This is a genomic window from Robertmurraya kyonggiensis, from assembly GCF_005116465.1.
Classification (GTDB): Bacteria; Bacillota; Bacilli; order Bacillales; family Cytobacillaceae; genus Robertmurraya; species Robertmurraya kyonggiensis.
In genome coordinates this window covers 173,015-403,700 of sequence record NZ_SWBM01000001.1, presented here as the reverse complement: position 1 = coordinate 403,700, position 230,686 = coordinate 173,015, and the positions used below count along the sequence as shown (strand labels likewise).

The 230,686-nt window shown below is 37.5% G+C and carries 212 protein-coding genes, 1 tRNA gene, 7 pseudogenes, 2 riboswitches and 3 other annotated features (1 of these 225 only partly in view); of the genes and pseudogenes, 67 read left to right on the top strand and 153 right to left on the bottom strand.

Features of this window, described 5'->3' with window-relative positions:
• The 7 genes from FA727_RS02035 to FA727_RS02005 all read right to left on the bottom strand — a co-directional run.
• On the bottom strand, window positions 1-833 hold the 5' portion of the coding sequence (locus tag FA727_RS02035; protein ID WP_136829063.1) for an L-lactate MFS transporter. 439 nt of this gene lie to the left of the window's left edge; 833 of the gene's 1,272 nt are visible here — the first part of the coding sequence; it begins with the start codon at window positions 831-833; its stop codon lies beyond the left edge, outside the window.
• A gap of 346 nt (window positions 834-1,179) precedes the next feature.
• On the bottom strand, window positions 1,180-2,163 hold the full coding sequence (gene guaC, locus FA727_RS02030; RefSeq protein WP_136829062.1) for a GMP reductase: 984 nt from the start codon (window positions 2,161-2,163) through the stop codon (window positions 1,180-1,182).
• Between the two features lie 411 nt (window positions 2,164-2,574).
• Entirely contained in the window at window positions 2,575-4,524 is a 1,950-nt protein-coding gene (locus FA727_RS02025; RefSeq protein ID WP_206663824.1) for a glycoside hydrolase family 183 protein, read from the bottom strand.
• A 450-nt stretch (window positions 4,525-4,974) separates the two neighbouring features.
• Complete coding sequence (locus FA727_RS02020) at window positions 4,975-6,204, bottom strand: NAD(P)/FAD-dependent oxidoreductase (RefSeq protein ID WP_136829061.1); 1,230 nt, start codon at window positions 6,202-6,204, stop codon at window positions 4,975-4,977.
• A gap of 461 nt (window positions 6,205-6,665) precedes the next feature.
• Window positions 6,666-8,102 (bottom strand): proline--tRNA ligase, encoded by a 1,437-nt coding sequence (gene proS / locus FA727_RS02015; protein WP_136829060.1) that lies wholly within the window; start codon window positions 8,100-8,102, stop codon window positions 6,666-6,668.
• A gap of 54 nt (window positions 8,103-8,156) precedes the next feature.
• Window positions 8,157-8,372: a binding site (T-box leader), on the bottom strand.
• Between the two features lie 45 nt (window positions 8,373-8,417).
• Window positions 8,418-9,617 (bottom strand): iron-containing alcohol dehydrogenase, encoded by a 1,200-nt coding sequence (locus FA727_RS02010; protein ID WP_136829059.1) that lies wholly within the window; start codon window positions 9,615-9,617, stop codon window positions 8,418-8,420.
• Window positions 9,618-9,901: 284 nt separating this feature from the next.
• Complete coding sequence (locus tag FA727_RS02005; protein ID WP_136829058.1) at window positions 9,902-10,165, bottom strand: hypothetical protein; 264 nt, start codon at window positions 10,163-10,165, stop codon at window positions 9,902-9,904.
• 305 nt (window positions 10,166-10,470) lie between these two features.
• Between FA727_RS02005 and FA727_RS02000 the strand changes: the two genes are divergently transcribed.
• A complete protein-coding gene (locus FA727_RS02000; RefSeq protein ID WP_136829057.1) occupies window positions 10,471-11,385 on the top strand; it encodes a Gfo/Idh/MocA family protein in 915 nt (304 codons plus the stop codon).
• A 129-nt stretch (window positions 11,386-11,514) separates the two neighbouring features.
• Here the strand turns inward: FA727_RS02000 and FA727_RS01995 are convergent, their stop codons facing one another.
• The 7 genes from FA727_RS01995 to deoR form a co-directional block, all read right to left on the bottom strand.
• Entirely contained in the window at window positions 11,515-12,339 is an 825-nt protein-coding gene (locus FA727_RS01995; RefSeq protein WP_136829056.1) for an alpha/beta fold hydrolase, read from the bottom strand.
• A 195-nt stretch (window positions 12,340-12,534) separates the two neighbouring features.
• Complete coding sequence (locus tag FA727_RS01990; protein ID WP_136829055.1) at window positions 12,535-13,170, bottom strand: AmiS/UreI family transporter; 636 nt, start codon at window positions 13,168-13,170, stop codon at window positions 12,535-12,537.
• Window positions 13,171-13,274: 104 nt separating this feature from the next.
• Window positions 13,275-14,456, bottom strand: a complete 1,182-nt coding sequence (locus FA727_RS01985; RefSeq protein WP_136829054.1) for a NupC/NupG family nucleoside CNT transporter — start codon at window positions 14,454-14,456, stop codon at window positions 13,275-13,277.
• Between the two features lie 61 nt (window positions 14,457-14,517).
• The gene (locus tag FA727_RS01980; protein ID WP_136829053.1) at window positions 14,518-14,916 is read right to left on the bottom strand and encodes a cytidine deaminase; all 399 of its coding nucleotides are present in this window, start codon (window positions 14,914-14,916) and stop codon (window positions 14,518-14,520) included.
• Between the two features lie 92 nt (window positions 14,917-15,008).
• Complete coding sequence (gene deoC / locus FA727_RS01975; RefSeq protein WP_136829052.1) at window positions 15,009-15,680, bottom strand: deoxyribose-phosphate aldolase; 672 nt, start codon at window positions 15,678-15,680, stop codon at window positions 15,009-15,011.
• A 19-nt stretch (window positions 15,681-15,699) separates the two neighbouring features.
• Window positions 15,700-17,001 (bottom strand): pyrimidine-nucleoside phosphorylase, encoded by a 1,302-nt coding sequence (locus FA727_RS01970; RefSeq protein ID WP_136829051.1) that lies wholly within the window; start codon window positions 16,999-17,001, stop codon window positions 15,700-15,702.
• Between the two features lie 279 nt (window positions 17,002-17,280).
• Entirely contained in the window at window positions 17,281-18,225 is a 945-nt protein-coding gene (gene deoR / locus FA727_RS01965; RefSeq protein ID WP_136829050.1) for a DNA-binding transcriptional repressor DeoR, read from the bottom strand.
• Window positions 18,226-18,556: 331 nt separating this feature from the next.
• Here deoR and FA727_RS01960 point away from each other — a divergent pair, with 331 nt between their 5' ends.
• Complete coding sequence (locus tag FA727_RS01960; protein ID WP_136829049.1) at window positions 18,557-19,129, top strand: DoxX family membrane protein; 573 nt, start codon at window positions 18,557-18,559, stop codon at window positions 19,127-19,129.
• A 1,263-nt stretch (window positions 19,130-20,392) separates the two neighbouring features.
• On the opposite strand, the gene FA727_RS01950 is transcribed toward FA727_RS01960, so the two are convergent.
• The 9 genes and pseudogenes from FA727_RS01950 to FA727_RS01915 form a co-directional block, all read right to left on the bottom strand.
• Window positions 20,393-21,628 carry an MDR family MFS transporter gene (locus FA727_RS01950; RefSeq protein WP_136829048.1) on the bottom strand — a complete coding sequence of 412 codons (1,236 nt, stop codon included), beginning with the start codon at window positions 21,626-21,628 and terminating at the stop codon, window positions 20,393-20,395.
• A 227-nt stretch (window positions 21,629-21,855) separates the two neighbouring features.
• Window positions 21,856-22,758, bottom strand: a complete 903-nt coding sequence (locus FA727_RS01945) for a DUF8832 domain-containing protein (RefSeq protein WP_136829047.1) — start codon at window positions 22,756-22,758, stop codon at window positions 21,856-21,858.
• 43 nt (window positions 22,759-22,801) lie between these two features.
• Window positions 22,802-23,383: pseudogene (locus tag FA727_RS25470) on the bottom strand (DUF8832 domain-containing protein); the annotation flags it as partial.
• A gap of 303 nt (window positions 23,384-23,686) precedes the next feature.
• Window positions 23,687-26,095, bottom strand: a pseudogene (locus tag FA727_RS01940) (heavy metal translocating P-type ATPase); the annotation flags it as partial.
• A 215-nt stretch (window positions 26,096-26,310) separates the two neighbouring features.
• Window positions 26,311-26,517, bottom strand: coding sequence for a copper chaperone CopZ (gene copZ, locus FA727_RS01935; RefSeq protein ID WP_136829045.1), 207 nt, complete (start codon window positions 26,515-26,517; stop codon window positions 26,311-26,313).
• Window positions 26,518-26,530: 13 nt separating this feature from the next.
• A complete protein-coding gene (locus tag FA727_RS01930) occupies window positions 26,531-26,866 on the bottom strand; it encodes a metal-sensitive transcriptional regulator (RefSeq protein ID WP_136829044.1) in 336 nt (111 codons plus the stop codon).
• A 369-nt stretch (window positions 26,867-27,235) separates the two neighbouring features.
• Window positions 27,236-27,652, bottom strand: coding sequence for a FosX/FosE/FosI family fosfomycin resistance hydrolase (fosX, locus tag FA727_RS01925; protein ID WP_136829043.1), 417 nt, complete (start codon window positions 27,650-27,652; stop codon window positions 27,236-27,238).
• 519 nt (window positions 27,653-28,171) lie between these two features.
• Window positions 28,172-29,077, bottom strand: a complete 906-nt coding sequence (locus tag FA727_RS01920) for a DMT family transporter (protein ID WP_136829042.1) — start codon at window positions 29,075-29,077, stop codon at window positions 28,172-28,174.
• Between the two features lie 405 nt (window positions 29,078-29,482).
• The gene (locus tag FA727_RS01915; RefSeq protein WP_136829041.1) at window positions 29,483-31,261 is read right to left on the bottom strand and encodes an ABC transporter ATP-binding protein; all 1,779 of its coding nucleotides are present in this window, start codon (window positions 31,259-31,261) and stop codon (window positions 29,483-29,485) included.
• Window positions 31,262-31,793: 532 nt separating this feature from the next.
• Here FA727_RS01915 and FA727_RS01910 point away from each other — a divergent pair.
• Window positions 31,794-33,179 (top strand): DJ-1/PfpI family protein, encoded by a 1,386-nt coding sequence (locus FA727_RS01910; RefSeq protein ID WP_194138496.1) that lies wholly within the window; start codon window positions 31,794-31,796, stop codon window positions 33,177-33,179.
• Window positions 33,180-33,758: 579 nt separating this feature from the next.
• Here FA727_RS01910 and FA727_RS01905 read toward each other — a convergent pair.
• The 6 genes from FA727_RS01905 to FA727_RS01880 all read right to left on the bottom strand — a co-directional run bounded on the left by FA727_RS01905 (window position 33,759) and on the right by FA727_RS01880 (window position 41,546).
• Window positions 33,759-34,931, bottom strand: coding sequence for an ABC transporter permease (locus FA727_RS01905; RefSeq protein WP_136829040.1), 1,173 nt, complete (start codon window positions 34,929-34,931; stop codon window positions 33,759-33,761).
• Window positions 34,931-35,614 carry an ABC transporter ATP-binding protein gene (locus FA727_RS01900; RefSeq protein WP_136829039.1) on the bottom strand — a complete coding sequence of 228 codons (684 nt, stop codon included), beginning with the start codon at window positions 35,612-35,614 and terminating at the stop codon, window positions 34,931-34,933. The genes FA727_RS01905 and FA727_RS01900 overlap by 1 nt, the downstream gene beginning before the upstream one ends.
• Complete coding sequence (locus FA727_RS01895) at window positions 35,614-36,492, bottom strand: efflux RND transporter periplasmic adaptor subunit (protein ID WP_136829038.1); 879 nt, start codon at window positions 36,490-36,492, stop codon at window positions 35,614-35,616. The genes FA727_RS01900 and FA727_RS01895 overlap by 1 nt, the downstream gene beginning before the upstream one ends.
• An 855-nt stretch (window positions 36,493-37,347) precedes the next feature.
• Complete coding sequence (locus FA727_RS01890; protein ID WP_136829037.1) at window positions 37,348-37,998, bottom strand: response regulator transcription factor; 651 nt, start codon at window positions 37,996-37,998, stop codon at window positions 37,348-37,350.
• The gene (locus FA727_RS01885; protein WP_246041660.1) at window positions 37,995-39,479 is read right to left on the bottom strand and encodes a PAS domain-containing sensor histidine kinase; all 1,485 of its coding nucleotides are present in this window, start codon (window positions 39,477-39,479) and stop codon (window positions 37,995-37,997) included. Before FA727_RS01885 ends, FA727_RS01890 begins: the two co-directional genes overlap by 4 nt.
• 585 nt (window positions 39,480-40,064) lie before the next feature.
• Window positions 40,065-41,546 carry a PAS domain-containing sensor histidine kinase gene (locus tag FA727_RS01880; RefSeq protein ID WP_136830992.1) on the bottom strand — a complete coding sequence of 494 codons (1,482 nt, stop codon included), beginning with the start codon at window positions 41,544-41,546 and terminating at the stop codon, window positions 40,065-40,067.
• A gap of 163 nt (window positions 41,547-41,709) precedes the next feature.
• Between FA727_RS01880 and FA727_RS01875 the strand changes: the two are divergent.
• Window positions 41,710-42,432: pseudogene (locus tag FA727_RS01875) on the top strand (transposase); the annotation flags it as partial.
• Window positions 42,433-42,704: 272 nt separating this feature from the next.
• Here FA727_RS01875 and FA727_RS01870 read toward each other — a convergent pair.
• Window positions 42,705-42,777 (bottom strand) — tRNA-Val (locus FA727_RS01870).
• A 153-nt stretch (window positions 42,778-42,930) separates the two neighbouring features.
• On the opposite strand from FA727_RS01870, the gene FA727_RS01865 reads away from it, so the two are divergent.
• Window positions 42,931-43,149 (top strand): WYL domain-containing protein, encoded by a 219-nt coding sequence (locus FA727_RS01865; protein WP_136829035.1) that lies wholly within the window; start codon window positions 42,931-42,933, stop codon window positions 43,147-43,149.
• 117 nt (window positions 43,150-43,266) lie between these two features.
• Window positions 43,267-43,412: riboswitch (cyclic di-AMP (ydaO/yuaA leader) on the top strand.
• Between the two features lie 128 nt (window positions 43,413-43,540).
• Window positions 43,541-44,800 (top strand): cation:dicarboxylate symporter family transporter, encoded by a 1,260-nt coding sequence (locus FA727_RS01860; RefSeq protein WP_136829034.1) that lies wholly within the window; start codon window positions 43,541-43,543, stop codon window positions 44,798-44,800.
• A 44-nt stretch (window positions 44,801-44,844) separates the two neighbouring features.
• On the opposite strand, the gene FA727_RS01855 is transcribed toward FA727_RS01860, so the two are convergent.
• The 3 genes from FA727_RS01855 to FA727_RS01845 all read right to left on the bottom strand — a co-directional run bounded on the left by FA727_RS01855 (window position 44,845) and on the right by FA727_RS01845 (window position 48,434).
• A complete protein-coding gene (locus FA727_RS01855) occupies window positions 44,845-46,812 on the bottom strand; it encodes a TRAP transporter permease (protein WP_136829033.1) in 1,968 nt (655 codons plus the stop codon).
• Window positions 46,802-47,323, bottom strand: a complete 522-nt coding sequence (locus FA727_RS01850; protein WP_246041659.1) for a DUF1850 domain-containing protein — start codon at window positions 47,321-47,323, stop codon at window positions 46,802-46,804. The genes FA727_RS01855 and FA727_RS01850 overlap by 11 nt, the downstream gene beginning before the upstream one ends.
• 121 nt (window positions 47,324-47,444) lie before the next feature.
• The gene (locus FA727_RS01845; RefSeq protein ID WP_136829032.1) at window positions 47,445-48,434 is read right to left on the bottom strand and encodes a TAXI family TRAP transporter solute-binding subunit; all 990 of its coding nucleotides are present in this window, start codon (window positions 48,432-48,434) and stop codon (window positions 47,445-47,447) included.
• Window positions 48,435-48,668: 234 nt separating this feature from the next.
• Here FA727_RS01845 and FA727_RS01840 point away from each other — a divergent pair, with 234 nt between their 5' ends.
• From FA727_RS01840 to FA727_RS01825, 4 genes are all read left to right on the top strand, one after another.
• On the top strand, window positions 48,669-49,394 hold the full coding sequence (locus FA727_RS01840; RefSeq protein WP_438646618.1) for an alpha/beta hydrolase: 726 nt from the start codon (window positions 48,669-48,671) through the stop codon (window positions 49,392-49,394).
• 68 nt (window positions 49,395-49,462) lie between these two features.
• On the top strand, window positions 49,463-49,975 hold the full coding sequence (locus FA727_RS01835; protein WP_136829030.1) for a YjcG family protein: 513 nt from the start codon (window positions 49,463-49,465) through the stop codon (window positions 49,973-49,975).
• Window positions 49,976-49,981: 6 nt separating this feature from the next.
• Window positions 49,982-50,404: a GNAT family N-acetyltransferase gene (locus FA727_RS01830; protein WP_136829029.1), complete on the top strand. Its 423-nt coding sequence runs from the start codon at window positions 49,982-49,984 to the stop codon at window positions 50,402-50,404.
• Between the two features lie 142 nt (window positions 50,405-50,546).
• On the top strand, window positions 50,547-51,221 hold the full coding sequence (locus FA727_RS01825; RefSeq protein ID WP_246041657.1) for a DUF421 domain-containing protein: 675 nt from the start codon (window positions 50,547-50,549) through the stop codon (window positions 51,219-51,221).
• 8 nt (window positions 51,222-51,229) lie between these two features.
• On the opposite strand, the gene FA727_RS01820 is transcribed toward FA727_RS01825, so the two are convergent.
• The gene (locus tag FA727_RS01820) at window positions 51,230-51,505 is read right to left on the bottom strand and encodes a hypothetical protein (protein ID WP_136829028.1); all 276 of its coding nucleotides are present in this window, start codon (window positions 51,503-51,505) and stop codon (window positions 51,230-51,232) included.
• Between the two features lie 118 nt (window positions 51,506-51,623).
• On the opposite strand from FA727_RS01820, the pseudogene FA727_RS01815 reads away from it, so the two are divergent.
• A pseudogene (locus FA727_RS01815) lies at window positions 51,624-53,899 on the top strand (UvrD-helicase domain-containing protein).
• A gap of 368 nt (window positions 53,900-54,267) precedes the next feature.
• Here FA727_RS01815 and spoVIF read toward each other — a convergent pair.
• From spoVIF to FA727_RS01775, 8 genes are all read right to left on the bottom strand, one after another.
• Window positions 54,268-54,522 carry a sporulation-specific transcription regulator SpoVIF gene (gene spoVIF, locus FA727_RS01810; RefSeq protein ID WP_136829027.1) on the bottom strand — a complete coding sequence of 85 codons (255 nt, stop codon included), beginning with the start codon at window positions 54,520-54,522 and terminating at the stop codon, window positions 54,268-54,270.
• A 335-nt stretch (window positions 54,523-54,857) separates the two neighbouring features.
• Entirely contained in the window at window positions 54,858-55,634 is a 777-nt protein-coding gene (locus FA727_RS01805; RefSeq protein WP_136829026.1) for an SDR family NAD(P)-dependent oxidoreductase, read from the bottom strand.
• 320 nt (window positions 55,635-55,954) lie between these two features.
• Window positions 55,955-56,089: a YjcZ family sporulation protein gene (locus tag FA727_RS01800; RefSeq protein ID WP_126409380.1), complete on the bottom strand. Its 135-nt coding sequence runs from the start codon at window positions 56,087-56,089 to the stop codon at window positions 55,955-55,957.
• A 98-nt stretch (window positions 56,090-56,187) separates the two neighbouring features.
• Window positions 56,188-56,544, bottom strand: a complete 357-nt coding sequence (spoVAE, locus tag FA727_RS01795) for a stage V sporulation protein AE (RefSeq protein ID WP_136829025.1) — start codon at window positions 56,542-56,544, stop codon at window positions 56,188-56,190.
• A 14-nt stretch (window positions 56,545-56,558) separates the two neighbouring features.
• Window positions 56,559-57,575 (bottom strand): stage V sporulation protein AD, encoded by a 1,017-nt coding sequence (spoVAD, locus tag FA727_RS01790; RefSeq protein ID WP_136829024.1) that lies wholly within the window; start codon window positions 57,573-57,575, stop codon window positions 56,559-56,561.
• Window positions 57,575-58,048 (bottom strand): stage V sporulation protein AC, encoded by a 474-nt coding sequence (spoVAC, locus tag FA727_RS01785; RefSeq protein ID WP_136829023.1) that lies wholly within the window; start codon window positions 58,046-58,048, stop codon window positions 57,575-57,577. Before spoVAC ends, spoVAD begins: the two co-directional genes overlap by 1 nt.
• 13 nt (window positions 58,049-58,061) lie before the next feature.
• Window positions 58,062-58,532 (bottom strand): sporulation protein, encoded by a 471-nt coding sequence (locus FA727_RS01780; protein WP_246041656.1) that lies wholly within the window; start codon window positions 58,530-58,532, stop codon window positions 58,062-58,064.
• A 700-nt stretch (window positions 58,533-59,232) separates the two neighbouring features.
• Window positions 59,233-59,583, bottom strand: coding sequence for a DUF1360 domain-containing protein (locus FA727_RS01775; RefSeq protein ID WP_136829022.1), 351 nt, complete (start codon window positions 59,581-59,583; stop codon window positions 59,233-59,235).
• 133 nt (window positions 59,584-59,716) lie between these two features.
• Here FA727_RS01775 and FA727_RS01770 point away from each other — a divergent pair, with 133 nt between their 5' ends.
• Window positions 59,717-60,217, top strand: a complete 501-nt coding sequence (locus FA727_RS01770) for a CotY/CotZ family spore coat protein (RefSeq protein WP_136829021.1) — start codon at window positions 59,717-59,719, stop codon at window positions 60,215-60,217.
• 63 nt (window positions 60,218-60,280) lie between these two features.
• On the opposite strand, the gene FA727_RS01765 is transcribed toward FA727_RS01770, so the two are convergent.
• The 3 genes from FA727_RS01765 to FA727_RS01755 all read right to left on the bottom strand — a co-directional run bounded on the left by FA727_RS01765 (window position 60,281) and on the right by FA727_RS01755 (window position 64,268).
• Window positions 60,281-60,799 (bottom strand): CotO family spore coat protein, encoded by a 519-nt coding sequence (locus FA727_RS01765; protein ID WP_158318780.1) that lies wholly within the window; start codon window positions 60,797-60,799, stop codon window positions 60,281-60,283.
• 128 nt (window positions 60,800-60,927) lie between these two features.
• The gene (gene fabI / locus FA727_RS01760; protein WP_126409396.1) at window positions 60,928-61,698 is read right to left on the bottom strand and encodes an enoyl-ACP reductase FabI; all 771 of its coding nucleotides are present in this window, start codon (window positions 61,696-61,698) and stop codon (window positions 60,928-60,930) included.
• Between the two features lie 698 nt (window positions 61,699-62,396).
• On the bottom strand, window positions 62,397-64,268 hold the full coding sequence (locus FA727_RS01755; RefSeq protein ID WP_136829019.1) for a monovalent cation:proton antiporter family protein: 1,872 nt from the start codon (window positions 64,266-64,268) through the stop codon (window positions 62,397-62,399).
• Window positions 64,269-64,637: 369 nt separating this feature from the next.
• Here FA727_RS01755 and prpE point away from each other — a divergent pair, with 369 nt between their 5' ends.
• Window positions 64,638-65,378: a bis(5'-nucleosyl)-tetraphosphatase PrpE gene (prpE, locus tag FA727_RS01750; RefSeq protein ID WP_136829018.1), complete on the top strand. Its 741-nt coding sequence runs from the start codon at window positions 64,638-64,640 to the stop codon at window positions 65,376-65,378.
• Here the strand turns inward: prpE and FA727_RS01745 are convergent.
• The 4 genes from FA727_RS01745 to FA727_RS01730 form a co-directional block, all read right to left on the bottom strand.
• Complete coding sequence (locus tag FA727_RS01745; protein WP_136829017.1) at window positions 65,373-66,257, bottom strand: RluA family pseudouridine synthase; 885 nt, start codon at window positions 66,255-66,257, stop codon at window positions 65,373-65,375. The genes prpE and FA727_RS01745 overlap by 6 nt on opposite strands.
• A 22-nt stretch (window positions 66,258-66,279) precedes the next feature.
• A complete protein-coding gene (locus FA727_RS01740; protein WP_136829016.1) occupies window positions 66,280-67,074 on the bottom strand; it encodes an NAD kinase in 795 nt (264 codons plus the stop codon).
• Window positions 67,075-67,108: 34 nt separating this feature from the next.
• The gene (gene yjbM, locus FA727_RS01735; protein ID WP_136829015.1) at window positions 67,109-67,777 is read right to left on the bottom strand and encodes a GTP diphosphokinase; all 669 of its coding nucleotides are present in this window, start codon (window positions 67,775-67,777) and stop codon (window positions 67,109-67,111) included.
• 85 nt (window positions 67,778-67,862) lie between these two features.
• Window positions 67,863-68,231 carry a UPF0738 family protein gene (locus tag FA727_RS01730; RefSeq protein WP_136829014.1) on the bottom strand — a complete coding sequence of 123 codons (369 nt, stop codon included), beginning with the start codon at window positions 68,229-68,231 and terminating at the stop codon, window positions 67,863-67,865.
• A 124-nt stretch (window positions 68,232-68,355) separates the two neighbouring features.
• Here FA727_RS01730 and FA727_RS01725 point away from each other — a divergent pair, with 124 nt between their 5' ends.
• The 5 genes from FA727_RS01725 (at window position 68,356) to FA727_RS24310 (ending at window position 71,555) form a co-directional block, all read left to right on the top strand.
• Window positions 68,356-68,937, top strand: a complete 582-nt coding sequence (locus FA727_RS01725) for a CYTH domain-containing protein (protein WP_136829013.1) — start codon at window positions 68,356-68,358, stop codon at window positions 68,935-68,937.
• A gap of 20 nt (window positions 68,938-68,957) precedes the next feature.
• A complete protein-coding gene (locus FA727_RS01720; RefSeq protein WP_136829012.1) occupies window positions 68,958-69,578 on the top strand; it encodes a lytic transglycosylase domain-containing protein in 621 nt (206 codons plus the stop codon).
• Window positions 69,579-69,778: 200 nt separating this feature from the next.
• Entirely contained in the window at window positions 69,779-70,183 is a 405-nt protein-coding gene (locus tag FA727_RS01715; protein WP_136829011.1) for a globin domain-containing protein, read from the top strand.
• A 17-nt stretch (window positions 70,184-70,200) separates the two neighbouring features.
• Entirely contained in the window at window positions 70,201-71,058 is an 858-nt protein-coding gene (locus FA727_RS01710; RefSeq protein WP_136830988.1) for a ClpXP adapter SpxH family protein, read from the top strand.
• A 323-nt stretch (window positions 71,059-71,381) separates the two neighbouring features.
• Window positions 71,382-71,555, top strand: a complete 174-nt coding sequence (locus tag FA727_RS24310) for a hypothetical protein (RefSeq protein ID WP_170209227.1) — start codon at window positions 71,382-71,384, stop codon at window positions 71,553-71,555.
• Window positions 71,556-71,755: 200 nt separating this feature from the next.
• Here FA727_RS24310 and pepF read toward each other — a convergent pair whose 3' ends face one another.
• The 7 genes and pseudogenes from pepF to FA727_RS01675 form a co-directional block, all read right to left on the bottom strand.
• Window positions 71,756-73,573, bottom strand: coding sequence for an oligoendopeptidase F (gene pepF, locus FA727_RS01705; RefSeq protein WP_136829010.1), 1,818 nt, complete (start codon window positions 73,571-73,573; stop codon window positions 71,756-71,758).
• A 94-nt stretch (window positions 73,574-73,667) separates the two neighbouring features.
• Window positions 73,668-74,117: pseudogene (locus tag FA727_RS01700) on the bottom strand (V-type ATP synthase subunit E family protein); the annotation flags it as partial.
• Between the two features lie 33 nt (window positions 74,118-74,150).
• Window positions 74,151-74,843 carry a competence protein CoiA gene (locus tag FA727_RS01695; RefSeq protein ID WP_158318779.1) on the bottom strand — a complete coding sequence of 231 codons (693 nt, stop codon included), beginning with the start codon at window positions 74,841-74,843 and terminating at the stop codon, window positions 74,151-74,153.
• A gap of 93 nt (window positions 74,844-74,936) precedes the next feature.
• Window positions 74,937-76,448 (bottom strand): cardiolipin synthase, encoded by a 1,512-nt coding sequence (cls, locus tag FA727_RS01690; protein ID WP_136829007.1) that lies wholly within the window; start codon window positions 76,446-76,448, stop codon window positions 74,937-74,939.
• A 62-nt stretch (window positions 76,449-76,510) separates the two neighbouring features.
• Entirely contained in the window at window positions 76,511-77,176 is a 666-nt protein-coding gene (gene mecA / locus FA727_RS01685; protein WP_136829006.1) for an adaptor protein MecA, read from the bottom strand.
• A 407-nt stretch (window positions 77,177-77,583) separates the two neighbouring features.
• Complete coding sequence (gene spxA / locus FA727_RS01680; RefSeq protein WP_126409423.1) at window positions 77,584-77,979, bottom strand: transcriptional regulator SpxA; 396 nt, start codon at window positions 77,977-77,979, stop codon at window positions 77,584-77,586.
• A gap of 341 nt (window positions 77,980-78,320) precedes the next feature.
• Window positions 78,321-78,896 carry a GNAT family N-acetyltransferase gene (locus tag FA727_RS01675; RefSeq protein WP_136829005.1) on the bottom strand — a complete coding sequence of 192 codons (576 nt, stop codon included), beginning with the start codon at window positions 78,894-78,896 and terminating at the stop codon, window positions 78,321-78,323.
• 166 nt (window positions 78,897-79,062) lie between these two features.
• Here FA727_RS01675 and FA727_RS01670 point away from each other — a divergent pair, with 166 nt between their 5' ends.
• Entirely contained in the window at window positions 79,063-79,248 is a 186-nt protein-coding gene (locus tag FA727_RS01670) for a hypothetical protein (RefSeq protein ID WP_136829004.1), read from the top strand.
• Between the two features lie 33 nt (window positions 79,249-79,281).
• On the opposite strand, the gene FA727_RS01665 is transcribed toward FA727_RS01670, so the two are convergent.
• The 6 genes from FA727_RS01665 to FA727_RS01640 form a co-directional block, all read right to left on the bottom strand.
• On the bottom strand, window positions 79,282-80,481 hold the full coding sequence (locus FA727_RS01665) for a putative glycoside hydrolase (protein WP_136829003.1): 1,200 nt from the start codon (window positions 80,479-80,481) through the stop codon (window positions 79,282-79,284).
• A gap of 310 nt (window positions 80,482-80,791) precedes the next feature.
• Window positions 80,792-81,730 (bottom strand): ABC transporter ATP-binding protein, encoded by a 939-nt coding sequence (locus tag FA727_RS01660; RefSeq protein WP_136829002.1) that lies wholly within the window; start codon window positions 81,728-81,730, stop codon window positions 80,792-80,794.
• On the bottom strand, window positions 81,731-82,774 hold the full coding sequence (locus tag FA727_RS01655) for an ABC transporter ATP-binding protein (RefSeq protein WP_136829001.1): 1,044 nt from the start codon (window positions 82,772-82,774) through the stop codon (window positions 81,731-81,733).
• Between the two features lie 20 nt (window positions 82,775-82,794).
• Window positions 82,795-83,817, bottom strand: a complete 1,023-nt coding sequence (gene opp3C / locus FA727_RS01650; RefSeq protein WP_136830987.1) for an oligopeptide ABC transporter permease — start codon at window positions 83,815-83,817, stop codon at window positions 82,795-82,797.
• Window positions 83,817-84,746, bottom strand: coding sequence for an oligopeptide ABC transporter permease (gene opp3b, locus FA727_RS01645; protein WP_136829000.1), 930 nt, complete (start codon window positions 84,744-84,746; stop codon window positions 83,817-83,819). Before opp3b ends, opp3C begins: the two co-directional genes overlap by 1 nt.
• Window positions 84,747-84,876: 130 nt before the next feature.
• The gene (locus FA727_RS01640) at window positions 84,877-86,562 is read right to left on the bottom strand and encodes a peptide ABC transporter substrate-binding protein (protein WP_136828999.1); all 1,686 of its coding nucleotides are present in this window, start codon (window positions 86,560-86,562) and stop codon (window positions 84,877-84,879) included.
• A 245-nt stretch (window positions 86,563-86,807) separates the two neighbouring features.
• Between FA727_RS01640 and FA727_RS01635 the strand changes: the two genes are divergently transcribed.
• Together FA727_RS01635 and trpS are read left to right on the top strand one after the other, a co-directional pair.
• Window positions 86,808-87,167, top strand: a complete 360-nt coding sequence (locus FA727_RS01635; protein ID WP_158318778.1) for a DUF3899 domain-containing protein — start codon at window positions 86,808-86,810, stop codon at window positions 87,165-87,167.
• 54 nt (window positions 87,168-87,221) lie between these two features.
• A complete protein-coding gene (gene trpS, locus FA727_RS01630) occupies window positions 87,222-88,211 on the top strand; it encodes a tryptophan--tRNA ligase (protein ID WP_136828997.1) in 990 nt (329 codons plus the stop codon).
• A 97-nt stretch (window positions 88,212-88,308) separates the two neighbouring features.
• Here trpS and FA727_RS01625 read toward each other — a convergent pair whose 3' ends face one another.
• From FA727_RS01625 to FA727_RS01580, 10 genes are all read right to left on the bottom strand, one after another.
• Window positions 88,309-89,055, bottom strand: coding sequence for a YjbA family protein (locus FA727_RS01625; protein WP_136828996.1), 747 nt, complete (start codon window positions 89,053-89,055; stop codon window positions 88,309-88,311).
• 167 nt (window positions 89,056-89,222) lie between these two features.
• Window positions 89,223-91,106, bottom strand: a complete 1,884-nt coding sequence (locus FA727_RS01620; protein ID WP_136828995.1) for an oligopeptide ABC transporter substrate-binding protein — start codon at window positions 91,104-91,106, stop codon at window positions 89,223-89,225.
• 16 nt (window positions 91,107-91,122) lie between these two features.
• Window positions 91,123-92,043 carry an ABC transporter permease gene (locus tag FA727_RS01615; protein ID WP_136828994.1) on the bottom strand — a complete coding sequence of 307 codons (921 nt, stop codon included), beginning with the start codon at window positions 92,041-92,043 and terminating at the stop codon, window positions 91,123-91,125.
• Window positions 92,044-92,071: 28 nt separating this feature from the next.
• Window positions 92,072-93,034, bottom strand: coding sequence for an oligopeptide ABC transporter permease (opp4B, locus tag FA727_RS01610; protein WP_136828993.1), 963 nt, complete (start codon window positions 93,032-93,034; stop codon window positions 92,072-92,074).
• A gap of 5 nt (window positions 93,035-93,039) precedes the next feature.
• Complete coding sequence (locus FA727_RS01605) at window positions 93,040-93,972, bottom strand: ABC transporter ATP-binding protein (RefSeq protein WP_136828992.1); 933 nt, start codon at window positions 93,970-93,972, stop codon at window positions 93,040-93,042.
• Window positions 93,959-94,975 carry an ABC transporter ATP-binding protein gene (locus FA727_RS01600; protein ID WP_136828991.1) on the bottom strand — a complete coding sequence of 339 codons (1,017 nt, stop codon included), beginning with the start codon at window positions 94,973-94,975 and terminating at the stop codon, window positions 93,959-93,961. The genes FA727_RS01605 and FA727_RS01600 overlap by 14 nt, the downstream gene beginning before the upstream one ends.
• Window positions 94,976-95,216: 241 nt before the next feature.
• Window positions 95,217-95,978 (bottom strand): DUF2268 domain-containing putative Zn-dependent protease, encoded by a 762-nt coding sequence (locus FA727_RS01595; RefSeq protein WP_136828990.1) that lies wholly within the window; start codon window positions 95,976-95,978, stop codon window positions 95,217-95,219.
• A 185-nt stretch (window positions 95,979-96,163) separates the two neighbouring features.
• A complete protein-coding gene (locus FA727_RS01590) occupies window positions 96,164-96,367 on the bottom strand; it encodes a hypothetical protein (RefSeq protein ID WP_136828989.1) in 204 nt (67 codons plus the stop codon).
• 221 nt (window positions 96,368-96,588) lie between these two features.
• Window positions 96,589-97,830: a beta-ketoacyl-ACP synthase II gene (gene fabF, locus FA727_RS01585; protein ID WP_136828988.1), complete on the bottom strand. Its 1,242-nt coding sequence runs from the start codon at window positions 97,828-97,830 to the stop codon at window positions 96,589-96,591.
• A gap of 34 nt (window positions 97,831-97,864) precedes the next feature.
• Window positions 97,865-98,797, bottom strand: a complete 933-nt coding sequence (locus FA727_RS01580; protein ID WP_136828987.1) for a beta-ketoacyl-ACP synthase III — start codon at window positions 98,795-98,797, stop codon at window positions 97,865-97,867.
• A gap of 249 nt (window positions 98,798-99,046) precedes the next feature.
• Between FA727_RS01580 and FA727_RS01575 the strand changes: the two genes are divergently transcribed.
• Window positions 99,047-99,364 carry a hypothetical protein gene (locus tag FA727_RS01575; RefSeq protein WP_136828986.1) on the top strand — a complete coding sequence of 106 codons (318 nt, stop codon included), beginning with the start codon at window positions 99,047-99,049 and terminating at the stop codon, window positions 99,362-99,364.
• A gap of 31 nt (window positions 99,365-99,395) precedes the next feature.
• Here the strand turns inward: FA727_RS01575 and FA727_RS01570 are convergent, their stop codons facing one another.
• The 3 genes from FA727_RS01570 to FA727_RS01560 form a co-directional block, all read right to left on the bottom strand.
• Window positions 99,396-100,361, bottom strand: coding sequence for a BMP family ABC transporter substrate-binding protein (locus tag FA727_RS01570; RefSeq protein WP_136828985.1), 966 nt, complete (start codon window positions 100,359-100,361; stop codon window positions 99,396-99,398).
• A gap of 135 nt (window positions 100,362-100,496) precedes the next feature.
• Complete coding sequence (locus FA727_RS01565; protein WP_136828984.1) at window positions 100,497-101,300, bottom strand: hypothetical protein; 804 nt, start codon at window positions 101,298-101,300, stop codon at window positions 100,497-100,499.
• Between the two features lie 87 nt (window positions 101,301-101,387).
• Window positions 101,388-102,128 (bottom strand): lipase family protein, encoded by a 741-nt coding sequence (locus FA727_RS01560; protein WP_136828983.1) that lies wholly within the window; start codon window positions 102,126-102,128, stop codon window positions 101,388-101,390.
• 220 nt (window positions 102,129-102,348) lie between these two features.
• On the opposite strand from FA727_RS01560, the gene FA727_RS01555 reads away from it, so the two are divergent.
• Window positions 102,349-102,537: a YjzD family protein gene (locus FA727_RS01555; RefSeq protein WP_136828982.1), complete on the top strand. Its 189-nt coding sequence runs from the start codon at window positions 102,349-102,351 to the stop codon at window positions 102,535-102,537.
• A 58-nt stretch (window positions 102,538-102,595) separates the two neighbouring features.
• Here FA727_RS01555 and clpB read toward each other — a convergent pair whose 3' ends face one another.
• The 10 genes from clpB to argC all read right to left on the bottom strand — a co-directional run bounded on the left by clpB (window position 102,596) and on the right by argC (window position 117,074).
• A complete protein-coding gene (clpB, locus tag FA727_RS01550) occupies window positions 102,596-105,190 on the bottom strand; it encodes an ATP-dependent chaperone ClpB (RefSeq protein ID WP_136828981.1) in 2,595 nt (864 codons plus the stop codon).
• A gap of 116 nt (window positions 105,191-105,306) precedes the next feature.
• Window positions 105,307-105,489, bottom strand: a complete 183-nt coding sequence (locus FA727_RS01545) for a YjzC family protein (RefSeq protein ID WP_136828980.1) — start codon at window positions 105,487-105,489, stop codon at window positions 105,307-105,309.
• A 287-nt stretch (window positions 105,490-105,776) separates the two neighbouring features.
• Window positions 105,777-106,985 carry a threonine--tRNA ligase gene (gene thrS, locus FA727_RS01540; RefSeq protein WP_136828979.1) on the bottom strand — a complete coding sequence of 403 codons (1,209 nt, stop codon included), beginning with the start codon at window positions 106,983-106,985 and terminating at the stop codon, window positions 105,777-105,779.
• Between the two features lie 52 nt (window positions 106,986-107,037).
• Window positions 107,038-107,267 (bottom strand) — a binding site (T-box leader).
• A 37-nt stretch (window positions 107,268-107,304) separates the two neighbouring features.
• Window positions 107,305-107,534 (bottom strand) — a binding site (T-box leader).
• Window positions 107,535-107,654: 120 nt separating this feature from the next.
• Window positions 107,655-108,614, bottom strand: coding sequence for an ornithine carbamoyltransferase (gene argF / locus FA727_RS01535; RefSeq protein WP_136828978.1), 960 nt, complete (start codon window positions 108,612-108,614; stop codon window positions 107,655-107,657).
• Window positions 108,614-111,700, bottom strand: a complete 3,087-nt coding sequence (gene carB, locus FA727_RS01530; protein ID WP_136828977.1) for a carbamoyl-phosphate synthase (glutamine-hydrolyzing) large subunit — start codon at window positions 111,698-111,700, stop codon at window positions 108,614-108,616. Before carB ends, argF begins: the two co-directional genes overlap by 1 nt.
• Complete coding sequence (locus tag FA727_RS01525; RefSeq protein WP_136828976.1) at window positions 111,693-112,775, bottom strand: carbamoyl phosphate synthase small subunit; 1,083 nt, start codon at window positions 112,773-112,775, stop codon at window positions 111,693-111,695. The genes carB and FA727_RS01525 overlap by 8 nt, the downstream gene beginning before the upstream one ends.
• An 80-nt stretch (window positions 112,776-112,855) precedes the next feature.
• On the bottom strand, window positions 112,856-114,013 hold the full coding sequence (gene argD / locus FA727_RS01520; protein WP_136828975.1) for an acetylornithine transaminase: 1,158 nt from the start codon (window positions 114,011-114,013) through the stop codon (window positions 112,856-112,858).
• Between the two features lie 17 nt (window positions 114,014-114,030).
• On the bottom strand, window positions 114,031-114,783 hold the full coding sequence (gene argB / locus FA727_RS01515; protein ID WP_136828974.1) for an acetylglutamate kinase: 753 nt from the start codon (window positions 114,781-114,783) through the stop codon (window positions 114,031-114,033).
• An 11-nt stretch (window positions 114,784-114,794) separates the two neighbouring features.
• Complete coding sequence (argJ, locus tag FA727_RS01510) at window positions 114,795-116,027, bottom strand: bifunctional ornithine acetyltransferase/N-acetylglutamate synthase (protein WP_136828973.1); 1,233 nt, start codon at window positions 116,025-116,027, stop codon at window positions 114,795-114,797.
• A 12-nt stretch (window positions 116,028-116,039) separates the two neighbouring features.
• Window positions 116,040-117,074: an N-acetyl-gamma-glutamyl-phosphate reductase gene (gene argC / locus FA727_RS01505; RefSeq protein WP_136828972.1), complete on the bottom strand. Its 1,035-nt coding sequence runs from the start codon at window positions 117,072-117,074 to the stop codon at window positions 116,040-116,042.
• A gap of 311 nt (window positions 117,075-117,385) precedes the next feature.
• On the opposite strand from argC, the gene FA727_RS01500 reads away from it, so the two are divergent.
• Window positions 117,386-118,078, top strand: a complete 693-nt coding sequence (locus FA727_RS01500) for a Crp/Fnr family transcriptional regulator (protein WP_136828971.1) — start codon at window positions 117,386-117,388, stop codon at window positions 118,076-118,078.
• Between the two features lie 30 nt (window positions 118,079-118,108).
• On the opposite strand, the gene FA727_RS01495 is transcribed toward FA727_RS01500, so the two are convergent.
• The 3 genes from FA727_RS01495 to FA727_RS01485 form a co-directional block, all read right to left on the bottom strand.
• On the bottom strand, window positions 118,109-118,828 hold the full coding sequence (locus FA727_RS01495; RefSeq protein WP_136828970.1) for a YwiC-like family protein: 720 nt from the start codon (window positions 118,826-118,828) through the stop codon (window positions 118,109-118,111).
• A gap of 110 nt (window positions 118,829-118,938) precedes the next feature.
• Complete coding sequence (gene mobB / locus FA727_RS01490; protein WP_306461646.1) at window positions 118,939-119,460, bottom strand: molybdopterin-guanine dinucleotide biosynthesis protein B; 522 nt, start codon at window positions 119,458-119,460, stop codon at window positions 118,939-118,941.
• A complete protein-coding gene (locus tag FA727_RS01485; protein WP_136828969.1) occupies window positions 119,448-120,713 on the bottom strand; it encodes a molybdopterin molybdotransferase MoeA in 1,266 nt (421 codons plus the stop codon). Before FA727_RS01485 ends, mobB begins: the two co-directional genes overlap by 13 nt.
• A 252-nt stretch (window positions 120,714-120,965) precedes the next feature.
• Between FA727_RS01485 and ric the strand changes: the two genes are divergently transcribed.
• A complete protein-coding gene (ric, locus tag FA727_RS01480; RefSeq protein WP_136828968.1) occupies window positions 120,966-121,661 on the top strand; it encodes an iron-sulfur cluster repair di-iron protein in 696 nt (231 codons plus the stop codon).
• A 68-nt stretch (window positions 121,662-121,729) separates the two neighbouring features.
• On the opposite strand, the gene moaA is transcribed toward ric, so the two are convergent.
• The 3 genes from moaA to FA727_RS01465 form a co-directional block, all read right to left on the bottom strand.
• On the bottom strand, window positions 121,730-122,746 hold the full coding sequence (moaA, locus tag FA727_RS01475) for a GTP 3',8-cyclase MoaA (protein WP_136828967.1): 1,017 nt from the start codon (window positions 122,744-122,746) through the stop codon (window positions 121,730-121,732).
• 296 nt (window positions 122,747-123,042) lie between these two features.
• Window positions 123,043-124,164, bottom strand: a complete 1,122-nt coding sequence (locus FA727_RS01470; RefSeq protein ID WP_136828966.1) for a TIGR04053 family radical SAM/SPASM domain-containing protein — start codon at window positions 124,162-124,164, stop codon at window positions 123,043-123,045.
• 183 nt (window positions 124,165-124,347) lie between these two features.
• The gene (locus FA727_RS01465) at window positions 124,348-124,656 is read right to left on the bottom strand and encodes a metal-sulfur cluster assembly factor (RefSeq protein ID WP_136828965.1); all 309 of its coding nucleotides are present in this window, start codon (window positions 124,654-124,656) and stop codon (window positions 124,348-124,350) included.
• Window positions 124,657-124,928: 272 nt separating this feature from the next.
• Between FA727_RS01465 and FA727_RS01460 the strand changes: the two genes are divergently transcribed.
• From FA727_RS01460 to FA727_RS01455, 3 genes are all read left to right on the top strand, one after another.
• On the top strand, window positions 124,929-125,747 hold the full coding sequence (locus FA727_RS01460) for a Cof-type HAD-IIB family hydrolase (protein WP_136828964.1): 819 nt from the start codon (window positions 124,929-124,931) through the stop codon (window positions 125,745-125,747).
• 127 nt (window positions 125,748-125,874) lie between these two features.
• Window positions 125,875-126,027, top strand: coding sequence for a hypothetical protein (locus tag FA727_RS24305; RefSeq protein WP_170209226.1), 153 nt, complete (start codon window positions 125,875-125,877; stop codon window positions 126,025-126,027).
• A 1-nt stretch (window position 126,028) separates the two neighbouring features.
• Window positions 126,029-126,214 carry a DUF3813 domain-containing protein gene (locus tag FA727_RS01455; protein WP_136828963.1) on the top strand — a complete coding sequence of 62 codons (186 nt, stop codon included), beginning with the start codon at window positions 126,029-126,031 and terminating at the stop codon, window positions 126,212-126,214.
• 38 nt (window positions 126,215-126,252) lie between these two features.
• On the opposite strand, the gene FA727_RS01450 is transcribed toward FA727_RS01455, so the two are convergent.
• Window positions 126,253-126,618 carry an intracellular proteinase inhibitor gene (locus FA727_RS01450; protein WP_246041654.1) on the bottom strand — a complete coding sequence of 122 codons (366 nt, stop codon included), beginning with the start codon at window positions 126,616-126,618 and terminating at the stop codon, window positions 126,253-126,255.
• Window positions 126,619-126,672: 54 nt separating this feature from the next.
• On the bottom strand, window positions 126,673-127,503 hold the full coding sequence (locus FA727_RS01445; protein ID WP_136830984.1) for a YitT family protein: 831 nt from the start codon (window positions 127,501-127,503) through the stop codon (window positions 126,673-126,675).
• 129 nt (window positions 127,504-127,632) lie between these two features.
• Between FA727_RS01445 and FA727_RS01440 the strand changes: the two genes are divergently transcribed.
• Both FA727_RS01440 and FA727_RS01435 read left to right on the top strand, forming a co-directional pair.
• Window positions 127,633-128,496: a DegV family protein gene (locus tag FA727_RS01440; protein ID WP_136828962.1), complete on the top strand. Its 864-nt coding sequence runs from the start codon at window positions 127,633-127,635 to the stop codon at window positions 128,494-128,496.
• A gap of 81 nt (window positions 128,497-128,577) precedes the next feature.
• A complete protein-coding gene (locus tag FA727_RS01435) occupies window positions 128,578-128,709 on the top strand; it encodes a DUF3941 domain-containing protein (protein ID WP_126408821.1) in 132 nt (43 codons plus the stop codon).
• Window positions 128,710-128,920: 211 nt separating this feature from the next.
• Here the strand turns inward: FA727_RS01435 and FA727_RS01430 are convergent, their stop codons facing one another.
• The gene (locus FA727_RS01430; protein ID WP_136828961.1) at window positions 128,921-129,787 is read right to left on the bottom strand and encodes a CvfB family protein; all 867 of its coding nucleotides are present in this window, start codon (window positions 129,785-129,787) and stop codon (window positions 128,921-128,923) included.
• A 95-nt stretch (window positions 129,788-129,882) separates the two neighbouring features.
• Between FA727_RS01430 and FA727_RS01425 the strand changes: the two genes are divergently transcribed.
• The 4 genes from FA727_RS01425 to FA727_RS01410 all read left to right on the top strand — a co-directional run bounded on the left by FA727_RS01425 (window position 129,883) and on the right by FA727_RS01410 (window position 134,521).
• A complete protein-coding gene (locus tag FA727_RS01425; protein ID WP_136828960.1) occupies window positions 129,883-130,374 on the top strand; it encodes a YajQ family cyclic di-GMP-binding protein in 492 nt (163 codons plus the stop codon).
• Between the two features lie 85 nt (window positions 130,375-130,459).
• A riboswitch (cobalamin riboswitch) is annotated at window positions 130,460-130,636 on the top strand.
• 157 nt (window positions 130,637-130,793) lie between these two features.
• Entirely contained in the window at window positions 130,794-133,067 is a 2,274-nt protein-coding gene (locus tag FA727_RS01420; RefSeq protein ID WP_136828959.1) for a ribonucleoside-diphosphate reductase subunit alpha, read from the top strand.
• Between the two features lie 15 nt (window positions 133,068-133,082).
• Window positions 133,083-134,114 carry a ribonucleotide-diphosphate reductase subunit beta gene (locus FA727_RS01415; protein WP_136828958.1) on the top strand — a complete coding sequence of 344 codons (1,032 nt, stop codon included), beginning with the start codon at window positions 133,083-133,085 and terminating at the stop codon, window positions 134,112-134,114.
• Window positions 134,111-134,521, top strand: coding sequence for a flavodoxin domain-containing protein (locus FA727_RS01410; RefSeq protein ID WP_136828957.1), 411 nt, complete (start codon window positions 134,111-134,113; stop codon window positions 134,519-134,521). Before FA727_RS01415 ends, FA727_RS01410 begins: the two co-directional genes overlap by 4 nt.
• A 35-nt stretch (window positions 134,522-134,556) precedes the next feature.
• On the opposite strand, the gene FA727_RS01405 is transcribed toward FA727_RS01410, so the two are convergent.
• Entirely contained in the window at window positions 134,557-136,008 is a 1,452-nt protein-coding gene (locus FA727_RS01405) for an alpha-amylase family glycosyl hydrolase (RefSeq protein WP_136828956.1), read from the bottom strand.
• A gap of 158 nt (window positions 136,009-136,166) precedes the next feature.
• Between FA727_RS01405 and FA727_RS01400 the strand changes: the two genes are divergently transcribed.
• Window positions 136,167-137,096: a nuclease-related domain-containing protein gene (locus tag FA727_RS01400; protein ID WP_136828955.1), complete on the top strand. Its 930-nt coding sequence runs from the start codon at window positions 136,167-136,169 to the stop codon at window positions 137,094-137,096.
• Window positions 137,097-137,532: 436 nt separating this feature from the next.
• Here the strand turns inward: FA727_RS01400 and asnB are convergent, their stop codons facing one another.
• A complete protein-coding gene (gene asnB, locus FA727_RS01395) occupies window positions 137,533-139,383 on the bottom strand; it encodes an asparagine synthase (glutamine-hydrolyzing) (protein WP_136828954.1) in 1,851 nt (616 codons plus the stop codon).
• A 218-nt stretch (window positions 139,384-139,601) separates the two neighbouring features.
• On the opposite strand from asnB, the gene FA727_RS01390 reads away from it, so the two are divergent.
• Window positions 139,602-140,165: a DUF2777 domain-containing protein gene (locus tag FA727_RS01390; RefSeq protein ID WP_136828953.1), complete on the top strand. Its 564-nt coding sequence runs from the start codon at window positions 139,602-139,604 to the stop codon at window positions 140,163-140,165.
• Between the two features lie 32 nt (window positions 140,166-140,197).
• Here the strand turns inward: FA727_RS01390 and FA727_RS01385 are convergent, their stop codons facing one another.
• The 5 genes from FA727_RS01385 to FA727_RS01365 form a co-directional block, all read right to left on the bottom strand.
• Entirely contained in the window at window positions 140,198-143,095 is a 2,898-nt protein-coding gene (locus FA727_RS01385; protein ID WP_136828952.1) for a bifunctional diguanylate cyclase/phosphodiesterase, read from the bottom strand.
• Between the two features lie 138 nt (window positions 143,096-143,233).
• Complete coding sequence (locus FA727_RS01380) at window positions 143,234-143,593, bottom strand: YisL family protein (protein WP_136828951.1); 360 nt, start codon at window positions 143,591-143,593, stop codon at window positions 143,234-143,236.
• Window positions 143,594-143,686: 93 nt separating this feature from the next.
• Window positions 143,687-144,586, bottom strand: coding sequence for a fumarylacetoacetate hydrolase family protein (locus tag FA727_RS01375; RefSeq protein ID WP_136828950.1), 900 nt, complete (start codon window positions 144,584-144,586; stop codon window positions 143,687-143,689).
• Between the two features lie 55 nt (window positions 144,587-144,641).
• On the bottom strand, window positions 144,642-145,805 hold the full coding sequence (locus FA727_RS01370) for a DUF418 domain-containing protein (RefSeq protein WP_136828949.1): 1,164 nt from the start codon (window positions 145,803-145,805) through the stop codon (window positions 144,642-144,644).
• 299 nt (window positions 145,806-146,104) lie between these two features.
• Complete coding sequence (locus FA727_RS01365; RefSeq protein ID WP_136828948.1) at window positions 146,105-147,697, bottom strand: long-chain-fatty-acid--CoA ligase; 1,593 nt, start codon at window positions 147,695-147,697, stop codon at window positions 146,105-146,107.
• 178 nt (window positions 147,698-147,875) lie between these two features.
• Here FA727_RS01365 and FA727_RS01360 point away from each other — a divergent pair, with 178 nt between their 5' ends.
• The 6 genes from FA727_RS01360 to FA727_RS01335 all read left to right on the top strand — a co-directional run bounded on the left by FA727_RS01360 (window position 147,876) and on the right by FA727_RS01335 (window position 149,900).
• A complete protein-coding gene (locus tag FA727_RS01360) occupies window positions 147,876-148,097 on the top strand; it encodes a spore germination protein (RefSeq protein WP_136828947.1) in 222 nt (73 codons plus the stop codon).
• Window positions 148,098-148,109: 12 nt separating this feature from the next.
• The gene (locus tag FA727_RS01355; RefSeq protein ID WP_136828946.1) at window positions 148,110-148,343 is read left to right on the top strand and encodes a spore germination protein GerPB; all 234 of its coding nucleotides are present in this window, start codon (window positions 148,110-148,112) and stop codon (window positions 148,341-148,343) included.
• 20 nt (window positions 148,344-148,363) lie between these two features.
• On the top strand, window positions 148,364-149,059 hold the full coding sequence (gene gerPC, locus FA727_RS01350; protein WP_136828945.1) for a spore germination protein GerPC: 696 nt from the start codon (window positions 148,364-148,366) through the stop codon (window positions 149,057-149,059).
• On the top strand, window positions 149,040-149,219 hold the full coding sequence (locus FA727_RS01345) for a spore germination protein GerPD (protein ID WP_136828944.1): 180 nt from the start codon (window positions 149,040-149,042) through the stop codon (window positions 149,217-149,219). The genes gerPC and FA727_RS01345 overlap by 20 nt, the downstream gene beginning before the upstream one ends.
• A gap of 5 nt (window positions 149,220-149,224) precedes the next feature.
• Entirely contained in the window at window positions 149,225-149,599 is a 375-nt protein-coding gene (locus FA727_RS01340; protein WP_246041652.1) for a spore germination protein GerPE, read from the top strand.
• A gap of 82 nt (window positions 149,600-149,681) precedes the next feature.
• Entirely contained in the window at window positions 149,682-149,900 is a 219-nt protein-coding gene (locus FA727_RS01335) for a spore germination protein (protein WP_136828943.1), read from the top strand.
• Window positions 149,901-150,000: 100 nt separating this feature from the next.
• On the opposite strand, the gene addA is transcribed toward FA727_RS01335, so the two are convergent.
• From addA to FA727_RS01320, 3 genes are all read right to left on the bottom strand, one after another.
• On the bottom strand, window positions 150,001-153,744 hold the full coding sequence (addA, locus tag FA727_RS01330) for a helicase-exonuclease AddAB subunit AddA (protein ID WP_136828942.1): 3,744 nt from the start codon (window positions 153,742-153,744) through the stop codon (window positions 150,001-150,003).
• Entirely contained in the window at window positions 153,728-157,213 is a 3,486-nt protein-coding gene (gene addB / locus FA727_RS01325; RefSeq protein ID WP_136828941.1) for a helicase-exonuclease AddAB subunit AddB, read from the bottom strand. The genes addA and addB overlap by 17 nt, the downstream gene beginning before the upstream one ends.
• Before the next feature lie 665 nt (window positions 157,214-157,878).
• Window positions 157,879-158,085: a YwbE family protein gene (locus FA727_RS01320; RefSeq protein ID WP_136828940.1), complete on the bottom strand. Its 207-nt coding sequence runs from the start codon at window positions 158,083-158,085 to the stop codon at window positions 157,879-157,881.
• A gap of 92 nt (window positions 158,086-158,177) precedes the next feature.
• Between FA727_RS01320 and FA727_RS01315 the strand changes: the two genes are divergently transcribed.
• Both FA727_RS01315 and FA727_RS01310 read left to right on the top strand, forming a co-directional pair.
• Window positions 158,178-158,651 carry a hypothetical protein gene (locus FA727_RS01315; protein WP_136828939.1) on the top strand — a complete coding sequence of 158 codons (474 nt, stop codon included), beginning with the start codon at window positions 158,178-158,180 and terminating at the stop codon, window positions 158,649-158,651.
• Between the two features lie 69 nt (window positions 158,652-158,720).
• On the top strand, window positions 158,721-159,869 hold the full coding sequence (locus FA727_RS01310; protein WP_136828938.1) for an MFS transporter: 1,149 nt from the start codon (window positions 158,721-158,723) through the stop codon (window positions 159,867-159,869).
• Between the two features lie 29 nt (window positions 159,870-159,898).
• Here the strand turns inward: FA727_RS01310 and FA727_RS01305 are convergent, their stop codons facing one another.
• The 16 genes from FA727_RS01305 to FA727_RS01230 form a co-directional block, all read right to left on the bottom strand.
• Window positions 159,899-160,510 carry a LysE/ArgO family amino acid transporter gene (locus tag FA727_RS01305; protein ID WP_136828937.1) on the bottom strand — a complete coding sequence of 204 codons (612 nt, stop codon included), beginning with the start codon at window positions 160,508-160,510 and terminating at the stop codon, window positions 159,899-159,901.
• A gap of 64 nt (window positions 160,511-160,574) precedes the next feature.
• Entirely contained in the window at window positions 160,575-162,068 is a 1,494-nt protein-coding gene (locus FA727_RS01300) for an acyl-CoA synthetase (protein ID WP_136828936.1), read from the bottom strand.
• Window positions 162,069-162,330: 262 nt separating this feature from the next.
• A complete protein-coding gene (gene fabG, locus FA727_RS01295; RefSeq protein ID WP_136828935.1) occupies window positions 162,331-163,071 on the bottom strand; it encodes a 3-oxoacyl-ACP reductase FabG in 741 nt (246 codons plus the stop codon).
• A 13-nt stretch (window positions 163,072-163,084) separates the two neighbouring features.
• Entirely contained in the window at window positions 163,085-163,978 is an 894-nt protein-coding gene (phaZ, locus tag FA727_RS01290; RefSeq protein ID WP_136830982.1) for an intracellular short-chain-length polyhydroxyalkanoate depolymerase, read from the bottom strand.
• A 7-nt stretch (window positions 163,979-163,985) separates the two neighbouring features.
• Complete coding sequence (locus FA727_RS01285; RefSeq protein WP_136828934.1) at window positions 163,986-164,993, bottom strand: 3-oxoacyl-ACP synthase; 1,008 nt, start codon at window positions 164,991-164,993, stop codon at window positions 163,986-163,988.
• Window positions 164,994-165,010: 17 nt separating this feature from the next.
• Entirely contained in the window at window positions 165,011-165,190 is a 180-nt protein-coding gene (locus FA727_RS01280; RefSeq protein ID WP_136828933.1) for a hypothetical protein, read from the bottom strand.
• Between the two features lie 12 nt (window positions 165,191-165,202).
• Window positions 165,203-166,204, bottom strand: coding sequence for a branched-chain amino acid ABC transporter permease (locus tag FA727_RS01275; RefSeq protein WP_246041650.1), 1,002 nt, complete (start codon window positions 166,202-166,204; stop codon window positions 165,203-165,205).
• Window positions 166,205-166,209: 5 nt separating this feature from the next.
• Entirely contained in the window at window positions 166,210-167,070 is an 861-nt protein-coding gene (locus FA727_RS01270; RefSeq protein WP_136828932.1) for a branched-chain amino acid ABC transporter permease, read from the bottom strand.
• 16 nt (window positions 167,071-167,086) lie between these two features.
• Window positions 167,087-167,794 carry an ABC transporter ATP-binding protein gene (locus tag FA727_RS01265; protein WP_136828931.1) on the bottom strand — a complete coding sequence of 236 codons (708 nt, stop codon included), beginning with the start codon at window positions 167,792-167,794 and terminating at the stop codon, window positions 167,087-167,089.
• A complete protein-coding gene (locus FA727_RS01260) occupies window positions 167,791-168,546 on the bottom strand; it encodes an ABC transporter ATP-binding protein (protein ID WP_136828930.1) in 756 nt (251 codons plus the stop codon). The genes FA727_RS01265 and FA727_RS01260 overlap by 4 nt, the downstream gene beginning before the upstream one ends.
• Before the next feature lie 233 nt (window positions 168,547-168,779).
• Window positions 168,780-169,976, bottom strand: a complete 1,197-nt coding sequence (locus FA727_RS01255; protein WP_438646617.1) for a substrate-binding domain-containing protein — start codon at window positions 169,974-169,976, stop codon at window positions 168,780-168,782.
• A gap of 459 nt (window positions 169,977-170,435) precedes the next feature.
• Window positions 170,436-173,672, bottom strand: a complete 3,237-nt coding sequence (locus FA727_RS01250; RefSeq protein WP_136828929.1) for a winged helix-turn-helix domain-containing protein — start codon at window positions 173,670-173,672, stop codon at window positions 170,436-170,438.
• A gap of 102 nt (window positions 173,673-173,774) precedes the next feature.
• Window positions 173,775-174,308, bottom strand: coding sequence for a signal peptidase I (lepB, locus tag FA727_RS01245; protein ID WP_136828928.1), 534 nt, complete (start codon window positions 174,306-174,308; stop codon window positions 173,775-173,777).
• A gap of 44 nt (window positions 174,309-174,352) precedes the next feature.
• Window positions 174,353-174,925, bottom strand: a complete 573-nt coding sequence (locus FA727_RS01240) for a TVP38/TMEM64 family protein (protein WP_438646616.1) — start codon at window positions 174,923-174,925, stop codon at window positions 174,353-174,355.
• Between the two features lie 82 nt (window positions 174,926-175,007).
• Window positions 175,008-175,961 carry an LCP family protein gene (locus FA727_RS01235; protein WP_136828926.1) on the bottom strand — a complete coding sequence of 318 codons (954 nt, stop codon included), beginning with the start codon at window positions 175,959-175,961 and terminating at the stop codon, window positions 175,008-175,010.
• Between the two features lie 223 nt (window positions 175,962-176,184).
• Window positions 176,185-178,164, bottom strand: coding sequence for a S9 family peptidase (locus FA727_RS01230; protein WP_136828925.1), 1,980 nt, complete (start codon window positions 178,162-178,164; stop codon window positions 176,185-176,187).
• 195 nt (window positions 178,165-178,359) lie between these two features.
• Between FA727_RS01230 and FA727_RS01225 the strand changes: the two genes are divergently transcribed.
• A complete protein-coding gene (locus tag FA727_RS01225; RefSeq protein ID WP_136828924.1) occupies window positions 178,360-178,719 on the top strand; it encodes a YhjD family protein in 360 nt (119 codons plus the stop codon).
• A gap of 3 nt (window positions 178,720-178,722) precedes the next feature.
• Here FA727_RS01225 and FA727_RS01220 read toward each other — a convergent pair whose 3' ends face one another.
• Window positions 178,723-179,274, bottom strand: a complete 552-nt coding sequence (locus FA727_RS01220; protein ID WP_136828923.1) for a competence protein ComK — start codon at window positions 179,272-179,274, stop codon at window positions 178,723-178,725.
• Between the two features lie 223 nt (window positions 179,275-179,497).
• Between FA727_RS01220 and FA727_RS01215 the strand changes: the two genes are divergently transcribed.
• Entirely contained in the window at window positions 179,498-179,734 is a 237-nt protein-coding gene (locus tag FA727_RS01215; protein ID WP_136828922.1) for an IDEAL domain-containing protein, read from the top strand.
• 95 nt (window positions 179,735-179,829) lie between these two features.
• Here the strand turns inward: FA727_RS01215 and FA727_RS01210 are convergent, their stop codons facing one another.
• From FA727_RS01210 to FA727_RS01195, 4 genes are all read right to left on the bottom strand, one after another.
• On the bottom strand, window positions 179,830-180,762 hold the full coding sequence (locus FA727_RS01210; protein ID WP_136828921.1) for a hypothetical protein: 933 nt from the start codon (window positions 180,760-180,762) through the stop codon (window positions 179,830-179,832).
• Between the two features lie 86 nt (window positions 180,763-180,848).
• The gene (locus tag FA727_RS01205; protein ID WP_136828920.1) at window positions 180,849-182,129 is read right to left on the bottom strand and encodes a M48 family metallopeptidase; all 1,281 of its coding nucleotides are present in this window, start codon (window positions 182,127-182,129) and stop codon (window positions 180,849-180,851) included.
• A gap of 159 nt (window positions 182,130-182,288) precedes the next feature.
• Entirely contained in the window at window positions 182,289-182,594 is a 306-nt protein-coding gene (locus FA727_RS01200; protein WP_136828919.1) for an AzlD domain-containing protein, read from the bottom strand.
• Window positions 182,584-183,309, bottom strand: a complete 726-nt coding sequence (locus FA727_RS01195) for an AzlC family ABC transporter permease (protein WP_136828918.1) — start codon at window positions 183,307-183,309, stop codon at window positions 182,584-182,586. Before FA727_RS01195 ends, FA727_RS01200 begins: the two co-directional genes overlap by 11 nt.
• A 109-nt stretch (window positions 183,310-183,418) precedes the next feature.
• Between FA727_RS01195 and FA727_RS01190 the strand changes: the two genes are divergently transcribed.
• Window positions 183,419-183,970 (top strand): helix-turn-helix domain-containing protein, encoded by a 552-nt coding sequence (locus tag FA727_RS01190; protein ID WP_136828917.1) that lies wholly within the window; start codon window positions 183,419-183,421, stop codon window positions 183,968-183,970.
• Window positions 183,971-184,302: 332 nt separating this feature from the next.
• On the opposite strand, the gene FA727_RS01185 is transcribed toward FA727_RS01190, so the two are convergent.
• The 7 genes from FA727_RS01185 to FA727_RS01155 all read right to left on the bottom strand — a co-directional run bounded on the left by FA727_RS01185 (window position 184,303) and on the right by FA727_RS01155 (window position 191,653).
• Entirely contained in the window at window positions 184,303-185,097 is a 795-nt protein-coding gene (locus tag FA727_RS01185) for an ABC transporter ATP-binding protein (protein ID WP_136828916.1), read from the bottom strand.
• A complete protein-coding gene (locus tag FA727_RS01180; RefSeq protein ID WP_136828915.1) occupies window positions 185,072-186,100 on the bottom strand; it encodes an ABC transporter permease in 1,029 nt (342 codons plus the stop codon). The genes FA727_RS01185 and FA727_RS01180 overlap by 26 nt, the downstream gene beginning before the upstream one ends.
• 70 nt (window positions 186,101-186,170) lie before the next feature.
• Window positions 186,171-187,169 (bottom strand): ABC transporter substrate-binding protein, encoded by a 999-nt coding sequence (locus FA727_RS01175; RefSeq protein ID WP_136828914.1) that lies wholly within the window; start codon window positions 187,167-187,169, stop codon window positions 186,171-186,173.
• Window positions 187,170-187,591: 422 nt separating this feature from the next.
• The gene (locus tag FA727_RS01170; protein ID WP_136828913.1) at window positions 187,592-187,984 is read right to left on the bottom strand and encodes a GNAT family N-acetyltransferase; all 393 of its coding nucleotides are present in this window, start codon (window positions 187,982-187,984) and stop codon (window positions 187,592-187,594) included.
• Between the two features lie 112 nt (window positions 187,985-188,096).
• Window positions 188,097-189,650, bottom strand: coding sequence for a fatty acid--CoA ligase family protein (locus FA727_RS01165; RefSeq protein ID WP_136828912.1), 1,554 nt, complete (start codon window positions 189,648-189,650; stop codon window positions 188,097-188,099).
• Between the two features lie 265 nt (window positions 189,651-189,915).
• Entirely contained in the window at window positions 189,916-190,905 is a 990-nt protein-coding gene (lplA, locus tag FA727_RS01160) for a lipoate--protein ligase (RefSeq protein WP_136828911.1), read from the bottom strand.
• Window positions 190,906-190,918: 13 nt separating this feature from the next.
• Entirely contained in the window at window positions 190,919-191,653 is a 735-nt protein-coding gene (locus tag FA727_RS01155; protein ID WP_136828910.1) for an MBL fold metallo-hydrolase, read from the bottom strand.
• A 158-nt stretch (window positions 191,654-191,811) separates the two neighbouring features.
• Here FA727_RS01155 and yhfH point away from each other — a divergent pair, with 158 nt between their 5' ends.
• Entirely contained in the window at window positions 191,812-191,946 is a 135-nt protein-coding gene (gene yhfH / locus FA727_RS01150; RefSeq protein ID WP_136828909.1) for a protein YhfH, read from the top strand.
• 213 nt (window positions 191,947-192,159) lie between these two features.
• Here the strand turns inward: yhfH and FA727_RS01145 are convergent, their stop codons facing one another.
• The 11 genes from FA727_RS01145 to liaF form a co-directional block, all read right to left on the bottom strand.
• Window positions 192,160-194,307 carry a YhgE/Pip domain-containing protein gene (locus FA727_RS01145; protein ID WP_136828908.1) on the bottom strand — a complete coding sequence of 716 codons (2,148 nt, stop codon included), beginning with the start codon at window positions 194,305-194,307 and terminating at the stop codon, window positions 192,160-192,162.
• Window positions 194,308-194,374: 67 nt separating this feature from the next.
• The gene (locus FA727_RS01140; protein ID WP_136828907.1) at window positions 194,375-194,947 is read right to left on the bottom strand and encodes a TetR/AcrR family transcriptional regulator; all 573 of its coding nucleotides are present in this window, start codon (window positions 194,945-194,947) and stop codon (window positions 194,375-194,377) included.
• Window positions 194,948-195,016: 69 nt separating this feature from the next.
• On the bottom strand, window positions 195,017-196,243 hold the full coding sequence (locus tag FA727_RS01135) for an MDR family MFS transporter (protein ID WP_136828906.1): 1,227 nt from the start codon (window positions 196,241-196,243) through the stop codon (window positions 195,017-195,019).
• Window positions 196,244-196,458: 215 nt separating this feature from the next.
• Window positions 196,459-197,874: a protoporphyrinogen oxidase gene (gene hemY / locus FA727_RS01130; RefSeq protein WP_136828905.1), complete on the bottom strand. Its 1,416-nt coding sequence runs from the start codon at window positions 197,872-197,874 to the stop codon at window positions 196,459-196,461.
• A gap of 37 nt (window positions 197,875-197,911) precedes the next feature.
• Window positions 197,912-198,841: a ferrochelatase gene (hemH, locus tag FA727_RS01125; RefSeq protein WP_136828904.1), complete on the bottom strand. Its 930-nt coding sequence runs from the start codon at window positions 198,839-198,841 to the stop codon at window positions 197,912-197,914.
• 84 nt (window positions 198,842-198,925) lie between these two features.
• On the bottom strand, window positions 198,926-199,972 hold the full coding sequence (hemE, locus tag FA727_RS01120; protein ID WP_136828903.1) for a uroporphyrinogen decarboxylase: 1,047 nt from the start codon (window positions 199,970-199,972) through the stop codon (window positions 198,926-198,928).
• 204 nt (window positions 199,973-200,176) lie between these two features.
• Entirely contained in the window at window positions 200,177-201,994 is a 1,818-nt protein-coding gene (locus FA727_RS01115) for an ABC transporter ATP-binding protein (protein ID WP_136828902.1), read from the bottom strand.
• On the bottom strand, window positions 201,975-203,729 hold the full coding sequence (locus FA727_RS01110; protein ID WP_136828901.1) for an ABC transporter ATP-binding protein: 1,755 nt from the start codon (window positions 203,727-203,729) through the stop codon (window positions 201,975-201,977). Before FA727_RS01110 ends, FA727_RS01115 begins: the two co-directional genes overlap by 20 nt.
• A gap of 163 nt (window positions 203,730-203,892) precedes the next feature.
• Complete coding sequence (locus tag FA727_RS01105; protein WP_136828900.1) at window positions 203,893-204,528, bottom strand: response regulator transcription factor; 636 nt, start codon at window positions 204,526-204,528, stop codon at window positions 203,893-203,895.
• Window positions 204,529-204,531: 3 nt separating this feature from the next.
• Window positions 204,532-205,572: a sensor histidine kinase gene (locus FA727_RS01100; RefSeq protein WP_136828899.1), complete on the bottom strand. Its 1,041-nt coding sequence runs from the start codon at window positions 205,570-205,572 to the stop codon at window positions 204,532-204,534.
• Between the two features lie 10 nt (window positions 205,573-205,582).
• The gene (gene liaF / locus FA727_RS01095; RefSeq protein ID WP_136828898.1) at window positions 205,583-206,371 is read right to left on the bottom strand and encodes a cell wall-active antibiotics response protein LiaF; all 789 of its coding nucleotides are present in this window, start codon (window positions 206,369-206,371) and stop codon (window positions 205,583-205,585) included.
• A 259-nt stretch (window positions 206,372-206,630) separates the two neighbouring features.
• On the opposite strand from liaF, the pseudogene FA727_RS01090 reads away from it, so the two are divergent.
• Both FA727_RS01090 and FA727_RS01085 read left to right on the top strand, forming a co-directional pair.
• Window positions 206,631-207,122, top strand: a pseudogene (locus FA727_RS01090) (hypothetical protein); the annotation flags it as partial.
• A gap of 53 nt (window positions 207,123-207,175) precedes the next feature.
• Complete coding sequence (locus FA727_RS01085; protein WP_136828896.1) at window positions 207,176-208,696, top strand: recombinase family protein; 1,521 nt, start codon at window positions 207,176-207,178, stop codon at window positions 208,694-208,696.
• On the opposite strand, the gene FA727_RS24875 is transcribed toward FA727_RS01085, so the two are convergent.
• Window positions 208,693-208,818: a hypothetical protein gene (locus FA727_RS24875; protein WP_281280830.1), complete on the bottom strand. Its 126-nt coding sequence runs from the start codon at window positions 208,816-208,818 to the stop codon at window positions 208,693-208,695. The two genes, FA727_RS01085 and FA727_RS24875, sit on opposite strands and share 4 nt — an antisense overlap.
• 656 nt (window positions 208,819-209,474) lie before the next feature.
• On the opposite strand from FA727_RS24875, the gene FA727_RS01075 reads away from it, so the two are divergent.
• From FA727_RS01075 to FA727_RS01060, 4 genes are all read left to right on the top strand, one after another.
• Window positions 209,475-210,098, top strand: coding sequence for a hypothetical protein (locus FA727_RS01075; RefSeq protein ID WP_136828894.1), 624 nt, complete (start codon window positions 209,475-209,477; stop codon window positions 210,096-210,098).
• 1 nt (window position 210,099) lies between these two features.
• The gene (locus tag FA727_RS01070; protein ID WP_136828893.1) at window positions 210,100-210,357 is read left to right on the top strand and encodes a hypothetical protein; all 258 of its coding nucleotides are present in this window, start codon (window positions 210,100-210,102) and stop codon (window positions 210,355-210,357) included.
• Between the two features lie 36 nt (window positions 210,358-210,393).
• Window positions 210,394-210,741 carry a cysteine-rich VLP protein gene (locus tag FA727_RS01065; RefSeq protein ID WP_136828892.1) on the top strand — a complete coding sequence of 116 codons (348 nt, stop codon included), beginning with the start codon at window positions 210,394-210,396 and terminating at the stop codon, window positions 210,739-210,741.
• Window positions 210,742-210,867: 126 nt separating this feature from the next.
• Window positions 210,868-211,245 (top strand): adenylate kinase, encoded by a 378-nt coding sequence (locus FA727_RS01060; RefSeq protein ID WP_136828891.1) that lies wholly within the window; start codon window positions 210,868-210,870, stop codon window positions 211,243-211,245.
• Between the two features lie 345 nt (window positions 211,246-211,590).
• Here FA727_RS01060 and FA727_RS01050 read toward each other — a convergent pair whose 3' ends face one another.
• Window positions 211,591-211,863, bottom strand: a complete 273-nt coding sequence (locus tag FA727_RS01050) for a hypothetical protein (protein WP_136828889.1) — start codon at window positions 211,861-211,863, stop codon at window positions 211,591-211,593.
• 782 nt (window positions 211,864-212,645) lie between these two features.
• Here FA727_RS01050 and FA727_RS01045 point away from each other — a divergent pair.
• The 6 genes and pseudogenes from FA727_RS01045 (at window position 212,646) to FA727_RS01015 (ending at window position 219,899) form a co-directional block, all read left to right on the top strand.
• Window positions 212,646-213,215: a recombinase family protein gene (locus tag FA727_RS01045; protein WP_136828888.1), complete on the top strand. Its 570-nt coding sequence runs from the start codon at window positions 212,646-212,648 to the stop codon at window positions 213,213-213,215.
• Window positions 213,216-214,635: 1,420 nt separating this feature from the next.
• Window positions 214,636-215,550 (top strand): annotated as a pseudogene (locus FA727_RS01035) (hypothetical protein); the annotation flags it as partial.
• A 168-nt stretch (window positions 215,551-215,718) separates the two neighbouring features.
• Entirely contained in the window at window positions 215,719-216,762 is a 1,044-nt protein-coding gene (locus tag FA727_RS01030; protein WP_136828886.1) for a lactonase family protein, read from the top strand.
• 355 nt (window positions 216,763-217,117) lie between these two features.
• Window positions 217,118-218,311, top strand: a complete 1,194-nt coding sequence (locus tag FA727_RS01025; RefSeq protein ID WP_136828885.1) for a M20 family metallopeptidase — start codon at window positions 217,118-217,120, stop codon at window positions 218,309-218,311.
• Window positions 218,312-218,675: 364 nt separating this feature from the next.
• The gene (locus FA727_RS01020; protein WP_194138495.1) at window positions 218,676-219,302 is read left to right on the top strand and encodes a DUF998 domain-containing protein; all 627 of its coding nucleotides are present in this window, start codon (window positions 218,676-218,678) and stop codon (window positions 219,300-219,302) included.
• Window positions 219,303-219,419: 117 nt separating this feature from the next.
• Window positions 219,420-219,899: an NUDIX domain-containing protein gene (locus tag FA727_RS01015; protein ID WP_136828884.1), complete on the top strand. Its 480-nt coding sequence runs from the start codon at window positions 219,420-219,422 to the stop codon at window positions 219,897-219,899.
• Between the two features lie 263 nt (window positions 219,900-220,162).
• Here FA727_RS01015 and FA727_RS01010 read toward each other — a convergent pair whose 3' ends face one another.
• From FA727_RS01010 to FA727_RS00990, 5 genes are all read right to left on the bottom strand, one after another.
• Window positions 220,163-220,558: a DUF3221 domain-containing protein gene (locus FA727_RS01010; RefSeq protein ID WP_136828883.1), complete on the bottom strand. Its 396-nt coding sequence runs from the start codon at window positions 220,556-220,558 to the stop codon at window positions 220,163-220,165.
• Window positions 220,559-220,656: 98 nt separating this feature from the next.
• Window positions 220,657-221,382, bottom strand: a complete 726-nt coding sequence (locus FA727_RS01005; RefSeq protein WP_136828882.1) for an EcsC family protein — start codon at window positions 221,380-221,382, stop codon at window positions 220,657-220,659.
• Window positions 221,383-221,458: 76 nt separating this feature from the next.
• Window positions 221,459-222,085, bottom strand: a complete 627-nt coding sequence (locus FA727_RS01000; RefSeq protein WP_136828881.1) for a DedA family protein — start codon at window positions 222,083-222,085, stop codon at window positions 221,459-221,461.
• Between the two features lie 127 nt (window positions 222,086-222,212).
• Window positions 222,213-223,424: an ABC transporter permease gene (locus FA727_RS00995; protein ID WP_136828880.1), complete on the bottom strand. Its 1,212-nt coding sequence runs from the start codon at window positions 223,422-223,424 to the stop codon at window positions 222,213-222,215.
• Window positions 223,417-224,157, bottom strand: a complete 741-nt coding sequence (locus tag FA727_RS00990; RefSeq protein WP_136828879.1) for an ABC transporter ATP-binding protein — start codon at window positions 224,155-224,157, stop codon at window positions 223,417-223,419. The genes FA727_RS00995 and FA727_RS00990 overlap by 8 nt, the downstream gene beginning before the upstream one ends.
• Window positions 224,158-224,693: 536 nt before the next feature.
• On the opposite strand from FA727_RS00990, the gene FA727_RS00985 reads away from it, so the two are divergent.
• The 3 genes from FA727_RS00985 to FA727_RS00975 all read left to right on the top strand — a co-directional run bounded on the left by FA727_RS00985 (window position 224,694) and on the right by FA727_RS00975 (window position 227,214).
• Window positions 224,694-225,113, top strand: coding sequence for an HIT family protein (locus tag FA727_RS00985; RefSeq protein ID WP_136828878.1), 420 nt, complete (start codon window positions 224,694-224,696; stop codon window positions 225,111-225,113).
• Between the two features lie 357 nt (window positions 225,114-225,470).
• Window positions 225,471-226,550 carry a 3-phosphoserine/phosphohydroxythreonine transaminase gene (gene serC, locus FA727_RS00980; protein ID WP_136828877.1) on the top strand — a complete coding sequence of 360 codons (1,080 nt, stop codon included), beginning with the start codon at window positions 225,471-225,473 and terminating at the stop codon, window positions 226,548-226,550.
• A gap of 133 nt (window positions 226,551-226,683) precedes the next feature.
• Window positions 226,684-227,214, top strand: coding sequence for a tryptophan transporter (locus tag FA727_RS00975; protein ID WP_136828876.1), 531 nt, complete (start codon window positions 226,684-226,686; stop codon window positions 227,212-227,214).
• A gap of 58 nt (window positions 227,215-227,272) precedes the next feature.
• On the opposite strand, the gene yhzF is transcribed toward FA727_RS00975, so the two are convergent.
• Window positions 227,273-227,455, bottom strand: a complete 183-nt coding sequence (gene yhzF / locus FA727_RS25465; protein ID WP_136830978.1) for a membrane protein YhzF — start codon at window positions 227,453-227,455, stop codon at window positions 227,273-227,275.
• 320 nt (window positions 227,456-227,775) lie between these two features.
• Between yhzF and FA727_RS00965 the strand changes: the two genes are divergently transcribed.
• Window positions 227,776-228,138, top strand: a complete 363-nt coding sequence (locus FA727_RS00965) for a YtxH domain-containing protein (RefSeq protein WP_136828875.1) — start codon at window positions 227,776-227,778, stop codon at window positions 228,136-228,138.
• Window positions 228,139-228,398: 260 nt separating this feature from the next.
• Entirely contained in the window at window positions 228,399-228,971 is a 573-nt protein-coding gene (locus FA727_RS00960) for an HTH-type transcriptional regulator Hpr (protein ID WP_136828874.1), read from the top strand.
• Between the two features lie 2 nt (window positions 228,972-228,973).
• Here FA727_RS00960 and FA727_RS00955 read toward each other — a convergent pair whose 3' ends face one another.
• Entirely contained in the window at window positions 228,974-229,309 is a 336-nt protein-coding gene (locus FA727_RS00955) for a DUF1878 family protein (RefSeq protein WP_136828873.1), read from the bottom strand.
• A gap of 370 nt (window positions 229,310-229,679) precedes the next feature.
• On the opposite strand from FA727_RS00955, the gene FA727_RS00950 reads away from it, so the two are divergent.
• Both FA727_RS00950 and FA727_RS00945 read left to right on the top strand, forming a co-directional pair.
• Window positions 229,680-230,051: a DUF3267 domain-containing protein gene (locus tag FA727_RS00950; RefSeq protein ID WP_246041648.1), complete on the top strand. Its 372-nt coding sequence runs from the start codon at window positions 229,680-229,682 to the stop codon at window positions 230,049-230,051.
• A 138-nt stretch (window positions 230,052-230,189) separates the two neighbouring features.
• Window positions 230,190-230,369: a hypothetical protein gene (locus tag FA727_RS00945; RefSeq protein ID WP_136830977.1), complete on the top strand. Its 180-nt coding sequence runs from the start codon at window positions 230,190-230,192 to the stop codon at window positions 230,367-230,369.
• Window positions 230,370-230,482: 113 nt separating this feature from the next.
• Here FA727_RS00945 and FA727_RS00940 read toward each other — a convergent pair whose 3' ends face one another.
• Window positions 230,483-230,572, bottom strand: coding sequence for a YjcZ family sporulation protein (locus tag FA727_RS00940; RefSeq protein WP_126408738.1), 90 nt, complete (start codon window positions 230,570-230,572; stop codon window positions 230,483-230,485).
• Window positions 230,573-230,686 lie beyond the last annotated feature (114 nt).

Below are 230,686 nucleotides of genomic sequence, written 5' to 3'. Positions count from 1 at the left end.
CCCAATCCATTGAATATTCCAATAGCACCGACAAGTGCCGCTGCTGCAACAGTATCAATGCCAATTGTCTCCATTGCTAATGGTTTTGCAACAGCCAAAATGGCTATTCCACATGTCACGTTAATAAAGAGCATCAGCCATAAATACCAAAAACGACTTGTTTTTACCGCTTCATTTGCCATTAGCTGAGATAAGTCCAATCTTGGTTTTGCTGCACCCGATTCGACCTTTTCCTGAAACCCTTTTGGCATCCAGCCCTCAGGTGGTTTTTCCAAATATAAGGATGATGCAGTCATCAGAATAAAGTAAGCGCTTCCTAAAATAAAGAAGGTGTTTGCTACTCCTACGTTTTCGATTAAGCTATTCATAATCGGGCTAGAGATAGCTGCCGCAAAGCCAAATCCCATAATCGCTAGTCCTGTTGCAAGTCCACGACGGTCAGGGAACCATTTCACTAATGTGGAGACAGGTGCGATATAACCAACACCTAGACCGATTCCTCCCAACACTCCATAAAAGATGTAGAGTAATACTTTCGATCCTATTAATACGGCAAGCCCAGAACCCGCTATTCCCACACCAAAAAAGATCGCTGCAAGCAGTCCTGATTTTCTTGGTCCATGCTTTTCAACAAAATGACCTAGAAAGGCAGCTGAAAGTCCCAAAAATAAAATTGCAATACTAAATGTTAATGCTACCTCTGAATCTGACCAACCAAACTGTTCTTTTAACGGATTCGTAAAATTACTCCATGCATAAACGGAGCCAATGGAAATGTGAATTCCTACAGCAGCAGCTGCAATAAGCCACCGATTCTTTTTCGTTTCTGCCATACAGCATATCCTCCTTTTTTTTTGAGTTAATAGACTAACAACTCATTAAGCTAGTTAGCATTCCTCCTTTAGCAAATTATTTTATGAACATAACTGCTTCTAAGGCATCAACTCTTGATTGTTTTAAACTTAATCAGATAATTTCAATTATTAAAATAATTATAACCTAATGATTATTCTTTTTCCAACACGAATGTAGGGTTAATTGCATTCACGGCATAGAACGCTCAGGACAGGATGCTCACTTTAAACATTCATATGTTAAAAATTCCTCTTTTAGGAAAGGAAAATATTAGAATTAAAAAAAGCCCAAAACCTTTTATAAAAGGATTTGAGCTTTTACGACTTAATATATTCTGTCACCATTAAAGATGGAATTCTTTACAACTACATAGTCCACGTTTCTAATAGCAGATAGCTTATTTCCACCTGCATAAGAAATGGAGGATTGAAGATCCTGTTCCATTTCAACTAAAGTATCCTCAATGGAACCTTTGTATTCTACATACATCTTTTTACCTTCGACGTTCTTTCTTTCGCCTTTTTGGTATTCAGATGCTGAACCAAAGTATTCCTTAAACAGCTTTCCATCTCTTTCAACTGTTTCTCCTGGTGACTCTTCATGGCCAGCAAATAAAGAACCGATCATGACCATTGAAGCTCCAAATCGAACGGATTTTGCAATATCACCATGAGTTCGAATACCCCCATCAGCGATAATCGGCTTACTTGCAGCCTTTGCACACCAGCGAAGTGCAGCTAACTGCCAACCACCAGTACCGAAGCCTGTTTTGATTTTTGTAATACAAACTTTACCTGGTCCAATACCAACCTTTGTAGCGTCAGCTCCAGCATGCTCTAATTCACGAACCGCTTCCGGAGTTCCAACATTCCCTGCAATAACAAAGCTCTCTGGCAAGGTTGCTTTGATATGCTTAATCATCTTAATCACTGAATCCGAATGACCGTGTGCGATATCAATCGTGATAAATTCAGGAGTAAGCTGCTCTTCTGCTAAATGTGTGATAAAGCTATACTCTTCTTCCTTAACACCAACACTGATTGAAGCATACAATCCACGCGCTTTCATGTCTTTCACGAAATCTGCACGTTTCTCTGGATTAAAGCGATGCAAAATGTAGAAATAGTTATTTTCAGCTAAATAAATGGCAAGCTTTTCATCAATAATGGTCTGCATATTTGCAGGAACGACTGGTAACTTAAATGTATAATTTCCGAATTTAACAGTTGTATCACATTCAGAACGACTATTTACAATTGATTTTGCGGGAATAAGTTGAATATCTTCATAATCAAATACAGTATCCATATTTACACTCTCCTAAAAATGAGTAAGACTAAATAAAAACCGATTATTATGATAATTCATTTCATATTGATTCCAAGTACTACTGGGAATCCTCAAACTACCAAACAGTTATTATGACTTATGTTTAGTATTGAGAGAAATGAATTTTTCATGCCCTTCTTCTAAGCACAATAACGAGTATATAATACGAATATTTATTTGTCAACTTAATAAATCGTTCGTGTTTTTACGAATTCCAATTGGAACCTCAAGATAAATATCCCGTTTTTTATATTTATACGAACAATACAAATAACTAAACGAGTTAGTCTTCTCATGAAAATATGAAAAGGCAGAAACCTAGTGAAAATGGTTTCCGCCTTTTCTATATAAATCAAATTTTAATTCGAGAGACTTAACTACAAAGCTAGATTAGTTTTTAGTAACATTAAAATCATCGACTTGAATCCAAGTGTCACCATTATTCGCCCATGTCCCAGCATAAATTTCAATACTGTGATTATTACCAGAATTGAACGTCACTGTCTGCTTGGTATAATTTTCGAAACTAGTAAACTGAGTTTCATTTAGGATGGCTCCTCCATTCAGCAATCTTGCTCCGAAATATCCTTCATTGTTGTTCGATGACGTCTTAATCCATCCTGTTAATGTATATGTTTGGTTCGGCTCAACGAAAATTTCCTGTTTTACCGCGTTCCAGCCACTGTTATACCTAGCAAAAGCATTGTTTGATCCAGTATGTGCTAAACCAATATTCCGGTCGACGCCAGCGTTCCCGTTTGTATACCAAGGTGACGAAAGTAGTGACGATGATTGAGTCTCGAATCCAGCATCCCCGACAAGGTTATTTTCTCTAATCAAGCTAACATCGTCTACCTGAGCCCAAGTATCACCATTAGCCCAAATGCCCGTATACAGTTCAACAACACTATTCGGTCCAGAGTTAAAAGTGACGGTTTGTTCCGTATAATTCGAAAGTGACCCAAACTTATTCTCTTTTATGACAGCCCCATCGTTCGGAACTCTTACTCCAAAATAGCCTTCTGAATTATTGGAGGAAGAACGTACCCAACCTTTCAAGGTATAATTCGTATTCGGTTGTACTACAACACGTTGCTTAATAGCGTTCCAACCACTTCCGTTGCGAACATATCCATTATTTTGTCCAGTACGAGCATTTCCAAGATTTCGATCAAGTCCACCTTCGCCCTCCACGTACCAAGGGGCCATGATCGGTGTTGCTGTTTGGGTTTCAAAACTTGGATCAGAAATGATATTGTCCCCTAGCATGTCATCGTTCAAGTTCACTTTCATTAAATGGGTATTATAATCTGGATACCAAGTCGACATGATAAAATACAAGGTCGAACTGTTATTGGACAATGGGTGCATGAACGCATTATATTGACCTAATCCAGTGAAATTACTTGGAACTAAAATTTTCTCACCACTCCAAGGACCAACTGGAGTTGGCGCGTCACGCATAACGATAGCTTGACGATCCTCGTTTAAGTATGTCATGATAAACCGTTTAAAATGAGTGTTGTAAGCAACAGACATTTCTCCAGCTACTCCGATAGCTACTTGTTTAGCCTTCGCTTGATCTGTTACCCAGCCATTTCCATCCCAATATCGGTAATCACCAATATTCAACAGATTGTTTTCCGGAACTCTCGCAAGATACACATCGCCAAATCGCCCGTTTGGTGTAGCATACATATAAACGAATCCGCCATCCTTAACAAAAGCGGCCATTTGGAACTTGCTATCCCAAGTAGAAGTATTGTTGTACCATCTTGCAGTAGGATGCTTTACCCAGTTTTGCCCGTTGTCATCTGAATAGGCAATACCTGAGTAGTTTGTGTACCATCTACCCGCATCTCCCCAATGATTGACCGACATATAGTGAATATAATGTCGATTGCCAACTGTTATTCCAGCGGTTGGGATAACTGTCTGTTCGTCATTATTAATTTTTTTGGAAGGAATAATTTCTTTTGCATATCCTGGGGAGCTTTGAATCATCGTTGAAAAAGAAAGTCCATCTTCCAAATTCTTATCCGAAGAAATGGCTAGAATATTGCTTCTGTTCCAATTTCCAGCTGTATTATTTGTATCGCCAAATGCGATGAAGTATTCGCCTCCACCTTTGTCCCAAACGATACCTAGGTCTGTACCTCCTACATCATATTTCGTATGAGTTTGATTTGGATTTGGCATCGTTTCCCCAGATGGTGTTGCACCAGTCACCCTGGAAATCATGGTTACATTGGATGGAGTAATCGCACTTACGCTACTAATTAATAACGTGCCTACCAAAACAAGCGTTCCGACGAACATAGAGAATATTTTCTTTTTCAATCTACACACTCCTCGTAAACAAAATGAGATTGCCATTTGTAGTCTCAGCCTGATAAAAAGAACCAAAGATATTTCCTGATTAATAGCTGTTCCAATATCACCTCCTTTCGTTTGTTTAGATATGTAAACGTTTACATAATAACCAGAAGTAAACGTTTACATTTTTTTAAAAAAAGAAGAAGGAGCACTTTTCTGTACGGTAACAATTTCTATTCTTCTTCAGACAAATAACTCAAAAGTATTATTCGTCATGTATTTCTAAATTTCCTCTAACTCGATCCAAATACATTTTTGAGTCCCTAAAAAACACTATATTTTTTGACTTCTAAATCTAGACCAACTTTTATACCTTATCTAACAAAAACAGGCACATCCCCTTTTAATTAAGGGATTGTGCCTGTAAAAGTGTTGGACTAGAAAAGTCGGCTTTCTTGTCATCCACTCAGCATACTATCTAGATGAAACCGTTTGGGTAGATCCTTTTTTAGGATTCAGATTTAAGAGTTCTTTTACCATAAACACTGGTCCGCCAAGTACTAGCAAATATCTTGCTTCCACTACTTGTTTCATTAAAGCTGCGAATAATCCTGTAATCTTCACTCCGAATACATTTCCTACCGCTACTTTCAAACCGATAGAAGCCACGGTTCCTTTATGACTATACGTAAATGGTTTTAAAGCCTCTCCACGTATTGTTGCTGCAATATTTGGTCCACAAGTTTGCGCTTGTTGAATGGCAACCTGTGCTGTTGCTGGTAAAGCATTCTGATCTTCCTTCGTGAATAGAGATGCATCTCCAATACAGAATACACCATCAAGCTCTTTTACCCGAAGGTATTCATCCACTGGGATTCTCCCTCTAACCAATTGTAAATTCCATTTTTCTAGTAGTTTATTCGCCCTAACTCCTCCAGACCAAATAAGAGTTCTAGCTGGAATTTGGAAACCATTATCCAAAATAATAGATTCCTTTTTACATTCAACAATTTTAGTAGATGTCATCAATTCCACACCGCTTTTTTTCAAATATGCAGTGGTAAAATCAATTGCTTTTCGATCAAAGAATGGAAGAATAGAATCAGATGCTTCTACATTAATGATTCTTGTTTCCTTAACTGGAATATCATATTGCTTACAAAGCTTCGGAAGCTTATCGACTAATTCCCCAACCATTTCGATTCCAGTGAATCCAGCACCTGCTACAACAAATGTTAAATGAGACGGATCCTGGTCCTCTTTGTATGCCGCAAATTCTTTCGTAATATGGTTCTGAATCGCTTTAGAACTTCTAAAACTACGAATCTTAAAAGCATTCTCTTCCACCCCAGGGATTCCAAACGTATCTACATCAAATCCTAGAGCGATTAATAGATAATCATATTCCAATGTTTCACCATTATCTAAAACGATATTCTTGTCGTTGAAATCTACATTTGAGACAACTGCTTTTTTGAATTTCACAAGATTCGTCTTTAATAAGTCTGGAATGTGTAACGCGACTTTATTGTCAGAAGCTGTACCAGCTCCGATTTTGTGTAATTGAGTAGAAATGTAGTGATAATCATGTTTGTTAATTAAAGTAACATCTGCTTCCCCACTATTTAATATCTTCTCTAACTCTCTGCTCGCAATAAGACCACCGTAACCTGCACCAAGTATAACTACTTTTGGCTTTTCCATGCTGTTTGCCCCTCTCTTTTGTCTACCATCTGGGTAATGTGAATATTTTCACATAAATTTGTGAAATATTTCACATAAAAATATAATTTGATATTACTTGACCTTAAAATAAAATGCAAGACAAATTCGATTGTTTTCTCATCCGATGTTTTCACATGTTCAATTAATGTTCACAAGTAGTGTCGACTAATTTTTTTCATATCTATATGTATCTAAGAAAAATTAGAATGCCGTTCTCCATCCATCGGCATACCTTCCTAAATTCTGGTCGAGATTATCCTTTTCAAATTGACCTACACGGAATCACTAGCTTCTGGTAAGCGAAAAATACGGACAATTAATTTTAATGGTAAAAGAGATCTTTTCACTTTTATACTACAAAAAGCCCCGATTCAGAGAAATAGGGCTTTTTGCTAATGATCTATGAGGATAACCCTCACCGGTTATTTCAAATATTCCTATTAGTAAGCACGCGCAAACCAAACTGTATGTTTAGCTTCCTTACCACAGTTGATGCAAGTATGCTTCGTTGTTGGTGGGTTAAATGGAATATTGCGTGTTGTGAATTTCGTTTGTTCTTTTACATTTTCTTCACAAGCATCGTCTCCACACCAACCAGCTAAAATCCAACCAGGAATTGTGTCATTCTGTTCGGACGCTGCTAAATGTTGTTCTAATTGTTCCAATGAATCGATATGTGTATGTGAATGCTCTGCACGGAACGCTTTTGCTTTTTCGAAAAGACGAGTTTGCATTGTTTCAAGCTCTTTCTCAATGCTTTCCACTACAGATTCTAGAGCAACGGAAACTTTGTCTCCTTCATCACGCGCTTTCATTTGAGCCTGATTATTTTCTAAATCACGTGGTCCAAGTTCAATACGGACAGGTACCCCTTTTAATTCCCATTCGTTGAATTTGAATCCTGGTGATTGGTCAGAATCATCAAGACGAACGCGAATTCCTTTTGCCTTTAACGCTGCAAAGATTTCATCTAATTTCTCAATGATCGCAGGGTTCTTTTTCCAAGGTCCAACTGGGATCAACACAACTTGAGTTGGGGCGATCTTTGGTGGTAAAACTAGACCTTGCTCATCGCCGTGCACCATGATCACTGAACCGATTAGACGTGTAGAAGTACCCCATGAAGTTGTATGCACATACGTATGTTTATTTTCTTTATTTAAGTATTTAATATCAAATGCTTCTGCAAATTTTGTTCCTAAGTAGTGAGAAGTACCAGCTTGGACAGCTTTTCCATCCTTCATCATCGCTTCAATCGAGAATGTATCAACAGCACCAGCAAAACGTTCTGATGGTGTTTTTTCTCCATCATAAACTGGAATCGCCAACAATCCTTCTACAACTTCCTTATAAATATTCAACATTTGCATCGTTTCTTTACGAGCATCTTCTTCATCCACATGAGCCGTATGACCTTCCTGCCATAGGAACTCAGACGTACGGATGAATGGAAGAGTTTTCTTTTCCCAACGGAATACGTTGGCCCATTGATTAATTAAAACTGGAAGGTCGCGATAGCTTTTAATCCAGTTAGAATACAAATGTCCAATCATTGTTTCTGAAGTCGGACGTAACGCTAAACGTTCTTCTAACTGTTCTCCTGCCGCTTCTGTTACCCAAGGAAGTTCTGGTGAGAATCCTTCGATATGGTCCTTTTCCTTTTGGAAAAATGATTCTGGAATTAACATTGGGAAATAGGCATTACGGTGGCCCGTTTCTTTAAAGCGCTTATCCATTTCTGTTTGAATATGCTCCCATAATTCGTAACCATCTGGCTTGAATGCAATACATCCACGTACAGGCGTGTAATCCATTAAATCCGCCTTTTGAATGGTATCAATATACCATTTTGAAAAATCGTTTGTGTTTTGAGACATTGTCTTTTTCCTCCTGAAAAAATAAAATAAAATAAAAAAGCATAAAGAGTCCTAATAAAGGACGTCTTTATGCTTAATAGACGTGGTACCACCTTAGTTCGACTTTAATAAAAAGATTAAAGTCCTCTAACGTTTGTAACGAAACGACTCGGTTAGTTTGGCTAACATCTCCGTGGTAGGGTTCAATAAGAAGAGGTGATATAGCTTTCAGCCAAGGCTATATTTTCTGATTCACAATTCTTATTTACTTGATCACATCATTGAATACGTATTTATGAATTATAATATATCAATTTATATAATGTAATTCAATATTTACTCCTTAATTAACTGATAAAGTTCAAACATTTCATGTTTTGTTAGAATTTTCGGTACTGGATAAAGTGGATTTGCTTCTTTTAGGGCACGTTCAACCATCACTGGAATATCCCTGTCCTCAATCCCATTCACTTTTGTAGGTATTTTCATATCTTGGTTCAACTGTTTAATGGCTTCGATAAACTTTTTTGCCTTCTTTTCTTCATTATTACCAGATTCACTAATTCCTATTAAATCAGCAAGCTCTGCAAGTGGTTTATGTATAGAATCTCCATAATAGTCAAGTACATACGGTAAAACGATGGCATTAGCCAATCCGTGTGGCACCGAATAGAAACCTCCTAATGTGTGGGCAATTGCATGAACGTTTCCAACGTAAGCCCGGGTAAAAGCAATTCCTGCTAAATAGGCAGCTGTTTGCATATTTTTTCGAGCAGTTAGATCGGTGCCATTCGAATACGCCTCAAAAAGATTTTCGAATATCAATTTAACAGCGTCTTTACTACATTCTCTCGTTTCCCTTGTATTACTTTTACCGATATAAGCTTCCACTGCATGTGTCAGCGCATCAATTCCGGTAGCTGCCGTAATATGTGGCGGAAGATTCACAGTAAGTAATGGATCCAAGACCGCATAATGTGGTATCAGCGATATATCCATAAGCGCATACTTCTCATGCGTTTCGCTATTAGAAACTACTGCAGCAAGAGTTGCTTCACTTCCGGTTCCCGCTGTGGTAGGAATCATAAATAACGGAGGCAACTTTTTCATGACTTTAAATAGACCCTTCATCTGTGGAATGCTTTTTCTAGGCTTAGCCACCCTTGCACCAACACCTTTTGCACAGTCCATTGGTGAACCTCCGCCAAAAGCAACAATCCCTTGGCATTGATTCTCCTTATACATTCGAAAAGCTTCCTCAATGTTATCTATCGTTGGATTAGGAACCGTTTTGTCATAGATAAAGAATTTTATATTCTCGTCTTGTAAGCCTTGTAAAAAAGGATCCATCAATTTTATTGAGGTAATTCCTTTATCAGTCACAATTAAAACGCTTTCAATTTTGAGGTTTCGAATCAATTTTGGCAATTTCAGCAAACTATTTTCGCCAGATAACAACTCAGGTTTTCTCCATGGAAGAATAAAAGTACCTAATCGCAGAACCCATTGATAGAGACGGCAATACAGTTTATACATCTCATGACCTCACTTTTCACATAAATTTGGATCAAGAAAGAATAAGTCCTAGGCAATATCATTCTAATAATATATAAGTCTATTTTATTCCACTGTCAAATAATAATTTCTAAATATTCAAATTATATTTTTCGTTTTTGAAAACATGAAAATATATGAAAACCACACCAACCTTAGGTAGTGTGGTTTTCGACTGAAAAAATTGGTGTTATTATAGGATAATTGGCTCTCCCGAAAAAATACTGATAAATGATGCAGTATCATCTACCGTTTATGATCAATATTTATAAATTGAATGATCTAGCAAGGCTATCTACGACACAACTTTTAGCACGTAAGGAAGCTAATGTTGAATTTAGAACATCATTAAGGATTTGACCTGGATCGAACGAGCTCTGTTGACGTCTATTTAACATTGCAGTAAGTAGTTGTTGGTTTGCTGCAAGAACGTCATTAGCATTACTTTCTTTTTTTGGACTTGTTTGATAGATTTTGTATACATTAACTGTTTGAGGAGATTCATCTCTTCGGCAATTATTAGAACTCATAATAACACCTCCTTCTAATTCATCTATCATAATTTATTCAATTTATCCTGTTAAGAAACGGCTATTCCTCTAGAAATGATGCCTATTTTAGACAAGCAATGGATGGTTAGTATTGAAACTTATTATTTTGTTCACTCTTAAGCACATTTACTAGTTACTATATATGATGCACTTGTTATACTGTGAAAAAAGTTAATATGCTAATTAAGCTTCTAATTTGTGCTGGTACACAAAACAATAATTGGATATTATTGAGTCAACTACTGGAATACTAAATAATTTGACCCCATAACGGAGTGATAAAAATGAAACTTGGAATTATCGGATTAGGTGATATTGCAAAAAAGGCCTATCTACCTGTCCTTTCGGAAAAAGAAGGCATGAAACTTGTTTTTTGTACAAGAAATGTAGATACCTTAAACAGCCTTTCAAAAAAATACAGAGTTAATGAAAAAGTTCAATCTGTTGAGGAATTAATAGAGATTGGAATCGATGCAGCTATTGTGAGCACTGCTACAGAGGCCCATTTTGAAATAGCGGAAACATTACTAAGAAATGGCATCCACACTTACATAGACAAACCGATATCAATGAACTTTCATGAAACCGAAAAAATTGTTAATCTCGCAAAAGAGAACGGCAAGATCGCCATGGTAGGTTTTAATAGAAGATTCATTCCAAAAGTGAAAGAACTGAAAGAAAAGGGAAAAGCTAACTTAATTCTCATGCAGAAAAATCGATTTTCTGCTCCAGACTTTGTAAGAAGATTTGTTGTTGAGGATTTTATCCATGTTGTCGATACACTTAGATTTTTGATGGACACTGAAGTCAAGGATATCAAGATTGAATATCTTAAAAATAGGGAACTTCTTGACCATGTAGTCCTCACCCTTATTGGAGAAGGATGTACCGCTATCGGGATCATGAACAGAAATGGTGGTGTCACTGAAGAAATCATCGAATACATGACGGGACAGGATAAATTCGTCGTGAACAGTCTTGTCGAAACAACTCACTATCATAATAAAGAAATCAGTATTTCAAAATTCGGTGACTGGGAGCCAACCCTATATAAACGTGGCTTCTATCAGCTATTAGATCATTTTATCGATTGCGTTCAGAATAATCGCATCCCCGTGCCGTCAATAAATGATTCACTAATTACACATGAAATTTGCGAAAAAATTGTGGAATACATTGAAGCCGATACGAAGTCATGATTTCTTAGAAACAAAAAGGTCCACTCTAGAAAATTCTAGAATGGACCTTTTGTGTGATAATTAGACTGGGTAATGGGATGGTCATTTCTCAATTCCTCGACTTAAAGATGCAAATCAGAGCCAGTGACATCATTCAATTTTATTTAAAAAATTTGATACGATCTCATTGAATTTTTCACTGTGTTCCCAAAACATCATATGCCCACCCAAAACCTCTACTTTAGATTCTGGTGTTAATTGCTTAAGATAATTACCTGCAACTTCTGCCCAGTGTTCCGCGACAACCGTTAACGATGGGACTGTTTGACTAGCTATTTTTGCCGTCTCTCGATAATCAGAGAACATTCCTGAAGCGAATAAGTTACCTGCAATATAATAAGGTGTTTTTAACGATTGCTCCACAAGCCAAGCTAACTCTTCCTCAGCGAGTTCTCTCTGTATCATTACCTGAGTAATATAACTTGTTATGAACTCTCTTTGCCCTTTTGAATTTCGTAAAAAACTATTATAGATGGCTGCAATATCATCAAGAGCTCCTTCAACCCAATCATTCTCTTTAATGGACAGAGATTTTGGTGGCATATCTACCAGAATAATAGATTTAATCTGTTCTGCACCATTTTGCTTCAAATACTCCCAAACGGTTAAACAACCAAAGGACCATCCCAATAGAGTTGGATTTTTCACATCTAATGCCTGTAGGATAGCTGCAAGGTCAGTTCCGTGGGTAACATAGTCATTTCCATGGAGTGACTTGGTCGAACGACCGTGGCTCCTAGGATCTATAACAATCACCCTATTTGTTTTCGAAAAAAATTCAACCTGTTTCGAAAATACCTCTGTTGTAAAAGTGAATCCTGGAATGAACACTAATGGCTCGCCTTCCCCTACATCCTGTACAAAAAGTTCGACTCCTGAATCAACTTCAATATATTTCCCATCTATAAAGGACATTTTCATAACACCCCATTAGTAGTTTAATCTACTATATTCTTACTTTAGGTAAAAAATGCCTATAGCTGGAAGTGCTATTTAAAATTCATAAGACAAAATAGCTCACAATAAATAGAAGGGCTCCCGCTATTCAGCAGAAACCCTTTTATAAAGTAAAAGCCCAACCCACTATTGTACAAATATAGCTTGCCCCTTTTACGAAGCAACTCTACTATCGTTGGATAGTGACATTTCGCTTTTGGATGAAATTCTCTGTTTCACTATACTAAAGACAAAATATAAGATAGAGAGGATGAGTACACAAATCATCACACTATTCACAAATGGTATATTCGAAATACCTAGGAAAAAGAGAATAGCTGGAATTGTAAGTGTAACCCATGATTGAATCATTGCTACAATTCCTACATAGGAGTGAATTTTCTTATTTGTCGTGTTAATGATAAAGAATAGAACCCATAAAAATGCCCACATTGCCCAATTTAATCCTGTGACAATGTCGTGAAAGTGAATAAAGGAAGTTGCCGTATAAACCATGGCAACTATGGCAACCCATAATGAGAACCAACCGAGCCCATTTCCTTCGAGATTCATTAATGTTGTTGCTCCTACATATAAGAAGGTTAATCCAAATAGGAAGATCGCTGCATTATTGTAAAAATCCCAATTGGTCTGATTGGAAGTAACAATTAAATAGATTGGAAATATTATCTGTAACGCTCCAACGATGATATTTAGAAATGCAACACTTTTTTGACTGGCTCTGCCTAATAGGGTAAGACTGTTCAAAAAAAGTACCGCGCCTGATAGAAACATACCTACGTAATTCATATAACTTGTTGTGAAAAAATTCCCACAACAGTCACACCTCCCGAGTAAAAATGCGAAAAAGCATTTTCCCTCCTTTCAGATGGAAAGTGCTTTTTCGGTATCAATTATAATACAAAACTTACGATTACTGATGATAATACACTAACTAATGTTGCACCATATAGTAGTTTTAAGCCAAACTTTGCCACTACATTTCCTTGTTTTTCGTTTAGTCCTTTCACTGCTCCAGCGATAATTCCAATCGATGAAAAGTTTGCAAAGGATACTAAGAATACTGAAATTATTCCTAAAGTACGTTGGCTAAAGTTTTCTTGGATTTCCACTAAATCTAACATCGCCACAAACTCATTCGTTACAAGTTTCGTTGCCATAACACCGCCGGCTTGTACAACTTCCGATAACGGAACACCCATGATAAATGCAAATGGCGCAAAGATGTATCCTAATATTTCCTGGAATGAAATCTGGAAAACAAGTTCAAATAAGTTATTGATTCCTGCCATTAATGCAACAAAACCAATTAACATCGCACCAACGATAATCGCAACTTTGAATCCATCTAGAATATATTCCCCTAGCATTTCAAAGAAAGATTGTTTTTCCTCTTCTTGAACAACTAAGATATCTTCTTTTTCATCTACCGTATATGGATTGATAATCGAAGTAATAATGAATCCACCAAATAAGTTAATAACAAGTGCTGCTACAACATATTTAGGTTCGATCATTGTCATATATGCTCCGACGATAGACATAGAAACTGTCGACATAGCGGAAGCACATAGTGTGTACAAACGATTAGGAGGTAACTGACCAATTTGTTTTTTAACAGTAATAAATACTTCTGATTGTCCGATCATGGCAGATGCTACTGCGTTATATGATTCTAATTTGCCCATCCCGTTAATTTTGCTTAAAAGAAGACCGATTGCTTTCATAAAAAACGGGAGTATTTTGAAATGTTGAAAAATCCCAATTAACACTGAGATAAATACGATTGGGAGAAGAACCGTTAAAAAGAATGGTGCTTGTCCTTCGTTTGCCATACCACCAAAAACAAAATCAATTCCACTTGCAGCATATTCTAGTAATTTTGAAAAGACGTTTGAAATACCTGTAATAACAATTAAGCCAAATTTCGTGTTTAATAGTAATGCAGCAAAAGCAATTTGAACAATGATCATGATTAATATCGGCTTGTATTTTATATTTTTACGGTTACTGCTCGCAATAAAAGCTAGGCCAAATACGACTAACAATCCTATAATTGAAATAACGTAATTCATAATTTCCTCCAACATGTTATAAATTCTTGGTTGTATTCGCTTTCAACAAAAACATAAATAATCATTTCTTTAAATCTTTAGATGAAAAAAATCCTGGTAGCAACTCTGTAATAGTAGTTTCTACATATTCCCCTTTTAGATTTGCTAAGATAATTTTCGTGTTTTCATCACAGAACTCTGCAATAACCTGGCGACAAGCACCGCAAGGTGATATAGGGCCATCTGTTTCTCCTACAATTGCAATTGCTTCAAACGCATTTTCACCTTCAGATACAGCTTTAAAAATGGCTGTTCTTTCAGCACAATTCGTTAACCCATAGGAAGCATTTTCGATATTGCAGCCTTGGAATACATGATTATTCTTAGTTAGAACAGCTGCACCAACTTTGAATTTTGAATAAGGTGTATAGGCTTTATTCCTTGCTTCCACAGCTTCATCAATTAACTTCTTAATTTCCATTTTTCAATCTCCGTTCTTCTGAATTTCCTGTTTGTATAAGCTCTTCTCTTGAGGCGCGCTTTGAACCAACCTCAAGAGAAGCAGTTTAAAAATTAGTAAGAAGAATTCGATACCTGACCATTAATGATTTCTTTACCTGAACTTGCACCAATTCGAGTTGCTCCAGCCTTAATCATAGCTTCGGTATCTGCTAGGCTTCTTACTCCACCTGATGCCTTCACACCAATATCAGGTCCTACTGTTTTTCTCATCAGCGCAATGTCTTCTACCGTTGCTCCACCAGTTGAGAATCCAGTTGATGTTTTAACGAAATCTGCGCCTGCAGAAACGGCTAATTCACAAGCTTTAACCTTCTCTTCATTTGTTAATAATGATGTTTCAATGATTACTTTTGTAAGAGCTTTTCCTTTTGCTTCATTAACAACAGCTTTGATATCTTCTTCTACAAGTGCATAGTCTTTATCTTTTAAAGCACCGATATTGATAACCATATCAACCTCAGTTGCTCCATTTTCAATCGCATTTTTCGTTTCAAAGGCTTTGACTTCTGATGTCGTTGCACCAAGTGGAAATCCGATTACTGTACAAACATCAACAGACGTATTTTTTAATTCAGACGCTGCTAATTTAACCCATGTTGGGTTAACACATACGGAGGCAAAGTTGTATTCTTTTGCTTCTTCTACTAATGTTAGGATTTGCTCCTTCGTTGCCTCCGCCTTCAACATTGTATGATCGATAAATTTTGCTAAGTTTTGTGTCATTTGTATTCTTCCTTTCAATCTATTGAATTTCTGTGTATATAAGTATTGGTGCAGAAATGTTTTCACTTGAAAATTTATAGGCCGCACGGATTTTGTCAATTACATCTGATACATTCTCGTTATTGCTGTGGATTGTGACAATAGATTCTCCTTCATTCACAAAATCCCCAACTTTTTTATGAAGAACAATGCCGACTGCCAAATCAATTTCAGATTCTTTCGTTAGTCTTCCGGCACCTAACATCATTGCTGCGACTCCAATCATTTCTGCTGTAATCTCAGCCACATAACCGGATTCAGTTGCAGGAACTTCTATCATGTACTGAGCAGTAGGCAATTTAGAAGGGTCATCTACAACTGAAGCGTCTCCACCTTGAGCTTGTAAAAATGTCTTAAAGCTTTCAAGTGCTTTACCATTTCGAATGGATTCTTCTAACATTTCACGAGCTTGTTCCATATTAGAAGCTTTATTTGCGAGAACAACCATATGGCTACCAAGAGTTAAACATAATTCGTGTAAATCCTTTGGTCCATGGCCACTTAATGTATCAATGGCCTCTTTTACCTCTAAAGCATTACCAACTGCGTACCCTAGCGGCTGACTCATATCAGAAATAATTGCCTTCGTTTTACGTCCCACGCCATTTCCAATTTCAACCATTGCTTGAGCTAATTCTTTCGCATCTTCTAGGCTTTTCATAAATGCGCCACTGCCTGTTTTAACATCCAAGACAATCGCATCAGCACCGGCTGCAATTTTTTTACTCATAATCGAACTGGCGATTAATGGTACAGAATCAACAGTTGAGGTTACGTCACGAAGTGCATATAATTTCTTATCTGCAGGAGTCAGATTTTCACTCTGACCGATAACCGCTATTTTATTCGTATTCATTAAATGAATAAATTCATCGTTCGTAATTTCAACGTGAAATCCTTTTACGGATTCTAATTTATCAATGGTACCTCCAGTATGTCCCAGACCTCTACCAGACATTTTTGCAACAGGAGCCCCTACTGAGGCAACTAATGGTCCTAAAACGAGCGTAGTTGTATCGCCTACACCGCCAGTACTATGCTTATCAACTTTGATTCCCTCAATTGCGCTTAAGTCAATTTGTTCTCCAGATTTGACCATGGCTTCTGTCAAATATACTCGTTCTTCCTTTGTCATCCCTTGAAAGAAGACCGCCATGGAAAATGCAGACATTTGGTAGTCAGGAATATCATCTTTTGTATATCCATCAATCACAAATTGAATTTCCGTTTTAGTTAGTTCTTGTCCGTCCCTTTTTTTTGCGATAACATCTACCATTCTCATCTGATTTCCTCCTATATGTGGAAAGATTCTATTAAACATTGAGACATTTACATGCATGCAGCCGTTAAAGCGTTTTCTTTATAAATCCACTATACCATGAATTTTTTACATATGTAAAAATAAATTTGAACAAATGTAAAGTTCTATAATTCTCTTTTTTTAAAAAATTCATTTTTTTAAGTCTAATAGTCCATTCCTTTTTCAATTTTTATACATAAAAAGGGCTAACGCCATTTCTAAAATGGTCTGTTAGCCCTTTTCGTATTAATATTTATAGTACTATTTTTCTAAATCCAACAGGAACTGTGCCGTATATTCGTCAGTCACCAAAACATTAGCATATTTGCCTTTTAAAGCTCCATGAATAGCATTTATTTTTTTGGGTCCTCCAGCGACCAAAATAGAGTATTCTTTCTCCTTAAAGCTAGATAAAGGAAGACCCAGCGTTCGTTCATTTAAACTATCAATACATACGTCTCCATTTTCATCAAAGAATCGTGAACATATGTCCCCGACAGCTTTTGAATAAATCATCTTCAGCTCCTCATCCGTAAAGTAGCCTAATTGGAAAAGCAATGAATTTTGTTCTACTGGTCCACATGTAAAAACGGCAATACTCGATTGTTTGCCAACCTCAAGCACTTTTTTAATATGGCGATCAGCCTCCATTGCTTGTTTCACAACAATATGATCTACAATGGCTGGAAGTGGGAGATGTGTTGGTGTTGTGTTAAATGCCCTTCCAAATAAATAAAGAATTTCAGATGCATATGTATGTTTTTCAGAATGGCTGACGCCACCCTTTAATTGCACCACTTTTACATCTTTCAAAGCCTTTTCCCTTAATTCAACGGCTACATTGTATATCGTTGTTCCCCAAGTAACCCCTATAACATCACCATCCTTGACAATTTCTTCAAGATATCGTGCTGTTTTTTCCCCAAGATAGTTCTTAATGACATGGTCTTCATATTGGGGTATTGGGACAACAATGGCTTTTTTTAAATTGAATTTTTGTTCAAGTTCACTTGACAATATTTCGCTATTTTCAGAATGATCCTTAACTTTAATTTGAACAATACCTTCACTTTTTGCTATCTGCAGCAATCGTGACACAGTTGGTCTTGAAATTCCTAGTTTTTTAGCAATATCACTTTGAGTGTAATCAAGAAGATAGTAAAGTTTTGCTGCCTCGATAACCTTGTTAAGTTTTTCGTATTCCATCGTAATCCCCTATAATCATTTATTAATAGAACTGGAAATAAAACTGCGATTCTTGTTCATTTCTATATATCTAAAATAAGTAATAATCTTGGTTGTTGAATGTTACTTTTAGTATATTTTATCAAAAAAGGTACACAAAATGAAATTTTGATAAATCTTTTTGGAAAAAATGTAATTCTATTACTTGAATTCTGCTTTAATTGATGAAAATACTAAACACTTATAACGTTAGGTTCAAGTAGTTATATTCCTATATCCGTTGAATATTGACTTATTTAAACCTATAATAATTATAATAATATTCCGAATTTTACAAAGGAGGTTATCGCCCATGGCAAACGAGAAATTCATTACAATTCCCGAAAATCCTGTATCACGATTTTTATTTTCTAGTACAAAGGCGGCATTGATTTGGCTTATTGTTCGCTTATATGTCGGTTACTCTTGGCTTAAGGCAGGTTGGGGGAAAATTACTGCTGATGCGTGGACAGGGGAAAATGCTGGTGGAGCTTTACAAGGATTTATCAACGGGGCTTTGGCAAAAGCTGAAGCAGGAACAGACGTCGGCGGCTGGTATGCCCAGTTTTTAGAAACATTTGTGCTTCCTAATGCCAAGATATTTGCCTTTATGGTAGCTTATGGTGAGTTGCTTGTTGGATTAGGACTTATTCTCGGATTATTGACAGGTCTCGCAGCATTTTTCGGGGGACTAATGAATGTTAGCTTCCTATTTGCTGGAACTCTAAGCACAAATCCAATTTTGTTTATACTTGCTACATGGCTTGTCCTAGCATGGAAAAATGCTGGATGGTACGGACTAGATCGCTGGGCACTTCCTTTCCTTGGAACGCCTTGGAGTCAAGGTTCTGGAAGTAACAAAAATTCTAGTTCTGTGAATACTTGATAAAGATAAACACGCTACCCCCAATGAATAATAGGCTCAAAAGCCATTAACTAAATGTTATCAACCCGCTCAATCATCATTAAATATGCAAAACAAAAAAGGCCCAAATCCCTGACAAACAAGGATTTGAGCCTTTTTAATTTGATGACCTGTGAGGGACTTGAACCCCGACCCCCACCCTGTCAATCTTAATCATCAAAATCAATTGAGTTAAACTGAGTTAAATAAGTCTATTTAGTGCTGCTGAGTCTGGAATTTTAGGGGTTCAAAATCAAATCAGTTAAATAAGTTAAGCTCAGAAAAATAAGTATGTTAGCAAATGTGTTAGCAAGATGGTGGCAAGTGGTCTTTTTTTCTCACACAACCCAATTATTATTCCATTGGTTTAAGAATAAAATATAACAAATTCTGCAAATATTTATATAGATGAATAAAAAAGAGAGAAATTCCTACTCTATCCTTGATTCTATTTGACATATATATTTGAATCTAGGAGAGGTATCCTTAATTCGTTCCAACTCAACATAATTCCAGACTTGTAATAGGTTGAACCCACTATTAGCCAGTAATAGATTAGGCTCATGAAGGGTTTCATGCACCTCTCACAAATCCGTACGTGCGGGTCATAGCATACGGCTCCTCCATGCTTATCCATTATCCCGTTACGGATGTGGCTCATTATAATATAAATGTCTTAAAGAAATACAAGTATAATTTCACGAAACCTTTCATTTTTTCTAAATTTCATATACCTTACATTTCCTTGCCCTTAATTATAGGTGTAATTTTGAAATATTTACTTTATCCGAAAAATGTCTCCAAACTCGCATCCCTCCCAAGTCAACATCTCCCCAATGATAGATTACGAGGTTTTACTTGTTCATATTCTTTATGTGTGATTTTTGATACTGATTTACCTATGTACTTATACACACTACTTACTACTTTAAACCCAAATTTTCCATATAATAGCTTTCCTCGGACAGTGTCAATTAATATAATGGATAAACTATTTGAATATTGTTTAAACAATGAGAAATCAATTCCTACCCTAGCCCTGACCCTCGAAAATTTTCTTGAACAATTGCCATATCAATACTAGCTAGACCATCATCATAAAGAATGATATCCAAGCTCGAAACGAAACCTCCAGGCTTATTCTTTTTATATAGTTCTATATCACAAGCGTTTTGGTTTAGTATTGTTTAATGGTTACCATTGGAATAATACTTACTATAATAAATTTATAGATAAATCTTTTATTTATGAAGACTTAATTGTACTGCTTTTATTTAAAAACGTCTGTTTACTCAGGTGAAGTTTACGTCCCCAGAAATAAAAAGCAATACTTAATAATGAAAACATTGAAAATGTAAGAAACATAATCTTCCCGCCAAAAGAATGTAATAATATTCCTCCAAACCACGGCCCAATAAAATTACCAATTTCACTGAAACCTTGTGCACCATAATACATGCCCCTCATGCCATATGGTGTAATCTCATCTATTTGAGCATATTCGGAAGGAATAATTAAAATTTCTCCGAAAGTGAAAATAATCATTGAAATGATTAATCCCATCCAACTATTTGAAAATGCAAAACCTACTTCCCCTATTGCAAATAACACCCCACCTAGTGCTATTCGATATAAAATTCCAAACCTTTCCGACCACCTAGAAATAAATACTTGAGTCAAAATAACCGTAATTCCATTTATACTCATTAGGTATCCAAAAAATTTAACACCATCAGTGAAGTTCATTTTTAGATATTGTGAAAAGGTAACGGACATCTCAGCATGTACTGCTGTAAATAAAGTACTTCCTATAATAAATAAAAGTAGTACCTTATCATTTCTAAATACAATCCAAGCCTGTGAAAATGTTATTTTTTCAGATATTTTTTCATTTTGTTCACTTTTTGTGATGAATCTAGTTAGAACACTCATTAGAAGAAAATAGCTCAAATATATTACTGCTGTAAGGATAAAAGCTATCTTATTTCCTGCTACTCCTAATACTGTCCCAATAATTGGACCGACAGAATATCCTATGTTCCAAGCCATATAACGGTCGGAAAACACTCTAAACCTTTTTTCTTTTGGTGTTAGATCCGCTATAAGTGCTTTGGAAATTGCCAAGAAAAAAGTTGAGAATAGCCCTCGAAGAGAATTTAATATAAATAAAAATATTGTGTTACTGGTAAATATGAATCCTATAAATATAAAACCTAACACGATTAAGGTGCCTCGCATTAAACGATTTCTACCAAAAAAATCTGAAAGCGTTCCCCCTAAAAACCCACCGATTGTAGCTGTCAATGCACCTGCGCCAACTATAAATCCAAGAGTAATAGGATCAAGTTTTGCTGAATTCATCAAATAAATTGGCAAGTATATTACACTCATTGAGCTTGTTAAGCTAATGAATATAGTACCCAATAATAATAAATGGACGATTGGATGGTAGGCTTTTAAATAACTTTTCATCTGTAACATAGTAATCTCCTTACCCATTCTCTATAATGTCATTCCAACCTTTCCTCCCCAAACATCGTAGGATATTTTATCGAGGTATGATTTTATCTTTCTTTAATTTCCCAATTAGTTCACCGTGTGATGTTCCCAAAGTTACAAATAGTTGGAAACGGTCTATACATTCAGAACCTACTCCAAAGACAGGGAGCTTACATTTTTGAGTTTCTAATCTTTTAGATGTCAATATTTTATTCTTTTACTTCAATAACAAACGGGAATGCTCTTACCTTTCCATTTTGTTTAAATTCAGCCCAAATTTTGTAGACACCTGGCTTTTCAAACGTTGTTTCAAATACCGGCTCATCATCATTTGTTGGATGAACATGAAGAAACTTTTTGCCATATTCATCAAGAATAACAACATGTCCCATTGCTCCTAAATAAGGAGTTAGATTTGTTTCATCCAATTCGAAGGAGAGCTGTACTGGAATGTTCGCCCTAAAAGAACTAATGTTAAGCTTTACCGTTTCCCCATCTACACTCTTTGTAAAATCGGTATCTATTTCCAGCGGATGGCCATGCGTTGACGAATCAGGATTGCCCACGACAAATGGTATTGCTTCTACTTCGTAAGCTAAATTTTTCGGTTTAATGTCTACATAGGCTTTATAAAAACCGTCAGGAAGATTATTACTTATCGTAAACTCACCCTTGCCTGTTCTTTCAGGATGTACATGGTAGTATTTTTGCAACTGTTCATCGACCATTATCAGATGTAGAATCTTTTCATGATTTACTTTTAATTCGTCTACTGGATTACCAGCTTTATCTTTTAAGAAAATCTTAATGTTTTCTTTATCATTTACTACGAATGCATTTACCTGGCTACCTTCCTCGTGTGTAGAATCACTTCCATGAGAATGATCACTTTCTCCTTCTTCCTCGCCATGTTCGCCAGATACTGATTCCTCGGAACCATGATCCTCAGTATTGGTTTCTTCCATGTTTTCCATGCCTTTCATACCCTGCTTATCTTGCCCTTCAGCCTGAGCCACCGAAGTATCATCCTTTGCAATCCGCTCATTATAAAACTGAAAACAAAAGATAACTATTGTCATATAAAGCATTCCTGCAATTGCCCATCTTCTCATATATTTTCACTCCTTTGTCCATCGTCTTCGACGCTTTATTCGTTTATTTCACTTCAAATACATATGGGAATACGTTCACTTCACCATTAATTTTAAATTCCGCCCACAGTTTATATACACCAGGGGTATCGAACTCGGTTTCAAATACTGTATCGACCTCATGTGGATGGACATGGATGTATTTCCTAGCTTTTTCATCTAGTATCACGACATGGCCTAGGGCACCTAGATAAGGTTCAATTTCAACATTCGGAAGGTCAAAATCAAGTGTGATATGTTTGCCTGCTTCAAATGTCACTGGATTTAATGTTATCGTGTGTCCCTTTATTTTTTTAGTTAGTTCTGTATCAAGTGTTAACTTATTTTCCTGTTCCTTGTTCTTACTTTTACCCACCGTAAACTTAACAGGCTCCACTTCATAGTTGAGATCTATCAGTTTAATGTCTATAAAAGCTTTATATGAGCCTTCAGGGATAGAAGTATTAAGCTCGAATTTCCCATCACCCTTTGTTTTAGGATGTAGGTGATAATATTTATCAAGCTTCTCATCTACAACAATTAAATGAAGTAACTTTTCATGACTCACTTCCAACTCAATCACAGGACTACTATTTAGGTCATTTAATTGGATGGATAGTAATTTGTCCTTGTATTCGAGTTTTGGTATAACTTCACTCTTTTTATTACCTGAACTGCTTGAGCCATTTTCATTGTTTTCATGGTTATTCATACTTTCATCTTGACTTTTATTCTGAATAGCTGTTTCTTTAGTTTGAGTAGCGGCCAGTTGTTTTTGAGCTTTATTATCTTCAACTACGTTGTTAAAAATATAAAAGCCACCAAATAAAACGATTGAATACAAGACAGCAGGTAATACAAATTTTTTAAGTTTATTTCCTCTTTTTATGTTTGTAGAATGAATGATATCCAACTCTACATTTTGAAGTCTGAGCGAATTTAAAACAACGGATACTGAACTGAATGCCATAGCTGCACCAGCGAGCCATGGTGCAAGAAGCCCAAATGCTGCAACAGGAACACCAACAGTATTGTAGGCAAATGCCCAGAAAAGATTTTGTTTGATGTTTTGAATGGTCTTCTTACTCATATAAATAGCATCCGCAATACCATGTAGGTCTCCTCGAATCAAAGTAATATCTGCTGCTTCCATTGCCACATCTGTCCCTGTACCGATTGCCATACCAATAGTGGCAACAGCCAATGCAGGCGCATCATTAATTCCGTCCCCCACCATTGCAACGATTTTCCCTTGTTCCTGAAGTTGCTTAATTTGTGCAGCTTTCCCTTCCGGAAGCACTTCTGCAAGGACGTGTTCAATTCCCACCTGTTGTGCAATCGTATGTGCTACATTTTGATTGTCACCTGTGATCATAATGACTTCTAAACCCATGTTTTTCAGTCGTTCCACTGCTTTTTTAGAAGAGTCCTTAATGGTGTCTGCAACAGCAATGATTCCAGCATATACACCATCGATCGCCACAAGCATTGCCGTTTTACCATTGCGTTCAAGCCACTCCATTTTCGCTGTTTCCTTTTCAAATGAAACACTATATTGTGTTAGAAGTCGTCGAGTTCCAATCAAAATTTTTCTTTCATTTACTACAGCCTTGATACCAAATCCAGGTATCGCTTCAAATTCAGATAGATCTTGTAAAGATATCCCTTTCTCTTTTATCCCTTTATAGATCGCTTGTGCTAATGGGTGCTCCGATAGTTTTTCTGCAGAGCCGATAAGCTTTAAAAAATCGTCCTCGGTTATATTTCCTTCTACGATGACATCCGTTAAGACAGGAGTGCCATTTGTGATTGTACCTGTTTTATCCAAAACTATTGTTGTAAGACGGTTAGTCATTTCAAGGTGTTCGCCGCCTTTAAACAAAATACCGAATTCTGCCGCACGCCCAGACCCCGCCATAATCGAAGTGGGTGTCGCCAATCCCAATGAGCATGGGCAAGCGATAACAAGTACTGCAATTAATTTCTCGAGTGATCCTGAAAAATCGCCAGGTGTTACCCACAAATACCAAATCAGGAATGTGAGAACTGAAATTCCTACAACTATCGGTACGAATATCGATGAAATTTGATCTGCTAAACGCTGAATTGGAGCCTTAGATCCCTGTGCTGCTTCGACAATTTTGATAATTTGAGCAAGCACCGTGTCTTTTCCAACCTTTGTTGCACGTACTTTGATGAATCCATTTTTGTTTATGGTAGCCCCTATTACCATGTCACCTATTGTCTTATCCACCGGAACACTTTCACCGGTTAACATTGATTCATCTAAAGCTGTTCTTCCCTCAATGATTTCACCGTCAACAGGCACTTTCTCACCAGGCTTGATATAAAGGATATCTCCGACAACCACCTCATCAAGTGGAATCTCAATCTCCTTTCCATTCCTCTCAACAATTGCATTCTTTGATTGTAATTCCATCAGTTTTTTAATCGCTTCAGATGTTCGCCCTTTAGCACTCGTTTCAAAAATCTTCCCTAATATAATTAATGTAATTAAAATCGCACTTGTTTCAAAATAAACCTCGAGCATGCTTGCTCCCTTACCATAAGAATCTATGGTGGCATATAAGCTGTAGAAAAACGCAGCAGAGGTGCCGAGTGCGACCAGTACATCCATGTTGGCACTTCGATTTCTTAGGGCCTTCAAGGCTCCTACATAAAATTGCATGCCAATGATAAACTGAACAGGAGCAGATAGCACGAGTTGCACCCATGGATTCATGAAGAACTCCTGTACATTTAAGAAATATTGCATGTCTGCCATATCAGCGAACATCACGAGAGCCATGGGAAGTGATAGTAGCATAGAGAAAAGGAATTTCCCCTTTTGTTGCATAAGCTCTTTTTCGCGAGGATCTATTTTTTCCTTATTTTCATCTTTAATCTGTGCACCATATCCAAGCTTTTGAATCTGCTGAATCAGCTCACTTACACTTACCATAGACGGATTAAAGTGTACGGTTGCCGATTCCAAAGCCAGGTTAACACTTGCATTTGAAACACCATCAATCTTGTATAATCCCTTTTCAATTCTTGCCGAACATGCCGCACAGGTCATTCCTGTGATGATGAATTCTGCTGTTTCAGTTACTACATCATAACCTAATTCTCTAATTCTCTTTTCCAAGACTCCTATGTTTGTTATTTCTGGATCATATTTAATTAAAGAATGTTCGAGTGTAAGATTGACTGTTGCTTCTGTAACTCCGTCCAGTTTCCTTAACCCTTTTTCAATTCTGTTGGCACAGGCTGCGCAAGTCATTCCAATTACTTGTAGATTTGCTTCCTTCAAACTCATAATTTTATTCCTTCCCTAGTAATGGAGAAACATAAATCAATGAAATTTAACATTGTTTTTTAATTAATAGTTGTTTATAGAGATATTCTACTATTCGCAGAATATTTGAAACCGCAATTTTGATGCATAATACCGCATTTATCTTGCGCTACTTTATCTAGCTTGGACATAATAATAAAAACGTGCCCAAATAATAAGGCACGTTTTATATTAATCTATCCAATATAATATCCTTGATTTTCAATTGTTTCTTTAATTTTATGCAATGAAACAACGTCGGAATTAAATTCAACCGAAACATTTCCATTTGCAATATCAACTACAACGTCCTTAACTCCTGATAGGGCTCCCACTCTTCCTTCAATCGCTTTTACACAATGACCACATGACATACCGTTGACATCTAATTCTATTTTCTTCAAATATTTTCCCCCCTTATTTTTTCATTAATTTTTGTATTGTTATTATTAATTCATCCAAAACTTCGTAATCGCCTTCTTGAACTCTCTCAATTACACAGTCTTTCAAGTGGCCTTCTAATAGTATTTTTGCAACACTGTTTAACGCTGCCTGAGAAGCAGATATCTGTGTTATGATATCATCGCAGTAAGTATTTTTCTCAATCAGACCTTGAATACCTCTAATCTGTCCCGCGATTCTATTTAAACGATGAGTTAAATTGTTCTTAACATTTTCTGAATGGTAACTAAATCTTCTTTCCACAATAGAACAACATTCATCAAATTCTAGCTCCACACTGTTAGAATCCATCCCAATTTACACCTCCTTATCAAATCTAGCCATTCAATCCATCTAATCTTTAATAAACCAAATTACTGAATAATTTAATCTTTCTTAATGATTTACCAACTTGTTTTACATTTACTTTATTCGCCTGCTTCAAACGTAACATGGTAGCATGATTAAGGCACCTAATTCGAATAACCCTGAAGCAATCAAGTACATGACATAGTGAAAATTGTTCTTTAAGCACATCAACTTGACTCATGTTAATGACCATCCCACCCATAAATAGTGGGTTTAAGATGCTATTAACTCTACCAAAGAAACAAATACTCATTATAGCAATCGCAGCATGATACCAAAACTGAAATAGATCAGAGTTCCAATTTTTAGGATTTAACTTTCACTATCCACTGCCCTATAAAAGGATAATCTTTCATCCAATGTACCTGTATGTAGTTCAAAAAGATTATTATCATAATCATAAAAATATATAGAGTATCCCTCACCTTTTATTCTTGGTCTAGGTGGTTTCATATCTAGGTTCAACTTTTTTATTTTGTTTAGATAAGTATCTATATCTGCCTCTTTAATTTTAAATGCAACATGGTGATACGTTTTGTTAACAATATCTTTATTTTCCATTACAGCTATCCACTGTCCACCAATTATGAAAAACCGTTCTTTTGATAAAGAATGTGTTTTTTCTCCACTATAATAAACTTCATTAGCTCCCAATAAATCTTTAAATAGTTGAGTAGTCTTATTTAAATCTTTTACAACAAATGTGATATGACTTACATTTTCAATCATATTATCAAAATCCCTTTCCCTACTATTTTTTTCTAATAATTAGACAGAATGAGAAATAAGTTTGTCTCATTAGTTCATGATTCTTTTCTAGTAAAGTTATCATCCCGATCGCCACATGGAATATGATGCACACCCATACATTTGGTTGAAGATGCTCTATTCTAATATCATTTTCGGCAATGTCATGATTAGATGTCGTGGAATTAAATTTATTCTTGGATCTACAACTGAAAACGTTCCAAATTCTTAAGTCACGCTTCCATACAGATGGATAGTTTTTTCTGTTTCATATGTCTATATAAATGGCTAGCATCATCTCCGACTCCTGAAAGCAAGGAAGAGCCCATACCTCCCCTACTGTTTTGTTGTTTTCAGAATAATAAAAGATAAAGAGGATTGTTTCAGATAATATCCCATCGATAATCCCGACTGCCCCGCACCAATTACCACCATATCATATTCCATAACTATTTCTCCTTTATATAACGAAAATTCAAATCTTTCCTCTTGTAAGAACACTTAGTTTACGCTAACTCTTTGATCCTTTACAGAAACCAACAATATGCTAAATAGTACACATGCAATTCCAACCAAATGATACCAAAGGATTTTTTCGCCTAACATCAAAAATGAGAAACATATAGCACTTACTGGCATGAACGCAGTGAATACCGCAGTAGCACCACCTGATAATACTTTAGCAGATTGATTGATTAGAAGAACCGCTACAACGGATACAGCCACTGCTGAGTAAATAACAAGCAACACATCTTTTCCTGTAACGCTAGAAAAATCAAAAGTGAAGGCCTCTGTAACAGCAAAGGGAAAAGATAGAATTGCTCCAATTGTAATGACGATGGTACTAACTGCAAGTGGACTGATATCCTTCGATACTAATTTTCCAAAAGTAACAAAAAATGCCTCACCTGTTACAGCTAATAATATAAGGGCATTCCCTATCAGAGAGTAAACAGTCCAAGATACATTACCTGTTAAACCAACTATGTTTATAAATAACGCACCAGCCAGTGCGATTCCAATCCCTAGCATTTGATGTATGCCTAGTTTTTCCTTGAATACGAGTATGGAAACAATTGCAACTAAAGCAGGTGTTAAGCTGGATATTATTCCACTTTCAATTGCACTTGTGTATTTGGATCCAAGCAATAGAAAAATACTAAACAAAAATACTCCTAAAAGGGCCTGTATAAATAAGACCAATGCATCCTTTATGGAAGGGATAGGGTACCTTTTTTCATTTTTTAATAGAATAATGGTCAGAATAATGGCCGCAATGCCTAGTCTCAATTCCGAAAATAAAAATATAGGCATGGTCGCCGTAGCTACTTTGTTAAGGGCAACAAATACACCGACTATACTCATCGCAATTATAATTTTTATATAAGCTATTCTTTTTGTATTCATTTTTAATCATCCTCCTCCCCAATATAAATTACATTTAGATAGATAAATTTTGTTTTTGAATAAAAAGCTTTTTTGCAATACTGCAAACTCAACACCAATATGAAAGGGGGAGGTAGAAAGGAGTGTAAGTTAACAATACTCATTGTTTTATATTTCTTGTTTCATCTACTGGCAATAAACAAAAGAATTTTTTCTGTTTTTTTCCAGTCGTTCAACAGTTTCCCATATCCAATTATCAAGATTAATTCTTCTAGTAATTTTTTCGATTTTCCCAACCAATCCTGTCAGCTCATATCTTTATGGACTATACTTTGAACTTATTAGCCATATAAGCCTTTACCAAAGTAATAAGGAATTTAATTCCCCCATTCTGCCTACTAATTTTTTTGATGTAATTTATCATATTTAATTAAATCCTATGGCCAATTTTAATTTTTCTTCACTAGACGTAATTTGTTTTGTATAAAGCTCTTTATAATAACCATTTCTTTTTAATAGACTTTCATGACTTCCACTTTCTACTATAGTTCCGTGTTTCATTACAAATATCGTATCAGCATTCATAATCGTTGATAGTCTGTGTGCAATCATAATAATTGTCTTATCACGATCAAATTGATTAATAGACTCTTGTACAAGCTTTTCACTCTCATTATCAAGTGCACTAGTGGCCTCGTCTAAAAAAATTAATGATGGATTCTTCAAAAATATACGGGATAGGGACACTCGCTGTTTTTGGCCACCTGAAAGCTTAATCCCTCTTTCTCCAATTTCTGTATCGTAGCCATTGTGTAAAGCTGTAATAAAATCATGTGCAAAAGCTTTTTTGGAAGCAGCAATAATCTCCTCATCCGTAGCATCAAGCTTTGCCATTCTAATATTGTCCTTAATTGAAGTGCTGTATAAAAAATTATCCTGTGTCACAATTCCCATATGCTCTCTAAGGGTTGCCATCGAGTAATCCTTGATATTCACACCATCTATTAACACCTCACCGTTCGAGACATCATACATTCTTAGCAAAAGCTGCAGAATTGTACTCTTTCCCCCTCCACTCTCACCAACAAAGGCATACGATTTCCCTTTTTCAAGGATTAAAGAAACGTTTTTAATGATACTTTTTTTTCCATCATAAGAAAATGACACGTTTTTCAACTCTATAGCATGATTAAATTGCTTTAATTCAACAGGGTTATCTTTTTCTTTAATTGTAGAAGGTGTATGAAAGAATGCAAAAATCCTTTGCAGGGCAACACTTCCTTCCGTAATGGCAGGGTAAGCATTAACTAAGGCCGCAACCGGACTTCTCATCTTATCTACATAGGCAAAAAAAGCGATTAAGCTACCTACCGTTAAGCTACCATCTAATACAAAAAGACTCGCAATGATTGCTACTATGAACGGGGTCATATCACTGAGAACGTTAACGGATGCTAACATCACAGCATTTACTTTGACATGGTTATCGGTTAAAGTATCAAAATGTGTTAAGTGTTGATCCATTTCTTCTTTGTCGCGCTTTTCGGATGCAAACAATTTTGATAGAAAGGCACCTTGGATTTTTTCAAATATAAAACCGCTCATAACGGAACGATATCCCATCATGTTATGTGTCGATTTTTTAAACTTTTTTGATAGGAAATGAGCCAGAATAAATTGAAAACCGACTAACACCACAGAGAGTAGTGTTAATTTTACATTTAGCGTAAGCATAACCACCACAACAAATAATAGGACAATCATTTCAATCCAGATATTCCCTAAAATTGCAGTTAAAAACCCTCTAACTTTTTCAATATCATCAAAAAAGCGTGTGCCAATTTCTCCGCTTTTGTTTTCCACAAAATATTTTGCATCTAGAGAATAAACTTTTTTAAAGGCATCTTTACGAAGTTCTTTTATAATGTTGTTATTTGCCTTTTGAATACAATATTGCCTTACATATTCCATTGGTGTACGAATGAATAGAAAAACGACAAGCATTCCAATGGCAATGTAAATTAATTGCTCCAGTTTTTCCACCCGAGACAATGCTTCATTTTGAAGTAGATGATCAAAAATATATTTTAAAATTAATGGCACAAATAGTGGGATCAGAAACCGAAATAAGCTCCCAACAAATCCGATTAAATACAATCTGCTTACTCGTCTCACATATGGTAAAAACAACTTAAAATCTTTCATAATATTAAGCTCCTTTTTGATTCAAATATGAAAATCCGTTCAATCTACTAGCTCTCTCTAATGTATTAGATGATTTCATTCTAAGGTGTTTTTATTCTTACTAACCGCATATTTTTGGGATTTAACCGCATGAATTTTGGGTCATCCCGCAAGTTTTTTCGTGGCTCCCCTAATTTTCCACAAAAAAAATCCGCCTAATGGCAGATCTTTAAAATACTTGTTCTATTCGATATTAATTTAGCTTGGTTTCCATGTTATTTTCGTAGTTTTTTCCATTTTCCCTTTATTCCTAAACAAAAGAATAGCTCTTTGCTTTCCACTTCGCCTTGATTCATATGCAAATTTGACTGTAATTACTGCACAAAAAATTAGGTTGCCTTTTTTCAATCCATCCATTACTTCTTTCCTTATAATATGAGATCTTTATCAAAAATTTTGCGGATGCCATCATAAAATATGCGGTTAATTCTTTATTTTAAAAATATATAATAAAAAATATTTATCAGTAAAATAATTTTGGAAGGAGATTATAATGATTAAGTTACTATTGCGGATTGTTTTATATTTAACTGTTTTTACTATTTTTGTGGGAGGAATCGGGTGGATAGGATATACAAAATCTCAATCTAATTTTCTCTTGTCCTATCGAGATACTCCCATTCCTTTAATTAAAGAACTTAAAAAGCCACAGTATGACCCGAAAAAACCTACTGTTGCAGTATTATTGGGGGATCGTATGACAGAGGCCTTTGATTTTCTTGGGCCGTATGAAGTTTTTGCTATGACGAATTCTTATAATGTATTTGCCGTTGCCCCAGATAACAAAGTTAAATCTTTAACTGGAGGATTGGACATTGTTCCCCACTACTCTTTTAGAGAATTAAAAGATCTTCTTGGTCATAGTCCGGATATCATTGTAGTACCTAATATAAGAATTGTAGATAAGAAGAGTTACGAACCTGTAAGAAAATGGATTCAAGAAAATTACACTAACAATAATACCATTTTAAGTATTTGTAGTGGATCTAGAAATCTTGCTGATGCGGGACTTTTAGATGGAAAAGAGGCTGCTGCTCACTGGTCAAACATTGGCCAACGAATAAAAGATTACCCAAGTACTAAATGGAAAAGAGATCAGAGATATGTAAAAGATGGCAACATAATATCCTCTGCTGGTTTGTCCTCAGGTATTGATGCATCTCTATACGTTATTTCTCAAAATTTAGGTAATTCAGTATCCCAAAAGGTTGCAAAGCTGTTGAATTATCCAAATTACAGTTTTGTAAATAACCCCAAAATTACCCCTTATTATTTTGGCGCTGAGGATAGTGTTTTTCCCTTGAATCAAGCATTTCAATGGAATAAATATAAAACAGGGGTTTTATTATATAATAATATGGGAATAGGAGAAGTCGCTTCCATTATAGATATTTTTGGGAATATTGGTTCAGATAAGATTTTTACCATTTCAAATTCAGAACAGCCGATCGTAACAAAATATGGACTCAACCTGTTGGCTAGATATTCAATGAATAATGCACCTCGTTTGGATAGGTTGATGCTTGCTGGGTCTGAGGCAAAGTCGATTGCCTCAAATGAGATAGAAATATGGGAAGATATCGGAAATATAAATGAATTAATATTCATGCATAGCGGATCCGCAAACAGATATGTATATGAAGCCCCATTTGAATATCTGGCAAAGCAAGAAGGTATCCAAACCGCTAAATATGCCATTAAACGATTTGAGTATCGTGGGAACAATTTAAAACTAGAAGGGAAATCATTATCAATTGAAATCTATGGAAATCTTTTCCTCATTTGTATTATTTCGTTGATTATTTCATTAATAATAGATAAGAGTTTATTTAGAAATAAGAATTTAGTTCGTAAATCTAAACAAAAGCAATCTATGTAAAACTAACTACTAATTTTTTTCTAAAGTGATATGGTCAACTATAAATGATTGAAATAAAAAAATAATTATGGTATTTATATAACCCGATGAAAGGATCCAATTAATAACATACCTTTTATCGGGTTTTTCCTTTACATACTGTTTATTTTAAAAGCAGTTCATTCTAATGCTGCGATTATTTAATTTTCTATGGGATATGAATTCGGTACGAACGGGGTCATACAAATATTGACGGAAAAAAATGTAAAGGGAAAGAGTCGTATATGAAACGGAAGTTAAAGAAATTCAGTCTAAAATTAGCAGGAATCTGATATCTTTTTTTATCAGAATTATAGATAAAATTAAGGCTGCTACGCAGCCTTAATTCTGATAATAAAACATTAATAAAGTGGTTTAGTCTACTTAGTTTAGTACCATGAATGTTCCAATACTACTCATGGGAAAGATTATTTTTATACAAGCAATCTTAGACATAATTTCCAAGCAATTTCGTAATTAGTGTAAAAAATAAGCTATCAATTTCAACTTGCTGGACATATTTTGAATAGACAAACACTTATTTACACCAAATATTTTCTACTAAACGCTTCTCAATGCATCAATAGGATTCAAATTAGAAGCCTTCTTCGCAGGTGCAATACCAAAAATAATTCCAATTGCTGCCGAAAACCCAAGAGCCAACAAAACAGTTGAAGTTGTAAGAGTAAAAGTTGCACCAATAAACGTACAAACAATAAATGCAATCAATACTCCAAATAACAATCCAATTATTCCACCAATAAGTGATAGAAATACTGCTTCCATTAAAAACTGTTGTTGGATCCGCTTAGGTTCAGCTCCAAGCGCCTTTCTTAAACCAATTTCTGCTGTTCTTTCTGTTACTGAAACGAGCATCATGTTCATAATACCAATTCCTCCGACGAAGAGAGAAATAGAAGCAATTCCTCCAAGCATCATCGATAACATATTTGTTATTTTGTTGATCGAAGAAAGCATATCCTCCATATTCATCACTGAAAACCCTTCTTTTTTTCCGTTAAAAGCTTCATATAATACTGATTCAATATCCTCTGTTATTTTTTCAGCTTGCTTGGAATTCTTCATATATACATCAACACTTGATATAAACCCGGTCCCTAGTAAGCTCATGGATGACGTATATGGAACAATCACTGAGTCATTCATTGATGTACTTGAAAAATTGCTAGATTCATTTAGAGTGCCTATAACAGTGGAGGAAACTCCGCCAATAATCAGCTTTTTACCGATTGGATCTTCTCCAAAAAACAGTTCCCTTGCAATGTTGGATCCTATTAAGCAAACCATATTCTCACTTTCAATATCTAAAATGTTAATACCTCTACCCTCTTCTATAATGTTATTATTCTTGGTAAAGTAAACATCATTTTTCCCTTGAACTACTATATTTGTTTTTTCGATACCCGAACCCACAATAGTTGTATTACCAGTGAGGGTCGGGGAAAGTCCAGCAACACTTTCAATACTCTTTAGTTTTTCAATATCACTATTAGTAAGTCCCTGCTTTAATGGAGTTCCTGTTACCTGAACTGTTATTTTGTCTGCACCGAATGAAGCAAACTCACTCGTCATATCGTTCATTGAACTTTTACCGATTGTGATAAGGGCAATTATAGAACTTACACCAATTACAATTCCTAGGATGGTTAGAGCGGACCTCATTTTATTGTGGATTACATTCATCCAGGACATTCGTATATTTTCCTTAACCATCACGCTCTCTCCTCTCTAAGCTGACCATCAAGAATATGAACAATTCTTCTTGCATTTGTAGCAATTTCTTTATCATGAGTAATCATTATGATTGTTTTTCCTTCCTCATTTATTTCATGAAAAAGATTCATAATCTGTTGACCTGTTTTTTGATCTAATGCTCCTGTTGGCTCATCTGCCAGTAAAATGGTGGGTGTTGTAACCATTGCTCTTGCAATTGCAACTCTTTGTTGTTGACCACCTGAAAGCTGATTGGGGCGATTTTGCAATTTATCTTCAAGTCCTACTCTAACAAGCATTTCAATCGCTCTTTTTCGTCTTTCTTTTTCACTCACTCCGGAGTAAACAAGTGGAAGTTCCACATTTTGCAGTGCATTTAATCGTGGCAGAAGTTGAAATTGCTGAAACACAAATCCAATTTCTTTGTTTCTAATCGCTGCTAACTGCTTATCATCTAGTTCATTAACTTTTTGATTCGATAAAGTATAGTCACCACTTGATGGAGAATCAAGACATCCAATAATATTCATGAGAGTTGTTTTCCCCGAACCTGACGGCCCTAGAATCGCAACAAAATCCCCCCTATTCACGGTAAGGTCAATATAATTCAATACTATTTGTTCTTGAACTCCCATGTAGTAAGCTTTTTTGATCTGATTCATCTTGAGAATGCGATCCCTCATTATTTTTCTCCTCCACCGTGCATCATTTCAGCGCCACTGTCCTGATTAAATGTTTTCGGGATCATTACTTTATCTCCTATACTAATACCATTATTAATTTCTATTGTTGTCCCATCATTAATGCCAGCTTGAACATATTTTTTGATTGGCTCTCCTTTTTCTGAAACTTTCAATACATAAGGCTTATTTTTACTATCGAATTGTATAGCTTTCAATGATACAGTCGGGACTCCTTTTACATCATCTTTCAAAATTCTAGTCTCTGCACTCATTCCCACCCTAATCTTTTCATCTTTGTTGATATCAATCATCGCTGTAAAATAGGATATTCCATTTTCATTTGTAGCCTCCTTAGAGATAGCATAGACTTTACCCTTTATTTCTTTTTCAAGGGCGTTTATTGTTACATTTACCTCTTGATCCACCGCTACATATTTTAAGTCATACTCATCAACCTTTACGCTTACGTGTAAATCGCTATAGTTAACTATGTCTATCAACTGTGACCCCTTGAGCGCATGACTATTGCTCTTAATATTAACTTTAGATACTTCTCCATCAATTTCCGCTCTTGTTTTCTCTCCATCGGAGTTGATAAACAAAACATCATCTTTTTTTACTTGATCTCCGACTCTTACTAAAACTTCTTCAATATGCATTTCTTTTGTACTAATAACGTTCTGTCTGCTTTTTGCATCTACTGACCCTGAAAAACTGTAATAGGTCGTTATGTCCCCTTTCTCGACATTTTCTTCCTCGTAATCTCCATAATCATTTTGTGGAAATAATAACGACGTGACCAAAAATATTATTAGTAATCCCACAATAGAAAAAATAACAACTTTCTTTTTACTTTTCTTATTTTGTTTAATATCCATTTCCTTACCTCCAAAATTATATTAATTTTACATTCCAGTACTTCTTCACACGCTGAAAATTAAAAACTATTCAATTTAGCTAAACCTTTAATCTGGTATTGCTGATATAGGTTGAAGTTGTTTTTCTTTTCCGTTTCATTTATTAAATTTTTCCACGAGTGTAGATAAATTTAAGCAATTCGACAACTTCAATAATTTGTTGTTTTTCATAATCTACTTCCTCTTGTTAGCAGCAGATTCTCCCTTTCAATGAAATTGACTTTTTTGTAGAAAAGCTCAATTATGATAACTCCAACCTTTGTATCACCCCAAGTTAATAAATCATTACTTCAACCCCCACTTTGTATTTCGTTTTATAAGATCAATTTGAAACTTATGAGCATTTTCATTGTACTGATTTTATGCAGTTATAAAAACGCAGACTTTTTGAATGCCCCCGAAATATTTTAGTGGTGGTACCGCAAGTATTTGTAATTTTATTTCTAAAAATATTTACTTTTAACTTTAAAGTAACAGAAAAAAGCAGCCTCATTCAGTTATTGCACTGAGGCTACTTAATTTCATAATCACTAATCATCGGAATAATTAGAAAAAATAAGTGAATTTTATGGTATCGACAAATGGATTTGGTCAACGTTTGTTTGAACTAATCGAGTGGAGCAAAGCTTACTTCTGCCTGTCAAAAATCAAATCGTACCCCAGTATAAATGTTGAAAGTTTCTTAAAAAGACAAGACCTTGCTAAAGTCTTGTCCTCTCTATCAATCCCAAATCTTTCCTCTTTGAAATTCTATAATATTAAATTATTGATATTCATTTAAAGTTTTCGAAAATAGCCTAAGTTTATAGAAAATCATTATTTAAGCTCTTCCTCAGGGATCAACCCTAGCTGTTTTGCTTTTGAAATAGTATCTACCCTAGTTCTTACTCCAAACTTTTGGTATAGCCCGGTTAAATTATATTCTAATGATCTTTGGCTCATTGATAAGGTCACAGCAATTTCTCTGGTACTTTTCCCTTTGCTTAGCTCCTTTAGGATCTCTTCTTCCATTGTTGTCAAAATAACTTTTCCATTTGAACAGGAACCATCTGCAATAATTCCTGGCCTCCTTAACTCCCTAACCAACGATAGAGGTAGGACAACTTGCTTTCTTAAAGCACATCTAATCCCCGCTACCAGTTCATCCCTAGATGAGGTTTTTGACAAAAATCCTGACACTCCCGTTTCAACCAGTAAATTAAAATGTGGTTTTATATCAAAACCTGTATAAATTAATATTATTAGGTCCGGGTTATATGCTAATGCTTGCTTTGAGAGTTCAAGACCATTCAAATGTGGCATATACAAATCAAATAGCAAGACATCATAATGGTTTAGCATTATTTGATTCATTGCATTCAATGAACTGTTTTCCACAGTAATTTCAAAATCAGTCTCCTGTTCTAAAATCAACTTTGTTCCTTCAATGATGGATAAGTGGTCATCAACAATCAATATCTTAGTCATAATAAACCCCTTTTATCATTTATTGGTAGCTCGATAAATACCTTTAATCCGTTTCCTGGCTTTGAAAAAAGTTCAATTTTTCCTCCCAGACTTTGAACCCTTTGGGTAATACCTGTTAACCCCATACTATTGAAGGAAGGATTAAGTTTAACCGTATCCAATCCAATTCCATCATCCGTATACTCCATTTTAAGTTGAAAGTCATTACAGTGAATATTAAAGTTTAATACCGAAGCCCTTGAATGATTTTCAGCATTGTTTAGCAATTCTTGAACAATTCGATAGATTCCTATCGTTTGTTCCTCATTAAAATTAAGGAAAGATGTATTTTCTGCAGTAAAATTAATTTTAAATGTTGACGTAACTTGAATATGTTCAAACAAGTTTTCCAATGCTCTTTCGAGTCCAAGTTCTCTAAGTAAAGGAGGCCGCAACTCATTACATGTCACACGGATCTTGTGTATGATGTCAAGCAATCCTTGTTCAATCTCCTTAAGCTTGGCTTTACTATCCTTTTCGATTTCATATTTATTTAACAGTGATTCTAATCTTCTATATAAATCAATTTGATCCTGTAGAACCGTGTCATGTAAATCACTTGATAGAGTCATACGTTGCTGTTCCTGTAGGTTAAACAAAAGTCGTAGCACCCATTGTGGTGTTTCCCAATTTTGCATAGTCTCCTCTAATTGCATAATTAAATTCTCGATAACATGTAAGTTTTCAAAAACCATCATCGTATACTGTGAAAAGGTTTCCAGCCAAATTGACTCCATTTTTTCATGAACTGCACCTGCATTTAGTGAAAGGATGTATACCTTCCTCTTTAGTTCTCCAATTTTAATGAATGTCTTTTTTTTTATAGTCTCTATTTTCCCAACTTTTAGGTTGGCAAATTCAGGCGGTAGTTCATTTGAAACATTGCTAAAGTCTTTTAGGTCAAACGATAAGAGGTTTGGCTCGGATCCTGGCAAAATTGTTTCCAACTCTTTAATCAATCTATCTTCAAGATCAGCTAGTTTCATAACTAAAGATAAATCTCCAGAAAAATTTTTCAAACTTTCTTGCAGAACTTGATACCGATTTTTACGACTTTCAAGCTCAATTTCCATTAATTTTCTTTCAGTGTTATCCCTGACAGAAACAACCTGAAGATAATTCTCCGTATCAGGAAGAGGTGTTGTCTTACATTCGAAGTGCCTTATTTCACCACCTTTAGTAATAATTCGGTATTCAGTTGAATTCTTTTTCTGACTATCGAGGAGATTTTTATGCCTTTGCAGCATGTATTCTTTATCATCAGGATGAAGCATTAGAAATAAATCCCTATCTAGCAATTCTTCAGGATTATAGCCAGTTGTCTTGTAACAGCTTGGAGTTGCATATACAAGATGACGATTTTTATCTACAATGAAAAGCATATCTACTGTATTGTTTAGGATTGTATCAAAAAGATATTTGTACGAATCTTTATTTTCCAATTTATTACACATCCTTCCGATTTAAGAATTACACTTATATATTTTTAGTTTACATGAATATATGGAGAGAAAACCGAAAAAATCTTGCGTGTTAGCGTATTTCTCTTGCGGAAACGTCATTTGATTTTCCTAAGGTTGGCATAGTCTTATTCCCCTTACATATGTATATTTTCCTCTAGATTCTTATCTTTTTTTCATTTCTAACTATCAGAAATACAATTAAAAAATAGCCAACATTTAAGTTGAATATTTTTTAATTGTACTATTTGGGCTAGGTATTTCCTTCTTATAAAAATTAGTGGATGGAGCTTTGCAAGACAAAACATGTATCTTTCTAATTAAACATCTGAATAAATACTTGATATTTATTGGTTATTCTTATTATTATTCTTTAACTTCAATAACAAACGGGAACGCTCTTACCTTTCCATTTTGTTGAAAAAAACCGCCAATGGGTCATGAATAAAACAGCCCCAAAGGTGGTTTTTTACTTTTTTGTAGTAATTCAGCATACATTTTCATGAGGAAATATATTCATAAATATTAAGTAATGAGTCCTATATACTGATAATTATACTAACCATTTTATACACTAATGGGAATCTGCATCCTTACTTGTAGTCCCCTTCCAAGTCGAGAGATAATATCTATGTTTCCGTTAAGACTTAGTATCCTCTCTCTCATTCCTGAAAGTCCCATATTAGTAAATGACGGCGTCAATTTCTCAACATCAAAGCCTCTCCCGTCGTCATAGTATTCAAGATTTAACTTATCATCTATTAATGTTATGTTGAAGAAAAGTTTAGTAGCATAAGAATGTTTGCCGGCATTATTAAGTAACTCCTGTACAATACGGTAAATAGCAATTGTTTTCTCTTCATCTAATATAAGATCATTTAATTCTGACTTAAACATTATTTTAAAAGTTGATGATAAATGAGTTTCTTCAAATAAATTTTTAAGAGTTCTTTCAAGTCCTATTTCCCTAAGCATTGGTGGACGAAGTTCATTACATGTCATCTTGACCTGGTGAATTGTATCCAACAACCCCTGTAATATCCCATTGAGTTGATCGTAAACCTCTCTATCAAAGTCCTCTTCTAAAAGTAGCTCTTTCAATAAATTGTATAATTCGATTTGATCATTTAGGACAGAGTCATGCAATTCACTGGATAATTCCAATCTTTGCCTTTCCGATAGGTTAAACAATAGCCTTGATATCCACTGAGGCTTTTCTTTCCTTTGAATAGCTGTTTCAAGTTGCATTAAAAGGTTATCAATTACATTTATTCTCTCAAATACCATAATGGTATAGTAAACCAAAGTTTTAAGCCATATCGTATCCATGGATTCATTAATTGCCGAAGCTTTTAACGTAAGAATGTAAATTTGCTCTCTACGGTTACCAATCAAAATAAGAATCTTCCCATTATCAAAATGTAACTTTCCAACTTTTAATTGTAGTAAGTTGGCTTGCAATTCCGAGTATAATTCTTTTCGGCTTTCACTATCATAAACTAGAATTTCTGGATTAGATTCTGAAATTACTACATTTAATTCTTTTACCACCCTGTTTTCAAGTTCTGATAACCTCGTTACAGTTGATAAATCCTTAGAGAAAACTTTTAAACTATATTGTAATTCTTGGTACCGATTTTTTCTTTTCTGGAGCTCGTTTTCGATTTTTTTTCGAACTGTAATATCACGAATTGTTACGACAACAAGATTTTCTGGATTATTAGGAATAACCGTAACCTGAGATTCTAAATATTTTACATCACCATTACTATGGAACACTCGATATTCATCGTGCGCTGGTTTTTGAGTTCTTAATACTTCCCTATGTGATGCAATAAGTCGATTCCTGTCTTCAGGGTAAAGAATCTCAAACGCATTCCTTCCAATTATATCCTCGTAACTGTATCCTAAAATATCTTCAAAAGAAGGCGTAGCATATTGAACAATCTGATTCTGGTCAACAATTAAAAGAATATCCAACATATGATTCGTAATAGTTTCAAATTCCCAATTAAAATGGCCAGTTGTACCCACATTTCCACCACCCATTTGGATAATAATCTTCAATATCATTTTACACTATCTACCAAATATGTGAATGAAAATGATTTAATTACCAAAATAAACGGAGTCTTAATTATCTAGTTAGAATTTTTCCATACCCAGACATATAAAATTGATTGTTCCTATACAAAGGAACAATCAATTGACTATTTTAACAAGAAAATCAGATTTGTTTCTAAACATTGCCCAACTATTCCCACACCCTGACTTTCTAATTGGGCACTCAAAAACAGTTATACGAAACAAAATTATTGCGAATACCAATAAAAATATTTCTAAGAACAGGGCTGAAAAGAAAGCACAGGAACTACTACTAGCTGCGGAACAATCCTATCCAGCTGTTTCATCAGATGATGTTCTTTGTGAACAAGTAAGAATCTACTCCAAACGTTTTCAAGAGCTTTTAAATGAAAAAGACCAGTGTTCTGAAAAAATGATTAAGATCGCTGAACAAAGAGTAGAGTATAAGATCCTCCTAAGCTTTCCGGGTATAGGCCCAAATACAGCTGTAAGGCTAATGGCTGAGATTGGAGATATATTCAGATTTAGCAATAATAAACAACTCAATGCATTCGCAGGTATTGATATAAGACGTTTTCAATCTGGCAAGTCGTTCTATAAAGACAAGATTAACAAGCGTGGAAATAAGCAATTACGTAAGCTACTGTTTATTATCATTCAAATTATGATTAAGCTACGTCGATACGGGAGTAACCACATTGTTGATTATTATGACAAATTAAAAACGCAACCCTATAACAAATGTCATAAAGTTGCGTCCATCGCTTGTGTGAATAAACTACGTAAGAGCATCTTTCATTTAATCACACACGGTATAAGCTATGATTACCGGCTAGCCACCTCATCATAGTTATATCTCAAATTCTAACATATATTTAAGCCTATTCAAAAAATGATTATAGATTAGGCTTATTTGTCGTTTCTTTCTTTTATCCTCCAACAGAACAATGAATCTCATCAAGAAGAAATATAAAAAAATACTTGACTAGACGTAAGAAGACCACTTCCTTCTCATTTTTTAAGAAGGTAAGTGGTCTTAATTGTTAGAAAAGTGTCTACCCTCGACCCTTTTCCAACTCAGTTTGCAAGAACCTTGCTAAACCATTGATACAACTGCATTGATGACCTGTGAGGGACTTGAACCCCCGACCCCCACCCTGTCAAGGTGATGCTCTCCCAGCTGAGCTAACAGATCGTTTTATGAAGTATAGATATTATTATACTTGGACAGGTGGAAAAGTCAATAGAATTTTTAAAACCAAGCGAGAACAAAAGTTCGTATTTTTATTGTATAAAGAACTTACGTTCGGGTATAATAAGAATATGAATACGAAAGTGGTGATACTTCATGGATAGGCTGCTTTTAAAATCATTAAACGAACAAATACCAGTTGAGATGATTTACATCTCCTCTTCCAAACAAATTTCACAACGGAAAATCCTCGTGACTCATATTAATGATACAACCATTCGTGCTTATTGCTATTTACGAAAACAATCGAGGCTATTTAAAATTGAAAATATATTATCAGTTATGGCGATAAAACAATTTCGTGAACTAGGTTAATTACAAGGCTCAGAAGAAACATGACCAATGTTTCTTCTGAGCCTTTTTTCATATGTCATATGGGACTTCCAATAACTTTCATTTACTTTTATACTATTTTAAGATAATATCATTTTATGTCTTTTTTCGCTTAATCTTTTTCGAAAAGAGCGGGGGACCCGAACGTAGGCTTTAAATCTATTGGGGTGAATTCTAAGTCGAAAGGGCTCATGTTTCCAGTCCTAACCCGTCAGCTAACCCCGTCAGCGCCTTTAAGGGAACAGAACACTATATTTTTTCTGTACAACAGACACTTTAGGTGTCTATTTTTCATACAGAAAAGGGATGCTTGTTTCCCTTACCGAGACTTTTTATTTTCCACATAAAAATACAAAAAGGTAAGGAGATGTTTATGAAAAAAATTAGTTTAGCTACTCAAATATTTATCGGGCTTGTCCTCGGAATTATCGTCGGTGCCATCTTTTTTGGAAATCCAACAGCAGCCTCATACCTACAACCTATAGGCGATATCTTTCTCCGCTTAATTAAAATGATCGTTATTCCAATCGTCTTATCTAGTATTATTGTTGCTGTTGCTGGAGTTGGAGACTTTAAGCAATTGGGAAAAATCGGTGGTAAATCAATCCTTTATTTTGAGATTATTACGACCATCGCGATTATCGTTGGAATTGCATCAGCGAATATCTTCCATCCAGGTTCAGGTGTCGACAGGAGTCACCTACAACAAACAGATATTAATAGCTATGTTGAAACAGCTGAAACGCAAGAAACTAGCCATTCATCACTGATTCATACGATTGTTGAAATCGTACCGACTAATCCTATCGCTGCCATCGCAGAAGGAGATATGTTAGCGGTTATTTTCTTCTCGCTTATTCTTGGTTTAGGAATATCAGCGATCGGAGAGAAAGGAAAGCCAGTTCTTGCTTTCTTCCAAGGTGTAGCCGATGCGATGTTTTGGGCTACAAACCAAATTATGAAATTTGCTCCATTCGGAGTTTTCGCTTTAATTGGTGTTACCGTATCTAAGTTTGGACTTTCTTCCCTCGTTCCACTTGGAAAACTTGTCCTAACAGTATACGGTACGATGATTTTCTTCATTGTCGTTATCTTAGGACTTGTTGCCAAAATGGCGGGATATAGCATCTTTAAGTTAATCAAACTATTAAAAGACGAATTGATCTTGGCTTTCTCAACTGCAAGTTCTGAAACAGTTCTGCCAAAAATTATGGAGAAAGTTGAAAAAATCGGATGTCCGAAGCATATTGCATCTTTCGTTATTCCAACTGGTTATTCCTTTAACCTTGATGGTTCTACCTTGTATCAAGCCTTAGCAGCGATTTTCATTGCACAAATGTACGGAATTGATATGAGTATTGCAGATCAAATTTCTTTGATGCTCGTGTTAATGGTTACATCTAAAGGAATTGCTGGTGTGCCAGGAGTATCCTTTGTCGTATTACTTGCAACGTTAGGAACAGTTGGTTTGCCAATCGAAGGCTTAGCCTTTATCGCTGGTATTGACCGTATTCTTGATATGGGACGTACTGTCGTTAATGTTATTGGTAACTCACTTGCAGCGATTGTCATTTCAAAATGGGAAGGGCAATTCAATCCTAAAAAAGCAGAAGCCATTGAAAAAGCTTCCTAATATATAATGAAGAAAGTCAGGATCCATATGATCCTGACTTTCTTTTATTTAAGCTTTGCTACAACCGGCTTACCCATATCCTCTTTCTTATAAAGATATTGAAGAGCAATTAGTAATGCAAAAGCAACTAGGCCAACGATATCAGAAATCGTTTCAGGATAAATCAAGCAAATACCTCCGATAAATCCAATAATTCTTTCAAGCCAATTTAACTTCCTTAGCCAATAACCCACTGTAGCAGCCCCAATACACATCATACCCGCAAAAGCCGTAAAGACTACCCATATGACGTATGTCCAAGTTGTATCAATCATTAATATTTCTGGCGATAAGACAAAAATATACGGAATGATAAACGCCGCAATGGCTAGTTTAGAAGATTCGATTCCGGTCCGAATCGGTTCTCCACCAGAAACACCTGCTGCAGCAAAAGCTGCTAACGCCACAGGAGGCGTAATGTCAGCAATAATGCCGAAATAGAACACAAATAAGTGTGCAGATAAATCAGGTACACCTAATAAAATGATTGCTGGTGCAGCAATCGTAGACGTAATAACGTAATTTGCTGTCGTTGGTGAACCCATTCCAATAATTAATGATGTAATCATTGTTAAGAATAAGGTAGGAATCAAATATCCACCTGCTAAATCAAGAAGCCCGTTTGCCATTTTTAATCCTAAACCAGTTTTTGTAACAACTCCAACGATAATCCCTGCAGCAGCACAGGCAACAGCTACGCCCAGTGCAGAACGTGCACCATCCACAAGAGCATCAATAAAGTCCTTAACACCCATTCGTGTAGCTTTCTTAAACGCACTTACTACGACACAGACAACGATGGACCATAATGCAGCACGAGTGATACTCATACCAGACATCATTAAGAGAACAACCACAATAATCGGAATCAATAAATAGATATTTTTCAATACTTCTTTTTTATCAGGCATTTCTTCTTTCGTTAACCCTCGTAGACCAATTTTCTTTGCCTCAAAATGGGTCATAATCCAGATTCCTGCAAAATAGAGTACTGCCGGAATGGCTGCCGCTTTCGCAATATCCCAATAGGTGATGCCACCACCAATGAATTCGACCATTAAGAATGCAGCAGCTCCCATAATTGGCGGCATGATTTGTCCACCTGTAGAGGAAGCCGCCTCTACTGCTCCCGCGAATTCTTTCTTGTATCCTAGATTTTTCATCATCGGTATTGTGAATGCACCTGAAGTGACTACGTTCGCAACGGAGCTTCCACTAATCGTTCCTTGAAGAGCACTCGAGAAAACAGCTACCTTGGCTGGCCCTCCAATACTTCTACCTGCAACAACAATTGATAGGTCATTAAAGTACTCCCCTACTCCCGTTTTAATAAGGAAGGAACCAAAGAGCAAGAAGAGAAAAATATAGGTAGATGAAACTGCTAATGGTGTACCTAGAATCCCTTCAGTTGTATAAAACATCGTTTGCACAAGCCTGTCTAATTCAAGTCCACGATGCGCTAGGAACCCAGGCATATTCTGACCAAATAAGGCGTATACCATAAAAATAACAGCGATAATCGTGATTGGTAGGCCAACAGCACGTCTAGTAGCTTCTAAGACTAGTAAAATAGCAAGTAAGCCGATATAAAAATCAACTGTAGTCAATTGTCCGACTCTCATGACAAGTTCATCAATTTTAAGAGGCCAATAAGCACCAATCACGACTGACAAGCCCGCAAGGATCATGTCATACCATGCTACTTTGTGTTTATTTTTCCTCTTCTTTCGATTAGCAGGAAATAAAAGAAATACAAGTGCTAGGGCAAATCCTAAATGAATCGTACGCTGTAATTGGGCTGTCAGAACTCCAAAAATAGAAGTATAAAGCTGGAATAAAGAAAACGCTAAGAGACCAATAATCGTAACCCAGCGTAAGATTCCAGTTAGCTTTCGCGTCCCTGCTTCTGGATCATATTTTTCCATTAATTCTTGTTGTTGCTCCAGCGTCAAATATTCTTCTTTATTTATCAAGGATGTTCGCTCCTTTCAGTCGCTGTAAAAGATTTATTCTTTTGAATTTGATTCGTACCCATGTTCCTGGTTCAATATAGTTCGATAAGGGATATTCCCTATCTTCAAAGATAATCTTGTGATTCGCTCTTACCTTTCCAGTTCGGAGATCAAAATAAGGAAAAACTCGATTCATATTTTTTATGTAATAGATTCCATTCTTCTCCTCAAAAGTTTCTCCCTCCCCTGCCTCTGATGGCATGCCAATAGCAAAATCTTCAAATTGTAACTCAAATTGTTTAAGTTGTCCATCTGTACTGACTTGATAGCTTTCTACTACATCAGATAAATGAATGGAGTGAGTATATTTGATTTGAAAAGCTTGTTCTTTTTTTGAAGGGAGGTAGGCTAACACTTTTTCTGTGTTCTGATATTCGAAGACAAGCGCTTCCTTTATCGGCATGAATACTAATGTAGTTATACCAAAAATGAGGATGAAAAAAATGATGATTCCCTTTCTCCACTTCTTCACGTGAATCCCACCTATAATGGTGCCTCAAATCTCACCACTTAACGAAAGTTGACCGGCTTAAAAACCATTTCTTTGGTTCTATCGCCGGTCATATTTGCTAATATTAATTGAGGTTCAAAAATTAATATCCTTTTTCGTCGAAGTATTTTTGAGCTCCTGGATGAATGTCAATTCCAGCGCCTTCCTTAGCCTTCGCAGGATCAATTACTTTTGCCTTTGCATGCGTGACTTTATCTAGATTTTCAAAAATGGCCTTTGTAATTTCATACACAGCATCTTCTGAAAGATCGCTCGTTACAACAAGCATTGCCGAAACAGCAACCGTAGGAACTGATTCTGTTAAACCATAAGTACCTGAAGTAACCTCATCTTTGATGTAGTATGGATACTTTTCCATTAACGCATCAATTTTGTCTTGTTCTAATGGAACAATTACTACGTCTGTTGTTGCAGATAAACTCTCAACAGCACCAGCTGGTGTTCCAGCCGTAATGAATGCTGCATCAATTGTTCCATCTTGAATTCCTTCTGTAGACTCAGCAAAATCTAAGTCTTGCTTTTTGATATCATCTAATGTTAATCCATGGACTTCCAAAATTTGTTCAGCATTTAATGCCGTACCAGAACCTGGAGCACCAATGGATACTTTTTTACCTTTTAAATCTTCAACAGTCTTAATTCCTGATTTCGCAGTTGTTACAATTTGGATCGTTTCAGGATAAAGAGTTCCAATCGCTTGAACATTTTCTACTGCATTCCCTTCAAACATCGCTGTTCCTTCTTTTGCATAAGAAGCAATATCTGTTTGAGAGAAAGCAACCTCAGCATCCCCTGCTTTAAGAGTTGTCATGTTTTCAGCTGATGCTCCCGTTGTTTGAGCAGTTGCAGTGATTCCTGTTTCGTCCGTAATAATATCAGCAAACGAACCACCTAACGGATAATATGTACCACCAGTACCACCTGTTAGAATGCTGATGAATTCTGGTAATTCTGCAGAATCTCCTTCACCGCCAGTGCCCGCAGTTTCTTCATTTTTACTACCACAAGCTGCTAGGAACATCGATAGTGCTAATATCAGGATCGTTATCAAAAGAAAACCTTTTTTCTTCATTCCTTTTCCCCCTTTTTTAATTTTCATCGTTTTCTATTTTATCACAATATTATGTACATTTGTCAAATTAGCTTACAATACCAACTATACACAGAGTAATCCTTCGAAAATCACTCCTATTAAAAACTCTTTTGCTTAAGATTTTTTATGGCTTCAAAAATGTATTTCCCCTATTCCTATGATAAAATCTAGATTAACTATTACTATCCTGAGACACAGGAGGAATTTTCATTGATTGCGACTAAAGGTAAAATTACTGAACACTTTTTTGAAAGCAAGGAATTAAAAGAAACGATTCAGCTTCTTATCTATTTACCTGAATCATTTTCACCCTTATACAAATATTCTTTATTGATTGCCCAAGATGGTCGTGACTATTTTCAGCTTGGACGAATTGGCCGTGTCGCTGATGAGCTTATGAAAGATGGCGAAATTGAAAACCTTATCATAATTGGGATTCCATATAAGGACGTACAGGATCGTCGAAAAAAATATCACCCAGACGGGGAGCAAAACGCTGCTTATATTCGATTCTTAGCGAAGGAGCTTGTTCCATTTTTAGACGAGCAATTTCCAAGCTATCAAATGGGTATGGGACGTGCACTTATCGGGGATTCTCTAGGGGCAACAGTATCTCTAATGGCTGCCCTACAATTTCCACATACTTTTGGAAAAGTAATTCTACAGTCACCTTATGTGAATGACGAAATAATCGAAGCTGTTGTGGATTTCACTCAACCACATTTATTATCCTTGTACCATATTATTGGGAAAGAAGAGACTGAGGTAAAGACGACATCCAATATTATGGAGGATTTTTTAACACCAAACCGTGAACTAAATATTGTAATCGAAAGTAAGGCTTTCCCATACTTCTATGATGAATTTGAAGGAAACCATACTTGGACCTATTGGCAGCCGGATATCAAACGAGCTCTAAGAAGGATGTTTTCTATTTGAGAAGAAACTCTGAAAATTTGATATAATAATTACAATCGTTTACATACTATTAACTTGGGGGTTTTGCTATGAAATACGGAATTGTTATTTTTCCATCAAAAAGTCTGCAAGATAAAGCAAATTCTTATCGAAAAAGATACGACCCGCATTACGCACTCATTCCTCCACACATCACGCTCATTCATACATTTGAAGAAAGTGATGAACAAATCAAGGAAATAGCTGAAAAATTAAGAGAAGCAGCGAAACGATTTTCACCTTTTCAAATCAATGTCACAAAATTTAGTTCGTTTCAGCCTGTCAATAATGTGATTTATATGAAAGTCGAGCCTTCTCATGAAATCGTGGATCTTCATGAAGGTCTCAGTTATCTCTTAGCGAATCATCCACAAGAATATGCCTTCGTCCCTCACATCACGGTTGGGCAAAAACTATCAAACGACGAGCATTCTGATGTGTATAGTTCCTTAAGATTACAGCCGATTAATAACGAAGATACGGTCGATCGTTTCCACCTTCTCTATCAGCTTGAAAATGGCTCATGGACGGTATACGAAACATTTCGTCTAGGAAAGGAATAAAGAAAAGTGAAGCTTAAATTAGTTGCAGATGAACAAGAATTAAAAGAAGCATATCGCGTACGAAAAATCGTCTTCGTTGACGAACAAAAGGTTCCAGAGGAAGAAGAAATTGATCACCTTGAAGCAGAATCAACACACTTTATCTTATGGGATGATCATGACCCGATCGGTGCAGGCCGATTCCGCGTTGTCGAGGGCTATGGAAAAGTAGAAAGAATTTGCGTCTTACAAGAGAAACGCAAAGGCGGAGCAGGAAAAGTAATTATGGAAGGAATCGAGGAATATGCGAAGAGTCGTGGACTTAATAAATTGAAGCTCAACGCTCAAACTCATGCCATTCCTTTTTATAGCAAGTTAGGTTATGAAGTCATTTCTGAAGAATTTCTCGATGCTGGTATTCCACATAAGACTATGATAAAGGAAATTTAATATGTAAAAATGAGAGCTTCCGAATAAGGAGCTCTCATTTTTCATCTAATACGATAATTTCACGAAAAGTCCTTTTCATATTTTTACTAATTTTCCTCATACTACTAGAGAATAACTATTTTAGAGAACGAGGGAATTTACTGTGGAATTTGTTCAGATTTTTTTGGAACTTATTTTTGGCTATATTGCTCTATTTGTTTTAACGAAAGTGATGGGGAAAACACAAATCACTCAAATTACGCCTTTTGATTTCATTTCTGCGCTTATTTTAGGAGAATTAGTGGGCAATGCCGTTTATGATAAAGAAATCACAATTTCCAAAGTAATCTTTGCAGTCATCGTTTGGGGACTACTCATTTTTGTAACCGAGATTCTTACCCAGAAAAAAAAGGGTCTTCGGAAACTATTAGAGGGGGAACCTTCCATCGTTATCCGCAAAGGAAAAATCGATTACATAGTCTTAAAAAAAGCCCATCTTGATATTAATCAGCTCCAACATCTTCTGAGAGCAAAGGGGATATTCTCAATCCGTGAATGTCAATACGCTATTTTAGAAACAGATGGAGCGATTAGTGTGTTGAGAAAGTCAAGTTATTCTTCTCCCACACTACATGATTTGAACCTCCCCCTCTCCAATGTCACACTTCCGGTAACCTTAATTATGGATGGACAGGTTGAGCTCGATAATCTACAAATGATTGAATGGGACCAGGATAAATTATTTAACGAAATAAGAAAACATGGAGTTCACTCCGAAAAAGAAGTCCTATATGCAGAATGGAAAGAAGGAGAGCCGTTACACGTTCAAACGTACTAGATCTCTCCCTATATACATTCATTGATATATCTTCCCTTACCAGTTAATTCACTATATATTTCTTCCACTTTGCTCCGACTGCTCATTTTAGGCAGATCGGAGCTCTTTATATTGATTTGTTTCATCTGAACCATATCCTGCTCCCTTGCATGATTTAATTTAGCATTAGTAGCCGGCTTCGTTCGTCCAACTGGAATAATTTGAAAAGGGTCATAGCCATTACCTAGCTCTCGCTCTGCATACTGACTGTATTGAAAATTCGGGATTGGTGCGATGTAACCCATTTTTCTCCCTCCATATCCTTTAGGAAATATAAAACAAATTCAGACAGTGTCTTTAGATTATTTATATGATTTGATATGATAGAGTTTGCGTGATTTTGATTTAATTGAGGGGAATTTTATGAATACAGCTCTGTTTGATAAAAAAATGATTTACATAAACCAATTACATAGAGAGCATTATCAAATGATTCATGATGCAGGCAAAAAAGGAAAACTATTTTGTCCTGTTTGTGAAGAACCTGTTCGGTTTTATTTAGGGATTGAAAACGAGCCTCACTTCTTTCATCTGAGTAAGGGTGCCTCTTGTCGGGATCCAATACAGACAAATGAAGAGCAGGTTAGTGAAAAGACCGAATATGTGGAGCGAAATGGTTTTAAGATTCCTGTCTCCCGCTCTATTACTACAGTTGAGCAACGCACCGAATTTAAAAATCCCCAACCCGTTAAAAAGGTTCCGGTATTTACTGATTCCACTAAGAGCCAAGCAACAGTCACAAGTCCATATATAGAAGATTTACGAAAGCACCAATTTGCTTTAGATGCCAATCAATTGGAAGCGTTACTTCACACTGAGGGACCTCTTCTCGTCATCGCTGGTGCTGGCAGTGGTAAAACTCGAGTACTGACTGCTCGAACAGCCTATATGATTCACGAGAAAAAAATCGATCCTCAATCGATTATGCTTGTCACGTTTACAGCGAAAGCAGCAGCGGAAATGAAACACCGTCTACAAACATATCCAAAAATGGAGAACTACAATATCGGAAAGCTACTCGCAGGTACCTTCCATAGTATTTTTTATCGAATCTTATCATTCCATGATCGAAATCGATGGAGCTCGGACAAACTTTTAAAAAAAGAGTGGCAAAAGGAACAAATTATTAAGGATGGCGGAAGAGAATTAGAGCTAGATGAAAAAGAATTTGCTTACGATTTAGCCATTCAACAAATTGGTTTTTGAAAAAATTTTTGATCCTCCCTTCTCAGGTGCGGCCAGAATCTCCATGGGAGGAAAAGGTTGCATTTTTGTACAACCATTATGAGAAAAAGAAGGAAGAAAAAGCTCTCTTCGATTTTGATGATATGCTTGTTGGCTGCTATCACCTTTTCCAAGAGAATCCTAGTATTCTTGCAGCCTATCAAAATCGCTTTCAATACTTTCTTATTGATGAGTTCCAAGACATTAATAAAGTCCAGTATGAGTTAATTCGTTTGCTCTGTGCCTCAAAGAATATATGTGCAGTTGGCGATGATGATCAATCTATTTATTCATTTCGAGGAAGTGACCCGCATTACCTGCTAGAATTTGAGAAAGATTATCCAAATGCGAAGATTGTTGTACTCAATGAAAATTATCGTTCTACCCATGAAATTGTTGCGACTGCCAATGCGGTGATTAAGAAAAATAAAGAGCGTCGACCGAAGGAAATGAAAGCCCAATTTTCATCTCCGGCTGTACCAACTCTCTTCTATCCTTTTGATGAGGAAGAAGAAGCGACGATGATCATTCAAGACATTCAGGAAAAAATTGCAGCAGGATATGAGCCTCAGGATTTCGCCATTCTTTTTCGGACAAACACTGGGAGCCGGGCCGTCTTTGAGCGATTAGCCAATTCTAGTCTTCCATTTCGAATTGACCAGGATGCAGAACCTTTTTATGAAAGATTTATCGTCAAAGGAATGCTCTCCTTCCTTCGTCTGGCTTTAAACGAAGATGATCAGGACGCTATTCGCAATGTTCTCCCTGTATTGTTTGTGAAAAATAATGTACTTCAAGATTTAAAAGCCGACAGTATTCTCAAAGACTGTAGCATGTTGGAGTGCTTAAGCGAGGTTAAAACCGGATTTGCTTTTCAGGAGAGAAAATTAAAGAAACTTGTGTCTGTCATTCGTTCGATTCGTGGACTGACACCTCCTACCGCCATTGAAACAGTTGAAAAAGAGCTTGGTTACGGTGATTTTATTAAAAAAAAAGGAAACGAAGGAAACAAGCTGGATAAAGGCTCCGATGACGTGCGTGATCTAAAAGTCGCTGCCCGTGGCTTTCAAACCCTTCTTGATTTCTTAGAGCATGTTAATCATATGACTGCCATGAATAAAGAAATGAAGAATATAAGTAAGGGATTAGCGAATGCTATTACATTAAGCACGATCCATCGTTCCAAAGGATTAGAGTATAAAATTGTCTATATCATCAGTACGGTTGATGGTAGCTTTCCACATGACTATGCTCTCGACTCTTATCGAAACGGTGATGTGTCACCTCTTGAAGAAGAAAGACGCCTTCTCTATGTGGCCATTACACGAGCAATGGAACAACTATATATTTCGGTTCCAGATAAAAGGCGTGGAAAAAATGCTCATCCTTCGCGGTTTTTAGCACCAGTGAAGTGATAAATATGGCTGTCTTTACACTGGTGTTTATATCTTAGTTTTCATGAGAACAATCTTTGGGTCGATTACTTGAATAGTGTCTTCATGAATTCGTCATGAAGACAACTTTTTTCAAATGCCTATCTACAGTGTCCGCATGAACTCGTCATGAAGACAACTTTTTTCAAATACCTATCCATAATGTCCGTATGAACCTCTCATGAAGACAACTATTTTCATAATCCTATCAACAGTGTCCGCATGAACATTTCATGAAGACAACTTTTTTCATAATCCTATCAACAGTGTCCGCATGAACCCGTCGAGACCAGCAAAAAAAGAAGCCATCCCAAAATATCTAATTTTTTTGGGACAGCTTCTTATATTACTTATTTCTTATTCAGCATTTTAGAAATGGTGTTAAAATCAAGTTGTTTGCCATCGTTAACGATGGATTTAACAATCTTATCTTCCGTTTCCTTATTGACTGGCTTATGAGCGATTTGGGACACTCTTCTAATTACACTTCGAACCGTCTTTTCATCCTTGAAATTCGCGTTTTGTAGTGAATTGGCTAATTCAAAAACATCCTTCATATTGACGCCTGTTTTCTTTTCAATATTTTTAAAGAAATTATTATCCATACTGTTAAACTACGCCTCCTTCTTAAGCTAATTCTATTTTATGAATGGAGCTTAAAAAGGTGATATCGTATTAAAAGGAAAGGCTTAAGTCATATGGGAAACACCACAAAAAGATAGCGTTTTCAAATTATTCAACATCGTTTTGTATAGATTGTTTATTTTCTTCGAAAAAAACCTGATGTTAAAATCCTAAAACCGATTTTAACGTAGAAATAGCTATTTTGTGCTCATTTATTAAACTTGCATGCTTATTTTTTTCAAAAATAATTTGCTCTTTTCTCATCCACTAAGGTATCTCTTACTCTAGATGAGTAATGAAGTTTGAGAAAAGAGCTCTATTTAATTAACCAGCCTCCATCGACTAGCACATCAGACCCCGTCATATACGATGCTTCTTCGGAAGCAATGAACGCGATCACATTAGCAATTTCTTTTGCTTTTCCAATTCTTTTTAAAGCAGTATTTCGCTCAATCGCTTTGACAAATTTATCATTTTGTAGCCCTTGTTCTGTCAATGGAGTTTCGATGAAACCTGGTGAAACAGAATTCACGCGAATCCCGTATGGAGCTAGTTCAAGTGCAAGAGCACGAGTGAAGTTAATGACACCAGCTTTAGCAGCACTGTAATGAGGAAGAAATTGGCCAGCTTGATGACCCGATAATGACGCGACATTAACGATTGCTCTTCCCTGCAGTCCATTTTCATCCTTAGCTTTTGTGACCATGAGATTTCCTAGCATTTTAGATACTAGAAAGACACTCCGTAAATTCGTTTTTTGTACATCATCCCAATCTTCCTCAGTTGTATCTAGTATTTTGGAATTCTTGGCTCCGCCTGCATTATTAACTAGAATATGAAGGTCACCAAAATGAATATTAATGTAATCTGCCAACTCTTTTACCTCCTCTTCATCCGTCACGTCCGCAGGAAAAATTTCCGCCATAGGGATTCTTTTTGTTCTATTAATCTCATTTGCCACAGCCTCTAATTTGGATTTCGTTCTTCCCACAAGGACAACTCTAGCTCCTTCTCCAGCCAAACGAATGGCTACTTCCTTGCCAATTCCACTTCCGGCCCCAGTAATCAGTGCAATTGTTTGTGAAAACCTCATCCTCCACACCCCTTTAGTTGTCCTTCTTACTTCCTTAATATAAAATTTACTCTCTTTTTTAATGATTAATGTCAAAAACATAATTAAAGCTACTTGTAAAAAGTTTGTTAAAATCCTAATGCCGATTTTAACGTAGAAATATATAATTTGTGCTTAAGATCTTGTGAGCATGTTTTTTTCTCACAAATTTAAGATATACGTAAAATATAAACAAACTTCTTTTATGTTCTAGTCGTAAAAGCTACAGCGTCTGAAAAAAAACAATTAAAAAAGAAATGCCGTTCAATTAACGGCATTCCTCCTGACTTGTTTGCTAATTATTAGTTGTAGAAGCTAGCTCCAACAATAATTAACAAAATAAACAATACAACGATTAGTACGAAGGTTGAACCTCCATAGCCACCGCCGCCATAACCGTAGCCACCATAGCCACAGCCTCCATATCCGAAGCCCATATATGTCACCTCGCTTTAATGGTGTCACAAGTAACATATGTGGGACACAAAAAAAGTGTATAGGCTTCATGGCAGAATTGGCTTGTTTACACTTCTAATTATCCCTTTGGTTTAAAGAATAGGGCTCCGAGAAATGCAAAGACAATGGCAGCTGAAATCCCTGAGCTAGTGACTTCAAACATCCCCGTTAAAACACCCACTAAACCATGTTGTTCCGCTTCCTGTAACGCACCATGGACGAGCGTATTCCCAAAGTTCGTGATCGGAACCGTTGCTCCCGCCCCAGCAAAATCAGCTAATGGTTCGTATAAACCCAGACCATCTAGGATTGCTCCTAACACTACAAACAAGCTTAACGTATGCCCTGGAGTTAATTTGGCCACATCGAACAATAGCTGTCCGATCACACAAATAAGTCCACCAATCACAAATGCCCAGAAAAACATAGGTAGCATGCGGCACCCTCCTTTTAAATGTCCATCTCAATGGCAACGGCATGAGCAATACAAGGAATACTTTCACTCTGTTGATACGTCAGTGGCGATAACAAAGCACCTGTAGCAACAACAAGAATTTTCTTGTAAGTCCCTTTCATCATTTCCTTTATGATATGTCCGTACAATACAGAAGCTGAGCAACCTGCTCCACTCGCACCAGCCTGAACGGGCTGATCCTCTTTATAGATCAAGATCCCACAATCTTGAAACTTCTCTCGTTCAAAATTGATCCCGTTTTTTTGTAAAAGTTCATACGTAACATTCTGACCAATCCTTGCCAAATCGCCTGTCAAAATTAAGTCGTAATAGTCCGGGTCTAGATTCATATCCTTAAAGTGAGCCGTAATCGTATCAGCAGCAGCTGGTGCCATTGCTCCTCCCATGTTAAAAGGATCCGTCATTCCAAGGTCGACAACTTTCCCAATTGTTGCCGAGGTGACGACTGGCAGCCCCCTTTCATTTTCATGTTTTTTTACTAAGGCAGCACCAGCACCGGTAACAGTCCATTGGGCAGTTGGTGGCTTTTGTCCTCCATATTCCGTAGGATAGCGAAATTGCTTTTCCGTAGCCGCATTATGACTAGAAGCTCCTGTTAAAATATAGTCCGCTCCCCCGTAATTAATCAAAAAGGATGCTAGAGCAAGTCCCTCCATCGAAGTAGAGCAAGCACCGAAAATACCTAAATAGGGTAACTCGATATTTCGAGCCGCTAAACTGGAAGGAGTAATTTGATTAATTAAATCCCCCGCAATAAAGAAATGAACATCATCTTTTTTCTTGTTGGCTTTTTCTAGAGCAGTTTGCGCTGCCTCCTCCATCAACACACGCTGCGCTTTCTCGTAGGAGTCCTCTCCCATCCATAAATCGTCATGGAGAATATCAAAATCAGCTGCAAGCCTTCCATTCGCTTCAAAAGGCCCTCCTGATGCACCCGTTGAAACGATCACCGGTTTATTGGCAAAGACCCAAGTTTGCTGTCCTTTACGCATTAAATAACCCCCCATTTAATGAGAAGTGTCTTGATTAAAGCCACAATAAACGCGGAAAATACGCCAAATAAAATAACGGAACCCGCTAATTTGAACATATTGCCACCAACCCCAAGAACAAAGCCTTCAGTCCGGTGTTCAATCGCGGCAGAAATAACTGCATTCCCAAAACCCGTAACAGGTACAGCACTACCTGCACCAGCAAATTGTCCAATATGGTCATAGACGCCAAATCCCGTTAAGAGCATTGAGAAAAAGACCATTGTGGCAACAGTCGGATTCCCCGCTGTCTGTTCGGTGAAATTAAAAAAGTATATGTAGAAATAGCTCACAGCTTGCCCGATTAAGCAGAAGAGACCACCTACAAAAAATGCTTTGATGCAGTTTTTTAGAACAGGTCTTTTCACTTCATACTTTTTTTCTAATGATTGATACTGCTGTTGCTCCTTTGATTGATTATCCTTATTCCCCATCGCCAAGCTCCTTTCATGTTAGCTCTTTCTTCATTTCGATAATCTCTTGTAGTTTTTTCTCTGCTTCCTTTCCTGAGTAATTCGAATCCTTCATGTTTTCCTCTAGCTCCACTGCTTCAAGGAAAATTTTATAATCGCTCGAGACGATGAAGTTTTCATCTGGGTATTTTTCCTCTAATAGCTTATTCATTTTCTTCTCTATTTTCTTCATGTGAAACCTTTGCATGTGCTTTACTTTATAAGCTACTAGAATATCCTCCTTACCCTTAACCACAGCGACATCGTAAAGTTCCTTGAAGCCCTCAATATCCTTTTCAACGGACTGAATGAGGTCTAATTCTTTCTTTGTATTTTTACCAATGGCAACAGGTGTAGGATTCGTTGTCTTAATTAATGAGATACCGCTCTCTTTCGGACCATCATTGTTACATCCACCTACAAGGACTGCGCTCATCATCATTAATAGAAATAAACACTTTCTCATTTAGGATTCCCTTCCTCCACTACATCTGTAAATTCCTTTATTATTTTCCTCTTCCTTTTCACAAAATATGAACCATTTCCATTAAATTTCTGCTTCCAATATTTTCTTCATGAAGAGAATATGTACAATTCTTATCCAAAATAAAAAGGCCAGCCAAAAGGCAAAAGCCCTATTGGAACAGCCTCTACTATGTTAAGTAAATTAAATCCGAAAACATCTTTAACTATCGAGAACTCTTCTTCCCACATCCACAGCCCTTTTTCTTTGTTGTCGTTTTAAGTGTTTTGTTTGCCTGAAGCGGTGGTAGTGGTCTGTTTTTATTTGTCATCGTGTTGTTTTGTACTCGCACGAACCTTCTCTCCCATCCTAATTAAATTTTCCCTAAACAAAAATCAGTAACGATATGATACATTATGCAACTTGATTAAAGCATGTATATGTCCTTTACCTAGTTTTTAAAAATACCCACATTTATGAAGACTGTATTCGTAAAGATTGTTGTTAAAATCCTACTTCCGTTGGCCAGCGGCCGATTTTAACGTATATATAGCTATTTGGTACTTCGTAATTAGATTGCATGTTTTTTTCTACGAAAAAAACTGGCTCTTTTCACATTGATTTGCGACTAATGATCTTTAAACAAAAGATAAATTCATTGTATTATCGCTTCAAAGCAACAAAGTATGAGATAAGAGCTTTTTTACAGCAATCTTTGTACAATTGTCTCTATAATCGCAGCAATTCCCGCAACTGCCAAAATGATTAAAATGGGTGTAGCGTAGGCAGGCCAGCCAAAATAAAATATACAGATTGCAAGTGTAGACCATATTCCAGTACACCAATAACAGCTCAACAATTCACCCATGAAATTCGTGTATATGCCTTTTTTCGGAACATAATAGACCTCTTCCTGTCCATCTTGGTTCACTTCAATTTCTTCCTCAAAAAATGGTGCTCTTAAAAATTCAGTAATTTTATCAAAAACAATCAGTCTTGTTAATCGGAAACTGGCCAAAGAGATAATCACTATCTCCATCCAAGAAATTGTCATTCTAGTCATCCCTTATCAATTAATTATTCTGCCCATTTTTAGGAAACAAGGCGTTTGTCCGTTACCCAAACGCCCTTATAGCAATATGTTATTAATGTAATATTACATCTAAGAAAATAAGGAGGAAAAACGAATGGGTTGTGGAAAAAATAACAACGACGTATTAGGCGTTAGTGGCGGCAACTGTGTATGTGAAGTTGTTCGTGCTATAAAAGACATCCAAGATGCAGCCGAAGATGTTTGTGAATGTCCTACTAATTGCTTCCAGGAACCTCTTGGTTCTTTAGTTAATCCAACCAAAAGGAATCGTGTAGATACTCGCGTATTTGTATTAAAGACAGCAGATGGTTCTCCTTTCCATGCATTCTTCAGAGAAGATAACTGTGCGTGCGTATCCATCTTCTTCCGCGTTGAAGAAGTCTTCGATAATTGCTGTGCCACTTTACGTGTCATCAAGCCAGTGAAACACGATCGTGAAGCAGTTGATTTAACAAAAGGTTGCTGCATTGATTTAGGTAAAGTTTGCGAAGTGGATCGTTTTGAAAGAACTGACGATTGCGTAACAGTTGACTTAAGCTGCTTCTGTGCAATTCAATGTATCGCTGATGTAGACTTAGACATTTGTGAAGACTAAAAAAATAATTCATTAGTCAAAAAGCCAGTCTGTTTCGACTGGCTCTTTCTGATCGAGCAATTTTCAACGAAACCCGATCATTTTTACTTCGTTCAGGTCTTGGATTGCAATGGTTACTTCCTTTTTATCAAAAAGTCGAATGACCACTTCATGCGCATTTTTCTCAATTAAGATTCCTCGTAGCGTCCCGTTTTCTGTTGTGAAATTACATGGAATCGGAGGTAATTGAGGAGGAAACCTTTCTAAGTAGTCAAGCTTTTCCACTAAGTCCATTTCTTTAAACGACTTAAGTCTTCTAAGACCAAGTCCCCCTCGGCTTGGTTCCTGCACAGTTTGTGCCTGCTCATAATCTTCTATCGTTTGTTGAACCTGCTTAGACGTTAATGTTATGTCTCTATTTTGGAATTCTTGTTCTAATGCTCCTCTACTTTTCCGTTCAATTCCAGCCTCTATTTTGGTTTCTTCTACAATCTTGTCAGCATTCTTGGCTGAAAAGGATTTCTGCATGACACCTTCAGGAGGTTGAAATCCTGGCTGATGTATATATAGTAGGGGCTCCCTTTTCTTCTGTTCCTTACTCAAATTGCTTGCACCTCCCCATACAATTGATTCTTTCTATATGTATGCCGAAGTGGTTATTTCGTTTCCAAGTGAGCCCTTATTTTTCAGATCAAAAAAGCCCACCCTTTTAAAAGGTGAGCTTGTTTTAATTAAAGAATATGATAACCAGAGTCAACGTGAAGGTTCTCACCTGTCATGCCACGAGATAAATCGCTGAATAGGAATAGAGCTGTGTCTCCAACCTCTTCAGGTGTTGTTGTTTTTCTTAAAGGAGCTTTCTCTTCGATTTCTTTTAGGATTGAATTGAAATCGCTAATTCCTTTTGCTGATAATGTACGAATTGGACCTGCAGAAATAGAGTTCACACGAATAGCTTGTGGTCCTAAATCATTTGCTAAGTATCTTACACTTGCATCTAGAGAAGCCTTTGCTACACCCATAACATTGTAGTTTTGTACTACACGCTCACCACCTAGGTACGTAAGCGTTACGATGCTTCCACCTTCTGTCATTAACCCTCTTGCCTCTTTAGCCACTGCTGTTAAAGAATAAGCACTGATATTGTGAGCTAGTAAGAACCCATCACGAGTTGTGTTCATATATTCGCCTTGAAGCTCTTCTTTATTAGCAAAAGCGATACAGTGAGCAACTCCATGGATCGTTCCTACTTCATTCTTGATTGTGGCAAAGCATTTCGCAATGTCTTCATCCACTGTTACATCACAAGGTAAAACAAGACAGTTATTGTCTTCTAATGAATCAACAAGTTCTCTTACGCTTTTTTCTAATCTTTCCCCTACATAAGTAAAAATCAAACGAGCTCCTGCATTATGAAGAGAACGAGCAATTCCCCATGCAATACTACGTTTATTTGCAACTCCCATTACGACTATATTTTTTCCTTCTAAAGAAAGTGTCATTTTAAAATTACCTCCGTTTTTTATACACATTTTTATTGAATATTGTTTTTTTCGTAAATGTCCTAATTTTTTTCTTCGAAAAAAATCTAAAGCCGACATTTACACCACCTATGTGGTTAATTGCTACAAATTCTTTGCACAGCACTTTTCGCCACCGCTTACTGTTTTTAAGAGGAAATATTACTATACATTTGACAAGTACTAACTAAAAGCAATAAGTTTTTTTCGTAAGAAAATAAATAATGTCCGCGAAAAGAGTCTCTTTATAACAAGTTATTAGTACCTACTACTAATTTTATCTTATTTTCTCCAAAAAGAAAAGCGGCAATACGTTTGAATCTATCAAATTTCAAAATGCATAGTCGCTACATTATGAAATGACTCAAGTACTGCCGCTTTTTATCATTTTTTTTAATGCTCTATTATTATCAATTGTTGATTTTTTGATTTTCGTCAGGTGTACCCACTGAACCGGAGAAATTCCGCTTATTTTGAAAAATTAAAGATTATTAGGTGAAATAGACGGAGATTTTCCGCTAATTGACCTAATAATCCTTAAAATCATGAAAAATGTATAGCCTAACCGGAAAAATTCCGCTTATTTATAGAGAAGTCGGTGAATTTCTTGATTTAACCGGAATTTTTCCGCCTATTTTTCAACGTAATAAATCACAAAGTCCACCTTTAACAAGAGTTCTCTAGCACCATTCACAAAACTCTAGTTCACGTTTTAGTTCATCCACATACTCTTTTGTACCAGTCACAATTAACCGGTCATTCAGTTGAAGCTCTGTGTCACCGTGTGGGACAATCGAATCCTTGCCACGGAAAATACGTACAAAGATGATATCCCCTGTAAAAGGAAATCTTCTGATCGACATACCATCAAATTGGTCATTCAACAGACGGATTTCGTAAAGTGCTGTCTCTTGGTTTGTCAGAATGCTCATCACGCGTGGAGATTCTATTAAAGCCCGTAGAAGTGCTTTCGATGAATTATATACCGAATACACCTCAACACCTTCTTCTCTTAAGCCTTCCTCTAAGTCCGGACTTTCAATTCGGACAATAACACGCTCGACACCCTTTTCCTTGATGGCAATCGCAAGTGTTGCATTGATTTCATCATCACCAGTCGTAACAACTACTACATCTGCAGAGAACACATCTGTATCTTCCAATGCGTCGATTGAAAATTGCTCAATTTCCTGAATTTCGAATAAAGAATCGGCGATTTGCGCTCCCTCTTCCTTCGATTGTTTCGTGTGATACAACGTAGTTTCATACAAGGAAGACTTTAATTCACGGGAAATCGGCAAGGTTAGCTGGTTTGCTCCTATAAAAGCTACTTTTAGCTGTTTAGCTTCCACTCTTTCTCGTGGTAAAAGATTTTTAAAGACGATTGGTGTAATCACACATGTAATAACTGCTACTAGAATTAGAGTTCCACTCATTTCTGTAGTGAGAACACCCATCCGCTCTCCAATTGTTGCAGCAGCAATTACAAGGGATAATGTTGAGGTTAAAAGAAATCCTGATGCTATCACTGTTTTTGTATCATACCAAGCTTTTAAAACAGCGATTGGAATGAGCTTTGACACCAGTAAGGCAATGAGAAGAAGCGGGATTAACATCAGCATCTTCGGGTCACCAAATAATCGCCAAATATCTAAATCGACACCGACCATGACGAAGAAGATCGGAATTAAGAAGCCATAGCCAAAGGAATCAAGCTTATGAACAAGCTCCTGGTCAGGTGCCAAGAGAGATACCAACACCCCTGCTAAAAAAGCGCCTAGGATATTCTCTGCTCCAACAGTTTCGGAAATACCTACTAACAAAATAATTAAGGTAAATACAGCACGTGTTCCGATTTGGATGGTGCCAGTAGACATATTTTCAATTAGCTTATTCCCTTTAAATCTACGGCCTACAAAGTACAAAATAAGTCCGGCCCCAAAGAGAATCAGTAAAAGCCATGTATTTCCTTGTCCACCATCATAAAGAGATACGAAAACGGCTAGTAGGATCATTGTTACTAAATCGGCAATAACCGCGACAAGCAAAATGATTTGCCCAATATTCGTTTTCATTAAATGAGCTTCTTTTAAAGTTGGAACGACTACTCCTAATGAGATTGTCGAAATGATTAATGTCATCAAAAATGCATTATCAATGAAACCTGCGAGGACAAATAGATACGATAAGCCATAAGACACGATAAAAATGCCAATAAAGACAACAGAGGCGACAAAAAAGCCATTCGGTTCATCTTTTCCATTCGGTAGCTTTTCTTTTTTCTTATTCTTATTACTCGTAAAAGCAGAAAAATCGATCTCCAAACCACTCAAGAACATCAGAAAGATAAATCCTAAGGTTGAGAGTGTCTCTAACCACATATCCTCGTGAACGAGATTAAAGCCACTTTTTCCAATGATTAGTCCCATTAATATTTCTGCTACGACAACGGGAATAAAGTTGAGCTTGAAACGGTGAAGTAAGATCGGTGTTAAAAATGCGATGATGATCACAATAACTAAAGATGCAACGGAGGCACCATGTTCTTCCATTTCCAACTCCTCCTTTATCAACCAGAATGAAAATCTATTTTTTCATCAAGTTATATAATTACAGCTCTTTTCTCAAACTTAGTTGTTTTTGATACCAAAAATTAAAAGAGTTAAGCAATGCTTTCAAATATATCTAGCCTTAACAATGAGAAAAGAGCTTGCAAATCTGTTAAGAAGCATGAATAAGCTATTTCTACGTTAAAATCGGCTTTAGGATTTTAACAACAATCTCACAAAGGGATCCATAATTATTTATCCTACTAAAGCTCCTACTCATGATGCAAACAATAAGGTTGGATATAATAAGAAAAGCGGAAGGCGCCTACGGTAGCTAGATTTTTTAAATTGTACTTAACAAAGGAGTCCCAGATGAAACTTGATATTATTGGAGATATTCATGGTTGTTTTGATGAATTTCAAGAATTAACAAAAAGGCTAAATTATGATTGGTCACGTGGTATCCCTATTCACCCTCAAGGTCGGCGACTTGCTTTTGTCGGAGATTTAACCGATCGGGGACCAGAGTCACTTAAAGTCATTGAAGTCGTTTGGAGGCTCGTGATAAAAGAGAAACTGGCTCTTTATACACCTGGCAACCACTGTAACAAACTTTATCGCTATTTCTTAGGGAACAAAGTTCAGGTAACACATGGGTTAGAAACAACTGTGGCAGAATATGAAGCACTTACCTCAAAGAAACAAAAGCAAATAAAAGAGATGTTTATCGAATTATATGAGCAGAACCCTTTGCACCAAGTACTAGATAATGGAAATCTGGTCATTGCACATGCAGGTATTCGAGAGGAGTATATTGGAAAGGAAAATTCAAAGGTAAAAACATTTGTCCTGTACGGAGACATTACGGGAGAAAAGCACCCAGATGGCTCTCCGGTACGACGTGATTGGGCGAAACACTACAAAGGAAACAGAACCATTGTTTACGGTCATACACCTGTAAAAGAGCCAAGAGTAATCAACAATACATACAATATCGATACTGGGGCTGTCTTTGGTGGCAAATTGACAGCTCTCCAGTATCCAGAAATGACATTGGTCTCTATTGCATCAACCATGCCTTTTGTGGCAGAAAAATTCAAAGAGATTTTATAGTAATTCTCTCATATCATCAGCCAACTCGATCTCAAAACTGAACTCACGCATTTCAATCGGATGGTTAAAGGTAAGCTTTGAACAGTGAAGAGCTTGCCTTTTTATACGTGAAGTTTCCCCTCCATACAAGTCATCCCCTAATAATGGATGACCAATATATGATAGATGCACTCGTATTTGATGTGTTCTGCCTGTTTCTAATTGAAGCTTCACATGGGCAAATGTAGAATATTGTTTGAGGACCTCAAAATGCGTACAAGCATATTGTCCACCATCTTGCACTTCTCTTTCAATGATGCTGTCACTTTTTCTCCCAATGTTTTTTTCGATCGTACCTTTTGTTTCGAAAAAAATCCCTTCGGCTAATGCCTCATAATTCCGTTTTAAAGTGCCTTCTTTTTGCTGCTTACTCATCAAATGATGGATATGGCGATGCTTCGCAATCAGTACAAGTCCAGAAGTGTCTCGATCTAATCTCGTCACAATATGAACGGTTGTTTCTAATTCTATTTTCTTGTAGTACCCAATAATGGCATTAGCTAAGCTTCCGCTTGGATGTTCACGAGATGGAATTGTGCTCATTCCAGCGGGCTTATTAACGACGATAACATTATCATCCTCATATAAAATATGAAGGGGGATATTTTCCCCCTCCATCGATTCACTTATTGATTCCGGTGGGAACTCAACGAGGAGTATGTCCCCTTCACTCAATGGTTTTCGAACTGTAACATCTTCCCCATTAAGCTTAATAGTGCCACCAGAAAATTTAATATCTGTTAGGGCTGCCTTTGAAATTTCCTGTTCCTTCAAAAAAGCTCGTATGAGTTTGCCGGCATCAGCCCTTTGAATTTTCCACTCTAATGTAAATTTAGACAATCTACATACTCCCTTACTCGTGTTAGTCAGAAATAAATGAATCACGAACCCTTTTCCAAAACGGAAATGGTCTGAACCTTGCAAAACGAATTTTCTCGTCTGCCACTCGAAATTGAATAGACTTTACATCCTTATGGAGTAAGGTTAAATGGTCAACCGTCATCTGAAAATCAGGATTGTTAACTGGCTTCAGCATACAAGTGTGATGAGCTGGTAAGACCAATGGCGAACCAACTGTCCGGAATACACGGTTATTGATTGAAGCCATTTCAGCTAGTTGAATAGCTGGGATCGATGGGTGAAGAATCGCTCCGCCCAACGCTTTATTATAAGCCGTACTACCTGATGGAGTGGATAAACATAAGCCATCCCCACGAAAACGTTCGAACAGCTGGCCTCTTATTTCAACATCCATCACAAGGGTTGCATCTACACTTTTTACAGTAGATTCATTCAAGGCTAAATAACGGCTTTCCTTTCCCCCATGTGAATAGCGAACAATTACTTCAAGAAGTGGGTATTCTACGACCTGATACGGGGTTTTAGCAATCGCAATCACTAACTTCTCGATCTCCTCAGGTGTCCAATCGGCATAAAACCCTAAATGCCCTGTATGAACCCCAACGAAAGCCGTTTTATCTAGTCGATTTTTATAACGATGAAAGGCGTAAAGAAGCGTTCCATCTCCACCAACAGAAATGACAATATCAGGCTTATCTTCATCATATACAAGATTGAAATCCTGTAAGTACGACCTCATTTTATGCATTAGTGTATTTGATTTTGAATCCCCTTTTGAAGTAATTGCAAAATTCATCATTTTGACTCCTCTATTTAATCGGCTATTTTATTTATTCTGAGTGTCCATTTAAATTGGTGAGTTCGCTGTTCTCATCTTGCTGTAATTCTTTTTTTCTCGTAAAAAAGGCTTGTGCTTCTTGAATTTCGCCCCTAATTAATGACATTTCCTCATCTAATCGGAAGGCTGCTTCCGCTGCCCTTTGTAAACGAAGCTGAATGTCCTCTGGAAACTGTCCCTTATATTTATAATTCAATGAATGCTCAATCGTTGCCCAAAAATTCATCGCTAATGTGCGAATCTGAATTTCCACAAGGATCTTCTTTTCTCCTGATACCATTTGAACAGGATAGCGAATGACAACATGGTAAGAACGATATCCGCTTTCCTTTTTATTAGAAATATAGTTTCTCTCTTCAACGATTTCAAAGTCATTGCGTTTCCGAAGAAGCTCAACTACTGGCCCAATGTCATCGACAAACTGACACATCATTCGAAGTCCCGCAATGTCCTGCATTTCGGATTCCAATTTATTTAAAGGGATTCCTTTTTGCTTTGCTTTATCAAGAATACTTGCAATCGGCTTGACCCGACCTGTAACAAATTCAATAGGCGAAGGATCAGATGCTAACTCGAATTGTCCCCTCATCCCTTTAAATTTAATCTTTAATTCATCAACCGCTTGCTTATATGGTGCTAAAAACTGGTCCCAATTCTTCAACGTTCGTTTCACCTCATCCGAAGTTTTCTGGCATGTTCCTTGAACAAGCTGCACTATTTTCTCTCTGACGGATGATCAGCAGAAGTTAAAAACGAGCTTCTACCTTTGTAACCATTTCCTCGCCATAATTGCCGTTTCCTTTTATGTTTTCTACGAGATACTCGAGCTCTTCGAAAAAATTCTCCAGTTCAATATGTTCTGTGCTATTACTTAAGTAGACTTTTGACTGTGAATCCATTCCTTGTTTTAATTCTGTCCAAAAGTCCTCTTTAATCGCAAGATATGTATATTCATCGTTTATATCTAGTACATAAACAAATGATAAACCGTCAGAATCAACGAGCATTTGGCCAGTTGCTTTTACCTCACTCAAATTCGTTTCAGGATTTACTAGAAGTGCTATATCATTTTTATCTGTTGTATTTGTTTTTATGACTAATAATTTTTCTCTCATAATTTCAACTCCCATACTTCACCATTTTACCATAAAACACTCATATATTCACACTTATAGGAAGTAGCCCCACCTTCTTAAATAAGGTACAATTTGATTATTGTAAATGAGAGGATTGAAATGAATGTCTCAGAATATCGAAATCGAATTTAAGAACCTTTTAACAAAAACAGAGTTTATGCAATTAAAAAGCTTTTTAGACATAGACAACTCCAAGTTCATCAAACAGGATAACCATTATTTCGATACAGTTAATTTTTCATTAAAGGAGCTTGGATGCGCTTTACGAATTCGTTTTAAAAATGGACGCTATGAATTAACTTTAAAAGAACCTCATCCAGAAGGACTTCTTGAGACAAACCAGGCAATTTCTAAACAGGAAGCAACTGAAATGCTAGAAAACAACGTAATCATTGATGGCCCAGTTAAGGAACGATTAATAGAGCACCAAATTCCCCTTGAAGAGTTGGTTCTATTTGGCACATTGTCAACAGAGCGCGCTGAACAAGACTTTCAAGGTGGTTTAATTGTTTTAGATTATAGTACCTATTTAAATCATTTTGATTATGAGTTAGAATATGAAGTACATGACTATCAAAAAGGCAAAGAGATATTTGAAAATCTATTACGCCAATTAAATATACCAATAAGAACGACTGAAAATAAAATTCGTAGGTTTTATCAAGCAAAGTTCAATCAGAAATAGGCCATCAAGGAGAATGTAATATGAATGTTGAACAATTAAAAGTAATGCTTCAGTTACAGGCTTTACAAAATTTTAATAGCACTTCGACTGGAACAGGAAGTTCTCTTTTTCAAGAAATGATCAATGAAATCCTTGTTAGCAGTCAGGAGTCTTTATTAACAGGAACGGAAACAGAAGATACATCTGGAACACTTACCTCGTTCCCAATGTCAACTTCCCTTCCACCTCTTAGCTTAACGAAGCTCTCAACTACTTCAGGTGAGAAGTCTAATTATGATGCATTGATTGAAGAGGCAGCAAGTAAGTACAACCTACCTGTTTCTTTAATTAAATCCGTGATTAAGCAAGAGTCCAATTTTAACGCAAATGCAACTAGCACTGCTGGTGCATCTGGCCTAATGCAGCTTATGCCAGGAACAGCGAAGCATTTAGGTGTTTCCAATGTATTTGACCCCAAGGAAAACATCTTTGGCGGAAGTAAATATTTAAGACAAATGCTAGATAAATATGATAACAATGTGGAGCTTGCCTTAGCAGCTTATAACGCAGGTCCAGGAAACGTGGACAAGTACGGAGGCATCCCTCCTTTCAAAGAAACGCAAAATTACGTAAAAAAAATCACTAGTAATCTGATGGCATAGCGAAATAGCCCTATCTGTTCTTTAGCAGATAGGGTTATTATTTTTCCCTCAAATTTCCTATTCTTCTATCTTCGAGCCAATTGTTTGAGATATTGCTTTCTCATTGATAAAATAAAGGAAACTCGCAAGGCGGATAGTACATTTGGCACCTTATGTCCCAATTTTTATGGATAAGAGCCAACACAAAGGAGTTTTCATTTATGGAGAATATGTCCACACCATTTGAAGTAATTGGTGAAGAAAAATTACATCAGTTAATCGATGCTTTTTACAGCAAAGTTGGCCAGCATCCAGATTTGGTTCCTATTTTCCCAAATGACCTTTCTGAAACAGCACGAAAACAAAAGCAATTTATGACGCAATTTTTAGGGGGCCCTTCTTTATATACGGAGGAGCATGGACACCCAATGCTACGGGCACGACACATGCCTTTTGAAATTACAGAAACTCGGGCGAAGGCTTGGCTGTCATGTATGAATGAAGCCATGGATGAAGTCGGACTTGACGGAATGCTTAGAGAGTATTTTTACTCAAGACTTGTATTGACTGCCGAGCATATGATCAACACATCTGAAAAGGAAGACATGAAAGGTGAAGGCTTGTGAGCGAAAAAAGTTATAAAATGTCATCTTCTCATCATTGTCACGGTTCAGAGAAAAAACCAATTGAAATTTATATGTTCATAGACCCGTTATGTCCAGAGTGTTGGGCCCTTGAACCTGTGTTGAAAAAACTACAGATTGAATACGGTCGTTATTTTTCCATCAAGCATGTGATCAGCGGGAAATTGGCGATGTTAAATATATCAACAAAGCAGCATTTCGAGAACATAGCCGATCTTTGGGAAAAAACAGCCTCTCGTACGGGTATGTCCTGTGATGGCTCGCTATGGTTTGAGAACCCGGTTTCTTCCCCTCATATAGTTTCGGTAGCCATTAAGGCAGCAGAACTACAAGGAAGAAGAGCTGGAAACCGCTTTTTGAGAAAATTGCAAGAAGAGCTTTTCTTTGGGAAACAAAATATTTCCAACCAGGAAATTTTGAAGGATTGTGCGAAGGCGGCTGGATTAGATGTAGAGGAGTTCATATCTGACCTCCATTCAGACAGTGCAGCAAAGGCATTTCAATGTGATTTAAAAATCACTTCTGAAATGGAAGTTCAAGAAATCCCCACTCTTGTCTTTTTCAACGAAAATATTGAAGATGAAGGTATCAAGATTACAGGGATTTATCCGTACCAAGTGTATGAGCAGATTTTGTTCGAAATGCTTCCAAATACACCTGAGCGTTCCAATCCCCCTCCTATTGAAGCGTTTTTGAAGCATTTTAATTTGGTTGCTTCTAAGGAGATTGCAGTCGTGTATAACATGTCTGTTGGGGAAGTCGAAAAAGAAATGAAGAAGCTCCAATTAAAACAAGTAGTAGAGCAACTCCCAGCGAAATACGGTGTATTCTGGAGATATGTGAATTCACAATCTTAGTGTCGTAACAATATAAACAGCCATACAAAATTGCCTGTTAACATGAAAAGGCCGTGCAAACCATTCTGATTGCACGGCCTTTTCCTATTTAAATACGAACAAAGGGGATGGGAGAAATTTTTCACGGTCAAACAAAGGGGTATGTTTGTTTGTGATTAACTTCACGAGTTAAATATACCACGCATTTCAACATTCGACAATAAATTTGTGCTTTCTTTCACAATATTGTCAAAAACAAATGCTGAGGACCCAATTTATACATGATTATCTCTTTTGTGAATATAATCGAGACAAGGAGTCTTTTGGACAAAGGGGCTGTTTTCATGAAAAATGTACCGGTGATTCTCATGTTTCTGTTTATTATATTTGCTTTTCTATTTAATTTGCTCGGACTCATGCATTTAGTTTCGATTTTTATCACTTCACCTATTTTATTTATCGCTTTATTAATTTTTATCGGGTATTTGAATAATAGAAACCGATTTAAAGGGTTTTGATGAGGACTTTTTTAGTGTGCGTGGCCGGATATCGGTCTTTATTTTGTTATATCGTTCTTGGATCAAATATATCGGTCCTTATTTTGAATATTTCGGTCTTTAAAAAATTATATCGGTCTTCATTCAATTATATCGGTCTAACCCCAAGAACAGCATCTAAAAAGGCGGTCCCACAAGTAGGACCGCCTTTCTTCGTTAAATTAAGATAACAAGCTTTCCATCTCATTTAATCTTTCTTCAAACACCTTTAATGCCGCTTCAATCGGCTCAGAGCTTGTCATATCTACTCCAGCCTTCTTCAATACTTCAATCGGATAATCGGAGCTACCTGATTTTAAGAATTCAAGATAGCGATCAACAGCCGGCTGACCTTCGTCAATAATTTGCTTGCTTAAGGCAGTTGCTGCACTAAAGCCAGTTGCATATTGGTAAACATAATAATTGTAGTAGAAGTGAGGAATTCTAGACCACTCTAAACCGATCTCCTCATCAATCACCATGTTCTCCCTACCGAAGTATTTCACATTCAAGTCATAGTATTCTTTTGTCAATAACTCAGCAGTTAAAGCTTCATGATTTTGAGCTTTTTGGTGAATTAGATGCTCAAACTCAGCAAACATTGTTTGACGGAAGACTGTTCCTCTGAAGCCTTCTAAATAATGATTGAGCAAGTATAGTCTCTTTTGCTCATCATCAATTGTCTTTAATAAGTAATCATTCAACAGATTTTCGTTACAAGTAGACGCTACTTCTGCTACAAAAATCGAATAATCTCCATAAGCGTAAGGTTGAGTCTTTCTTGTGTAATAGCTATGAACAGAATGACCGAATTCATGAGCAAGTGTGAAAAGATTGTTCACATTATCCTGCCAGTTCATAAGAATGTATGGATTTGTTCCGTACGTACCAGAAGAATAGGCACCTGAACGCTTTCCTTTATTTTCATGAACATCAACCCAACGATTTTCAAAGCCTTCCTTTAGGACATTCAAATAATCTTCTCCAAGTGGAGCAAGTCCCTTAAGGATCATTTCCTTCGCTTCGTCATATGGAATTTCCATTTTTACATCCTTCACAAGCGGAGTAAATAAGTCATACATATGAAGCTCGTCGACTCCAAGAACCTTCTTTCTTAGGTTCACATAGCGATGTAGCAGCGGCAAATACTTATTCACCGTATTCACTAAGTTTTCATAGACCGTCTCAGGAATATTATTAGCCGCTAATGCTGCATGTCTCGCAGAACTATAGTTGCGAATTTTCGCGTTAAAATTATCCTTTTTGACTTGACCACTTAATGTACTAGAAAATGTATTTTTGAATTTTCCATACGTATCATACACTGCTTTAAAAGCATCCTTACGAACGCGGACATCTGTGCTTTCAAGGAAACGAATATAACGTCCGTGCGTCACTTCTACTTCTTCCCCATTCTCATCCTTAATGCTTGGGAATTCTAAATCTGCATTGTTTAGCATTCCAAATGTATTGCTTGAAGCGTCCATAACCTCAGAAGCTTCCGCTAAAAGTGCCTCTTGTTCAGCGGATAAAACATGTGGGCGCTGTAAATTGATTTCATCCAAAGCATGCTTATATAGCTTGAGCTCTTCTTTTGTATCTAAAAATCCATTGATTTTTTCCTCTTCGATTGCAAGGATTTCAGGAACGACATATGCAAGTGCACTTGCTACTTGGGAATATAATCCTTTGATACGGCCATCCATCCCTTGATAAAAGGAATTCGTCGTATCCTGGTCATAACGCATATGGGCATATGTATAAAGCTTGCTGATGCGCTCTAAAATTTGGTCCTGCTTTTGCAGAGCTTCATATAGTACATCGGCACTGTCAGCCAACTTCCCTTGATATGCAGCAACACCAGGAATTAATTCCGCTACTGCTTTAAATTCCTTTTCCCACTCATCATCGGTAGCAAAAATATCTTCTAATCTCCATGTATCTTCTACTTTAATTTCACTTCTAGTTGGGAGTTTCTTAACAGCAGTTTCTGTTCCCATCCTTATACCTCCATTCAATTGTTTCGAAATTCGAAAAATTATCATCTCTTCATTATTTTATCTTAAGGGGGTTGTTTTAACAATTGTGGACCTACTAATTTTCATAATATTCTTGACGAAATTTTTCTTCCTCCTTCAGCCGCTCTTCCATATTGTTTGCTATCTTGATTTGTTTATCAATGAAATATATGTTGTTTTCCTTCTTTTTTAGCACGCCGATCTGTGACAATGCTCCTAAATATTCCTGAATCAGAAATGGAAGTGGATTTCGATGCAAACAAGGTAAGTCTCTCACAATTAATTGCTTTTCCTTTAGACTTTTTAATGTCGTCTTGTACACATCCTCGAAACGGACGATCGTGCCAAGCTCTCGGCCATATAAATGCTCTAAGAATAGATAAGTCTGCCAAATAAATGAGGCTGTTTCAATCGCGTAATTTTGCTTCAACGGAAGACCAACATAGGATGGAAGCGTATAAGGATGAAGTGTGTGGGAATAAAGCTCGAATAAAAATTGGTCCTTTAGACCACTAGTAATGAGAGTATTTTTAAAACGAAGAAGATCACTACTCCAGAATTATAAGGATGGGGAAAGAGTTAACGTTGGTTCTATTAAGTCTTGAACAGTTAATTTTTCTAAAGGCTTACAAAGAATGCTAGCATAAGCCATCCTTGTCGAAAGGGAAATTAGATTTTCCAAGCGGATGAATTGATTCGTTTGAGGACAATAAGCAGGGAGATACACTTCGCGGTTAGCCGTTTCTTTTAAAAATAAATAGTGGAAATTGGTTAAAGATAGTTTGTGCGTTTGTTTGCGATTAATATTTTTACCACCTAAAATCCATATCGGGTGTAGCAATAGTTTCCGATAGCCTTCCGTACGCCTTCGAAAAACCTCTGCTGAGATGGTCGAGCACTGAAATTCGATGCAATAAGTCTTTTCTTCATAAGTAAAAGCAATATCTGCACGTTGTTTAATGGGTGGATAATAGCATTCCATTTCCGGAGATAGACCTTGTATTTCCAACCATTCAAACAACTTGATTTTACCAGACATATGATACTCTGATTCCCGGTCGTATTCTGTGCATTCACTTCCTTTTTCATGAGCAAAATGAGGAATGCGCTGCGTCCCTATCTTCAAAATCATTTTTTCCGAGCAACTCCGACAATAGAACTCTTCCTTTTTTCGCATCGCCTCCAACTGATTCCGACTATACTTTTCAGCCAATGAGATCGTTTCACCAGATTTTAATTTTACTGTCAGCAAGGCAACCTCTCCTTTCTCTTGGATCTATTCTCTTCGAATTGGCTAATTCCTTTTCTATTTCAAAAAAAAGAACCCTAGGTCGCAACCAAGGATTCATAAAAAAGGTGAAAGCAATCTCGACAAGGATTCTATTAAGCGATAGCCGAAATGACGTTTATTGAAATCCTCCACTTGAAGTAAGGTAGAATCCTCAATATCTTGCAAATAACCTTCCACAAGTTTCTTCGTGCTTTTTGTATTATATAAAAAGGCATTGACCTCAAAATTCAAGTGAAAGCTACGCATATCCATATTGGAAGTTCCAATCGAAGCTAACGTGTCATCTACGATAATCATTTTACTATGCATAAATCCTTTTTCGTATTGATAAATGTTCACACCAGCTTCAAGAAGATCAGGGAAATACGAGCGGGAAGCATGAAAAACAATCCGCTTGTCTGGTTTATTCGGCACAAGTAGTTTTACATCAATCCCACTTAAGCTCGCTACCCTTATGGCACTAAGAATATCCTCATCCGGAATAAAATATGGCGAAGCAATCCAGACTGATTTTTTCGCAGAAGTAATCATCGAGAAAAAAATATGCTTAATAACACTCCACTCATTATCCGGCCCACCTGCGATTAATTGAACGCCTCCATGATTGTTTTCGATCAAGACTGGTGATAGATATTCCACGGTTAAAAGACTCTCATTCGTCATATAGAACCAATCCTGCAAGAATATCAGCTGAAGAGAACGAACAGCTTCTCCCTTTAGCCATAAATGAGTATCGCGCCAATGTCCAAAATACTTATTTCTCCCCAAATACTCATCGCCAATATTGATGCCTCCAACAAAGCCGATACTGCCGTCGATAACAATAATTTTACGATGATTACGGAAATTGAACTTATTGTTTAGGATTGGGATTTTAACAGGGCCAAAAGGAACAACCTCTACACCCGCTGCCTTTAATTCCTTTATGTATCTTCTCGAAAGCTTCCAAGAACCCACGGCATCATATAAAAAACGAACCTTTACCCCTTCTAGTGCTTTCGTAATCAAAATATTCTTAATTTTTTCCCCAAGGCTATCATCGCGAACAATATAATATTCCAGATGGATATGGTCGTTTGCCTCTTTCAATGCATGAATGACTTCTCTAAATGTCTCTTCCCCATTGATTAATACTTTTGTTTCCGTACGGAAGGTAATCGGACTATTCCCCACTTTATGAGCCAGCGCAAAGAGCTTCCGTTGATCAGCACCCATTTCTTCAATTCTTTCAATGCTGTGGTATTCAACATCCCCTTCAACTTTTAAAAAGGTTTGTTTATCAAATAAATACTTTTTTCGAAACATCTTTTCCTTTCGAAAACTTCGACCGAATAACAAATAAAAGATAAATCCTACAAGGGGAAAGCTACCAAGGACAATTAACCATGTCAGCGTTTGAGTCGGATGACGATTTTCTAGGAAGATGACAAAACCTATAAAGATAACAGAGAGTGTTGTAATGATGCTTAGGTAGCCAAATACACCACCTTCAATATACCCTTTTAAAAAATAATACAGTCCAGACAAAACCCCAATATATAATATTAATCTGACAGTATTTTTCAAATGGCTTCACCTACCTCCACGTTACACTAAAAAACCGATTTCATCTCTGAAATCGGCATTTATTATTGGAAATACTTTCTCACTTCTGCAAAGACATCTTCAGAAATAATAACCTTCCCGTACTCTTCTACTCGATGAAAGGTTACCTGAGTCTCCACACCATACTCGAGAAGCATACTTAAGCTATCATCTATATCATCTTCATCAAAGTCTTCTTCAAGAAATTCAACATACAAATAATATTTTCCTTCGAAGGAATATAATTTAGTTACTAAAGAATCTAGTATATTTCGATTTGAAAGAGCAATTAAATCCTCGAAATCATTAAAGGTAAGTAGGAATTCCAATGAACCATCATACGGACCTTCAAGCTCAGGATTCTTTGTATGAAAATGATGATCAAGAAGCTCTTCAATTCGTTCTTCTGCAGAGAAATCCTTCAGCTTATCTTCAGGAATTGGAAGCTCGAACTTCTGCCCATCCTTTGACACTTGTGCTTTTGTCACAAGGACTTCCAGACCTTTATCCAAAGCTTGAACTTGTATCCAAAGGGGGCCTTCTATCATGAATTCTTCCTCTTGATGAACTTCATCCATCATTTCCCAGAACAATTCTTCACTGCGTTCCCGATTGTACCAAATCTCTTCTCGATCAAACCCGCGTTCTTCTATATCACCATAAGAAATATAAAACTTAACAGTATTATCATTAATACGTTCGATTTCCATCCAGTAACCTCTCCCTTCTTGCATTATTGGAAGGGAATAAATACCCCCATGCAGAATACATGTTACCCTTTACCCACTTGTTTCAATCGTACACATGCAAGTAAATTGTTTTGTTACCTTGTACTTATATTTTATGATAAAAAGAACATAAAGGGAAATAAAATGTAACCTATTTATAAAAACCATTATATGCCTAATTGTGGTCAAATAAGCTACAACTTAATCAATTTCAAGCTGGTTAGATATAATATGCTTCTACCGCATAAGCAACTGTTTTATCACCCATACGATCACTAAAATTTAACCAGTTGAAACCTATTTGTAGTATCTTATCAAATATTACTCTTCCCTACAATTATTTAAGATTAAATAAAAAACCCTCGATACAAATGATCGAAGGTTATGCTTTAGTTAACAAGACGCCTAGCTTCTTGAAGTTGAAATGTACGCACTTTTCTTGGAAGAAAACGACGGATCTCATCTTCATTGTAGCCAACTTGGAGTCGCTTTTCATCAATGATAATTGGGCGACGTAGCAATCCTGGATTGTCCTTAATGAGCTCAAGTAAATGCGGAAGTGGCATTGTTTCCAAATTCACATTTAACTTTTGAAAAGTTTTTGATCTTGTTGAAATGATTTCATCAGTACCATCCTCTGTCATTCGAAGAATCTCTTTGATCTCTTCAATTGAGAGTGGTTCAGAAAATACATTTCGCTCACTATAAGGTATTTCATGCTCTTCAAGCCAAGCTTTTGCTTTACGGCAAGATGTGCAACTAGGTGAAGTGTATAATGTAACCATTTTTACTCACACTCCTTTATTGTCGACATATATAGAAAAATCTATATTAGATCTATACTCTAAATTAAAATAACTTTAAAGTAGAAGTTATATAAAACATTATACACCTTTTCTTTTTAAAAAGGTATAGTTTTTTCAGGAATCAAACGATTGTCTTAATTGCTTGTACATAAATTTCTTCAATCTCTATATTAGACGTATCATTCGCAAGAAAGTTTCATTTTTTTACTATTTCAATGAAAATATTTTTCTGAAGCATCGAAACCCGCAATAAATCTCGAATCCAAAGCACTTTATTCTCAATTGAAAAATGAAAATGAAAAAATGTAAGAAAATTTTGGTTATACATCTTTTAATACATCAGCCTTAGCTCCGGTCGCTTCAAAGGTAAGAACCTCTTCAACCGGTTGATAATTTTCCCCATAAATTTGTTTGTCTTTATAAGTATGGATGGACTCATATGTTTTTTTCATAGCATCATAAATTACATCTTCACTTTCATTATTTGGAGCCCAATACAAAATTTCCATTTCATTTACTTCTTTTGTCGCAAGGGAACGCCTTCTATAGCCAATCGATTGAGCATGTTCAAATCCTTCTCTTTTATAAAATTTCAAACGTTTCTCTGTATCACTATCCTTATAGTTCACAGGCTCAACTTCCAAAATAATTGGCTTTCCTTTACTTTTCAATTTTTCAATAAGCTTATGACCCAGTCCTTGACCACGCGCATCCTTTGAGACAAACAAATAATCAATGAACACAAAATAGTCAAATTCAGCGTACATCAGAACATGTAGTGGACTTTCATCCTTATGATATATATCAGAACGCTCCCTCAATAAAGTCTCCATATGCTTCTGCGACTTCATTTCTTCAACAGGAAAATATTGATTTAATTTTTGGTACCAGTGCATCCACCCTCACATCCTTCGTGAAATTCAATGGTTACCCTTCCCTATTATTCTGTGAATTAAACTTTTTTAAACGAAATTCTTCTTTTAATACGGTTGAAGTTCTTTTAGAATAGAAGTAGGGGATTCAAAATTTTTAGAATGCTTAAATGAAAGCAGGGGGTTTGTCATGGCTGGGTACATAATTGATTTAGCTATTGTCGCAATTCTAATTATCGGAATAACAGCTTTAATGGGTGTTATGTTACACGGAATTGGCACCAAGATTTTTGGTGGGAAAAACCGCTCAGAGTTCGTTGATAAATCTATGAGAATTCAAACAGGTTGGAAAAATGTAGGCGGATTCAAAAAATAATACAAAAAAAACTGAGACATTTTGTCTCAGTTTTTATGGAGTATAATCAACATTTGTCGTATAACTATTACCGGCATTCCAAATCAAGAATTCCTTAACACCTTGATCATTTAATGCTTTGATTTGTTCTTCTACTTCTAGTTTACCGTACTGTTTATAGTTTCCTTTCCCTAACCACGAAGCTGTAAAATCTTGCAGCCATGGCCTTGAAATAGGGGGATTTTCTAACTTTGACAGTATACTTTTTTCCACCTTCGCATACTCACTCACTAGTTTATAAGGTTCTAAATCTGGCTTACCAATACCAAAATACGATGTCCAGTGGCTTGGATAAATCATTGAGGAAATGACATCAATGTGATTGCTAATTTTTGAGAAGTTTTGCCCAATCCCCGGTGCTTCTGATAGTGTTGCTGTATAACCAAAAATGTCCACTGACACCTTTACTTCGTAAGGTTTTAGCTGCTCTTTTGCATACGCAACAAAATCAGTTACCGCTTGTACACGTTTCTGCACATTATCCATATCCATTTTTTCGTACTCTCCCATCGAATAGATCAATGACTTATCTCTTGTTTCAAAGCCTTCTGGAAAGCGAACATAATCAAATTGAATTTCCTGAAACCCTAGTTTTGCCGCTTCAATTGCAATTCCAATATTATAGTCCCAGACTTCTTTTAAAAATGGATTCACAAAGGATTCGCCTCTGCCATTTGTCCAAACATTTGTACCTTCTTTAAAGGATAATTCGGGTTTACTTTTAGCAAGAACAGAATCTTTAAACACAACAATGCGTGCAATAGGATAAATTTGTTTTTGCTCCAATGTCTTTATCATTTCATCTGGATTCTTTATATAAGGTTTTCCTATTTGTTTATATGCTGATGATTCCTCCGGTATATAGGTTAAATTCCCCCAATCATCCTTTAAATCGATAACCATCGCATTCAAATCGGTCTCATCCATTAATTTGACCAAATGAGCAAATTTCGCACCACCTGCCGAATGACCGGTTACGTAGACACCTCGAACCGCGTCAGGATATTGAAAGGAGTAGCCGCTTTCAAACTTGAACCGTTTCAACTGCTTCGGTAATTCTCTTAAAAGAGATTCATGTTCCCGCACTGACATTGCCCCTGAAGTTTTGTATTCATGTTCTTTAGCAAAAATGGAGCTTTCCCCGAGATATATTTCGCCCAATAAAAGAATCACACCTAACACTCGGTACAACATGCTTTCTATCCCCTTTTCCCCGCTAACTTCATATACAAAGTTAGGAAAATATCTATCTATTTAACATTATATTATCGTTAATGATGGTCATAAGCTATGAGCTATTTCTTGAATCCACGGAATTTTTAAGGCGGATGGTCATGAAATGTTCAGAAAGACATGGTTTTGGGAATATCCATTCCATGAAAACACTGTTCTGGTGATTTTGTCAATGAAATGTAGTTTACTTAACTGGTCATCCTAAATGTAGCCCCTAGCTCATAATCCCCACAAAAGAGAAAAACGATCTCGTTTTTGAGATCGTTTTTTGTTATTTGTATTGTGCTTTGTATTGCTCGTATTCCTTTTCAGAGCATTGGACAAAATGGCCAGGCTTGATTTCACGGAACTGAACATTGTCGCCTTCACTATAATTATGAACCTTCGGATTATACGATTTACGTTTACGATTGCGCTCATAATTTGGATCCGGTAGTGGAATAGCTGACAATAAAGACTGAGTATATGGGTGAATTGGATTATTATATAGTTCATCTGCTGGTGCAAGTTCTACTAATTTCCCAAAGTACATAACCCCAATTCGATCACTGATGTATTTCACCATTGAAAGATCATGAGCGATGAATAAATACGTAAGCCCTTTTTCTTTTTGCAGCTTTTTCATTAGGTTTACAACCTGAGCCTGAATGGAAACGTCAAGAGCTGAAATTGGCTCATCCGCAATGATAAATTCTGGTTCAACAGCAAGTGCACGGGCAATACCGATACGCTGTCTTTGTCCACCAGAGAATTCATGAGGATAACGATTCGCATGCTCTTTATTTAATCCAACCGTTTCTAATAATTCCACAACGCGATTCATGCGCTCTTCTTTCGTCTTAGCAAGTCCATGAATATCGATTCCTTCGGCAATAATATCCGATACTTTCATACGCGGATTTAAGGAAGCCTGCGGATCCTGGAAAATCATTTGCATTTTACGATTGAATTCTTTTAACTCTTGTTTCTTTTTCTTACCGTGAACATCGACTCCGTTAAAAATTACCTCACCATCAGTCGCATCATACAAGCGAATGATCGTACGGCCAGTTGTGGATTTTCCACATCCGGATTCTCCAACTAAGCCTAATGTTTCACCTTTAAATATATCAAAGGAAATACCATCTACCGCTTTTACTTCATTCGGTTTCCCAATATTAAAATATTGCTTTAGATTTTTAATTTCCAATAATTTTTCATTGCTCGCCATTTACTTTCCCTCCTTTATATCAAGGAATTGACGTTGGCGTCTTTGTACTGCAGGCGGTGGCTCAACCTTTGGTGCATCTGGGTGTAATAACCATGTCGCAGCATAATGCGTATCAGACACTTTAAACATTGGTGGCTGTTCTTCCAAATCGATCTTCATCGCATATTCGTTACGAGGTGCAAAGGCATCTCCTTTAGGTGGATGAAGTAGATTTGGTGGTGTACCAGGAATCGCATAAAGTTCTTCATCTTCAGTATCCAATGTTGGCATTGAACTTATTAAGCCCCATGTATATGGATGCTGTGGATTGTAGAAAACTTCGTCAACTGTTCCGATTTCAACAATTTTACCACCATACATTACCGCCACGCGGTCTGCAACGTTCGCAACAACCCCAAGGTCATGGGTAATGAAAATGATCGAAGTATCAATCTTCTTTTGTAAATCCTTCATTAACTCTAAGATCTGAGCTTGAATCGTTACATCAAGAGCTGTTGTTGGTTCGTCCGCAATCAGCACCTTAGGATTACAAGCTAAGGCAATCGCAATAACAACACGTTGTCTCATACCACCTGAGAATTGATGTGGATATTGTTTGAAACGTTCTTCAGGATTCGCAATTCCAACTAATTCAAGAATTTCAATCGCACGCTTTTTTGCAGCTGCTTTACTTAACTTTTGATGCTTCACAATTGGTTCAATGATTTGCTTCCCTACAGTCATTGTTGGGTTCAAAGATGTCATTGGATCCTGGAAAATCATCGAAATATCTTTTCCACGTACCTTTTGCATATTTTTATCTGAAAGCTTTGTTAGATCTTTGCCTTCAAAAAGAATTTCCCCATTCTTAATGTCTGAGTTTGATTCCGGTAAAAGACGCATAATTGCTTTTGATGTAACAGATTTCCCTGAACCTGATTCACCAACAATCGCTAGTGTTTCCCCTTTATTTAAATCAAAATTTACTCCACGAATGGCTTGTACCTCTCCAGAAAAGGTGTGGAATGAGATATGCAAGTCATTTACTTCTAATATTTTCGTCACTTTAATTCACCTGCCTTTTTCTAGTCACGCATTTTCGGATCTAATGCATCGCGTAATCCGTCTGCAACCATGTTAAAGCAAATCATAATTAAGCTTATCACGATTGCCGGGATAATCATTTGGTAAGGATAAAGCTGTAAAACTTTGAATCCATCATCAATTAACGTACCTAACGAAGCCAACGGTGGCTGTAATCCTAAACCGATGAAGCTTAAGAATGCTTCAAAGAAGATCGCATTAGGTATCGTAAACATTGTGTTGATAATAATAACACCAGCTAAGTTTGGTACTAGATGCTTGCTAATGATTTTTCCATTAGAAAGTCCTAGTGTTCTTGCAGCCAATACATATTCTTGGCTCTTAAGCTTTAGTACTTGAGCACGGATAACCCTGGCCATTCCGACCCATCCGGTAATTGTTAATGCAATGGTAATAGACAAAATACCAGGATCCATAACGATAATCATTAAGATTACAACAATTAAGTTAGGAATACCGACAAGAATTTCAGTAATACGTTGCATGAAATTATCGGTTTTTCCGCCAACAAAGCCAGAAATAGCTCCATAAAGAACACCGATAACCATATCAATAGCTGCCGCTAAGAAAGCGATATATAGAGATACTTGCGTACCTTTCCATAGACGCGTAAAAATGTCACGCCCTAAACTATCAGTACCTAACCAATAGTAATTATCAACATTTTTCATCTCGTAAGCATTGTAAACATCACCATTTTTTCGCGTTAAATCCCCATCAAATGGAAGCCAACTTACTTTTTCCAAAACAGGAATTCGTGGTGGCAAATTGTTATGTTTAATATTTTGTTGGTCAATTCCATAATTTGTTAATAAAGGTCCCACAAGTGCCATAATCGTTAAAAGTACGAGAATGACCATACTTACAATGGCCCCTTTATTTTTCTTTACACGTAGCCATGCATCTTGCCAATAATTTAGACTTGGCTTTGAAATTTCCTCGCTTTTCGTAGCATCCACTTCAGCGGGTAGAAACATTTCTTTAGCTATTTTTTCTTGTGACATCATTTTTTCCCTCCCGCTAAACGAATTCGTGGATCAATGACTCCATATAGCAGATCGACGATCAAAATAACTACTACAAACAAAGCGGCAAATAAAAGCGTAGTACCCATAATTACAGGATAATCATTTATCGTAATTGATTTAACGAATTGCTCCCCGATTCCTGGAATACCGAAGATTTTTTCAATAACCAACGAACCAGTCATCAAGCTAACTACTAATGGTCCTAATACCGTAACAACAGGAATAAGTGCGTTTCTTAATGCATGCTTGAACGCAATCTCAAACCAGCTTGCACCCTTTGCTTTTGCTAGGGTAATATAATCGGACTCCATTACTTCAATCATTTCCGTTCTTACAAAACGAGAAGCTGTTGCAAGTGGGAACATTGCTAACGCAATGGTTGGTAATACCATGTATTCTGGACCACGCCAGAACGCAACTGGGAACCAGCCAAGTTTTACCCCAACATAATATTGAAGCAATCCAGCAAAAACGAAAGATGGAATTGACTTACCTAAAACGGCAATAAACGTTGAAGAATAGTCCACCCATGTATTTTGTTTTAATGCGGATATTACTCCTAAAATAATTCCAAAGAAAGTTCCAAAAAGAATCGCTAGGGCTCCAAGTGTTGCTGATGGCCCCATACTGTTTACGATAATGTCTGTTACTCCCACATTATTAAATTGGAACGAAACACCTAAATCACCTTTTAATAAGTTCAACAAATAGTTGGCATATTGTACAGGTACTGGTTCATCCAGACCGTATTTATCTATCATAATGCTCAGTTGTGCTTCTGATAATTTACTCGCATTCGAAAATGGCGTACCTGGAATAATTTTCATGAGGAAAAATGTTAACGAGGCAATTAGAAATAGAGTTATGACCATGTAAACGAAACGCTGAGTCAAATATTTTGCCATCTTTTGCACCCCCTAATATTTCAAAATCTCTAAAAAGTTTGATAGTTCTCTCACAAAGGGAAAAGAGAGTATATTGTCATGAACAATATACTCTCTTTTTACAACGTCTATCATTGTAATGAAACAAGTATTATTTTACAGAAGTCCACTTAAAGCTGTATTCAGGTCCTACTAAGTGGTAAGTAAAGTTTTCAACTTTTTCACTTACAAGTAAGTTAGAAGAACGTTGATATAAAGGAGCAATCGCTGCATCTTCTTCAATTAGAATTCTTTCAGCTTCAGCAAGTGCTTCATAGCGCTCAACTGGAGATTGAGCTAAAGTTGTTTGAGCTTCTTTTACAAGTTGGTCATACTTCTCGTTAGAGTAGTCCATCTTGTTATTTCCGCCACCAGTTAACCAAAGATCAGAGAATGTCATTGGGTCTAAATAGTCAGGTCCCCAACCAGCCATCTGTAGATCGTAATCCTGTGCATTTTCACGGTCAAGACGTACGCTAAATGGTACACTTTCAACTGTTACTTTAATTCCAGGAAGATTTGTTTCTAATTGGTTCTTAACATATTCTGCTGCTTTCTTAGCACTCTCAGTGTCATCACCTAAGTATCTAACTTCAACAGTATCTGTGCCTAGTTCAGCTAATCCAGCTTCCCAAGCCTTTTTCGCTTCGTCAACATTGTATGGTAATAACTCGTTTCCGTTGATTGCGCGGAAATCTTCACCAGTTTCTTCATTCTTAACAAATTCGTTTGGTACAGCATAGTTAGCAACGATTGAACCGTTAGCTAATACACCATCTACGAAATCTTGCTTGTTAATTGCTTGTGCAATTGCTTTACGAATATTTACATTTTTCAATGCAGGGTTATTCTTTTGGTTCATTTTCAACCAGAAGATTGTTGGCTCTAACCAGTTAAGTAATCTTTCGTCACCTGTATATTGAGGAACTACGTCAGATGAAAGCTTACCAGTGATATCAACTTCACCTGTTTCAAATGCGTTTGCTGCAGCTTGAGATTCTTTTAGAACGTTCCATGTAAGCTTTTCTAGCTTAACAGTGTCTGCATCCCAATATTCTGTATTTTTAGCATATACCCATTCTTCATCAGTGCTTCCATCCCATTCAGTTAGAACGAAAGGACCATTGTATAATACATTTTCAGCCTTTAGGCCAAAGTTCTCGCCTTGTTCTTCAACAAACTTTTGGTTTTGTGGATAGAACGTTGGGAACGCCATTAAAGATTTGAAATAAGGAATAGGTCTTTCTAATGTAACTTCAAGAGTCTTATCGTCGACAGCTTTAACACCTAAAGTGTTAAGGTCGTATTCTTTCTTTTCTGCTGCAGCAGCAGTAATTTCAGCTGCACCTTTGATTTTACCATCCATCATGTATGGACCGTATGGAGATGCGTTTTCTGGGTCAATTGCACGTTGCCAAGCGTAAACGAAATCGTTCGCTGTAACAGGCTCGCCGTTAGACCATTTAGCATCCTTTAATTTAAAAGTGTAAACTGTTCCATCTTCGCTAATTGTAGGTTCGCCATCTGCCACACCTTCAACAACTTCTTGGTTTGGATCAAGGCGATATAAACCTTCGTTAACGTTGTTTAATGTTGTAAAACTTACAGTATCTTGAGCCATTACGCTATCCATTGATGGAATTGCAGTAGACTCTAACATTTTAAGTTCTTGTACAGCTGCTGTCTTATCAGCACCTTCTTTGTCTTTACCAGCATCATCTCCGCCACCACAAGCAGCTAAGAATGAACTGATTACTAGCATTAAAGATAAAAGTAGAAAATATTTCGACTTTTTCACTAGTATACCTCCCCTTTTTATATTTTCTGAAAAATGGTTACAATGACTATTATACAGATAATATTTTCTTTGTAAATTGTTTTCTTGAAAAAATTTTATTTTACAGAAATATTAGTAATTTAATCTTTACAATTTTGTAAAAAGCTGTAAAGTCGATGTTTTCAAAGGATAAATACAGATGTTTCAACTAATATATTCCTGTATAATGTTATTTTATAAACAACATTTTTCATGGAGTTGATATTTTGAAAAAACAAATAATTAAAACTATTCTATTATTTCTGTCATCTCAAGCGGCTGTATTCCTCCTTTCCTTTCTCTATAATAAGGAGATTACTTTGCTCCACTATATTAATATTTCTTTTTATATTGGGAGCTTATTCATTTTAGTTTCATTACTATTTTTTACTATTAGAAGCGGTTTTTTTGATGCGGTAACGAAATCGTTCCGCCAAGTCTTTGCAGGTAAGAACGTGAAGAAATCTGAGATAGAAGAAATGACTCCTCCATCCGAAATGATTTCCTTTAATGTATTACCTTTCCTATTAAATGGCATCTTGGTAACGGTTGTTATGCTTTTAGCTTTGTACATCTATTCATTTTAAATTTCCCTATAAAAATGGTATAATTTATGAATTGAGAAATAGGAGGAAACAAGGATGCAAACGATTTTTTCAGGAATTCAACCAAGCGGTACCATTACACTTGGTAACTATATTGGAGCATTAAAGCAATTCGTAGAGCTACAAGATGAATATAATTGTTATTTTTGTATTGTCGATCAGCATGCAATAACAGTTCCACAGGATCCTGCGCAGCTTCGAAAAAACATCAGAAGTCTAGCCGCTCTTTATTTAGCTGTCGGGATTAATCCAGAGAAGGCGACGCTTTTTATCCAATCAGAGGTGCCAGCTCACGCACAAGCTGGCTGGATGTTACAATGCGTGACTTATATTGGCGAGCTTGAGAGAATGACTCAGTTTAAGGATAAGTCTGCTGGGAAAGATGCAGTCGTTGCCGGTCTACTTACATACCCTCCATTAATGGTCGGAGATATTCTATTATATAGTACAAATCTCGTTCCTGTTGGAGAAGACCAGAAGCAGCATTTAGAATTAACGCGAGATATCGCAGAAAGATTTAATAAGAAGTATAACGATATTTTCACCATCCCTGAGGTTCGTATCCCTAAGGAAGGGGCACGCGTGATGTCGCTTCAGGATCCACTTAAGAAAATGAGTAAGTCAGACCCGAACCAAAAATCGTTTATTTCTTTATTAGATGATCCAAAGCAAATTGAAAAGAAAATCAAGAGCGCGGTTACAGATTCAGAGGGAATCGTGAAATACGATAAGGAGAATAAGCCTGGTATTTCAAACCTTTTATCGATTTACTCCATTTTTGCAGGAAAGTCTATTGCTGAGATCGAGCAAGAGTACGAAGGGAAAGGGTACGGAGATTTCAAAGGTGATTTAGCTACAGTTGTTGTCGGAGCTTTAGAGCCTATCCAGAAGAAATACTACGAGCTTATCGATAGTCCTGAACTAGATGCCATTTTAGACCGTGGCGCTGAAAAAGCCAATGCCGTTGCTAGCAAAATGCTTAAGAAAATGGAAAAAGCAATGGGATTAGGAAGAAAGAGAAAGTAATTTTTAATATACGTAAAAAGAAGTCCAATTCTCGATTGAATTGGACTTCTTTGATTGTACTTATCGGAGCATTCATCAATCTAACCAACATCCCTACTTAATTTACCTTCGGGCCATGCTCCATTTCCCATAGCTTTTCAAAAAAGGGTTGTCCTTTAATGATATTTTCACAAAAAAGTTCATGCTTACTTGACCAACTGTATTGTGTTTCCTCAAATAATTCATTCCAAGCTGCATCTAATTCTAAATCCTGAATTTCCCCGTAACGTTCTGGACTCCATTCTGTTAGCCAGTAACGAATTTCAGCGACATTATCACATGCACGAAGTTGATCCAGGGCCATAAACAATAATTGCTTTAACTGCCTTTCCTTTCGGGTTAGTCCGCTCATCAATTCTGGTGATGGAGATAAAATGTGAAATTGTTTAAGAGACGTACCATCATTGAATTGGTAGTCAACAGGCTCATGATTTTCAATCATTTCATATACCAATTGCTCTTGTCTTGGAATCAGTCTACTTTTTCGAATAGGAATGTTATAACCAATGGTATCCACTACTAATATGCCAGCACCGTCTGTTACTATAAAGCAATAATCGAGCTGAATGCGTTCATGATTTTTTCGCAAGTACGCTTTCTGATAAATATCATCCAACAATTGCTGCGGCAACTCAGATAAATCGTTTTCTATGTAATTGAATAATGGAGAGTTTATTTTCACTAGCGGTACTTGGTCAAGTAGTTCAACGCCGTCGTCCTTGCGCCATTCATGAAAGTGACATACATTGTATCCATTTTCTTCTCCTTCAAACCAATTCACCCATACATCATGAAGATATAACATGACACTACCCCTCACTTCATTAACTCTTTGTCACTAAGTATGGGCAGTGTAACGCTAATTTATTCCCAAAAATACCACCTTAAGCCATTTTCTCCTCATTAGGCATAAAAATGCTTTTTCTACACAAAAGAGACCCGCACGAGTGCGAGCCTCTTTCTTCATCATAGTTATTCTGCTTTAAGAGCTTCCTCTTGTGTTAAAGCAAGTTCGTGTAAGTTAGCCCAACCTTCTTCAATTGAGTAGTTAAGAACACGGTTGTTAACCGGTACGATAATTGAACGATATAATGTTGGGAAAACTGGTACTTCATCAACCATAAATTGTTGCCATTCTTTGTAAACTTCTTTACGGTATTCTACATCGAATGCTTCCTTAGAAACACCTTTAGCCATTAACTCATCGTTTTTATCACTTGCATAACGAGAGAAGTTGTAAATTGCATCACGGCCATATAATCCACGAGGGTCTACGTCAATACCTACACCCCAAGCACCTTGGTAGATGTCGATTGCTGGATCATCATCACCGTTTTGTCCTACTCTCTCATAGAAAGAGTTGAATTCTTGTAAACGGCCATCTAATAATTCAACTTTTAATCCTACAGCAGCCCAAGATTGGATATAGTATTGTGCTAGTGGTTCAGCAGTGTCCCCACCAGACATAGAAGCAAAGTTAATAACTAATGGTTCACCATTTTTATCTTCACGGACACCATCACCATCAACATCTTTGTATCCAGCTTCGTCTAATAATTGCTTCGCTTTTTCCGGATCATATGTTAATCCAGGATTTGTATCATCATGGAATTCAGGGTGTGAAGGCGGAACTAATGTAGTCGCATTCCAACGAAGACCATGATAGAATTCATTACCTACTGCATCATTATCAACAGCATGCCACATAGCTTTACGTAAATTTACATCAGCCATTTTCGCATCTGGATTTGGTTTAACTACGCCAGCTTCTTTATCCCATGTACCTAATTTAAATCCAATATAAGTGTATGCACGGTCAACTTTACCTAAATATTCAACGTTAGCCATATCTGCGTTATCTGGATACTGGTCAACGTTAAATGAACTAATTAAGTCAACTTCGCCTTTTTCCAATGATTGTACTACTACGTTAGGATTGATAACTTTGATTGTTACAGAGTCAAGTTTTGGTTCTCCGCGCCAGTAGTCTGGGTTCTTCTTTAAAACTACTGCTTCACCTGGAGTGATACTATCTACGATGAAAGGACCAAAACCAATCGGCTTTTCACGTACTTCTGGAGAAGAAGAAATATCCGCTACTGCCATATCGCCAAAGATATGCTTTGCTAGTGGGTAAGACCAGATACTTCCAGTTACAAGAGATGGAGTAGATTGGATATAAGTGATTTGTAATGTTTTATCATCTAATACTTCGATACCAGAGATTTTGTCTGCTTCCCCATTGTGGTATGCTTCCGCACCAACGATGTTTGTGAAATCAGAACCATAACGTGGACCATCATAATCTTTATTAGCAATTACTTCGTGAGCAAAGGCCCAGTCTTCAGCTGTAACGGGCTCTCCATCGTGCCAGTTAACATTGTCTTTAATTTGGAACTTAATTGTTACACCATTTTCAGCTACTTCAGTAGCTTGGTCTGCAGGTAAAGTAGCAAGGACTGCTTCTGAAACTGCTTCTTGTGGCTCATAAGTTGCAGCACCATCATTTGTATAAACATAGTTTTCATCCCATGTTAATAACCCTTCGTCAAACCAAGTAAGGATTTGCGCATCAGGGTCCCCTGAATAGAAGTTCCAGTTAAGAGTTCCTTCAAATGCAGTATCTGAAACTAAACCGAAGTTTAAATTACCACCTTCGATAGCTTCCCCTTCATTAGTCTTAACTTGCTTAAAATCATCGACAGAAAATAACCCATCTTCTTTTTCTTCTGTCTTCTTGTCAGCGCCGTCGGACTCTTTGGAAGTTTCCTTGTCGCCACCTGTACAAGCAGTTAATACTAGTAAAAATACTAGCATTACAGCTAACAGAAGCTTACTGAATTTTGCCTTCTTCATTGTAATTGCCTCCCCTTTATCCTCTTCTTTGTCTTGCGTCGGTCGCACGCTTTAATGCTTGTCCGACATTATTTATACTTAACATCAATACTAAAATAAGTACGGATGCAGGTACCCAAACCCACCATCTAAATTCCAAAGTTTGCGGATTTCTTGCATAAGATACTAGTGTTCCTAAGCTTGGAGTACTCTCTGGAAATCCAAAACCTAAGAAAGATAGACCAGATTCTAGACCAATATTAGCTGCCAAATTCAATGTCATCGTAACGATGATTAACGAACTTAAATTTGGCAGTACTTGAGTGAACATAATTTTCAAATTTGAAGTACCTAGCGTTTTCGATGCTTGTACATAGTCTAGTTCTTTTTCTTGCAGTGCCTTGGAGCGAATCAATCGGGCAATCCCCATCCACAAAAAGGCAGTCATGATTAATGAGAATGATAGAATACTATACTTCGGTACAATCGCAACAAACACGATTACAATCATTAAGAAAGGAAGAACCATAAAGAAATCGAGAATTCTCATTAGAATATTGTCGATAGTTCCTCCGAAATAACCAGCAACTAATCCGAAAATAATTCCAATAACTCCGGTCATAACAGTAACTAAAATGCCGATACTGAGTGAATTACGTGTTCCAATAATTAATTGTCCAAATACATCGCGTCCGCCGTAATCAGTACCCAGTATATGTGTTTCAGAAGGCTTTTCATGAATGGAAAACAAATCAACCGTTACAATTTCCTCCTGATTCAGAAATAGGGATACCCCATATACTAAAATGATAATGACAGTTAGCAGTATTAACGAGAATAAAGCTAATTTATCACGTACAATCTCACGTCCGATAATTTTCCATCCAGATGGACTTTTCGTTGCATTTAGATTCTTGTCGCCTTCAACATTACTGAGCTCAATCTTGCTCGTTTCCATTTTGAATCACCTCACAGTTTACAGATGCTTATTTTATACGAATACGTGGGTCAACAAGACTTAAAATGATATCGGATAACAATCCTCCAATTATCGTTAACATTCCGAATAACAACACAAGAGATGTTACGACACTATAATCACGTAGACTAATAGAACTTAAGAACAATTGCCCCATACCTGGATAACTGAAGATGTTCTCAATAAATATCGAACCCCCAATTAACCCAGTAATTTCATATCCGAGAAAAGCAGCAATCGGTAACAGTGAATTTCTTAAAATATGACGATTATAAACTCTTGTCTCAGAAGCTCCTTTGGCTCTTGCTGTAAGTATAAAATCCTTTTGCTTTGTATCAACAATCTCACTTCGTAGATATTGTACGGTTGAAACTGTTGTAATCAGAGCCATCGATAGAGCAGGTAATAACATATGATAAATCTTGCTCATAATGTATTCAAACGTACCTGGTTCTATGCCTGGTTGGATACTTCCACCTGTTGGGAAAAGGTCTAAGTAAAAGCCAAATACCCAAAGCATCACAAGTGCAAAAATAAAGATTGGCATCGCAAAGCCGACATACGTGTACCCTGTAATTAAACGGTCTGCCCAAGAATCATTATATCGACCACTTGTGATCCCAAGTGGGATGGCAATTAAATAAGTTAGAACTAACGTGAAGGCTGAAAGCCAAAATGAATTGACAATTCTTTGCCATACTAATTCAGATACTGGCATTTTAAAATGGATCGATTGTCCTAAATCACCTTGAAATACGCCACCTAGCCATCTTGTATATTGTTCATACCATGGATCATTCAATCCAAGGGCCTCACGTTTTTCAGCAATGGTGTTAGGGTCAACATTCGGGTCAACCATTCCCGTTAGGGCATCCCCTGGCATCATTTTTGCTAGAACAAAAACAATAATACTAAGTAAAAGTACTTGCGGTATCATGGTTACGATTCGACGTAAAGTAAATTTCCACATAACATTCAACCTTTCTCAGGCAAAGCCACTAGATGTGTGTTAGATACGGGCTGCAATTGATAGGCTAAGCCCTCGCTATCAAAGTATTTATTGAATGACTGTTCATATTCTTTTTTGACTTCTTGACGAAATTGAAGATGCTGACTACGGTTCCTTGGATTAATATCTGGAATCGCTGCAACGAGACGTTTCGTATAAATATGCTGAGGGTTATTGAAGATGTCTTCCTTCGTTCCTGACTCTACATATCTTCCTTTATACATAATTCCAATTTCATCACACATATGCTTGATGACACCGAGGTCATGACTTATAAATAAATAGGTTAATCCTAATTCCTTTTGAATATCCTGCATGAAGTTCAACACCTGGGCTTGTACCGAAACATCCAACGCAGAAACTGGTTCATCCGCAATAATTAATTTCGGCTTTAGTGCAATTGCTCGAGCAATCCCAATCCTTTGCCTTTGCCCACCAGAGAATTCATGAGGATATTTCACACTACTTTCTGGGCTTAAACCAACTAACTCTATTAATTCTTGAACTCTCTTTTGCTCTTCGCCCTTCGTTAACTTTTCATAGTTTCGTAGAGGCTCAGCAATAATATCACTTACTCGTTTTTTCGGATTAAGAGACGAGTAGGGATCCTGGAAAATCATTTGGATATCTCTTCTGATATCTTTGCTCGCACGATGAAGATCGTTAATTTCCTGTCCATCAAAGAGGACCTTCCCAGAGGTAATCTTATTTAATCCGATAATCGCGCGCCCGGTAGTCGTTTTCCCAGAACCTGATTCCCCAACTAAACCGTAGGTCTTTCCTTTTTCGATTGAAAAAGACACGCCATCTACCGCTTTAACATAGCCTTGCGTTCCCCCAAAAAATCCCCCACGGATTGGAAAGTGAACCTTTAAATCGTTAACTTCAAGAAATGACATGGTGCTTATCCTCCTTCTTACCATCAGGGAAATGAAAATCCTTGTAACACGTGCAGCGCACAAAATGACCTGGGCTTACCTCGTGTAATACAGGATTTTTCTCATGGGCTGATTCAGAAATCCATGGAATTCTTGCACTAAAACGACAGCCTTCACGAGGAAGATTCTGTAAAGATGGGACAACCCCTTGAATCACGTGTAGCTTCGATTGTTCCTCATTTGCAGTAGGAACAGAGTTTAATAGAGAACGAGTGTATGGATGTAATGGATTTTCAAACAGTGTATACACATCAGCTATTTCGACAATTTGCCCTGCATACATAACCGCTACTCTGTCTGCCATCTCTGCAACAACACCTAAGTCATGGGTGATGAGGATAACGCCAGCGTGCGACTCTTCTTTAAGTTCCTTCATAAGGTCAAGAATTTGCGATTGAATCGTTACATCTAGAGCTGTTGTCGGTTCGTCTGCAATAAGTAGCTCTGGATTATTCGCAATTGCCATCGCAATGACAACCCTTTGTCTCATTCCGCCTGATAGTTCATGTGGGAATTGATTGTACACATGCTCAGCACGAGGGATTCCTACTTTATTTAAAAGTTCAATAACTCTTCCTTTTCTTTTGTTCGCTGAAAGGGTCTTATTATGTATCAGTAAAATCTCACCAATTTGATCACCGATCATCATAAGAGGATTTAACGCTGTTAATGGGTCCTGAAAAATCATTCCCATATCCTTACCGCGTAAAGCATTCAATTGAGATGTGCTAAATTCCGTAATATTCTGACCTTTAAATTTAATTTCGCCCTCAATTTTGGCACGATTGTGTAATCTCATAATTGAAAAAGCTAAGGCACTCTTGCCACATCCTGACTCTCCAACGATTGCCAGTAGCTCATTCTTATTTACTGTTAAAGAAACATCATCAACAGCTGCATAATGTTCGTCCTTGATTCGAAAGGATGTTGTTAAATGATTGATTTCTAAAATTGGTTCACTCAAAATAATCCTCCTAACCCCTCCGGAGCGTGAATCTCATACTTGCACTGAATCTATTATGTTGATTCAACACTAGATGAAGAGAACTTAACTTGAAGGCTCGTTTTTATTTGATTTTCAATTATTCTGTAAATTCAATTGATTTATTAAAATATTATTACAAAATTATTAAAATCGCAAGATATTTTTAACAATTTCCAAATTTCTATTTATTAAAAAAATCAAAGTGTTCTTGCAAAGGCGTTTAATCCATGGGATTTCTGGAGTTTTTATTACTATTTATGAAATATTCGGGAGTCGAATAAAAATTTATTTTTCTAGAAAAATTATTATTCTCGAAATTATTTCTTCTCGTAAGGTAGTATCCGAGGGCATATCCAAGAAGCTTTGGATACCCACCTCGCCCAAAAAGAATACGGTCGTGAAGATTATCCTTTCTATTTGTTTGAAGAATATCTCCCTTTAGTTTATTCCAATAACTCCCCAATTCTTTTTCTGTGTAATATTCGCACCATTTTGCCCGATACTCTGTTCCACAGTAATACTCAACAGCATGCTCAGCTAAGCCTTCTAATACCATTGAATCGAGAAGTTTATAATCTTTTTCATTCTTCTTTTGCCGATTTAATCTGCACACGTGATGGTATTCATGAATAAACAAAGCTTCTAACTCTTTCAGGTCCTCCAACGGTGGTACAAATAAATACATCGATTCCTTAAATGAGACCCCACCTTTGTTATTTGAACGACTCGGAAAAATATAGATTTCTATATCAACACCATTCCATTTTTTTCGGTATTCATTATGGAGGTTCTCTACCTTCTTCCAGATATTTTCTTCTTTGAGTTGTTTGAAGTATTCCCAAGTTCTTAGGTTTGGCTTGTACATCCCGAATTGTTGCAAGTATGAGTAAAAATCCTCCGGGTCTTCCTTTATTCTTTCAATATTTTTTTCCGGTTGATCAAATTCTCGGCTTAGCCATTCATTCGTCTCGATTACTCCCATCAACACAACCTCCAGCCAGCATTTTTTTACATTAATGTATGAGGATTGTGGAGGAAAAGTGAATATGGAATAGTTCTTGGAGTTATTAATCCATCTGAGAGATTTTCTGCAGCATCATGGGGTGCATTTATCATTTGGCGGTGAACTCGGGCAGAATCTCACGCATCTTGGCGTGCAAATATCATTTATCGGTCAACTCGGGCAGAATTACTCGTATCTTGGCGTGCAAATATCATTTGGCGGTCAACTCGGGCAGAATTACTCGCATCTTGGCGTGCATTTACCCTTTGCCAGTCAACTCGGGCAGAATCACACACATCTTGGCGTGCAAATATCATTTGGCGGTCAACTCGGGCAGAATTACTCGCATCTTGGCATGCAAATATCATTTATCGGTCAACTCAGGCAGAATCACTCGCATCTTGGCGTGCATTTACCCTTTGCCAGTCAACTCGGGCAGAATCACACACATCTTGGCGTGCAAATATCTTTGTCCGCAAACTCATGTTAGAATAAGCATCATCTCAGCAACCAAACAATCCCCAATAAAAAGACCCTCCCGAAAAGGTCATTATATTACCTTTTCGGGAGAGCCTCTGCTTATATTCAATTATCCTTCATATTTACGGAAAGCAATGGTTGCATTATGTCCACCAAAACCTAATGAGTTACTGATAGCAACATTAACTTCCTGCTTTCTTGCATGATTTGGAACATAATCAAGATCACATTCTGGATCTGGAGTTTCCAAATTAATGGTTGGTGGAAGGATTGAATCCTTAATCGCCATTACAGCAAAAATAGCCTCAACCCCACCAGCAGCACCTAACAAGTGACCCGTCATCGATTTTGTTGAGCTAACAGGCACCTTATAAGCATGCTCCCCAAACACTTCTTTGATTGCTAAAGTTTCAAACTTATCATTGTAGTCTGTACTTGTACCATGGGCATTGATGTAGCCTACATCAGAAGGCGTAAGTCCAGCATCCTCAATTGCCATCTTCATCGCACGCGCGCCACCTTCACCGCCTGGTGCCGGTGCTGTAATATGATAAGCATCCCCTGTTGCACCATAACCAACGATTTCAGCATAGATTTTAGCCCCACGAGCTAATGCATGCTCCAGTTCTTCTAGAACAATGATTCCTGCTCCTTCTCCCATAACAAAACCATCTCGATTTAAGTCAAATGGACGGCTCGCCGTTTGCGGGTCTGGGTTTGTAGACAATGCTTTGTTTGCACTAAATCCTGCCATTGCCATTCTTGTAATTGGAGCCTCAGCGCCACCAGTAACCATTGCATCAGCATCGCCACGTTGGATTACTTTAAAAGCATCTCCAATCGAGTTCGTACCTGTTGCACAAGCTGTCACTGTACAAGAATTGAAGCCTCTTGCTCCCAATGAAATAGAAACCTGGCCAGTTGCCATATCCGGAATCATCATTGGAACGAAGAATGGACTTACTCTTCGATATCCTTTATCTAAAAAAGTTTCAAATTGGTTTTCAAATGTTTCCATTCCACCAATTCCTGAACCAATCCAAACACCTACTCGATGAGAATTTTGCTCATTAATGTCAAGCCCTGAATCCTTTACCGCCATTAATGAAGCTGCCACAGCGTAGTGAGTGAAACGATCCATTTTTCTAGCATCTTTTTTATCGATATAATCTTCTACATTGAAATCCTTAATCTCAGCAACTACCTTTGCTGGATACTCTTCTGGATTTAATCTTGTTAATAGCCCTACTCCTGAAACTCCGTTAATAATATTGTTCCAGGTTGTCTCAACGTTGCTTCCTAGAGGTGTAACAGCCCCTACTCCAGTAACAACAACTCTTCGTTTCGTCATAGTAACAATCTCCTTTGCTCAAAAAATCTGTTGTTTATTTACCCCATCTTAATGCGATTGCTCCCCAGGTTAAACCTCCACCGAAGCCTACCATCACTAGAACATCATCGTCTTTAATTTTACCGGCTTCCAACTCTTCTACAATTGAGATCGGAATTGAAGCTGCAGATGTATTCCCATATTTATGAACCGTCTTCGACATCTTCTCGATTGGTAACTCCAAACGTTGTCTAGAAGCTTCCATAATTCGAATATTCGCTTGGTGTGGGATTAGCATATCCACATCTTCCTTTGTAAGTCCTGCTTTTTCTAAAACATTAACACTACTTTCTCCCATTTGTCGAACCGCAAACTTAAACACTTCTCGTCCATTCATAATAATATATTCGTCTTGATAGAGATGTTTTCCTCCTGTACCGTCCGCTCCTAACTCAAATGCTAAAATTCCACGGTCTCCAGAAACTTTTCCCATGACAACTGCACCAGCTCCGTCTCCAAAAAGCACTGCAGTGCCTCTATCATCAAAATCAGTAATCTTCGATAGTTTTTCTACACCAACCACTAAAACATACTTATATGCTCCGCCTTCGATGAACTGCTTTGCCGTTACCATTCCGTACATAAAACCTGCACAAGCCGCACTAATATCCATTGCTGCTGCATTTTTCGCACCTAGTCGTTCTTGTATTTTACATGCAACAGATGGGAACGGAACATCCGGTGTTACCGTAGCAACTAAGATTAAGCCAATTTCTTCGGGAGAAATTTCTGCATTCTTGATCGCATTTTTTGCTGCATTGAAAGCTAAATCAGATGTGTCTGTTTGATCATCTGCAAATCTTCTCTCTTCAATCCCTGTACGAGTTCTAATCCACTCATCAGAAGTATCCATAATTTTTTCAAAATCAGCGTTTGTCACAACTTTTTCAGGCACAAATCTACCTATTCCAATTACACCCGCATTCATAAAGTCAACACCCTTCGTGGTTTATAAAATATATTATTTTCATTTTATTATCAATTATTATGACTTGGTACTAATTATTTTAACAAGAGAATGTTTTAACTGCAACTTTTTTTAAATTACCACTTCTCCAATAAGTATATTTCCACGTTTGTCTATACATTAACTACGCTAAGTCATAATCTATAATGAAAGGATTTTATTAGGATCTTTAATTATAAGAACAGCCTTACCTATAGGAGGTGCTTTGAAATGGAAAAGGACAACAAGCCCTACCAAGATCCCATTTCAAAATTTATGTTTGGAGAACGTTTTGATGAAAAGGAAGATGATACAGTTCCTGTTGAACAAGAGGAACGTGACTGGTTATTTGGAAAGCGCACGTCACGAACTAAGAGTTCAGAAGAAAATCCAATCAATCAAATTCCATTCATTGGAGAACGCCTGCAAAATATTGATTATATGGAAATGATGCAGCACTTCGATACATTAATGACCTCTGCAAATGACTTGAAGCCTTTATTCAAAAAAATTAAACCTGTACTGTTAGAATTTCTGCAAAAAAAATAAACTGCCTATCAACAGCGACAGGCAGTTTTTCTTAATCTTCGTGATTAGGGAGCTTTCCAGTTTTCTTATAAGTTTCAATCATGTCATTCAAGGATTTCTTAAATTCCTCGTCCACTAGAGGGCTAAACTTTCCTAAAGTGATAACATCTTCTTGAAAATCGAAGGAAAGGTTTCCAGAGTCAAGCTTTCCCTTAATGAATTCATCAGCCACTAATTCATAAAGGGTGTCAACATGCTGAACAGTACTCGTCAATACTGTTGACTCTCCTAAATCGGACTGGTCTGAGACAAAACCAATTGCAAAGAGATTATTTTCTTTAATCTTTTCAATAACAGGCACATTATACCCATCACCAGCAGGATAGAAAACGTCAATATCTTTTCTAAGCATATTATCTAAAATATCGAGAGCACGCTTATCATCGTCCCACTGCCAAACATATTGGATGTCTACATCAACATCCTTATTTTGATATAAGGCCCCTTCATAAAAGCCTTCTACTTCTGGTTGCCATTCATATGCTGCGATTATCCCTAATTTATTAGTATTTGTCATGTGACCTGCTACCATACCGCCAAAAAATCCCATCGCATACGCATCAAAATTTAAACTGGTTGTATTTTCTTTTGTAGCATCTCCGTTAAAACTAACAAAATGAATATGAGGATACTGCTCTGCAAGCTTATTAAAATAATCGGCATATTCCTGCCCATGGCCAAAAATTAAGTTAACGCCCTTTTGATCAAATTCTTTGACTGCTCTTTCAGCAATAACCTGTGAATTGATCCCTTCTTTATAATAAACATCCACATCAAAATGAGATTGGATTTTAAGCATTCCCTTATAGCCCTTGGTCCCCCATACTTGATCATTTACGCTTTCGGTAACTAACAACCCCGCTTTTTTCAATTTCCCTGAAGACAAGGGTTGTCCACATGCTGATAATGTATAAAGGCATAAAAGAATAATCGCGAACAGTCCTAATCTCTTTTTCATTCTTTTTCCGCCTTTCAAAAAAAATAATATAATGGCTCTTTCTACCTAGTATGATCGGTATATCTCTTTAATTCTACATTTATCGTGAAAAATTGAAAAGTTTTTTTTCTTTATATAGAATTCATGTCAAAAAATTTATTCTTCAAATCGTAAGGACTCCATCATTCGCTTTTGCTTTTCTAGCCCTTGTTCAATCGAGATGGACGGCTCTACGAATTTTTTCATCCCATCAAAGTTAATATTCTGTTCATCAACTGGCTGATGTCCTAGCTTCAATTGAGCTGCAACCTGTTTCCATTGCTCTTTCTCTTTACTTATTAAAAGATATTTATCATTTCCCTCTTCGATAATTCGCAAAATTTCTGTGACCATATCCTCTACATAGATAGCGTCGCCAGTCCATTCCCGAATCGTATAATTCCATTGTTTACCTTCGTCAGACAGTGCTTGGTGAAAAAGAAATTCCTTCGGCTGCCATGGACCATAAATGGTAGGCAAATAGATTTCTTGAACAGGTATCTCGAACGTTCCGAGCCAATTTTGTAACTGCTCTTTTTCTTCTTGAAAAATGGATTGTGAAAACAGCGAAATAGGTAGTAGTAAAACAATTTTGTTCTTGTGTTTGTCTAATTGCTCAAAAACATGGTTCAAGCTTTCATTCTTGAAGACTTGCTCTTCCCTGTCTCTTACAAAAAAATCATAAAAATCTACGATCCATACATTTTTAGAAGAATCGATATTCTCTAAATCTAACTTTAGCAGGTCACATTCCGAAAAATTTGCATTTCTCCCGATATGTAATCGCTTTTCTTCTATTAAATAAGTATCATTATTAGAGACAAAACAAATACCGACAACTTCTTTTCCCTCATCTAAAATCTTTTCACAAAAATGAAACCCTAAAAATTCAAAAGCTCCGATAATATAAGTTGTTCCCATGACAAAAAAGCCCCCCTCGAGCAAACTCTTAATTCATCCTATGCTCAGGGAGGCTTGATTATTTCCATTCATGTCGATTCGTCGTTATTACAGAACTCTTTCGTTCTCTTTCATAAAATTGACCAAATAGTAATCCAAGCGTTCTTTTTTTTCTGGAACAAGATATGTGATTGTGACAGGTGTCTGCTCATTTTTCCACTTTACCGACAGATTTTTCAACAAATTGGACTGTTTATATGCTCGATTACCAGCAAGCACATGAATAATTTTCAACGGAACATCCGAGCTTAAGTGTGGACTGTCATCGTCAGGACTACTGATGATTTCAACAATCTGATTGCTTTCCGTATTATAAGAAGAGGAAAGCTCCTTAAGAAGCTTTTTATAGAAAAATTTATGTTCTTTTTCCTGTTCTAGATGATATTTTAAAGATAGAACCGGATTCAACAATACAACAGAGCGGATATTCCCTTTCATTTCTTCTAGCAGCTTAAGAGCTACTAATGCTCCCATTCCCTCAGCAAATAGATGGATTTTATTATTGATAATTTCTGTTCGGATTACAAATTCGTATAAGCGCTTAGCCAACTGAACCGCTTTGTCACTGCCCCAATTCTTCCCATACAAATTCGAATAAAAAACGGTGTAGCCCTGTTTCTTCAACCTTGAGATAAGTGCTGATTTTCCTTCGTTTTGCGTCCAAAAGCTAGTTTTCTCATCAACAAAATGCCTTTCATCACCAATAATGAGGATACCGAAACCAGTAGGTTTTTCGGGATAATGAATCATATTCCATTCGGTATCCAGTTTAAAGTTTCGGTGCTCCATACGAAAAACTCCTTTAGCAATTTTTACTCTTATTAATGTATGACGGGAACATTAAAGTGTAAGGGAATTCGCCTAGTTCTGGATGATTTCTTTCTCAAATTTTATTTATTTTTCCGGATTGTTGTAAGCGATATAGTAGCTTATATATCAAGTTTCACTTTAACAATCATATTCCCTATGGTAGAATGAAAAGGATGTTAAATAGTAAGAGGTGAATACGGTGAAATACTTTTGGACTTTTTTCTGGACATTCGCTCTAATTCAAATGTTAACCTATGTAGCAGGCGCTATGATGGGAACGGAATTTAATTTTACAACAGGTGCCGTTATGGCAGTAATAGCAACGATTATCATTTTGATCGCCCCTGCTATCCTACCGAACGAGCCAAGCGGACACGAAACTCATTAATAGGTGTAAAAAAGTCATCCTGTTCGAAAATACTAGGATGACTTTTTTTATGTTTGCTTTACTTAATTTTTATTGTATCTTCTTCAAGAATTATCTGTACAGTACTATTTTCTCCGATTTTTCCTGCAATGATTTCCCGTGCTAAAAGGGTCTCAACATTTCGTTGGATAAATCTCTTCAAAGGTCTAGCTCCATAAACAGGATCAAATCCATTTGCTGCAATATATTCTTTTGCTTCTTCTGTTATGCTCAAATCAATTTGTTGATCCGATAATCTTTCTTTTAATTGTGCTATCAACTTCATAACAATTTCTTTGATATTATTTAATGTCAGCGGCTTAAACATAATCACTTCATCGACACGGTTTAAGAATTCTGGTCGGAAATGGCCTCTAAGTTGGGACATGACGTTATCTTTTACTTCTTCTGAAATGCTTTCGCTCTCACCTTGTCCATCCAATAAAAAGTGTGAACCGATATTTGAAGTCATGATAATCACTGTATTTTTGAAGTCAACCGTACGTCCTTGTGAATCAGTCGCACGCCCATCATCAAGCATCTGCAACAATATATTAAATACATCATGGTGCGCTTTTTCGATCTCATCTAACAGGATGACTGAATATGGCTTGCGTCGCACAGCCTCCGTAAGCTGTCCGCCTTCTTCATATCCTACATATCCTGGAGGAGCCCCTACAAGTCTTGATACCGAATGCTTTTCCATGTACTCAGACATATCAATACGAATAATTTGTTCTTCACTATCAAATAACGATTGTGCCAATGCTTTTGCTAATTCTGTTTTTCCGACACCAGTTGGGCCGAGGAAAATAAACGAGCCGATAGGACGATTCGGGTCTTTAATCCCAGCTCTCGCCCTTAAGACAGCATCTGAAACTAATTGCACGGCTTCATCTTGACCGACAACCCGTTCGTGTAGGATGCTCTCTAATCGCAACAGCTTCTCTCTTTCACCTTCTACAAGCTTGGCAAGAGGAATCCCTGTCCATCTTGCAACAATATTGGCGATTTCCTCTTCCGTTACTTCTTCCCGTAAAAGGCGCTCTCCCGTTTGCTTACTAACTTCCTCTTCTAGTTCCTTTAATTCTTTTTCTAGCGTAGGAATACGGCCATGGCGAAGTTCTGCTGCCTTGTTTAGGTCGTAGTTATTTTCCGCCTTATCTAATTCTCTACGTAATTTTTCGAGAAGTTCACGTTTTTCTTGAACCTTATGAATGCCTTCTTTTTCCGCCTGCCATTTGGCCTTCATGGAATTAGCTTTATCCCTTAAATCAGCAAGCTCTTTTTGTAAAGTTTGAAGACGATTCTTACTTTGTTCATCTACTTCCTTTTGCAAAGCAGCTTCTTCAATTTCTAACTGCATCACGCGTCTTGTTACTTCATCTAACTCAGTTGGCATTGAATCAATTTCTGTTCGAATCATCGCGCATGCTTCATCAACGAGATCGATTGCCTTATCTGGTAAAAACCGGTCCGAAATATATCGGTCAGACAAAGTCGCTGCTGTGACGAGTGCACGGTCGTGAATATTCACACCATGGTGTATTTCGAATCGTTCTTTTAATCCTCGTAAAATTGAAATTGTGTCCTCCACATCTGGTTCTTGAACAAGCACCTGCTGAAAACGTCGTTCTAAGGCTGGGTCCTTTTCAATATACTTTCGGTGTTCGTCTAATGTCGTGGCACCAATACAATGGAGCTCACCCCGTGCAAGCATTGGTTTAAGCATATTGCCCGCATCCATTGCGCCTTCTGTTTTCCCTGCCCCAACGATCGTATGGAGCTCATCAATAAAGAGAAGTATTTTTCCTTCACTTTTCTTGATTTCATTTAGAACCGCTTTTAATCTTTCTTCAAATTCTCCACGAAATTTTGCCCCAGCAATTAGAGAACTCATATCTAATGAAAAAATGGTTTTGTCCTTTAATCCCTCTGGAACATCCCTTCTGACTATACGTTGAGCAAGTCCTTCAACTATTGCTGTTTTTCCGACACCTGGCTCTCCGATTAGAACAGGATTGTTTTTCGTTTTTCTTGAAAGGATACGGATCACATTGCGAATTTCACCGTCTCTACCGATTACTGGATCTACTTTGCCCGCTTTAACTTCTGCAACTAAATCACGCCCATATTTTTTTAAAACATCATATGTTGCTTCAGGGTTTTGTGATGTCACCCTTTGATTCCCCCTAATATTTCTTATTTCTTGTAGTAATCCTTCATAAGTGATTTGATATCGTTTTAGTATTTCATTTATGTTTGACTGCTGAAGCTTTGCTGCTGCAAGTAGCGTGTGCTCAACAGATAGAAATTCATCTTGAAAGAGATTCATTTCTTTTTCAGCTTCTGCCATTAATCGTTGTAAGTTGTTTGTGATGTAAATCTTGCCTTGCTCGATGCCACTTCCTGATACTTGTGGTTTTTTCTGAAGCAAACGATTGAGTTCATCGGAAAATGTCTGTGAAGGGAGGTGGACCTTTTCCAGAATTGCCGCAATTAAGCTATCGTCCTGCTCCATCAATGCTAAAAACAAATGAACCTCATCAATTTCTTGATGTTGGTTTGAAGTTGCAAGGGATTGAGCACTCATAATTGCTGCTTGGAGCCGTTCCGTCATTTTATTTAAATCCACATTGATTTCTCCTTTGACCTTTTTTGACCTTTAGTTTTATTATATCCTATTTATTCCATAAGTAAAGCCATCCCTATTTAAAGGATGGCTTTAGTGTGTACAAAAATTCGTTTTTTTTATTTGAACTTTGACTTATAGGTCCATTGGCGATTGTGATTAGAGTTTTCCGGGAAGCGGTCTCCAGCTTTTAATTTGATTTTTTTCGGATGTAATACCCCGTCTCCCTCTTCGCCTATTTCCATATATATACCATTGTTAGGCGCCTTCTGTCCTGCACGGAATCGATGTTGTTGTCCCATAATCAATCTCCTTTCCTTGAGGTTACTGTTAGTATTTCCTTTTGGAAGGCTTTCATGAAGTCATTGTTCATTTTTCTAATGTTTTGTTTGTATTGACGATTCGTTGATTTCCGCTCCAGGCACTCGCTTTCCGCGGGCAGTCGCTAAGCCTCCTCGGCGCCTTCTGCGCCTGTGGGGTCTTAGCTGACCTGCTACTCCCGCAGGAGTCTCGTGCCTTCCGCTCCAATCAACTTAGTACTTGAGATAAAGTTCAATATACATTACCGTTAATTTCCTTATTCATTCATTTACGAAGGTTTAATTTCTTTTTTAAACCTTTTAACAACTTCTTCTATACTCAAAACACCTAGGTTTCCATCTTTACGTTTTCTTATTGCTAAAGATTGGTTTTCAACCTCTTTATCTCCGATTACAAGCATGTAAGGAATCCTTTGCCTTTCGGCTTCTCTAATCTTCAGTCCCATCTTCTCGTTCCGGTAATCCACTTCTACGCGTAATCCTGCTGATTCCAATAGGAATCTCACCTTTTCTGCATATACAGCATGTGTATCTGAAATCGGGATAATTTTAGCTTGAACTGGTGCTAGCCATAGAGGGAATTCTCCAGAAAAATGTTCAATTAAAATGGCCATAAACCGTTCAATCGATCCATATATGGCTCGGTGAATCATTACAGGTCGATGCAAATTATTATCTTCTCCAACATAACTACAGTTGAACTTTTCCGGCATTTGAAAATCCAATTGGACAGTACCACATTGCCAGCTTCTGCCGAGTGAGTCTAAGATATGAAAGTCAATTTTAGGACCATAAAACGCTCCATCTCCTGGATTTAGCTGATAGTTCACCCCTTTATGCTTCAAAACTGATTCCAATGCTGTTTCAGCTTGATCCCAGATTTCCTCGGAGCCCATGAAATCCTCTGGACGAGTAGATAACTCCACCTTATATTCAAATCCAAAGTGTGAGTAGAACTCATCAATTAACTCGAGAACTTTATCAATTTCTGATTCAATCTGGTCAGGCCGTATAAATAAATGTGCATCGTCCTGAGTAAAGGAACGAACCCGCAAAAGTCCATTTAAAGAACCTGAAAGCTCATGTCTGTGAACTAAACCAAGCTCTGCATAACGGATAGGCAACTCACGGTAGCTTCTCCGTTTATTGTTAAATATTAAAATGGCTCCAGGACAGTTCATTGGTTTTATCGCGTAGTTTTGTTCATCAACATTGGAGAAGTACATATTTTCGTGATAATGATCCCAGTGACCTGATTGTTCCCAAAGTTCCTGTTTCATCATAATCGGTGTTTTAATTTCCTGATAGCTCGCCTTTTGGTGTTTTCTTCTCCAGAAATTTTCAAGTTCATTACGAACCACCATTCCATTTGGTAAGAAAAAGGGCATGCCTGGTGCTTCTTCCATAGAAGTGAACAGCTCTAACTCTTGACCTAACTTTCGATGATTTCTTGATTCTGCTTCTAATTGATTAGACATTTTAATTCCTCCTGATTTTAAATAATATAAAAAAGACCACACTCCTCCCAATAGTAGGGACGAGTGTGGTCGTGGTTCCACCCTGATTCCATAAAACATAAGTAATGCTTTATTCTCAATATGATAACGGGATTTCCCGATTATGGATACTTTGATAAATATATTTCCCCATAATAGCTCAAAGGTGGTAAATCATTCACTTTTCTTCAGGGCTTTCAGCCAATGACCCCGTTCTCTACTAAGAAAACGATGAATAATCCATGTCCTTTTCTACACTTAATTGTTAAATTTCATAAAAAAAGACCACACTCTTCCCCATAGTAGGGACGAGTGTGGTCGTGGTTCCACCCTGATTCCATAAAAACATAATCTATGTTTTATGCTCAGAAAGATAACGGGATTTCCCGATTATAGATACTTTGATTAATCCATTTCCCCATAATAGCTCAAAGGTGGTAGACCATTCACTTTTCTTCAGGGTTTTCAGCCTATGACCCTGTTCTCTACCAAGAAACGATGAATAATCCATGTCCTTTTCAACGCTGAACTAGATATGCAATTTAATATTGTTCATATAATAATACTTAAATTGGAAAAAATCAAGGACCATTTTAAGGTCCTTTGTTTTTTGAATATCTTTATACACGCCAGGGAAAGGCAGGCTCGTTTTTATTTCAGTATCTCGACTAACAATGCTTTTTGGGCGTGGAGGCGATTGCCTGCTTGTTGGAAGACGTAGGAGTGTTTACCGTCGATGATGGCTGCAGTCACTTCTTCCTCACGATGCGCTGGCAAGCAATGAAGGAACATAAAATCGTCCTTCGCACCTTTTACAAGTTCTTCATTTACTTGATATCCTTCGAAATCCTTTAAGCGTTGTTCATTTTCTGCTTCTTGGCCCATACTTGTCCAGACATCTGTATAAATCACATCAGCATCGACAACTGCTTCACTCGGGCTGTTCGTCACAATGATCTCTGCTCCTGTTTGTTTAGCAAATTCCTGAGCTTTACTTAACACAACAGCATTTGGCTCATAGCCTTTTGGAGAAGCCACTGCTAATTTCATGCCAGTTTTTGCCGCTGCAATCATTAAGGAATGCGCCACATTGTTGCCATCTCCAATGTAGGCCATCTTAATCCCATTAAGACTTCCCTTCACTTCGATAACCGTCAAAAGGTCAGCCAACGCTTGGCAAGGATGATAGAGATCCGTTAATCCATTAATAATCGGAATTGTCGCGTGCTCTGCTAATTCTTCCACTTTTTTGTGAGAGAACGTACGGATCATAACAGCATCAATATAATGAGATAATACCTTTGCCGTATCAGAGACTGGCTCTCCTCTTCCTAGCTGTAGTTCCTGACCATTTAGATGGATGACTTGACCGCCCAATTGAAGCATCCCAGCTTCAAAAGATACTCTCGTACGAGTTGATGGCTTATCAAAAATCAGCCCTAGAATCTTCCCTTTTAAAAATGGAGTTTCTTCCCCAGATAAATGAGCATTTTTTAGTTGAATCGCTAAGTCAAGTAAGCCTTCTATTGTTTCAGAAGAATAATCTGCTAACGTGAGCAGGTCCTTCCCCTTTATATTTAATTCGTGTGGTATATCTTTAACTGCTATCATCAAATCGTCACGTCCTCTCTCAATAATAAGTGCCAATCTTCAATTGCATTTACTTCAAAGTCTTTTACAGTCAACGCCTGACAAAATGCCAGTAAGCTCTCTTTTTCTGTAAAAGTCATAATTCTCTTTTTCGTTGCAATTTCCCTTAATTTTTTGTCTCCAGGGAGCAGTGAGGTATTGAAATAAGCAATCGTCTCGTCAGTAAGCAAACTTTCATCCTCACTCACAACAATTGGATAATGCCCATCTAGAATTTTCAATTCCATGTCTTCATTCAAAACAATTTTCCCACTTGGTTTAATTGCAGCGTGGAATACTTTTCTTAAAGCTTCTTCCACTGTTGCACCGAGACAGATGCCTTCACCTGTTGATCTCATTTCAGCACTAACCTTGGAATCTAGTCCTTTTAACGCAAAATTTGAAAAAACAGGATACTTCACACAAACAAATGGAAGCTTCATTAAATTCTTCTCTTCATCGTATTTCGACAAATTATATTTCCCAAGCAATATTTTTGTCGCAATTTGCACAAGAGGAACTCCAGTCACTTTGCTTACAATCGGAGCCGTTCTACTAGCCCGCGGGTTTACCTCCAACACATATACGTTATCGTTATTCACGATAAATTGGATATTCATAAGTCCTTTATACTGCAGATGTTGGGAAATTTTCTTGCCGTAATCGAGCATTTTTTGCTGCACAGATTCGGATAAGTTCTGTGCTGGAAGAATTGACATACTATCGCCTGAGTGCACACCTGTCTTTTCAATATGCTCCATGATTGCTGGAGCTACAATATATTGACCATCTGTTACCAAGTCGATTTCTGCTTCAACAGCATGAAGAAATTCATCGACCAAAAATGGGTAACGCGCATGGCCGCTTTCAATATATTTATCGAGTTCTTCCTTATTGTAAATTGTCTCCATTCCTTTTCCACCGATAACGAATGACGGTCTTAATAGTACAGGAAAGCCAATTTTTTCAACTACGGAAAGCAATTCTTCTGGATTGTTAACGATATCTCCTTGTAAATGAGGGATATCAAGTTGTTCTAATAGCTGATAAAAAAGTTTTCTATCCTCTAACACATCTATCGTCGCCGACTTTGTTCCTAAAATATTAACATCATACTGTTCTAGTTCGTTAGCAAGATTGATCGCTGTTTGCCCACCAAGCTGGATGATGCAATCTGTAATTTTCTCCGCTTCAATCACGTTAAGGATATCCTCTATCACAAGTGGTTCAAAATACAATTTATCTGCTGTTGCAAAATCCGTACTCACCGTTTCTGGATTGTTATTGATCATAATCGTTTCAATTCCCTGTTCCTTTAACGCGAATACTCCATGAACGGAACAGTAATCAAATTCAATTCCTTGACCGATTCGAATCGGTCCACTGCCAATAATGAGTACCTTCTTTTTTGATGATGGGAATTGCTCATTTTCTCCAAAGTACGTTGAATAATAATAATTCGATCTAGCCGCAAACTCCGCTGCACATGTATCAACCATTTTATAAGACGGGATAATACCTAAGCCTTTTCGTTTGCCACGTACTGTTTTCTCGGTAGTATTCCATGCATTTGCTAAGTATTTATCACTGAACCCTTTTTCCTTATACAACTGGAGTTTATCTTTTGTAACGAGTTCTAAGTTGACTGAAGAAATTTCTTTTTCTAAATCAACTAATCGTTTCAAATAAGATAAGAAAAACAGATCAATCTCCGTTTGTTCATGAAGCTCACTGATTTCTTTACCTCGGCGTATTAGCTCTAGTAAAACAAATAAGCGTTCATCATTTTGTTCCAACAGTTTTTCCTCTAGCTGTTGTTCCGAAAGGGCTCCAAATCCAGAAAGCTGTAAATCAAGTACATCGATCTCAAGAGAATGAATTGCTTTTAGTAAAGCACGCTCAAAATTCCGATCGATTCCCATTACTTCGCCTGTTGCCTTCATTTGCGTACCAAGTTTCCGTTCTATCGTAGAAAATTTATCAAACGGCCATTTTGGGATTTTCACAATTACATAGTCGAGAGCTGGCTCGAAACTCGCAAATGTATCACCTGTTACCGGATTGATAATTTCGTCTAGCGAATAACCTACAGCAAGCTTTGCTGCCATTCTTGCAATTGGGTATCCGGTTGCTTTAGACGCAAGTGCTGAAGAACGACTTACCCTTGGATTTACCTCAATGAGGTAATAATTTTTGCTCTTTGGATCGAGGGCAAATTGAATATTACAGCCACCAATAATGCCAAGCGCAGAGATAATCTTGATGCTTGCTGCACGAAGCATTTGATATTCTTCATCTGTCAATGTTTGAGACGGGGCAACGACAATCGAATCCCCTGTATGAACGCCAACCGGGTCGAAATTTTCCATATTGCAAATCGTAATACAAGTGTTTGCAGCATCTCGCATAACTTCATATTCAATTTCCTTAAACCCAGCGATACTTCGTTCAATTAAACATTGATGAATAGGACTTTCTTGAAGTCCACCTGAGACAAGTTGTTTCAGTTCGTACTCATTAATAGCAATCCCACCACCGGTACCTCCGAGGGTGTAAGCAGGTCTAACGATAATCGGAAAATCAATTACTCGGGCGAAAGCTAATGCTTCATCAACAGAATGAACGATTTCACTTTCAGGAACAGGCTCATTTAAATCTTTCATGAGCTGACGAAACTCCTCCCGATCCTCACCTTTTTTTATTGACTCAATCGAGCTTCCGAGCATTTTCACACCGTACTTTTCAAGAACCCCTTGTTCACTTAATTGAAAGGCAAGGTTCAATCCTGTTTGCCCTCCAAGAGTGGCAAGAATTCCATCTGGACGTTCTTTTTGAATGATTTTTTCTAAAACATCAACCTTTAATGGTTCAAAGTAAATTCGATCAGCAAAATTAGAATCCGTCATAATCGTTGCAGGATTGTTATTCACAAGAATTACTTTATAGCCTTCTTCTTTAAGAGCGATGCAGCCCTGAGTGCCTGCGTAATCAAACTCAGCCGCTTGACCAATGACTATTGGTCCGGAGCCGATGACTAGTATGGTTTGTATGGTAGAATCTTTAGGCATAAAGCGCGGCACTCCTCTTCGGTTCATTTATCATTTGAAAAAATTCATCAAAAATATAAGCTCCTTCGCAAGGACCTGGATTAGCTTCTGGATGGAACTGAACCGTTTGGATTGGCAAATGCTTGTGACTCAGACCTTCCACCGACTTATCATGAAGATTGAAAAACCTCCCCATAAGTCCTGTTCCTTTTATACTCTCTTCATCAACCACATAGCTATGGTTTTGCGAAGTCATAAATACAACATTATTCTTTTCATCTTTGACGGGATGGTTTGCTCCTCTATGACCAAACAAAAGCTTTTTCGTATCTCCACCCATCGCAAGTGCTACAAGCTGATGGCCTAAGCAAATGCCAAGTGTTGGGTAGTTCTCTAAGAGTTTTTTGATAGTTGGAAGAATATTGCTTAATTGTTTCGGGTCCCCTGGTCCATTTGAAAGGAGAATACCATCCGGATTTAGGTTCTCTATTGTTTGAAAAGAAGTATCATAAGGAACAACAGTTACTTTGCAGCCCTTTTCAAGGAGAGAAGAAAGAATTGACTTCTTTGTCCCAAAGTCCATAAGCACAACATGCTTATTTCCACTTCCGTATGTTTTGATATTTTTATCTGAAACGTTTGGAACCTTTTCTTCAAGCAAATGGTCATTATTCATTTCATTTACTTCTTTTTCCAACGTCATACTTGCAGGCATGGAGCCTTGATGACGTATCTTCTTAACGACTGCTCTTGTATCAATATGAGAAAGCAAAGGAATATTCCATTTTTCTAGATAATGTTGTAGTGAGTAGGTTGCTTGATAATGAGATGATTCATTATTCGCCTCATAAACTACAACCCCAGCAACATGTGGCTGTTTACTTTCGAAGTCGTCCTCATTAATTCCGTAGTTTCCGATTAACGGATACGTAAAAACAATGATTTGGTCCTTGTAGCTTGGGTCCGTTAATACTTCCTGATAGCCAGTCATTCCTGTATAAAAGACGATTTCTCCATCTATATTTTGAGTTGGGTTACTAGTTGCCCAATCCCCTTCGTATATATCCCCACTTTGTAAATGTAAATATCCCTTCACATCATACACCTCAAAATCTTTTGTATATTTATTTTAGTTAATTAATATTTATGCATATCCTTGAAAAAAAATTAGCCTAACTAAACGACGGCCTTATTTGTATTTCCGATGGTATTTTTCATGATTTCTATGCTCTCGTCTATTTCACTTATTGATGTTGTTAATGGTGGTAGCAGCCTCAATACGTTCTCCCCTGCTGATAAAGCAAGGAATCCTTCTTGTCTAAGTTCTGCTAATAGATTTTGCACTGGGTAATCAAATTCAATCCCAATCATGAGCCCTAGTCCTCTAATGCCCTTTACAGAATCTTGGTTTTGCAACTTCTTTGTTAATTGTGATACTAAGTATTCACCCTTTATTAGTACCTCTTGCAAAAATACTTCATTAAAAATGATTTCCATCGTCGCAATCGCAGCTTGGATACTAACTGGATTACCTCCAAAGGTGGAGCCATGACTACCTGGTCCAAAATGAACTTTAAGGCTCTCCTTCCCAATTACAGCTCCAATCGGAAGTCCACTTCCAAGTCCTTTTGCTACTGTAACAATATCAGGTGATAGCTCAAAATGTTGAAAAGCAAATGGTTTAGCTGTTCGGCCAATCCCTGTTTGAATTTCATCAATAATGAGTAATGCACCATACTCTTTACAAAGCTCTTCAACCTCTTTTAAAAAGGCTGTTTCACCAACATGAATTCCACCTTCACCTTGAATAACCTCTAGCATAATCGCTGCTACATCTGTATCCATTTCTTTTTTCAATGCCTCTATATCATTGAATGGAACATAAACAAACTTCTCGAGCATTGGACCATATCCAATCTTGATTTTATCCTGGCCAGTTGCCGACATCGTGGCAAAGGTTCTCCCATGGAAGGACTTTTCAAAGGTAATAATCTTTGTTTTCCCTGTCGCCTTACGAGCTAGTTTAATCGCTCCTTCATTCGCCTCTGCCCCACTATTCGCGAAAAACACAGCCTCTAGCCCTGCAGCTGTTGCCAGTAATTGTGCTGCTTTTTCTTGCTGGCCAATTGTAAAAAGGTTCGATACATGCCAAAAATGGTCAAGTTGTTTAGAAACTGCCTCTTTTACCATCTTCGGCTGATGGCCAAGGTTACATACCCCAATACCTGATGTATAGTCTAAATAGGTTTTACCATTAATATCTGTTAAATAGGTCCCCTCAGCAGACACTGGCTCAACTTCCCAGCGTGCATAAGTCGGAAAAAGATAACTCATCGATTAGCCCTCCCTTTTCAAAGAATTTTCGTCCCATACCATTCATTATTGAGATAAAAGCTTTTCTTTCCTGCTACAATTCGGACACTCTTGGTTCCCTTTTTTATCGCAGAGATTGCTGAGGTAACCTTCGGAATCATCCCACCATAAATGTCACCTTTTTTGATGTAGCTTTCAATCTCGACTATATGGATGGAATCTTGCACCATGCCATTGATCAGAATACCTTCTACATCTGTAACAAATAAGCATTGCTCCACCCTTAGCGCTTTGGCAACTGCTGCGGCTGCGTAATCAGCATTCACATTCAGTTTTGTTCCATCTGCACATGCTGCGATTGGTGTAAGGACTGGGATGATATCTTGTTGTAATAGAAGCTTTAGTAGCTCAACGTTGACTTCGATAATATCCCCAACGAAACCAAGTTGGTCCTTATCAACATATTCAGCTGTTAGGATGCCAGCATCACTCCCATTTAGGCCAATAGCCTGCAAACCATTCTCGGACAGCTTTTGAACAAGCTTACGATTGGTTTGACCAGACAACACCATCTCCACAACCTTTAACGTTTCTTCATTCGTTTTTCGTAGACCGTTCACATATTCAGCTTTGACATTTAATTGCTCAAGCATTTGATTAATGTCTGGTCCCCCACCATGGACAATGATGACTTGATGGTTCTGTTTTTTCAATTCATGGAGGCTCGTAAAAAATTCTGCAGACAATTCATCCAAAATACTTCCACCACATTTAATTAGGATCGCTTTCATTTGTATCTCTCCTATGTTCTGTAGCTAGCATTTATTTTCACATAGTCGTATGAAAGGTCGCAGCCCCATGCCGTCCCTGTTCCATTTCCCATATGTAGGTCAACAAAGATTTGGATAAAATCCTGCTGCAAATAGACGCTTGCTTCCTCTTCTGAAAAATCGATAAGGTTACTCTTCTCAAGCATTGTCACTGGACCTATGGAAATCGTTACTGTTTCAGTTTTCGCTTTCGTTTCTGCTTGACCGATTGCTCCAATAATTCTGCCCCAGTTTGCATCTGCCCCGTAAATCGCTGTCTTCACCAAATTAGATCCGACAATTTGCTTGGCAACCTTGCGAGCATCTTCCTCGTCATAAGCACCAATAACCTGTACTTCTACTAATTTCGTAGCACCTTCTCCATCCTTTGCGATTTGCTTAGCAAGACTTTCACATGTTTTTGAAAGTAATCCGACAAATACATCCCAATCAGGATGGCTTGGGGATAGTGCTTGATTTTCAGCTAATCCGTTTGCCATCACCAAAACCATATCGTTTGTCGACGTGTCTCCATCGACAGTAATTTGATTAAATGTATAATTTGTTATTTCTTTTAATGCTACTTGTAAGTACTCGGGAGAAATATTCGCATCCGTCGTCACAAAACCAAGCATCGTTGCCATATTGGGATGAATCATTCCAGAGCCTTTCGATGCTCCCCCCATATGAACCGTTTTGCCATCTATCATACCTTTAAATCCACAACTCTTCATGCAAGTATCCGTTGTTAAGATTGCCGATTGGAACCCTTCCGCAAACTCTTCTTCAGCACCGAGTTCCAATTGAGAAATTCCATTCTTAATTTTATCCATTTTAAGATATTCCCCAATTACGCCTGTTGAAGCGACGGCCACTAAGGTTTCATTGATACCAACCTTTTCAGCTGCTAAATCCCTCATTTCATAGGCATCTAGAAGACCCTTCTCTCCTGTACAAGCATTGGCACATGCACTATTGACGACAACAGCTTGTAACAGACCTCCGTGGCTCAAGCTCTCCTGGGTTACTTTGATTGGAGCTGCTTGAAAATCATTTAATGTATAGACAGCAGCACTATTCGCTGGAACCTCGCTAAAAATCATCCCTACATCCTTACGTGAATGTCTAAGTCCAGCATGTGTGCCTCCTGTTAAAAATCCTTTCGGTGAAAGAATATTACCATTCTCAATTTCTTGTATGCTTGAAACCTTTGTAAGTGTTTCCACCTAGTCTCCTCCTTATGGGTATAGAGGCATCATTTCAAGGCCTAACGTTTCTTCAAATCCAAACATGATATTTGCATTTTGAACCGCTTGCCCTGCTGCCCCTTTCATTAAATTATCAATGACGGATACGATCGTTAATCGTCCGGTACGTTCATCTACATGTAAGCCGATGTCGCAATAGTTAGAGCCTGCCACTTCCTTAACAGAAGGATAATTACCTTCTGGCCGCACCCGCACAAATGAAGCGTTTTGATAGGATTCGTTGTATAAATATAGAATCTGTTCAGTGCTATATTGACCGCGTAGCTTCACGTAAATCGTGGTCATAATCCCTCTTGTCATTGGCAATAAATGAGTACTGAAGGTGATTGGCCGGATACCCTCATGCCAAGTTAGCAATTGCTGCTCTATTTCAGGTGTGTGCTGATGCTCATTCACTTTATAGATTTTGAAGTTTTCATTGACTTCTGCGAATAAAGAGCCTTTTGATAAAGCCTTCCCAGCTCCAGATGTTCCTGATTTCCCATCAATGATGATACTCTCTGTATCTATTAACCTTGCCTTCGTTACTGGAGCTAATCCCATTAGGGCTGAAGTGGCGTAACAACCAGGATTAGCAATGAGCTTGGAACGCTTGATTTGTTCCCTGTTCCACTCACTTAATCCATAGACAGCTTCCTCAATGAGCTGAGAATTGGCCGATTCCTTCTTATACCACCGCTCATATTCACCAGGTTTTTTTAGCCGAAGGTCTCCTGATAAATCAATCACTTTAATATCTTTATTCGAGAATTCATCCACTAGCTTACTAGAAACCCCTGAAGGAGTCGCTAAAAAGACAACATCACTATCTGTCGAAATTCTGTCAAAATTTATTTTCTCAATTTGATTCTCTAAAATGTTATATAAATGTGGATATTCATTCCAAATAGGTACTTCCTCTTTGGTGGAATGAATTGAATGAATGTTGAATACGGGATGCCGATGGAGAATACGCAATAACTCCACACCACCATAGCCCGTAGTCCCTATAACCGAAACCTTCATTTCATTCCCCTCTCTTTTCCGAAGTGCATAAATAATCATTTTAATTCATTTTTATAAGTTTTCGTTGCTCTTATTATAAGAATTCAAATTCTTAAAATCAACCAATTTTTGAAATTTATTAAAAAATAGGACTCTCTTAATTCCTATCTGTTATTTTCTGGATGTTATTAATTGATTGACTATGTTATTTTTTATTTCTAAACTGATAATAGGTAGAATTTCATAGACACTATTTGTTCAAATTTAGGGTATCTATGTGTATATAAATTCACACAGGTAGATTTTTCGCCTCATATAAAGGTGGTCAAAGCATGCAAGCATATACGGAAATATCAACCGAGCTGCAATCATTTGTTGAGACGTTCCATCATAATCGTAAAATCGAAAAAGGGATTTTTTTATTTCAAGAAGGCACCAAAGCGAATGAATTGTTCTTGATTTTAAGTGGGAAGATTCAATTGAGTAAAATGATTCCTGACGGTCGTGAACTCACGTTGAGAATGGCTTCAGAGGGTGATTTAATTGGTGAGCTTTCCCTTTTCTGTTCTGCACAAAACCATATGCAAAACGCAAAGGTAATCGAAAGTGGAGAAGTTGCTGTCATCTTTAAAAACGAGCTAGAAAAAAAGCTCAGTGAGAACCATGAGATTGCATTAGAATTTATGAAGTGGCTATCTCAGGAACATCGAAAAACTCAGACAAAGTTTCGTGATCTGATTTTACACGGAAAAAAAGGTGCACTTTACTCCACACTAATCCGTTTATCCAATAGTTACGGGCTCAATACGAAAGATGGCATCATCATAAATACACCATTAACGAATCAGGAATTGGCCAATTTTTGCGGGACATCACGTGAGGTTGTCAATCGCCTGTTAAGCGAACTTAGAAAAAACGATATTATCTCGATTGATAAAGGCATTATCACCATTCATGATCTCGAATACATCAAAATCGAAATTGATTGTGAAAACTGCCCGATTGAAATATGTTCAATAGATTAGAAAGAACTCGGTCAAATTGACCGAGTTCTTTTATATTAGAATTGCAATTGTCATAACGATGAAGAAAATGGCTGCATTGACGATTTCCAGTACGCCAACATCCTTCATAGTATATGGTTTCCCGTAAAAATAATAGGCTCTAACAAGGCTTGGAATAAAGGCAATCGCTACGATCCAATAGCCAAAAATCAGATAGAGTACAGGAACGATAACATGATAAGTCCAAGAAATTCGCTTGTATACGATGTTTTTCTTTTCCCTTATCATCGTTTTCACATAGAAGGTCGAACCAATGAAAAACAGACTAGATGCGACAAAGATCAGTATTGTATCTGCATTAATATGACCATATGGCAAATATGCACTTGCTAATCCAGCAATCCCAAAAACAATGATTGCACTGAAATCATTCAGTAAAGCACGGTCATTTTTTTTACGCGAAAAATACGCATTTATGATAAAAAATGGAATCATCGCTAGACCAAAATAGACTATCGATGGCCGAGTCCATAAAGGGATTAGCAATAATAATAGAGCTGGAAAAATATAAATAAGCGTCCACTTTCGATAGAACGGGATTTTTTTTCCTTTAAAAAGCAACAGCATTGGATAGGTTGCTAAATACAACAAGAGCCAGCCGATAAAAAACGGAATGTGTTGCCAGATGAAGGATTGCGTCACAACTCCTAACCAAAAAGGAATTATCAACATTGCCCATGCACCATGCTGATTCGGCATAAATAATTTCATGCTAGACTCACTCCTAATTTTCTACTTATCCATACTATATATGATTAAATAGTAAATCAGCGTGAGTGTCATCACATATTGGAAAACCGTCACATAAACTTCACATCTTATTAGTCGAAAGACCTTCGTTGCAAGTAAAGTGCGAGCCATTGTGGCCCAGCTTCATCCTTTATAGAAAAGGCTTTTATACTTTCAAAGTTATTGTCCATTTGATTCCAATAGAAAACAACCTTGATATTATCTAATTCGTCGAGCAATGTAAGATCCTCTTCGTTTCGAATCAGCACCACTTTTGGAAACGATTCGGGCTTATGTCCTTCTATTAGGATAACATTAGGCTTGAAAAAGGACAGAAGTTGGATCTTCTCTTCAAGTGACCACTTATTTTTTTCAGATTGTAGAAGCAGATGACCAGCGCCTTCTACTAGTGTAGCCAGTGCCCCTGCCTGCAAATGCTGATACGAATCCTTTCCCTCTTGAAAATCTGGTTTCCCACCATGCCCATGGTGCTTAATCGTCACTGCCGTTAATCCAAGTTCCGCTAATTCACGAATCAACTTTTTAATTAATGTCGTTTTTCCACTGTTTTGATACCCTACGATTTGAAAAATGGTAGGGTTCACCATGGCCATTGACTACCTTCATGCTCCTCTAGTAAAAGAACCTCTACCTCATCCCCAGCTTGATAGCCACGAGTTCCACCTGGCAAAATTGTTAATGAATTCGCACCTGCTAAGCTCATCACAATATTTGATTTATCCAATCCGCTCGGAGTCGTGATTAATTTCCCATCTGTGATGAAGCATTTGCTTCTGACAAAACGGGTAAATGGGTTTGCCTTCGGAAAATCCACATCAAGTATTGCCTTTTCTTTTCGTAAATGCGGCTGTGGAGAAAAGAGCATTTTCCGTATTACCGGTCTTGCAAATAACTCAAATCCAACATAACAAGCAGATGGATTACCTGAAAGACCAAACAAAATTTTATCATGATAATGAGCAACAGTCGTCACACTTCCTGGACGCATACCTACTTTATTAAACAATACTTCCGCACCTAGTTTTTCATAGATGGCAGGTAAAAAGTCAAAATCTCCAACTGAAACGCCACCTGTTGTAACAAGCATGTCCACTTTTTCAATTGCTTCCTTAATCGCTTCAAAACATGTATCAAACTCATCAGGAAGCGTACCAAAGTATATGACTTCTGCTCCTGTACGTTTCATTTGTCCACTAATCATATATGAGTTGCTATTCCTGATTTTGCCCGGCTGCAGTGGTTCGTCCACATTTAAAAGCTCAGTACCTGTGGCAAATAGCCCAACCTTTGGTTTTGCTGCAACAGGAACCTTTGCATAACCAAAGGTAGCTAGCACAGCTTGTATGCCTGGGTTAATTCTTGTCCCCTTTGAAACGAGTGTGTCTCCTTCTTTCGCATCTTCTCCTCGAAAAGAGACATTTTCTCCTGGCTTATGTACACGTTTTGTTGACATATATGCTTTGCCATCTCGTTCGTAATCACTCGTAAGCTCAAGCATAATCACACAATCACACTCTCCTGGCATTTGAGCTCCCGTCATAATTCTTACCGCTTGGAAAGGACCTACACTTTTATCGGAAACCAATCCTGCTCCAATATGATCTATGACCTCAAATTCAACTGGATGTTGCTGACTCGCTTCTGTTGTATCAATCGCACGGACAGCATAACCGTCGTATGGAGCACGATCAAAATGCGGTACATCACTTGTTGCTAATAGATCCTCTGATAAAAAGCGTCCATAGCTATCATTTATTGAGACATATTCTGTTTTTCCGTTCATTTGGATGTTCATTACTTTTGCTACTGCTTCATTTATAGAAATTGGTTTTCTGAACTCTCCCATTACTATCACTCCAACCTTGTAGTAAACCTATTTGATTATTATAAGCGTACATAATTTCCCGCTACATGACAAATATCACAGGTAAAAATTTCATTTTTTTGCACTGAGCAATCGTTTAATTATTTGCGTAAAAGCTCCACGAGCACCTTAACCACCATAATTTCACCAATGTGTGATATGTATCACGTAATTCTAAGAAAAAATCATTTATGCTTACAATGTGAAAATAAAAATTACAGGAGGTTCAGGATTATGTCCTTTCCTTTTAACGAATCATCATTAGTAAAAGATATTGTGAATGAAATGCCTAAGGCTGCAGATATTTTTAAAAAGCATCGCATCGATTTTTGCTGTGGTGGAAACATCCCATTGAGTGAGGCAGCAAATCAAAGAGCAGTAAATGTAGAAGAATTAACAAATCAATTAATCGAGGTATATGAGAACGCACAAAACTCATCAGATTCTCCAGAGGTTTGGACTGATTCCCCATCAGAAGAAATTATTAAGCATATCCAGGAACGCTACCATCGTCCACTTGAAGAAGAATTGGCTCAACTAAGCCCTTATGTGACAAAAGTAGCTAAGGTACACGGAGATGGCCATCCTGAGCTTATAAAGGTATACGAACTCTTTTATGTATTAAAAAAGGAATTACTTGAGCATACGAAGAAGGAAGATGAGTTTACTTTCCCTTCATTACTTAAGCTTGATGACCCAAGTGTGGCAAATCGGGATGAAATTGTTGCAGCTATCGTCGAGTTAGAAAAAGAGCATGATCATGCTGGTAGCATTCTAAAAGAATTAAGAGAGATTACTTCTGACTTTACGCCACCAATGGACGCGTGTGGTTCCTACCGATTAGTCTTTAAACGATTGGAATTACTAGAAGAAGAAACATACATGCATATCCATCTTGAAAATAATATTTTGTTCCCAAGATACATCTAAATCCACGGCTGCGATACATTATCGCAGCTTTTTTTATGAAAAAAACTCTCTCAATCGCTTGAGAGAGTTTATCCACCTATATAGGACATTTCAATTTTCTTTCGATTTGCTACGGTTTCTGCTGTACGAATATCCGAGTAACGGTCATCTCTTCCATTCCATATTTCACAAACACGTTCAACTATTTCCTGGTCATTTACGCCTGTTCTCATGAAATCTCTTAAATCATGACCATTCCCATTGAATAAGCATGTATAGATCTTTCCATCAGCTGACAATCTTGAACGTGTACAGCTAGAACAAAATGATTCTGAAACGGATGTAATAAAGCCAACATCTACATTCGTATCCTTATAACGATAACGCTTAGCAACCTCGCCATAATAGTCTGGGTCCACTGGTTCTAAGGAAAAATGCTCGCTCAGCTGCTCGAAAATTTTCTTCTTCGTTACAACATCATCCATTTTCCAACCATTTGAGCTTCCTACATCCATGAACTCAATATAGCGGAGTTGCAACTCATTATCCTTGCAAAATTGAGCCATCGGAATAATTTCCGAATCATTTAGGCCTTTTTTCACAACCATATTAATCTTGACACCTAAGCCTGCTTCTTGTGCTGCCTTTATCCCTTTTAAAATAGGCCCAACGCCAACATTACGCCCGTTGATTTCGCCAAACAATTCGTCCTTTAAGCTGTCTAAGCTAATATTGACCCGTTTTAAGCCTGCGTCCTTCAATGCTTTCGCATGCTTTGGTAGCAGGACTCCATTTGTAGTTAAACCAATATCCTTTAAGCCTTCTATCTTTGAGAGCATTTCCACTAAATAAGGAAGATCCTTGCGTAACAAAGGCTCTCCTCCAGTTAGGCGAATTTTTTCAACACCTAAACCTACAAAAATCTTTGCCAGACGCTCAATTTCCTCATAGCTTAATAATTGATTCCTTGGTAAAAATGCAAAGTCAGGGCCGAAGATATCCGCTGGCATACAATATTGGCAACGAAAATTACAACGATCTATAACAGAAATCCGAAGATCTCTTAATGGTCTATTTAATTGATCTTTTACTTTAGTCAATCCCATCAACTCCATATTTAGAGTGTGTTTCACTTCGAGTTGTATATTGTTATTACATCATAATTCCTATAAATATAGGTATAAAACGTATAATTGTCATGAAGTTGTCAACAATTTAACTTTTTTTTCTATTTTACCATTTACATTCATGAATCCATAATGGCACATCTCAAACTTAAAAACGAATAGTTTTTGATTCTAATTCAGGTATCTATTGGATCTTAATCTATTGTATAAATAAAGGTACTGTCCTAGAATACTCAACACAAAAATGAAGCGCACAAATTAGGCGCTCCACTCGATTACGCTTCTTTTTTTCGTAATGCTTTCGGTATATATACACAGAATGGTTCACTTTCTAAATAATCTCCTGTCATCGCGTACGCACGGGAACGGGAACCACCACATACATTTCTAAATTCACAAACTCCGCATTTGCCTTTGTATTTGTCTGGATTCCGTAAATCCTTGAAAATCGGTGATTCTCTGTATATTTCAGAAAGTGGCTGCTCTTTTACACTTCCTGCTTTGACTGGTAAAAGTCCACTCGGGTATACATCACCAACATGCGAGATAAATACAAAGCCATTTCCATCATTAACTCCCTTAGGTGCGCGTCCTAAACCATCAATCGATCCAGTCAGCCCCTGCTCAGTTAATGCATCTAAATAGCGAATTTCTTCTGTTTGTCCCTTTTTCTCTTTCAGCTTTTGTTGGATAAAAACTCTGCGGTAGTGCTGTCCCGCTGTTGTTTTAATATCGAATTTAACACGTTTGCTCAAATCGTGAAGCCACAGGAACACTTTTTCATGCTCCACTGGTGAAATCATATCACTTTCTTGACCTCTTCCTGTTGGGACAAGGAAGAACACACTCCAGAGTACACAATCTAACTCCTCTATTAGCTGCGCCATTTCCTCTAAGTAATTCACATTATAACGAGAAATAACGGTGTTAATCTGTATCGGAATTTCTAGCTCATGAAGGTACTTGATTCTCTCCATCGTTAGATCAAATGATCCTGCTGTTCCACGAAAATGATCATGGATTTCTGCGTTATGGCCGTCTAAGCTAAAAGCCCAACGTGAAAGTCCGACTGCCTTCGCTTTTTCAATCGCCTCTTTTGTTACATTCGGTGTTGCACTTGGTGTCATCGAAACACGGACACCTTTTTTAACAGCATACTCTGCGATATCAAATACATCTGGACGCATCAGTGGATCTCCACCTGTAAATACCAACATTGGATTATTCATTTCATATATTTGATCGATCAAGTCTTTTCCTTGTTCGAATGTTAATTCCCGGGGGTCTCTTTTATATTGCGCCTCTGCTCGACAGTGTAAGCATTTCAACTGACAAGCTCTCGTTAATTCCCAAATGACGATAAATGGGTCTTTATTAAAATCTCGACTAAATACCATTCAAAACGCCTCCCAGCTATTTTGAGGGACTTTTTGTTTGAACCAATTTCGTTACGAAATCGACTCTAAAAAAGTTTCTGTACATGCATTATAAAAGCTTTTTAGAGAGAAGAAAGTGAACTATCTCACAGTTAATGCAAAAAAACAGGGTTTCCCCTGTTTTTAACTGGATAATATTTAAAATCAACGAATGCCTAAAGCAATTTTTGCATAACGAGACATTCTGTCCTTTGTCCATGGTGGATTCCAAACGATATTTACTTCTGTACTCTTAACTTCAGGAATTTCTTCTAACGCTGCTTTGACTTGATCCACAATTGTACCTGCAAGTGGGCAACCCATTGTTGTCAAAGTCATTGTCACCGTCGCGTTCCCTTCTTCATCCATTTCTATATCATAAACCAAGCCTAAATTAACAATATCTATTCCAAGCTCTGGGTCAACAACTAGCTCAAGAGCTCCCATAATGCTATCTTTTACTTCTTGTTCCATTTGACTCACTCCCTTAAATCGTATTCATTTCTATCTTAGACAAAGATATGATTGTTTTCAAATGATAACTACATTCTATCTATTGGCATTAGTTGTTGTAGTGATTTCCATCATATCCGGCTAAAATAAAATTATTTATCATATTCTTTTACAAAACTTCACAAAAATTGTTACCATTATTAAGATTATCTATATTTTTAGTTTATCATGTAGACGAATAAAAACCCAAAGCTTTACACTATGAATATGAAATAAAACACAAAGGAGAAATTATGGCAGAAAAACACTTAATCGCATTAGATTTAGACGGTACCTTATTAACCGATGACAAAAAGATATCTGAGACCACAAAAAAAGTTCTTAAAAAAGCTCAAATGGATGGGCATATCGTGATGATTGCGACTGGAAGACCATTTCGTTCTAGTGAAATGTATTACCATGAGCTTAATTTAAATACCCCGATCGTTAATTTTAATGGAGCTTTTGTCCATCATCCGCTTCAAAATGATTGGCTTGGTTATCATGCTCCTCTCGATATTAAAGTGGCAAAAGATGTAGTTGAAGTTTGTCATGACTACCAATTCCACAACATTGTTGCAGAAGTAATGGATAAGGTCTATTTTCATTATCACGATGAAAGAATTCTTGATGTATTTTCCATGGGGAACCCGAAAGTTACAACAGGTGATTTGCGTAAGTTCCTTACTGACTCTCCAACAAGCATGCTGATTCATACAGAAGAAGATCAGCTAAAAGTAATTCGTAAACACTTGTCTGAAGTCCATGCAGAAATGATTGATCATCGTAGTTGGGCTGCTCCATGGCATGTAATTGAAATTATTAAGCATGGATTAAATAAAGCTGTCGGTATTCAAAAAGTTTCTGAGTATGTCAATATTCCAAAAGAGCGAATCATCGCATTTGGAGACGAGGATAACGATTTAGAAATGATTGAATATGCGGGGCATGGAATTGCTATGGGTAATGCAATTGCGCCATTAAAAAATATCGCGAATGATATAACGGTAACAAACGAAGAAGATGGCGTCGCTGTTTATTTAAATGACCTCCTCAATCTTAAAGCGATTTAAGGTTTTAGGCAAAAAGTGGCTTCATGAACATCTATGGTTAGAGCATACTAAACAGTGAAGCGGCAACGATTTTTCCCAAAAAAATCGACAGCGGTTTCGCAAGCTCGAAAAGCCAGGAGGGATTGGAATGGGTAGAAGTAGTAAATCGAAGCGCTTTGTCCAACGTGGAGTAGACGCAGTAACACAGCATGATAAACGCATTCCTTACCATACCACCTACGCCGAAGCGGAAGCTCAAAAAATGGCAAATGCAAAAGATTCCTCACTAGGAGGAATCTAACATGGGTAATCGCCTGTTCATTGAAGCAAGAAGTGCTGTAGAACAAGCAAAGAATGCGACCGGTAGCGGTCAGCATACTGAAATTGCTCGTGCGAAAAATGCCATTTCTTCCGCTTTTGCCAATTCTACAATGGCAGAGAGAAGACAATTAAGTCAACTGCAAAATGAGCTTGATCAATTAACGTAGAGAAAAGCCGGCACTGATATCGTGCCGGCTTTTCTTTTCTAATCGTAAAATTCCTCCAAAATGACAGGATAATTATGGACAATCTGATTGTCCTTATCCCGTTCATAAAGATTAAGAATGAGTGTAGCATTATAAGGAAGCTGATCTGCCGGAATTTTCACCGCAATTTTAAAAGGAGATGGGGATTTATCCGATAGGTTTATTTTCGTTTCATCGACATATTGATAATGCCCATCCTCCACTGTGTAAAAAAACGCTCCAGCTTCTGTATGAGCTTCCCCTTCAACAAGATATTCTCCCTTTTCACCGTCTACGAGAACATTTTTAAAAACAGTTTGTTCACCCGCTCCAAAAAGAAGGTTTGAAAGAAACGGAATCATTAATAAAAATTGTAACAGGCTCATCTTTTGGCACTCTCCTTTCTACTTTATTAGATTCCCCGCTCTCGCAAAAAATGACTAGTCCTTTCTGAAGAAACCGAATATCCCAGTTGTTTGAACAATATTTGTGAAGGCATGTGGGTCGACCTCTTTTAAAATTTGCTGTAGCTCGAACAGCTCATATCGGGTTATCACAATAATCATCATTTCCTTTGTTTCATTTGTAAAAGCCCCTTTTGCTGGGACTGTGGTGATCCCTCTCATTAGTTTAGAGTGAATCGCATTCTTCAGTTCCTCATATTTTTTTGTCACGATCATCGCTGTTAGTTTTTCATGACGCGTATGAATCGCATCAATGACTCTTGTGGAAGCATACAACGTGACGAGTGTGTAGAGCGCTTTTTCCCAGCCGAATAAAAAGCCTGCTGACAAAATAATGATGCCATTTAAAGCAAAAAAGTAAGTTCCAACAGGACGGTCAGACATTCTTGAAAGGACCATTGCGATGATATCCAATCCTCCCGTTGATGCCCCCACTCTCAACGTAAATCCAATTCCTAGTGCCGCAATGACTCCTCCAAAGACAGCATTTAATAAAATATCGTGTGATAATTGATAGATCGGGATGATTTCAAGAAATAAAGACATGAGTGCCACACTTATGAAACTGTACAAGGTGAACGACTTCCCAACTTTTAACCAACCAAGAATGGTAACTGGGATATTTAAGAGGAATAAGAGAACTCCAGTCGATACATTTCCGCCAAAAATACTTGATAGAAGTTGGGCTGTACCAGTGAATCCACTAGCATATACATTGGCTGGAATGAGAAAAAGATTCATGGCTACTGCATTTAATAGAGCACCAACCAAGACAACGATGAGTTTTTTTACATGAAGCAGAATAATAACTACCTCCTTTTTCAAGCGAAAAATTTATCTCTTATCCCTAATTTCCCCATTCTGACTACTATTTATTGAGTTTTTCTCATAATTTCTATAAACTAAAAGAAATGATTGAAAGCAGGTGTATGTTTTATGTCAGTAAAAATTCTAGCTGACAGCGCGAGTGATTTACCCCTAGAGTTTTTTGGAGAAAATGGCGTGACTCTCTTTCCATTGGGAGTTCACTTACAAGATAAGGAATACGAGGATCTCATCACCATTAAACCTTCTAAAGTTTACGATGCAATTCGTTCAGGCCATATGCCAAAAACATCACAAGTATCTCCTTCTCTTTTCGAAGAAGTTTTTACAAGTATGGCGAAAAATAACGAGGAAGGCATTTATATCGCCTTTTCATCTGGACTTTCAGGTACATATCAAACAGCCGTCATGATTCGCGATCAAGTAAAAGAGGAATATCCAAATTTACGACTTGAGATCGTTGACACGAAGTGTGCTTCATTAGGTTGTGGTCTCGTTGTCATGGAGGCAGCGAAATTAGCGAACGCTGGTGCTTCTTTTGAAGAGGTACTTGAAGATATTAAATTCCGTAGTGAGCATATGGAGCATTTATTTACTGTAGATGATTTAGACCATTTAGCTAAGGGCGGACGTCTTTCAAAAGCTTCTGCATTCATGGGCGGTTTGTTGAATATTAAACCACTTTTGAATATGGAGGATGGCAAGCTTGTTCCGATTGAAAAGCATCGTGGACAAAAGAAACTCCTTCGTCGCATTATCGAAGTAATGAATGAGCGCGGCAGTGAATTAGAAAAGCAAACGATTGGGATTAGCCATGCTGATAGCTTAGAAATGGCTCAAAACATGAAGGAATTAATTCAAGAAGAGTTAAAGGTAGCGGATGTGACAATTTCCGATATCGGTGCAGCCATCGGTTCACATACTGGCCCTGGCACAATTGCCTTCTTCTTCCTTAACGAATTACCATCTAAATAACCAAATACGTACATACTCCTTTTTAAGTTGAAGAACAATAAAGCGATGACCTTTATTCTTTAACAGAAAGGAGTATTTTTTATGCCACATACTTCTGATAATGATAAAAAAGCGCAGGACAACAATGCTTTTCGCCATGAGAAAAACATGGAGCGCGAGAAAAATCGCAAAGCAGGTAAACGTCAATACTCGAAAAAGACAGACCATTTATGATCGAAAAGAGCTGCTCCTTGGTGGGAGCAGCTCTTTTTTCGTGGATATCGGAGATTAGCAACTGAAGCGTGCAATTAGATAAGACTAACACACCATATATCGGTCTTTATTTGAATATATCGGTCTTTATCCAATTTTATCGGTCTAATTTCAAATATATCGGTCCTCATCCCCAATGTATCGGTCAATCCTGAACACAGCGTAATAAGACTTATTCTTCCGTCTTATTATACGTCCAACCATTCTCTTGATAAACGAGGCCATCCTTCATGAGCTTACCCAATGCTCTTTTAAAAGCACCTTTACTCATGCCAAAACGCTCTTCAATGTCCTCAGGCATGCTTTTATCCCAATATGGCATTGCACCGTTTCGCATTTGCAAATATGCGTATACTTTCTCCGCATCATCGCCTAAAGCTTCCTGTTTACGTGGAGCAAGGGAAACATTGATCGTCCCATCCTCTTTTACATCGATAACTCGGCCCTCTACTTTTTCTCCTAAACGAGGCTCCACAACTCGCTGAGATTCATGAATAAATCCTTTATAGCCTTCTGCAGTAAAAATCCAGCTACCTACCTTTGCAGTGCGGTAAATATGGCCTTGAATATTCTTGTTAAAATCATCACGCGTCGCCTTCACCTTTTTTTCATCAATGATTGGGTCAGTTGCAAGCTTCACATAAATACGGTTATTCCGATTTACTCTGAGCGTGATATATAAAAGGTCCCCCACTGTTGGCCAAACAGAACGCTTCGTTGGCAAATCCTCTTCTCCAAGAAGCATTTCTTTGTTAATCCCAATATCAAGGAACACACCTAATCCTTCCTTCGTATCACTTACCTTTGCCCAACCATAAGAGCCTACACGAACCTCAGGGATCGTCGTAGTAGCCGTCGCTCTTCCATGATTATCCGCATAAAGAAAGACCTCTACCTCATCTCCCTCTCTTAATTCAAGCTCTGTATCATTTTCATGAAGCAGGATATCTTCTTCCCCATTCGTTAAAAAATAACCATACTGGGCATATCGTGCCACCGTTAATGTTAGAATTTGTCCAATAAAATCATTTAAAGCCATTTAAAAACACTCCTCAAAAATCCGAAAGTTGTTTGAACTTGTTAATTTTACTATAATGAAGCCATAATGGGAAATTGTAGTTAGGAGGAATTATTATGGCAAAGGAAAGCTCTTTTGACATTGTATCAAAAGTAGAATTTTCAGAAGTAACAAACGCGATTACGATGACGATGAAGGAAATCTCCACTCGTTATGACTTTAAAGGTAGTAAAAGCAATGTCACACTTGATAAAGAAGAACTTGTTCTTGTTTCTGACGATGAGTACAAACTAGATCAACTTAAAGATGTACTCATTGGTAAGCTAATCAAAAGAAGTATCCCCATCAAGAATCTTGATTATGGAAAAATTGAAGGTGCATCTGGTGGAACTGTGCGCCAGCGTGCAAAGCTCGTTCAAGGTATCGATAAAGATAACGCCAAGAAAATTAATACGATAATTAAAAATAGTGGCCTAAAGGTAAAAAGTCAGGTTCAGGATGACCAAGTCCGCGTCACTGCAAAGAGCCGTGATGACTTACAGGCCATTATTTCAGCCGTTAGAGAAGCTGACTTAACCATTGATGTTCAATTTGTGAATTATCGCTAAGTGCTTGTCAAATTAAAACAGATCACATATAATGAAACAAACTTACATATATAGTAGGTTCAAATGAAACATAACACAATATATGGTATCAACCAATAAATTAGGTGTCTAAATAGACTTAATAGGGAATCTGGTGAAAATCCAGAACTGTACCCGCAACTGTAAGTGTGACGAAATAAGGATAACCACTATCACTATGATGGGAAGGCCTTAGAGTAGGATGATCACAAGTCAGGAGACCTGCCTTTTTTATCGCGTCATATCTTCTTCGGGAGTTGGGAAGGTAAAACGAAGGTATTTAAGAAAAGGCTTATTCCTTTCTATCTTAAAATCAACGTTTTAACCCATCTTCATTTTGAAGGTGGGTTTTTTATTTATCCTTTCCTCTCTACTCAAATTTTAAAAAGAGAGGTTTTAACATGCAAACAATAGAATCAAATCAAGTTCTCGAAGCACTTTCTCACACAGCCAAAAAGTACAACTTAAATGTTGGAGAAATAGAACAACAACTTCTTTCAACAAATGAAGTTTCACGTAGCCAACTCGTCCTTCAATACGCCTTAAACCGAATTGGCATGATTGAGCCCCACTGGACTTTTGTTGCAGCACAAATGCTACTTCTTGAGCTCTATGAAAAAGCAGCTAGCTCAAGAGACTATGAATCACGGCAAAAATATGGCGATTTTTATACAATGATTCAACACCTAACTGACATCGGAATCTATTCAAATGATCTGCTAGAAGTTTACAGTAAAAGTGAAATCGATCAGTTAGGTCGGGAAATCGCTCCAGATAGAGATCAGCTTTTTACATACATGGGCTTATTCCTTCTGTCTGACCGCTACTTAGCGAAAGACTATCACCAAAATTTGTACGAGCTACCACAGGAACGATTCATGATCATCGCCATGACATTGATGAAAAATGAAGTTCAGGGTCAGAGGCTTTCCTATGTAAAAGAGGCCTATTGGGCATTAAGCAATCTCTATATGACCGTTGCAACTCCTACTTTATCAAACGCTGGAAAAAGCTTCGGACAGCTCTCCTCTTGTTTTATTGACACGGTCGAGGATTCACTAGACTCCATCTATTTAAACAACTGGGATATTGCTCGATTAAGCAAAGACGGTGGCGGTATTGGAATCTATTATGGCAAAGTAAGAGCACTAGGTTCAGACATTAAGAAATTTAAGGGAAAATCCTCTGGCGTCGTGCCATGGATTCGTCTCATTAATGATACTGCGGTGAGTGTGGACCAATTGGGACAGCGTCAAGGAGCTGTAGCCATATATCTAGATATTTTCCATAAGGACATTATGAATGGCTTCCTAGATTTAAAAACCAATAACGGAGATGAACGAAGAAAAGCACATGATATTTTTACTGGAGTCTCTATTCCTGATCTTTTCATGAAAAAAGTCGAAGAAGTCGATGAAAATGGAAAGAGTATTGGTGAATGGCACACCTTCTGTCCACATCAAGTCAAACAAATAATGGGCTGGAAAGATGAAAATGGCGTTGCTCTTGGTCTTGAGGATTTTTATGACGAAGTAGACGAAAAAGCTTTCACCGAAAAATACGAAGAGGCTGTAAAGAACCCACTTCTACCTCGTAAAACGTATCGAGCAATGGATATCATGGTTCGCATAATGGTGGCACAGCTTGAAACTGGAACTCCTTATATGTTTTATCGTGATGAGGTAAACCGCCAAAATCCAAACAAGCATATTCTTGGCCGTGGTCGAACATCCATTTATTGTAGCAATCTATGTACAGAGATTGCTCAAAACATGTCTGCAACAACAATCCAAAAAGAATTCACCGACACAGATGGAAATATTGTCATTGTCCGTAAACCTGGAGATTTTGTTGTTTGTAACCTGTCTTCCGTACATTTACCGAATGCTATTGGTGCAAATGTGCTCGAACGGTTAATTGCCATCCAAATGAGAATGCTAGATAACGTGATTGATATAAATGATATTTCCGTTAAACAAGCGGAGGTGACGAATGAAAAATTCAGAGCTGTAGGGTTAGGTACCTTCGGCTGGCATCATCTTCTCGCTTTAAAGGGACTTGAATGGGAAACTGATGAAGCTGTCCGATATGCAGATGAAGTTTATGAAGAGATTGCTTTTTACACGATTAAGGCCTCAATGAAACTGGCAAAAGAAAAGGGAACATACTCATTGTTTAGAGGGTCTGAATGGGAAACTGGGGATTATTTTAGAAGAAAAGGCTATGTATCCGAGCGATGGTTGAAGCTTCAAGAAACCATTCGCGAATCTGGCCTGAGAAACGGCTGGATGATGGCCGTTGCCCCGAATTCTTCAACAGCGAAGATTGGTGGCTCAACAGACGGAATCGATCCCCTCTATGCCCTTGAGTATGCGGAGGAAAAGAAGAATTTCAAATTTAAGGTAACTGCACCAGATTTGAATCATCATACTTATTATTACTATCGCAAGGTTCGCCATGAACTTGATCAGAAATGGAGCATAAAGCAAAATGCAGCGAGACAACGTCATATCGACCAAGGAATTAGCTTCAATCTTTATGTTCGCCATGATATTAAAGCGAAGGAACTTTTAGAATTGCATCTTGAAGCGTGGAAAAATGGGCTCAAAACAACCTATTATGTCCGCAGCACGTCGCAAACTGAAATAGAAGAATGTGAAGCTTGTCATAGCTAAAAGGAGACTTTTTGGATGCTAAAAAAAATTAAACTATTAAACCCTCAATTTCCGAATAAATCAACAGGTATTGTGAATGGACAGGCATCGGGGATTTTAAATTGGAATGACATCGCCTATCCTCAAATGTACCGAATGTACCAAACCCTTCTCGCTAATTTCTGGAAGGCGCAAGAAATCAATATGCAGGATGATATTAAGCAGTGGGATCAGCTAAGTTCGATTGAAAAAGATGTATTTCTTCGTGTGAACACACAGCTGGCATCACTTGATAGTCTGCAGACTCCTACGATGACACAGGTAATGGATTACGTTACAGACCCGAGTTTTAAAGCAATTTTTGCGGTTATTGCTCAACAGGAAGCCGTTCATAATGAATCCTATTCTTATATCTTAAGTTCGCTTATTCCTTTAAGTGAGCAAATTGAACGATTCAACCAAGCGAAAGATGACCCAATTGTTCGTAAAAGAAATCAAATCATCTTAGTCGCTTATGAGAATTTTCGTAATGAGCCTACTCCACAGCATTTATTCCAGTTAGCTGTGCAGTCGATAAATCTAGAAGGAATCTACTTTTACGCAGGCTTTGCCTTTTTCTATCATTTAGCAAGGCAGCAGAAAATGCTCAAAACGAGCACGATGATCAGCTACATACAAAGGGATGAAATGCAGCATGCCTATTTTATCGCGCAGTTCATTCGGATTTTGCTGACAGAAAACCCTGAGCTAAATACGTCGGAAAATATTCAATATGTGCACGACTCTATTTCTTCAGCAGTTGAATTGGAAAAAGAATGGGCAAACTATATTTTAAAAGATATCCAAGGTATTAGTTTAGAAGAATTTGAGGGGTATGTTGAATATCTGGCTAATAAACGATTCCGCCAATTAGGACTGGAAAATCACTATGATGGACGAGAGAACCCAATGCCATGGATCCATGTTTTTAGCGACGAAATGATGAATGAAACGAAATCCGATTTCTTTGAGCAAAAATCACGGACTTACACGAAAGTGTCTGAAACGAATGGTTTTGATGAACTATGAAGCTAGCGATTGTCTATACCTCCATCACTGGTAATACAGAGGAGCTGGCTGAAGTTCTATCTGGGTGCTTTCGGGAGCAGGGAATGAAGACAGATTGTTACCCTCTCGAAAATTTTTCTCTAAGCTCTATTTCTGATTATGATAGTCTTGTAATCGGGACCTACACTTGGGGTGATGGAGATGTTCCAGATGAATTACTCCATCTTCAACAAGAGCTGTTACGTTGCCCTCAGCTTGTCACTGGAATTTTCGGTACGGGAGATCGCTTTTATCCAAAGTTTTGTGGGGCAGTCGATGAATTACAGGAAATTTTCCTAGACGCTGTTCCGTTAAAAATAGAGCTCTCCCCTCAAAGCATCGATATGTCACATATTGAGAACTTTGTTGGACAGGTACTCGGAACATAACAAAATGCAAGAGGATGCCCTCTTGCATTTTCCTATTATCTAGCTTTCCTTTTTAGTAAAAAGAGAAACCCAATGAACAGGACAAACACTCCTGCTGTAGCTACAATAAATGGGATATTCAGCCCCGTTTTTTCAGCCAGCAAATAGATTTCTGCTTCTTCCCGGTCAAGGATAATGTGATATTCCCCGTCCTTACTTCTTACTAAATTGTCGCTAAGCAAACCACGTAATTCCTTATTATCTTCTAATTCTGACGATGAAATCGTAACGGCTTGAGATTTTGTCATATTGTTTATCGCAACAACAGAAACTTCTCCATTATACTCTCGCTTGTACACAGTCATCCCGTCTTTTGCATACAGGACTTCCATGTCTCCTTTTCTTAAGGAAGGTAACTGTTGACGTACACTAGCAATACTCGTAATGTATTCAATTAATTCCTTATCTGTTCTAAAATCCATTTGGCGAAGATTATCAGGCTCTTCTCCACCATCCAAAGCGATTTCACTACCGTAAAATACAAACGGAACACCAGGAGTTGTGTATAGATAAGTCAAAGCCAATTTCCAACGCGGCCCAGGATGTTGATTGATTTCGATGGAATCTCTTGTAAATCGATGCATATGGTTATTATCCATAAATCCAACTACTGGAGTTACGTCGTCGATTGTTAAGGGCTGGTCAGGTTGAAAAAATGCCTCTCTTAACTCTTTATTGATAGAGTAATCGAAGTAAACATCCATTCCTGCATCCTTAATCGTTTCGTTTTCAGAGTGTAAATCTCCAAGTAAATAGAAATCTTTTTTTACCTCTTTCAGCGAACTCGTGAATTCCTGCCAAAATGCTACCGGTACATATTCAACATTTTCAAGTCGATAGCCATCAATATCGGTTTCTTCAATCCAATATGTTGCCGTATCGATTAAATAGTTTTGTACGTCTGGATTTTCTTGTGCTAGATCAGGAAAGCCATCTACCCAGCTAGTTTCAAGATTCGTGTTGTGCTCAGGGTGGAACCAATCTTTTTTCTCTGGGTCCTTTAACCATGGATGGTTTGGTCCAACGTGATTGGCATTAAAATCTATGAGCACCTTCATGTCTTTCTTATGTGCTTTATTTACAAGCTCCTTGAATTTTTCAAGTGAACCGAAATGCTCTTCAATCGTTTGAAAATCCTTCGTCCAATTTCCGTGATATCCGTTATCTTCATTATCAAAAATGGAGGACAAGTTAATCGTTGTGAATCCCATATCTTTTATGTAATCTAATCTGTCGATTATCCCTTGGAAATCTCCACCATGATATTTATTTGGGGCAGTTGCCTCAACATCCTGGTCGATGGAAAAATCATTATTGTTAAATCGATCAATATTTATGTAGTAAATGGTTTCATCCTGCCACGTACGTACTTCTTTTTCAGCCGCTTTACTAGGAAGCCCATAAAAAAGAAGCAACGGGATTAAAATGAATAGTAACCGCTTTTTCATCCGCGTTTCTCCTCTGCATTTGTTATTCTTCTATAAGATTATCGTTAAGTCCCCCGGTCAGTCAACTGAATCATTGTCGGATTTCCTAAAAATGGACATATTTCTTAGACTTGATGATGGAAGGGACATGATATGATAATTTACGTAAGACAAAATAAATGAAAGGCTGTGATTATTTGATTTTAAAACCCCGTAGTGAGTCCTCTGAATTGTTAATTCTTCGTGCTCTGTCCCCTAGAAAAAACTTTACCGAAAAAGAAAGACAGTATTATTTAGGTCTTGAAAAAGGATATGAAGGAGAACTAAAGTTTGATAAGTTGATGGAAACCCATTTGAACGAGATCCCCTTTTTAAATGACCTATTACTCGAGCAAAATAACTCACTTTTTCAGATTGATTCTTTAGGATGTTCAAAAGATGGTTTGTATTTATTTGATATTAAAAATTTTGAAGGAGACTTTATTGTAGACGGAGAAACTTGGAAAACTACTAACGGCACAGAACTCAAAAACCCAATACATCAATCCACTCGCTGCGAAACATTGTTTAGAAAATACTTACTAGAACGGAAATTCAATCTCCCCATCAAATCATATCTTATTTTTATAAACCCACACTTTACGTTGTACAATGCTCCTATCAATCCTTCGATTATTTTACCGACTCAACTTGATAAGTTCATAGAAAAGTTGCAAATGGATATCTCTAATCCAGGAACTAAATACACAAAGCTTGTTGAGCGCATTCTTTCAGATCATCGCTCAGGCTACCCAAATCCTAACCTCCCAAAATATGAATATGGTGAGCTTAAGAAGGGTGTCTTTTGTTCAGAGTGCAGATCTAATATGCTTTCAGATTTAGATAGGACAGGTAAAGTATTTTGTGGTGGATGTAGAAATGTGGAATCACTCGAATCTGCAGTACTGCGGAGTATTTGGGATTTTCAGTTACTATTTCCAGAGAAGAAAGTTACAACTGTGGAAATATTTAAGTGGTGTAATGGAATAGTTGGTTACAGAACAATCTTAAGAATTCTTATAAAGAACTTTAAACGTGAGGGTAACGGCAAAGCTACCTTTTATTTGTAGTAATTTATTTTGATTGACAACTTTGGCTCCTCCCTGCTCCATCCTGTCAATCAAACTGTCTTTGGTTGACAGCTTTTGCTCTTCCCTGCTCCATCCTGTCAATCAAACTGTCTTTGGTTGACAGCTTTTGCTCTTCCCTGCTCCATCCTGTCAATCAAACTATCTTTGGTTGACAGCTTTTGCTCTTCCTAGCTCTATCTTGTCAATCAAACAATCTTTGGTTGACAGCTTTTACTCTCCCTTGCTCTATCTTGTCAATTAAACTATCTTTGGTTGACAACATCCGCTCTTACCAACAACATCTTGTCAATTAAACTATTTTTGAGTGACATGATTCGCTTATCCCAATAGCAGCCTGTCACATAACCCCAAAAAGGACAACGTCCCCTCGCCAAAACACGAGCGGCTCGCTGTCCTTCAAAAACCCCAACAAACCTCAATCCACGATCTGAATCCCGTACTCCTCAAACCAAATGTCCAGCTGCACCAAGTACGCCAACAGCTGCGGGCCTGTCATCAACTGCCCAAACCAAGGCTCCTTGAAAGACGCTCCCTCTGATTCAATAATCCCTCGCAACTTCTCTTCATTAAAGAACTCATACAGTACCGAACTACGGTTTTTCATGATATCCCCTAACATCTGCTTTACAACAGCCGTATACTTCGGATTATGCGTTTTCGGATAAGGACTCTTTTTACGATATAATACATCATGCGGCAAAACATCCTCAAGAGCCTTACGAAGTAACCCTTTTTCCCGATTGCCGTACGTCTTCATCTCCCATGGTATATTCCATACATACTCAACTAAACGATGGTCAGCAAATGGTACACGCACCTCAAGGCTTGCGCCCATGCTCATTCGGTCCTTGCGATCAAGCAATGTCGTCATAAACCAAATCATATTCAAATAAAATAGTTCTCTGCGACCAGCATCCAACTTACTTTCCCCTTCTAGACGCGGTGTCTCCGCAACTGTTTCTTTGAATTTCGCCATCATGTAGTTTTCCAACTGAAGCTTCTGCTGCCAATCCTCTTTTAACAAACTTTGTCGTTCATGAATCGACCTCATCCAAGGGAAGCCCTGTCTTTGTAGATCATCTGGACGATAAAACCAAGGATACCCACCAAAAATCTCATCGGCACATTCACCAGACAAACTTACAACGAAATCCTTCTTGATCTCACGACAGAACCAAAGCAAGGAGGAATCAATATCCGCCATTCCTGGTATATCTCTAACATGTAAAGCCTCTCTTAAATAACCAGCCAAGTCCTCCTGCGTGATTATACAACTATGATGAATCGTGTTAAACTCCTGAGTCATTTGCTTGATAAAAGCAGCATCAGAGTTTGGCTGGAACTCATTTGCTTTGAAAAATTGATCATTTCCCTCATAATCGATCGAATACGTGTGAAGTTTGCCTTTTCCAGTCCGCTCATACTCCATCGCCGCAATCGCCGTAATGGCACTCGAATCCACTCCGCCAGATAAGAACGTACATAATGGAACATCTGAAACAAGCTGTCTTTCAACCGCGTCCGTAAATAAAAAACGCACCTTCTCGATCGTCTCTTCAATGGAGTCTTCATGCTTTTCACTTTTTACATTCCAATAACGCCAAATCTTTAAGCCGTTCCTTGCTGAAAGAGATAAAGCATGACCTGGTCGCAACTCACTGACGCCTTTAAACACACCATTTCCTGGAGACCTAGATGGGCCCAATGCAAATATTTCTGACAATCCTTCCCGGTCAATTTCAGTCTTCATATCTGGATGAGCTAATATCGCCTTTATTTCAGAGGCAAAAATAAATCCTTTCGGCAACTCAGCATAAAATAGTGGTTTTACCCCTAGACGGTCTCTTGCCACAAACACTTGTTGCTTTCTTTCATCCCAAATTGCAAAGGCGAATATCCCGTTTAAAAAATCCACGCATTTTTCTTCCCATTCTATATAGGCAGATAACAGAACTTCTGTATCCGAATGACCTTGAAAGGAATATCCTTTTATTAGTAACTCTTTGCGTATTTCTTCCGTATTGTACAGTTCGCCATTGTAACAAATAATATAGCGGTTGCCGTTCTTGTCTCTTTGCATTGGCTGTCTACCGCCTGCCGCATCGACCACGATCAGTCTTTTGTGACCTAATCCTACATGTGTGTCTGTCCAAATATTTGTGTCATCAGGACCGCGTTTCGCTAATGTTTCTGTCATTGTTCTTAGCGTTTCCGTTTCAACTTGTAGATTTTTTCCGAAGTCTACCCAGCCTGTTATTCCACACATTGTTATCATCCTTTCGTTACTGAACGTGTGTCTTTTCACATAAGCTTAGTTGTATCTTATGCTGGGCTCAAAAAATGGTTAATTGTCCTAAATTTAAAATCACCGTTTAAAAAAAACGGAAAATGTCTACAACGAATGTTGAGGCATCCATATTTTTTATTTAAAAACACCCAGTCTGAACCTGAAAAACATAGGGTTTTTCTTTTTGGAGGTAAAGGATGAATAGACAGCAGCGCTCAAAACTAATCGAGTTTCAAACCCGCGCCTTTATTGAGGGGACGGTTGAGTATATTAATGAACAATGGGTCTTTTTCGAAAATGAAACTGAAGAGGCATCATTGTTAGAGGAATATCTTCACCAGGAAATAGAAATATACCGTCATAATCGCTTTCGGAAAGGCGTTTTATTTGAGGATGGAAAAATTGCGTTTACAGATGAACTCCTTGTGCTCAAAAACAATGATACGATTCGTATTCGTAAAAATTTGATCTATTCTTTGGAACGATTATTAGAGGAAATTTCCGATGATGCCTTTTATCAATTCGTTACTCACCTAAATTCATTAAAATTTTCCGTATATGACTGTATTTACTGTTACAACCACCTCACCTTCTTAAACAAAGAAGAACGAAAAGAAGGGGTAAATTTTATCATTTTTGATAATCAGGAGGATATTTGCAGTATCCAGCATCATTTTTGCTATTATGAAAAGAAAAACGATCGCTTTGAATTCACACTTAATAACGGTAAACGAACGATTATCGAAAAACTTACATCATAAGAAAAAGCGCCTCAACAGCGGGCGCTTTTTCATTATCCGATCAGAACTCTCTCAAAGTCATCAGAGGTTAATGGGCGATGCAAGTAAAATCCTTGTGCGTAATGGCATTTCAATTTCTTCAATAATTCGATCTGTTCTTCTGTTTCAACACCCTCTGCGACTACCTTAACAGCTAGCCCGTGACTCATCGTAATAATCGCTTTGACGATCGCAATATCCGATGTATCTAAACGAAGATTGTTGATAAAAGAACGATCAATTTTCAAATTGTTAATCGGTAAATCCTTTAAATAGCTAAGAGACGAGTAGCCTGTTCCAAAGTCATCAATCGAGACTCGTACACCTAGCTTCTGCAAAGATTGCATCACTTCAATGCTATGGTCAATATTGCGTAGCATAGTACTTTCAGTCAATTCCAAGGTCAAATACTTTGGTTCTAGACCTGACTCGGCTAATGCCCTAATTACCTCAGCAACAAATTTTGTTTGCTGGAATTGATTAGCTGAAACATTGACTGAGACGGTGATGTTTTTTAACCCTTTTTGCTGCCACATTTTATTTTGTTTACAAGCAGTACGTAATACCCAACTACCAATTTCCTCAATCAATCCAGTCTCTTCTGCTAAAGGAATAAAATCTCCGGGTGACACAAGTCCGAGAACAGGATGATTCCAGCGAATAAGTGCTTCGCTACCATATAGCTTTCCGGACTTTAAATCGATTAAAGGCTGGTAGCATAAGAAAAATTCATTCTTTTTCAACGCTTTTCTTAAATAACTCTCTAGCTCAAGCCGTTTCATTGCTTCTTCGTTCATTTCATTTGAATAGAGCGTGAGTCGATTTCCACCTGGTGACTTTGACCGGTTCATGGCAATATCGGCATTTTTCATTAAAGTAATCTCGTCGGTGCCATCTGTTGGGAAAAGACTAACTCCGATGCTTGCAGTTACATAAAATTCTTGGCTTGAATAATGAATCGGTGCCGCAACATTATGAAGGATTGATTTCGCTATTTTAATCACCGCTTCAATCGATACATTTTTTGAAAGAATTAAATTAAATTTATCTCCATTAAATCTTCCTAAAAAAGCTCCGCTTGGAATAGAAGCCTGAATTCTTCCACTAATTTCCTTTAATATTTCGTCACCTGCATCGTGGCCCAAGCTATCATTAATAATCTTAAAACGGTCAATGTCTACTACCATTAATGCCAGTTTCCGATTTTTCTTTTTTGCCGTTTGCAATAATTCACTCAGCATCTCTGTAAATCTAATTCGATTTGGAAGCCCTGTATCCTGATCATAGTAGGCAAGCTGAATGATTTTATCTTCTATTTTTTTCTGCTCGGTAATATTACGTCCAATTCCATAAATCCCAACACATTCCCCATTCACGGTAATCGGAATGTTTTTCAAATGAAGGAGGTTAAACTCGCCAGTTTTCGAACTTACTTCAATATTGTAATGTTGCTCTTTCCCTTTTACCGCATTATAAAAATAAGTACGAACTCTAGCAACTTCCTCTTCGTTTATGTAATTCAAAGCTAATTTTCCAAGTAATTCTTCCTTTTTATAGCCTAACAATTTTTCAAAGGCTGGATTTACACTTGTAAAATTCCCTTGTAAATCAGTGGAATAAACAATATCTGTATTATTATCAAATAGCGAGCGATAATGTTGCTCAGAAATTTGCGCATGATCATTCAGAATTTCAAGATCCTCTTGCGACGCTTTCATTAAATGTGTAAGTGTAACAATTGTTTTTACGCTATCTGGTATATTATATTTGAAATTAATCTTTCGATTCGACTGCTTCTTACTATTCTCTGACAATGCTAAAAAAGTTAAAGAATGGCCGACTAAATGTGGCTTTCCATTTTCAATAGCTATTTCTCCATTCGCAAAGAAACCATTGGTTGGAGCAATGGAATTAAGCATTCGGATTTCATCTGTTGCAAACTCATGAAGAGTTCTTTTTCGAGATGCACAATTATAGGCAAAAATCGTCTCAACATTCTGCTTCGATAATCTTTTTAGTTCATGAAGGGAATTGTCAATAATTTCTCGTAAATGGGCATAAGCAAAAACAAGGCTATCCCCTTTAGAAACAGGATCACTAACTGTAATAGTTCCATCTTCTAACAGATTCTTGATCCATATCGGGGTTGATTTGTCTTTTGTTCCTAAGAGAAACGGAAAGTCATTTCTTTGCAATTTAATTTGATCTAGAAAATCTTTGCCTAAATAATTTTCAAGTACTCTACTTGGCTTTTTCTGATCGATGGAAACAATCGTCGTACCTGTTGCCTTCGTGATCTTGAACGACTTCCCAACTTCCTGAAACTTAAAGTTCGAAAACGTTTGAACCTGTAAGTCTGGGTTGTTCAAGCTAGCAACAACAACCCCTTCGTTTGACATTTTTTCTCCATCAAAAATAAACCCTTCACGGAAGGCATCCTTTTCTCCAGCGATACCACCAGCCAAGGCCATGTCTTCCTTTCCCTCATGAATACTATCAAGAAGCTGCTGTAGATCGACTGAATAATTAGAGGAAAACAAAATAAGAGCCTTCGTATTAGAGTCACATAGCTTTGACACTATGTTCTTTCCCATTTCACTGATATTATTGTAGTCTTTTAAATTAAACAGGGAAGATCTTAATTCCGTTTTTTCGAAAATGGTAAAGCTAATACTAATCTCCTCTTTAACAGAGTAGCCCTCTACGATGTCTCCCGAAGTCGTGCACCCCATTATTTTTGCTTGAGGAAGAACAGTACACATCATCTCTTGAATCTTCTCTAGCTCCACTAAGTCATTGTTACTAGAAAAGATTTGAATAAGTATGTTTGGATATTCATATAAGACATTGTCTTTTATTAAATTTTTAAGTTCATCCGTATTTTTATATACACAGGATATAGTTTTTATCATGCCAACCACCAATAGTTTGTCTAGTTAGTGCATAGTATATTTTCTTCTAAAATAACATATTTACATATTAAAAAATAGAAAAAGCTGCCTTTTTGGCAGCTTTTTTCGAAAATCGTCGAATTTTCTTAATAAATCCTATTAAAAACTAAGTGGTAAATAGAAGCCTAACACAAGAACTACAATTAATGATACAAAGAACAATACCCAAAACATCGTTGTTTTCTTTTCTTTTTTCGTACGTACCAGTACCATTTCCATGAAACCAATTACTAGGAATCCGAAAATAAACTTTAATACATATGTTATTGGATATTGAGAGAACATTAGGTGTGCGATCATTCCACCAGTTGCGATTGTTAATAGATAGAATAGACGTAAAATCATGTGAACAATTTTCTGTGCTTTTGCTTTTCCACTCTTATGTAGACCAAGGGCAACGAAAAATAGGATTAAAGTTAACACCCAAGTTGTAATATGTAGATGTGTTGATGCAGTCATGAATATGCCTCCTCTTCTAATTTCTACAATATCTTATCATATCTGCGACGAAAATCCTAAATATTAAACGTTCAAAAGATTCCTAGATTTCGTCTATTCTTCGATATCATTCACAAGTTTGCCAATTTTTTCAATAAATACTTCCATCTTATCTCCAGACTTTAGAAAACGTGGTGGTTTAAATCCTTTTCCAACTCCCGCAGGTGTACCTGTTGCAATAATATCCCCTGGCTCTAAAGTCATACCTGCTGATAAAACAGAAATGACTTCTTCGATAGGAAAGATAAAATGCTTCGTATTAGAGCTTTGTCGTACCTCATCATTAATACGCGTTTCGATGTTTAGTTCATTCGGGTTCTCAATCACAGAAGAATGAACAATCCACGGGCCCATTGGACACGATGCATCCAAGCTTTTTCCAATAAAAAATTGTTTATGCCTTGATTGGAGGTCTCTTGCTGTCACATCATTGACTATTGTGTATCCAAAAATATAATCTAATGCTTCTTCCCTTTTAATCCCGCGGCCCTTTTTCCCTATCACAACCGCTAGTTCACCCTCATAATCTAACTGCTCTGTCACATTTTTGTGATTTAAGACCGTTTCATTTGGACCAATTACCGTCGTAGGTGCTTTAGTAAACACCATAACATGTTCCGGAATATCATCCTTACTGCCCATTTCAATTGCATGCTCCTCATAATTTTTTCCAACACAGAAAATGTTCTTCGCTGGTCTTGGAATCGGAGCTAAAAGTTTTACATCATTCAAATTCAAAAAAAGATTAGGAGCATTTGATACACTCCATTGTAAAATATCTTGGGCTTGTACCGAAAATCCTTCTAAAGCTATACATTCTTGCAGGGTTTCAGGAAGGCTACTTTCCCCTTTCCAAGCCTCTTCTGCCCTTTTTAATGGTAAAAGGCTATCAGTCTCTTCCCCAATAATGCCAACAAATTCGCCATGATGATCCTCTGCTGTTACATACTTCATCATAATCACCCTTTATTATTAGAATATTAATACAATTATACTACAAATCTATCAATTACTCTTTTTTCCAATCTGGCCATCTCAGGTAGGTTATACTTCTCCATAGCCATTCAACTGGCCCGTAATAATGATTTTTGAGCCAAAAAGAACTCCATACGATTTGTAAAATATAGATTAATACTACAAGCGCAGTTCCCCAAAATGCTGAAATCTGATCATATAGCCCGAAGCCATATGAATAAAAGAGAATGGTTGAGACTATCGATTGTAGCAAATAATTGCTCATCGACATTTTTCCAACAGGAGCAAATATTTTTGGAAATCTATTTGATTTCTCTGCCCATAGAGCGATCACCAACGCAAAAGAGAAAGCTAGCATTGGGCCTCCAAAAGAATCTTGTATGTATTCATTAACAATATTTTTATCAAATATATACGGACTTAGTTTTAGAAAAAGACCTACAGTTAAGAAAATCAATAGACTAATGAAAAATGGCTTCTTTAATTCTGTAACCTTCTCCATCCACTTTAGCTTGGCAGCTCCTCCCCCTATGAGAAAGAATGGAAAGATTGAAAATAACATAAATACACCATTTGCTAGATTATTAACCGCATACCAGTCTTCAAAACGTTGTTGAAAAATAGAAAAGTAGCTTCCTTGCTGATAGATTTCAACGGATTGTCTAGCAAGTTCAGGCTCGTACATAGACAGTTCCCCTACTGGGCTTAGCAAGAGCGCGACAACAAATAATAGTGTTAAAAGGAGATTCGGTATAATCCAAAAAAGTGCTCCAGTTATGATCATCGCTGTTCCTGATAGCTTTCTAAAAAGGAGAAATAGGAACCCGAAAATGGCATATGTGATGAGAATATCCCCATGCCAGATAAAAAAAGCATGGAGCATCCCAATGAAAAGTAGTGCTAAAAGCCTTCTTGTTGCAATTGGAAGAAAGGCTTGTTCTCTTTTAATCGTTCTTTCATAGAGAAGCACCAGACCATAGCCAAATAGGAGTGAAAATAAGGGGTAAAAGCTCCCTTGAGCAAAGACATCGATAAAAATATATGTCCCTTTATCAAGGTAGGATTCCCACCATGAAAATGGATCTAAATAAAGTAGCGGGGAGTGAAATGAAAGCATATTGACTAGGAATATCCCCAAAATTGCAAATCCCCGCATCATATCAAGTGAAACAATTCGCTCTTTTTCTGGTGTGTACATATATAGCTCCTTTTCCAAAATATTCTTTTTTCAAATTATATACCGTTCACAGAAAAAGGACCAGATTTCTCCGGCCCTTCTTATATTAAGGCTGTTCTCGTAAAAATTGTTGTTAAAATCCTATTGCCGATTTTAACGTAGAAATAGCATTTGGTGCATCGTAATTAGTTTGCATGTTTTATTCTACGAAAAAAACTGGCTCTTTTCTCATTAATTTACGACCAGTTATCATTGAAAACAAAGTTAAATTCATTGATTTTTTGCTCCAAAAGTAACAAAATTTGAGAAAAGAGCCTTGATTAATTTACAAATTTGCCGCCTTTTCCGGCTGCTTCCCAAAATTCATTACGAAGGACAACCTTTTGAATTTTACCAGAAGCGGTTTTCGGTAGCTCATTCACAAAGGTTACTCCTGTAATCGCTTTAAAATGTGCGAGCTTTTCTCTCGAGAATATGACCAATTCTTGCTCTGTTACACTTCTCCCTTCTCTTAAAACAACAAAAGCATGTGGAGTTTCTCCCCACTTTTCATGAGGGACGGCGATAACTGCTGCTTCTAGTACATCTGGATGGTCATACAAGACTCCTTCTACTTCAATAGAAGATATATTCTCACCACCCGAAATAATAATGTCCTTTTTCCGGTCGACAATATCGATATGCCCATATTCATCAATCGTTGCCATATCTCCAGTATGGAGCCAGCCATTTCGAATCGTTTCCATAGTAGCCTCTTCATTCTTCCAATATCCGAGCATGACATTATTACTTCTCGTAATGACTTCACCAATCTCCTTGCCATCATGAGCCACTTCCTTTCCTTGCTCTGTGACAACCGTGACCTCGCAGCCAATCATGGAAATACCTGCTTTTGACTTAATTCGATACTTATCTTTTACCGGTAAATCCTTTAAGTGGGAGCGAACGACAGAAATTAAACTTAACGGTGTAGACTCAGTCATACCGTATACTTGAATGAATTCCCAACCGAGTTCTTTTTCAACTCTCGTGACAAATGCTGGTGGTGGAGCAGAACCAGCAATAATGACACGGACAGCTTGCTCAATACTTGGTGTGTTTTTTTCATAATACTGGAGAAGTGAGTTTAGAACAGTTGGAGCCATATGCATCACGCTCACTTTATGTTTTTCAAGCGCTTCAAAGATCGTATCAGGAGTTGTTTTTCTTAAGCAAACTTGGGTAGCACCGTTCGCTGTGTAATAAAAGGGGGAGCCCCAACCGTTGACATGGAACATTGGTAAAACATGCAATAAGACATCTTCATCCGTAACACGAAGATGATGCATGGAACTCAATGCATGTAAGTAATTATTTCGGTGGGTCAGCATAACTCCCTTTGGATTACCTGTTGTTCCACTCGTATAAAGAAGGCTACACACATCGTTTTCATCTAATGGCACCCTCGCAAAAACATCACCACTCTGCTGAATCATCCATTCATCATAGCCTAGCTCATCTGTGTCATCATCTTTATAATGCACAATGATTTGCTCCACTGTAATTAGCTGATCTTGGATTGGGGTAATAAGATGATAGAGGTCTTGGTCGACGAGAAGAACTTTTGATTCACTATGATTTAAAATAAACAAGTAATCATCAGGCTTTAAACGAATATTGAGCGGAACCATCACGCCTCCTACCTGAAACACTCCGTAAAAGCCTTCGAGCATCTCGATCGAATTCGGAGCTAAGTAAGCAACACGGTCTCCTTTTTCTACACCTGCATCCTTTAAACCATGAGATAGACGGTTTACTCGCTCATTCAACTGTCCATATGTAAGTACTCGGTTCTCACTAATGATCGCTTTTTTGTCCCCATACAGATTCACTGCACGGTCTAAAAACTGTGGAAGCACTAATGGTACATTCATACATATCCTCCTAGTTAAATTCAAAATATTCTTAATTAACTATATTTTACCACGTTGTTTGGAAGTGTTATATAACAATTTTGCGAACATCAATTATGTAAATGTAGGCATTTGCATCACATTTGCCCAGTCAATACATACAATAAACAAGGAGACTAAGAGATAAAGGGTGTGAAATATGCCTGCCATTGTTGGGATTGTTCAAGTGAACTCGATCGGAACTAGTTCCGTTTTTAACATCGGAGACGTTTATAAAATCATGCCAGTTGCTTCCGTTAAAACCTATTCTGGCGCGGGATCATTTAACACAGGCGATTATGTAGAAGTATACAATCACATTAGTTCCACGAATACATTTGACCAGGATGGAGCCGATCAAAGCATCCTTTTCAATACTTAAAGGTGTGAGACTATGAATTATTATATTCAGCAATCCATTGTGATCAATAATCTAAAAATCGAAAGTATCGCTAACTCTTCTGTGTTTCAAATTGGCACAGCAGGGATCATCAGGGGTTCGAGCCACCTCTATAATACGGGTGGATTTGTCGAGCCTGCACCTGAAGCAGAAAAACCAGGTCAACCTCAAACTACTGTGCAAGAAGGATCATTTACTATGCCAGCAGTACCTTTGGTTTCGGCGTAATTAAAAAATGAGGTGTTAAGATGAACCAAGAGCTATACACTTACTTACAACAAATGCATACGTTCATTCAGACACAGGAACAGAGAATTGCTGAACTCGAAAAAACAGTTCATGCACTGTCTAGTGAACTTGAAGAGGTAAAAGCACGCCCTCCCATTCAGGTCGGCACAATTGAATATAAATTTGATCAGCTCAAGGTTGAATCGTTAGAAGGAACATTGAATATTGGACTTAATCCTGCTGATATTGAGCAGCAAATTGAAGAGCTCGAGCTACCAAATAACAATGGGAATAGCTATAACAGCAATAGCAATAATGGGAATAACATTCACCCGAAAAAAGGGAAAGTAAACCACATTCAACCCAAAATAAAGATGCAAAGAAGCATGGCTTTAGAAGATGCTATTTTTCAATACTTAGAGACCGATTTAGAACCATTGGTCAAAAAATATGAAGAACAGCTTGGCAGAACATTTGATGAACCATACGTAACTTTTATAAAAGAAGATATTATTAGACAGCTACCTCAACGAATTGAATATTATTTGAAGAAAATCCCTGATAAAGAACGAACAGAAGAAGCTCAAAAGAAAATTGATGAACAGCTTGTAGCGCAGATGAAAACGGATATTGAAAATGCTGTGCTTACTTTTTTAAAAACTTTGCCAGTAGAAAGCCAAGGAAAGGATGAACAGGATGAATCTACAGGTATATAACCGAGAGCTAGCAGTTGGCAACATGCAGGTCGAAAGTGTCTCAAGTTCTTCGATCGTTCTTGTCGGAGATACAGAAACGATTCAGCTGGCATCAACCTTTGATACACCTGCTGAGTCGTTGATTATCGGACCTTTTGTTCCATTAAATCCACAAGGGTAGAATTTATGATTAGTAAAAGAACATCTTCTGTCGATCGCATCAATGTTACCTCCGTGACTACAGCCTCAACCGTGGAAATTGGAGATTCATCGCAAATCCAAGCGTTCTCCCGTGCGCTCGCTGTTCAAAGAGAGCATGAAATTTTTTATGGAAATGAGATGGATTTTTCTCAGTTTGATATTTTTAATGAGCCTCTCATCCTTGAGCCCATTACAGATGAAATAGCCTTTGAAACTATCGCACTGAATCCGATTATTCGGGTGAACCAAATCAAAATCATCGGTATTTCCACTTCATCCCTGCTTCATATTGGTAATAGCCGAAATATTTCTATGGAATCACGGATTAAGCATATTCGACACCTTCGAGATAACGACTAGGAACTTTAACTAGTTATTGGCATAAGATCAAATAAGGACACTCTCAGGGTGCTTATGACAAATTTACGAAAAGGGTGTTTTTATGCCTGCTATAGTAGGACCTGTACAAATCATTACTGTCAGCGGCGGTGTTGTTCAATTCGGCGATACTTTTTTCATCTCCCCTAAGAGCGCATCTAAAACCATTTCTGGATCAGGCGCTGGAAATACAGGTGGCTTCATACTCACCAATAACGCCATTAGTGCGAACAATACGCTAGATACAAACTTAGTGGATCAACCAATTTCGGGGAATAACTAGAAAAAGAGACTGCTCCAAAGGCTAAACAAATTGCCTTTTAGGAGAGTCTCTTTTTAATGAGTTTTTGTTTGATTGACAGGTTCCGGCTTGACACAAGAAATCAGAGCTCCAGTATATGTCCCCCATCAAAGAAGAACAAATACCGTTCTGTTACCTTTTTCTTTAAAATTTGCTCAAGTGCCTTTGTGTACAGTTCGAGCTGCACTTGATATCGTTTCTCCAAAATTGGTCTAGCTTCATCAAATCCACCTTTGTAGCGGTCGTGAATGCCGTCAGTCTTGTAATCCACTAGGACATGTCCATGCTCATCCTCAAACACACAATCGATGACACCCTGAACTAATATAGGTTCGTTTTCGCCCTTCCAATCTGGATAAGCGACACTCGCCGGAAATGCCGCACTGAATGGTACCTCTCGTTTAAGTGACTCTGCTTTTAACATCCGCTGTCCAAGAGTAGAACTGAAAAATTGAACAATCTGCTCCACATCAATGACCTGTTTTTGTTCCTCTGTTAAAAGCTCTTTTTCAACCATAGCATCTAGCTGATGACTAATAGTCTCGGCCGTAATCGCCTTCCCTAAATCTACATGCTGCATGACCATATGCATTGCCGTACCTCTCTCTGCAGGTGTAATATTCTTCTCCTGTAGAAAACGAGGGCGATTAAAAATCGGACGAGAACCCTTTGAAAGCAATTCCTTCCCACTATGTTCATCAACGATTTCACGCTGTCTCTTCATTTCTGATACAGATTGCTTTGAACGGCGCGTAGAAGCTTCTTTAAAAGAATATTGCCAACTCAAAGCTTGTACAATCTCTTCTTTTCGCTCCGATGCCAAATCAATTGCTTCGCCTCGATAAACTTTTTCCAGCAATTGATCTTCTTCAACCTCTTGCTCTTCATTCTTCGAAGCTATATCTGCCGATTTGATAATGTCAATCCGCCAAGACGAAGGATGAGTAGTTATATCTGAAGGTACCAATGGGTCGATTCCTTTTTCACCACGAAGCATCTTACTATCTTGATGTCTTATCAGTGCTGGACCTATCCAGTCTAAATAGCTCTTTGCAGAAGCTCGCTCATATTCACCTAATAACCATTCCTGATGCGCCAAACCTTGTGACCAGTTTTCTAGCTTTTTCTCGACTTCCTTCACGGAAGCAAGCATATATAATTTTTCCTTTGCACGTGTCAGAGCAACATAAAGAACGCGCATTTCTTCGGATAACATCTCAAGCTTCTTTTTCCTTTTAAAAGCAAGCTGCGGAAGTGATGGGTAGGTTATTCGTTTCTCTGCATTCACATACTTTGCGGCAAATCCAAGTTCTTTATCGAGCATATAGGATTTTCTTAAATCCATCATATTGAACTGACGAGCCGTTCCTGCAATAAACACGACTGGGAATTCTAGTCCTTTACTGCTGTGGATCGTCATAATTCGAACAACATCCTCTTGCTCACCAAGTGCTCTTGCTGCCCCTAGGTCATCCCCACGATCACGCATTCTTTCGATAAAGCGTAAGAAACGGAATAGTCCTCTGAAGGATGTACTCTCATATTGCTTTGCTCGATCATAAAGAGCCCGAAGATTCGCTTGGCGCTGCTTTCCACCAGGCAATCCACCAACAAAATTGTAAAACTTTGTTTCTCGGTACAGCTGCCAAATAAGCTCTGCAACTGCTCCTTGGCGTGCTTTTTTACGCCATTCTTGGAAACTCTCTAAAAACATTCTCAAACGGCCATGTACCTCTTCGGTTTCAGCAGTAGGAGATTTTTCACAAAACGCTAACACTGCATCATAAAAAGAACCACTTCTGTGATGGATACGGATCGTAGCAAGCTCTTCTTCATTTAATCCAACAATCGGTGAACGAAGCACCGCTGCCAAAGGAATATCCTGATACGGATTGTCGATCATTTTTAAAAGAGACATCATAATCGATACTTCTGTTGCTTCAAAATAACCAGAGGATAGATTCGCGTAAATTGGAATCCCTTGCTCCTTAAATTCCTCCATAATTTGTGGTGCCCATGTCATTGAACGAAGCAAAATCACGATATCGCGGTACATAATCGGGCGACTTGACTTTGTCTTACCGTTGTATACCTCTTTCCGTTCAGAGATTAGTTCTTTTATTTTCTCCGCCATAACCCGAGCCTCTAATTGCGATTGCTCAAGCTCAGCCGCATCAAACTGGAGTTCCTCTACCTCATCGGTTTCGTCCTCATTATCTTCCTTGCCTTCTTGATCGATTATTAGTAATTCAATCGGATGCTCACCTTCAGGATAGTCCGCCCCCTTAACAAGTTCAGCTGCTACATCATACTCAATCTCTCCGACACTCGTCCCCATTAGCTGTTTAAAAAGAAAATTCGTTCCGTCTAACACTTCTTTTCGACTACGGAAATTGCGCGCCAGATCAATTTTGAGTCCAGAATCCTCGCCATCACTCGTAAATCTGAGGTATTTGCCTAAAAACAAATTCGGTTCAGCCAGACGGAAGCGGTAGATGGATTGTTTTACGTCTCCAACCATGAACATATTCCCGCATCTTTCGCCTTCCTTCGTAACGAGCTGAAGAATCGATTCCTGAACCATATTCGTATCCTGATATTCATCAACAAATACTTCTTTAAAATGGTTTCGATAAGACAATGCTGCTTCAGAAGGAATTAGGCTCCCCACATTTTCTGCTAATATTTGCAGGCAATAATGCTCCAAATCAGCAAAATCAACAAGCCCTTTTTCCTTTTTCACCGCATCAAATCGACTCGCAAAGCTCTCCACAAGTCGCACCAATGTATCAACATGCGGGGCCATATCTCTCATATCACGAATAAAGCTTTCAGGCTTTCTTGAAAACAATTCGTCTTTCATCGTTTGGATCATTTTTTTCGCTTTGTCTCTCAGTTTTTGCGCTTGCTCTAAAAGTTCTTTATCAAACTCATCGCCACGACATGCTTTCGCACGCGAAAAGTTCACGACTTGCATGCGCAAGTGCAGCTCCTGCCAAGAAACATTCTTCGCTTCAAGCAATCCGTCCACTTGACTAATATCATCTATCAGATTCTCTGCTCGCGGAGCAGGACCCCTAGGCAACTTTGTCAATTCAAGGGCATTTTGTAAAAGTTGCTTGGCTCCTCGGATCTGTAACTCAATATCGAAAAGAAGGGCATTCACAAAAGGAAGCTCTTCGATTTCTGTTCCTTCCCCAAGGTGGTACATATCCTTCATCGACTCTAAATACTTGCTTGGTGAAGCATTTGCTTGTGAGAAATCATAGATTTCACGAATAATATCCTGAAGAGCTACGTCACTACGATCATTAGAAAAAGTATCTACTAAAGCAAAGAATGCTTCATTTCCGTCCGTTCCATATTCGTCCTCAAACAGTTCATCCATGACTTCATCACGTAATAGCTGTGCCTCAGTCGAATCAGCAATTCGAAAGCTGGGGTCGACATCAATTTTATAATAATATTTACGAATCACCTCTAAGCAGAAGGAATGCAAGGTCGAAATAGAAGCTCGATTTAATAGGCTCAATTGTTTTCTTAGATGCTTTGAGGATGGATTCGCATTAATAGCTTTTTCTAATGCTTCCCCGATTCGATGTCTCATCTCAGCAGCAGACGCATTTGTAAATGTTACGACTAACAATTCATCAACATCAATCGGGTCTTCCGTCGAAAGAATTTTGTTAATAATTCTTTCAACAAGGACAGCTGTTTTACCAGAGCCAGCCGCAGCAGCAACCAAAATATCCTGACCACTCGCCCATATCGCTTTCCACTGGTCGTCTGTCCACGTCACACCCTCAGGCTTAGTTGGAATCGCCATGTACTTCCTCCTCCTTTCGAATCATTTGTAGAACCTCTTCTTTTGAATGAATTGGGAGATTTCGATAGTCATTTCCCTCCATCGATTCGTCAAATTGACAAACTGATTTGAACGAACAAAACGTACAAGGCTTTCGGTCCTTCATTTTATAAGGGGCAATCTCCACATTTCCACCAGCAATGTCATTCCCTGTTTTTACGTAAAAATTGCGGACATACTTTCTTAAATCATCAAACTCATCAAGACTCGCAACCTTCGAACGTTTCGTAAGCATGCCATCCTTCTTTATGCCTGCTGAAATAATCGAAGATTCTCCTGAATCCAATGTTTGATCCATCATGCGAATAACATTCTCATCTCCAAGTAAGAGACCGTTCATCTTGAACTTCTTAAACAAGGCATCTTCAAGCTCATCAAGAGAAAGCATTTTCGATGCATTCACAATCGGATTATGAACATGGAAATAGAGCATCCCCGCCGGATTTGCTTCTTTTCCAATTAACATTTTTGAATTGGTTAAAATGATGTCCAAATACGTCAGCATCTGCAGTGATAATCCATAATACACTTCATTAACATTCAATTCTTTGGCACTCGACTTGTAGTCGATAATCCGTAAATAAACGCCTTTGTCATCCTCGGCCTTGTCGACACGGTCAATCCGACCAATTAGCTCCATTTTTGTTCCATTATTTAATGAGAACTTCATTGGTGGAAGCTTCTGTTTTGGACCAAAGCCTAGTTCTAGGCCAACAGGGGCAAAGCCACTTGCTTTTGCGTGTTCCTGTAAAACGAATGAAGCTCTCTTGATAATTTGCTCAAGCTTTCTTTTTATATAATGATGACGATTCGAACTTAACAAAATTTCATGCTGAAGCTTCGGTGCTAAAAGCTCAACCGCTTCCTTTGCTAGCCTTTCAATTTCATCCCTCGTTATGCGGTCCCAGGTGCGTTCACTGACCGTCACGGTCTCAACAATATATTTCAAAGCACCATGGAATAATTCACCGATATCAGGCGCTTCTAAGCGGAAAATTTGTCGCTCCCGTAGCTTCAGGCCGTGCTGAGCAAAATGGGAAAACGCACAAGATGAAAACAGCTCCATCCGTGAAACACTACCCTGAATTACATCGGAATACAGTTCTCTACTCGTTTCTTCCGTAATTTGCTTCGATTCATTTGTATAATTTAAGCTCGACAAAACATTCTTTGCTTTTTCACTTAAACGTGGATGTGATAAATAGTAATTATATACATCCCACCACATCTCATAGACTGGATAATTTCTCTTCAAGAGCTGAAGCTGAGCGGCTAAATAAGACAGACTCGTTTCCTCATGGGAAATATACTCCACTTGCTCATCCTCGTGGAGCTCGGATATCTCAGCTAAATAGCGATGATGGTGAATATTTGGGAACATCTCCATCATTTTTGAAATATACGGAGATGGCATGAGTGCCTTTCCTTCATCATTCGCCATTGGATAACTGATAAAAACACGGTCCGAGGCAGTTGTAAAGGCCTTATAAGCTAAAAACTCTTCATCTAGCAATCTTTTACGGCTGCTTGGCGCTATCTTTAGACCGTTCGTTGCCAAACGTTCCCTGTCTTCATCTGCGAGCAATCCATCCTCTGTATACTTTGCAGGAAGTACTCCATCATTTAAACCGATCACGAAGGCCACCTTAATATCCGATAGACGTGATAATTCAAGATCTGCGACTAATACTTGGTCTATTGCTGGTGGAACGAGAGCAAAACGTAACGACTCTAAACCAGCGTCTAGAATACTAGCAAACTTTTTGAGTGGTATTTGTTCTTCACCGAGCATTTCCACGAACTGATCGAATAGATCGATGATCCCATTCCAAGCCTGGTCATGTTCACGTGCTGCCACAAGATTTCCTTTTTCCTCTTCTTCTGTTTTCCACTTTTCTAATTTCGCTGGAATCTCAAGTTCTTCAAGAAAAAGATAGAGTGCCTCACATAGTTGCTTACCAGTCTCTGCCTTTTTAAATCTTCTCGCTAATGTCAGAATAGGAGCTGCAATCATATCCCTTACTTCATTCAATTCATTTTCTAATTCTTTTTCCGAATCCGTTTGAACACCTGTTTCAAACTCTAAGCCTCTGAATCTACGATACTTCCAGCGTTCTTTTTTCGTCCATTTAGCACCCTGCACACCATGCTCAAGTACATAATTTTCGAGCTTGTCCATTTTTGCACGTAGCACTTGTGGGTTCTGATTTAATGGAAAAAAGAGCTCTGTTTTCGCCGCTCGAAAGACAGGCTCATAGCGCCAAAATCCATTGATCACTTCAAGACTTGAACGAAGAAGTTCAACTAATGGATGGTTGAGCATTACTCTTTTTTGATCAATAAAGACTGGTACCTCATAATCTGCAAAAACATTTTCGATTAGATCCTGATACTCCTGCCCATTTCTCAAAAGCACAGCAATATCCCGATAACGATAATCCTCATCTCGTACGAGTTTGCGAACTGAACGGGCAATTCCTTCTATCTCTGCTCGTCGATTGACCGCTTCGGCAAGATGAATGAGAGGTTCTTTTTCATAAGGAATACTTGGTCGTTGATCAAAAAATGATTCCATGTGTTGCAAGGAATCGTGTGCCAACCTCAATTGTTCTTCAAAAAGGACCTCTTCTATTTCCAGTCCTTCTACCCTGGCCATTTCATAAATGTTTTGACACGTCTCACCTGACATGCGGAAGAGATGAAGTTCATCTGGTGCCTCATGAGTAAAAGGTTGATCTAAAGTTAACGCAATCGTTACTTGCTTAGCGTGTTTCATCAATTGAGCGATAATCAAATATTCCTGCGGTGTAAAGCTATAAAAACCGTCTACATAGATGGTTGCATTTTTCAAATATGATGAGTTCGCAATCTGCTCACCTAGTAATCTTAAATAATCCTCTGAATCTGTATATTTTCCAAATAAGGCATCTTCAAATGCCTGATAAATAATTTCTAAATCGTGGAGCTTGTCCTGCAATACTTTATCATTTGTATCTTGTTGTTTTTCAGCTAATTCTTCCGGACGTACGAGATAACGTTTAAACTCGGTTAGAATAGTCTCCATTTGTTGGATAAAACCGTTCTTATCTGCTGCTCGTTCAAAAAGTCTAAGTTCTTCCTTTTTATCCATGATGATTTTTCGAATCAACATGCTGACCCCAACATTGTTAATATGATATCGGCTAATTCCGCCTGTTTCTTGGAGAATTCTCCAGGCAAGGCGAGAGAAGCTGAACACTTGGGTTCGGATCATCCCAGCGATATCAGGGGTTGTGATTAATTTATATTCAGACAGAAATGTCATTTGGTCTGGTACTAAATAGATGATTGGATCGCCATCAGGGTCCTTCTTCATTTTTTCTTGTATTTCGTTTAGAGAGAAGGTTGTTTTTCCTGATCCTGATCTTCCAATCAATAGTCTTATCGACATTGTTTAACCTCCTAAAACACCCACTATGCGTCTTCTGTGTTGTAGACTATACACATCTTACCACAATATGTAGTCAATTTTTCGGATCGTGTTTTGTTACTTTTTTCATATTCAAAAGCTTGTCCTGATTTAGTTGATAAAAGCTATTCGACTCGATAAAAACTTATGCATCAAAAAAAGGACTATCTATTTGAATTGTCCTTTTGATAAAGAGTTTTTTATAGATTGGACTCCCTCTTTCGAGTTGATTTCCGCTCCAATCAACTTAGTTTGCATTTTAAAATGAATTTCACACTAATAAAATATAATGATGGCATCTCAAAATTCACCTATGTAAAATAACTCTGGTTAAAAATTGTTCGTTAAATCTTTCTTTTAAAAATTAGCTCTGTTAAATGTGGGTGTTGATTTTATTGCATTGAAAAATAAACGGAATAATTCCGGCTAAATCAAGAAATTCACCTTTTTCCCAATAAATAAGCGGAATTTTTCCGGTTAAGCTTTACATTTTTCATGATTTTAAGGCTTTTTAGGTTATTTAGCGGAAAATCTCCGCCAATTTCACTTAATATCCATTAAAATAAACGGAATTTCTCCGGTTAAGTGGGTACACCTGTCGAAAATCAAAAAATCTGCCTAAAATTAGCTTTAATGTATCGACTACACTATTTCCCATCAGTAATAATCGATTGTACTCTCCCCACTTGTCCGTCGATTAGTCGAACTTTGATTCCATGGGGATGGGAGGAGGAGTTGGTCAATATGTCTTTGACTGTTCCTTTTGTTAGTTTTCCTGTTCTTTGGTCTTTTTTTAAGACGATTTCAACTTCTAGTCCTTCTTTAATATCTTTACGATTACGGCCATCTGACATTTTACTGGCTCCTCTATTGTTCTCTGTTTTTGTTAGCATAAATCTAATGGTATAATGAAACGAAATTAAAATCCAATTTTAGTGGAGGCACCATGCTATCATTTGAAGAAAAGCTACAAATTATTGAATCGTTCCCTCAATTAACTCGCCGTGATGTATCTCTAGGTCGTGTTAATTTTCATTATGAAGAAAGTGATTATGATAAAAAGACTGTTGTTTACCATTTACATCCCAATGGAAATGGCTTTGTCTATGCTGAATACTTAGATGAATATGAACCAGACCAAAAAGGAATGGTCAATATCCGTGAATACTCAGCAAAAGAGCTTCGTAAAATTATTGAACAATCCATTGAATCACTAGCCCCACGATCAAACATCGAGTCTGCGATAGTCGGAGAATCTGAGGAAGAAGAATATTGGATTAACGAAGATAACTTCACCCTTATTCTTATTTATGAAGATGAGATGTGGAATGTTTATGCTGGATTAAATCTTGATGGAACATTTCCTTCCTATAATGAAGCAGCCCAGTATTTGAAAGAAGAAGGATTCCGATTGAAATAATATTCAATTGCTTATACAACCTACCTATGCCACAGTACTTGCATACTATGGCATAGGCGGGTGATATATGTGGATACGAGATTAAGATACACAGCGGTTTTACTCATCATTACTGGCGTTTTTATTGCCAGCAATATTTATACCTTAATCCCCATTTATGACACTGTTTCTCACTCCTTACAGATTAAAGAAAACCATGTCGTCTTTGCTGGAAGTTTATTTTCCCTTTGCTACGCGGTTGGGCTTCTCTACTTCGGTCCAGCATCTGACCAATTCGGAAGAAGAAGAATCATCATAATTGGGATGTTAGCCTCAGCTATTTCAACCTTACTGGTGGGATTAGTGGATACTACTATCGGCCTCTACGCCGCACGTTCTTTTCAGGGGCTAACGCTAGGAAGTTTCGCACCTGTTGCTTTCGCACTTATCTTTGATCACTATACTGAACGAACAAGAACCCTCTTACTTGTTTTTATAAACACAGGCTTCTTAATGGCGGGAATTCTCGGTCAATTAATCAGTTCTTCAATTACCTCTCTGTCTACATGGAATAATGTCTATTATTTTTTTGCGATTAGCTACTTTATTCTTTTTATTCTTAGTCTTATCGTCCTCCCAAAATCCAAAATACTACACTTTAATAATCGTGCTACCCTATCCATCATGACTTCCTTATTCAAAAATAGAACATTACTTAAATGCTACGGAATTACCTTCACATTGCTCTTTTCTTTCGTTGCCCTTTATGATGGAATTGGACGTTATTTCGGAGGACAACCAGAACAGCTATTTAGCCTTCGTGCTGTTGGGTTGACTGGAGCCGTCCTTTCCCTATTTACCGGGAAACTGATTGAGAAATTTGGGATAGAACGGACCATGTTTACAGGTTTTGTTATTGGGATGATAAGTCTCATTTCTATGAGCCTCTTTCATAGTTGGTTTGCCCTAATGACACTATCGATTTTATTTGTTGCTTCAATTTCTCTATTGATCCCTACTGTTATCACATTAGTTGGTACATTAGGGGGCATACACCGAGCCAAAGCCCTCACTATCTATTCATTTGTTTTATTAACGGGGGCAAGTATTGCTTCACCCGTTGTCATGCTACTCAACTTTCAATTCGTGCTTCTTTTGTTGATAGGATTATTTATACTTAACTTTATTTTTGGGATTTTTCTATCTCAGGAACTAGTTCAGGAACAACACGCCTATTAAAAAAATCGAGCATCTATGGCTCGATTTTTTTACCCAAAAAGAGATAGCCCAATATAAATAGCTGTTCCCCACATAATAATGGCTGAAACCTTGTTTAGGATAAGCAAGAACTTCCCTGATTTATTTAGGTTGCCTACAAGTCTCCCTGCAATCCCAAGTCCAGCAAACCATATCCATGATGTTATGATACAAGCAATCGCAAAGGCGAATTTTTCGGTTCCTACATACTTAATAGAGCTAGTTCCAATTACCCCGACCGTATCCATGATCGCATGTGGATTTAACAAGGAAACCGACATTGCAAAGAGAATCTGTTTTTTCGGTGAAACTGACGTTTGCTCTCCATCAAGCTGTGTAGGCTTGCTTCTCCAAACGACGATTCCCATGTAAATAAGAAAAATGATCCCACCTACAAAAAGGATCGTTTTAATCCAATACGAGCTTAAAACAACAACTGACACTCCCAATACTGCTAATGAAATAAGTAACGTGTCACAAAGCGACGCGGTAATAATGACAGGCAGCGCTTTTGAGAATTTAGGTTGAATCGCTCCTTGATTAAATACAAATACGTTTTGTACCCCTAAAGGCAGAATAAGTCCAAATGCTAAAATCAATCCATGAATCACTGCTTCGATCATAATCGTCCTCCAAATTTTAAAACTATTCATCTATTAAAACACAAAAAGCGTGAAAATTCTTTCTTCACGCTTTCTCGTTTATATTTGAGCCCATTTTCTTTAACTGCTTTTTATCAATTTTACCGACATGCGTTTTTGGAAGCTCACTTACAAAATAAAACACTTTTGGAATTTTATATTTTCCCAATTTATAAGAACAGAATGTTTTCAAATCTTCACTTTCAGTTTCTTCACCCGATTTTAGTACCACAAAGGCAGCCACCATCTCTCCCCATTTTTTATCTGGCAATCCAACAACCGCTACTTCATCCACCTGAGGATGAGAGGCTAGCCAATGCTCCACTTCTAAAGGATAGACATTTTCTCCCCCCGTAATAATCATATCCTTTTTCCTACCAACAATATAAAAATAGGCTTCTTCATCCATTCGTGCTAAATCACCAGTCTTAAGCCAGCCATCCTCTATCGTTTCTTTTGTCGCCTGTTTATTGTTCCAATAATATTCGAAGGAATGCTTTCCTTTTATCAGCACCTCTCCTACCTCGTTCACACCTGCTTCTTTTCCGTTTTCTTTTACCAATTTAATCGTATTAAACATCATTGGTTTTCCAACTGAACCTAGCTTCTCCATAGCAACATGGGGATCAATGAAAAAATTATTCGGACCAGCTTCTGTCAGTCCATAGCCTTCTTTGAATAAAATTCCTTTTCTTTTAAAAGCCTCATATATTTCTAACGGACATGGAGCACCCCCTGATAAAAAGGTTTTCATCGATTCAAAGGTACTCGTTTGAAATTCGTTTGTTTCAATCATCATTTGATACATTGTAGGTACAAGCAATACAATCGTGCATTGATAGTCATTGATATATTGTATCGCTTTTGCAGGTATAAACTCTCGACCGATGACAACCCTTCCCCCTGCCATTAAAAGAGGAATCGATAACGCATTTAGACCTCCTGTGTGAAAAAGAGGCATATATGTTAGCGTCGTGTCATCATTTGTTAAATTCCAGCTAATAATCGTATTTATCCCATTCCACATGATCGATCGGTGAGACAATACGACTCCCTTTGGGTTTCCAGTCGTACCTCCTGTATAAATAATCGCTAACGGATCTCTTTCGTGGATAGGTTCTGCTGGATATTGGCTTTCTTTTTCTACATTCTGATTTACTTGAAAGGAACGATATAGTTTAAATATTTCATTTTCCATATTCTCTTGAAAGCTTTTGTGATAGCCAACTAGTTTTGGTGAACAATCCTGTAAAATATACGCTATTTCATGAAAGGACAATCTCCAATTTATCGGAACGAATATTGCCCCAAGCTTAAGGCAGGCACAAAGCAATTGAAAATAGCTAATATCATTTGGTGAAAAAAGGGCAACGCGATCGCCTTTTTTTACTCCTTGTTTATATAACCAATTTGCCGTATTCTCACATAACTGATTGAGTTCGGCAAAAGTCCAATGTTTCTTTTGTTCAGCATCAATAATTGCTACTGCATCTGGTGTTAATCTCGCTTTATTTGCTAGCCAGTCAAGCTCCCACCTCACCAAAATCTCTCCTTCATTCTTGATGGATTGATTGTATCGACGAGTGGTTACAAGGAAGTTACAAATTAAGAAAAGCGCAAGGCGCCCGCCTAACGGCGACAAGCATAAGACGAGCCGTCGAGAAGGTTGTTCTTTAACCTTCTCGACGGATTGGCCCAGACCCGAGAGCCGTTGGCGCCTGGAGCTAGACAATTCTCAAAGTCGAGATTTATGCTTTCTTATATTTTGAAAAAAAAAGTAGCCCAAGGCTACTTTTAAAGTATTACATTCTAATCCCACCATCCACGTGTAAGGTGATCCCATTTATATACTTTGCTTCATTAGAAGCTAAAAACAAATAGGCGTTAGCAATATCCTCTGGTGCCCCAAGCCGACCAAGTGGAATCTGCTGTTTCATTTGGTCAATAACTTTGTCAGGTACCGTTGCGGTCATGCCTGTTTCAATAAATCCTGGCGCTACCGCGTTAACCGTAATTCCTTTTCGGCCTAGCTCCTTTGCCCATGTTTTTGTCATTCCTACCACACCTGCTTTTGAAGCCGCATAATTCGTTTGTCCAATATTTCCATAGACACCTGATACGGAAGACGTATTGATAATCGCGCCGCTTCCCTTTTCCACCAAAGTAGGGAGAACCGCTTGTGTGCAATGAAAAACGCCCGACAGGTTTACATCGATTACTTTTTGAAAATCAGCCGCAGTCATTTTGGAAAGCATCGCATCTCTTGTAATTCCCGCATTATTGACAAGAATATCGATCGTACCAAAACGGTCTAGTACTCTTTGCACCATCTCATCAACGCTGACTCGTTCCGAGACATCTACTTGAAAAAACGCTACATCGTAGCCTTTTTCCTGTAGTTCATTTGCTTTTCCACCACCAACCTCTTCATCAAAATCAGCAATGGCTACCATTGCCCCTTCGTGAGCAAAGGTTTCTGCTGCAGCGAAGCCAATTCCCCCTGCTCCTCCAGTAATTATCGCTACCTTTTCAGCTAATCTCATAGTCCTTCCTCCATTAAGATAAGAAATCAGTTATCTCCTGTAACAATTGTTCTAAATCATCTACGAGAGGAGAATGCCCACAATCCTTTAATTCTATAAAACGAGCATTTTCTCCTAAGTCCTGCATAATCTCTTCTGCCATATGCTTAACAACAACCAAATCACGTTCACCTCGAAGAACAAGTGTTGGGATGATTATATCTTTGGCTTGATTTTCCCCTTCTGTTAAACCATTGTTCACCGAACTAATGTTGAAAGTATTCAGCGCATGATACACCTCTGCTAAATTTCTTTGTGTCAGCATATCGTCAACATACTCCTCGTAAAGCTCTTCACTTGGTTGATTTTTTGTGTAAATCAACGCATTCCAAGTCGCTTTCAACAGTTCACGATTTTGCGTATCATACGCTCCTTGAATCGCCAAGGTTTTGCTATCGTTTTTCACATCTTCATACGTTTGGAGTCGATTGTTCAAGTCAACTTGACCATCCTCTGTTACTCCATAAAATGGATAACCTCTTGTTGAAGCGGAGGCTAAAAGGACAAGTTTTTCACAAACACCGGGGTAATCAGCAACAAATTGCATGCCGATAGCTCCACCTGTTGACCAACCGACAATCGAGAAATCAGTCAACTGTATAGCCTCAACAAAGAGCCTCACATCTTCTGAAAAATCCTTAATTGATTGAATGGGAGTATGATAGGTGGACCCACCAAACCCTCTTAAATCCACCGCATAGATTTTAAAAGAGGCCTCCATGTTTTCAATGACCAAATCCCAATGCTTCGAGGAGGTCATATTGCCATGAATGAGCAAAACCTTCTTTTCTCCACCTTCTCTTTCTCGATATGTCAATGTTTCACCGTTTGACAACAATACTTTTTTCAATTCCACCTGCACACCCATTGTCATCCTAATCTCCCTCTCCCCAACGAATTGTTGTTGCCCCCCATGCATAGCCGATTCCTGCACTTACTAAGACAACGATAGCGCCATCCTTCAACTTACCTTCCTGTTCCGCAAGCTCTAAAGATAAAATTTGATCAATTTGTCCAATATGACCGTAGTTTTCTAGATAAATAGAATCCTCAAGAGACAAACCTAATTCCTTTAATACATATTCATGGGCTGATTTTTTCATGTGTAAGAGACCCACATACTGAATATCCTTCTCAGAATACCCACTGTTTTTCAATGACTCGCGAATAACCTTCAAGAAATTGGACATCGACTTCTGTTCCAGTCGATTTTTCATCCCATCAGGATCTAAGACATCAAGTTGATGGAGGTGAAGATTATCTTTTGTAAGTGGATTCTTTGTTCCCCCTGCTACAACTACTACATCTTCAGAAAAGCTTCCATCTGTGATCAAGCTTGTTTCTAGGAGTCGATTTTTGTTATGTCCCTTTCGTAGCAGTATCGCTCCACCGCCTGCACCAAGATTAAACATAAAACGAGTTCTTGTATTCTCGTAATCAATAAAGTCGATGTTTCGATAGCCCCCTGCAAGTAAAACGGTTTCCAGCTTAGGGTCTGAACTCATCATATCCTTCGCAATCTTTAAAGCCATAATTGTTGTTCCACATCTTAGTGCAACATCAAAGGCCACGGCATTATAGGCACCGATTTCCTCTTGAAGCTTAATTCCGGCAGTCCATAGAGGATACTCCTTATGTTCTTCTCCAATATTTATAATCAAATCAATCTCTAACGGATCAATTCCCGCCCGCGCTATTGCCTTTTTAGCAGCCTTTATCCCCATTTCACAAGTATGATCATCCATACCTGGAATCGGTTTACATTTAATCCCCATCTTTTCTTCCACAATTTCATGTGGAATCCCTGCTTTTTTTGCGATTTCCTTTCCCGTCATAAAAGTATCCGGAATATACGTCGCGACACTCAAGATTCCAATTGTCATTTCCCTTCACCTCAGCTTCAAGCTTCCCCGACAATTTTCTTCATAAAAAGTGTCGCTTCCTCAATCGTTTCAAAAAGGGTTTCCTCATCCTCTTGTACATGTGTGACTTTGATTCGCCAGCTCTTTTTATTCGATTCCTTATCAAACTCAGCTAAATGAAATCGAATAATAAATGAAGCGATTTGTGATTGCTCCATATCCATTCCTCCTTAACCAGCTGCCTTTTGTTGCTCTGATTTTTCGATTACACGCTTTTTCGATTTCATCTTTATATTCCTTACTGTCCCGACAATTCCTCGTGGGAAAAACATCACAACAAGAATATAGATAATGCCAAAAAAGATAATCCAACGTTCGAAAATCCAATGAACCTTTGCAAGCTCGGTTAACCAATGGTGAGCAAATTCAATCAATCCTGCGCCAATAATCGCTCCGATTAACGTACCAACACCACCAATTATCGTCATTAAGAGAGCATCTAACGTAATGTCCATCGTAAATACACTCGTGTTCACAAAGCGCAACGATACGGAGTAAAGGATCCCTGCAAATCCGGCCAAAACACCTGAGACAACACTTGCAATAATTTTGTATTGAATAACGCTATAGCCTAAGGATTCTGTTCTTTGTTCATTTTCCCGAATTGCTTGTAACACCTTTCCTAGAGGTGAGTTTGTAAAGCGGTTTAAGAGTAAAAATACGACAATCATGGAAACGAGACAGATGAGGTAAAAATCTAATCGATCTCGAAATAATTCAGGCGTTCTAAAAGTAAAACCATCATTTCCATGGGTCAATGTGCGCCATTTTTCAGCCAATACCAAAAACAAACTGGCAAAGGCTAATGTGAGCATAGCGTAGAAATGGCTTTTTAATCGTAAAGTTAATAATCCTACTACATAACTAACAATAGCTGTGATGAGAATCGTTATGACGACGGCCAGTAAGAAATAAGGTAAGGTGGGTTCAAATTGTTTCATAAAGATCCCGACTGCATATGCTCCAATTCCAAAGAACATCGCATGACCAAACGAAACAATTCCTGTGAATCCCAACAATAAATCATAGCTCATGGCGAAAATCGCAAAGATAAATACTTGAGTGAACAGAATCATCATCGAGCGAGAATCATTCATAAATGGAAAAAGGATAAGCAAAATCGCAATGAATGTATAAACAATGTTTTTTCTTTGAACAAATATTGATTTCACTTTTCTCACCCCTTCCACCCAAATAAGCCTTGTGGTCTAAAAATAAGTACAACGGCCATTAACAGCATGTTTGCAGCAAGCGCTAAGTCAGGCACATAATAGGCCATAAAGGATCCAGATAAACCAACGAGAATGGCTGCTAAAATAGAGCCTGGGAAACTTCCCATTCCACCAATAACAACGACAATAAAGGCGAGAATCGCAAACTCCATGCCCATCTCTGCATGAATAACACCTGAATATGGACCAAGGAGAACTCCACCAAGCGCGGCCATTCCAGAACCAACCATGAAGACAAGCATAAAGACTTTCTTAATATTGATTCCAAGCGCTTGCACCATCTCTTTGTTCATAACCCCAGCGCGAACGACAAGACCAATTTTTGTATTTTTCAACACATATTGAACAGTTACAAACACAAGGAATCCAACAGCGATGATAAATAGACGGTATTTAATAATAATGATTCCGCCTAATTCAAAGCTTCCTTTTAAGAAATCAGGTGCCGTTGCGGAAAGCTGATTCGGTCCCCAAACGACCTTTAATAATTCAGATAAAACAAGCATGAGACCGAGAGTAATTAAAATCTGCTGCACATGATTACCATACACTGGCTTAATTATGACCCGTTCTGTAATCAGCCCTAAAATTAATCCCGTAACCACGGCACCGAGAATGCCGATGATAAAACTACCGGTTGTAGCATAGAGCCACGTGCCACTATAAGCTCCCCAGGCAAACAATCCTCCATGGGCAAAGTTCAATACATCCATCAATCCAAAAATCAGCGTTAGCCCTGCAGCTAATAGAAAAATGAGCATGCCCGTCGCCAATCCATTTAACGTCAAATTAAAGAAAACATCCAATTCCTCTTCCCCCCCTTTACGCAATACCTAAATACTTTCTCCTCATCTCATCGTCTTCTTTTAACACTTCCATCGCACCATTTTGTACCGTCTGACCATCGTCAATAATGTAAAATTGGTCCCCAATCGTACTCGCCATCATGAAATTTTGCTCGACAAGAACAATCGTTGTTTTATCCTTCATTTCGATGATTGATTCCATCACTTTTTCCACGACAATCGGAGCCAGCCCCTTACTTGGTTCATCGATTAAAAGAAGCTCATTATCGTTTACATACGCTCTTGCAATCGATAGCATCTGTTTTTGCCCTCCACTTAAAAGACCACCGGGCTTCTTCCAAAACTTCTTTAAGTCAGGAAACAAATTTAAAATATAATCAAGACGCTCTTTTGTCCTGTCACTTTCATTTTTCATGGCGACCTTCAAATTTTCTTCAACTGTCAGCTCGGAAAAAATCCCCTGATCCTCCGGAACATATCCAATCCCCTTTTGCGCTACAGAATACGTCGGGAGTGACTGAATTTCCTCATTGTTAAAAGTGATCGTTCCTTTTGTAGAGGGATTTAAGCCCATAATTGTTCTTAGTGTCGTCGTTTTACCGGCACCATTTCTCCCAAGAAGCACGGTTACCTCTCCTTTTCGTACTTCTAGTGAAATGCCTTGTAAAATATGAAACTGACCAATATAGGTTTCAACGTCTTCTAGCTTCAATTGGATACTCAACTGTGAATCCCTCCTAGATAGGCAGACTGAACGGTTTCATTTTGCATAATCTCTTCAGGAGTACCATCTGCAAGCAAGCGACCGTTAAACAACACCATAATGGAATCAGATAAATCCAAGATCATATCCATTTTGTGCTCGATTAATAGAATCGTTCGGTCACCTTTTTCTTTAATTCGTCGGATCACATCTAAAATCGCAGGTACCTCTTCCAATGACATTCCTGCTGTTGGTTCATCTAACAGCAGAACCTCTGTATTTAACGCTAGTAACATCGCAATCTCTAATTTTCTTTTTTCACCGTGGGCCAAATTGATCGCTAGTGTCTCTTGTTTATCCTCCAGCATCACCATTTCAAGCCATTCCAGTGCCTTTGCCTCTAAGTCTTTATATTTCTTAAAATGAGAAAGGATTTGATAACGAATACCTGCTTGAGATTGAACAGCCAATCGTACATTTTCCAATACCGTCAAATTCGGAAACACATTGGTAATTTGAAAGGACCGTCCAATTCCTTTCCTTGTCCTTTCAGTCGATGAGAGTTTCGTAATATTCTCTCCGCGGAAAAAGATCTCCCCTTCTGTTGGAGAAAGCTGACCACTCAACAAGTTGAAGAATGTCGTTTTCCCGGCTCCATTCGGACCGATGATCGACTTAAATTGATTGGCAGAAACTGATATCGTCACGTGATCGACAGCAATATGCCCACCAAAAGCAATGGTTAAATCCTTTGTTTCAAACAATGTCTCCACCTGAAAACCTCCTTTTTATAAGAAAAGCGAAAGGCGCCCGCCTAACGGCGACCAGCATAAGACGAACCGGCGTGAAGGTTGTTCTTTAACCTTCTCGACGGATTGGCTTATGACCTCGAGTCGTTGGCGCCTGAAGCTGGACAATTTTCAAAGTCAAAATTTATACTTTCTTAGCCTGATAGATAAACAATGAACTTCGGTAAGATTACCGAAGCTCATTGTCCGTACTAATGCTAATTCCTAATTGGAGGAGCAGTCTCTTCCGGACTCAATTCACGAATTAAAACTGGGACTGGATATGGAACCCCATCTTTTTTCTCCAGTTTAATCGCGTAAAGTGCCTGTAAAGCCTGATGATCCTCTGGTCTGAAGGTCATCGTGCCTTTTGGTGTGTCGAAACTCATGCCTTCCATTGTTTCAATTAGCGTATCCGCATCTGCATCTCCCTCTGTTTTCTTGAGGGCTTCTACAATTGCAATGGCCGCTGTCATGCCTCCTGGTGTAAATAAATCCGGGACATCGCCATTAAAACGTTTTTTATGTTCTTCAACGAGCCAGGCATTCATGTCATTTTGCGGTAGGTCATGATAATAAACGGTGAATCCTTCCATTCCAATAAGTGGCTCCATTGTCGCTAATGCCGCGATATCTGGTGCACCAGTGGAGATCTTGATTCCTTTTTCCTGCACTTTCATGTCAGCTATTTGATTCCAAGGAGAGTTTGCCCCCGCCCATACGACAAATAAATAATCCGGTTTTGCATCAATGATTTTTTGAATATTAGAGGTAAAATCGGTTGCATCTGCAGGAGCATATTCTTCATGAATAATTTCTGCTCCAAGTTTCTCAGCAGCTTCTTTGAATGCTGCTACTCCATCCCATCCAAAGGAATAGTCCGGTGCAAAAGTAGCGATTTTAACACCTTCACCAGCAATAGCAGCAGCACCTGCTACTGCATCTTGTGAAGAGTTACGCGCTGTGCGGAAAATGAATGGATTAAACTCTGAGCCTGTAATACTATCAGCCACTGCAGGCTCGACAATCATAATTTTTTCGTATTCTTCAGCTAGTGGAAGCACGGCTAATGTGTCTCCTGAGCTGGATGAACCAACTAAGAAATCAACCTCATCTTCTTCTAATAGTTTTGTAGCTTTTTGAACGGCAACTTCAGGCTTTGTTTCGGTGTCTTCTACGATGTATTCAATTTTGCGTCCAGCTACTTCCATCGTTCCATCTGTTGCATATTCTAATCCAAGTTCAAATCCTCTTAATGTCTGCTCACCATATGCTTCTAGTCCGCCTGTTTGTGAGGCAAGTAAACCAATTTTAATCGGTTCTTTTGGTGCTTCTTCTGTTTCTGTAGTTCCTTCTGTTCCTTCGTTTCCTTCAGACTCAGTTTGTTCTGAATTGCTACATGCGCTTGCAATCAAGAATAGTGATAAAAAGAATGCAAAAAACAGGCTCCGTTTCAACGTTTTCACAGTGGTTCTTCCCCCTTAGATTTTTTCAAAGACTCTTTGCATACTTATCTTGTTTCTTTCCGCTCCAGGCATTAAGTCTTGCACCTTCCGCTCCCATCGACAAGATGTGTAAAGCATGGTCCTTACCATAAGCTATCGAGCTTTGAAGCTATCATAAATGGCACAGGTTACATTTGAGTTACAAAGAAGCTCTTTTCTCAAACATTGTTGCTTTTGAAACAAAATAACAAAGAATAGTGTTGTTTTATCTTGGATATTCAGCTACTAGATTTGAGAAAAGAGCAATGGAATCTCATATAGTATTTCTAAATCTCATATACAGGTGCAAAAGTCGGCTATTGGACTTTTGCGAAAAAACACAATCTACACGAAAACTGCCTAAAAAAAACAACCCATCTTCTGGGTTGCTCAAATCGGTTCAATATTCTCATCTGCTTCAAGAATCATTTCATACATGTGACGAGTTGGCTCGAGAGGAGTAACACCTAACTCTTCTTCTAATATGTCACAGCATTTTTTATACCATTTCATCGCAAAGGGACGATTGTTTTTTCGATAAAAACAAAACATAATTAACCGGTATGCCTCTTCCCACGTCTGGTCCTTTTTAATAATTCGTTCACACCAGTAAATCGCTTTATTATAATCCTCTATTCGCACGTACAATTGGGCGAGCTTTTCTGCTCCTCTTAAAAAGAGTACAAGTAAGCGCTCCCGTTCATTTAAGCACCAATCATCATATGGCCGTTCATGTAAATAATCTCCTTTATAAAGTTGGAGCCCCCGCTCTAAACATGAAATGGCTTGCTCCCTCTCACTCTCATCAAGCCCTAGTGTGACCCACTCTTCAAATTCTGCTGCATCTAATTCAATTCTAGCCGCGACATTTATTCCGTATGTAGCCCCTTCTCTAATGACAAAAAATGGTGTTGAACGGGCTTTGCGATTCGGCTCTAAAGCGCTGTGCAACGCATTTAACGCAACTTTAAAATCTCTTGTCGCACCTTTTTCATCTAAGGTTGGCCATAGCTTTTGAAAGATTTCTTCCTTCGTAAACATGTGGCGTATATGGGTCATAAATAACTGAAGCAGTTCCTTTGCTTTTCCTCTTTGCCAATCTTTTTCTTCTACTTCTTTGTTCCCGAGCCACACCTTAAATTGCCCCAAAGCTTTTATTCTAAGAGTATATCCTGGATGAGACTCAAGCCGATATATGCCCATATCCTGTAAAAGCTTTCCTGTGTAACCTGAAGAAATATTTTTTTGATGTGCTTCAATTAATAACGGGGCAAAGATTTGCAGGTCTCTTGGGCCAAAGAGAGTTCTTTTATGAAAAATATATTCATAGTTTCCAAGACGTACATTTTTTAAAAACTGAAGCATATATTTCTTAAAATTCTCTTCATCTTGCCCTAAAAAAGCACAATAAGATAGCCAAAAAAAGCTCAGCATTTTCCCATATTCATCTTGGCACTCAACGAACATTTTTTCCGCCTTTTGAAAGTAAATAAATGCTTCCTCAAGCCGGTCGTTATTTATAGAGGCAATCCCCATTCCTAACATAATTAAAGATGAAAGCCACAGATCCTTGACCTTTTCCGTCTCTTGCAGGGCTGCTTTTCCCATTTCAATGGCACGCTCATATTCTCCCTTACTTCCATATAAAATACATAACCCCATTAAGGGCTCAGCTTTTCCTCTCTCTACTTGAATCTGTTCCATAATATCTAACGCCGTTTCATAGCATTTTTTTGCCAAAGTATTTTCATAGTGATGAATGAGTTGAACTGCATGACCCATTCGAATCCAACCACAAGCTTCCACAAATGGGGAATGAATTTCAATTCCGTATTGAATTCCAGCTTGCGCCAATTTCTTGGACTCCTCATCATTTCCTTTAAATGCTTCAATAAGTGCTAATAATAAATCGGTCTCACGATGAGACTGGGGAAGTTTTTGCATATTCGATAACTTTCTCGCTGACAGTAACGTTTTTCTCGCTTCCTCTAACCGACCTGTCCGTAAATAAAGTCTTGCTTCTAAATTCCCATCAACAATATTTTCATGGAAGGCTTGCGCTCTCTTTATCCATTTCTCCGCCTTCTTTGCCTGCCCTGAGTTGATTAAATTCTCTGCTAGCAACCGATACAGCTTATGAGTTTCTTCTTCGGGGCTTATATCACTACTTTCTCGAATTTCAATCGCCTGATACAATAAGCGTTCCGCATTGAACGGCTGAATCGTATCAAGAAATATTTGTGCTTTTCCTTCTAACGCTTTGCTTTTTCCGAGCTGATTGCCTCTTTTATCAGCCTCCACAATCGCCCGATCATATGAAACAGATGCTTCCATATATAAAGAGCGATAACGCTCCACCTCACCTTGCAAAAACCACAGCTTGAAAAATTGATCCTTAATTTCATCCGGAACTTTACTTAAACGGTCGTATAAGCTTTCTAGCTTTCCACTCTCAAGAAGCTTTGAACCGTAATCATTTAAAAGTGCTGCAACTGCTTGAATATTACCCATTTTTTCATAATGTCTAATAGCCGTTTCCCATTGTTCTTTCTTCTCGAAAAAACGAGCACATCGTTCATGAATTAATGCAAAACTTCGAGGTTGATTGGTTCGTAACTGTTCCTCTAGAAATTCTTTAAATAACGCATGATAGCGAAATTGATTTTCCCCCAATTTTTGGATAAATAGATTTCGCTCATGTATTTGCTGTAGCATCTCTCTCGAACCAGTAAGCCCAAGTACCTCATTGCATATTTCTTCGTCAATTTCCTCAAGCACACTCGTTTGCTCAAGAAACTGTTGAATCATTGGTGGCTGCTTTTCAAATACCTCTAACGCTAAATAGTGAAATAAATCCTCTAATGAAAGCGAGGATTCTTTAAAAACCAGCTCCGGATATTCAGGAATTTGCTGGGCCACCATCCCTAAAGCAATCACCCATCCTTCAGTTAAACGATACACTTCTTCAAGCTGTACTTCTGTTAAGCTAAGCTGATAAAAATCATACAGTAGGAGCTCGACTTCCTCCTTTGTTAACACGAGATCTTCTTTACTTATTTCTAGTAGTTGATTGCTTACTTTCATTTTCCGAAGATATTTCCAACGCGGTCTACTTCGACTTGAGACAATCAGATGTAGATTTTCCGGTATGTGCTCTAATAGTTTCTCCATCCAGTGATTAATGTTGTAAGAGTGCTCGATTTGATGAAAATCATCTAATATTATCGTTATCTCATCTTCTAAGCTAACTATTTCATTTATAAAGAATGTACATAGCTGGCTAATTTCTTCTTCACGGATAAATGGGTTCATTTTATCCATATATTCAGCTAGTTCCTTACCAAAAGACGGAGCAATACTCTGCACAGCAGCTATTACATAGGTCAAAAGAGGGACAATATCATCATCAGAGGAGGTGATCGAGTACCAGCAACAACGAATTTTTTCATCATTAACATAAAGTGATATTGCAGTACTTTTTCCATAGCCAGCACCTGCATGAACAAGCGTAAGCGGATACCTTGAAATCGTTTTCATTTTTCTAGTAAGCCTTGCTCTTCGAATGGATTCCTCACGAAATCTTGGCGGAATGAGCTTCGTCTTCATAACAGCCAGTTGCTTTTTCATCGTCTCCCCCCTCTGTAATTTTCTGATTTTTCTTTCTTATTAGTGTAACACAAAAAGAGAGACCCGAAAATAATCGAGTCCCTTCTGTTTGCTTCCATTTTCCTAAAAAGACATATCCATATGATCAATTGGCCAATAGCGCAAGTTCACTTTACCGACTACTTGCTCAACAGAGATAAAGCCGAATTGACGACTATCGTAGCTTTTTAATCGATTGTCTCCAAGGACAAAAAGCTTCTCTTTTGGCACTGTTAAGGTAAAATCCTCTGTTAGCCTTATTGCGAGGTGTTGTTTACGATATTTATCGAGGTAAGGTTCATTCACTTTCTTCCCATTAATAATCAGCTGATCGTTTTTGTATTCAATTTCATCTCCAGGCAAACCGATAATTCTTTTAACATAATCTTCTTCCTCGTTTGCATGAAAAACAATGACATCAAAGCGGTTAAAATCTCCGATTTGATAGCCAAGCTTGTTGACAATCAGCTTATTTCCGTCCTCGAGAGTTGGTCTCATCGATTCACCCTCTACGACATAATTAGAAAAGAAAAATGCACGAATGAAAACAACTAAAATAAGACCAATTCCCACTGCTTTTATCCATTCAATCCCCTCTTTTTTTACCTCTTCTCTCAACCCCTTCACCTCCAGGAAAATTTAGCTATATGTAGAATTTCGACTTAACTAATTTGTTTTTCCTTTTCCACGTTTTTATTTAGTCTGATTTCAATTTGTTTCCCCACAAGCCACAAGATAAAAATGACGACGCCTACAATGGCTGTTCGGATAGGCTGTGTAATAAGTGAACGAATATCATAGCCAACAAAGCTTATCGTAAAAATCATCACCATTTTTCCAGCTATTACGGCTAGCATATACTGATAGATGCTTATTTTCGAAAGACCCGCCACTATATTGACAACGGCTGATGGCGTAAATGGAAAGCATAGTAATAAGAATAATGGTCCAAATCCATGTCTCTCCAACCATGCCATCAATTTTTTGACTTTCGGGCTCTTTTTTAAAAAGGAGAGGAATCTTTTTTGCCCATATCGACGAATAAGAAGAAAGACAAGCAACGCTCCTACAGATGCTCCTACCCAAGAAAAGAGAAATCCAAACCATAACCCAAAAGCATTGGCGTTCGCCATCACAAAGATCACCAATGGCAGAAAAGGCAAAAAGGCTTCTAACATAGGTAATAAAATCCCTGGAATTGGTCCAATTGCACGGTAGTGTTCGATTACTTCCATTATATTTTCTAATGTGAACCATTCTTTTAAAACTTCAACTTCCACTTAAATATCTCCTTTAAAAACATGAAAGACTTCGATTTTATTCTATAGGACTTTTTTGTTCTACAAGAAAATCATGAATCGCTGTTTTATTTTCTTCTAAGTCAATGGATAGAACTGATGCCCCTTTAATGGTTGCATCCTCCCATGAATGATCAACTGGGATTCTCAAAGAATCGATATTACGATTTTCCTTGGATAAAAAGTCTTTCCCAATATACAGCATATCTCCGGTGTCCATATTCGTATTTATGAAAGGTGTGACAACACCAACCAATTTTGGTAGCTTCGGTATTGTTTGAATGCTTGTCAGCTGGCTACCTATCTGTTTGACTACCTTTTGTTGTCGCTCAACTCTTCCGAAATCCCCGATGGCATCGTGACGGAATCGAACGTACCCTAATAGATGTTCGCCATCTAGGTATTGAACACCAGGCTCAAGCGTGACACCAATATTTTCAGACATTTTTTTCTCAACATCGATTTTTACGCCTTTTGGAAAAGCTTCATCAACTAAATGAACAAAGCCTTGGAAATCCACGATGGCATAATACTGAATATCTAAGTCAAAGTTTTCTTTGATTGTTTCTCTAAGTAATTCTGGACCACCAAGTGCAAAAGCGGTGTTGATCCGATTCTCACCATGACCTGGAATTTCGACATAAGTATCCCGCATAATGGAAATTAACTTGTACGAACCTGTATCCGGATGATATCTCGCAACCATAATTGTATCTGCTCGAGACTGTTCTTCTCCACGAGAATCACTACCAAGGAGAAGGACATTCGTTCCTCCATAACGGTCTTTTTCTCCGTTAAATTCATATTCTTCCTGTACAATCGTTTGGTTATCTACTTTGTCTAACGATTGCGATACCCCTTGTTTATATTGAAAATAACTATAGGAAATCGCCCCTACCACCAATAGCAAAATAATGAGGAGGAACACTTTCCATTTTCTTTTTTTCTTTTTCACTTGTCTCTCATATCTCATTTAAAAAATACCTTCCATTTAGAAATTTTACTCCATACAATATTGGACATATTTTTTGCTCTAGAGGTTTCGATTTATGACGAAATGTTTTGTAGATTCTAATAAAAGTTGATTAATTCAAGAGTACCAAAAATAGAGGGATTTTTCTAATTTGAAAGAGGACTAGTATAGCCCGAGATAAAAAGAACCGCAAAACTTGAAGCTTTGCGGTTTCGTCTTCTTATTATTTAATATACTCACTGAACCAATTTAAAATGTAATTTAATCTAGCAATTCTTAAAGTTGGTTTTCCACTTCTTGAAAGCTCATGATTCGATTCTGGGAAACGAACAAACTTTGTTTCTTTCTGACGATGCTTCAAGGCAATATAGAGTTGCTCTGCTTGCTCAATTGGGCAACGGAAATCCTTTTCACTATGAAGAATGAGGAGTGGAGTCTCAACATTATTCACATAAGCGAGTGGTGAGTGCTTCCATAAGGTTTCTGCATCCTCTAATTCGCTCTTAATTTGCCATGCATTAAAATAGTAGCCGATATCACTTACACCATAGAAACTGATCCAGTTGGAAATGGAACGTTGGGTAACTGCGGCTTTGAATCGATTTGTATGGCCAACGATCCAGTTTGTCATGAAGCCTCCATAGCTTCCACCTGTTACACCAAGCTTCGTTTCATCGATAAAGTCGTATTTCTCTAGAGCATAATCGACTGCTTCCATTAGGTCTGCATAATCTCTTCCACCATAATCACCACGGACTGCATCAACAAACTTTTGTCCATAGCCATGACTGCCTCGTGGGTTAATGTATAACACAGCATATCCAGCTCCCGCTAACATTTGAAATTCATGGAAATAGGAATTCGCATACATCGCATGCGGTCCACCGTGAATTTCAAGAATAAGTGGATATTTCTTTCCTTCTTCAAAGTTGGCTGGCTTCATGATCCAACCATGAAGGTCCCAATCATCCTTCGATTTAAATTCGATTTCCTCTACTTCTGCTAGCTTCACTACATCTGTGTATTCTTTATTAACCTCAGTTAATTGCTCTAGATTTCCTGTCGGTACATCTAAAAGGAACATTTCTCCATGTAAAGTTGGCTTACTAATCGCTACTACTGCTCGATTTAAAGTTCCTCCTGTTGTTAGTCCGTACACATGTTGGTTTTCTAATAGGGCTGGATACAATTCTCCCTGTAGTGAGCCGTAATAAACAGCCGTATTCCCATGATCAGAAGCAAGGAAATAGAAACTTTCATTATTCTCAGTCCAAAGTAGACCTGGTGATACGGCTCCTTGTTGGAAATCTCCAATTGCATAGTCACCAATCAATAAATCAGTGTCAGCTGTTAGACAAGAAAGTTCTTTTTGCTCTGTATCGTACACCCAAATCTTACTTAGGGTCGCATTGTCATACTCTCTCTCATGCCCAAGTAGGCCAATGTATTTTCCATTCGGTGACCACGTAACACCACCAAAATAGCCATTACTATTTGTAATTTTTTCAAGCTCTTTTGTCTCAACATCTAATAAATACACATCACTTATAAAAGAGAAATCCAAGTTCTCGCTTAGGTCTGTTAACACTGCTAGATGTTTCCCATCTGGTGACCAGCCTTGAAGATGATAATCGTTTTTCCCTTTTGTCACTAATTCTGTTTCACCTGTTTCTAGGTCAACTACAGCAATTTGTGAATAATTTCCATTCCAGAAGCCTGCAGAATCAGATTTGTATTTCATTTTATCTACTTCAAGTGGAACTAATTTCTTCTCTTCTTTTTTATCCTTTTCTACTAACTGTTCGTCTTCACCTAGAGAAACGTTGAAGGCAATTTTTTTTCCATCTGGAGACCAAACTGGATTAGATGCTCCATTTGTACACTCAGTCACTTGACGAGCCTCTCCACCTGTTGCTTTTAATACAAAAATTTGATTTTTCCCACTACGATTGGAGACAAAAGCTACTTCTCCCTCTGTTGGTGACCAGCGTGGAGAATGGTTACGATGTTCCCCGTATGTCCATTGAATAGGAGTTGTTTTCTCTTCTACATCTATGTAATAAAGATTCGAAACATATTCGTCCTTTTCTTCAGAGATCTTTGTCTCCACATACACAAGATCCTTACCATTACTGCTTAGGCGTGGGTCGGCCACTGATTTCAGCTTGTATAAATCTTCTGCTTTTAAGTACTCTTTTGTCATTTCAATCATCCTCCATTTTTAGCTTCCCTTTTATTTCGATAATTGAAATAATTTCTCCTGCTTTTTCTACATTTTTTTTTACAAACTTTAAATGGGAAATTATTCTTTTCACTTTGAGGAATTATTCACTTGCCAATTGCATATAATTTTTATAAAATAAAAACGAACATTTGTTCTATTAAGAGGTGAATGAATATGACGAGGATTCCTGAAGAGGATCGGGATATCATTGAGAAGGCTATTTATCTGCCTATGGTCCTCACCATTTTAAATAGAGATTTGACCGTTATCCATAAGAGTCCTTTTAAACTGAAGGATCCTTATGTAAACCTCATTGAAAAAACAATGAAGACCATCCAAAATGAATTATCACAGGTTAAGCAATATATGAAAAAAAACAATTTGAAGGTTTTCGAATTAAAACGTGACGAAGCCTTTACTATGTATACGTTTCTCTATAAGGGCTACGAAGAGCACCACAATTACTTCAATCCAAGAATTCGTAACAAAGTTCAAGAGCTACTAGAGTTTTACTTAACCCATCTTAGTATTTAGAATTTACCAATAATAATTTTCTTGTTCTTCCGCCGAATTTGATTTTCGAATCTTACTTGAATAGATCATTTTAGCTGTAGGAGTATCTTTGCTTTTTAAAATCTTTGTTTTAAGCATCACGGTTCGTATCAACTGGTTTTCAAAGGAACTAAGCGAAATAGGAAGTGGGATAAACTGATTGTTACTGAATTTAACAATCGTCGAACAATGTTCTTCTCCTCTTTTGTAATCGACAACATGTTCATGTGCTACCCAAACACAATGGGGATTTTCAGGTGATGTTGTTGGGAACATATAAATAAGTGGGGAAACAGCAATGGGAACTTTTTGGACTGCCCCTATAAGCTTCCTCGCTGCCACCTTTCTACCGTCATAACTACTTCCATAGCTATAACAGCTTTCCTTGACAATCTCAAGGGGCTTGAATGGAGAGATTGAATCCTCTTCAAGCTCATGAATCTTTGTAAATATTCGACTTCCGTACACAATAGGTAGCAAGATAATTGTCGAAGAGTTTATTTCGTATTCTTCAATTAACAGCCTCCCATTTTCCATATATCCATCTCCTTATGCCTCAAATAACTCTTGTATCGGGACTTTCGTCTGATCCAGAGTTTCACTACTATCATAACAAGGATATTTGAAATTTTGTCGAATCTTGGCAATAATTCAAAAAACATTCATTATTCCGTTTTATTTTTCTAAATTTTTAAATAATTTAATTGATCGCTTACCGAAAATCCTTTATAATATCAAAAAGGCATCAGGGGTGATTTCGGTGAGAGAACAATCTTATACAGAATTTATGAAATCCGGTGCAATGAATCGCAAAAAGTTAAAGGAAGCGTATGTGCTAAACTTATACATCGATATGATTTTATCAGAAGCTCTGCTCAAGTCAGAGAAGGAAAAATTAACAAAACGTATTGACAAGGCCATTGACGAGCAGGACAAAAAAACCTTCCTTCAGCTATCTACAAAGTACAAGGAACTGAACAAAAAATTTGGCACGTAAATAGGATATCCACTCATTTAAAAAGCTGTCTCCAAAGGGTCGCCCTTTGAGACAGCTTTGTTTTTTTGAGTACGACATGGATTTTCCGCATGACCTCATGAATGAAGATACGATAACCGGTCCTGAACCACTTTCTGTAGTTCCACTTGTACACGATTTTTTTCTGTTTTTAATTCCCTCTGTAACTCTTCCAATCTTTCTAGACAATCTGCCACTTGAGAAGCAGATGCCGAAATTCTTTCCTGGACCATCCAGTCCGAAAAAACATTATCAAAGAAGAGATCTGCGATATGTAGAAAATCAGATACCTCCAAATTTGTGGTTAATTCCTTTCCAAGATCGTTAAGCTCGGCTTGCAGGCGCTTCAAATAATACTGAGCAGAGTGCAAAACTTCCTTTGCTTCGTCCATATGAGATCTCTTAATTAAAGTAGACATGAGCCCTCCGCCAGCCATATCCATATAGCCCCAGTTTTTGGCACTCGTTAAAGAACTATCTGCCTTTTCCAATGCCTTTTCAGCTTGTAAAGCTGCATCATTTGCTTCATCGAGTTCCTTTAATGCCATTTCCAAATTTATCTTCTGATCCATCAAATTATTGAGTAGTGCACTAAGGGCTGGATCAGATTCATGGATGAGCTGCTCTTTTTCCATCAACACAGCCTTAAGGCGTTCATCTACATCGCCAATCTCTTCAATCTTTGCATTCAAAGCATGCATATCTACATCCAACTCTGCTAGCTTTTGTTTAGACTCCTCATACAGAATTCTTGCTTTAAACGCCTCTTCTTTTTCCTTTTCAAGACGCTCTTCCTTTTTTCCAGCAATCATATGAAAAAATCCTGAAAGGGAAACACCTTCGAGCTTATCCACGTCCTTTAATTCTTTTTCTAATCGTAGTCTCAAGCTTTTTCCGTTATCAGCTTCGTGTTGCCGCTCTCTCTGAAGCTCTTCTAATCTTCGAAGAAACTTTTCCTTTAAATATTTTTCTTGTTTAAGCTCCATAATTTGATCATCTAGTTCTCTCATAATTTCGCCCCCTAAACTAATAATACTACTTACGATATTCATTGGAAAAAGTTTCAAATGAAAAACAGAGCCCAAATGGACTCTGCTTATTCCTGACTCTCTCTTCTTTTTTCAAGCTCATACTCTTCCAGCATCGAAATTCGTTCAAGCATTGTTGGGTGTCCATACCTAAAGAGTTTGACTAAAAGTGGTGGATTAACCTGGCTGAGTCCGGCTCTGCTCAACTCCTGAAAAGTCTTCACACCTGCTTCTACGTTATCTGTCATTTCAATCGCATATTTATCAGCTCGCGATTCTTGATAGCGTGAAACAAGATTAGAAAACGGACTAGCAGCAAACATCAGCACCGATAGAAGCAGCAAAAACAAAGGGAATGAACGGATATCATTAACTCTTGGAATCCTAAGAACTTCTCCCCATTTGGCAACCACGATATTCATGAGCCTAGCGACTAGATACAGCCCAATTAATGATAGAAGTAAATAGCCAGCTATCCCGATATAGAGATGCTTTTCCACATAATGGGCCATTTCATGAGCCATTATGAATAAGATTTGATCATCCGTTAACCGATTTAATGTCGTATCCCAAAGAACGATCCGGGAATTTGCTCCAATCCCGGTAACATAGGCATTCAACGAATTTGTTTTTTCAGCCATGTTGACTTCAAACACATGCTCAGCTGGGATATTAGCTTGACTGGCAAGTTCTAATATTTTGGCTTCTAATTGCTTGTCCTTTAACGGGTAAAAGTCATTGTATAACGGGTCGATGACAACAGGCTGAAGGAACATCACAAATAATGTAAATGGCACTGACAATAGCCATGCATATAGCCACCAACGTTTTTGACTTTTACTCATCAACCAGTAGACTACGGCAACAATGATCAACATCGTTCCAAAATTAATCCAGAAATCAATCAACTCATCCTTCATCCATGAGGGAAACGATTGAGTCGAAATATTATAAGACTTCGATAGAGAATGGCTGATATAGCTTAATGGGAACGTAACTGCATAAGCAAATAAGGAAAGCCAGAATGTATAGATCGCCACTTGGACCATTTTAAACTTTGAAGACTGACCTGCCCATTTTTTAAAAGCGCCAGAAAGCCCCGTTAATAAAACAAATATATAGAGTAGCCATTCAAAGGGTGTACTTAAGAAAAACAATAAATTTCGTATTTTCGAATATTCTTCACTTAATGTGAGCTCACGTCCATTCAGAAAAGTTGCTGGATCTGCGCTTGAACCTTCGTATTCAAACGGTAAACTTGAATCGGCAAAATAGAACAAATACCAATAAAAGAATAGACCATATAGAATGTACGAGAGTATGCCATATAATCCAATTTTTCTAGCCATCCCATTCCCCCTCCGCGTTGTAAAAATGAACTACTCGTTGGACAACCACTCTATTATCATTTTAGTAAAAAAAATAACATTTAGAACTGCAGACTACTCATTAGCATCTCAAAATCTCCAAATAAAATCAAAAAAAGCTAGCTCTCACATGAACTAGCATCAAATGAAAAAAGAATACAAAGATAAGACAGCAATTGACCCTAATACGACGACAATAACATTTGCACCAATGAAGGAAATAAAAATCGCCACAGCTGCTCCTAAAATCCCATACCAAATATCTTCGTGAATAAAAAGAATTCCTGGAAAGATAAGAGCGCCTAATGTGGCGTACGGAACATTTTTTAATACCCCTTGAAGAAATTCAGGTAATTCCTTCCCGCGAAAAAGGACAAAAGGAAGCATTCTTGGAATATACGTAGCGACTCCCATGCCAATGATCATCCAGACGATCTCACTCTGCATTCTTTGTCACCCTTTCTTTCATCATCACGATTAATTCAACAAGGACTGCTGAAAGCAAGGTCGCCGTGACAATCGCCCATCCCGTTGATAAAGCATTCGTGATCGTAAAAATGGTATTAAAAATGGCAGCTAATGCAGCTAAAAATACAACCTTTACTCCATTCTTCATAGATGGCACTAATAGCGCAACAAACATAGCATACAGAGCAACAGACATGCTTTCTTGAAATATTTGCGGCAAGCTTGCACCAACTGCATGACCGATTCCTGAAAAAACAACCCAACTTAAATAAGCAATTAAGTTTAAGCCGAACATATACCTTGCTGATACAGTCCCTTCCTTGACTGCAGCTACTGAAAAGGTCTCATCGGTAATCCCAAATGCATAAGCTGCTTTTACTATTGGCTCATCCTCTTCACTTTTTTCATTTAAAGAAGCTGACATAAGAAAATGGCGGATATTCACAATGAAAGTCGTTAAGATAATTTCAAATGTTCCTGTGCCTAACGTTAGTAAGCTCAGTGATATATATTGGGCAGCCCCTGCATATACGACCAAACTCATTAATAACGTTTCTCCAATTGAGAGCCCTGTTGTCTTGGCAAGCAAGCCAAATGTTAGAGCACCAGGTATATAACCAATGCCAATACTGATTCCAGCTTGCATACCTCTTCTAAATTCTGTGCCAGCTTTGTTTAAAGCAATATCTTGCATCCGCCAACCCCCCATATGTATGTGTACCGTTTTTGTACTTAACTTAAAATTCTGATAAAATATATTATACATACGTGCGTTATATTATACAATGATTTTGGAGGAGCAAATGGAAAACATTCAAAAAAACATTGGCGATAATTTAAAGGCCATTCGGAAGAATCGTGGTGCCAGTCTGGATCAAATAGCCGAATTAACAGGGGTTAGCAAAGCGATGCTCGGGCAAATTGAAAGAGGAGATTCAAACCCAACAGTTTCAACTTTGTGGAAAATTGCACGCGGCTTGCAAATCTCTTTTTCTTCCTTGATTCAGGAAGAAGACTCAAATATAACAGTCGTGAAGTTAGACAGCATTACTCCTGTGACGGAGAGTAATGGAGATTATCGTGTATATTCGATTTTTCCATTTGACCCTCGAAAAAAGTTCGAAATCTTCACTGTTGAGGTTGAACCAGGTTGTACGCATATTTCTGAAAGACATAATGAAGGGCTAGAAGAACACATCACTGTGATGAGCGGAGAGCTTGAGTTAGCCATCGGGGAAGAGCGGTTTATCCTTTCTACAGGTGATTCCATTCGCTTTCTAGCTAATAAAACACATAGCTATAAAAATACTAGTACAGTGCTCACGAGCTTTCAATTGGTTATGCATTATCCATAATTGTATTCAATTTTGATGGAGTTTCTTTATTAATAGAGCAATGGACCGTCATGTTACATTTTTTAGCGTAACTTCTTTTTTATCGGAATCATGAGCCTCTCATGGTTCCCTTTTTCAATTGCCATTTCCCTTGTTCGGCACCATGAACCTCTCATGATTCCCTTTTCCAGTTGATACTTCCTATTATCAGCATCATGAACCTCTCATGGTACACTTTACTTTATTCTTATCTGCATTTGGTTTTCAGGATTCTAATATTACATTTATCAACAAAACTCCTCTAAAGACAGCAAAGTGCTGTCGCACACTCGACAGCACTTCATCTGACACGATTAAATTAACACGGTTCTATCACTGCTCAATTTCTCACCACGGATGCGCTGGAATTCCTCAAGAAGCTTATCAACTGTAAGCTGTTGCTTTTGTCCTTCATTCGCTTGGAAAATGATTTGTCCTTTATCCATCATAATCAAGCGATTTCCCAACTCCAATGCCTGCTCCATGTTATGTGTAACCATTAACGTCGTCAGCTTAAACTCTTCGACAATATCCTTTGTTAATCGTGTAATTAACTCTGCCCGTGATGGATCTAGTGCAGCAGTATGTTCATCCAATAGTAAAATTTTCGGTTCTGTAAAGGTTGCCATCAACAATGATAGAGCTTGGCGCTCTCCTCCAGACAACAGTCCCACTTTCGCCTGTAAACGATTTTCCAATCCTAAATGAAGGATTTCTAATTTTTCTTTAAAAAATTCTCTTCTCTTTTTCGATACGCCTCTTGCTAAACCGCGAGATCTAGTTCTTGTATAAGCAAGTGCTAGGTTCTCCTCAATCGTCATCGACGGAGCCGTTCCTGCCATCGGGTCTTGAAATACACGACCGATAAATTTAGAACGTTTATGCTCTCTTACCGTTGTTACATCAGTTCCATCGATTTTGATCACTCCAAGGTCAGGCACAAGCTTCCCTGAAATCATATTCATCAATGTCGATTTTCCTGCACCGTTACTCCCGATTACCGTCACAAAATCACCTGGTTTGAGCGTTAAATTGACATGGTCTAGAGCAATTTTTTCATCTGGTGTACCTTCATTGAACACTTTATATATCTGATTTAATTGCAGCAAGGCTTTCACCACTTTTCTCGTTCGCTTTTATATTTTTCTTCGATGCTAGTAATCTCTTTCTCTTCTTTTGCTTATCTTTTTGCCAATCGATCACTTTCGGGATAATAAGAGCCGCCACAACGATAATAGCTGTAATGAGTTTCATATCCCCCGTTTCTAAAAACTCCACTCTAAGGGCAAGAGCAACGATAATACGATATAAAATCGCTCCACCGATGACTGCAAGGGTCGCTCGTACAATGCTTTTTGCACCAAACACTGCTTCACCAATTATGACGGACGCGAGACCAATGACGATCATCCCGATTCCCATTCCAACATCACTAAAGCCACTGTACTGACCGATTAAGGCCCCTGATAAGGCAACAAGTCCATTCGAGAGACCTAAACCAAGCACCTTTAAATAATCCGTATTGGCTGAAAAGCTTCGAATCATCGTTTCATTATCACCTGTTGCTCGAATTGCTAAGCCAATGTCGGTTTTTAAAAATTGATCGATTAACACTTTTACTACAAAGGCTAGAAGAAGCATAATGATGAGAATGCCCCATGTTTTAGGAACAAAAGCAGAAAGACCGATAGAATTAAAGAGTGCCTGTATACCATCGTCAATTTTAAGACCTTTCCAAAAATCCGTCATTTGCGTAATCAATGTTTCTTGATTTAAGAGTGAAATATTTGATCTGCCCATAATTCTTAGATTGATAGAATACAAGGCAATCATCATTAATATCCCGGACAGCAGAGGATTTATTTTCCCCTTCGTATGGAGTAACCCTGTGATACACCCGGCAATAAAGCCTGCAACAAAACCCGCAATTGTCGCCACAAAAGGGTTCGTTCCTCCGATAATCAGCATTGCTGCTACTGCTGCTCCTGTAACAAAACTTCCGTCCACCGTTAAATCAGGAAAATCTAATATTCTAAAAGATAAGTAAACCCCTAAAGCCATAAGTGCATATATAGCACCAGCTTCAACAGAGCCAAAGATAGCCGTAAACATAAAATCTTCCTCTCGTGGAATTTAAACAAAGGGCTTTCCTACTAAAAAGTAGAAGCCCTTTGCATTCTTTTTACTCTAAAAACTCGGCAATATCGTTCCATTCTTCTTTCAATTCAATGTTCATTTCTTCTGCTGCCTTTTTATTGATGACTAGCTTTACTTCCGTCGGATATTGAGCTGGAATATCCGCAGGAGTCTTTTCACCTTTCAAAATTTCAACAGCCATTTTACCAGTTTCGTAGCCAATCGCTTCATAAGAAATACCGAAAGCAGCAAAGGCTCCCTTAGCAACTGAATCTGTTTCCCCTACAAATAGTGGAATGTCGTTTTCATTTGAAACTTGAATAACAGAATCTAGTGCAGAAACCACGGTATTGTCAGTAATGATATAAATGACGTCAACCTTGCCGATTAAGGACTCAGCAGCTTGTTTTACATCAGCTGTCGTAGCAACTGAGCTTTCCACTAACTCGACATCCTTACCTTCTAATGCCTTCTTAATTTCTTCTACTTGAACATTGGAATTTTGTTCTCCTGTGTTATAAATCGTTCCGATAGATTTAGCACCAAAATCTTCGACGATAAAATCAACTGTATTTGGAATCGCATCAGGATACATATCGCTTGTTCCAGTGACATTTCCACCTGGCTTTTCAAATGATTCGATTAAGCCAGCACCAATTGGGTCAGTAACTGAAGTAAATAAGATTGGAATATCCGTTGTTGCATTTAGTGCACTTTGCGCACTTGGAGTTGCATTTGCAAAAATTAAATCCACTTTGTCGCCTACAAAGTTATTGGCAATGGTTAGAGTATTATTCGGATCCCCTTGGGCACTTTGATCATCATATTCAACTTTTAATCCAGATTCTTCTAGAGCCTTTTTAAATCCTGCTGTTGCTAGATCAAGTGATGGATGCTCCACATATTGCGTAACCCCAACCTTATATGTTTTTTCTGAATCTCCACTACCTGAAGAGCCTCCATTGGATTCCTCCGCTCCACACCCACTTAATATAAGTGCTCCCATAATTCCAACAGCAGCTACTGCTTTGAATTTTTTCAACATTTTTTATATCCCCCTATTTTCCTCTCACTTTGTCGCTTTTATGCTTTTGTGCGCTAAATAATAATATATAACTAAAATTATATAATTACCTTCTATGGTATTTCAAGTGTTTTTACACAAAGTTATAAATTTTTCGAAAATAATATTTTTGTGATTAGAAGAGTTCACACTATCTAGTGGATAATTGATGGGATATTAGCCGTTGAGGGTTGAGTTGAACTTCATTTTCATACTCTAATTGAACTCAGCCTCTTTTGACTGACAAAATTCCTTTCTCGTCACTGAAATCTGTCACTCATTCCTCACTTGATTGACAAAATTCCTATCCGCCTAAGCATTGTTGGCAACCAAACATCTCTAACTAACAAAATCCTACAAAAACAAATAAAAGCTGGCCATCACAATGCCAGCTTGAAAAACTTCTAATCTACTTGCCATACTCCACCTGCACTAGGGGTAAACCCACAAGTTTTATAAAAGTTTGTATTTTCCTCTTCAAATGAAACTGTTACGATGCCTAATCCAAATCGCTCAGACTCATGCAATAATGCCTTTACCAGCAATACTCCAATTCCTTTCCCTTGATATTCAGGATGAACCATAATATCCTCCATATAGCCATGCTCTAAGCCCATGCCACAAACATAGCCAAATGCAATCAATTTCTGATTTTCATCTCGAACCCCTGCCCAGAAATTACAACGTTCAAATAAGGCTGGATAATCCTTATCGCGTCTCCCCCATCCCACCAAAGCTCGCAATTCAGGCACTTCATGATTCGCTATCTCCATGTTGATCAAAACTTTATAGTTCATTTAATCGCTCCCTTATTGAATTATCATCTTAAATTCGTCCAGCAACAGCTTTACTCCTTCTTTTATACAAATAAAAAGGCGTTCCTGCATATGACAGAAACGCCAACAATCATTAATTTTTCGTAACTTGATCCTTAAGCGCTCTACGCAAGATTTTTCCTGTTGTATTCTTCGGTAGCTCTTCTAAAAATTCGATTGCACTCGGAACTTTATATTTCGCTAAGTGCTCACGGCAATAGGCTAACACATCTTCTTCAGTTAAACTAGGATTCTTCTTAACAACATAAGCTCTTACTGCTTCACCTTGATTTGGATCAGGAACACCAATAACAGCAACTTCAATGACATCTTGATGATTGTACAATACCTCTTCAACCTCACGAGGGTATACATTGTAACCACCGACAATGATTAAATCCTTTTTACGGTCCACAATGTAAAAATAACCCTCTTCATCCATGGTCGCCATGTCCCCTGTATGGAGCCAACCGTCACGAATCGTTGCAGCTGTTTCCTCGGGCATTTTATAATAGCCCTTCATGACATTCGGACCACGTACAATCAGCTCTCCCGATTGCCCTGGAGGAACTTCTTCTCCAAGCTCGTTGACTACTTTATTTTCAACATGGACGATGGATTGTCCGATCGAACCTGCTTTTCTTGGACGATCAAGTGGATTAAAGCAAGTTACTGGAGATGCCTCAGATAATCCGTACCCCTCGGAAATCATAACGCTGAACTTTTCTTCAAAGCTTTTTAAAAGTGCAACCGGCATAGCAGCGCCACCAGAAATGCACAATCTTAAAGAATTTAAATCCTTTGGATCCCCATCTGGATATTGATAGAGGAAGTTATACATTGTAGGAACTCCAGCAAAGACAGTAGGTTCATATTTTTTTGCTAAACGGAAAATTTCCTTTGGACTAAATCTTGGATCAATCAAAATTGTTGCACCACTTAACAATGGTGCATTTAACGATACAGTCAAACAAAACACATGGAACATTGGAAGAGTCGTGATTACCCGATCATCTTCATTCATATGCAAGTAAATACCAACATCTCTCGCATTGGAATATAGATTCTTATGGGTAAGCATCGCCCCTTTTGGCTTTCCAGTCGTTCCAGAAGTGTACAAGATAACTGCCACATCATCCTCATCTAGTTCAGGTCCTTGAAAGCTTAGATCACCTGTAGCTAATAAATCGGTAAACGATTTCAATTTTGGATAAACAGATAACTGCGTTACGTCCACATTTGCTTCCTTGCCTTGTGGAGTTTCACAAATGATGTAGTTTTCCACCTTTGGTAGGGCATGATGAACTTTCTCTGCTAAAGGCACCATTAAATCAAGTGCAATAATCGTGTTGACATCTCCGTTATTCAAAATATAACCGATTTCGTCTGGCGTGTAGATTGGATTGATCGGAATCACCGTAGCACCTAATCGCAGCGCCCCATACATGCCAATGACAAAAAATGGCGAGTTCCCTAATAATAATCCAATATGATCCCCTTTTTTGACTCCAAGCATTTCTAATCCTGATGCAAATTTTGTGATAGCCTCATCAAGCTCGGCATATGTACTTGATTGATCCATAAAGTAATACGCTGGTTTTTGAGGTAATCGTTTTGCTGTTTCATGCAGTTGAGAAGATAAATTCATCTACTCCATCCCCTTTGTTTGTTGTGAAGGCCTTCCCGCAAAAAACTTATTAGGATGACTAGGAGGAGTGTATCTTCATGCTGTTTTCCAAATATTTGCGAAAATGTTCACAAATAAAATAAATTTCTAAATATATTATATTGAAAGAAAATTATATACACAAGAGAAAACGCATACATAAATGAATTTTTAAAATATTAAACGTGCATTCACCTATTTATCAGACCATTTAGCCGAAATAAAAAAACGATGCCAGATGACATCGTTAGTAGATTAATGTTGTGAAATCTTCTTTTGTTATATTTCCAAAATAATGTTTTATATCTATATCTTCCATCGCTCGCTCAATTTCAGCCTTTTCATAGCGAATTCCGATAAGCTTTTGTTCAATTTCTGCTACATCTCCTACGCCAAAGAAATCTCCGAATATCTTACAGTTTTCGATTATTCCTTTATTGACCTCTAAACGTACATCGATGCTGCCGACAGGAAAACGGTGAGAATGCTGAAGATTGAATTTAGGAGATTTCCCATAATTCCAATCCCAATTTTGGTAGCGTTCCTTTGAAAGCTGATGAATATTTTCCCAATCTTGTTCTGTTAACACATACTCTTGAATATTTTCTTTTCCATCAAAGATATTCTCTAATAGCAACGCACGGAAATCCTCAATTGAAATCTTTTCAGTAAGAAATTCAGAAATATTCGCTACTCTGCTTCGAATAGACTTGATCCCTTTAGATTCAATCTTGTCCTTTTTCACCTTTAAAGCAGAAACGACATGATCAATTTCAGAATCCAGCATCAGCGTTCCATGACTAAACATTCTACCACGCGTTGAAAATTGGGCGTTTCCGGATATCTTTCTACCTTCAACAACAATGTCGTTTCGTCCACTTAGTTCAGCCTGTACCCCAAGCTTATGCAGTGCATCCACAACCGGCTCCGTGAATTTTTTAAAATTATGGAAAGACTCTCCATCATCTTTCGTGATAAAGCTGAAGTTTAGATTTCCTAAGTCATGATAAACCGCTCCACCACCCGAAAGTCGACGGACTACCTTAATTCCATTCGCCTCAACATACTCCGTATTGATTTCTTCTATTGAATTTTGATTTTTCCCAATGATAATAGAAGGACCATTTATGTAAAAAAGCAGGTACGTTTCGTTAATATCTAAATTCTTTAAAGCATATTCTTCAATTGCTAAATTAATTTGAGGATCTGTGATCCCCTTGTTATCAATAAATAACAATGATGTCATCTCCTTATAATGTTACAACTTTCCCGTATTCAGCTAATGAAATCGGACCATTGTAGATTTCTCCTGCCTCTTGAACTAATTTCGATAGCTCACCGTATTGAGGCAGATGAGTCAGAATCACTTGCTTCACACTTGCGTCATTTGCCAATTTTCCTACATCTGTACTGTTCATATGCCCGGCATTACGACCATCTTGATGGCTAAAAAAGTTACATTCTGCAAGCAACAGATCAGCATTTTTAGAGAAAGGAATAAATTCTTCTTTATAGGAAGTATCAGCCGTATAAATAAGTACTTTTCCACCTGCTTCAATTCTCATCGCAAAGCATGGTACCGGGTGATTCGTCCTAAGAAATTGTACCTCAAAAGGGCCGACCTTTAAAGTGTTTTGCGGTTCGTAGCCGACTCCTTCTGTTATCCCCTTATGAGTAAGTTTAGCGAATTCATATTCATCAAGGGTGTGACCATAGATTGGGAGTGTATCTGGTTTCTCCCCTAAAAAACCTTTGATAATACGAGCATGCTGCAACACACCGATATCAGCAATATGATCAGCGTGATAATGAGAAATAAGGACAGCATCGAGCTCCTCTGGCTCAATAAAATTCTGGATTTTTGACAGGACACCACTTCCACAATCAAGAAGTAATTGGTACCCAGCATGCTCTAATAAATAGCCTGTGCTCGCTTCGTTTGCTTTTGGATAACCGCCCCAAAAACCGATAACTGTTAACTTCAAAATAGTACCTCCTCTAAAGAAACTTTTTGTCTAACTTTATTATAAAGGATTTGCTTTAAAATTTATAAAATCAGGATTGACATCCACTCAACTGTTATAATACAATTAAATTAATAACCAAACTGTTTCAAACACCTATGCACAAGGAGGCTATACAAATGATTGAGAGCATCGTTGAATTTTTCAGGAATTTACCACCTAAGAAATGCAACAACTGTGGGGCTAAAATTGAAGAACAGCACGAATGCTACAGCAACCAATGCGATCATTGCCAAGGTGTTACAAATCTATAAGTTTACTATTTTTTAGTATTTGAATCTATTTCATAATGAAACAGTTTAGAAAACGAACTTAACAGTCCCCAGCTTAACTGTTCGTTTTTCTAACCATCATTGTGAAAAGTCTCAAATAGATCCATGTTTTACTGGCAACAATTTGCACCTGCATTTTGTTCCATAATCCCTTCCAAATTAAAAGCCAGCTGTTTCATAACAGCTGGCCCTTTTTTATTCGCCTTTTTTCGCTAGCACATAAAATTGACGCTTATGTTTAAAGCGGAAATATAGTAAGCTTCCGATGATAAATATGCCCATAAAACCTAACAAAATGAATAGATTATGCCACATGAATCCAAAGTCTCCACTAGAAATAACCGCTTTAAATCCTTGAACCGAGTAAGTCATCGGCAAAAACGCATGGATTTTCTGAAGAAATCCTGGGATTAATTCTAATGGGAATGTCCCTGCACTTGTTGTTAATTGGAAAATCAAGATAAGAATGGCAACAAACCTTCCTGGATCTCCAAGTGGTGTTACAAAAAATTGGATTAATGCGACAAAGGTAAGACTCGTCACAACGACAAATAATAAGAACAATGGAATATTTTGTACCTCTAATCCTAATACTCCCATCAAAATGGCAGCTGCAATTAAACCTTGAATAATACCAATTCCGGCAAGAATCGTAAATTTACTTGTGAACCAGCTCATTCCATTTCGAGGAACAGACGCTGGCTCTCTAAATGGAAATACGATAGAAATCATTAATGCCCCAACGAATAAACTCAGTGACAAAAAGTATGGAGCAAATCCAGTACCATAGTTTGGTACATGATTAATTTTCTCATTTTTAACCTCTACAGGATTGGCCATCATATTGTAAGTTTCGTCATCAGCTTCAACAGATATTGCTTCCTTCGCTCCATCAGCAAGTTTTTCAGCTAATTCCTTGCTTCCTGTCGCAACCTCATCTGTCCCATCAGCTAGCTTTCCTGCCCCATCCTTCAATTGACTTGTACCACTTGTAATCTTTTCTGTTCCTTGTGTTAATTCATTCAAACCACTTTGTAGACTTGAAGCACCTTGGGCAAGCTCCCCTGCACCTGCTCGAGCTTCTGCTAATTTTTGATCAAATGTTTTCATTCCTGCCTGGAATTGTTCTTCCCCTGCAAGAATTTTATCGGAACCTGCCTGAAGCATTGCACTGCCTTCAGCTAGTTGATGAACACCTTGTTGAAGTTCTCCCTGTTTTTCGCTTAGAGTATTTAAATTTCCAGACAAATCTGCTGCACCGTTTGAAATAACCCCAGCTGATTCGGACAATTGTGTTGTTCCTGTTTGGAGATTATCTAACAGTGCCTGAAGCTCTTGTCTCTCAGCTGGATCCATTCCAACCATGACACCGGCAAGCTTTTGCTGAAGCAAATTCACTCCACCGCTCACTTTTTGTGCTTCTGTGCTCCATGCATTCAATGAACTAGATACATTTTCTGCGCCTTGAGCAAGCAGTTCAGTTCCTGACGTCATTTCAGGTAGCTTCTGATCGATCACATCAATCCCTGCTTTAGCATCACTAATTCCTTTTGCAAGCTCAGTATTCCCTGCTGCAATATCCTTAGAAGCTGAAGTAAGCTGTGAATGCCCTTTTCCTAGTTCAGCTAAACCTTCATTCAGGGTTGTAATTCCTGATGCTAAATCTGCAGAACCTGAATTGGCACTGTTCATACCTTGATTAAACTCAATCGATTTACTAGCCAATTCCACCAAATGCTCATGAAGTTCCTTTGTGCCATTACTTAAATCGACAGAACCATCCTTAAGTTTTCCGGCACCATCACTTGCTTGCTCGATTCCATCTGCCAGCTCCTCAATATTTGAGAATACTGATTCAGCATAGGTTTCAGTTACTTTTTCCGAAATCGAACTCTTAATCTTCTCCATGGCGTTTCCACCAATTTGTGAAGCAAGAAAATTCGTACCTTCATTCGCAACATAAATCAACTCTAGCTTTTTTGGTTTCTCATCCATTAAAGTTGTTGCATTTTCTGAGAAATTCTCAGGAATTTCTACAAGTAAATAATATTTACGTTCTTCTAATCCTTTATAAGCTTCTTCTTTATCGATAAAATTATAGTCAAATTCATGATTTTCCTTCAATTTATCGACTAATTCTTCCCCTAGTTTTAACTGTTCTCCCTCAAATGAGGCACCTTTATCTTCATTTACGATCGCTACTGGTAAATCTTCAAGGTGACCGTATGGATTCCAAAAGGCCCATAAATACATACCGCTATATAATATTGGGATAAACAATATTGCAATTACTGGGATTAAGAGTTTCTTGTTAGTAAAAAGTTGCCGTAATTCTGCTTTCATTCTTAACCTCCATAATAATTGACCATTTTTCTCAATTGGTCATTTTTGTTCAAAAAGGAAGGATTATCTATTTTGACAACCCTTGAAAAATATGTTGTTCCAATGTTTTCGCAATCATTTCCTTTGTTAAAGGCTGATGATTTTTTTCCCAATCAAAAATTAGGGCAATATACATCTTAATCATGACAAACGCAGTAAGCTCCGGCTCACATGGTTGAATTTCATCTTTCTCAATCGCCAATTCTATTTTATCTTTAATAAAATTTAAAACGGCTTTTTCGATTCGCTCGATCACTTCCATGACAGCAGGTGTTCTCATTTCTCTGCCCTCTTGGAAAAGCTTAATCGTCAGTTGATGCTCTAGACGAAACTCCAAGATTCTGTATAAAGCTCTGTGAACATTTTCCTGAAAAGACTTGGACTCATCAATCGATTCTTCTGCAGCAAACTTCATCTCCTTAATGAGACAATTCACGATCTCATCAAACAGCTCTTCTTTTGTCTTAAAAAAAGTATAGATTGTGCCTTTACCTACATTCGCAATTTTTGCGACCTGCTCCATCGTCGTTGCCTTAAAACCAAACAAGGAAAAGGACTTAGTTGCAGCCTCAACAATTAATTTTCTTCTATCAACAGCCATTTCGTCACCTCTTTTGACCAAAAGTCTAAATTGGTCATTCAGTACGAAATCTATTTTACTCTTCTAGATTTAATTGTCAATAGCCTGGTACATCTTGAACAACTTCGAATATAGAAACACACTAATCAACGAAAAAATAAATAATAAACCTAATATCCCCATAGGTTCAAACCATTCAGATAAGAAAACGGTGATTGGAGCTAGAAATCTCCCAATTGTATATTGCAAACTGTCTGCACCAATATATTTTCCTCTCGCATCCGCAGGTGCATAATGACTGACAAAGCTCTCCATTACTGGTGAGCGCATCAACTCTCCAAATGTAAAAATAATCGTCACAACAAATAGGTACCAAATATTTGTGTGAAATCCTAATGCAAGCATTCCAATGCCCGATATAAGGGATGAAAGAATAAAAACATCTCGTTCCCTCCAATTTTTTAGCCACTTTGTAACCGGTAACACGAATAAAACAAATAACAGTCCATTAAGCCCTAATATCCAACCAAAAATTTCTGTACTTGTTAAGCTAAATGACCAATCGTTCCAATGAATAAGTGTTTGAGCTGGGACATGATTCACAAAATAGACAGGCAAATACAAATCGAGTTGCATCACCGTTACAACGAAAAATACGCCTGCCAATATGTAGATGGCAAATATTTTATCACGAAGAATAATATGATAATCCTTCCATTGCTGAATAATGATTGTTCCTATCTGAGCCTTTGCTTTAACGAAATTTGGCTTCGTTTCCCTTACAATAAAAAATATTGCTACTGTGTATGTGAGTAAAACGATCGCACATGTCCATAAAAGTGCATGGCGATATTGAAAAAATAGTATGGCTCCAATAGCTGGACCTAGGACAGCTCCTATATTTTTGGCCGTTGTAAATGTAGCAAATACTTGTCGCCGATCTTTTTCAGGAACCAAGTCAGCCACCATAGCCGAACTAGGTGGTCGATAAACGGCGCCGCCTAGGCCGATTCCGATAAAAGCAAGGTAATCGAGCCATGGAGATAAAGACAATGCAAATACGATGAACATTATGGCTTGAAGTGTTGAACCAGCTAACATCATTGGTCTTCTTCCCATACTGTCGGCTAGACCACCTCCAATCAAACTCCCTAACATGCTTATAATCGGAGGAACCGTCATAAGCAACCCTGCTATATGATTTCCTAACTCCATGCTGAAATAGAGAGCAATAAACGGAAAATACATCCAATACAGTAAATTGAACATCGCTTCGCCCATGAGCCGAACTTTTAAATTGTAATCCCAATAACGCATACATGATATCCTCCACTTCACTTCATTCCCGGCCAGGTGTTATCAATATAAAAGAATCTTCAGAATAAATATAGACTGTTATTAAAAATTGTTTTATACTAATAATATGGAAGTTGAGAAAACTCACTTTTTAATTTGAGTGCTTCACAAAACGAACGTTTATTCGTATATTAAAAGACCAAACCCACTATGGATTTGGTCTTTATTTATTTCGATCATTTTATAAATTCTATAACCTTCTCAACAGCAGCTTCTGCTTGGTCGATACAATCAGGAATTCCTAAGCCTTCAAATGATGCACCAGCAAGAAATACCCCAGGTAATTGTTGATCGACTTGTTCGAGTACTTTTGATAAACGTTCCTTATGGCCAACCGTATATTGCGGCATTGCATTTTTCCATCTAGAAATCACTGCGAACTCTGGCTCCATCGTAATATTCATTGTCTTATTCATATCTTCAAGAACCATTTTAATGATTTCATCATCTGACAGATCAACGATCGTCTCATCACCGGCTCTTCCAACAAAGCAACGCAATAAAACTTTATCTTCTGGACAAGCATGTGGCCATTTTTTATGTACCCATGTACAAGCCGTAATCGTATAATCACTGTTTCTTGAAACGACAAAGCCTGTCCCATCAATATTCTTCTCTATTGCCTCTTTCGGGAAAGCTAGAGCCACATTGGCAACCGAAGTAGATGGGATGTCCTCAAACACTTCAAAAAACTCATTTTCTGAAAAGATAGCAGGTAACACCTGATGTGAAAGAGTGGAAACTACACTGTCTGCATGAAGGATTTCTCCGCTGTTTAATTTGATAGTGTAGCCTTCCTCCGTTTTGCGCACATACTCAACCCGATGTCCCTTTAAAATGGAGTTTGGATCAAGCTTGGCTTCAATCGCATCAACCATCGATTGTAATCCACCTTTTGGCGTAAGAAACATGCCTTTTTTACTCTTATTCGATCTAGGTGTTTTCTTTGGAGGAGCAGGAGTACCTTTTTTCATACCGAGAATAAGGCTTCCATATTTTTGTTCCACCTCATAAAACTGAGGGAATGTTGACATTAAGCTCATATCATCAATGTTACCAGCATAGATTCCAGACAAGAGGGGTTCGATCAAGTTCTCGAGTACTTCATCCCCAAGTCTTCTTCTAAAAAAGTGACCAAGTGACTGGTCTTGAGAAGGATTTGATTTTGGTAAGACAAAATCAGCTGCCGCTCTCATTTTACCTGCGAGAGAAAACAATCCAGTTGTAATAAAAGGACCGATTTGGGTTGGAATTCCCATAATGGAACCTCCAGGCATTGGGTGGAGACGTTCCTTAGCTAGTACGTATGATTTTCCAGCAGTATTACTAACTAATTGATCTTCCATGCCGACTTCCTTCGCTAAACGGGATGCGCTCTGCTTTCGTGCCAGAAATGAATCTGGCCCCCTTTCGATCACAAAGCCGTCTCGAGCTACAGTCTGCATTTTTCCACCTAATCGGTGAGTTGCTTCAACGAGTATGACCTCTAGTGAAAGCTGTTTCTCCCTTGCTTCCTTCTGTAAATAGAAAGCAGTAGTGAGTCCAGTAATACCTCCCCCAAGTATTACAACCCTTTTCTTTTTCTCAGACACAGTCAATCGCCTTCTTTGCTTAGTTTGGATTAATCATTTATTTTAATAAATCAAGCACAACCGTTGCCATTGCATCAACAAACAATGGGTCCGTGTTTGGCATTTCAGGACGATAGTAGCTGACGCCCAGCTCTTCTGTAATAACCTTACACTCATAGTCATTATCGTATAATACTTCTAAATGCTCAGCTACAAAGCCTACTGGTGTATACACGAATGCTTTAAAATGGTGCTCTTCATATAATTCTCTTGTTAAGTCCTGAACATCTGGTCCTAACCAAGGCTCTGGCGTATTTCCGGCACTTTGCCAACCTAAGTAATAATGACTTACGCCTGCACCTGTCGCAATTAATTCAGCTGTTTCCTTTAGCTGGTTTGGATATGGATCACCAAGTTCAAGAATTTTTTCAGGTAAACTATGTGCAGAAACAATTAATGCTGCTGCATTGCGTTCTTCTTCTGGCATCCCTTCGAAGGTTGCCTTCACTTTTTCAACCCAATATTGAATGAACTTTGGCTCTTTGTACCAGCTTTCAACAGACTTAATCGTAAGTCCACCTAGCTTTTCCGCTTCCTCTTTTGCACGTCCATTGTAAGACTGAATGCTAAAAGTTGAAAAATGAGGAGCTAATACAATGCTCAATGCTTCTTCAATTCCGTCATCATGCATTTTTTTCACAGCATCTTCAATGAACGGTTCAATATGTTTTAATCCAATGTATAATTTGAATTCAATTTCATCTTGAATTTCATTTAAGTGATTTTGTAGAGCTTTCGCCTGGTTATTTGTCGTTTCAGCAAGTGGAGAAAGTCCTCCAATCGCCTCGTAACGACCCTTTAGGTCCTCTAGCATTTCGTCTGAAGGTCTACGTCCATGACGAATATGTGTATAGTAACGCTCAATATCTTCTTCTTTATAAGGGGTTCCATATGCCATAACAAGCAAACCCATTTGTTTTTTTGCCATTTCTTCTGTTCACCTCATAATTTACGTCTCTAGTCCATAATCTTGCCAAAAATCAAAAGCATATTTCAAACAAAATGCTCAGGACTAACGACGTAATTTTTCTGCTGAATATTCATGAATAAACGCAGTAAGTTTTTTCAATGTTTCTGGGTTCACTTGTGGGAAAACCCCATGTCCAAGATTAAAAATATATCCGGGTTGAGCCATTCCTAGGTCTAAAATAGCCTTAGCCTTCTCTTCGATTACATCCCAAGGAGCTAAAAGGATAGCTGGGTCTAAGTTCCCTTGTACCGTTTTTTGAATCCCCATTGCACGTGCCTCATTGATAGGAAGTCGCCAATCTAAGCCAACTACATCAAGTGGAAGGTCATTCCATTCAAGAGCAAGATGACTCGCTCCTACACCGAACATGATAAGCGGTACATTTTCCTCACGTAATGCTGAGAAAATACGATTCATGACGGGTTTAATATAAGTACGGTAATCTGCTACATTTAAAGCTCCTACCCATGAGTCAAAAATTTGGATCGCGCTAGCTCCTGCTTTAATCTGCGATTTCACATATGTAATTGTTGTATCACCAAGCTTGTCCATGAGTGCAAACCAAGCTTTTGGCTCTGCATACATGAATGCCTTTGTTTTATTGTAGTTTTTCGAAGGTCCACCTTCGATCATATAGCTAGCTAACGTAAATGGAGCCCCAGCAAAACCTATCAGTGGTACAGATAACTGTTCCTCTGTTAATAGCTTAATTGTCTCTAACACATATGGAACATCCGTTTCAGGATGAATTTCCCCTAAGCGCTCCACATCTGCTAATGAACGAATGGGATTGGAGATAACAGGACCTATGCCTGATTTAATTTCGACATCTACACCAATCGCAGGAAGTGGCGTCATGATATCCTTATAAAGAATCGCAGCATCTACCCCGTATTGTTCCACAGGAAGTCTTGTTACATAAGCACAAAGCTCAGGCTGATGCGTAATTTCAAACAAAGAGTATTTTTCTTTGATCGCACGATATTCTGGCTGCGATCTTCCAGCTTGTCTCATATACCAAACAGGAACATAATCCGTTTTTTCCCCTTTTGCTGCTTTTAAAAATGTTTCATTTATTTCTTTCACCATACAAAGATGTCCACCTTTCAAGACCATCTATTCTCATCTAAACCCTTTGTTCGAGAATAAATTATTTATACTCATTCTAATATAGCGTTTTCTCCTATCGTTGTATACCTTACTCGGAGAAGTGTCAAAAAATAGACGTTTTTAGAATGGCTATTTTCTAGTTGATTGTTGTTACTTGCTCTCATTGATTTTGATAGAAAAATGTTATGAAAGATTCCTTAGCTGGAACTGATTGCGGTAAGACTCGTAGTAAAAACCTTTTCGTTCCATTAACTCGTGATGAGTTCCATTTTCGATAATTTCACCATTTCGAACTACTACTATAACATCTGCATTCTCTATTGTTTTTAGACGATGGGCAATCACAAAACTTGTTCTTCCCTTCATCAAATTCACTAAACCTGTTTGAATTTCGAATTCTGTTTTTGTATCAATACTTGAAGTCGCCTCGTCCAAAATTAAAATATTCGCATCTGCCAAAATAGCTCTCGCTATAGCAAGTAATTGCTTTTGTCCTTGGCTGAGATTTCCCCCACCAGGCGTAATAATCGTTTCATATTTATTTGGCAAGTATTTAATAAATTGATGAGCAGATGCTGTTTTTGCTGCTCGGATCACTTCTTCATCGCTTGCCTCTAATTTACCATAACGAATATTGTCCATAATGCTTCCTGAAAATAAGAACGGCTCCTGCAACACAATCCCAATATTTTTTCTAAGGTCACTTAATAGATAATCCTTAATATTTCTTCCATCAATCTTGACTTCGCCTGCATCAACATCATAAAAACGAGCCAATAGGTTGATTAATGTCGTCTTTCCTGAACCAGTTGGACCTACAACTGCAATTGTCTGTCCAGCTTTTGCTTGTAAATTAATGTTTTTCAAGATCGGCTTATCCTTTGAATAACCGAAGGTCACATGAGCAATATCGACATTTCCTTGCAATGAATGAACAGGTTCGGCATCTTCCCTATCTTGGATATCAGGAACTTCATCCATTACTTCAAATACTCTTTCAGCCCCTGCAATAGCTGCCTGAAACGTATTCAAGAGACTCGACATTTGGTTAATCGGTCGGAAAAATTGGCGTGAATATGTCACAAAAGCAGCAATAATCCCAACAGTAGCCATATCGTATAGGGTCAACAATGCTCCAGCTGCAATAATTAGTCCAAGTCCCAAGTTATTGATAAAGTTATTTACCGGACCCAAAAATCCTGAAACCATTTCTGCTTGGGTAGAGGACCCTCGTAGACGCTCATTGATTGTAGAAAATTCAGCAAATACCTTCTCTTCTTTGCCGAATAATTGAATAACTTCAAGCCCCGAAATCGACTCTTCAATCACACCGTTTAATTCACCCAGGTCCCTTTGTCTTTTGATAAAATTGCTACTACTATATTTAAGAATTTTTTTCGTTACATAAAACATCAATGGAATGACACAAAGTGTCACAAGCGCCATCATCCAGTTTAAAGTGAGCATAGCGATCATAACACCGACAACGGTTAATATAGTAGAGAAAATTTGTATCACGCTTTGACTCAGCGCATTATTTAGTTGGTCAATATCGTTCGTTACACGACTCATCAACTCTCCTGGCGTCTTTTTATCAAAAAATCGTAATGATAGACTTTGAATCTGATTGAATAAATCCTGACGCAATCTTTTAATGGTTTTGAGGGAAATATTAATCATGATATAGGACTGGAACCAAGTGAAAATGGACAAAACCACATAGATTCCTGCAAGTACGACTGCCATCCGTATCGTTCCAGATATATTTTTCGGAATAATAAAGTCATCAATAATCACACCAATTAAATAAGGTCCAATAAGTCCAAGTAAGCTAGTCAATAACACCATTACTATGGAAAAGATGAGTGCATGTTTCTCCATCTTCATATACAACCAAATTCTCTTTAACGTTCCTTTGCTGTCCTTTGCTTTGACAACCGGTCCTCCGAATCGGCCTTTTCCACCTGGATGCCCTGAAAACTTAGTTGCTGGCTGATTCATGAATCATTCCCTCCTTTCCACCTTGAGTGTTATAAATGTCTTGGTACACATTGTTTTGTTCCAACAATTCGTGATGAGTCCCAGCTCCGACAATTTTTCCATCTTCCATTACTAGAATTCGATCTGCATTCATGATTGATGAAATTTTCGATGCAATGATAAATGTAGTGGACTGTTCGTACTCTTGATATAAAGTATTAAGAATCTCTTTTTCAGACAGCGCATCCACAGCGGAAGTAGAATCATCCAATATTACGATGGCTGGTTTTCTGATAAATGCACGCGCAATGGATAATCTTTGTTTTTGCCCGCCAGATAAATTGTTTCCACCTTGAGTTAGGACATGTTCAAACCGTTGGTCAAGCTTATCGATAAATTCAGAAGCATTCGCAGTCGCTGTTGCGGCTTCCATTTCTTCTTTACTTGCATTCTCTTTCCCAAATCTCAAGTTTTCAGCAATCGTGCCTGAAAATAACATGGCTTTTTGTGGGATAACGCCAATTTCTTCTCTTAATTGTTCTAATTTATAATCTTTGATGTTTTTTCCATCAATGATAATTTCTCCAGTATCAACATCATATAGGCGTGGAAGCAATTTGATTAAGGTTGATTTGCCACTACCAATCGTACCAATAATGCCAATTTTCTCACCTTGCCTTGCTCTAAAATTAAGCCCCTTTAAAACAAGCTCGCCATTCTTGCTATAGCTGAAGCTAACATTACGGAATTCGATGTCTCCTTTGATTGAAGACGGCTCATACGATTCTACTTTATTTTCGATATCCATTTTTGTATTCAACACTTGCTGAATGCGCTCAGCTGATGGGAAGGCTCGCGTGATCGCCATTAGTACATGACTACTACTAATTAAGGCATTCAATGTGATCGTTAAATAATTGATAAAAGCGAGAATGACTCCAACTTCTGTCGTTCCATTGTCTACTTTTATAACACCCATCCAAAGTGCAGCAACGACACCAATATTTACAAGAAACAGCATTACCGGCATGAGTCCCATAATCATTTGATTCGCAGATGTATTTATTCTCGTCTGTTCTTCGTTTATTTCGGCAAATCCCTTTTTCTCATAGTCCTGACGTCCCAATGCTTTCACTACACGAATTCCCGTCAAATTCTCCTGTAGCTTTGTATTCATTTTATCGATTGCTTCTTGAACCTTTCGGAACAGCTTTCCAGCGTTCTTCATGAAATACCAATTCACGATCGTAAGTAAAGGAATTAAGATTAAGAGAATGGAAAAGAACTCTCTTGCTGAAATAAAAACGATGATGACACTTCCAATGAATAATAGCGGACTTCGAACAAGAATTTTCAATGTCATCATGACCGCCATTTGAACAGACGTAATGTCATTCGTGGCAATTGTAATTAATTTCCCTGCCCCAAACTGGTCTGTGTTTTTAGCAGAGAATCTTTCGACCTTTTGAAAGACATCCTGTCGAATATCAGTGGCAAAGTTAACGGCAGCTTTCGTACTATAAATGGAACAGCCAATCCCACCAATTAATCCGATGACGGCAACAAGGAGCATGAGTAGACTCATTTTGACGACATAGGACGTATCATTTGTAGCAATTCCATTGTCAATGATGTGCTGCATAATCATCGGCTGCAATAAATCCATCCCGACCTCAACACACATGAAAAGAGGTCCAATAATGGCAAAGAATGTGTATGGTTTCAAGTATTTTAATAGACTAAATAATGATTGCATGCGAGATTCCTCATTCGAATTATTTTAAAACAACGATTCTTTTCGAAAACATTATCTGTTAGAAAAAGAAACAACGGATTAATTATAATCCTCAGAAAAATGAAAGACAATTTAGGAAGCTATTGTGTACAAATAGAAAAAGCACTCGAGTTGAGCGCTTTTATCATTGGTTCTGGACAAGTCCATTCCTATTTGCGTAAACTGCTGCTTGGGTTCGATCTGTTACATCAAGCTTACTTAAAATATTACTAACATGGGTCTTCACTGTCTTTATTCCAATAAAAAGTTCTTCACTTATTTGTTGATTTGTCATTCCTTCCCCAATGCACATAAGCACTTCCATTTCTCGCTCAGTTAACTCATCATGTGGCTTTCTCTCTTGAGGACGGAATCGCTTCATCATTCGATTGGCTACCTTTGGCTCAATTACTGTTTCACCAGCTACAGCCTTTTGGATCGCCCTTACAACCTCTTCTGCTGTTGCTGTTTTTAGAATATAGCTAAAGGCTCCTGCTTCAATTGCTGGAAATACCTGTTCATCATCATAAAAACTTGTGATGATAATGATTTTACATTCTGGATACTCTTTTAATATTTCTTTTGTCGCATCAATACCAGTGCCATTCTCCATAAGTAAATCCATCAATACAACCTCTGGTCTTTTCTCAAGAACTAGGGATACTGCACCATTTCCACTATTTGCTTCCCCAACGATTTCAATTTCAGGCTCAGTAATTAAATACGAAATAATCCCTTTTCTAACCATCTCATGATCATCCACAACAGCAACACGAATCAAACATCATACCTCCCTTACAAATGGTACTCGAATATCAATATATGTACCTTCCTTTTCTTTGGAACGGATCTTAAAAACGCCCCCTAGCTCCTCACATCTTTCTCGCATCGTTTTCAATCCGTAAGACATGATTCTCTCTGTATTTGGATTGAAGCCCTTGCCATTATCGCCAATAAATAGATAAATATAGTTTTCTTTTTCTGTTAACGTCATCGTGATTTTGGAAGCCTCGGCATGGCGCAATATATTAGATAGAGCTTCTTGAATAATACGAAACAAATGCTCTTCTGTTGCCTTTGAGATATGTTCAATTTCATCAATACTAGCCTGAAAATCTAAATTTGTTTTTCCTTTTAGCTCTTGAAGAAACTTAATAACTCCATCACAGAGTCGATCATTACTTAGCTGAATCGGGCGTAAGTGAAGGAGCAATGCCCGCATTTCGCCTTGCGCATTAGCAGCAATTTTTGAGATTTCCTCAAGCTGCAATTTTGCTTTTTCTGAGTCCGTCTCAAATAATCGTAAGGTAGCAGACGACATCATACTTAATGCAAACAATTGTTGGCTTACAACATCATGTAGATCTCTTGCAAGCCTTTGCCTCTCTTCCATTACAACTGCTGTATGAGCAGATTGGGCTAAAGATGTTTTTGTATCTGCTAATCTTTGCAGGGAGATACTTTGTTCTTGAATATAGTCTGCAAGTTGATTTAGTTCCTCAGAGATTAAACCGATCTCATCCCTGTCATCAATTAATAGCTTTTCAGATATATTGCCACTTCTTAATGTAGAAATATAGAGGAGAACATCCGTTAATCTTCCTTTTAAAAGCTGGCTTCCCTTAATTCCAAAATACACTCCAACAAGCAGGAAAATGATGAGTGCAGAAACGGAAAGCCAGGAAATCGTTTTTATATCTAGAATGGTAGAATCATTATTAAATAGATAAATTTGCAAACCAACGAATAGGATTAATGTACCGATAAAAGCCATCATGATAAAGCTTTGAATAAACCATCCTCGGATACCAAATATTTTTTTCATAAAATAACTCCTATACCTTATCGATTCGAATCGAACCAATTTTCAAGTCTATTATAATATTTAACTTCCTGGTGGCCTCTTCATAACCTATCGTCTTATATTCCAACGTCCGATTAAACGAATCTGTCTTTTGTTCAAAAATACGAATATCCCCAACACTGATTTTCGAGCGAATTTTGACCGGTATATCTTCCGGAACGATCATTTTCACATCGCCAATCCAACCTCGAATCACGACTGGAGTTTCTTTCTCTGGGATAAAAGCTTTACTAAAGTCAATATAGTAATCCCCAACTGAGTTTGATAAATCGAGTGGCTCTAATGCCCAATTGCTATCTTTGAAGCTTATATCTCCAATTGATAACCCACTGCCCTTTCTATATCCCTTAATTTCCCCGTCAGTTTCTTTATCCAAACCCGTTTTAGAACCGTCTCTCGTAATGTGAATCTTAATTGTTTTCTTCTGAAACAGCATCGAAAATGCCATTAGTATAATAATCGCTGGCCACAGCTTCCAGATGTCCCAAAAACCAAACGAAATGTAATTCAGGCGATCGAGTACGAGCATTGCGGAAAATAAAATTAAGAAAAAGCTAAAAGACAATGAGTCTTTCCTTCTACTAAATAGCCTTTTTAAAAACATACTAACCCCTATTACGAGTAACAAAAACGGATAAAAAACGACAAAAAGCTCTTTTATTTCCAAGGAAATGACACCGATATTTACAAGTAAAAGAACAACTCCAACTACTAGTAAAAATAATGCAAATAAAATTTGATTGATGGATCTAGACTTCATGGCAATTCCCTTTCTTTCGATTCCTTATTTCTTTAATTCGATAACAAACGATAATCCCCTTTTTAAATTGAGTATACTTTTTCTTTTAGACTCCGAAAACAATCTTAAGAGTGTTTTCATCTCCGTCTACAGGCGGAGATGTCGTCACACACCATTTTTACATTTTCACATACTCTGTAAAAAATGGGGTATCGCCTATTTTTTTACTTACAAGGCTCATGTTTAGAGCCTTTACTACTCAACTTAAGGGGGAAGAAAAATGGGCGTTGAACTTGCAGCGCTTCATTGGATTTACGTTCTGTTCATTCTTTTCATCATTGGCTTTATGGTTTTCAAAAGAGATACAACTCTCGTTTGTATAGTCGGAATCTTTCTTATTGCAATCACTGCAACTGGTTCCTTAACTGCCTCTGTCAGCAGTATTTTTACAAGTTTTATTTACGCTATCACCGAGCTATTACCTACCATTCTCGTAATCTCTATTATTGTTGCCATGAGCAAAACTTTAACTTCGACCGGTATTAACGATGTCATGATCTCTCCATTTTCAAAACTGATTCGTACTCCTGCTTTAGCCTATTGGACAATTGGAATATTAATGATGGTAATATCCTGGTTCTTCTGGCCGTCCCCAGCGGTTGCTTTATTAGGGGCTGTATTGTTACCAGTAGCCGTGAGAGTTGGGTTACCAGCACTTGGCGTTGCTATGGCTATGAATTTGTTTGGTCACGGAATCGCCTTGTCCGGAGAAAAAGTATGTTATTATAAAGTATATAATTATCATACTAACTGGAGTGAAACACATTGTATAAACCATTCTCACAAGCTGATTACAAGCCTTCTGATAAGCCTAAAGCACTGTATTTAAGGAAGTCTAAGAAAAGTAAAGGCATGACTGAGGCAGAAACAATAGAAAGCCATTTAAAGCGATTGACGGACTTTTGCAAAGAACAAGGCTGGAATGATTATGTTATCTATAATGATTTTGTAGCAAAGTCTACCAACTTAAATAGACCTGAATACAGGAAGATGTTAAAAGCCTGTTTAGATGGAAAGCACGATTTAATAATCGTAGTGGAAGAATCAAGACTATATCGTGGGGTATATGAACAAACAAATGTATATCATGAATTAAGTAATACAGATGTTGTTATTCTGTCCTTACGTGAAGGTTATATATTCCCTAACAGTAGGGAACAGCGTCTATCAAATATCATACGTGGGGCTATGAATGAGAAAGAACTTCAGGACTTTGCTTACAGAATGAATGTGAAAGTATTAGCTAGTGCTAAGGAAGGTAAATATGTTAATAAGCCACCCTTTGGCTACTTTAAAGACAAGGACAAGCTAGTTCCCCACCCTATTGAAAGTAAAGCCTTTAGGTATATTGTCGACAAGGTATTGGAAGGATATGTAATAGCTGAAATCATTGGTCAACTTAATCGACTAGGGTATACTACAAAAAATAATAAGAGATGGAAAGACGTTGGCACAATTACAAGAATGTTGGAAAATCGTGTCTATTTAGGTGAAAGTCATTATGATAGTAAGATGTTTGATGAATCTGTAATTGTAAGAGATACACACCAGCCATTATTGACGATAGAAGAATATCAAGAAGTACAAAACATGATTAAGTCACGTAGTAGGAATCCACAAGGAATCCGTTACACTAAAATAAATACTGTACTGGATAGATTAGTCGTATGTGGTAAATGTGGAAGTAGACTACCAATTCATAAGTCATGGACTAATAAAGAGGGTTTTACGTCTTATCAGATTGGAAAGTGTCAGAAGGTTATAGGGGATTACTATGAAAAGAAGTGTTCTAATAAATCAATCTCATTAAAAGAACTACTTCCCCACTTCTACAATGCAATTGAAACATACAAGGAAACCTTAATGGAAGAAATAAAAAGCGTGGATATAGATACAACCAATGACAAGAAAATAAGCGTAATGAACCAAATAAAGGACATTAAAAGGCGAATAGCTGACATACAAACACAAATCCAGAACGCTAAAGGCTATCTAATTAAGGGAACACTATCCGAGGCTGATTACGTAGGTTTAGTGCCACCACTAGAAAATGATAAAAAAGAATTGAATATGTCACTTGAAGATAATGAGAGGTTATTGGGTAGTTTATCCGAGTACGATAGAAATTCTGTTATTCAAAATGCTATTGATTTACTAAATAATATAGAAAATGAAAGCATTGAAAATCAGAACAGGATCTACAGACTACTGTTTGAAAGCCTTGAATTAGTCAATACAGAAGATGAGTTTGAAATAAGACTAAAAGAAAAAGACGTCTCCAATTAGGAAACGTCTTTCTTTGATTCTGTATTAGATTGAGATAATTTTACGATAGCTTCAGCAACTTGTTTATAGTTCGGATTAGTGGCTTTGATAATGGTTACTTTTGGTGTACGTTTATTTTTCATAAGCCCACCACCTCTTGTAAGCCATGATATTCAGATTGTTTATTTTGGTTACTCAATTTTCCACTTCTTTTTATATCTTTCATCTGTACCAGTACCCCTTTAATGTTTATTCAAAGAGGCACTTGCAAATAAGGAACGGATTAGGACATTAAATAAAATTTTTATAAAAATTGCCTGTAATCCACTGTGGTCTAGTGATCTATACACTAGACAGGCAAATACCTGTTACGGATTAGAATAGACATGTCTCCCAGTAGCAAAGGTGTGGCTTTATGCCATGCCTTTTTATTTGTACTTCTACTTCTAATTTTTAGAACTAACATTAGTGAGGTGATAACACACATGTACACTGTCAATTCAAAATTACCCTATAACATGGAATACGATCACAGGTTCCTCAAACCGATACGCCACGCACGCAACAAAACGTTAGCTGATTTCAGTCACTTTATGAACGTTAATTCGTCCACAATCTGCAAATTAGAGAAGGGTTCTTTAGAATTTACCCCTTATTACCATGAAAAACTTAGAGACGCTATCAAGCGTTTACGCATATCGAATATTGAACTAGCGTCAATTAGAAATGTAATCGAACAAAAAGAAAAACGAGGTTATAAGTAACGCTTACAAAATGAATCTATCGGAGGTTATGAGAAATGAAACAAGTAAAGGAACTTTTCACAGAATCAAAAAAGGTTATTGAGGAATATAAATCTAAGGTTGAAGAACTTGACCAGCAAGAACGTGAGTTACAAGCCGATCTTGAAACAATTCAACAAGAATTGACGGATAACTTGTTAGAACAGGAAACCGCCACTATTTCAGAAGTTGTTTATCTTAAAATCAGAAAAAGAGAAATTGTTTCAAGGTCTGAGGTCATTAACGTTCTATTAGAGGAACTGAACGAGGAAAGAACAGCTTTAAAGCTACAATATACTCCTATTCTAAAAGATGTATTGGTACAGGATAGAAAGGCATTAAACGAATATAACGCCACTGAGATTGTAGAAAAGTACCGTTACATGATGTTAAGTGAGATCGCTGAAATGGGTAAGGCTGTAAATAGTCAATTTCATTCTATTGCCCCTGATGTAATGGAGATATTTGACGATAAGACTGTAAAAGAACGTTACCCTAATATCTATCATGCTTTTAATCAAGAACAGTATAAACCGTCTTTACAGTGGGCTAATGACACTGTTGTGACGAAAAACGATATATTTCTTGCAAATGGTGGTAGATTGCCACAAGGATTAAAACAACCAAAGGACGTGAAATAGTATGAACTTAACACATACAGTAAAGGCACATATTTTAGACGAACTGAGAAACGGAAATACTGAGGTACTTAAAGGGCTTCCTCCTGTTTTAGCGATGAGTTACGGAATCGCATTACAGAATGAATGTGGTAGCGTTAAAGACCCTTCCCCCATTGATGAAAAAGCTGTAAATGAAGCGGTACTTAATCGAATTAAAGACACTGGGATTAAAGAACAAATAATTAAACAAATGAAAGACAAAGAGGTCACTGGCGAATAATTCGCTGGTGGCTTTTTATTTAGGGGGAAAAGGGAAATGGAGACTATGAAGAAATTGATTACTACAAGCTGTGCTAATTATATAGACGGTAAATGTCTTTTATTTGATAGAGAATGTCCGTTAATAAGTGGTGGCGAATATCGAGGCAAAAAGATACCAGCTAGTGACTGTTCATGTACTTACTTTGAAAAGGCTGTGTTACCAGCTAACAAGACTTTAGAGGCTGTCTATTATGGAATTGACACAGTATTAAATAAAAAGTGTAAAGGCTGTGGCAAGGGTTTTAACTCAGTCTCAAATAAAGCTATGTACTGTGGTGATGTGTGTAGGAAATCGGCTAATAGAAACTCACATAGAAAGTACAATCAAAAGAGGGCTAAATAACGAAAAATAGGACTGTATAAAGTCAATCATATCAAGGGTTTCAAGCGTTGAATTTTAGAAGGTAAGGGGTTAATACCTAGACGGTTTCTAACTGTCGTTAAATCATTTATAAAGGTGGCTAATATTATGAATAGATTAGAGTTTGAAACTAAATTAAATGAATTCTATAAAGGGGCTGTGAAGCCTTTAACACCCTATTACAATAAACATGCTGTAATGGTCTTTTGTTGTACTGATTGTCAGTATACTTTCTTTGGTAAGGCTGGTCATATTGTAGGGAAACAGCACCAGCGACACGCCTGTGGCTTACCGTATTCGGATCAAAACGGTGAGAGGCTTAAAAGTGTTTCTAAGCGACATAGAATTAAAAAGAAGGAAACCTTTAAAATAGATGATTTATATAAAATGATTTGGAATGATTACGGTTATAAAGAAATAGCACAGGAATTAAGGGTTAATCCTATTATCATAAAGGATTATTTCAAGTCTGAGGGTTTGATTTAATGGTACTCACTCTATTCGCCACTAGCTTAAGAGGACGTAAAGCATATAAGGACGTCAAAGGAATGGTTTATTTAGAATGTACGGTCTGTTATTCCATAAAGATAGAGGATAGTTTTCAAAAAGAGAAAACAGGCTTTTTGGGTAGGCGGTTTAATTGCTGTAATTGTAGGAATGAACAGAATAGACAATATAGAGAAAAGAGGGCATTAGCTTAATTACAGCTAATAACCCTCTTCTTTTTTTGTGCCTAAAAAGTTATGAAAAATCCCACAAAAAATTTTTGGAGAAATGATTAGCCCGTTCTAAATTTTAAAGTTTGTACCCCTTAGTTAAATATAGGTATACTTATACTTCATTATTTACTGGAACAATTTTTAAAAACTTTCGGTAAAGGAAAATAGCACAGAACATAAGTATAGAACTTAATCCTAAATAGTAGCTACCGTACTTACTCAATTCTTCTGTAGTTGTAACTTTCACAATATCTCCCATGAACTTTACATACAAAGCTTCATTAAATTGACCATTATAATATCCGAAACCAGTACTAAAAAGGGTAATAGCCCATAAGACCAGACCACCAGCAACTCCTAGACACAACCAACCTATTTTATTCATTTTACACCTCCTTGTTTTCTTAAATATTTCTATTCTTTAAGATAAATTCATTTTCCTGCTAATTTAAAAATCTTGTTACTTTTGAGTTTATAATTAAATTAACCAATCTATTATGGAAAAAGATATTTCTCTTAGAAAAGTTATCAGAAACGCAGCTAATTGAAACAATAGTGGTTTGTGCATAGAACACTTTCAAAAATGGTGCATATATTTTGCAAGCACTAGACGATACCCCTACCGAACCCCTGTTCCCCTATGGTACGGGGGTGGGGTATCAGAAAACCAGTCATATCAAGGGTTTGAGGTTGTTCTCGTGCTTGTGTTCTCGTGTTCGTCTCTTTCTTTTATTCTTCTTTCCTTTCTTTCGTTGCTTCGCTGTTGGTGCTGTTGTTCTATCCTCTTTACTGTCTCATTCTGTTACTGTCTCTTTCCCCTTCTATGGTGTCCTGTGCCGTTGTGAGTGTTTATCTATTCACCTATTGCTTACGTGGCTGTATGCCTATTCTATGGGCTGTGCTGGGGTGCTGGTATTGTTGTATTAGTGCCTTTATTAGTACCGCTATTTTGATTGACAGTTTTGATTGTAGCCCACCCCTTGTTCTTGCGTTGCTGTGACTGTCCGATTGATTGTGTTGGCTTTTGATTGAATCATAATTCTAACATTTTTGATAGTCATAACTTAAAAGTATTGACACCAAAAAATGAGTACTGTAATATCATGGTATCAACAAGTGTCATAACATAGTGTCATAAACAACATAAGAAAAAGGGGATAATACATAATGACAATTTACGGATATGCTAGAATTTCAAGCAAAGGACAATTAGACGGAAATAGCTTAGAACATCAAGAAAAGGAATTGTTATCTAATGGTGCTACTGAAATTTATAAAGAACAATTCACTGGTACTAAAATGGATAGACCAGTATTTAATGAATTACTTTCAGCTTTAAAAGAAGGTGACACTTTAATAGTTACTAAACTTGACCGTTTTGCTAGAAGTATGACACAAGGGTCTGAAACGGTTAAAGAATTGATAGACAAAGGAATTAAAGTCCATATACTCAATATCGGAATAATGGATAATACACCAGCAAGTAAACTAATTAGAAACATTTTCTTTTCATTTGCTGAATTTGAAAGGGATATGATTGTAGAACGTACTCAGGAAGGCAAAGCAATAGCTAAACAGCGTAAGGACTTTAAAGAAGGACGTCCAAAGATTTATGGAAAGAAAAAAATAGAACACGCTTTAGGACTGTTAGAAACACATTCATATAAGCAAGTAGAGGAAATCACTGGTATTAGTAAAAGTACGCTTATAAGGGCAAAGAAAAAGGCTACTCTTTAATAGAGTGGTCTTTTTTGTTTCCATTTTATTGGATCAATTAACAAGAATGGCTAAATATTCGCATTGTGCTTTGTACTTACCAGCCTTTATTTTAGTTGTTTACCATATATCGTAAAGCCCTGACGCTATTGAATTGTGCATAAAAAAGTTTTGTGGGCTGGTGTCTATAAGTGGCAACCAAGCATAATCTTGACCATAGCACTTCACAGCCTTTTACAGTAAATCAATTCCATTTATTTCAAGCTGTTTGTATGGGTTAATCACAAATTTACTACTTTGTTAATCACAAATTTAGAGAAAGTAAAGTCACAACCAACTGTGACGTAATAATAATCATTTTAATAATAATCATTTAATAATAAATAATAGCGTTGTCCTAAAATAGATTTCTTTTGCTAGTAAATTCGTGTAATAGTTATCTACCCCAAAAATTCTATGGAAAGGACAGAACAAAATGAGTAACTTAAATAGTAGTGCCTTTAATGTCAAACTAACTGATAGAGACGTCTATAAAATTCTATACTTGAATAAGGTGGAAGGATTACAGCCAAATCAGATCGAGAAGCTATTCCCTGTCTCTAAAGTAACTATACGGAATATTGTTCAGGGCAAAAGTCGCAAAGACTGTTATAGTCTGTTTATGCAATACAAAGATAGTCACCTAAATGAGTTTAAAAAACTTTCGGAAAATCTTTAACAATCCTATATGGTGTTACCTATCGTATAGTAGTATTACAGCTTCACAGCCTTTAACAGTCCTATATGGTATTACTTTAGTATGTAAAAGTCACTGATCTAGGGATTAACCCCTATCTAAAAGCCCTTGAATCACTGATTAACGAATACTAGTAAGATCGCCATAAATCACTCAGGTTCAAAAGTAAAAATGTTTCACAGAACAACACACATTAAGCCCTACAGCCTCAAGGGTTTCAGTGTTTCATGAAAAATCACTAAAAATAATGTTTCACAGATAACCAGTAAAAAACCCCTATTTGACGGACTTAAGAGTATCAGAAACTAATGCTAACTGTGATTAACTGATGCTTACTGTGTCTAACTGTTCTAACAGTATTACAGCTTCGCTTTGCTTCGCTGGTGACTTCGTCACTATTCTTTCAACTGATTACTAACTATTCTATTCTGCTATGATAGTGACAAATTATTATAGTATTGTTTCTTAATCTATTGTCGAGGTTACGAGACAAGCGTAAGCAATATAACCTTAACTTACTTTAATCAAACTTTTGCCACTAAACACAGTGGTTATAGAATAGATTCCTTTTCTCTTAACTTCCAATAATACAGTAATTTAATATCTCTATCTTTCCTATTCCCTTCACTGATCTTAATTGATTGGTGGAGGGTTTCTTTTTTTGTCCATCATTAGTAAAAATAAATAACTTTATATTAAGGGGTTTTATCAGGTGACTTCATTATTCAGGCTGCACCTAAGCTTACAGCTGATGCAGCTGGGCTTCCTGTGAATGATGTCGTAAGTGCTAGTATTCCCCTTGTCATTGTTATGGGTGTAGTGACAACAATCGCAGCTTTCATTTTCTTAAAAAGAGATATGAAGCTTGGGAAACTCAAGGTTTCAACTTCAATACAAGATTCAAACGAAAATGCAGAAACAAAATCTACTCTTTTAACAAGAACCCAACAACGCCTCCTTGCCATACTTGTCCCGATCCTATTTGTATTAGATGTTGTTGGCATGTTTGTTTTGGATCTATCAGGCGGTGATGCGACTGCCCTTGTCGGTGGCACAGCGATTTTCATACTGATTGTCATTACGTTAATGAGCCATAAGAACAAAGGACTTGAAAAAACAACGAATTATTTAATTGAAGGTTTTCAGTTTGGCTTTAAAGTCTTTGGTCCCGTTATTCCAATAGCTGCATTCTTTTATTTAGGAGACTCGGGCTTTACAACCATAATTGGCGAGTATTTACCGAAAGATTCTCACGGAATCGTCAATGATCTAGGGGTTGCACTTGCATCAGTTGTACCCTTAAGCAAAGAAATCGGTGCCATTACCTTGACTGCGGTTGGAGCGATTACTGGCTTAGATGGTTCAGGGTTTTCTGGTATTTCTTTAGCTGGTTCAATCGCCAATCTATTTGCCCACTCTATCGGAGCTGGTGCTGCGACACTTACTGCCCTCGGGCAAATTGCTGCCATTTGGGTAGGTGGAGGAACTTTGGTTCCTTGGGCACTCATCCCAGCAGCTGCCATTTGTAATGTAGACCCATTTGAACTCGCACGAAAAAATTTATTACCTGTTACGATCGGATTGGTTGTAACGACTATTGTCGCGATGTTCTTAATCTAAAATTGATTCTTGAGGAAAATGTCCAGATATGATCTGGGCATTTTTTTACCCTTCCAATAAATGTTTTAGTATAATGCAGATGTAATGTTTTTTTGCCTACAGACATGTTCTCTTAAAGGAAGGTAACAATACTTAAAACTAAATTTTATAAGCATCGGAGGAATTAAGATGACGAAATACACCGGCTATGTTGGAACCTATACTAAAGGTGAAAGTAAAGGAATCTATTCTTTTGTTTTAGATACGAATGCAACAAAATTAATCGAAGTGAAAGCAGCAGCCGAGCTTGAAAACCCTACATACTTAACAATTAGTGACGACAATCGTTTTCTTTATTCAGTTGTGAAAACCGGAGATTTAGGCGGTGTTTCAGCCTATAAATTAGATTCTGAAACAGGAGAATTAACACTTTTAAACACACAAGCTTCTGCAGGTTCTCCTCCATGCCATGTAAGCGTTGGAAGTGATAACAAAAATGTTTTCTCAGCAAATTATCATAAAGGAACGGTTGAATCCTATCTAACGGATACGGATGGCTCTTTACTTCCTCCAGCATCTGTAATTGAGCACACAGGGTCTGGACCAGATTCTAGACAAGAAAAATCTCATATGCATTACGCTGCTTTTACGCCCGACGAAAAATATTTGGTAGCGGTTGATTTAGGAAGCGATCTGATTTATACATATGCCGTTTCTAACGGTATTTTATCCGAAAAGCAAAGACTCTCTGTTAAACCTGGTAGCGGCCCACGCCATCTTGTTTTTCATCCTCAATTAAAAATTGCTTATGTCATGACAGAATTCAGCTCTGAAGTGATTGTTCTAAGTTACAACGAAAATGACGGAAGCTTTACTGAGCTACAAACGATTTCCACACTTCCAAGTAATTTCACAGAAAACAACCAAGGAAGTGCCATCCATTTTTCGACTGATGGAAAGTTTATTTACGCAGGAAACAGAGGACATAACAGCATTGCTGTATTTGCGGTAAATCTTGAGAACGGTGAGCTTTCATTTGTCGAGCATACTTCAACAGAAGGAAACTGGCCACGCGATTTTTCTCTAGATCCTTCTGAAAAGTTCATCGTGGCTTCCAATCAAGAGTCAAGTAATCTCGTTCTTTTCTCCCGAGACGAAGCTACTGGGAAATTAACATTGCTACAATCAGATATAGTGGTGCCAGATCCAGTTTGTGTGAAGTTTATCAAGTAAGTATTGTACGGAAGCTGCTATGTTTTTTTAGCAGCTTTTTTATTTTGGATTAACCACTTCCATTTTTTTATTATCTTCTCGACTAGATGAGCTTTCATTGACAACTTTTGCTTTTCTTCGCTTCATCTTGTCAGTCAATTGTTCTTTCATTGACAGCTATCCCTCTTCTTCGCTTCATCTTGTCAATCAAACTAGTTTTCATTGACAACTATTGTCTGATTCAAATACTTCTTGTCATTCAAAACCAACTTCCCAAGAACTTCCCCTTCATTTTGATGAAAAAACTTAGATTATCGAATTAATTCTGTTATAATTATCGAAATAGATAAAAAATTTTAAAAAAGGAGAGTTGAGAATGGTTGAACAACTATTTGCAAAACTAGAGTCTTATTATGAAGAAATGGTGTCGATTCGAAGATATTTACATCAGCATCCAGAACTATCCTTTCAAGAAGTCAATACTGCCAACTATATCAAAGATTTTTATGAAAAATTAGGAATTGAAGTAAAAGGCAATGTTGGTGGAAATGGTGTTGTAGCCAAGATCTATGGTGCTAAACCAGGCAAAACGATCGCGCTACGAGCAGACTTCGATGCCCTTCCAATCCAAGAAGAAAACGAGGTTCCCTACAAATCTCTTAATCCAGGTGTCATGCATGCATGTGGACACGACGGACATACTGCTACATTGTTAGTCCTTGCTAAGGCGTTAAATGAGATTAAGGATGAACTTGAAGGTACATATGTGATGATCCATCAACACGCAGAGGAATATGCACCAGGTGGAGCCATCGCCATGATTAAGGATGGTTGTTTAGAAGGTGTCGATGCCATTTTCGGAACTCATTTATGGGCAAGTGAACCAACTGGTAAAATACAATATCGAAAAGGTCCAATTATGGCAGCCGCAGACCGATTCGAAATCAATATTCAAGGTCAAGGTGGGCACGGTGCTCAGCCTCATAGAACGAAGGATGCTGTCGTGATTGCATCCCAACTCGTCCTAAACCTTCAACAAATTGTCAGTCGCAAAGTGAGTCCTGTTGACTCGGCTGTCGTTTCTGTTGGTTCATTTGTTGCTGAAAATGCATTTAATGTCATCGCTGATAAAGCAAAGCTAGTAGGTACTGTCCGCACCTTTAATGAAGATGTTCGCGCTTTTATCGAAAATGAGATTGAGAGAATTGTTAAAGGAACATGCCTTGCTGCAGATTGTGAATACACTTACGAATTCAACAGAGGCTATCCAGCTGTTGTAAACCATGACGAGGAAACAGATTTTATTGTGGAATGTGTGAACAGCATTCCAAGCGTAGAAACAGTAGAAGAAGCCGAATTACAAATGGGTGGCGAAGATTTCGCGTACTACTTACAGCATGTGAAAGGTACCTTCTTCTTTACTGGAGCAAGACCAGTTGGGGTTCCAATCGCGTACCCACATCATCATCCTAAATTTGAAATTGATGAAAAAGCTTTGTTAGTAGCTGCGAAGTCCTTAGGTGCTGCGGCGCTTACCTATAAACCACAAAAGGCGGAAGTATCTCTCTAATAGTTAGCCGAAGGGGAGGAATTGTTTCCTCTTCTTTTATTTTCTTTAGAAAAAAGAGGTGAGCGCATTATGGAAATAGTTACTTTTGGAAAAAAGAAGAGGGAAAAGAGTATATTTATCGCCTTTCTGTTTATAGCTTAATATTCAATCCTCAGGGAAAAAAAATCGCCATTATTCAAACTGGTGACAGGAAGATTTCCTTCTTGGCGATGGAATCGAGGATAAAGAGAGAAATACAGCCATTTTCTTATAGATTGCTAAGTTTTTATAAATTTCCTAATAATTTCACATAAATTCTGGATTAGTTATGATATATTTTAAGGCGAAAAATAATTAGTACCTTCTTCTGGGAGATGAACAAGAAATGGAGAAAATGAACAAATACTTACTGCCATTGGGAATGATCGGAGCATTATTTTATATTGTACATACGGTTTTAGGTCAGATTTTATGGCCAGAATACAACCCCATTTCAACTGATATCAGCTCCCTAACTGCTGACGGATCTCCGCATGCATCCTTGTTAAAAATTTTCACGTCTATCTATGGGATCTGCATGATTTTATTTGTCATAGCTTTGATTAAGAAAGCCTCCAATAACCTATTAAAATACGGATTTATCGTTTTAATCATCATGCAGTTAACTTCAATGATTGGTTACAGCTTTTTCCCTCTCACTCAAAACAAAACTGAAATGAACTTTCAAAATATGATGCATATTGTCGTGACAGTGATCATCGTTTTTACAACCATTGCCTCTTCATTTCTAATTGCATTTGGGTACTTAAGACAGGAAACAACAAAACAACTAGGCAAATTGACTTTATTCATGGCAATTTTGATCACTTTGTTTGGTGTTTTAAATCCCATTTCTATGAGTTTACATTTGAATGTAATTGGCCTAACTGAAAGGTTAGTGATTTATACGATACAAGCACTCATGTTTATCCTATCTTTCTACTATTCCTTTATAAATGAGTCTTGCCCATAGCCTTTTAAAATGTCATTTCCATAACCTTACTTTGAAAAAACACACCAAATATTCTTCAAAAAAGAATATTTAATCTTCTTCGTTGAAAGTATCTTAATTATAATTGGAGGGATACCATTGAATTATCATATTAGAGTACGAGCATGCGCACTCATTATTGAAAACAATTCAATTCTATTAGTGGAATTTAATGATGAAAGAGGCATACATTACAACCTACCAGCAGGTGGCGTGGAACCGAATGAATCGATTCTTGAGGCAGTTCGCCGAGAGGCAATAGAAGAAGCATCCATAGATGTAGAAGTTGGACCTTTAGCAATCGTTTACGAGTACGCTCCACATTTAAGCTCAAATCGATTTGGGACAACTCAATCGTTACAATTAATGTTTGATTGCAAAATCAAAGATGGTTCTATCCCCAAAATGCCAGCGAATCCAGATCCCAATCAAATAGGCGTAAAATGGATTGAGCTATCTGAGTTGGATGAGATACTCCTATTTCCGAACATAAAGGATCAAATTATTGATTATGCAAAAAACAGAAAATCTATTGAGTTCATTGAAGAACAGACACTAGAAACGTATGTATTGAGATAGAAAATCAAATCATCTTAACCTTAGGCTCTTTTCGCGGAAATTGTTGCTTTTAAAGCATAGTTTGGAATACAAGTTCCCTGTATTACCTAAAAAAACATATGGGAGAAGCGAAAAGTGCCGTGCAAAAATGAGGTGTGTCTCTAGATGTAAATGTCGGCCTTTGGACATTTACGAAAAAAAACACAATCATTGCAAAAACAGCATAACGCTAAAAAGCAAGCAAGCGGAGACCACCACTTGCTTGCTTTTTTGATCAAAACTTTTTATATCTCTTCAATTACTTCAATCTGATATGCATAGACCATTGGTGGATTAGATTCTAAGACAGAATCCACATAGATTCTAACCTTTTGATTTAGTTTTAATCCTTTTAAAAGTTCTCCATTTTCAGCATTAACATGTTTGTGAACAATTAAATATGGGCTTCCATAATCAGAAGTAATAAATCCTTTTAACATCTGCCAAATGGGAATTGGCTCATCTGATATCATGATTTCTCCAATTTTTTTCGAGATCACATAGCCCTCTTTCACCATTTTATTTGAATAGTCCACATCTGAAATAACTTCTCTTTTATCTTCTTCATTGAGGAGTAATGAGAAAAGCAGAACCAACATAGAAGCAATTAATAAACGAACATAAGGTAGGAATGAATTCAAATTAAAACACCCTTTGTTTTTATAATTTAACTAAAAATTACAAAAACCACCATTACTAGTCAAGAATAATTTGTAAATTCCCAACCATGTGACGACGATCAATAAAACTTCGGAGAACTCCCCAATACCCTTATTCGATAGGCGTTTTTCGCCACTTCCCCTAATTGGTCCAATAAATTGTAATTCGCATAGGCTCCCACTACTGCTCCGATTCCCGGGACAAGCTGAAGCATTTTGACAAAATCAATATAATCTCGGTATTCCTGTTGGAACTCTTGCCAATCCATATCCATAATCTCTTTCTTCCGTTCTTCCCAGTTCTCAATAATTTCTAACGTCTCTCTTCTTTTTTCATCACTTGAAAAAGCAAGCTTAAAAATGTGGAGAATAAACAATCGTTCTTCATATTCCTTCGTATCATAGCCGTATACAGCAGCAGCTTCAAATAGAAACTTCATTTTTATCGAAAGTAGTAGTGGAAAATCCGCTAATCCGACTAAAAAGCCCGCGGCACCCGTCCCCGCTCCTTCAATTGTCGCTGTTTTACGATATAACGAAATTTTTGATTCAAGTTCCTTGTCCCTATCTTCCAAACTCATATTCCTAATATCATTCGTTTTCGTGGTAAAACTAGAGCCTGCTATCGTCACCTTTACCATATTCTTAATGGCATCCGTAATAATTTGGTGGGCCTTTTCCGGAATTTTTTCATTTATTTTATCTTGCGCTTTTTTTGATAAACGTTGTACTAAATTTGCTCGTTTGAGAAGCTTTCGTTTCCACTGTTGAATTTCCTCGTATGCTTGTAACTCATACTTCGTCATGCCTACTACATCCTTTTCCCCTTAGTTTATTAATAACATACGAATCAGAAGTGGAAATGTTTCAAAAACAATCTATTCACTCTAACTCCCCTTGATGAATCCCTCTTCGCTCCCTCAACCAATTACGCCATTTCAAGACAAGTAAAATCAAAATGGAACAACACAGGATAATTAAAATCACCCTAAAGAAATGCTCTATCCAAGCAAACACAAGGTGCCATTGATAACCGAATACATAGCCAACCCCGATAAATACGGATACCCACAAAGCTGTTCCTGTATAGGCATATAAAGCAAATGTCCGAAATGGAACACGAATAATGCCTGCAAAGTACCCGTTAAACTGTCTAACACCCGGTAAGAAAGAACCGAAGAGAAGCATTTTGTTGCCGTATTTCTCATAGGCCATTTTTGTTTTCATAAAATGCTTTGGCTTCAAAAAGAACCATTTCCCATATTTTTCGATAAGTGGGAGGCCCAACTTATTTCCGATCCAATACGTAGTCGTTATGCCAAGTACTGTACCAGAATATGCTGCAGCGAAAGTGGGTAGAATTCCAAGGACATTCTTGTAAGATAAATATCCAGCATATGCTAATGTAGTGTTTCCAGGTGGGATTGGAGAAGCAATCAATTCCAGAGGGAGACCAAGCAGTAATACAAAATATCCATATTGAGCAAACAAACGTTCAACGAATTCCATAAACTCTCCTCGTTTGCCTAATTCATTTAATTCAAGTGCCTATATTGTTTGTTAATTAATGGTCCTTATACAAAAAAAGGGTTCATGCACCACAAAAGAATTTTGCAGTACATGAACCCTCTATGTCCTATGCTTTTAACTTGCTGCCATTATACACAAACACAAATATATAACTAAAGGCAAATCCTGCAGCGATGGATACAAGTCCAATGAACCATTCTGCTTTTAAGAATAATGGAACGCTTAATAAGAATGACTGAATGAACATTAAAACCACTAAGACTTTCTTGAAAGACTCTCCTTTTAACTCTTCTCGTACAGGATATAGATTCAACCAAATTTTGTTCTGATGATGATTCCATAGTGGCAGTAGTTGAAATCCTGTTAAAAATAAGAACAGGAGCACAAAAAGGATTTGTCCATTTCCAAAGGTAATAAAGTATAAAGCAAACATACCAATTGCTGTTAGGCGGATGAATAAGCCTAAGAAATCTCCCCCACGAATGAAGGTGTGAACAAAGAGATGGGTATATACCCCTTCTGTCCGATATTTCAAGAAAGAAGAAATCCAGTCGAGCCACTTTCTTCTTTTTACCTGATCGCGAAGCTTTGGAACGTCAGTAAACATGTTGGCCAGTCGATAAAAGGACATCATTCTTCTCTCTTCCTGCTCAATTAGATATTCCCATTTCAAGCCTCTTTGCTTTGTCTGCGAGTAATACACCCCATACAAAACAACAAAAATAAGAACCACTGGGATGAAAAACCAAACAACTGCCCCAGCAAATAAGAAATAGAGGAAGACACCATTAACAAAATAGCGCACGACCGAATCAATCTTATGTACATTGGTGTCCACGTAAAATTGAACTCTCCAACGAATCATTAAGTTCATGATTTTTACAATCGCTAAAATCAGTAAAAACGGCAGAAAGTTGTTATAGCTTCCATTATGCACATGAGCATACAAAGGCATCAAGACAGCAAGTCCCATAATCAACAAATACAATTGGACAACAAAACTTACAACCATAGAACGTTGAAAATATCCTCCGAGTCGCTCTTCTAACGGAATCAAAAATACCCGGTCTGCTTCCATTAGGAATGTGTAAATCGGAGTATATGTAAGCAATAGACCAATTATGGCGGCCATTATAATCGAAACCGGAAAGCTTTGACTCAATGTACTAATCCATTCCTGATAATAAAAGGCGGCAGTCCCTATTAAAAAGACGAGAACAATGACGATATGTCCATTAAAAATATAGCGAAGATATTTGCTTAATTCCTTACTCGTTCGTCCAAATCGCTGCTTCCACAGAACCTTTTCATCAAACATAATCTTCTTCCTTTGTTAGCTGAATATATAGATCATCGAGGGTTGCATTCGGCATTGAAAATTGTTCTCGCAATTCGTCCAACTTACCTTTTGCACGAACCTTCCCTTCATGCAAGATGACAAAACGGTCACAGTATCGTTCGGCAGTAGCCAAAATATGTGTGGACATAAGAATACCTGCCCCATCTTCTTTCATTTTTTTCATTAAATCGAGTAGTGATTGTATCCCAAGCGGGTCCAGACCTACAAACGGTTCATCAACGATGTAAAGGTTTGGTTGCACAAGGAAAGCACACATAATCATAACTTTCTGTTTCATTCCCTTTGAAAAATGAGCCGGGAACCATTTCAAACGCTTATTCATTCGGAATTCCTTTAACAGAGCTTCCTTTCTCTCTTCGAACGTTTTCTTATCTAATCCATATGCCATAGCCGTCATAGATAAATGTTCATCTAATGTTAATTCATCATATAAAATTGGAGTTTCTGGAACAAAGGTAAATTGCTTTCGATAAGCTTCTTTGTCCTCTTGGAACGTTTGTCCATTGATACTGATTTCGCCTTTATGAGGCTCCATTAAACCGATAATATGTTTAATCGTCGTACTTTTCCCAGCACCATTTAGACCAATAAGGCCTACGATTTCATTTTCATTAACTTCAAATGATACGTCTTTCAAGACAGGATTACGTGTGTACCCACCTGTCACCTCTTTAACTTGTAGCAAACTCATTCTTAACAACTCCCAACAGTAGTTAGTCCCATTTTAACAAATTGTTCCTTTAAAAAATAGCGATACATAATTCTCATAGAACCGGACATCATAATATTCGAAGGGGAAACAACCTGATGATAAAAAATCATCTTAAAAATTGAGATGGGGTGTCTGTCGCAGGCTATTTCCTTTCAATATAAGCTTCCAACGTTCCTATAAGGGGATGGTTGTATTGGACTATCAGTTCATTTAACCTAAGATCTGAATCCATTTTAATAATAAAATGGGGTGTTTACGAAAGACTATCTCACCGCTTTATACGTTGCTGATAACTTATAAAGAATTGGGGATGGTACGCTTGAACTATAGATCGCTTTCTCATTAGATATAACATTCATGTCAAATGAGGTGTTTATCAAAGAAAGTAACCCGAAAGAACAATGAAGCATTTCCCCTTCAAACGGTGGGCGGGATTCCTAGCGAATCCTGCCCCTTCTTATTTTTAATACCGTTGTGGTAAAATGTAGGAAATAAATATTGAAAGGAGCTTAAATATGAGCGATTGTATTTTTTGTAAAATCGTCAAAGGAGAAATCCCTTCCGCAAAGGTATTTGAAAACGAACATGTTGTGGCATTCTTAGATATAAGCCAGGTTACAAAAGGACATACACTGGTTATTCCGAAAATACATAAAGAAAATGTCTATGAACTAACACCGGATATTGCCAAAAATCTTTTTGAGGTCGTTCCAAAGATTGCAAATGCATTAAAAGCTACATACAATCCTGTTGGGCTAAATTTATTGAACAACAACGGCGAAGAAGCAGGACAATCTGTTTTTCATTACCATATGCACCTACTTCCACGTTATGGCGAAGGTGACGGCTTTGGAGCTGTGTGGAAATCCCACCAAAGCGAGTATAAGCCAGAAGATTATCAAAAAATGGCTAGTGAGATACAGCAGAATCTATAAGATGTTTGAGACTGTTACCTATTTTGGGTGGACAGTCTTCTTTATTTGGGACAAAACTTTGGGTTCAAAAATTTGTCGGTCAGCTCCGGCTCTTTCTCCCTCATCTTGGCGTACAAACCATTTTTGTCGGTCAGCTCCGGCTCTTTCTCCCCCATCTTCACGCAAACCATTTTTGTCGGTCAGCTAAAGCATTTTCTCCACGATCTAGGCGTACAAAGCGAAACCCTTAAACAAAATCCACCATCTACAACATTAATTTAGATTTCTTAGACAATTATGAAATTTATCATTTACACTCATTTTGGAATTAAGTAAAATGAATCACATATAAAAAGCGAACTAGTGGAGGTAAGACCAATGACTCGAGCACTTAATTTTAACGCGGGACCCGCTGCACTCCCAGAAGAAGTCCTTCTGCAAGCCAAAAAAGAATTACTAAATTTTAACGGGACAGGGATGTCTATAATGGAACTGAGCCATCGCAGCAAAGATTATGAAGCTGTTCATAATGGTGCACAAACACAACTACGAAATCTTCTTCAGATTTCTGACGAGTACGAAATCCTCTTTATTCAAGGCGGAGCAAGCTTGCAATTTTCCATGGTACCGATGAACCTTTTAACAGAGGGAAAAGTTGGTTCTTATGTATTAACAGGCTCATGGTCAGAAAAAGCCTTAAAAGAAGCAAAAAAAGTGGGAGCCACTTCCGTCCTAGCTTCTACAAAAGATGAAAATTACAAATCTATACCTCAGATAAACGTAGACAACTTAGAATCAAATGCAGCCTATCTTCATGTTACAAGCAACAATACAATTTACGGTACGCAATGGCAAAGTTATCCAGACGTGTCTGTTCCACTAATTGCCGATATGTCTAGCGATATTTTAAGCAAATCATTAAACATCAACCAGTTTGGAATGATTTATGCGGGAGCGCAAAAGAATCTTGGACCATCAGGTGTAACAGTAGTAATCGTCAAAAAAGATCTTATCCAAGCATCTGTTGATCATTTACCGACCATGCTGAATTATCAGACCCATAGCCAAAATAACTCGCTTTATAATACGCCACCTACATTTGCCATTTATTTGCTTAAACTTACACTCGACTGGGTGGAAAACCAAGGTGGGATTACAGCCATTGAACAAAAGAATAATGAAAAAGCAAAAATTCTTTATGATGTAATCGATGAAAGCAATGGCTTCTATTCTGGCCATGCGAATCTAGATAGTCGCTCTAACATGAATGTCACCTTTACCCTACCGGACGAGGATTCAACAAAAGAATTCCTAACCCTTGCAAAAGAAAATGGTTTTGTCGGACTGAACGGACACCGCTCTGTTGGAGGATGCCGTGCTTCAATTTATAATGCTGTACCAGTGGAACATGTGGTCCAACTAGCTGAATTCATGAAAAACTATCGCCAAAAGGGTTAATATTCCAGGTTCCGAATTTAACTGTACTACGCTAATAATTATGCTATAATGGTAGCAAGCTTTTCGCCTTAGGCAATGAGTGCACTACGGGAGAAGCAAAAGAATAGACAGATTAGTCGAGGAGAGATGAGAAATGAATACGAAAAATTTGGTGGCCCTAGCCCTTTTAGTTGGGATGGGTGCTGTACTACATTTGGCCATACCAGGGATTGCATTTGGAATGAAGCCAGATATGATGTTAGCAATGATGTTTTTAGGAATTGTTTTATTCCCAGATAGCAAAAGTGTCTTACTTTTAGGCTTAGTTACCGGCGTTATTTCTGGATTAACAACAAGTTTCCCTGGAGGACTTATCCCAAATATCATTGATAAACCGATTACTGCATTTATATTCTTTGGATTATTTTTAGCACTTAAAAAAGTTCGTTCGAATATCATCAGCATCGCTGCGTTAACGGCACTAGGTACAATTATCTCTGGAACAGTGTTCCTAGGTTCAGCATATTTGATTGTTGGTCTACCTGGATCATTTGCAGCCTTATTCGGCCTTGCAGTATTACCAGCTACAGCTGCTAATACAATTGTCATGATAATCCTATATCCAATTGCCTTAACGATTGTGAAAAGAACAAAGTTAACAAATAACACGACATATTCAGCTTAAGCAAAGAACCCATTTGGGTTCTTTTTTCTTACTAAAAGAAAAATATCTTTACCGGCATTTATTTAAACAAAGTAACAGTCCATCCCAATAAAATGCATACTACCGCAATACTAGCTAACAGAGCCGCCCTTTTTTTCAACAATCTCTTTGGAGGATAAAACCCTGGTTTTTTTAACGACATAAAGTTATATACGGCTCCGAACAGTAACACAACGCTTGCTGCAATTAAGCCGAAAATCATTCCATCCAAACTTGTCCACACTCCTTTATTAAAGGCTGTTTTGTAAAGATTGTTGTTAAAATCCTACTGCCGTTGGCCAACGGCCGATTTTAACGTAGAAATAGCCAACAGGTGCATCGTAGCGATGTTTACAAGCTCTTTTCTCAGTTTTATAAAACTAGTTACATTGAAAATACAGATTAATTCATTGTTTTTTGTTCCAATATCAACAAAGTTTGAGAAAAGAGCCTAATAAAAAAGGTATAATACATCTATATGCTTTGAATCATTTTCCTATGAGACAAGCAGTGGCCCAAGAATTTGTATGATGAGGTGAGAGAATGAACGGAAAATCTTTATTAACAGGTTTTATCATTGGAGGAATTGCTGCGGGTATCGCAACGATACTAACAGCACCTAATTCAGGAAAAGAAACAAGAAAATATTTAAGCGAAAATAAAGATACTTGGATCGAACAGTTATCTCAAATTAAACTTGATTTAGGTGAAATCACAAAATCCATCACGATTCTTTCTACAGAAGGGAAAGATGGTGTGACTTCCTTCATACGCGATGTTAAGACGCTTATCGAAGGATGGCAAGCAGAAATAAAACCTCATCAAGAGCAACTAAAGAGTGAAATAGATGTTATCCAGGATACGATTCAAGAGCTTGAAAGAACATTAGAATTACATACCAAATGAACATTTTTTAATTAATAGTAAAATCCTTCTTTTCCTAACAAATTTTATTTAGAAAAAGAAGGATTTTTTATTTAATAAGAAGAAAAGTAATATACTATAAAAATGCTTGCGAACAGATTTATGTATTAAACTTATTCGTTTCGCCGGATAAAACAAACTTAACGAAAAAATTTCTAAAAATTTAGTATATTTTTTCTTTATTTATTTTTGTTTTCTTGGCATAATGATAATAAAGAAAAATAAAGCGGGTGAATTAGGGGATGACAGAAAAACAATATTCAATGAAAGAAGCAATGATTTTTAGCCAAAGAATCGCGCAATTAAGTAAAGCTTTATGGAAATCAATTGAAAAGGATTGGCAGCAATGGATTAAATCTGCTGACTTAAATATCAATGAGCACCATATTCTTTGGATTGCTTATCACTTAAATGGCGCATCCATTTCAGATGTCGCAAAATTTGGTGTGATGCATGTTTCTACCGCTTTCAACTTCTCAAAGAAGTTAGAAGAAAGAGGTCTCCTCAACTTTTCTAAAAAGGAAAGCGATAAACGAAACACCTACATCAAATTAACTGAAAAAGGGGAAGCAGTTTTACTTGAGTTAATGGAAACATACGATCCAGACAAAAATGCTGTTTTTACAGGTGCAATGCCATTAAAAAGCTTATATGGTAAATTCCCTGAAATCGTTGAAATGATGGCCATAGTTCGTAATGTATATGGTGATGATTTTATGGAGATTTTTGAAAGATCCTTTGAAAATATTGAAAATGAATTTAAGGATGAGGATGGACACTTGAAAAAGAAGGATTCTTCTAAGGAGCTCGTGTAATCCTATATATATTTCTTAAACTCTATCATTAAAGGTAAAAATAATTGTTGGCGGAGACATGCTAGTATGACTTCTTCTGCTTCTAGGTTTGGGTGTAGTGATTCTTTGAACTTTTTAAAAAGAGATTCAAAATACACAAATCCCTCCGCTTGTTGTTCTTCCAGCTCTATCATTAATTCATTGCATTTCTTGTGAAATGTTTCCACGTCTTGTTTATTCAATGATCTTTCGACAATTAACTTATAAAAATGATCATCGCTTTTTGAAATCATCTTCAGTAAAATGGATTGATGATATTCAAGGCGATTCATTTTTTCTATTAAAGAATCAAGGTTCATCAATAAAAACCTCTTTCGACAAATTTATTTATATTCAGGCATTTTCCATTGCCATCTCCGCTATTATTTTACAAAAAACAAACAAAAATTGAAATACGATTTCCTATTGATTTTTTTATTCTTTCATCGTAAAGTATCATAAGTAAGTTAGAGAATATCACAAATTATTCCTAAATACTCCTTTTGGAGGATGATACTTTTGCATTGCTGGAAAACAGTAAACTACACACGACAATACGGGACGCATAGACTGTTTATTATCTCTTTGATTACGATGTTATTAACTTTTATCATACTATATATTTCGTTATCACATTTGTTTGTACCAACCACCTTTTATGATAATCATTTTTTTCTATTTATATTCAGTATGATAATAGTCTATCCTGTCCATAAATTGTTGCATTTTTTACCCATCGCTCATCTTGGTCCAAAGATTAGAAAAAGAATTGAAAGGAAGTTTATGTTCTTCCCTTCCATTCAAATTAAAGCACATGAGCCTATTTCAAAGCATTTATTCTTAATTGCTTTATTATTACCTTTTGTAACTTTAACAGTGATACTCGTGTCTTTATGTTTCATATTGCCACATTATGTACACTATATTGCTATTTTACTAGCTTACCAAACCGGCATTTCCGTACCGGACCTTGTCCGTGCCCTAAACATTCTGAAGGCACCAAAACATGCATATATTGAAGAAAACGAAGATGGTTTTGAAATATTGGTAAGCAATCAATAAGAGCCCATCTAAGACATTTGTGAAGATGTCTTTTTCACAGCGATGCTAAAAGTGGTACTCACACTTAAATTTTGTTATCGTAGTAAGAAAAGAACAGTTCGAACTTGAAATACTCACCTATTAGGGAGGGATTTGGTGATCATCTCCATTTTTATTATTTTTGCTATATTTATTTTGTTTAACATTAATAAACTAACGACTTCCCTTTGCTTACAAAAAGAAATTCCGGAAGAAAAACAACCAAAGGTTTTTAGAACGATTAATGTTTTAATAACGATTCTATTGATTACCTCATACATTGAAATACTTTTCACATAAGTTTCTCTTCACAATAATTGTTCCTTTTGAAAAATAAACAAAAAAACAATATGCACGTAAAAAAAGAACATGAGACTAAAACTCATGTTCTCTTTGTTTTAACATTAATTAACCTAGAACCAAGCAGCTCCAACGATGATTAATAAAATAAATAGTACTACGATTAAGGCAAAACCGCCACCATATCCGCCTCCGTGACCCATCGTAACACCCCCTTCCAAATGCGCTTGTTATATACTATTCATAAATAACCCCCACCGATTAGGCGAATAACAAGTTAGTGATGATTTCCAAAGAATATATTTTCCTCTATATTC

Coding starts and splice junctions, on each gene's coding strand:
- guaC (WP_136829062.1), bottom strand. CDS start 2,163: ATGGATACTGTATTTGATTATGAAGATATTCAACTTATTCCCGCAAAA.
- FA727_RS02020 (WP_136829061.1), bottom strand. CDS start 6,204: ATGGAAAAGCCAAAAGTAGTTATACTTGGTGCAGGTTACGGTGGTCTT.
- proS (WP_136829060.1), bottom strand. CDS start 8,102: ATGTCTCAAAACACAAACGATTTTTCAAAATGGTATATTGATACCATT.
- FA727_RS02010 (WP_136829059.1), bottom strand. CDS start 9,617: ATGTATAAACTGTATTGCCGTCTCTATCAATGGGTTCTGCGATTAGGT.
- FA727_RS02005 (WP_136829058.1), bottom strand. CDS start 10,165: ATGAGTTCTAATAATTGCCGAAGAGATGAATCTCCTCAAACAGTTAAT.
- FA727_RS02000 (WP_136829057.1), top strand. CDS start 10,471: ATGAAACTTGGAATTATCGGATTAGGTGATATTGCAAAAAAGGCCTAT.
- FA727_RS01995 (WP_136829056.1), bottom strand. CDS start 12,339: ATGTCCTTTATAGATGGGAAATATATTGAAGTTGATTCAGGAGTCGAA.
- FA727_RS01990 (WP_136829055.1), bottom strand. CDS start 13,170: ATGAATTACGTAGGTATGTTTCTATCAGGCGCGGTACTTTTTTTGAAC.
- FA727_RS01985 (WP_136829054.1), bottom strand. CDS start 14,456: ATGAATTACGTTATTTCAATTATAGGATTGTTAGTCGTATTTGGCCTA.
- FA727_RS01980 (WP_136829053.1), bottom strand. CDS start 14,916: ATGGAAATTAAGAAGTTAATTGATGAAGCTGTGGAAGCAAGGAATAAA.
- deoC (WP_136829052.1), bottom strand. CDS start 15,680: ATGACACAAAACTTAGCAAAATTTATCGATCATACAATGTTGAAGGCG.
- FA727_RS01970 (WP_136829051.1), bottom strand. CDS start 17,001: ATGAGAATGGTAGATGTTATCGCAAAAAAAAGGGACGGACAAGAACTA.
- deoR (WP_136829050.1), bottom strand. CDS start 18,225: ATGGAATACGAAAAACTTAACAAGGTTATCGAGGCAGCAAAACTTTAC.
- FA727_RS01960 (WP_136829049.1), top strand. CDS start 18,557: ATGGCAAACGAGAAATTCATTACAATTCCCGAAAATCCTGTATCACGA.
- FA727_RS01950 (WP_136829048.1), bottom strand. CDS start 21,628: ATGTTACAGATGAAAAGTTATTTAAAAGCCTACCATCCAATCGTCCAT.
- FA727_RS01945 (WP_136829047.1), bottom strand. CDS start 22,758: ATGAGAAGATGGGCAATTGCAGGAATGCTTTATATGACAATAGTTATC.
- FA727_RS01930 (WP_136829044.1), bottom strand. CDS start 26,866: ATGGATTCTAACAGTGTGGAGCTAGAATTTGATGAATGTTGTTCTATT.
- fosX (WP_136829043.1), bottom strand. CDS start 27,652: ATGATTGAAAATGTAAGTCATATCACATTTGTTGTAAAAGATTTAAAT.
- FA727_RS01920 (WP_136829042.1), bottom strand. CDS start 29,077: ATGAATACAAAAAGAATAGCTTATATAAAAATTATAATTGCGATGAGT.
- FA727_RS01915 (WP_136829041.1), bottom strand. CDS start 31,261: ATGAAAGATTTTAAGTTGTTTTTACCATATGTGAGACGAGTAAGCAGA.
- FA727_RS01910 (WP_194138496.1), top strand. CDS start 31,794: ATGATTAAGTTACTATTGCGGATTGTTTTATATTTAACTGTTTTTACT.
- FA727_RS01905 (WP_136829040.1), bottom strand. CDS start 34,931: ATGGTTAAGGAAAATATACGAATGTCCTGGATGAATGTAATCCACAAT.
- FA727_RS01900 (WP_136829039.1), bottom strand. CDS start 35,614: ATGAGGGATCGCATTCTCAAGATGAATCAGATCAAAAAAGCTTACTAC.
- FA727_RS01895 (WP_136829038.1), bottom strand. CDS start 36,492: ATGGATATTAAACAAAATAAGAAAAGTAAAAAGAAAGTTGTTATTTTT.
- FA727_RS01890 (WP_136829037.1), bottom strand. CDS start 37,998: ATGACTAAGATATTGATTGTTGATGACCACTTATCCATCATTGAAGGA.
- FA727_RS01880 (WP_136830992.1), bottom strand. CDS start 41,546: ATGGGTGGTGGAAATGTGGGTACAACTGGCCATTTTAATTGGGAATTT.
- FA727_RS01865 (WP_136829035.1), top strand. CDS start 42,931: ATGGATAGGCTGCTTTTAAAATCATTAAACGAACAAATACCAGTTGAG.
- FA727_RS01860 (WP_136829034.1), top strand. CDS start 43,541: ATGAAAAAAATTAGTTTAGCTACTCAAATATTTATCGGGCTTGTCCTC.
- FA727_RS01845 (WP_136829032.1), bottom strand. CDS start 48,434: ATGAAGAAAAAAGGTTTTCTTTTGATAACGATCCTGATATTAGCACTA.
- FA727_RS01835 (WP_136829030.1), top strand. CDS start 49,463: ATGAAATACGGAATTGTTATTTTTCCATCAAAAAGTCTGCAAGATAAA.
- FA727_RS01820 (WP_136829028.1), bottom strand. CDS start 51,505: ATGGGTTACATCGCACCAATCCCGAATTTTCAATACAGTCAGTATGCA.
- spoVIF (WP_136829027.1), bottom strand. CDS start 54,522: ATGGATAATAATTTCTTTAAAAATATTGAAAAGAAAACAGGCGTCAAT.
- FA727_RS01805 (WP_136829026.1), bottom strand. CDS start 55,634: ATGAGGTTTTCACAAACAATTGCACTGATTACTGGGGCCGGAAGTGGA.
- FA727_RS01800 (WP_126409380.1), bottom strand. CDS start 56,089: ATGGGCTTCGGATATGGAGGCTGTGGCTATGGTGGCTACGGTTATGGC.
- spoVAE (WP_136829025.1), bottom strand. CDS start 56,544: ATGCTACCTATGTTTTTCTGGGCATTTGTGATTGGTGGACTTATTTGT.
- spoVAD (WP_136829024.1), bottom strand. CDS start 57,575: ATGCGTAAAGGACAGCAAACTTGGGTCTTTGCCAATAAACCGGTGATC.
- spoVAC (WP_136829023.1), bottom strand. CDS start 58,048: ATGGGGAATAAGGATAATCAATCAAAGGAGCAACAGCAGTATCAATCA.
- FA727_RS01780 (WP_246041656.1), bottom strand. CDS start 58,532: ATGAGAAAGTGTTTATTTCTATTAATGATGATGAGCGCAGTCCTTGTA.
- FA727_RS01775 (WP_136829022.1), bottom strand. CDS start 59,583: ATGACAATTTCTTGGATGGAGATAGTGATTATCTCTTTGGCCAGTTTC.
- FA727_RS01770 (WP_136829021.1), top strand. CDS start 59,717: ATGGGTTGTGGAAAAAATAACAACGACGTATTAGGCGTTAGTGGCGGC.
- fabI (WP_126409396.1), bottom strand. CDS start 61,698: ATGACACTTTCTTTAGAAGGAAAAAATATAGTCGTAATGGGAGTTGCA.
- FA727_RS01755 (WP_136829019.1), bottom strand. CDS start 64,268: ATGGAAGAACATGGTGCCTCCGTTGCATCTTTAGTTATTGTGATCATC.
- prpE (WP_136829018.1), top strand. CDS start 64,638: ATGAAACTTGATATTATTGGAGATATTCATGGTTGTTTTGATGAATTT.
- FA727_RS01740 (WP_136829016.1), bottom strand. CDS start 67,074: ATGAATTTTGCAATTACTTCAAAAGGGGATTCAAAATCAAATACACTA.
- FA727_RS01730 (WP_136829014.1), bottom strand. CDS start 68,231: ATGAGAGAAAAATTATTAGTCATAAAAACAAATACAACAGATAAAAAT.
- FA727_RS01725 (WP_136829013.1), top strand. CDS start 68,356: ATGTCTCAGAATATCGAAATCGAATTTAAGAACCTTTTAACAAAAACA.
- FA727_RS01720 (WP_136829012.1), top strand. CDS start 68,958: ATGAATGTTGAACAATTAAAAGTAATGCTTCAGTTACAGGCTTTACAA.
- FA727_RS01715 (WP_136829011.1), top strand. CDS start 69,779: ATGGAGAATATGTCCACACCATTTGAAGTAATTGGTGAAGAAAAATTA.
- FA727_RS01710 (WP_136830988.1), top strand. CDS start 70,201: ATGTCATCTTCTCATCATTGTCACGGTTCAGAGAAAAAACCAATTGAA.
- FA727_RS24310 (WP_170209227.1), top strand. CDS start 71,382: ATGAAAAATGTACCGGTGATTCTCATGTTTCTGTTTATTATATTTGCT.
- pepF (WP_136829010.1), bottom strand. CDS start 73,573: ATGGGAACAGAAACTGCTGTTAAGAAACTCCCAACTAGAAGTGAAATT.
- mecA (WP_136829006.1), bottom strand. CDS start 77,176: ATGGAAATCGAACGTATTAATGATAATACTGTTAAGTTTTATATTTCT.
- spxA (WP_126409423.1), bottom strand. CDS start 77,979: ATGGTTACATTATACACTTCACCTAGTTGCACATCTTGCCGTAAAGCA.
- FA727_RS01675 (WP_136829005.1), bottom strand. CDS start 78,896: ATGCACTGGTACCAAAAATTAAATCAATATTTTCCTGTTGAAGAAATG.
- FA727_RS01670 (WP_136829004.1), top strand. CDS start 79,063: ATGGCTGGGTACATAATTGATTTAGCTATTGTCGCAATTCTAATTATC.
- FA727_RS01665 (WP_136829003.1), bottom strand. CDS start 80,481: ATGTTGTACCGAGTGTTAGGTGTGATTCTTTTATTGGGCGAAATATAT.
- FA727_RS01660 (WP_136829002.1), bottom strand. CDS start 81,730: ATGGCGAGCAATGAAAAATTATTGGAAATTAAAAATCTAAAGCAATAT.
- opp3C (WP_136830987.1), bottom strand. CDS start 83,817: ATGTCACAAGAAAAAATAGCTAAAGAAATGTTTCTACCCGCTGAAGTG.
- opp3b (WP_136829000.1), bottom strand. CDS start 84,746: ATGGCAAAATATTTGACTCAGCGTTTCGTTTACATGGTCATAACTCTA.
- trpS (WP_136828997.1), top strand. CDS start 87,222: ATGCAAACGATTTTTTCAGGAATTCAACCAAGCGGTACCATTACACTT.
- FA727_RS01625 (WP_136828996.1), bottom strand. CDS start 89,055: ATGTTATATCTTCATGATGTATGGGTGAATTGGTTTGAAGGAGAAGAA.
- FA727_RS01620 (WP_136828995.1), bottom strand. CDS start 91,106: ATGAAGAAGGCAAAATTCAGTAAGCTTCTGTTAGCTGTAATGCTAGTA.
- FA727_RS01615 (WP_136828994.1), bottom strand. CDS start 92,043: ATGGAAACGAGCAAGATTGAGCTCAGTAATGTTGAAGGCGACAAGAAT.
- opp4B (WP_136828993.1), bottom strand. CDS start 93,034: ATGTGGAAATTTACTTTACGTCGAATCGTAACCATGATACCGCAAGTA.
- FA727_RS01605 (WP_136828992.1), bottom strand. CDS start 93,972: ATGTCATTTCTTGAAGTTAACGATTTAAAGGTTCACTTTCCAATCCGT.
- FA727_RS01595 (WP_136828990.1), bottom strand. CDS start 95,978: ATGGGAGTAATCGAGACGAATGAATGGCTAAGCCGAGAATTTGATCAA.
- FA727_RS01590 (WP_136828989.1), bottom strand. CDS start 96,367: ATGATATTTGCATGCCAAGATGCGAGTAATTCTGCCCGAGTTGACCGC.
- fabF (WP_136828988.1), bottom strand. CDS start 97,830: ATGACGAAACGAAGAGTTGTTGTTACTGGAGTAGGGGCTGTTACACCT.
- FA727_RS01580 (WP_136828987.1), bottom strand. CDS start 98,797: ATGAATGCGGGTGTAATTGGAATAGGTAGATTTGTGCCTGAAAAAGTT.
- FA727_RS01575 (WP_136828986.1), top strand. CDS start 99,047: ATGGAAAAGGACAACAAGCCCTACCAAGATCCCATTTCAAAATTTATG.
- FA727_RS01570 (WP_136828985.1), bottom strand. CDS start 100,361: ATGAAAAAGAGATTAGGACTGTTCGCGATTATTCTTTTATGCCTTTAT.
- FA727_RS01565 (WP_136828984.1), bottom strand. CDS start 101,300: ATGGGAACAACTTATATTATCGGAGCTTTTGAATTTTTAGGGTTTCAT.
- FA727_RS01560 (WP_136828983.1), bottom strand. CDS start 102,128: ATGGAGCACCGAAACTTTAAACTGGATACCGAATGGAATATGATTCAT.
- FA727_RS01545 (WP_136828980.1), bottom strand. CDS start 105,489: ATGGGACAACAACATCGATTCCGTGCAGGACAGAAGGCGCCTAACAAT.
- thrS (WP_136828979.1), bottom strand. CDS start 106,985: ATGTCTAATCAATTAGAAGCAGAATCAAGAAATCATCGAAAGTTAGGT.
- argF (WP_136828978.1), bottom strand. CDS start 108,614: ATGATAGCAGTTAAAGATATACCACACGAATTAAATATAAAGGGGAAG.
- carB (WP_136828977.1), bottom strand. CDS start 111,700: ATGCCTAAAGATTCTACCATACAAACCATACTAGTCATCGGCTCCGGA.
- argD (WP_136828975.1), bottom strand. CDS start 114,013: ATGAGTTATCTTTTTCCGACTTATGCACGCTGGGAAGTTGAGCCAGTG.
- argB (WP_136828974.1), bottom strand. CDS start 114,783: ATGAAAGCGATCCTAATTAAATGTGGTGGAAGTATTTTGGATGAATTG.
- argC (WP_136828972.1), bottom strand. CDS start 117,074: ATGAAGGTTTCGGTTATAGGGACTACGGGCTATGGTGGTGTGGAGTTA.
- FA727_RS01500 (WP_136828971.1), top strand. CDS start 117,386: ATGCAAGCATATACGGAAATATCAACCGAGCTGCAATCATTTGTTGAG.
- FA727_RS01495 (WP_136828970.1), bottom strand. CDS start 118,828: ATGAAATTATTTATGCCGAATCAGCATGGTGCATGGGCAATGTTGATA.
- mobB (WP_306461646.1), bottom strand. CDS start 119,460: ATGGCCATGGTGAACCCTACCATTTTTCAAATCGTAGGGTATCAAAAC.
- FA727_RS01485 (WP_136828969.1), bottom strand. CDS start 120,713: ATGGGAGAGTTCAGAAAACCAATTTCTATAAATGAAGCAGTAGCAAAA.
- ric (WP_136828968.1), top strand. CDS start 120,966: ATGTCCTTTCCTTTTAACGAATCATCATTAGTAAAAGATATTGTGAAT.
- moaA (WP_136828967.1), bottom strand. CDS start 122,746: ATGGGATTGACTAAAGTAAAAGATCAATTAAATAGACCATTAAGAGAT.
- FA727_RS01470 (WP_136828966.1), bottom strand. CDS start 124,164: ATGGTATTTAGTCGAGATTTTAATAAAGACCCATTTATCGTCATTTGG.
- FA727_RS01465 (WP_136828965.1), bottom strand. CDS start 124,656: ATGGAACAAGAAGTAAAAGATAGCATTATGGGAGCTCTTGAGCTAGTT.
- FA727_RS01460 (WP_136828964.1), top strand. CDS start 124,929: ATGGCAGAAAAACACTTAATCGCATTAGATTTAGACGGTACCTTATTA.
- FA727_RS24305 (WP_170209226.1), top strand. CDS start 125,875: ATGGGTAGAAGTAGTAAATCGAAGCGCTTTGTCCAACGTGGAGTAGAC.
- FA727_RS01455 (WP_136828963.1), top strand. CDS start 126,029: ATGGGTAATCGCCTGTTCATTGAAGCAAGAAGTGCTGTAGAACAAGCA.
- FA727_RS01450 (WP_246041654.1), bottom strand. CDS start 126,618: ATGAGCCTGTTACAATTTTTATTAATGATTCCGTTTCTTTCAAACCTT.
- FA727_RS01440 (WP_136828962.1), top strand. CDS start 127,633: ATGTCAGTAAAAATTCTAGCTGACAGCGCGAGTGATTTACCCCTAGAG.
- FA727_RS01435 (WP_126408821.1), top strand. CDS start 128,578: ATGCCACATACTTCTGATAATGATAAAAAAGCGCAGGACAACAATGCT.
- FA727_RS01430 (WP_136828961.1), bottom strand. CDS start 129,787: ATGGCTTTAAATGATTTTATTGGACAAATTCTAACATTAACGGTGGCA.
- FA727_RS01425 (WP_136828960.1), top strand. CDS start 129,883: ATGGCAAAGGAAAGCTCTTTTGACATTGTATCAAAAGTAGAATTTTCA.
- FA727_RS01420 (WP_136828959.1), top strand. CDS start 130,794: ATGCAAACAATAGAATCAAATCAAGTTCTCGAAGCACTTTCTCACACA.
- FA727_RS01415 (WP_136828958.1), top strand. CDS start 133,083: ATGCTAAAAAAAATTAAACTATTAAACCCTCAATTTCCGAATAAATCA.
- FA727_RS01410 (WP_136828957.1), top strand. CDS start 134,111: ATGAAGCTAGCGATTGTCTATACCTCCATCACTGGTAATACAGAGGAG.
- FA727_RS01405 (WP_136828956.1), bottom strand. CDS start 136,008: ATGAAAAAGCGGTTACTATTCATTTTAATCCCGTTGCTTCTTTTTTAT.
- FA727_RS01400 (WP_136828955.1), top strand. CDS start 136,167: ATGAAAGGCTGTGATTATTTGATTTTAAAACCCCGTAGTGAGTCCTCT.
- asnB (WP_136828954.1), bottom strand. CDS start 139,383: ATGTGTGGAATAACAGGCTGGGTAGACTTCGGAAAAAATCTACAAGTT.
- FA727_RS01390 (WP_136828953.1), top strand. CDS start 139,602: ATGAATAGACAGCAGCGCTCAAAACTAATCGAGTTTCAAACCCGCGCC.
- FA727_RS01385 (WP_136828952.1), bottom strand. CDS start 143,095: ATGATAAAAACTATATCCTGTGTATATAAAAATACGGATGAACTTAAA.
- FA727_RS01380 (WP_136828951.1), bottom strand. CDS start 143,593: ATGACTGCATCAACACATCTACATATTACAACTTGGGTGTTAACTTTA.
- FA727_RS01375 (WP_136828950.1), bottom strand. CDS start 144,586: ATGAAGTATGTAACAGCAGAGGATCATCATGGCGAATTTGTTGGCATT.
- FA727_RS01370 (WP_136828949.1), bottom strand. CDS start 145,805: ATGTACACACCAGAAAAAGAGCGAATTGTTTCACTTGATATGATGCGG.
- FA727_RS01365 (WP_136828948.1), bottom strand. CDS start 147,697: ATGAATGTACCATTAGTGCTTCCACAGTTTTTAGACCGTGCAGTGAAT.
- FA727_RS01360 (WP_136828947.1), top strand. CDS start 147,876: ATGCCTGCCATTGTTGGGATTGTTCAAGTGAACTCGATCGGAACTAGT.
- FA727_RS01355 (WP_136828946.1), top strand. CDS start 148,110: ATGAATTATTATATTCAGCAATCCATTGTGATCAATAATCTAAAAATC.
- gerPC (WP_136828945.1), top strand. CDS start 148,364: ATGAACCAAGAGCTATACACTTACTTACAACAAATGCATACGTTCATT.
- FA727_RS01345 (WP_136828944.1), top strand. CDS start 149,040: ATGAATCTACAGGTATATAACCGAGAGCTAGCAGTTGGCAACATGCAG.
- FA727_RS01340 (WP_246041652.1), top strand. CDS start 149,225: ATGATTAGTAAAAGAACATCTTCTGTCGATCGCATCAATGTTACCTCC.
- FA727_RS01335 (WP_136828943.1), top strand. CDS start 149,682: ATGCCTGCTATAGTAGGACCTGTACAAATCATTACTGTCAGCGGCGGT.
- addA (WP_136828942.1), bottom strand. CDS start 153,744: ATGGCGATTCCAACTAAGCCTGAGGGTGTGACGTGGACAGACGACCAG.
- addB (WP_136828941.1), bottom strand. CDS start 157,213: ATGTCGATAAGACTATTGATTGGAAGATCAGGATCAGGAAAAACAACC.
- FA727_RS01320 (WP_136828940.1), bottom strand. CDS start 158,085: ATGTCAGATGGCCGTAATCGTAAAGATATTAAAGAAGGACTAGAAGTT.
- FA727_RS01315 (WP_136828939.1), top strand. CDS start 158,178: ATGCTATCATTTGAAGAAAAGCTACAAATTATTGAATCGTTCCCTCAA.
- FA727_RS01305 (WP_136828937.1), bottom strand. CDS start 160,510: ATGATCGAAGCAGTGATTCATGGATTGATTTTAGCATTTGGACTTATT.
- fabG (WP_136828935.1), bottom strand. CDS start 163,071: ATGAGATTAGCTGAAAAGGTAGCGATAATTACTGGAGGAGCAGGGGGA.
- phaZ (WP_136830982.1), bottom strand. CDS start 163,978: ATGGGTGTGCAGGTGGAATTGAAAAAAGTATTGTTGTCAAACGGTGAA.
- FA727_RS01285 (WP_136828934.1), bottom strand. CDS start 164,993: ATGACAATTGGAATCTTGAGTGTCGCGACGTATATTCCGGATACTTTT.
- FA727_RS01280 (WP_136828933.1), bottom strand. CDS start 165,190: ATGGAGCAATCACAAATCGCTTCATTTATTATTCGATTTCATTTAGCT.
- FA727_RS01250 (WP_136828929.1), bottom strand. CDS start 173,672: ATGAAAAAGCAACTGGCTGTTATGAAGACGAAGCTCATTCCGCCAAGA.
- FA727_RS01240 (WP_438646616.1), bottom strand. CDS start 174,925: ATGGAAGTAATCGAACACTACCGTGCAATTGGACCAATTCCAGGGATT.
- FA727_RS01235 (WP_136828926.1), bottom strand. CDS start 175,961: ATGAGATATGAGAGACAAGTGAAAAAGAAAAAAAGAAAATGGAAAGTG.
- FA727_RS01230 (WP_136828925.1), bottom strand. CDS start 178,164: ATGACAAAAGAGTACTTAAAAGCAGAAGATTTATACAAGCTGAAATCA.
- FA727_RS01225 (WP_136828924.1), top strand. CDS start 178,360: ATGACGAGGATTCCTGAAGAGGATCGGGATATCATTGAGAAGGCTATT.
- FA727_RS01220 (WP_136828923.1), bottom strand. CDS start 179,274: ATGGAAAATGGGAGGCTGTTAATTGAAGAATACGAAATAAACTCTTCG.
- FA727_RS01210 (WP_136828921.1), bottom strand. CDS start 180,762: ATGAGAGAACTAGATGATCAAATTATGGAGCTTAAACAAGAAAAATAT.
- FA727_RS01205 (WP_136828920.1), bottom strand. CDS start 182,129: ATGGCTAGAAAAATTGGATTATATGGCATACTCTCGTACATTCTATAT.
- FA727_RS01200 (WP_136828919.1), bottom strand. CDS start 182,594: ATGCAGAGTGAGATCGTCTGGATGATCATTGGCATGGGAGTCGCTACG.
- FA727_RS01195 (WP_136828918.1), bottom strand. CDS start 183,309: ATGCAAGATATTGCTTTAAACAAAGCTGGCACAGAATTTAGAAGAGGT.
- FA727_RS01190 (WP_136828917.1), top strand. CDS start 183,419: ATGGAAAACATTCAAAAAAACATTGGCGATAATTTAAAGGCCATTCGG.
- FA727_RS01180 (WP_136828915.1), bottom strand. CDS start 186,100: ATGTTTACGGCTATCTTTGGCTCTGTTGAAGCTGGTGCTATATATGCA.
- FA727_RS01175 (WP_136828914.1), bottom strand. CDS start 187,169: ATGTTGAAAAAATTCAAAGCAGTAGCTGCTGTTGGAATTATGGGAGCA.
- FA727_RS01170 (WP_136828913.1), bottom strand. CDS start 187,984: ATGAACTATAAAGTTTTGATCAACATGGAGATAGCGAATCATGAAGTG.
- FA727_RS01165 (WP_136828912.1), bottom strand. CDS start 189,650: ATGAATTTATCTTCTCAACTGCATGAAACAGCAAAACGATTACCTCAA.
- yhfH (WP_136828909.1), top strand. CDS start 191,812: ATGATTGAGAGCATCGTTGAATTTTTCAGGAATTTACCACCTAAGAAA.
- FA727_RS01145 (WP_136828908.1), bottom strand. CDS start 194,307: ATGAAAGCAGAATTACGGCAACTTTTTACTAACAAGAAACTCTTAATC.
- FA727_RS01140 (WP_136828907.1), bottom strand. CDS start 194,947: ATGGCTGTTGATAGAAGAAAATTAATTGTTGAGGCTGCAACTAAGTCC.
- FA727_RS01135 (WP_136828906.1), bottom strand. CDS start 196,243: ATGCGTTATTGGGATTACAATTTAAAAGTTCGGCTCATGGGCGAAGCG.
- hemH (WP_136828904.1), bottom strand. CDS start 198,841: ATGGCAAAAAAACAAATGGGTTTGCTTGTTATGGCATATGGAACCCCT.
- hemE (WP_136828903.1), bottom strand. CDS start 199,972: ATGGTGAAAGAAATAAATGAAACATTTTTAAAAGCAGCAAAAGGGGAA.
- FA727_RS01115 (WP_136828902.1), bottom strand. CDS start 201,994: ATGAATCAGCCAGCAACTAAGTTTTCAGGGCATCCAGGTGGAAAAGGC.
- FA727_RS01110 (WP_136828901.1), bottom strand. CDS start 203,729: ATGCAATCATTATTTAGTCTATTAAAATACTTGAAACCATACACATTC.
- FA727_RS01100 (WP_136828899.1), bottom strand. CDS start 205,572: ATGAAAAAAATATTTGGTATCCGAGGATGGTTTATTCAAAGCTTTATC.
- liaF (WP_136828898.1), bottom strand. CDS start 206,371: ATGAAGTCTAGATCCATCAATCAAATTTTATTTGCATTATTTTTACTA.
- FA727_RS24875 (WP_281280830.1), bottom strand. CDS start 208,818: ATGAAAAATAAACGTACACCAAAAGTAACCATTATCAAAGCCACTAAT.
- FA727_RS01075 (WP_136828894.1), top strand. CDS start 209,475: ATGAAACAAGTAAAGGAACTTTTCACAGAATCAAAAAAGGTTATTGAG.
- FA727_RS01070 (WP_136828893.1), top strand. CDS start 210,100: ATGAACTTAACACATACAGTAAAGGCACATATTTTAGACGAACTGAGA.
- FA727_RS01065 (WP_136828892.1), top strand. CDS start 210,394: ATGGAGACTATGAAGAAATTGATTACTACAAGCTGTGCTAATTATATA.
- FA727_RS01060 (WP_136828891.1), top strand. CDS start 210,868: ATGAATAGATTAGAGTTTGAAACTAAATTAAATGAATTCTATAAAGGG.
- FA727_RS01050 (WP_136828889.1), bottom strand. CDS start 211,863: ATGAATAAAATAGGTTGGTTGTGTCTAGGAGTTGCTGGTGGTCTGGTC.
- FA727_RS01045 (WP_136828888.1), top strand. CDS start 212,646: ATGACAATTTACGGATATGCTAGAATTTCAAGCAAAGGACAATTAGAC.
- FA727_RS01030 (WP_136828886.1), top strand. CDS start 215,719: ATGACGAAATACACCGGCTATGTTGGAACCTATACTAAAGGTGAAAGT.
- FA727_RS01025 (WP_136828885.1), top strand. CDS start 217,118: ATGGTTGAACAACTATTTGCAAAACTAGAGTCTTATTATGAAGAAATG.
- FA727_RS01020 (WP_194138495.1), top strand. CDS start 218,676: ATGGAGAAAATGAACAAATACTTACTGCCATTGGGAATGATCGGAGCA.
- FA727_RS01005 (WP_136828882.1), bottom strand. CDS start 221,382: ATGACGAAGTATGAGTTACAAGCATACGAGGAAATTCAACAGTGGAAA.
- FA727_RS01000 (WP_136828881.1), bottom strand. CDS start 222,085: ATGGAATTCGTTGAACGTTTGTTTGCTCAATATGGATATTTTGTATTA.
- FA727_RS00995 (WP_136828880.1), bottom strand. CDS start 223,424: ATGTTTGATGAAAAGGTTCTGTGGAAGCAGCGATTTGGACGAACGAGT.
- FA727_RS00990 (WP_136828879.1), bottom strand. CDS start 224,157: ATGAGTTTGCTACAAGTTAAAGAGGTGACAGGTGGGTACACACGTAAT.
- FA727_RS00985 (WP_136828878.1), top strand. CDS start 224,694: ATGAGCGATTGTATTTTTTGTAAAATCGTCAAAGGAGAAATCCCTTCC.
- serC (WP_136828877.1), top strand. CDS start 225,471: ATGACTCGAGCACTTAATTTTAACGCGGGACCCGCTGCACTCCCAGAA.
- FA727_RS00975 (WP_136828876.1), top strand. CDS start 226,684: ATGAATACGAAAAATTTGGTGGCCCTAGCCCTTTTAGTTGGGATGGGT.
- yhzF (WP_136830978.1), bottom strand. CDS start 227,455: ATGATTTTCGGCTTAATTGCAGCAAGCGTTGTGTTACTGTTCGGAGCC.
- FA727_RS00965 (WP_136828875.1), top strand. CDS start 227,776: ATGAACGGAAAATCTTTATTAACAGGTTTTATCATTGGAGGAATTGCT.
- FA727_RS00960 (WP_136828874.1), top strand. CDS start 228,399: ATGACAGAAAAACAATATTCAATGAAAGAAGCAATGATTTTTAGCCAA.
- FA727_RS00955 (WP_136828873.1), bottom strand. CDS start 229,309: ATGAACCTTGATTCTTTAATAGAAAAAATGAATCGCCTTGAATATCAT.
- FA727_RS00950 (WP_246041648.1), top strand. CDS start 229,680: ATGATAATAGTCTATCCTGTCCATAAATTGTTGCATTTTTTACCCATC.
- FA727_RS00940 (WP_126408738.1), bottom strand. CDS start 230,572: ATGGGTCACGGAGGCGGATATGGTGGCGGTTTTGCCTTAATCGTAGTA.